Origin of the sequence: Modestobacter italicus, from assembly GCF_019799965.1 — a bacterium.
Lineage (GTDB): Bacteria > Actinomycetota > Actinomycetes > Mycobacteriales > Geodermatophilaceae > Modestobacter > Modestobacter italicus_A.
Window position 1 is genome coordinate 56,285 of record NZ_JABGCJ010000007.1, and the last position, 225,970, is coordinate 282,254.

216 protein-coding genes, 3 tRNA genes and 3 riboswitches (1 of these 222 only partly in view) are annotated in these 225,970 nt (G+C 74.6%); of the genes, 108 read left to right on the forward strand and 111 right to left on the reverse strand.

What is annotated here, in order from left to right:
- Positions 1-36 precede the first annotated feature (36 nt).
- Positions 37-453 (forward strand): MarR family winged helix-turn-helix transcriptional regulator, encoded by a 417-nt coding sequence (locus HLA93_RS16780; RefSeq protein ID WP_222195577.1) that lies wholly within the window; start codon positions 37-39, stop codon positions 451-453.
- Here the strand turns inward: HLA93_RS16780 and HLA93_RS16785 are convergent.
- From HLA93_RS16785 to HLA93_RS16795, 3 genes are all read right to left on the reverse strand, one after another.
- Positions 443-1,078: a dihydrofolate reductase family protein gene (locus tag HLA93_RS16785; protein WP_222195578.1), complete on the reverse strand. Its 636-nt coding sequence runs from the start codon at positions 1,076-1,078 to the stop codon at positions 443-445. The genes HLA93_RS16780 and HLA93_RS16785 overlap by 11 nt on opposite strands.
- Before the next feature lie 158 nt (positions 1,079-1,236).
- Complete coding sequence (locus tag HLA93_RS16790; RefSeq protein ID WP_222195579.1) at positions 1,237-2,724, reverse strand: phosphatase PAP2 family protein; 1,488 nt, start codon at positions 2,722-2,724, stop codon at positions 1,237-1,239.
- Between the two features lie 91 nt (positions 2,725-2,815).
- Positions 2,816-4,390, reverse strand: a complete 1,575-nt coding sequence (locus tag HLA93_RS16795) for a molybdopterin-dependent oxidoreductase (RefSeq protein WP_222195580.1) — start codon at positions 4,388-4,390, stop codon at positions 2,816-2,818.
- 137 nt (positions 4,391-4,527) lie between these two features.
- On the opposite strand from HLA93_RS16795, the gene HLA93_RS16800 reads away from it, so the two are divergent.
- Positions 4,528-5,358 carry a dienelactone hydrolase family protein gene (locus tag HLA93_RS16800; protein WP_222195581.1) on the forward strand — a complete coding sequence of 277 codons (831 nt, stop codon included), beginning with the start codon at positions 4,528-4,530 and terminating at the stop codon, positions 5,356-5,358.
- 18 nt (positions 5,359-5,376) lie between these two features.
- Here the strand turns inward: HLA93_RS16800 and HLA93_RS16805 are convergent, their stop codons facing one another.
- The gene (locus tag HLA93_RS16805) at positions 5,377-5,751 is read right to left on the reverse strand and encodes a VOC family protein (RefSeq protein ID WP_222195582.1); all 375 of its coding nucleotides are present in this window, start codon (positions 5,749-5,751) and stop codon (positions 5,377-5,379) included.
- 290 nt (positions 5,752-6,041) lie between these two features.
- Here HLA93_RS16805 and HLA93_RS16810 point away from each other — a divergent pair, with 290 nt between their 5' ends.
- The 3 genes from HLA93_RS16810 to HLA93_RS16820 are packed head-to-tail and all read left to right on the forward strand — an operon-like array spanning position 6,042 to position 10,162.
- A complete protein-coding gene (locus HLA93_RS16810; protein WP_222195583.1) occupies positions 6,042-8,105 on the forward strand; it encodes a hydantoinase/oxoprolinase family protein in 2,064 nt (687 codons plus the stop codon).
- Positions 8,102-9,985, forward strand: coding sequence for a hydantoinase B/oxoprolinase family protein (locus HLA93_RS16815; protein ID WP_222195584.1), 1,884 nt, complete (start codon positions 8,102-8,104; stop codon positions 9,983-9,985). Before HLA93_RS16810 ends, HLA93_RS16815 begins: the two co-directional genes overlap by 4 nt.
- Before the next feature lie 39 nt (positions 9,986-10,024).
- Positions 10,025-10,162 carry a hypothetical protein gene (locus HLA93_RS16820; protein WP_222195585.1) on the forward strand — a complete coding sequence of 46 codons (138 nt, stop codon included), beginning with the start codon at positions 10,025-10,027 and terminating at the stop codon, positions 10,160-10,162.
- Positions 10,163-10,166: 4 nt separating this feature from the next.
- On the opposite strand, the gene HLA93_RS16825 is transcribed toward HLA93_RS16820, so the two are convergent.
- The gene (locus HLA93_RS16825) at positions 10,167-10,646 is read right to left on the reverse strand and encodes a J-domain-containing protein (RefSeq protein ID WP_222195586.1); all 480 of its coding nucleotides are present in this window, start codon (positions 10,644-10,646) and stop codon (positions 10,167-10,169) included.
- Positions 10,647-10,688: 42 nt separating this feature from the next.
- Here HLA93_RS16825 and HLA93_RS16830 point away from each other — a divergent pair, with 42 nt between their 5' ends.
- The gene (locus tag HLA93_RS16830) at positions 10,689-11,216 is read left to right on the forward strand and encodes an NUDIX domain-containing protein (protein WP_222195587.1); all 528 of its coding nucleotides are present in this window, start codon (positions 10,689-10,691) and stop codon (positions 11,214-11,216) included.
- 50 nt (positions 11,217-11,266) lie between these two features.
- Positions 11,267-11,662, forward strand: coding sequence for an STAS domain-containing protein (locus tag HLA93_RS16835; protein WP_222195588.1), 396 nt, complete (start codon positions 11,267-11,269; stop codon positions 11,660-11,662).
- Positions 11,663-11,696: 34 nt separating this feature from the next.
- On the opposite strand, the gene HLA93_RS16840 is transcribed toward HLA93_RS16835, so the two are convergent.
- The 3 genes from HLA93_RS16840 to HLA93_RS16850 all read right to left on the reverse strand — a co-directional run bounded on the left by HLA93_RS16840 (position 11,697) and on the right by HLA93_RS16850 (position 14,070).
- The gene (locus HLA93_RS16840) at positions 11,697-12,233 is read right to left on the reverse strand and encodes a MarR family winged helix-turn-helix transcriptional regulator (protein WP_308128191.1); all 537 of its coding nucleotides are present in this window, start codon (positions 12,231-12,233) and stop codon (positions 11,697-11,699) included.
- Positions 12,230-13,096 carry an SDR family oxidoreductase gene (locus HLA93_RS16845; RefSeq protein ID WP_222195589.1) on the reverse strand — a complete coding sequence of 289 codons (867 nt, stop codon included), beginning with the start codon at positions 13,094-13,096 and terminating at the stop codon, positions 12,230-12,232. Before HLA93_RS16845 ends, HLA93_RS16840 begins: the two co-directional genes overlap by 4 nt.
- A 65-nt stretch (positions 13,097-13,161) precedes the next feature.
- A complete protein-coding gene (locus HLA93_RS16850) occupies positions 13,162-14,070 on the reverse strand; it encodes a sensor histidine kinase (protein ID WP_222195590.1) in 909 nt (302 codons plus the stop codon).
- 366 nt (positions 14,071-14,436) lie between these two features.
- On the opposite strand from HLA93_RS16850, the gene uraD reads away from it, so the two are divergent.
- On the forward strand, positions 14,437-14,940 hold the full coding sequence (uraD, locus tag HLA93_RS16855) for a 2-oxo-4-hydroxy-4-carboxy-5-ureidoimidazoline decarboxylase (protein WP_308128192.1): 504 nt from the start codon (positions 14,437-14,439) through the stop codon (positions 14,938-14,940).
- Between the two features lie 28 nt (positions 14,941-14,968).
- Here uraD and HLA93_RS16860 read toward each other — a convergent pair whose 3' ends face one another.
- Positions 14,969-16,579: a methyl-accepting chemotaxis protein gene (locus tag HLA93_RS16860; RefSeq protein WP_222195591.1), complete on the reverse strand. Its 1,611-nt coding sequence runs from the start codon at positions 16,577-16,579 to the stop codon at positions 14,969-14,971.
- Positions 16,580-16,759: 180 nt separating this feature from the next.
- On the opposite strand from HLA93_RS16860, the gene HLA93_RS16865 reads away from it, so the two are divergent.
- Complete coding sequence (locus tag HLA93_RS16865; protein ID WP_308128193.1) at positions 16,760-17,308, forward strand: phosphoribosyltransferase; 549 nt, start codon at positions 16,760-16,762, stop codon at positions 17,306-17,308.
- On the opposite strand, the gene HLA93_RS16870 is transcribed toward HLA93_RS16865, so the two are convergent.
- Both HLA93_RS16870 and HLA93_RS16875 read right to left on the reverse strand, forming a co-directional pair.
- A complete protein-coding gene (locus tag HLA93_RS16870) occupies positions 17,290-18,396 on the reverse strand; it encodes a class I SAM-dependent methyltransferase (RefSeq protein ID WP_222195592.1) in 1,107 nt (368 codons plus the stop codon). The two genes, HLA93_RS16865 and HLA93_RS16870, sit on opposite strands and share 19 nt — an antisense overlap.
- Before the next feature lie 43 nt (positions 18,397-18,439).
- Positions 18,440-19,561, reverse strand: coding sequence for a class I SAM-dependent methyltransferase (locus HLA93_RS16875; RefSeq protein WP_222195593.1), 1,122 nt, complete (start codon positions 19,559-19,561; stop codon positions 18,440-18,442).
- Positions 19,562-19,716: 155 nt separating this feature from the next.
- Between HLA93_RS16875 and HLA93_RS16880 the strand changes: the two genes are divergently transcribed.
- Complete coding sequence (locus HLA93_RS16880; protein ID WP_222195594.1) at positions 19,717-21,321, forward strand: methyl-accepting chemotaxis protein; 1,605 nt, start codon at positions 19,717-19,719, stop codon at positions 21,319-21,321.
- 150 nt (positions 21,322-21,471) lie between these two features.
- On the opposite strand, the gene HLA93_RS16885 is transcribed toward HLA93_RS16880, so the two are convergent.
- From HLA93_RS16885 to msrA, 6 genes are all read right to left on the reverse strand, one after another.
- Positions 21,472-22,095, reverse strand: a complete 624-nt coding sequence (locus HLA93_RS16885; protein ID WP_222195595.1) for a GPP34 family phosphoprotein — start codon at positions 22,093-22,095, stop codon at positions 21,472-21,474.
- 505 nt (positions 22,096-22,600) lie between these two features.
- A complete protein-coding gene (locus tag HLA93_RS16890; RefSeq protein ID WP_222195596.1) occupies positions 22,601-23,383 on the reverse strand; it encodes a hypothetical protein in 783 nt (260 codons plus the stop codon).
- Positions 23,380-23,757 (reverse strand): PadR family transcriptional regulator, encoded by a 378-nt coding sequence (locus HLA93_RS16895; protein ID WP_222195597.1) that lies wholly within the window; start codon positions 23,755-23,757, stop codon positions 23,380-23,382. The genes HLA93_RS16890 and HLA93_RS16895 overlap by 4 nt, the downstream gene beginning before the upstream one ends.
- 645 nt (positions 23,758-24,402) lie before the next feature.
- Positions 24,403-24,624 (reverse strand): hypothetical protein, encoded by a 222-nt coding sequence (locus HLA93_RS16900; protein WP_222195598.1) that lies wholly within the window; start codon positions 24,622-24,624, stop codon positions 24,403-24,405.
- Positions 24,625-24,727: 103 nt separating this feature from the next.
- Complete coding sequence (locus tag HLA93_RS16905; protein ID WP_222195599.1) at positions 24,728-25,642, reverse strand: haloalkane dehalogenase; 915 nt, start codon at positions 25,640-25,642, stop codon at positions 24,728-24,730.
- Between the two features lie 54 nt (positions 25,643-25,696).
- On the reverse strand, positions 25,697-26,350 hold the full coding sequence (gene msrA, locus HLA93_RS16910) for a peptide-methionine (S)-S-oxide reductase MsrA (protein ID WP_222195600.1): 654 nt from the start codon (positions 26,348-26,350) through the stop codon (positions 25,697-25,699).
- Positions 26,351-26,425: 75 nt separating this feature from the next.
- Here msrA and HLA93_RS16915 point away from each other — a divergent pair, with 75 nt between their 5' ends.
- From HLA93_RS16915 to HLA93_RS16930, 4 genes are all read left to right on the forward strand, one after another.
- Positions 26,426-27,448 (forward strand): NADP-dependent oxidoreductase, encoded by a 1,023-nt coding sequence (locus HLA93_RS16915; protein ID WP_222195601.1) that lies wholly within the window; start codon positions 26,426-26,428, stop codon positions 27,446-27,448.
- A gap of 124 nt (positions 27,449-27,572) precedes the next feature.
- A complete protein-coding gene (locus HLA93_RS16920) occupies positions 27,573-27,773 on the forward strand; it encodes a hypothetical protein (protein WP_222195602.1) in 201 nt (66 codons plus the stop codon).
- A gap of 16 nt (positions 27,774-27,789) precedes the next feature.
- Positions 27,790-28,518, forward strand: coding sequence for an alpha/beta hydrolase (locus HLA93_RS16925; protein ID WP_222195603.1), 729 nt, complete (start codon positions 27,790-27,792; stop codon positions 28,516-28,518).
- An 83-nt stretch (positions 28,519-28,601) separates the two neighbouring features.
- Positions 28,602-29,294, forward strand: coding sequence for a hypothetical protein (locus tag HLA93_RS16930; protein WP_222195604.1), 693 nt, complete (start codon positions 28,602-28,604; stop codon positions 29,292-29,294).
- On the opposite strand, the gene HLA93_RS16935 is transcribed toward HLA93_RS16930, so the two are convergent.
- Both HLA93_RS16935 and HLA93_RS16940 read right to left on the reverse strand, forming a co-directional pair.
- Positions 29,273-30,295, reverse strand: a complete 1,023-nt coding sequence (locus tag HLA93_RS16935) for a 1-aminocyclopropane-1-carboxylate deaminase (protein WP_222195605.1) — start codon at positions 30,293-30,295, stop codon at positions 29,273-29,275. The genes HLA93_RS16930 and HLA93_RS16935 overlap by 22 nt on opposite strands.
- Positions 30,279-30,941 (reverse strand): GntR family transcriptional regulator, encoded by a 663-nt coding sequence (locus HLA93_RS16940; RefSeq protein WP_222195606.1) that lies wholly within the window; start codon positions 30,939-30,941, stop codon positions 30,279-30,281. The genes HLA93_RS16935 and HLA93_RS16940 overlap by 17 nt, the downstream gene beginning before the upstream one ends.
- Before the next feature lie 107 nt (positions 30,942-31,048).
- Between HLA93_RS16940 and HLA93_RS16945 the strand changes: the two genes are divergently transcribed.
- Positions 31,049-31,489 (forward strand): rhodanese-like domain-containing protein, encoded by a 441-nt coding sequence (locus tag HLA93_RS16945; protein WP_222195607.1) that lies wholly within the window; start codon positions 31,049-31,051, stop codon positions 31,487-31,489.
- Between the two features lie 3 nt (positions 31,490-31,492).
- On the opposite strand, the gene HLA93_RS16950 is transcribed toward HLA93_RS16945, so the two are convergent.
- Positions 31,493-31,846, reverse strand: coding sequence for a winged helix-turn-helix transcriptional regulator (locus HLA93_RS16950; protein ID WP_222195608.1), 354 nt, complete (start codon positions 31,844-31,846; stop codon positions 31,493-31,495).
- A gap of 106 nt (positions 31,847-31,952) precedes the next feature.
- Between HLA93_RS16950 and HLA93_RS16955 the strand changes: the two genes are divergently transcribed.
- Complete coding sequence (locus tag HLA93_RS16955) at positions 31,953-32,606, forward strand: FMN-dependent NADH-azoreductase (protein WP_222195609.1); 654 nt, start codon at positions 31,953-31,955, stop codon at positions 32,604-32,606.
- A 22-nt stretch (positions 32,607-32,628) separates the two neighbouring features.
- Here the strand turns inward: HLA93_RS16955 and HLA93_RS16960 are convergent, their stop codons facing one another.
- From HLA93_RS16960 to HLA93_RS16980, 5 genes are read right to left on the reverse strand one after another with little or no spacing between them, the layout of a single operon-like run.
- Complete coding sequence (locus HLA93_RS16960) at positions 32,629-33,180, reverse strand: GNAT family N-acetyltransferase (RefSeq protein ID WP_308128194.1); 552 nt, start codon at positions 33,178-33,180, stop codon at positions 32,629-32,631.
- Positions 33,177-33,917 carry a GntR family transcriptional regulator gene (locus tag HLA93_RS16965; RefSeq protein ID WP_222195610.1) on the reverse strand — a complete coding sequence of 247 codons (741 nt, stop codon included), beginning with the start codon at positions 33,915-33,917 and terminating at the stop codon, positions 33,177-33,179. Before HLA93_RS16965 ends, HLA93_RS16960 begins: the two co-directional genes overlap by 4 nt.
- Before the next feature lie 55 nt (positions 33,918-33,972).
- Entirely contained in the window at positions 33,973-34,770 is a 798-nt protein-coding gene (nagB, locus tag HLA93_RS16970) for a glucosamine-6-phosphate deaminase (protein WP_222195611.1), read from the reverse strand.
- A gap of 2 nt (positions 34,771-34,772) precedes the next feature.
- Entirely contained in the window at positions 34,773-35,927 is a 1,155-nt protein-coding gene (locus tag HLA93_RS16975; RefSeq protein WP_222195612.1) for an N-acetylglucosamine-6-phosphate deacetylase, read from the reverse strand.
- A 17-nt stretch (positions 35,928-35,944) separates the two neighbouring features.
- Positions 35,945-37,231, reverse strand: a complete 1,287-nt coding sequence (locus HLA93_RS16980) for a PTS transporter subunit EIIC (protein ID WP_222195613.1) — start codon at positions 37,229-37,231, stop codon at positions 35,945-35,947.
- A gap of 247 nt (positions 37,232-37,478) precedes the next feature.
- On the opposite strand from HLA93_RS16980, the gene HLA93_RS16985 reads away from it, so the two are divergent.
- Genes HLA93_RS16985 through HLA93_RS16995 form a run of 3 tightly spaced genes read left to right on the forward strand, consistent with a single transcriptional unit; the run spans position 37,479 to position 38,708 of the window.
- Positions 37,479-37,709, forward strand: coding sequence for a PTS transporter subunit EIIB (locus HLA93_RS16985; RefSeq protein WP_222195614.1), 231 nt, complete (start codon positions 37,479-37,481; stop codon positions 37,707-37,709).
- The gene (locus tag HLA93_RS16990) at positions 37,706-38,182 is read left to right on the forward strand and encodes a PTS sugar transporter subunit IIA (protein ID WP_222195615.1); all 477 of its coding nucleotides are present in this window, start codon (positions 37,706-37,708) and stop codon (positions 38,180-38,182) included. The genes HLA93_RS16985 and HLA93_RS16990 overlap by 4 nt, the downstream gene beginning before the upstream one ends.
- 16 nt (positions 38,183-38,198) lie before the next feature.
- Complete coding sequence (locus HLA93_RS16995; RefSeq protein ID WP_308128195.1) at positions 38,199-38,708, forward strand: PaaI family thioesterase; 510 nt, start codon at positions 38,199-38,201, stop codon at positions 38,706-38,708.
- Positions 38,709-38,806: 98 nt separating this feature from the next.
- On the opposite strand, the gene HLA93_RS17000 is transcribed toward HLA93_RS16995, so the two are convergent.
- Both HLA93_RS17000 and HLA93_RS17005 read right to left on the reverse strand, forming a co-directional pair.
- The gene (locus HLA93_RS17000) at positions 38,807-39,319 is read right to left on the reverse strand and encodes a VOC family protein (protein ID WP_222195616.1); all 513 of its coding nucleotides are present in this window, start codon (positions 39,317-39,319) and stop codon (positions 38,807-38,809) included.
- 71 nt (positions 39,320-39,390) lie between these two features.
- Entirely contained in the window at positions 39,391-39,999 is a 609-nt protein-coding gene (locus HLA93_RS17005; protein ID WP_222195617.1) for an ATP-dependent Clp protease proteolytic subunit, read from the reverse strand.
- A 171-nt stretch (positions 40,000-40,170) separates the two neighbouring features.
- On the opposite strand from HLA93_RS17005, the gene HLA93_RS17010 reads away from it, so the two are divergent.
- The 4 genes from HLA93_RS17010 (at position 40,171) to HLA93_RS17025 (ending at position 43,545) form a co-directional block, all read left to right on the forward strand.
- Positions 40,171-40,779 carry a GNAT family N-acetyltransferase gene (locus tag HLA93_RS17010; RefSeq protein WP_222195618.1) on the forward strand — a complete coding sequence of 203 codons (609 nt, stop codon included), beginning with the start codon at positions 40,171-40,173 and terminating at the stop codon, positions 40,777-40,779.
- 115 nt (positions 40,780-40,894) lie between these two features.
- Positions 40,895-42,187 (forward strand): Nramp family divalent metal transporter, encoded by a 1,293-nt coding sequence (locus tag HLA93_RS17015; RefSeq protein WP_308128196.1) that lies wholly within the window; start codon positions 40,895-40,897, stop codon positions 42,185-42,187.
- Between the two features lie 23 nt (positions 42,188-42,210).
- Complete coding sequence (locus HLA93_RS17020) at positions 42,211-42,909, forward strand: hypothetical protein (RefSeq protein WP_222195619.1); 699 nt, start codon at positions 42,211-42,213, stop codon at positions 42,907-42,909.
- 81 nt (positions 42,910-42,990) lie between these two features.
- Positions 42,991-43,545 carry a dihydrofolate reductase family protein gene (locus tag HLA93_RS17025; protein WP_222195620.1) on the forward strand — a complete coding sequence of 185 codons (555 nt, stop codon included), beginning with the start codon at positions 42,991-42,993 and terminating at the stop codon, positions 43,543-43,545.
- A 36-nt stretch (positions 43,546-43,581) separates the two neighbouring features.
- Here HLA93_RS17025 and HLA93_RS17030 read toward each other — a convergent pair whose 3' ends face one another.
- Both HLA93_RS17030 and HLA93_RS17035 read right to left on the reverse strand, forming a co-directional pair.
- Complete coding sequence (locus HLA93_RS17030) at positions 43,582-44,013, reverse strand: hypothetical protein (protein WP_222195621.1); 432 nt, start codon at positions 44,011-44,013, stop codon at positions 43,582-43,584.
- Positions 44,014-44,082: 69 nt separating this feature from the next.
- Positions 44,083-44,505: a hypothetical protein gene (locus HLA93_RS17035; RefSeq protein ID WP_222195622.1), complete on the reverse strand. Its 423-nt coding sequence runs from the start codon at positions 44,503-44,505 to the stop codon at positions 44,083-44,085.
- A gap of 103 nt (positions 44,506-44,608) precedes the next feature.
- On the opposite strand from HLA93_RS17035, the gene HLA93_RS17040 reads away from it, so the two are divergent.
- Entirely contained in the window at positions 44,609-45,388 is a 780-nt protein-coding gene (locus HLA93_RS17040) for an SDR family NAD(P)-dependent oxidoreductase (RefSeq protein WP_222195623.1), read from the forward strand.
- A gap of 75 nt (positions 45,389-45,463) precedes the next feature.
- Here HLA93_RS17040 and fabG read toward each other — a convergent pair whose 3' ends face one another.
- A complete protein-coding gene (gene fabG / locus HLA93_RS17045) occupies positions 45,464-46,219 on the reverse strand; it encodes a 3-oxoacyl-ACP reductase FabG (RefSeq protein WP_222195624.1) in 756 nt (251 codons plus the stop codon).
- A 108-nt stretch (positions 46,220-46,327) separates the two neighbouring features.
- Positions 46,328-46,430, forward strand: a riboswitch (TPP riboswitch).
- On the opposite strand from fabG, the gene HLA93_RS17050 reads away from it, so the two are divergent.
- The 3 genes from HLA93_RS17050 to HLA93_RS17060 all read left to right on the forward strand — a co-directional run bounded on the left by HLA93_RS17050 (position 46,429) and on the right by HLA93_RS17060 (position 49,261).
- Complete coding sequence (locus HLA93_RS17050; RefSeq protein ID WP_222195625.1) at positions 46,429-47,043, forward strand: ECF transporter S component; 615 nt, start codon at positions 46,429-46,431, stop codon at positions 47,041-47,043. It overlaps the preceding riboswitch by 2 nt.
- Positions 47,043-48,497 (forward strand): ABC transporter ATP-binding protein, encoded by a 1,455-nt coding sequence (locus HLA93_RS17055; protein ID WP_246626911.1) that lies wholly within the window; start codon positions 47,043-47,045, stop codon positions 48,495-48,497. The genes HLA93_RS17050 and HLA93_RS17055 overlap by 1 nt, the downstream gene beginning before the upstream one ends.
- Positions 48,494-49,261: an energy-coupling factor transporter transmembrane component T family protein gene (locus tag HLA93_RS17060; protein WP_222195626.1), complete on the forward strand. Its 768-nt coding sequence runs from the start codon at positions 48,494-48,496 to the stop codon at positions 49,259-49,261. The genes HLA93_RS17055 and HLA93_RS17060 overlap by 4 nt, the downstream gene beginning before the upstream one ends.
- Before the next feature lie 47 nt (positions 49,262-49,308).
- On the opposite strand, the gene HLA93_RS17065 is transcribed toward HLA93_RS17060, so the two are convergent.
- The 4 genes from HLA93_RS17065 to HLA93_RS17080 are packed head-to-tail and all read right to left on the reverse strand — an operon-like array spanning position 49,309 to position 52,759.
- A complete protein-coding gene (locus HLA93_RS17065) occupies positions 49,309-50,847 on the reverse strand; it encodes a DUF6297 family protein (RefSeq protein WP_222195627.1) in 1,539 nt (512 codons plus the stop codon).
- A 24-nt stretch (positions 50,848-50,871) separates the two neighbouring features.
- Positions 50,872-51,558 carry an ABC transporter ATP-binding protein gene (locus HLA93_RS17070; RefSeq protein ID WP_222195628.1) on the reverse strand — a complete coding sequence of 229 codons (687 nt, stop codon included), beginning with the start codon at positions 51,556-51,558 and terminating at the stop codon, positions 50,872-50,874.
- Positions 51,555-52,172, reverse strand: a complete 618-nt coding sequence (locus HLA93_RS17075) for a TenA family protein (protein WP_222195629.1) — start codon at positions 52,170-52,172, stop codon at positions 51,555-51,557. Before HLA93_RS17075 ends, HLA93_RS17070 begins: the two co-directional genes overlap by 4 nt.
- Positions 52,169-52,759: a TenA family transcriptional regulator gene (locus HLA93_RS17080; protein WP_222195630.1), complete on the reverse strand. Its 591-nt coding sequence runs from the start codon at positions 52,757-52,759 to the stop codon at positions 52,169-52,171. The genes HLA93_RS17075 and HLA93_RS17080 overlap by 4 nt, the downstream gene beginning before the upstream one ends.
- A 44-nt stretch (positions 52,760-52,803) precedes the next feature.
- Positions 52,804-52,914, forward strand: a riboswitch (TPP riboswitch).
- On the opposite strand from HLA93_RS17080, the gene HLA93_RS17085 reads away from it, so the two are divergent.
- The 8 genes from HLA93_RS17085 to HLA93_RS17120 all read left to right on the forward strand — a co-directional run bounded on the left by HLA93_RS17085 (position 52,905) and on the right by HLA93_RS17120 (position 58,586).
- A complete protein-coding gene (locus HLA93_RS17085; RefSeq protein WP_222195631.1) occupies positions 52,905-54,245 on the forward strand; it encodes a purine-cytosine permease family protein in 1,341 nt (446 codons plus the stop codon). Its footprint overlaps the riboswitch before it by 10 nt.
- A complete protein-coding gene (thiE, locus tag HLA93_RS17090; protein ID WP_222195632.1) occupies positions 54,242-54,856 on the forward strand; it encodes a thiamine phosphate synthase in 615 nt (204 codons plus the stop codon). Before HLA93_RS17085 ends, thiE (HLA93_RS17090) begins: the two co-directional genes overlap by 4 nt.
- Positions 54,853-55,965 (forward strand): glycine oxidase ThiO, encoded by a 1,113-nt coding sequence (gene thiO, locus HLA93_RS17095; RefSeq protein ID WP_222195633.1) that lies wholly within the window; start codon positions 54,853-54,855, stop codon positions 55,963-55,965. Before thiE (HLA93_RS17090) ends, thiO begins: the two co-directional genes overlap by 4 nt.
- Positions 55,962-56,168, forward strand: coding sequence for a sulfur carrier protein ThiS (thiS, locus tag HLA93_RS17100; RefSeq protein WP_222195634.1), 207 nt, complete (start codon positions 55,962-55,964; stop codon positions 56,166-56,168). The genes thiO and thiS overlap by 4 nt, the downstream gene beginning before the upstream one ends.
- Positions 56,169-56,984, forward strand: coding sequence for a thiazole synthase (locus tag HLA93_RS17105; RefSeq protein ID WP_222195635.1), 816 nt, complete (start codon positions 56,169-56,171; stop codon positions 56,982-56,984). It abuts the gene before it with no gap.
- Positions 56,981-57,559 (forward strand): thiamine phosphate synthase, encoded by a 579-nt coding sequence (locus HLA93_RS17110; RefSeq protein WP_222195636.1) that lies wholly within the window; start codon positions 56,981-56,983, stop codon positions 57,557-57,559. The genes HLA93_RS17105 and HLA93_RS17110 overlap by 4 nt, the downstream gene beginning before the upstream one ends.
- Before the next feature lie 19 nt (positions 57,560-57,578).
- A complete protein-coding gene (locus HLA93_RS17115) occupies positions 57,579-57,902 on the forward strand; it encodes a DMT family transporter (RefSeq protein ID WP_222195637.1) in 324 nt (107 codons plus the stop codon).
- Positions 57,903-58,145: 243 nt separating this feature from the next.
- Positions 58,146-58,586, forward strand: coding sequence for an ATP-binding protein (locus HLA93_RS17120; protein ID WP_222195638.1), 441 nt, complete (start codon positions 58,146-58,148; stop codon positions 58,584-58,586).
- A 35-nt stretch (positions 58,587-58,621) separates the two neighbouring features.
- On the opposite strand, the gene HLA93_RS17125 is transcribed toward HLA93_RS17120, so the two are convergent.
- On the reverse strand, positions 58,622-61,234 hold the full coding sequence (locus tag HLA93_RS17125; RefSeq protein WP_246626912.1) for a GAF domain-containing SpoIIE family protein phosphatase: 2,613 nt from the start codon (positions 61,232-61,234) through the stop codon (positions 58,622-58,624).
- An 80-nt stretch (positions 61,235-61,314) separates the two neighbouring features.
- Here HLA93_RS17125 and HLA93_RS17130 point away from each other — a divergent pair, with 80 nt between their 5' ends.
- Positions 61,315-62,448, forward strand: coding sequence for a hypothetical protein (locus HLA93_RS17130; RefSeq protein ID WP_222195639.1), 1,134 nt, complete (start codon positions 61,315-61,317; stop codon positions 62,446-62,448).
- 34 nt (positions 62,449-62,482) lie between these two features.
- On the opposite strand, the gene HLA93_RS17135 is transcribed toward HLA93_RS17130, so the two are convergent.
- Positions 62,483-64,303, reverse strand: coding sequence for a gamma-glutamyltransferase family protein (locus tag HLA93_RS17135; protein WP_222195640.1), 1,821 nt, complete (start codon positions 64,301-64,303; stop codon positions 62,483-62,485).
- A 558-nt stretch (positions 64,304-64,861) separates the two neighbouring features.
- Here HLA93_RS17135 and HLA93_RS17140 point away from each other — a divergent pair.
- Together HLA93_RS17140 and HLA93_RS17145 are read left to right on the forward strand one after the other, a co-directional pair.
- Positions 64,862-65,278 (forward strand): hypothetical protein, encoded by a 417-nt coding sequence (locus tag HLA93_RS17140; RefSeq protein WP_222195641.1) that lies wholly within the window; start codon positions 64,862-64,864, stop codon positions 65,276-65,278.
- Between the two features lie 376 nt (positions 65,279-65,654).
- Positions 65,655-66,623, forward strand: coding sequence for a nucleoside hydrolase (locus tag HLA93_RS17145; protein ID WP_222195642.1), 969 nt, complete (start codon positions 65,655-65,657; stop codon positions 66,621-66,623).
- On the opposite strand, the gene HLA93_RS17150 is transcribed toward HLA93_RS17145, so the two are convergent.
- Genes HLA93_RS17150 through HLA93_RS17165 form a run of 4 tightly spaced genes read right to left on the reverse strand, consistent with a single transcriptional unit; the run spans position 66,624 to position 70,261 of the window.
- A complete protein-coding gene (locus HLA93_RS17150; RefSeq protein ID WP_222195643.1) occupies positions 66,624-67,610 on the reverse strand; it encodes a glycine betaine ABC transporter substrate-binding protein in 987 nt (328 codons plus the stop codon).
- A complete protein-coding gene (locus tag HLA93_RS17155; protein WP_222195644.1) occupies positions 67,610-68,437 on the reverse strand; it encodes an ABC transporter permease in 828 nt (275 codons plus the stop codon). Before HLA93_RS17155 ends, HLA93_RS17150 begins: the two co-directional genes overlap by 1 nt.
- On the reverse strand, positions 68,434-69,627 hold the full coding sequence (locus HLA93_RS17160) for an ABC transporter ATP-binding protein (protein ID WP_308128197.1): 1,194 nt from the start codon (positions 69,625-69,627) through the stop codon (positions 68,434-68,436). The genes HLA93_RS17155 and HLA93_RS17160 overlap by 4 nt, the downstream gene beginning before the upstream one ends.
- Positions 69,620-70,261: an ABC transporter permease gene (locus HLA93_RS17165; RefSeq protein ID WP_222195645.1), complete on the reverse strand. Its 642-nt coding sequence runs from the start codon at positions 70,259-70,261 to the stop codon at positions 69,620-69,622. The genes HLA93_RS17160 and HLA93_RS17165 overlap by 8 nt, the downstream gene beginning before the upstream one ends.
- Positions 70,262-70,552: 291 nt before the next feature.
- Here HLA93_RS17165 and HLA93_RS21170 point away from each other — a divergent pair, with 291 nt between their 5' ends.
- The gene (locus tag HLA93_RS21170) at positions 70,553-71,011 is read left to right on the forward strand and encodes an STAS domain-containing protein (RefSeq protein ID WP_222195646.1); all 459 of its coding nucleotides are present in this window, start codon (positions 70,553-70,555) and stop codon (positions 71,009-71,011) included.
- A gap of 110 nt (positions 71,012-71,121) precedes the next feature.
- Positions 71,122-71,604, forward strand: a complete 483-nt coding sequence (locus HLA93_RS17175; RefSeq protein WP_222195647.1) for an ATP-binding protein — start codon at positions 71,122-71,124, stop codon at positions 71,602-71,604.
- A gap of 18 nt (positions 71,605-71,622) precedes the next feature.
- Here the strand turns inward: HLA93_RS17175 and HLA93_RS17180 are convergent, their stop codons facing one another.
- Entirely contained in the window at positions 71,623-72,054 is a 432-nt protein-coding gene (locus tag HLA93_RS17180) for an ATP-binding protein (protein ID WP_308128198.1), read from the reverse strand.
- Between the two features lie 151 nt (positions 72,055-72,205).
- On the opposite strand from HLA93_RS17180, the gene HLA93_RS17185 reads away from it, so the two are divergent.
- The gene (locus HLA93_RS17185; protein ID WP_222195648.1) at positions 72,206-72,553 is read left to right on the forward strand and encodes a PRC-barrel domain-containing protein; all 348 of its coding nucleotides are present in this window, start codon (positions 72,206-72,208) and stop codon (positions 72,551-72,553) included.
- 90 nt (positions 72,554-72,643) lie between these two features.
- Here the strand turns inward: HLA93_RS17185 and HLA93_RS17190 are convergent, their stop codons facing one another.
- The 3 genes from HLA93_RS17190 to HLA93_RS17200 form a co-directional block, all read right to left on the reverse strand.
- Positions 72,644-73,342: an NYN domain-containing protein gene (locus tag HLA93_RS17190; RefSeq protein ID WP_308128199.1), complete on the reverse strand. Its 699-nt coding sequence runs from the start codon at positions 73,340-73,342 to the stop codon at positions 72,644-72,646.
- 104 nt (positions 73,343-73,446) lie between these two features.
- Positions 73,447-75,087, reverse strand: coding sequence for an acyl-CoA dehydrogenase family protein (locus tag HLA93_RS17195; protein WP_222195650.1), 1,641 nt, complete (start codon positions 75,085-75,087; stop codon positions 73,447-73,449).
- Between the two features lie 35 nt (positions 75,088-75,122).
- Complete coding sequence (locus tag HLA93_RS17200) at positions 75,123-75,518, reverse strand: SRPBCC family protein (protein WP_222195651.1); 396 nt, start codon at positions 75,516-75,518, stop codon at positions 75,123-75,125.
- Between the two features lie 65 nt (positions 75,519-75,583).
- On the opposite strand from HLA93_RS17200, the gene HLA93_RS17205 reads away from it, so the two are divergent.
- Positions 75,584-76,135 carry a GNAT family N-acetyltransferase gene (locus HLA93_RS17205; RefSeq protein WP_222195652.1) on the forward strand — a complete coding sequence of 184 codons (552 nt, stop codon included), beginning with the start codon at positions 75,584-75,586 and terminating at the stop codon, positions 76,133-76,135.
- Positions 76,136-76,142: 7 nt separating this feature from the next.
- On the opposite strand, the gene HLA93_RS17210 is transcribed toward HLA93_RS17205, so the two are convergent.
- Positions 76,143-77,426: a competence/damage-inducible protein A gene (locus HLA93_RS17210; RefSeq protein ID WP_222195653.1), complete on the reverse strand. Its 1,284-nt coding sequence runs from the start codon at positions 77,424-77,426 to the stop codon at positions 76,143-76,145.
- A gap of 193 nt (positions 77,427-77,619) precedes the next feature.
- On the opposite strand from HLA93_RS17210, the gene HLA93_RS17215 reads away from it, so the two are divergent.
- Entirely contained in the window at positions 77,620-78,684 is a 1,065-nt protein-coding gene (locus tag HLA93_RS17215) for a hypothetical protein (RefSeq protein ID WP_222195654.1), read from the forward strand.
- Positions 78,681-79,004, forward strand: a complete 324-nt coding sequence (locus tag HLA93_RS17220) for a hypothetical protein (protein ID WP_222195655.1) — start codon at positions 78,681-78,683, stop codon at positions 79,002-79,004. Before HLA93_RS17215 ends, HLA93_RS17220 begins: the two co-directional genes overlap by 4 nt.
- Positions 79,005-79,014: 10 nt before the next feature.
- Here the strand turns inward: HLA93_RS17220 and HLA93_RS17225 are convergent, their stop codons facing one another.
- From HLA93_RS17225 to efeB, 4 genes are all read right to left on the reverse strand, one after another.
- Positions 79,015-80,934 carry a SpoIIE family protein phosphatase gene (locus HLA93_RS17225; protein WP_222195656.1) on the reverse strand — a complete coding sequence of 640 codons (1,920 nt, stop codon included), beginning with the start codon at positions 80,932-80,934 and terminating at the stop codon, positions 79,015-79,017.
- Positions 80,935-81,028: 94 nt separating this feature from the next.
- Positions 81,029-82,795, reverse strand: coding sequence for a protein kinase domain-containing protein (locus HLA93_RS17230; protein ID WP_308128200.1), 1,767 nt, complete (start codon positions 82,793-82,795; stop codon positions 81,029-81,031).
- 117 nt (positions 82,796-82,912) lie between these two features.
- Positions 82,913-84,034 (reverse strand): glycerate kinase, encoded by a 1,122-nt coding sequence (locus HLA93_RS17235; protein ID WP_246626914.1) that lies wholly within the window; start codon positions 84,032-84,034, stop codon positions 82,913-82,915.
- A gap of 43 nt (positions 84,035-84,077) precedes the next feature.
- On the reverse strand, positions 84,078-85,358 hold the full coding sequence (gene efeB / locus HLA93_RS17240) for an iron uptake transporter deferrochelatase/peroxidase subunit (protein WP_222195657.1): 1,281 nt from the start codon (positions 85,356-85,358) through the stop codon (positions 84,078-84,080).
- 318 nt (positions 85,359-85,676) lie between these two features.
- Here efeB and HLA93_RS17245 point away from each other — a divergent pair, with 318 nt between their 5' ends.
- Complete coding sequence (locus tag HLA93_RS17245; protein WP_222195658.1) at positions 85,677-86,264, forward strand: hypothetical protein; 588 nt, start codon at positions 85,677-85,679, stop codon at positions 86,262-86,264.
- Here HLA93_RS17245 and HLA93_RS17250 read toward each other — a convergent pair.
- The 3 genes from HLA93_RS17250 to HLA93_RS17260 form a co-directional block, all read right to left on the reverse strand.
- Entirely contained in the window at positions 86,232-87,782 is a 1,551-nt protein-coding gene (locus HLA93_RS17250; protein WP_308128201.1) for a dynamin family protein, read from the reverse strand. The two genes, HLA93_RS17245 and HLA93_RS17250, sit on opposite strands and share 33 nt — an antisense overlap.
- Positions 87,779-89,632 carry a dynamin family protein gene (locus tag HLA93_RS17255; protein WP_222195659.1) on the reverse strand — a complete coding sequence of 618 codons (1,854 nt, stop codon included), beginning with the start codon at positions 89,630-89,632 and terminating at the stop codon, positions 87,779-87,781. The genes HLA93_RS17250 and HLA93_RS17255 overlap by 4 nt, the downstream gene beginning before the upstream one ends.
- Before the next feature lie 165 nt (positions 89,633-89,797).
- A complete protein-coding gene (locus HLA93_RS17260) occupies positions 89,798-91,237 on the reverse strand; it encodes an IniB N-terminal domain-containing protein (RefSeq protein WP_222195660.1) in 1,440 nt (479 codons plus the stop codon).
- Positions 91,238-91,513: 276 nt separating this feature from the next.
- Between HLA93_RS17260 and HLA93_RS17265 the strand changes: the two genes are divergently transcribed.
- The 4 genes from HLA93_RS17265 (at position 91,514) to HLA93_RS17280 (ending at position 97,934) form a co-directional block, all read left to right on the forward strand.
- Positions 91,514-93,538 (forward strand): Hsp70 family protein, encoded by a 2,025-nt coding sequence (locus HLA93_RS17265; protein ID WP_222195661.1) that lies wholly within the window; start codon positions 91,514-91,516, stop codon positions 93,536-93,538.
- Entirely contained in the window at positions 93,535-96,147 is a 2,613-nt protein-coding gene (locus tag HLA93_RS17270) for a helix-turn-helix transcriptional regulator (protein WP_222195662.1), read from the forward strand. The genes HLA93_RS17265 and HLA93_RS17270 overlap by 4 nt, the downstream gene beginning before the upstream one ends.
- Before the next feature lie 118 nt (positions 96,148-96,265).
- Entirely contained in the window at positions 96,266-97,126 is an 861-nt protein-coding gene (locus HLA93_RS17275; protein ID WP_246626915.1) for a 3-hydroxyacyl-CoA dehydrogenase family protein, read from the forward strand.
- A 10-nt stretch (positions 97,127-97,136) separates the two neighbouring features.
- Complete coding sequence (locus HLA93_RS17280) at positions 97,137-97,934, forward strand: enoyl-CoA hydratase-related protein (RefSeq protein WP_222195663.1); 798 nt, start codon at positions 97,137-97,139, stop codon at positions 97,932-97,934.
- Between the two features lie 65 nt (positions 97,935-97,999).
- On the opposite strand, the gene HLA93_RS17285 is transcribed toward HLA93_RS17280, so the two are convergent.
- Positions 98,000-98,218, reverse strand: a complete 219-nt coding sequence (locus HLA93_RS17285; protein ID WP_222195664.1) for a hypothetical protein — start codon at positions 98,216-98,218, stop codon at positions 98,000-98,002.
- A 98-nt stretch (positions 98,219-98,316) separates the two neighbouring features.
- Here HLA93_RS17285 and HLA93_RS17290 point away from each other — a divergent pair, with 98 nt between their 5' ends.
- Complete coding sequence (locus HLA93_RS17290) at positions 98,317-98,994, forward strand: MBL fold metallo-hydrolase (RefSeq protein WP_308128202.1); 678 nt, start codon at positions 98,317-98,319, stop codon at positions 98,992-98,994.
- Here the strand turns inward: HLA93_RS17290 and HLA93_RS17295 are convergent.
- Positions 98,955-99,335: a hypothetical protein gene (locus HLA93_RS17295; protein ID WP_222195665.1), complete on the reverse strand. Its 381-nt coding sequence runs from the start codon at positions 99,333-99,335 to the stop codon at positions 98,955-98,957. The two genes, HLA93_RS17290 and HLA93_RS17295, sit on opposite strands and share 40 nt — an antisense overlap.
- 110 nt (positions 99,336-99,445) lie before the next feature.
- Here HLA93_RS17295 and HLA93_RS17300 point away from each other — a divergent pair, with 110 nt between their 5' ends.
- Positions 99,446-100,555, forward strand: a complete 1,110-nt coding sequence (locus tag HLA93_RS17300) for a GAF domain-containing protein (protein ID WP_222195666.1) — start codon at positions 99,446-99,448, stop codon at positions 100,553-100,555.
- A 14-nt stretch (positions 100,556-100,569) separates the two neighbouring features.
- Here HLA93_RS17300 and HLA93_RS17305 read toward each other — a convergent pair whose 3' ends face one another.
- Complete coding sequence (locus tag HLA93_RS17305; protein WP_222195667.1) at positions 100,570-100,899, reverse strand: EthD family reductase; 330 nt, start codon at positions 100,897-100,899, stop codon at positions 100,570-100,572.
- Between the two features lie 42 nt (positions 100,900-100,941).
- Positions 100,942-101,682, reverse strand: a complete 741-nt coding sequence (locus tag HLA93_RS17310; RefSeq protein ID WP_222195668.1) for a GntR family transcriptional regulator — start codon at positions 101,680-101,682, stop codon at positions 100,942-100,944.
- A gap of 84 nt (positions 101,683-101,766) precedes the next feature.
- Here HLA93_RS17310 and HLA93_RS17315 point away from each other — a divergent pair, with 84 nt between their 5' ends.
- Entirely contained in the window at positions 101,767-102,795 is a 1,029-nt protein-coding gene (locus HLA93_RS17315; RefSeq protein WP_222195669.1) for an ATP-dependent 6-phosphofructokinase, read from the forward strand.
- Between the two features lie 9 nt (positions 102,796-102,804).
- Here HLA93_RS17315 and HLA93_RS17320 read toward each other — a convergent pair whose 3' ends face one another.
- The 3 genes from HLA93_RS17320 to HLA93_RS17330 form a co-directional block, all read right to left on the reverse strand.
- Positions 102,805-103,725: a hypothetical protein gene (locus HLA93_RS17320; RefSeq protein WP_222195670.1), complete on the reverse strand. Its 921-nt coding sequence runs from the start codon at positions 103,723-103,725 to the stop codon at positions 102,805-102,807.
- Between the two features lie 215 nt (positions 103,726-103,940).
- Positions 103,941-105,221, reverse strand: a complete 1,281-nt coding sequence (locus HLA93_RS17325; RefSeq protein WP_308128203.1) for a metallophosphoesterase — start codon at positions 105,219-105,221, stop codon at positions 103,941-103,943.
- Positions 105,222-105,273: 52 nt separating this feature from the next.
- Positions 105,274-106,878 (reverse strand): CYTH and CHAD domain-containing protein, encoded by a 1,605-nt coding sequence (locus tag HLA93_RS17330; protein ID WP_222195671.1) that lies wholly within the window; start codon positions 106,876-106,878, stop codon positions 105,274-105,276.
- Positions 106,879-106,974: 96 nt separating this feature from the next.
- On the opposite strand from HLA93_RS17330, the gene HLA93_RS17335 reads away from it, so the two are divergent.
- The gene (locus HLA93_RS17335) at positions 106,975-108,045 is read left to right on the forward strand and encodes an endonuclease/exonuclease/phosphatase family protein (RefSeq protein ID WP_308128204.1); all 1,071 of its coding nucleotides are present in this window, start codon (positions 106,975-106,977) and stop codon (positions 108,043-108,045) included.
- Positions 108,046-108,150: 105 nt separating this feature from the next.
- On the opposite strand, the gene HLA93_RS17340 is transcribed toward HLA93_RS17335, so the two are convergent.
- The 3 genes from HLA93_RS17340 to HLA93_RS17350 are packed head-to-tail and all read right to left on the reverse strand — an operon-like array spanning position 108,151 to position 110,057.
- Positions 108,151-108,366, reverse strand: a complete 216-nt coding sequence (locus tag HLA93_RS17340; RefSeq protein ID WP_222195672.1) for an RNA-binding S4 domain-containing protein — start codon at positions 108,364-108,366, stop codon at positions 108,151-108,153.
- A 19-nt stretch (positions 108,367-108,385) separates the two neighbouring features.
- Positions 108,386-109,111: an MOSC domain-containing protein gene (locus HLA93_RS17345; protein WP_222195673.1), complete on the reverse strand. Its 726-nt coding sequence runs from the start codon at positions 109,109-109,111 to the stop codon at positions 108,386-108,388.
- Between the two features lie 10 nt (positions 109,112-109,121).
- Entirely contained in the window at positions 109,122-110,057 is a 936-nt protein-coding gene (locus tag HLA93_RS17350) for an aldose epimerase family protein (RefSeq protein ID WP_222195674.1), read from the reverse strand.
- A 169-nt stretch (positions 110,058-110,226) separates the two neighbouring features.
- Here HLA93_RS17350 and HLA93_RS17355 point away from each other — a divergent pair, with 169 nt between their 5' ends.
- The 3 genes from HLA93_RS17355 (at position 110,227) to HLA93_RS17365 (ending at position 112,502) form a co-directional block, all read left to right on the forward strand.
- On the forward strand, positions 110,227-110,700 hold the full coding sequence (locus HLA93_RS17355; protein WP_222195675.1) for a DUF1707 SHOCT-like domain-containing protein: 474 nt from the start codon (positions 110,227-110,229) through the stop codon (positions 110,698-110,700).
- A 96-nt stretch (positions 110,701-110,796) separates the two neighbouring features.
- Complete coding sequence (locus HLA93_RS17360; RefSeq protein WP_308128205.1) at positions 110,797-111,456, forward strand: RNA polymerase sigma factor; 660 nt, start codon at positions 110,797-110,799, stop codon at positions 111,454-111,456.
- Positions 111,453-112,502 (forward strand): hypothetical protein, encoded by a 1,050-nt coding sequence (locus HLA93_RS17365; protein WP_222195676.1) that lies wholly within the window; start codon positions 111,453-111,455, stop codon positions 112,500-112,502. The genes HLA93_RS17360 and HLA93_RS17365 overlap by 4 nt, the downstream gene beginning before the upstream one ends.
- 48 nt (positions 112,503-112,550) lie before the next feature.
- On the opposite strand, the gene HLA93_RS17370 is transcribed toward HLA93_RS17365, so the two are convergent.
- Positions 112,551-112,633 (reverse strand) — tRNA-Leu (locus tag HLA93_RS17370).
- A 236-nt stretch (positions 112,634-112,869) separates the two neighbouring features.
- Between HLA93_RS17370 and HLA93_RS17375 the strand changes: the two genes are divergently transcribed.
- The 7 genes from HLA93_RS17375 (at position 112,870) to pknB (ending at position 122,079) form a co-directional block, all read left to right on the forward strand.
- Entirely contained in the window at positions 112,870-113,664 is a 795-nt protein-coding gene (locus HLA93_RS17375) for an FhaA domain-containing protein (RefSeq protein ID WP_222195677.1), read from the forward strand.
- A 52-nt stretch (positions 113,665-113,716) separates the two neighbouring features.
- Positions 113,717-114,178: an FHA domain-containing protein FhaB/FipA gene (locus HLA93_RS17380; protein ID WP_222195678.1), complete on the forward strand. Its 462-nt coding sequence runs from the start codon at positions 113,717-113,719 to the stop codon at positions 114,176-114,178.
- Positions 114,175-115,590 (forward strand): PP2C family protein-serine/threonine phosphatase, encoded by a 1,416-nt coding sequence (locus HLA93_RS17385; protein WP_222195679.1) that lies wholly within the window; start codon positions 114,175-114,177, stop codon positions 115,588-115,590. The genes HLA93_RS17380 and HLA93_RS17385 overlap by 4 nt, the downstream gene beginning before the upstream one ends.
- A gap of 16 nt (positions 115,591-115,606) precedes the next feature.
- Positions 115,607-117,025 (forward strand): FtsW/RodA/SpoVE family cell cycle protein, encoded by a 1,419-nt coding sequence (locus tag HLA93_RS17390; RefSeq protein WP_222195680.1) that lies wholly within the window; start codon positions 115,607-115,609, stop codon positions 117,023-117,025.
- Positions 117,022-118,467 carry a peptidoglycan D,D-transpeptidase FtsI family protein gene (locus HLA93_RS17395; protein WP_222195681.1) on the forward strand — a complete coding sequence of 482 codons (1,446 nt, stop codon included), beginning with the start codon at positions 117,022-117,024 and terminating at the stop codon, positions 118,465-118,467. The genes HLA93_RS17390 and HLA93_RS17395 overlap by 4 nt, the downstream gene beginning before the upstream one ends.
- Positions 118,467-120,176 carry a serine/threonine-protein kinase gene (locus HLA93_RS17400; RefSeq protein WP_222195682.1) on the forward strand — a complete coding sequence of 570 codons (1,710 nt, stop codon included), beginning with the start codon at positions 118,467-118,469 and terminating at the stop codon, positions 120,174-120,176. Before HLA93_RS17395 ends, HLA93_RS17400 begins: the two co-directional genes overlap by 1 nt.
- Before the next feature lie 136 nt (positions 120,177-120,312).
- The gene (pknB, locus tag HLA93_RS17405) at positions 120,313-122,079 is read left to right on the forward strand and encodes a Stk1 family PASTA domain-containing Ser/Thr kinase (protein ID WP_222195683.1); all 1,767 of its coding nucleotides are present in this window, start codon (positions 120,313-120,315) and stop codon (positions 122,077-122,079) included.
- Positions 122,080-122,179: 100 nt separating this feature from the next.
- On the opposite strand, the gene HLA93_RS17410 is transcribed toward pknB, so the two are convergent.
- Together HLA93_RS17410 and HLA93_RS17415 are read right to left on the reverse strand one after the other, a co-directional pair.
- Positions 122,180-122,851 carry an aminodeoxychorismate/anthranilate synthase component II gene (locus HLA93_RS17410; protein WP_222195684.1) on the reverse strand — a complete coding sequence of 224 codons (672 nt, stop codon included), beginning with the start codon at positions 122,849-122,851 and terminating at the stop codon, positions 122,180-122,182.
- Positions 122,852-122,915: 64 nt separating this feature from the next.
- The gene (locus tag HLA93_RS17415) at positions 122,916-123,662 is read right to left on the reverse strand and encodes a DUF881 domain-containing protein (protein WP_222195685.1); all 747 of its coding nucleotides are present in this window, start codon (positions 123,660-123,662) and stop codon (positions 122,916-122,918) included.
- Between the two features lie 137 nt (positions 123,663-123,799).
- Between HLA93_RS17415 and crgA the strand changes: the two genes are divergently transcribed.
- A complete protein-coding gene (gene crgA / locus HLA93_RS17420; RefSeq protein ID WP_222195686.1) occupies positions 123,800-124,072 on the forward strand; it encodes a cell division protein CrgA in 273 nt (90 codons plus the stop codon).
- A gap of 771 nt (positions 124,073-124,843) precedes the next feature.
- On the opposite strand, the gene HLA93_RS17425 is transcribed toward crgA, so the two are convergent.
- Entirely contained in the window at positions 124,844-126,004 is a 1,161-nt protein-coding gene (locus tag HLA93_RS17425; RefSeq protein ID WP_222195687.1) for a thiolase family protein, read from the reverse strand.
- Between the two features lie 131 nt (positions 126,005-126,135).
- Between HLA93_RS17425 and HLA93_RS17430 the strand changes: the two genes are divergently transcribed.
- The gene (locus HLA93_RS17430; protein ID WP_222195688.1) at positions 126,136-126,537 is read left to right on the forward strand and encodes a PH domain-containing protein; all 402 of its coding nucleotides are present in this window, start codon (positions 126,136-126,138) and stop codon (positions 126,535-126,537) included.
- 4 nt (positions 126,538-126,541) lie between these two features.
- On the opposite strand, the gene HLA93_RS17435 is transcribed toward HLA93_RS17430, so the two are convergent.
- From HLA93_RS17435 to dnaA, 15 genes are all read right to left on the reverse strand, one after another.
- On the reverse strand, positions 126,542-127,285 hold the full coding sequence (locus tag HLA93_RS17435) for a rhomboid family intramembrane serine protease (RefSeq protein ID WP_222195689.1): 744 nt from the start codon (positions 127,283-127,285) through the stop codon (positions 126,542-126,544).
- A gap of 134 nt (positions 127,286-127,419) precedes the next feature.
- Complete coding sequence (locus HLA93_RS17440; protein WP_222195690.1) at positions 127,420-127,956, reverse strand: peptidylprolyl isomerase; 537 nt, start codon at positions 127,954-127,956, stop codon at positions 127,420-127,422.
- A gap of 90 nt (positions 127,957-128,046) precedes the next feature.
- Positions 128,047-128,119: transfer RNA gene (locus HLA93_RS17445), tRNA-Ala, on the reverse strand.
- A 27-nt stretch (positions 128,120-128,146) separates the two neighbouring features.
- Positions 128,147-128,317, reverse strand: a complete 171-nt coding sequence (locus HLA93_RS17450; protein WP_308128206.1) for a DLW-39 family protein — start codon at positions 128,315-128,317, stop codon at positions 128,147-128,149.
- Positions 128,318-128,404: 87 nt separating this feature from the next.
- Positions 128,405-128,478, reverse strand: a tRNA-Ile gene (locus tag HLA93_RS17455).
- Between the two features lie 126 nt (positions 128,479-128,604).
- Positions 128,605-129,660 carry a DUF3566 domain-containing protein gene (locus HLA93_RS17460; RefSeq protein WP_308128207.1) on the reverse strand — a complete coding sequence of 352 codons (1,056 nt, stop codon included), beginning with the start codon at positions 129,658-129,660 and terminating at the stop codon, positions 128,605-128,607.
- 243 nt (positions 129,661-129,903) lie between these two features.
- Positions 129,904-132,372: a DNA gyrase subunit A gene (gyrA, locus tag HLA93_RS17465; protein ID WP_222195692.1), complete on the reverse strand. Its 2,469-nt coding sequence runs from the start codon at positions 132,370-132,372 to the stop codon at positions 129,904-129,906.
- 154 nt (positions 132,373-132,526) lie between these two features.
- Positions 132,527-134,563 (reverse strand): DNA topoisomerase (ATP-hydrolyzing) subunit B, encoded by a 2,037-nt coding sequence (gene gyrB / locus HLA93_RS17470; protein ID WP_222195693.1) that lies wholly within the window; start codon positions 134,561-134,563, stop codon positions 132,527-132,529.
- Positions 134,564-135,126: 563 nt separating this feature from the next.
- Positions 135,127-136,908: an ABC transporter ATP-binding protein gene (locus HLA93_RS17475; RefSeq protein WP_222195694.1), complete on the reverse strand. Its 1,782-nt coding sequence runs from the start codon at positions 136,906-136,908 to the stop codon at positions 135,127-135,129.
- Between the two features lie 16 nt (positions 136,909-136,924).
- Positions 136,925-137,965, reverse strand: a complete 1,041-nt coding sequence (locus HLA93_RS17480; protein ID WP_222195695.1) for a hypothetical protein — start codon at positions 137,963-137,965, stop codon at positions 136,925-136,927.
- A gap of 57 nt (positions 137,966-138,022) precedes the next feature.
- Positions 138,023-138,523: a DUF721 domain-containing protein gene (locus tag HLA93_RS17485; protein ID WP_222195696.1), complete on the reverse strand. Its 501-nt coding sequence runs from the start codon at positions 138,521-138,523 to the stop codon at positions 138,023-138,025.
- Positions 138,516-139,748 carry a DNA replication/repair protein RecF gene (recF, locus tag HLA93_RS17490; protein ID WP_308128208.1) on the reverse strand — a complete coding sequence of 411 codons (1,233 nt, stop codon included), beginning with the start codon at positions 139,746-139,748 and terminating at the stop codon, positions 138,516-138,518. Before recF ends, HLA93_RS17485 begins: the two co-directional genes overlap by 8 nt.
- A 70-nt stretch (positions 139,749-139,818) precedes the next feature.
- Positions 139,819-140,742, reverse strand: coding sequence for a phosphogluconate dehydrogenase (NAD(+)-dependent, decarboxylating) (gene gnd / locus HLA93_RS17495; protein WP_222195697.1), 924 nt, complete (start codon positions 140,740-140,742; stop codon positions 139,819-139,821).
- A 261-nt stretch (positions 140,743-141,003) separates the two neighbouring features.
- Positions 141,004-142,164 carry a DNA polymerase III subunit beta gene (gene dnaN / locus HLA93_RS17500; RefSeq protein WP_222195698.1) on the reverse strand — a complete coding sequence of 387 codons (1,161 nt, stop codon included), beginning with the start codon at positions 142,162-142,164 and terminating at the stop codon, positions 141,004-141,006.
- A gap of 831 nt (positions 142,165-142,995) precedes the next feature.
- Positions 142,996-144,831 (reverse strand): chromosomal replication initiator protein DnaA, encoded by a 1,836-nt coding sequence (dnaA, locus tag HLA93_RS17505; RefSeq protein WP_222195699.1) that lies wholly within the window; start codon positions 144,829-144,831, stop codon positions 142,996-142,998.
- Positions 144,832-145,491: 660 nt separating this feature from the next.
- Between dnaA and rpmH the strand changes: the two genes are divergently transcribed.
- The 8 genes from rpmH (at position 145,492) to HLA93_RS17545 (ending at position 151,247) form a co-directional block, all read left to right on the forward strand.
- The gene (rpmH, locus tag HLA93_RS17510) at positions 145,492-145,629 is read left to right on the forward strand and encodes a 50S ribosomal protein L34 (RefSeq protein ID WP_056296149.1); all 138 of its coding nucleotides are present in this window, start codon (positions 145,492-145,494) and stop codon (positions 145,627-145,629) included.
- 1 nt (position 145,630) lies between these two features.
- Positions 145,631-146,017, forward strand: coding sequence for a ribonuclease P protein component (rnpA, locus tag HLA93_RS17515; protein WP_222195700.1), 387 nt, complete (start codon positions 145,631-145,633; stop codon positions 146,015-146,017).
- A complete protein-coding gene (yidD, locus tag HLA93_RS22195; RefSeq protein WP_368858265.1) occupies positions 146,014-146,400 on the forward strand; it encodes a membrane protein insertion efficiency factor YidD in 387 nt (128 codons plus the stop codon). The genes rnpA and yidD overlap by 4 nt, the downstream gene beginning before the upstream one ends.
- Positions 146,345-147,502 (forward strand): membrane protein insertase YidC, encoded by a 1,158-nt coding sequence (gene yidC, locus HLA93_RS17525; RefSeq protein WP_308128209.1) that lies wholly within the window; start codon positions 146,345-146,347, stop codon positions 147,500-147,502. Before yidD ends, yidC begins: the two co-directional genes overlap by 56 nt.
- Positions 147,503-147,592: 90 nt before the next feature.
- Positions 147,593-148,267 (forward strand): Jag family protein, encoded by a 675-nt coding sequence (locus tag HLA93_RS17530; protein ID WP_308128210.1) that lies wholly within the window; start codon positions 147,593-147,595, stop codon positions 148,265-148,267.
- Positions 148,264-148,980: a 16S rRNA (guanine(527)-N(7))-methyltransferase RsmG gene (gene rsmG / locus HLA93_RS17535; RefSeq protein ID WP_222195702.1), complete on the forward strand. Its 717-nt coding sequence runs from the start codon at positions 148,264-148,266 to the stop codon at positions 148,978-148,980. Before HLA93_RS17530 ends, rsmG begins: the two co-directional genes overlap by 4 nt.
- A 76-nt stretch (positions 148,981-149,056) precedes the next feature.
- Positions 149,057-150,139, forward strand: a complete 1,083-nt coding sequence (locus HLA93_RS17540; RefSeq protein WP_222195703.1) for a ParA family protein — start codon at positions 149,057-149,059, stop codon at positions 150,137-150,139.
- A gap of 67 nt (positions 150,140-150,206) precedes the next feature.
- Positions 150,207-151,247 carry a ParB/RepB/Spo0J family partition protein gene (locus HLA93_RS17545; protein WP_222195704.1) on the forward strand — a complete coding sequence of 347 codons (1,041 nt, stop codon included), beginning with the start codon at positions 150,207-150,209 and terminating at the stop codon, positions 151,245-151,247.
- A gap of 76 nt (positions 151,248-151,323) precedes the next feature.
- On the opposite strand, the gene HLA93_RS17550 is transcribed toward HLA93_RS17545, so the two are convergent.
- The 9 genes from HLA93_RS17550 to HLA93_RS17590 all read right to left on the reverse strand — a co-directional run bounded on the left by HLA93_RS17550 (position 151,324) and on the right by HLA93_RS17590 (position 163,443).
- A complete protein-coding gene (locus tag HLA93_RS17550; protein ID WP_222195705.1) occupies positions 151,324-152,328 on the reverse strand; it encodes a D-alanine--D-alanine ligase family protein in 1,005 nt (334 codons plus the stop codon).
- A complete protein-coding gene (locus tag HLA93_RS17555; RefSeq protein WP_308128211.1) occupies positions 152,325-153,767 on the reverse strand; it encodes an aminotransferase-like domain-containing protein in 1,443 nt (480 codons plus the stop codon). The genes HLA93_RS17550 and HLA93_RS17555 overlap by 4 nt, the downstream gene beginning before the upstream one ends.
- A gap of 72 nt (positions 153,768-153,839) precedes the next feature.
- Positions 153,840-154,967: an N-acetylmuramoyl-L-alanine amidase gene (locus HLA93_RS17560; protein WP_222195706.1), complete on the reverse strand. Its 1,128-nt coding sequence runs from the start codon at positions 154,965-154,967 to the stop codon at positions 153,840-153,842.
- A gap of 211 nt (positions 154,968-155,178) precedes the next feature.
- Positions 155,179-155,508 (reverse strand): thioredoxin, encoded by a 330-nt coding sequence (trxA, locus tag HLA93_RS17565; protein WP_222195707.1) that lies wholly within the window; start codon positions 155,506-155,508, stop codon positions 155,179-155,181.
- Positions 155,509-155,578: 70 nt separating this feature from the next.
- A complete protein-coding gene (gene trxB / locus HLA93_RS17570) occupies positions 155,579-156,595 on the reverse strand; it encodes a thioredoxin-disulfide reductase (protein ID WP_222195708.1) in 1,017 nt (338 codons plus the stop codon).
- Between the two features lie 102 nt (positions 156,596-156,697).
- The gene (locus tag HLA93_RS17575; protein WP_222195709.1) at positions 156,698-158,329 is read right to left on the reverse strand and encodes a hypothetical protein; all 1,632 of its coding nucleotides are present in this window, start codon (positions 158,327-158,329) and stop codon (positions 156,698-156,700) included.
- A 70-nt stretch (positions 158,330-158,399) separates the two neighbouring features.
- On the reverse strand, positions 158,400-160,520 hold the full coding sequence (murJ, locus tag HLA93_RS17580) for a murein biosynthesis integral membrane protein MurJ (protein WP_308128212.1): 2,121 nt from the start codon (positions 160,518-160,520) through the stop codon (positions 158,400-158,402).
- Positions 160,517-162,970 carry a DUF6049 family protein gene (locus tag HLA93_RS17585; protein ID WP_222195710.1) on the reverse strand — a complete coding sequence of 818 codons (2,454 nt, stop codon included), beginning with the start codon at positions 162,968-162,970 and terminating at the stop codon, positions 160,517-160,519. Before HLA93_RS17585 ends, murJ begins: the two co-directional genes overlap by 4 nt.
- The gene (locus HLA93_RS17590; RefSeq protein ID WP_222195711.1) at positions 162,967-163,443 is read right to left on the reverse strand and encodes an NUDIX hydrolase; all 477 of its coding nucleotides are present in this window, start codon (positions 163,441-163,443) and stop codon (positions 162,967-162,969) included. Before HLA93_RS17590 ends, HLA93_RS17585 begins: the two co-directional genes overlap by 4 nt.
- A 123-nt stretch (positions 163,444-163,566) precedes the next feature.
- Between HLA93_RS17590 and HLA93_RS17595 the strand changes: the two genes are divergently transcribed.
- A complete protein-coding gene (locus tag HLA93_RS17595) occupies positions 163,567-164,988 on the forward strand; it encodes a CCA tRNA nucleotidyltransferase (RefSeq protein ID WP_222195712.1) in 1,422 nt (473 codons plus the stop codon).
- An 11-nt stretch (positions 164,989-164,999) separates the two neighbouring features.
- On the opposite strand, the gene HLA93_RS17600 is transcribed toward HLA93_RS17595, so the two are convergent.
- The gene (locus tag HLA93_RS17600) at positions 165,000-166,349 is read right to left on the reverse strand and encodes an MFS transporter (protein ID WP_222195713.1); all 1,350 of its coding nucleotides are present in this window, start codon (positions 166,347-166,349) and stop codon (positions 165,000-165,002) included.
- Between the two features lie 132 nt (positions 166,350-166,481).
- Between HLA93_RS17600 and HLA93_RS17605 the strand changes: the two genes are divergently transcribed.
- Positions 166,482-167,153 carry a YqgE/AlgH family protein gene (locus tag HLA93_RS17605; RefSeq protein ID WP_222195714.1) on the forward strand — a complete coding sequence of 224 codons (672 nt, stop codon included), beginning with the start codon at positions 166,482-166,484 and terminating at the stop codon, positions 167,151-167,153.
- Between the two features lie 108 nt (positions 167,154-167,261).
- Here HLA93_RS17605 and HLA93_RS17610 read toward each other — a convergent pair whose 3' ends face one another.
- The 3 genes from HLA93_RS17610 to HLA93_RS17620 form a co-directional block, all read right to left on the reverse strand.
- Complete coding sequence (locus HLA93_RS17610; protein WP_222195715.1) at positions 167,262-168,056, reverse strand: hypothetical protein; 795 nt, start codon at positions 168,054-168,056, stop codon at positions 167,262-167,264.
- A gap of 78 nt (positions 168,057-168,134) precedes the next feature.
- Entirely contained in the window at positions 168,135-169,214 is a 1,080-nt protein-coding gene (locus HLA93_RS17615; RefSeq protein WP_222195716.1) for an inositol-3-phosphate synthase, read from the reverse strand.
- 74 nt (positions 169,215-169,288) lie between these two features.
- Positions 169,289-169,909, reverse strand: coding sequence for a PadR family transcriptional regulator (locus HLA93_RS17620; protein ID WP_222195717.1), 621 nt, complete (start codon positions 169,907-169,909; stop codon positions 169,289-169,291).
- Between the two features lie 451 nt (positions 169,910-170,360).
- On the opposite strand from HLA93_RS17620, the gene HLA93_RS17625 reads away from it, so the two are divergent.
- Both HLA93_RS17625 and HLA93_RS17630 read left to right on the forward strand, forming a co-directional pair.
- Positions 170,361-172,883 (forward strand): transglycosylase domain-containing protein, encoded by a 2,523-nt coding sequence (locus HLA93_RS17625; protein ID WP_308128213.1) that lies wholly within the window; start codon positions 170,361-170,363, stop codon positions 172,881-172,883.
- Positions 172,884-172,904: 21 nt separating this feature from the next.
- Positions 172,905-174,464: a glycosyltransferase family 87 protein gene (locus tag HLA93_RS17630; protein WP_308128214.1), complete on the forward strand. Its 1,560-nt coding sequence runs from the start codon at positions 172,905-172,907 to the stop codon at positions 174,462-174,464.
- A 34-nt stretch (positions 174,465-174,498) separates the two neighbouring features.
- Here HLA93_RS17630 and HLA93_RS17635 read toward each other — a convergent pair whose 3' ends face one another.
- On the reverse strand, positions 174,499-175,311 hold the full coding sequence (locus HLA93_RS17635) for a deoxyribonuclease IV (protein ID WP_222195718.1): 813 nt from the start codon (positions 175,309-175,311) through the stop codon (positions 174,499-174,501).
- 170 nt (positions 175,312-175,481) lie between these two features.
- Here HLA93_RS17635 and rpsF point away from each other — a divergent pair, with 170 nt between their 5' ends.
- The 7 genes from rpsF (at position 175,482) to HLA93_RS17670 (ending at position 180,564) form a co-directional block, all read left to right on the forward strand.
- A complete protein-coding gene (gene rpsF / locus HLA93_RS17640) occupies positions 175,482-175,769 on the forward strand; it encodes a 30S ribosomal protein S6 (RefSeq protein WP_222195719.1) in 288 nt (95 codons plus the stop codon).
- Positions 175,770-175,771: 2 nt separating this feature from the next.
- Complete coding sequence (locus HLA93_RS17645) at positions 175,772-176,269, forward strand: single-stranded DNA-binding protein (protein WP_222195720.1); 498 nt, start codon at positions 175,772-175,774, stop codon at positions 176,267-176,269.
- Between the two features lie 35 nt (positions 176,270-176,304).
- Complete coding sequence (rpsR, locus tag HLA93_RS17650) at positions 176,305-176,541, forward strand: 30S ribosomal protein S18 (RefSeq protein WP_222195721.1); 237 nt, start codon at positions 176,305-176,307, stop codon at positions 176,539-176,541.
- Between the two features lie 11 nt (positions 176,542-176,552).
- Positions 176,553-176,999: a 50S ribosomal protein L9 gene (rplI, locus tag HLA93_RS17655; RefSeq protein ID WP_222195722.1), complete on the forward strand. Its 447-nt coding sequence runs from the start codon at positions 176,553-176,555 to the stop codon at positions 176,997-176,999.
- A gap of 724 nt (positions 177,000-177,723) precedes the next feature.
- Entirely contained in the window at positions 177,724-179,094 is a 1,371-nt protein-coding gene (gene dnaB / locus HLA93_RS17660; protein WP_222195723.1) for a replicative DNA helicase, read from the forward strand.
- 286 nt (positions 179,095-179,380) lie between these two features.
- Entirely contained in the window at positions 179,381-179,587 is a 207-nt protein-coding gene (locus tag HLA93_RS17665) for a hypothetical protein (RefSeq protein ID WP_222195724.1), read from the forward strand.
- A 110-nt stretch (positions 179,588-179,697) separates the two neighbouring features.
- Entirely contained in the window at positions 179,698-180,564 is an 867-nt protein-coding gene (locus HLA93_RS17670; RefSeq protein WP_308128215.1) for a GmrSD restriction endonuclease domain-containing protein, read from the forward strand.
- An 8-nt stretch (positions 180,565-180,572) separates the two neighbouring features.
- Here HLA93_RS17670 and HLA93_RS17675 read toward each other — a convergent pair whose 3' ends face one another.
- Together HLA93_RS17675 and HLA93_RS17680 are read right to left on the reverse strand one after the other, a co-directional pair.
- The gene (locus HLA93_RS17675) at positions 180,573-181,031 is read right to left on the reverse strand and encodes a cupin domain-containing protein (protein WP_222195726.1); all 459 of its coding nucleotides are present in this window, start codon (positions 181,029-181,031) and stop codon (positions 180,573-180,575) included.
- Positions 181,032-181,040: 9 nt separating this feature from the next.
- Positions 181,041-181,631, reverse strand: coding sequence for a class I SAM-dependent methyltransferase (locus tag HLA93_RS17680; RefSeq protein WP_222195727.1), 591 nt, complete (start codon positions 181,629-181,631; stop codon positions 181,041-181,043).
- A gap of 52 nt (positions 181,632-181,683) precedes the next feature.
- Between HLA93_RS17680 and HLA93_RS17685 the strand changes: the two genes are divergently transcribed.
- Positions 181,684-183,042, forward strand: a complete 1,359-nt coding sequence (locus HLA93_RS17685) for a DNA polymerase IV (RefSeq protein WP_222195728.1) — start codon at positions 181,684-181,686, stop codon at positions 183,040-183,042.
- Positions 183,043-183,104: 62 nt separating this feature from the next.
- A complete protein-coding gene (locus HLA93_RS17690) occupies positions 183,105-183,737 on the forward strand; it encodes a hypothetical protein (RefSeq protein WP_222195729.1) in 633 nt (210 codons plus the stop codon).
- 12 nt (positions 183,738-183,749) lie between these two features.
- On the opposite strand, the gene thiD is transcribed toward HLA93_RS17690, so the two are convergent.
- The 3 genes from thiD to thiM form a co-directional block, all read right to left on the reverse strand.
- The gene (gene thiD / locus HLA93_RS17695; RefSeq protein WP_222195730.1) at positions 183,750-184,568 is read right to left on the reverse strand and encodes a bifunctional hydroxymethylpyrimidine kinase/phosphomethylpyrimidine kinase; all 819 of its coding nucleotides are present in this window, start codon (positions 184,566-184,568) and stop codon (positions 183,750-183,752) included.
- Positions 184,565-185,218 (reverse strand): thiamine phosphate synthase, encoded by a 654-nt coding sequence (gene thiE, locus HLA93_RS17700; RefSeq protein WP_222195731.1) that lies wholly within the window; start codon positions 185,216-185,218, stop codon positions 184,565-184,567. The genes thiD and thiE (HLA93_RS17700) overlap by 4 nt, the downstream gene beginning before the upstream one ends.
- Positions 185,215-186,009 carry a hydroxyethylthiazole kinase gene (gene thiM / locus HLA93_RS17705; protein WP_222195732.1) on the reverse strand — a complete coding sequence of 265 codons (795 nt, stop codon included), beginning with the start codon at positions 186,007-186,009 and terminating at the stop codon, positions 185,215-185,217. The genes thiE (HLA93_RS17700) and thiM overlap by 4 nt, the downstream gene beginning before the upstream one ends.
- Positions 186,002-186,095, reverse strand: a riboswitch (TPP riboswitch). Its footprint overlaps the gene before it by 8 nt.
- Positions 186,096-186,198: 103 nt before the next feature.
- On the opposite strand from thiM, the gene HLA93_RS17710 reads away from it, so the two are divergent.
- The 5 genes from HLA93_RS17710 to HLA93_RS17730 all read left to right on the forward strand — a co-directional run bounded on the left by HLA93_RS17710 (position 186,199) and on the right by HLA93_RS17730 (position 191,080).
- The gene (locus HLA93_RS17710) at positions 186,199-186,762 is read left to right on the forward strand and encodes an NfeD family protein (protein ID WP_222195733.1); all 564 of its coding nucleotides are present in this window, start codon (positions 186,199-186,201) and stop codon (positions 186,760-186,762) included.
- Positions 186,759-188,297 (forward strand): flotillin family protein, encoded by a 1,539-nt coding sequence (locus HLA93_RS17715; protein WP_222195734.1) that lies wholly within the window; start codon positions 186,759-186,761, stop codon positions 188,295-188,297. Before HLA93_RS17710 ends, HLA93_RS17715 begins: the two co-directional genes overlap by 4 nt.
- Before the next feature lie 84 nt (positions 188,298-188,381).
- Entirely contained in the window at positions 188,382-188,837 is a 456-nt protein-coding gene (locus HLA93_RS17720; protein WP_222195735.1) for a GNAT family N-acetyltransferase, read from the forward strand.
- A 240-nt stretch (positions 188,838-189,077) separates the two neighbouring features.
- The gene (locus tag HLA93_RS17725; protein ID WP_222195736.1) at positions 189,078-189,623 is read left to right on the forward strand and encodes a hypothetical protein; all 546 of its coding nucleotides are present in this window, start codon (positions 189,078-189,080) and stop codon (positions 189,621-189,623) included.
- Entirely contained in the window at positions 189,620-191,080 is a 1,461-nt protein-coding gene (locus tag HLA93_RS17730) for a LamG-like jellyroll fold domain-containing protein (RefSeq protein ID WP_222195737.1), read from the forward strand. Before HLA93_RS17725 ends, HLA93_RS17730 begins: the two co-directional genes overlap by 4 nt.
- A 12-nt stretch (positions 191,081-191,092) precedes the next feature.
- On the opposite strand, the gene HLA93_RS17735 is transcribed toward HLA93_RS17730, so the two are convergent.
- Positions 191,093-192,862 (reverse strand): helicase, encoded by a 1,770-nt coding sequence (locus HLA93_RS17735; protein WP_222195738.1) that lies wholly within the window; start codon positions 192,860-192,862, stop codon positions 191,093-191,095.
- A 95-nt stretch (positions 192,863-192,957) separates the two neighbouring features.
- Between HLA93_RS17735 and HLA93_RS17740 the strand changes: the two genes are divergently transcribed.
- The 4 genes from HLA93_RS17740 to HLA93_RS17755 are packed head-to-tail and all read left to right on the forward strand — an operon-like array spanning position 192,958 to position 196,854.
- Positions 192,958-193,800 carry an alpha/beta fold hydrolase gene (locus HLA93_RS17740; protein ID WP_222195739.1) on the forward strand — a complete coding sequence of 281 codons (843 nt, stop codon included), beginning with the start codon at positions 192,958-192,960 and terminating at the stop codon, positions 193,798-193,800.
- Positions 193,797-195,521 (forward strand): 5,6-dimethylbenzimidazole synthase, encoded by a 1,725-nt coding sequence (bluB, locus tag HLA93_RS17745; protein WP_222195740.1) that lies wholly within the window; start codon positions 193,797-193,799, stop codon positions 195,519-195,521. Before HLA93_RS17740 ends, bluB begins: the two co-directional genes overlap by 4 nt.
- Positions 195,522-195,553: 32 nt before the next feature.
- Positions 195,554-196,435 (forward strand): helix-turn-helix domain-containing protein, encoded by an 882-nt coding sequence (locus HLA93_RS17750; RefSeq protein WP_222195741.1) that lies wholly within the window; start codon positions 195,554-195,556, stop codon positions 196,433-196,435.
- A 5-nt stretch (positions 196,436-196,440) separates the two neighbouring features.
- The gene (locus HLA93_RS17755) at positions 196,441-196,854 is read left to right on the forward strand and encodes a VOC family protein (protein ID WP_222195742.1); all 414 of its coding nucleotides are present in this window, start codon (positions 196,441-196,443) and stop codon (positions 196,852-196,854) included.
- A 113-nt stretch (positions 196,855-196,967) separates the two neighbouring features.
- Here the strand turns inward: HLA93_RS17755 and HLA93_RS17760 are convergent, their stop codons facing one another.
- Complete coding sequence (locus tag HLA93_RS17760) at positions 196,968-200,246, reverse strand: DEAD/DEAH box helicase (RefSeq protein WP_222195743.1); 3,279 nt, start codon at positions 200,244-200,246, stop codon at positions 196,968-196,970.
- Positions 200,247-200,322: 76 nt separating this feature from the next.
- On the opposite strand from HLA93_RS17760, the gene pgm reads away from it, so the two are divergent.
- A complete protein-coding gene (gene pgm / locus HLA93_RS17765) occupies positions 200,323-201,954 on the forward strand; it encodes a phosphoglucomutase (alpha-D-glucose-1,6-bisphosphate-dependent) (protein WP_222195744.1) in 1,632 nt (543 codons plus the stop codon).
- Between the two features lies 1 nt (position 201,955).
- On the opposite strand, the gene HLA93_RS21670 is transcribed toward pgm, so the two are convergent.
- The 5 genes from HLA93_RS21670 to HLA93_RS17790 all read right to left on the reverse strand — a co-directional run bounded on the left by HLA93_RS21670 (position 201,956) and on the right by HLA93_RS17790 (position 207,879).
- Positions 201,956-202,969 carry a methyl-accepting chemotaxis protein gene (locus HLA93_RS21670; RefSeq protein WP_308128216.1) on the reverse strand — a complete coding sequence of 338 codons (1,014 nt, stop codon included), beginning with the start codon at positions 202,967-202,969 and terminating at the stop codon, positions 201,956-201,958.
- Between the two features lie 188 nt (positions 202,970-203,157).
- Positions 203,158-204,675 carry a glycerol kinase GlpK gene (gene glpK, locus HLA93_RS17775; RefSeq protein WP_222195745.1) on the reverse strand — a complete coding sequence of 506 codons (1,518 nt, stop codon included), beginning with the start codon at positions 204,673-204,675 and terminating at the stop codon, positions 203,158-203,160.
- A 61-nt stretch (positions 204,676-204,736) separates the two neighbouring features.
- Positions 204,737-205,474 carry an MIP/aquaporin family protein gene (locus tag HLA93_RS17780; RefSeq protein WP_308128217.1) on the reverse strand — a complete coding sequence of 246 codons (738 nt, stop codon included), beginning with the start codon at positions 205,472-205,474 and terminating at the stop codon, positions 204,737-204,739.
- Between the two features lie 181 nt (positions 205,475-205,655).
- Entirely contained in the window at positions 205,656-207,158 is a 1,503-nt protein-coding gene (glpK, locus tag HLA93_RS17785) for a glycerol kinase GlpK (RefSeq protein ID WP_222195747.1), read from the reverse strand.
- Positions 207,151-207,879 carry an IclR family transcriptional regulator gene (locus HLA93_RS17790; RefSeq protein WP_308128218.1) on the reverse strand — a complete coding sequence of 243 codons (729 nt, stop codon included), beginning with the start codon at positions 207,877-207,879 and terminating at the stop codon, positions 207,151-207,153. The genes glpK (HLA93_RS17785) and HLA93_RS17790 overlap by 8 nt, the downstream gene beginning before the upstream one ends.
- Before the next feature lie 207 nt (positions 207,880-208,086).
- On the opposite strand from HLA93_RS17790, the gene HLA93_RS17795 reads away from it, so the two are divergent.
- The 7 genes from HLA93_RS17795 (at position 208,087) to HLA93_RS17825 (ending at position 216,399) form a co-directional block, all read left to right on the forward strand.
- Positions 208,087-209,817 carry a glycerol-3-phosphate dehydrogenase/oxidase gene (locus HLA93_RS17795; RefSeq protein WP_222195749.1) on the forward strand — a complete coding sequence of 577 codons (1,731 nt, stop codon included), beginning with the start codon at positions 208,087-208,089 and terminating at the stop codon, positions 209,815-209,817.
- A gap of 137 nt (positions 209,818-209,954) precedes the next feature.
- Positions 209,955-210,581, forward strand: coding sequence for a TetR/AcrR family transcriptional regulator (locus tag HLA93_RS17800; RefSeq protein WP_222195750.1), 627 nt, complete (start codon positions 209,955-209,957; stop codon positions 210,579-210,581).
- A gap of 23 nt (positions 210,582-210,604) precedes the next feature.
- The gene (locus HLA93_RS17805) at positions 210,605-212,845 is read left to right on the forward strand and encodes an MMPL family transporter (RefSeq protein WP_222195751.1); all 2,241 of its coding nucleotides are present in this window, start codon (positions 210,605-210,607) and stop codon (positions 212,843-212,845) included.
- A gap of 33 nt (positions 212,846-212,878) precedes the next feature.
- Entirely contained in the window at positions 212,879-213,967 is a 1,089-nt protein-coding gene (locus HLA93_RS17810; protein ID WP_222195752.1) for a M20 family metallopeptidase, read from the forward strand.
- Positions 213,964-214,839: an alpha/beta fold hydrolase gene (locus tag HLA93_RS17815; protein WP_222195753.1), complete on the forward strand. Its 876-nt coding sequence runs from the start codon at positions 213,964-213,966 to the stop codon at positions 214,837-214,839. Before HLA93_RS17810 ends, HLA93_RS17815 begins: the two co-directional genes overlap by 4 nt.
- A 10-nt stretch (positions 214,840-214,849) precedes the next feature.
- On the forward strand, positions 214,850-215,818 hold the full coding sequence (locus HLA93_RS17820) for a hydroxymethylglutaryl-CoA lyase (RefSeq protein WP_246626917.1): 969 nt from the start codon (positions 214,850-214,852) through the stop codon (positions 215,816-215,818).
- 47 nt (positions 215,819-215,865) lie between these two features.
- A complete protein-coding gene (locus HLA93_RS17825; RefSeq protein ID WP_308128219.1) occupies positions 215,866-216,399 on the forward strand; it encodes a flavin reductase family protein in 534 nt (177 codons plus the stop codon).
- Between the two features lie 50 nt (positions 216,400-216,449).
- On the opposite strand, the gene HLA93_RS17830 is transcribed toward HLA93_RS17825, so the two are convergent.
- The 4 genes from HLA93_RS17830 to HLA93_RS17845 form a co-directional block, all read right to left on the reverse strand.
- A complete protein-coding gene (locus HLA93_RS17830; protein WP_222195754.1) occupies positions 216,450-218,765 on the reverse strand; it encodes a SpoIIE family protein phosphatase in 2,316 nt (771 codons plus the stop codon).
- A gap of 58 nt (positions 218,766-218,823) precedes the next feature.
- Entirely contained in the window at positions 218,824-219,315 is a 492-nt protein-coding gene (locus HLA93_RS17835; protein ID WP_308128220.1) for a hypothetical protein, read from the reverse strand.
- A complete protein-coding gene (locus tag HLA93_RS17840) occupies positions 219,308-219,673 on the reverse strand; it encodes a hypothetical protein (RefSeq protein ID WP_222195755.1) in 366 nt (121 codons plus the stop codon). The genes HLA93_RS17835 and HLA93_RS17840 overlap by 8 nt, the downstream gene beginning before the upstream one ends.
- A 112-nt stretch (positions 219,674-219,785) precedes the next feature.
- The gene (locus HLA93_RS17845) at positions 219,786-220,778 is read right to left on the reverse strand and encodes an aldo/keto reductase (protein ID WP_222195756.1); all 993 of its coding nucleotides are present in this window, start codon (positions 220,776-220,778) and stop codon (positions 219,786-219,788) included.
- A gap of 176 nt (positions 220,779-220,954) precedes the next feature.
- On the opposite strand from HLA93_RS17845, the gene HLA93_RS17850 reads away from it, so the two are divergent.
- The 5 genes from HLA93_RS17850 to ngg all read left to right on the forward strand — a co-directional run.
- On the forward strand, positions 220,955-221,968 hold the full coding sequence (locus HLA93_RS17850; protein WP_222195757.1) for a siderophore ABC transporter substrate-binding protein: 1,014 nt from the start codon (positions 220,955-220,957) through the stop codon (positions 221,966-221,968).
- A gap of 38 nt (positions 221,969-222,006) precedes the next feature.
- Complete coding sequence (locus HLA93_RS17855) at positions 222,007-223,026, forward strand: ABC transporter permease (protein ID WP_222195758.1); 1,020 nt, start codon at positions 222,007-222,009, stop codon at positions 223,024-223,026.
- Entirely contained in the window at positions 223,016-224,044 is a 1,029-nt protein-coding gene (locus HLA93_RS17860; protein ID WP_222195759.1) for an iron chelate uptake ABC transporter family permease subunit, read from the forward strand. The genes HLA93_RS17855 and HLA93_RS17860 overlap by 11 nt, the downstream gene beginning before the upstream one ends.
- Positions 224,041-224,799: an iron ABC transporter ATP-binding protein gene (locus HLA93_RS17865; protein ID WP_222195760.1), complete on the forward strand. Its 759-nt coding sequence runs from the start codon at positions 224,041-224,043 to the stop codon at positions 224,797-224,799. The genes HLA93_RS17860 and HLA93_RS17865 overlap by 4 nt, the downstream gene beginning before the upstream one ends.
- 76 nt (positions 224,800-224,875) lie before the next feature.
- Positions 224,876-225,970 carry the 5' portion of an N-acetylglutaminylglutamine synthetase gene (gene ngg, locus HLA93_RS17870; protein WP_222195761.1) on the forward strand. Its footprint extends 666 nt past the window's final position, so only the first 1,095 of its 1,761 coding nucleotides appear in the window; its start codon is at positions 224,876-224,878; its stop codon lies beyond the right edge, outside the window.

Below are 225,970 nucleotides of genomic sequence, written 5' to 3' on the forward strand. Positions count from 1 at the left end.
TGTGGTAACCGCAGCTCTGCCGGTAGTGTTCCCGGCATGCGTGACGGCGGCACGGCGACCCTGGGCGACCTGCTCATGCGGGTCGCGCGCACGCTGCGCCGCCGGTTCACCGCCACCCTCGCCCCCTGGGACCTCTCCCCGCACCAGGCCCGGGCCCTGCGCGTCGTCTGCGCCCGGGACGGCGTCCGGCTCTCCGAGCTGGCCGAGGCGCTCCGCATCGCCCCACGCTCGGCGACGGAGGTCGCCGACGGCCTGGCCGAGCGCGGCCTGGTCGAGCGCACCGCCGACCCGCGGGACCGGCGGGCGGTGGTGCTGGTGGCCACCGACGCCGGCCGCACGGTGCAGCGCGAGGTCGAGGAGGCCCGGGCAGCGGACTCCACCGAGCTGTTCGCCCGGCTGTCGGCCGAGGACCGGGCGACGCTGGAACGGATCCTGCGTCAGCTCACCGACTGAGTTCCGCCTGATCGAGCTGGAACGAGCCGGTCAGCACCTCCCCCACCCGCTGGTAGCTCGCCAGCAGTGCGCCGGTGCCCGACGCCGTCGACGTGACCAGCCGCCAGGTGCGCGGCACCGTGCCGTCGGCGAACAACCTCCGGCCGGTGCCGAGCAGCACCGGGAAGACCACCAGCCGGAGCTCGTCGACCAGGTCCCCGGCCAGCAGGGTCTGCACCAGCCCGATGCTGCCGTGCACCTGCAGCTCCCCGCCGTCGGCCGCCTTCAGGGCCCGGACGGCGTCGGCGACGTCGCCCTCGAGCAGCCGGGCACCCTGCCAGTCGACCGAGGTGAGCGTCCGGGAGGCCACGTGCTTGGGCAGGCTGTTGAGCGACCACGAGATCCGGTCCTCCTCCGTCGGCACCTCCGGCCAGTGCGCGGCGAAGACCTCGTAGGTGCGGCGGCCGAGCAGGAAGTCGCCGGCGCCGGCGAACCAGGCGTCCATCTGCGCCCCGATCACCTCGTCGAAGTGCGGCACCAGCCAGCCACCGAAGGGGAACCCGCCGGACGGGTCCTCCGTCGGCCCGCCTGGCGCCTGGGCGACGCCATCGAGGGTCAGGAACGAGGTGACGACGAGCGGGCGCATGGCGGACCTCCGTGGACCGGCCGCCCCGATGGCGGCCCGTGCACTGCAGACCCGGCCACCGGGCCGAAGTCATCGCCCCCCACCCGCCTGAGGCGGTCAGCCCAGCCGGGGCAGGTCGGGGAGGGCGAGCGCCGGCCCGGTCCGGACGGCCCAGCAGCTCACGCCGCGACCGCCGCGCGACCCGCCACCGCCGGCTGCCGGTCACCCGGCCCAGCACCCAGCCGGAAGGCCCAGGCGCAGGCCAGCACCCACACGGTGCCAAGCAGCAGACCGGCGGCCACGTCGGTCGGGAAGTGCGCCGCGACGTAGACCCGGCTGACGGCGATCGCGGGCGCGAGCAGCACCGGTACTGCCAGCACGGCCCACCGGCCGGGGCCGTGCCCGTAGCCGATCACGAGCGCGGCCAGCGCGCCGTAGAGGGCCACCGCCATCCCGGCGTGGCCGGAGGGCCACGCGGCGCCGGTCGGCAGCCCCTCGGTCAGGTCGACGACGTCGGGGCGCACCCGGCCCACGACCAGCCCGACGACGAAGTAGAGCAGCACCTCGCCGACGATCGTGACCAGGACGAACACCACCGGGCGCCAGCTGCCGACGACGGCCAGCGACACCACGGCCAGCGTCAGGCCGATCGCGATGACCGCCCGGGTGCCCGACAGCGTGCCCACCGTCTCGGCCAGCGAGGTGAGCGTGTCGGTGCGCTGGTCGACGAACCAGGCGGCGGCGCTGCGGTCGACCCGGCCCAGCGCGGTGTCGTCGAGCACCCGGGTGACCAGCAGCCCGAGCCCGACGAGCACGGCGAACAGGGCGGCGGCCACGCCGGCCAGCCGGAGGACCGTCGTCCGGCCCGCCGGGAGCACCCGCTCGTGGCTGGGCGCCGGACCGGGGACCTCCGCCGGGTCGACGTCCAGCGGGTCCAGCGGCTCGTCGGGGTGCTGGCGCCGGTCGGGCTGCCACCCCCGGAAGGCCCCCGTGGTCATCGCCAGCCAGGCCAGGCCCAGTGCCCAGCCGGCCAGCACGTCGGAGACGAAGTGCACGCCCAGCGCCAGCCGGGTGGAGCCGATCACGAGCACCAGCAGGGCCAGCCCGGCGATCAGCCACGGCCGCAGCCGCCGGCGGACCAGCGGGAGCACCACCAGCGCCAGCACGCCCCAGGTGACGACGGCCGTCATGGCGTGGCCGCTGGGGAAGCTGGCGTTGCTCGGGGTGTCGACCACCGGGTCCGCCACCACGGGCCGGGCCCGGTCGGCGATGAACTTGGTGAGCGGTACCAGCACGGCCAGCCCGATCCCGGAGACCGCGACGAACGCGGCCAGCCGCCGGTGCTGGCGGATCAGCAGGAAGACCGTGACCAGCGTCGTCACCAGCACCGACGCGCCCGCGCCGCCCAGGTCGGTGATCCCGCGCAGCACGCTCACCAGCAGCGGGGAGCGGCTGACCACCTCGTTCAGGTCGGCGGCGACGTCCCCGTCGAGGGCGGCCAGCGGCGACCAGTTCTGCTGGACCAGCAGCCACAGGGCCAGGAAGGGCACGGCGCCCACCAGGAGGGCCACCAGCCCCAGGACCGCGCGGACGCCGAACCGGCCGGGCGCCCGCGGGCGCCCGCGGGCAGGTGACGACCGACTGGAGGTACCGGGACGACCGCTCATCCCCGGCGAGTACCCCGCTGCACCGGGCCGCCGGCCGGGGTGGCTTTGCAGTCCGGTCTCATTCCACCGACGAGCCGGTGACGCATCGGCCTCAGCCCTCGACGTCCACCTCGATCACCGGGTGGCCGGAGGCTCCGTCCGGGGCGACCGGGGTGCGCTCGTCGGTCTGCCGCTCACCGGCTCCGTCGGTGGCCCGGGCGGTGATCACGTGCCGGCCGGGGGTGGCGTCCCAGGGCAGGTACCACTGCCGCCAGCAGTCGACGTCCAGCTGCTCGGCCAGCACCGCCGGCTGCCACGGTCCGTCGTCGATCCGCACCTCGACGCCCTCGATGCCCCGGGTCGGTGCCCACGCCACGCCGGCGATCGGCTGCCGGCCGGCCTCCAGTGCGCGGCCACGAACCGGCACGTCGATCCGGGCCTGGGTCTTGACCGGCCCCTCCTTCGCCCAGCCGCGCGGGACCCAGTAACCGTCGACGTCCCAGCCGGTGAGCTCGATCGAGGACAACCACTTGGTCGCCGACACGTAGCCGTAGAGCCCCGGGACGACGAGCCGGGCCGGGAAGCCGTGCTCGGCCGGCAGCGGCTCGCCGTTCATCCCGACCGCGACCATCGCCTCCTCCAGGTCGAGCGCGGTGACCGTCGGGAAGCCGGCGGTGAAGCCGTCGACCGACCGGCTGAGCAGCTGGGTCGCGCCCCGCTGCACGCCGGCGCGCTCCAGCAGCGCCCGCAGCGGCACGCCCTGCCAGCGGGCGTTGCCCACCAGGTCGCCACCGACCTCGTTGGAGACGCAGGCCAGGGTCACATCGGCCTCGATCTGCGGCATCGCCATCAGTTCGTCGTAGGTGAGCGAGAAGGGCTCGTCGACCAGGCCGGTGACCTCCAGCCGCCAGTCGGCCGGGTCGACGGCGGGCACCCGCAGCGCGGTGTCGATCCGGTAGAAGTCCTCGTTGGCCACGTACAGCGGGGTGAGACCGGGGATCTCCAGGTCCGCCCCGGCGGGTGGCGCCGGCGCCGGCCGGGCCGGCCGGGGCAGCCGGATGGCGGCGCGGACGGCGTCCAGCCGCTCCCGGCCCGCCAGCAGCCAGCCGCCGACCCCGCCGGCCACCGCGACCGCCGCCGCGCCCGCGGCCAGCAGCAGGAAGCCGCGCCGGTCCGTGCCCGGCGAGTCGTCCGCCCGCGCCTCCCGGGCGGCCGCGGCGAGCAGTCGGTGCAGGACGGCGACCCCGACCGCGGCGCCCAGCAGCCCGGCGACGACGGTGGCCAGTACCGAGACGTCGGCCGTGACCAGCCCGGCGGCGACGCCGAGGGCGGTGACGAGCACGAAGGCGACCGCGCCGAGGGCGAACCGGTACCGCGCCAGCAGCCCGGCCCCCGCGCCCAGCGCGGCGGCGACCAGGGCGATCGAGGCCAGCAGCACCGGCTTGTCACTGCTGCCCAGCGCGGCGATGGCGGCCCGCTCCAGCCAGCCGGGCACGCCGTCGATGACCGCGTCCCCGACCGACAGCACCAGCGAGGGCGCCCCGTCGAGCGCCCCGGCGGCCAGCTCGGCCACCCCGATCCCGGCGGCGGCCGCCAGCAGCCCGGACTGCGCTGCCCGGCCGGCCGGCAGTGGGGCCGTGCCGGCGCTCCCGGACCGGCGCTCCTCCGTGGCTGCTGGCTGCGACATCACCCCAGGTTCACCCGACCGCCCGGGGCAGGCTCGTCCGCGACGGCAACCGACGCACGATCGTCACGCAGCACCGGTCGCGACGGATCGGGGCGACAGGGCTCGACCGATCGGCCGTCGTGCTCCACGATCAGGCGATGACAGAGTCGTCATCACTCGCAGGCTGGGCGTCCGAGCCCTTCACCAACGCCGGGATCACCCACACCCTGTACACCCGCGGCGCCGGACCAGGCGTCGTCCTGCTGCCGGAGATCCCCGGCATGACCCCGCAGGTGCTGGGGCTGGCCGACCACCTGGTCGAGTCCGGCTTCACCGTCACCGTGGTCTCGCTGTTCGGCGAACCGGGCCGGCCCCTGAGCCCGGGCTACGCGGTACGCACCCTCGCCGGGGCGTGCATCAGCCGGGAGTTCCGGGCCTTCGCCAAGCGCGCCGACCGGCCGGTGGCCGAGTACGTGCGGGCCGTGGCGCGCCGGGTGCACGACCGGGTGGGCGGCCCCGGGGTCGGGGTGATCGGCATGTGCTTCAGCGGCGGGTTCGCCCTCGCCTCGGCCGCCGAGCCCGCCGTCCTGGCGCCGGTGGCCAGCCAGCCCTCCATCCCGTTCCCGATCTCCGCCGGGCACCGGCGCGACCTGGGCATGTCCGAGCGGGAGCGGGAGGCGGTCTCCGAGCGGGTGCAGACCGAGGGGCTGTGCCTGCTCGGCCTCCGGTTCAGCGAGGACGCTGCCGCACCCCGGGACCGCTTCCGCGCGCTGCGCGCCGCCTTCGGCGACGGCTGGCTGCCCATCGCCCTGAACTCCCGCCCGGGCAACGAGGCCGGCATCGGCAGCAACGAGCACATGGTGCTGACCAGCAAGGACGTCGAGACGCCGGGGCACCCCACGCACGAGGCGCGGGCGCAGGTCGTCGCGTTCCTGCGCGAGCGGCTGGCTGCCCAGCCGGCGGACCGGGCAGCCGCCTCGGCCGGCTGACCGGAGCGGCCCGGCCGGTCAGCCCTCGATGTAGAGGCAGAAGGGGTGGCCGGCCGGGTCGAGCATCACCCGGACGTGCTCCTGCGGCTGGTGGTCGGCGACCTGCGCGCCCAGCGAGACGGCGAACTGGACCGCGGCGGGCAGGTCTTCGACCTGGACGTCCAGGTGCAGCTGCATGCGCGGGTCGCCGTCGCCGGCCGGCCAGACCGGGGGCACGTGGTCGGGCTCCAGCTGGAACGACAGCGCGGGACCGCCCGGCCGCAGGGTGACCCACTCCGGGTCGTCGGTGTCGATCGGCCAGTCGAGCAACGCGGCGTAGAACCGGCCGAGGCCGCGCGGGTCGGGGGTGTCGAGCACCGTGGCGGTCAGGGTCATCCGCGGGCGATCAGCCATGCGCGGACGCTAGCCACCCTCACCGACGGAACGACAGCCCTTGCTCGCCCAGCGCCGCCCGCAGCAGGCTGGTCACCCGGGGGCCGACCCCGTGCAGCGCGGCCGGCTCCGCCTCGGTGTGCTCGGCCACCTGGGAGAGCCCGGTGATGCCGGCGGCAGCGAGGGCCCGGGTGGCCGGGGCCCGATCGCGGGCAGGTCGTCGCCGGTCACGTCAGGGAGGACCCGATCGTGACGCGGAGTTCATCGGCGACCTTCCCGAGGTGGGTATCTCAGCACTAAGGTTTCTCGGCATGAGCGCTCGGCGGGTCCGCATCGGCATCGACACCGGGGGGACGTTCACCGACGTCGTCGCCGTCGACGAGGAGACCGGCGAGGTCGCGACGACGAAGACCCCGTCGACCCCCGGCGACCCGGCCGACGGCTTCCTCGCCGGCGTGCGCAAGGTGCTGGGCCAGCTCGACCTGGACGGCTCCGCGGTCGCCGCGGTCAGCCACGGGACGACGGTGGCGACCAACCAGCTGCTCGAGGGCAAGCTGGACCGGATCGGCTTCATCACCACCGAGGGCTACGGGTCGGTGCTGGAGATCGCCCGGCAGTCGGTGCCCGACGGCTACGGCAACAGCTACTTCTGGGTCAAGCCGCCCCGGATCGTGCCCGCCGACCTGGTCCGCACGGTGCGCGGGCGGCTCGACGTCACCGGCGCCGAGGTGCGGCCGTTCGACCGGGACGACGCCGTCGCCGCCGCCCGGTTCTTCCGGGACGCCGGGATCACCACCATCGGCGTCTGCTTCCTGCACTCCTACGCGAACGACGCACACGAGCGGGCGATGCTCGACGTGCTCCACGTGGAACATCCCGGCGCCGTCGTCAGCATCTCCAGCCAGGTGCTGCGCGAGTACCGCGAGTACGAGCGCTCGGTCACCACCCTGGTCGACGCGGCGGTGAAGCCGAAGGTCGGCGCCTACGTCACCAACATCCGCCGCCGGCTCGACGAGATCGCCCCCGGCGTGCCCTTCTACGTGATGAAGAGCAACGGCGGCGTGCTGTCGGCCGCCGAGGTGGTGCACCAGCCGATCACCACGATGCTCTCCGGCCCCGCCGCGGGTGCACTGGGCGCCGCGCTCATCGCCGGCACCGCCGGTTTCGACCGGGTGCTGACCTGCGACGGCGGCGGAACGTCCACCGACGTCACCGTGGTCATCGACGGCGAGCCGACGCTGACCACCGAGGGTTCGGTCGGCGACTACCCGTCCAAGATCCCGATGATCGACGTCGTCACCGTCGGCGCCGGCGGCGGCTCGATCGCCTGGCTGTCGCCCGAGGGCACGCTCAAGGTGGGCCCGAAGTCGGCCGGCGCCGACCCGGGGCCGATCTGCTACGACAACGGCGGCGAGCAGCCCACGGTCACCGACGCGCACGTCGTCCTCGGCCGGATCCCCCCGCACCTGCTGGGTGGGGAGATCCCGCTGTCGGTGGACGCCGCCCGGGCCGGGCTGGAGCGCCTCGGCGGCGAGCTCGGCCTGACCGTGGAGGCGCTGGCCACCGGCATCCTGGAGATCTCCGCGTGGAACCAGGCCAACGCGCTGCGCCAGGTCACCGTGGCCCGCGGCCTCGACGTCCGCGACTTCACGCTCACCACGTTCGGCGGCTCCGGGTCGCTGCTGGCCTGCCGGCTGATGGACGTGCTCGGCCTGCCGCGCACCCTGGTGCCGCCGAACCCGGGCAACGTCAGCGCCTTCGGGCTGCTCACCGTCGACGTCCGCAACGACTACGTGCAGACGATGGTCGCCCGGCACGCCGACGTCTCCCCCGCCACGCTCGCCACCGCCTTCGCCGACCTCGAGGGCCAGGCGGAGGTCGCCCTGGACGGCGAGGGCTTCCCGCGCAGCGAGCAGCGGATGCAGCGCACCGCCGACCTGCGCTACGTCGGCCAGGCGTTCGAGGTGCGCGTGCCGGTCGGGGACGGCGAGCTCGACGACGCGGCCATCGACGCCGTCGCCACCGCCTTCCACGCGGCCCACCACCAGCTCTACGGCTACGACTTCGCCACCGACCCGCGACAGGCGGTGGAGTGGGTGAACCTGCGGGTCAGCGGGATCGGGCCGATCCGCCGTCCGGAGATCGTCGAACTCGCGCCGTCCGGCCGGGACGCCCGTCGTGGCACCCGCCCGGTCTTCTTCGACGAGTGGGTGGAGGCGCCGCTGTTCTGGCGGCCCGACCTCTCCCCCGGTGACGAGGTCAGCGGCCCGGCGATCGTCGAGGAGTTCGGCTCCACCGTCCCGGTGCACCCGGGCTTCACCGCCACCGTCGACCGTTTCGGCAACCTGCTGCTCACGAAGGAGACCGCCCGATGAACCACCAAGATGGCCATTTTGGTGGCTCGGACGCCGCCGACCCGGTGCTGGTGGAGATCGTGGCCGGCACGCTGGCAGCGATCGAGAAGGAGGTGGAGACGTCGATCGGGCGGACATCCCGCTCCCCGATGATCCGCGACGCGCACGACTTCCGGGCCGGGATCCACGACCGGAAGCTGCGCAAGCTCACCGGCCGCTCCTACTCCGCCCTCGTGCAGCCGGTGGTGCGCGACCACCCGATCGACGCGATGAACCCCGGGGACGTCTTCTTCCACAACGACGTCTACCTGTCCGAGGGCGGGATCGGCCACCTGCCCGACCTGTGCGTCACGGTGCCGGTGTTCGCCGACGTCGCCGGCCGGCCGACCGTCGTCGCCTTCATCCAGGCGTTCGGCCACCACGACGACATCGGCGGCGCGGTGCCGGGCTCCATGCCGTCGGCGGCCACCAGCGTGTTCGAGGAGGGCCTGATGGTCCCCCCGATCAAGCTGTGGGACCGCGGCGTCCGCAACGACGCCGCGCTGGCGATCATGACCCGCAACTCGCGGATGCCCGACTCGCTCGCCGCCGACCTGGACGCCGAGTGCTCCGCCTGCCTGGCCGGGGCGCGGCGGCTGGGCGAGCTGTTCGAGCGGTACGGGGTGGCCGCGGTCGAGGCGTGCTTCGAGTCGATCCTGAGCAGCTCGACCGAGGTGTACCGGCGGGAGATCCTGTCCCAGATCCCCGACGGCTCCTACGTCTGGGAGGACTACGCCGAGCACGACGGCGTGGACGAGCCGCAGCTGCACCGGCAGCGGATCACGCTGACCATGGACTCCACGAAGGACGTCCCGCTGGTCATCGACTTCACCGGCACCGGCCCGCAGGCCAAGGGCCCGATCAACCACTGCGGCGACTACGCCGACGGCAACTTCCTGAAGAAGTGGCTGGCGCCGATCCTGCGCAACCTGGCCGAGTCGCCGGAGCGGATGGCGCAGCTGGACGTCAACGAGGGCGTCGTCCCCCTGATCGAGATGCGCTTCCCGGAGAAGGGCACGCTGCTCACCCCGATCTTCCCGGCGCCCACCAACGCCCGGACGTTCGTGATCCTGCGGCTGCTCGGCGTGCTGGCCGGGGTGCTGGCCAAGGCCACCGGCGGCCGGATGCCCGCCGACCAGGAGACGATCCGGTACACCGGCGTGTACGGCACCGACGCGAACGGCGAGCCGTACCTGATGCGCGAGGTGCTCGGCGGCGGCTCCGGCGGCCGGTACTACGCCGACGGAGAGGACACCATCCACGTCGTCCCCGACTCCCGGAACCTGCCGACCGAGTTCACCGAGTCCCGGTTCCCGCTGCGGATCGAGCGGCTCGCGCTGGCGATGGACTCCGGCGGGCCGGGCCGGTACCGCGGCGGCTGCGGCTACGAGAAGGACATCCGGGTGCTGCGCGACGCGCACTTCATGTCCATCGCCGACCGCTCGATCCTGTCCTGCTGGGGGGTCAAGGGCGGCAGGGCCGGGCGGCCCTTCTCGATCACCGTCGACCCGGGGGGGCCCGACGAGCACGAGGTCGACGCGCTGGCCGACGCCGAGCCGCTGAAGGCCGGCACCGTCGTCCGGGTGCGGACGACGGGCGGCGGCGGCTGGGGCGACCCGCTGGACCGGCCGGTCGCCGAGGTGCTGCGCGACATCGCCTGGCACAAGGTCAGCGTCGCCGGCGCCCGGGACGACTACGGCGTGGTCGTCCGGGACGACGGGACGGCGGACGACGCCGCCACCGAGGCGCTGCGGGCGTCGATGCGGGCCGACCGGCCGGACGTCGAGCCGTTCTTCGACCGCGGCCCGGGCTACGCGCTGCTGTCCGGCGGCGCGGCGTTCAACGAGTTCGACCTGCTCTGAGCAGGCGCGCTCCGGCGGGTCGAGGCAGGCTGCACACCGATGACCGAGAACGAGAACGACGGCCCCAACCTGCACCCCGGCCAGTACGACGAGGGCGGGACCGGGGGCATGGCCACCCGTGAGCTGCAGGCCCGGCACGCCGACGACCCGGAGGACCGGCCGGACGAGCAGGACTGAGGGGTCAGGCCGCCCGCCGCCGGAGCCATCGGCGGCGGGCAGGTGCCGGGGCAGGCACCTCCGGCTCGGGGACGACGGCCGGCCGGGTGCGGCGCCACTCGGCGACCACCTCCTCGACGTCCGGCATGCCGACCGGCACCCACGGCCCGTCGACCGGCCGGCGGTAGTACTGGTCGACCCGGGCGACGTGCGCCTCGACCACCGCGCGGGCCAGCTCCTCGGTGGGCTGCCGGGCGACCCGGGCGGGCAGCTCCTCGCGTTCCTTGCGCAGGGCCAGGCCGGTGGGCAGCATCGCCGCGACGTCGGCCTCTTCCCGCTTGGCCCACTCCAGCGCCCACTCGTAGCTGCTCTTCTCCCGGTCCCGCCGGGGCAGCGGCTTGCCCGCGCCGGCCAGCCCCTCCAGGTCGCCGCGCTCCCGGGCCTGGACGATCTGGTGCTCGACCCAGCTCTCGAAGGTCATCCCCTCGGGCTTGCGTTCCGTCATCGGCGTCCTCCTCCACGTGCGCCGTCTGCCAGTCTCTGCCCCATGCGGACGACGAGCACCCGTGAGGTCTACCGGAACCCCTGGATCCGGCTGCGCGAGGACGCGATCGAGCTGGACGACGGGTCGCCGGGCATCTACTCCGTGGTGGAACGCCCCGACTTCGGTCTCGTCATCCCCGCCGCCGAGGACGGGTTCTGGCTGGTCGAGCAGTACCGCCACCCGCTGGGCCGGCGCTCCTGGGAGTTCCCGCAGGGCACCTGGCCGGCCGGTGCGGGCGGGTCGGCGGAGGAGCTGGCCCGCGCCGAGCTCGCCGAGGAGACCGGGCTGCGGGCCGGCACGCTGCGCCACCTCGGCCACCTGGACCTCGCCCCGGGGCTGGCCACCCAGGAGTTCGACGTCTGGCTGGCCACCGACCTGACCGCCGGCCCCACCGCCCGGGAGGCGTCCGAGGCGGACATGGTCAGCGCCTTCGTGACCGAGGCCGAGCTGCGGGCGATGATCGGCGACGGGCGGTTCACCGACGGGCCGTCACTGGCCGCGCTCAGCCTGTTGCTGCTCGACCGGAGCTGAGCCTGGCGCGTCCAGGAGTGAACCGGCCCACATCCGGGAAGGGGAACGGCATGGACGAGCCCGATCACAGCGCCGAGGTCACGGTCACCGCCCAGGACGACACGTCAGCGGAGATCCAGCTCGTCGGCGAGCTGACCGAGGACGCCCGTCGTCCGCTGGTCCGCGTGATGACCGACCTGATGCTCGGCAACGCCCAGCTGCGCCAGGTGCAGCTGGACACCTGCGGGGTCACCTTCATGAACTCCGCCGGGATGTCGGCCCTGGTGCAGCTGCAGAAGATGGCCGAGCCGCGCGGCATCGAGCTGACCCTGACGGTGCAGAGCGCCGCGGTGGCCCGGCCGCTGCAGCTGTCCGGCCTGTGGCGCCGGTTCACCATCGTCGACCGCCGCGAGGGCCACCCGGAGGACGTGCACGAGGGCATGCACCCCGGCGCCGAGCACCGCTGACCGCCGCTCGGACGACCGTGGCGGACAGGGTCCGTCAGCTGGGGTCGGGGGTGCCGCCGGGGACCCGGCCCAGCGTGATCAGCCAGCGGCGCAGCAGCCCGGCCAGCTGCTCCCGCTCCTCCGCGGACAGCCCGGCCAGCATGCCGTGCTCGGTGTCCAGGTGGTCCGGGAGCGCGGCGTCCAGCGCCGTCCGGCCGGCGTCGGTCAGGGTGACCACGACGGCCCGGCCGTCGGCGTCGCTGCGCCCGCGGGTGATCAGGCCCTTCTCCTCGAGCCGGTCCAGCCGCTGGGTGATCGCCCCGGAGGTGACCAGCGCGGTGCGCATCAGCGCGGTGGGGGTCAGCTGGTAGGGCGCGCCGGCCCGGCGCAGCGCGGCGAGGACGTCGAAGGACGGCGCGTCGAGGCCGTGCCGGGCGAAGGTGGCCCGCTGGGCGAGGAAGACCTCGCGCTGCAGCTGGCTGACCCGGCCGATCACGCCCATCGGCGAGCAGTCCAGGTCCGGCCGCTCCCGGGCCCACTGGTCCAGGATCACGTCCATCGCGTCGCCGGTGGACACCACCTGCTCGCTCACGCAGGCGCCCCGGGAGAGGCCACCCCGAGGTGGGTGAGGTCGAGGTCGGCCAGGTGGTCGGCGAAGGTGCGGGGCGGCCGGCCGAGCAGGTCGGTGAGCACCCGGGGGCTGCCGGTGAACCCGTGCGCTCGGTAGTGGTCGAACATGGTGCGCCGGCAGCGGCCGGCGAAGGAGGTGGGCACCTCCCCGCCGGGGATGACGTCGTCGGCCTCCACCGGCTCGCCCAGCCGGGCGGCGATCCGCTCGGCGATCTCCGGGGCGGTGAGCGCCTCGGGCCCGGCGGCCTCGAAGGTGCCGGCGTCCAGGCCGTCCTCGGTCAGCAGCACCGCGGCGGCCTCGGCGACGTCGCGCAGGTCGACCAGCGACTGCGCCGCCTTCAGGCCCCAGTAGCTGCGCAGCACCCCGCTGGCCTGCACCGCCTCCAGCTGGGTGTCGATGTTCTCCGCGTAGGCGCAGGGCTGCAGCACGCGCCACGACCGCAGGCCACTGGCGTCCAGCGCCTCCTCGGCCTGGTCCTTGGCGGCGTGGTGGGGCATCACGCGCAGCTGCGGACGGAGCACCGAGTGGTAGACCAGCCGCGGCAGCCCGGCCCGCCGGGCCTCGGCGAACAGGGCTGGGGCACCCTCCGCCTCGTCGGGGTCGAAGTTGGGCCAGATCAGGTACATCGCGTCGGCGCCGGCCAGGACCTTCGACCAGGCCATCGGCTGGGTCAGCTCGGCGACGACGACCTCGGCACCGAGCTCGGTCAGGTCCGGGCGGGGGCCCCGCCGGGAGACCACGGCCCGCACCTGCTCGCCGCGGGCTCGGAGTGCCCGCACGACGGCGGTCCCCGTCTGGCCCCCGGCGGCCGTCACCACGATCACACCGACACCTTAGGTCTGAGAGACCGTTCCGGGTCGTCGCCGTGCCCTCTCCGGGTGAGCGCCGCTCAGCGCAGCGGCGTGCTCAACCGGACGGTGAAGCCCTGCGGGCCGGTCAGCAGGTCGACGTGGTCCCACAGCTTGCGGGCCAGCCACAGCCCCATCCCACCGCGCGAGAGGTCGTCGCCGTGTGCCGGCCGGAAACCGGCCAGCGGGTCGACCAGCCCGCGACCGCTGTCGGTGATCGTGCAGACCACCCAGTCGGCCGAGGCCCACACCCGCGCCGACACCGGCGGCCTGCCGTGCCGGAAGGCGTTGGCGGCGATCTCGCTCACCGCCAGGTGCATGTCCTGGCGCTGCTCACGGTCGGGCACCTGGCCGGCCAGCACCGCGGCCAGCTGGTGCCGCAGGTCGGCCAGCGTGGGCGCGCCGTCGACGGCGTAGACCGGCGGGCCTGCCTCCATCGACTCCCGCGGCAGCGGCAGCTCCCGCAGGAAGCGATCCGGCCGCCGGAACTCCAGGTTCGGCGTCACCACGCCGCCCCGCAGCACCTGCGGGTGCGTCCGGCGGACGGACTCGAGCACCTCGGCCGGGACAGCTGAGGCGTCGTAGCAGCAGAGCGCGTCCATCGGCAGGTCGCCGACGGCGATGTTGGCCACCGCCTCGTACCGGGCCGTCTCCCGCCAGTCGCGCGGGGCGCTGCCGACGAGCGGCTGACCGAACAGCCGCATCCGGCCAGTGCGGCTCCGCTGGGCCTGCTCCACGAGTGAGCGGGTGACGCCGAAGGCGTCCGGCGGGCGGGCGCCCCGCAACGAGACCCGGGGGTCACTGACCAGCGCGTCCCCGGCGCGGAGCTCGGCGCGCAGCAGCCCGGTCGTCTCGGGGTCGCAGGACAGCACGGTGAGGTCCCCGGCCCGCAACCCGTCCTCCAGGTAGGGCACGGCGACGGCGAGCAGCTCGTCGGTCGACTCGACCACCACCGCGGTGTGCCCGTGGGCGTTGCTCGGGCCGATCGGGAGGGACGGCCCGCCGGCATCAACCCGGGCACGCTGCGACGAGCGTGTGGGATGAGCTCCGAGCAGGGACACAGCACCTCGCGAGGGACGGCGGGACTCACAGAACTGGTGGCATTCTCAAACACCTACCCCCACTCTCGGCAACCGGACGTCCGATCCTGACCCCCACGATCGGGTGAACCGCGTCGCATCGGAACGCTGTGCACCCGGGCCGACGCGAGAAGTCAGGAACGCGCGCGACCGCCGGGTGGTCGTCGGCAGGTGGGAGCCGACCCTCCCGCTCGTCGGGCGGCGCCCCGGGGATCGGGGGCTGGCATCCTGTCCACCGTGGCCGACTCCCCGCTGGACCACTTCAACGCCGAGCCGGTGGACCGCGTGGAGGAGCGGCTGCGCGGCTGCAACGCCGCCCCGTCCTTCGCCGCAACGGTCGCCGCCGGCCGCCCCTACGACTCGGCCGACACCCTCGTCGCCCGGGCCGAGGAGGTCAGCCGCGCGTTGCCCTGGCCCGAGGTGGCTGCCGCGCTGACTGCGCATCCCCGACTGGGCCACCGCATGCAGGGCAGCTCGCCCGAGGCGATGGCGTCGCGCGACGAGCAGAGCGGGATGACCACGGCCTCGGACTCCGTGCGGGCTGCGATGGCCGACGGCAACCGGGACTACGAGGAGCGCTTCGACCAGCTCTTCCTGGTCCGGGCCGCAGACCGGTCGGCCGAGGAGATGCTCGCCGAGCTGCACCGCCGGCTGGCCAACTCGCCGGAGGCGGAGCGGGCCGAGGTGACCGAGGAGCTGGCACGGATCACCGCGCTGCGCGTCCGGGGACTGCTGGCCTGACCGCGCCCGTCGGCGTCCGGCCGGTCGGTCACTGCTGGAAGGCGTCCACGGAGCGCTGCAGGCCCTCGGACATCTGGACCAGGTCGCCGGTGGCCGACTGCATCCCCGCCACACCGGCGTGCGTCTCCTGTGCCGCCTGGGCGACCTCCGCCACCGTCTGGGCGATCGACCGCCCGCTCCGCGCGGCCTCGGCGATGGCCCGGCTCATCTCGTTGGTCGTGGCCGTCTGCTCCTCGACCGCCGAGGCGATCGTCGTCTGGTAGTCGTTGATCTGGGCGATCACCGAGGTCACCCCACCGATCGCCCCCACGGCGCTGTCGGTGTCGGCCTGGATCGCCTCGACCCGCCGGGCGATGTCCTCGGTGGCCTTCGCCGTCTCCTGCGCCAGCTCCTTGACCTCGTTCGCGACCACGGCGAACCCCTTGCCCGCCTCGCCGGCCCGCGCCGCCTCGATGGTGGCGTTGAGCGCCAGCAGGTTGGTCTGCTCGGCGATCGAGGTGATCACCTTGACCACGTTGCCGATCTCCACCGAGGACTCGCCGAGCCGCGCCACCGTCTGGTTGGCGCTCTCCGCGGCCGTCACTGCGCTGCCGGCGACCCGGGCGGCCTCGGCGGCGTTGTGGGCGATCTCCCGGATCGAGGCGCCCATCTCCTCCGCTCCGGTGGCGACGGCGTCGATCGAGCTGCTGACCTCCTTGGCGGCCGCGGTGACCCCGTCGGCCTGCGCGGTGGACCGCTCGGCCGCGCCGGCGATCGTCGTCCCGGTGTGCGACAGCGTCTGCGCCGCCCCCTCCAGCAGCTGGGAGGCCTGGGCCACCTCGGTGACCACGTCGGAGACCCGGTCGAGGGTGGTGTTCAGCGCGGCGGAGAGCTGGTCCAGCTCGTTGCGCCCGCTGCCGGTGTCCAGCCGCTCGCGCAGGTCACCGGTGGCCAGCACGCCGGTCATCCGGCGCAGCGGGCGGGTGACGCTGCGCGAGACGAGCAGCGAGATGGCGACGATGACCAGGACGACCGGCGCCACCCACAGGGCCATGGCGAGCAGGTGCTCGAGGAACGCGCCGTTGAGGTCGGTGACGTAGAGACCGGAGCCGACGACCCAGCCCCAGGGCTCGTAGCCCGCGACGAAGGAGACCTTCGCCTGCGGCTCGTCCTCGCCGGGCTTGGGCCACATGTACTCGACGAAGCCGCTCCCGTCACGCTCGACGACCTGCACCATCTCCACGAACAGCGCCTTGCCGGTCGGGTCGGTGTTGCCGGTGAGGTCGGTGCCGTCCATCTCCGGCTTGATCGGGTGCATGACCATCGTGGGGCCCATGTCGTTGACCCAGAAGTACTCCTCCCCGGAGTACCGCAGCCCGCTCAGCGCCGTCTTCGCCTGGGCCTGCGCCTGGTCGCGCGTCAGGGCACCGCTCGACTCCTGATCGCCGTAGAACGCGACGACCCCGAGCACGGCCTCGACCGCGGAGCGCGCCTCGTTGCGCTGCTCCTCCTCGATGGTCTGGCGCACCTGCAGGGCCCCGATCACCGCGATGGTCGCCATGCCGAGCACCGCCACGAGCACCAGTGCCAGGAGCCGGGTGCTGATCCGGATGCCGCGCAGCCCCCCGCCGGTGAGGACGTCCTGCAGTCGTGTGCCCATGCCGTGCTCCCGTCGTGGACGGCCTCGATGCCGTACCTGGGTTCTCGACCGGTCGGCGGCGGAGTGCAGCCGAGACCGCTATCACAACGTGATCGCAACACCGGGACGCCAGGCCGGCCACGTCCGTCTTGTGCGTCACAAGTTGACTCGCGCGACCTTCCGGCCTGCCAGGATCGGCGCGTGAGCGACGAGCGGGAGACCCTGACCTACGAGGACTTCGGCCGGGCGGCCCGGGAGCTCGCCCAGCAGGTGGCCGACAGCGGCTTCGAACCGGACATCGTCCTGTCGATCGCCCGGGGCGGGCTGTTCCTCGGCGGCGCGCTGGGCTACGCGTTGGACGTGAAGAACCTCTTCGTGATGAACGTCGAGTTCTACACCGGCGTCGACGAGCGGCTGGAGCTGCCGGTGGTGCTGCCACCGACGCTCGACGTCGTCGACCTGACCGGAGCCCGGGTGCTCATCGCCGACGACGTCGCCGACACCGGCAAGACCTTGGAGCTGGTGAAGGACTTCTGCGCCGGCCACGTCACCGAGGTGCGCACCGCCGTGGTCTACGAGAAGCCGCGATCGCTGGTCCGGTGCGACTACGCCTGGAAGCAGACCGACGCCTGGATCGACTTCCCCTGGTCGACCCTCCCTCCGGTCACGAAGGGCCTCGCTGCGACCGAGCGGACGCCCTCCTCCGCCAGCTCCGGCAGGGGCCAGCGGGGTCAGGCCACCAACCGGTAGAAGCGGAAGAAGTCGTTCTCCAGCGGCAGCACCTCGACCTCGGCGAACCCGGCGTCACGGGCGTACGCCCGGAGGGTCGCCGGCCGCATCACCGTCCCGGTGGCCACCGAGGGCTCGTGCGCACGGCCGTCGGGCAGGCAGCAGAACAGGCTGTAGCCGTACATCAGCCGCTCGACCTCGCTGCCGGGGACGGTGAACTCCTCGGCGACCGCCTCGTCCATGACCAGCACCGTGCCGCCGGGGCGGACCATCCGGCGCATCGCCCGGAGCACCGGCACCGGCTGGGGCAGGTCGTGGACGCACTCGAACGCCGCGACCAGGTCGAAGGCCGCGTCGAGCTGTCCGGGGCCGTCCGGGTCGTCGACCAGGGCAGCGACGTCGTCGGTCCGGAAGGAGACCCGGTCCGCCACGCCGGCCGCCAGGGCGTGCTCGTGGGCCCGGGCGACGGACGGCGGGTCGACGTCGAAGCCGTCCACCCGCGCCTGCGGCCACCGCCGCGCGATGCCGATCGCCGACCAGCCGTGCCCGCAGCCGATGTCGGCCACCCGGCCCCCCGCGGAGAGTGCGGCGTCCAGACCGGGCACCGCGGGCAGCAGGTCGTCGACCAGCTGGCCGAGGAACAGCGGCCGGTTGGCAGCGGCCTGGGCGTCACGGACCTCGTCACCGAGGTCGGCCCAGGAGAGGGTGCGCCGCCCTCGGTACACCTCGGCGAGGGTCGGGACACCGCGGACGACGGCGGAGGTGAAGCGGGCCAGCGGCGTCATGTGGCCGGAGTCCAGGTCGTCGACGAGCACGGCCCGGCCCGCGTCGGTCAGGGCGTAGCGGCGCGCCGCCGGGTCGGCGCGGACGTCGTCGACGTCGAGGTAGCCGGAGACCGCCTGGTGCTCCAGCCACTCCCGGGCGTAGCGGGCGTCGCTGTCGGTGCGGGCGGCGAGCTCGGCCGCGGTCGCCGGGCCACCCTCGGCCAGGCACCGGTACCAGCCCAGCCGGTCACCGAGCGCGACGGCGGCCACCTCGTAGGCACCCAGCAGCGCGCTGAGCAAGCGGTCGGGGAGCTCGTCCTGTTGGGGCACTGGTGTCGATGTCATGCCCCTGCACGGTCCTCGGACCGGGGCGACACCACCAGGGGGTTCAGCGCCGCGTGCTGGCCGTGACCGTGAACGTGGGGTCGCGGGTCACCTGACGGGTGGGTCCGACGACCCGGCGCAGGGTGTCCCGGTGCGGCAGGTGGCTGTTGTAGACGCACCACAGCTCCCCACCCGGCCGCAGCACGCGGGCGGCGGCGGCGAACAGCCGTTCCGCGGCCGCGGCGTGCACCGCGGCGCCCAGGTGGAACGGCGGGTTGCAGACGACCAGGTCGATGCTGCCGTCGGGGACGCTGCTCGCCGCGTCGTCCCGGGTGACGGTGACCCGGCCGGTGAGCCCGTTGGCGGCCACGGTCGCCTGGGCCGACGCGCAGGCCGCGGCCGACTGGTCCGAGGCGGTCACCGCCAGCTCCGGCCGGGCGGCGGCCAGCGCCGCCGCGAGCACGCCGGTGCCGCAGCCGAGGTCCAGCGCCGTCCCGGCGTCCGGGACGGCGCCGGGCAGCACCCCGAGCAGGGCGCGGGTGCCGCGGTCGACCTTGGCGCCGGCGAAGGCCGCGCCGTGCGCGCAGACGGTCAGCCCCAGGTCCGCGTGCTCCCGGCAGACCGGGAAGGACGACGGCCCCGGTCGCGGGCCGCGGGCGACCAGCAGGCGGGACTTCTGCCGGCCGCGGGTGGCGTGCACGTCGGTGAACGAGTTCCCCAGGACGTCGTTCATGGCGTGCGTCATGTGCTTGACCCGGCCGCCGACGAGGAGTGTGACGTCGGGGTCGGCGTCCGCGGCGACCACCTCGGCGAGCTCCCGCAGCGCGTCCAGCCCCTTCGGCGCCTGGGCCAGCACGACGCGGGCGCCGCGCACCAGATCCGGGCCCAGCGGCAGCGAGCGGTAGCTGCCGGCGTGCCCGGTGCGCTCGGCGTTGGCGGCCAGGGCAAGCTCGCCGACCCGCAGGTCCTGGTGCACGCGCGGCTGCACCGCGCCGTGCAGTGCAACCACCCCCAGGGTCAGCGCGCCGTGCGAGTCGTCCAGCACCACCACGCCGTCCGGGTGCTGCTCTATCAGCGCGGCGGCTTCGTCCAGCAGCAGCCGGTCAGTGGCGTCCACCGCGACGAGCTCGGGGGCGTCGACGTCCGGGTCGCGGCGGAGCTGGGCGAACAGTTCGTCGGGGGCCACGCGGACCACTCTGCCGGGCCGGCCCGGCACCGCCGTCACCGCCCCGTGCACCTGATCGGGTGATCTCGTTCCGGAAAGGGCCCCGGGGTGCCGATGTGCACCCTGCCGGTCGTGGCCCCACGGGCGGCGGAGCACCACCCATCTGGGAGACCCCCATGCCCCGCACCGCGCGCCTGCCCGGCGCCCAGTGGTTCGCCGACCGCCCCGTGCGGATCAAGGTGCTGGCCTCCACGGCCGCCGCCGGCACCGTCGCCGCCGTGATCGGCGGCCTCGGCCTGACCGCGCTGGCCGACTCGGCGGCCACCAGCGAGGCCATCTACGCCGACAATGTCCTCAGCATCGAGGAGATCGGCCTGATGATCGACGACGTCGAGCAGATCCGGCTGGCGATCGGCGCGGCGACCGCCGTCGACACGCACGCCCCGCCGCTGTCCGACGTCCACACCCTGGTCGCCGACTACCAGGAGCAGGTGAGCGCCTACGCGGTGAACCACCCGTCCGGGCACGAGCACGACCTGGTCGCCGAGGCGACCGACGACCTGGCGCAGATCGACGCCCTCACCAGCACCGTGCTGCTCCCCGCCGCATCGGCGGGCGTCACCACTGCGGTGCCCCCGGGCGCCGAGGAGGTGGAGCCGCTGCTCACCGAGGTGATCGAGGACCTCGACGAGCTGCGCGCCATCGACACCCGCGAGGCGGCGGCCGCGGCCGCCAGCGCCCAGACTTCCTACGAGCACCACCGCACCATCGCCCTGGTCGTGCTGGGCGTCGGGTTGACGGTCGCGGCAGGCATCGGCCTGCTGGTGGCCTCGGTCATCACCCGGGGCATCCGGTCGGTGCAGTACGTGGCCGAGGGGCTGGCGCAGGGCGACCTGACCCGCAGCACCGGGCTGACCAGCAAGGACGAGCTCGGCCGGATGAGCGCCGCGCTGGACGAGGCGACCGGCGCGATGCGCGGCGTGATGGCCGAGGTCGGCTCGTCCGCCGACGCCGTGGCCGCGGCCGCGGAGGAGCTGTCGGCCTCGGCGGCCCAGATCGCGTCGTCGGCCGAGGAGACCAGCGCCCAGTCCCAGGTGGTGAGCTCGGCCGCCGAGGAGGTGTCCCGCAGCGTCAGCACCGTCTCTGCCGGCGCGGAGGAGATGGGCGCCTCGATCCGGGAGATCTCGCTCAGCGCCAACGCCGCGGCCGGCGTCGCCGCCCAGGCGGTGGCCCAGGCACAGGAGGCGACCGCGACCGTCACCGCTCTCGGCGAGTCCAGCCGCGAGGTGAACACCGTCGTCAAGCTGATCACCTCGATCGCCGAGCAGACCAACCTGCTGGCGCTCAACGCCACCATCGAGGCAGCGCGGGCCGGCGAGGCCGGCAAGGGCTTCGCCGTCGTGGCCGGGGAGGTCAAGGAGCTGGCCGAGCAGACGGCCCGGGCCACCGAGGAGATCGTCCGCCGGGTCGAGGCGATCCAGGCCGACTCCGCCGGCGCCGTCACGGCCATCGACGGGATCAGCGGCGTCATCGGGCAGATCAGCGACCACCAGTCGACGATCGCCAGCGCCGTGGAGGAGCAGACCGCGACCACCGCGGAGATGGCCCGGTCGGTGACCGAGGCGGCCGGCGGCTCGAACGAGATCGCCGCGAACATCACCGGCGTCTCCCAGGCCGCGGACTCCACCACCCAGGCGCTGACCCAGACGACGACGGCGGTGGCCGAGCTCGCCCGGATGGCCGCCGGCCTGCGCGGGGCGGTGGGCCGTTTCCGCTGGTGAGGCCTGTGGAGTCACCACCTCACAGCGCTCTCGCGCCGCGCTGGTCTCATCAGCGTCGAGACGTTCTCCGACGGGACCAGCCGACACCCCCCGTACGACGAGCTCGCCCGGGGGTGTCGGTGCCGCTGCACCCACCCGGCGCCGAGCGTGTCAGCCGGTGATCCGTCCAGCGCGCATGACGCCGAAGGCATCCAGGTTCTTCGTCCGCTCTCGGCTGATGGTCTGCCACGCCAGTTCACAGGCCCATCGCGCTCCTCCGGTGCGCTCGAGACCTGTGTCCGCGTCGTACTCACCGTCGCCGAGGCCAGCCGCTCTGGCCAGGAGCCAGACCGCCGCATCCCGCTCCGAGGCTGGCGCCGTCGCCAGTGGACGGATCAGACGGCGTTCGGCGGTTCGACCCCACCTGTCCCGTGGCCGACCCGTTCTGTACCTGCGTTGTCGACGTAGTGGGGTCACCCTCCGGATCCACGCACCAGTTCTCACCAGGTCATCGACCACCACGAGCTGGCCCGAGGACCCGGTGAGGATCCACGAGTCCAAGGTCGGCGACCGCTCGGTCAGAGCCCGGGCAGCGTCGTCCAGCGGTGCCCAACCGACCGGATCCGTGTCCACACGTATGGCGTCTCTGTCGTGGTGGAGCCGTTCCAGCCGGACGAGGTCGATGACCAGTGCTGCGCGAATGGCGTAGTCGAGCAGGAAGTGCTCGACGAGGCGTCCTCGCTCGTCCACACAGGTGCCCGCCAGCCCCGCGCTGACCGTCTCCAGGACCTCCATCCGGCGATCTTGACACCCCAGGACGCCCAGCGACTGGCCATGCGCCTGTGCGGGCCAGGCCCGGGGAGGCCGGGGCGCTCCATCACCACCGCGAACGCGTGAGCTGATCAGCGGGACGGGCCCTCCGGCGGCGTTCCGCCGTCAGCGCTCCACTCCCGCTTGCCGCCCGCAGCGGTGGAGGTGACCGCCGGCCGGGAGCTGTACGACCTGCGGGTCGTGGAGCCCGTTGACGGACTGCCCGAGACCTGACCGTTCTCGGGACGACGAGCGCTGGTGCCCCTGCGGGTGCGGTTCACGATTGCCTCACCCGATGTGCCAGGAGAGCCGGGTCGATCTTCGAGAGCCCGCGGGTGATGGAGAGGCGCTTCGCGCGTATCGCCCTGGCTGGTGGCACGCGTCGTGCGCGACTCAGCGACGGCAGGCGATCAGATCGAGACCGGTCTGACAACTGGCGAGGGAACGCTGTCGGCTCAACGCGGCACGTCGTCGGACTGGTTCACGTGCTTCAGCCGAAGACCCAGGAGACGATTCCCATCGCAAGGTAATAGGTGGGGATCATCAGGACTGGCACCAAGGCGCTCCAGCCTGATCGCTGGGCTGCCGTGTTCGCTCGCGGCTCAGGGGCGAGGGGGGAGGTGACGAGATCGTCGGCGGAGTCACCAGTCAGCTCGCGGTACTCGAGCCAGGACAGGGCGAGCACCACCACGAAGAGGCCGATCGCGATCACTGCCGGTGGTACCGGGACAACGATCGCTGACGAAGTTCCACTGGCTGCTGCGGCTCCGACACCAGCCGCGGTGACCACGGCGAAGAGGGCGAAGAGGGCGGTGCCCAGCACCCAAGGGCGCGCGAACAGCGGGCGCAGCACTCGAGGTAGGCACAGCAGCGCGGCCGCGACCACGGCGAGACAACCGAGCTGAACCAGGTTGTAGGTCAGTGGCTCACCACTGACCCAGTTTCGGATCGCATCGGTGCCGACGAGCATGGCCAGCACCTGACCGGCACCGAGGGCGGCGATGGTCCACACCCCGGACACGCGCTCGGGAGAGCTCTCCGCATCGATCTCTCGGGCGTAGTCGATGGGATCACCGAACGCTGCCGATGGAGGTTCACCGGTCTCCGTGCAGTGGCCCTCCACCTCGCCCAGGCGCTCCCCGATCACCGGACCGGGGACGTCTCGCAGCCGCAGCTCGAGCACGAACGCACTGCACCAAGCCTGGTGGGCCCGGACGAACGGACGCTCCCAGACCTCCTGCGGTGCGGCCTGCACGCCGGGGGACTCGCTCATGCTGAACTCCTCGATGAGTGGGTGGAGTGGACGAAGGCGTCGCCGCCCGCGGCAAGGTGGACGCCGACCCGGGCCGAGAACGCCTCCCACCGGGTGATGCCGTGCTCCAGCTCGGCGCGGCCGGCGTCGGTGAGGGTGAAGTACTTGCGCCCCGGACCGGTGTCACCGGTCCGCCAGTCGACGACGACCAACTCGTTCTTCTCCAGCCGGGCCAGCAGCGGGTAGAGCGTGCCGCCCTTGATGTCGCCGAAGCCCGCGTCGGCCAGCCGACCGGCGATGGCATAGCCGTAGGTGGGCCCATCAGCCATGACCCGCAAGACGCACAGCTCGAGGACCCCGCGGAGCCACTCGCTGGGCTGCGGTCCGGTCGGCACGCCTTGATAGTGCCTCTACTCAGAGCGCCTGTCTAGTAGCTGCTGATCGAACTCCCCTGCGTGTCTCAGGCCGGTGACCGTCCGCCCGTCCGAACGAAGTCCGAGCTCGCCACGCCGCCCAAGAGCTCGAACGCCCGTTGGCGGGCTGACCGGTACATCAGCGTCCTCGGCATGCAGAGCCGCCAGCAGCCCAAGGTGAGCGCCGCGTCCTGCTGCGGCCGGCCGGTCGGCCACTGGCCGTTCTGCCGAGAGCAACCAGCGGAGAACGGCCGTCCTGCCTTGCGTGACCAGGAACGGATTCCGAAACTGCAGTTCAGGACCACCCGTTTCTTGGCCGCTCTGCGCGCGGCTTGACTCGTCAGGCGTTTGCGCAGGTCGGTCAACGGGGTTTCATGGCCGCAAGCTCGTAGCGCCGCGGATCCTGGGGACGCCCGCCGGAATGACGGGGACCGGGTCCTGCGCTGACGGCGCTTCGTTCCCTTCGATGCCCCCGGGGCCGCGCTGCTGTGTCAGTGCGAGGTGGCGATGAACCCGTTCCACCCGAGGCGTGCCTCAGCCCCGGACATGTGCGCCACCTCCACCGGCGGCAGGCCCACGACCTTGATCAGAGACTGGACCAGCCAGCTGGGCAGACCCGGTGCGAGGTCAGCTCTCGCTGTCGCCCGCAGGGTCCTTCGCGGGTTCCGCGTTGTTCGGCTGGACAGCGGCAGCGGCCCTGCCCAGCCGTTCGATGGCCTCGGCCGGCGGCACGGTCGCCGGCGTGAGCGACAGGGTCGCCACCCGGGCCGTCATCTCGGCGTGGACCTCGCTGTCGCTTGGGGTGCCCAGCGCCCACACTTCCGCGGCCCAACTGAGCAGTCCCTGCACAGATCGTCGCGGCGCCACCCCGCCCGAGGAACCGGCTGGCTCACGGCGTTCCACCGACGGCCGCGCGGGCGACCAGGCGAGGCATCGCAGCGTGCCGGCGGCGCTACCGGGGTGTGGCGGCGATCAGGTCGACGACCACCTGGGCCAGCTGCGGGCCGACGTCCTCCTGGAGGAAGTGCCCGCCGCCGGCCAGCGTGGTGTGCGGCATCCCCTGCGCCCCCGGCACCAGCTTCTGGAACACCGCATCGCCGCCGCCAGTGATCGGGTCCGAGTCGGAGAACGCGGTCAGGAACGGCTTGTCCCAGCTGCGCAGCACCGCCCAGGCGGCCCGGTTGGCCTCGGCCGCCGGGTCGTCGGGCCGGGTGGGCACCAGCGACGGGAACACCCGGGCACCGGCCTTGTACCGGTCGTCGGGGAACGGGGCGTCGTAGGCGGCGACCACCTCGGGAGCCATGTCCGTCACCGTGCCGTTGGAGACGATCCGGCCCACCTGCATGCTCGTCATCCCCGCGGCGGCCCGCTGCCAGGCCAGGAACGCCTCGCTCATCGGGTGGTCGCCGGTGGGCAGCCCGGTGTTGGCAGCGACGACCCGGGCGAACCGGTCGGGGTGCTCGGCGACCAGCCGCAGCCCGATCAGCCCGCCCCAGTCCTGGGCGACCAGGGTCAGGTCGGTGAGCCTCAGCTCGCCGAGCAGCACCTGCCGCATCCAGCCCACGTGCCGGGCGTAGGTGTAGTCGGTCAGCTCGGTGGGCTTGTCGCTGCGGCCGAAGCCCACCAGGTCGGGGACGACGACGCGCAGACCCGCCGCGGTGAGCACCGGGATCATCCGCCGGTACAGGAACGACCAGGACGGCTCGCCGTGCAGCAGCAGCACCGGCTCGCCGTCGTCCGGGCCCTCGACCAGGACGGCCACCCGCAGCCGGCCGCCGTCCCCGTCGTCGACCTCGACGTACCGGGGCTCGTAGGGGAACTCGGGCAGGTCGGTGAACCGGCCCTCGGGTGTGCGCAGCGCGTCCATCGCAGGCCTCCTCGACTGGTGGGCGTCGCCCGACCGTATCGAGGAGGCCGGACGTCAGACGCCGGGGAGGCCGACCGGGCAGGCGACGCCGGTGGAGTTCACCGGGCAGTAGCCCCCGGGCACCTTGTAGAGGTACTGCTGGTGGTAGGCCTCGGCGTAGAAGAAGTCGCCGAGCGGGGCGATCTCGGTGGTGATCTCGCCGTAGCCGGCCGCGGTCAGGCGCTCCTGGAACAGGTCGCGGCTGACCTTGGCGGCCGCCTCCTGCTCCGGGCCCTGGGTGTAGATCGCCGAGCGGTACTGGGTGCCGATGTCGTTGCCCTGGCGCATGCCCTGGGTCGGGTCGTGCTCCTCCCAGAACTCCTTCAGCAGCCGGTCGTAGGAGATGACGGCCGGGTCGAAGACGACCAGCACGGCCTCGGTGTGCCCGGTGCGCGCCGAGCAGACCTCCTCGTACGTCGGGTTCGGGGTGTACCCGCCGGCGTAGCCCGCAGCGGTCGAGTACACGCCCGGGGTCTCCCAGAAGACCTTCTCCACACCCCAGAAGCAGCCGGCACCGAAGACGGCGGTCTGCAGGCCCGCGGGGAACGGCGGCTGGATGCGGTTGCCGTTGACCGCGTGCACCTCCGGGATGCCGGGGAGCGGCTCGGAACGGCCGGTCAGGGCGTCCTCCGCGGTGACCGGCTGGGTCTTTGCGCGGGAGAAGAACATGCCCCGACTGTAGGTCCGTCGTCCAACCAGCGACCCCGGCTCGTGCGACCGGGCCCGCTGGCGCACCCTCGTGGGATGGCGATCCAGACCCGCGAGTGGCAGCTGATCCGACGTCCGCAGGGCGAGCCGGTGCCCGAGGACTTCCGTCTCGTGACGATGGAGCGGGCCGACCCGGCACCCGGTGAGGTGGTCGTCCGGACCATCGCCATGTCGGTCGACCCGTACATGCGCGGCCGGATGAGCGCGACGAAGTCCTACGCGCCCAGCTGGGAGCTCGGCGAGACGATGCAGGGCGGCACCGTCGGCCAGGTGGTCGCCTCCCGGTCGGACGACGTCCCCGAGGGTGCGCTCGTGCTGCACGGCCTCGGCTGGCGGGACGTCGCCGTCGTCCCGGCCGCGCACGTCTCGGTGGTCGACCCGCTGCCCGAGCTACCGCTGTCGCTGTACCTGGGCGTGCTCGGCATGCCGGGGCTGACCGCGTGGGCCGGGCTGTTCCGGCTGGCGTCCTTCCGGGAGGGGGACGCCGTCTTCGTCTCCGGCGCGGCCGGGGCGGTCGGCAGCCTGGTCGGCCAGTTCGCCCGGCTGCGCGGGGCGTCCCGGGTCGTCGGCAGCGCCGGGACGCCGGAGAAGGTGCGCTGGCTGCGCGACGAGCTGGGCTTCGACGCGGCCTTCGACTACCACGACGGGGCGGTCGACGACCTGCTCGGCGCCGCCGCACCCGACGGCATCGACGTCTTCTTCGACAACGTGGGCGGGGAGCACCTGGAGGCCGCGATCGGGGCGTTCCGGACGTACGGCCGGGCCGCGCTGTGCGGGTCGATCTCCGGGTACAACGCGACCACCGCACCGCCCGGGCCGCGCAACCTCGGGCAGATCGTCGGCAAGCGGCTGACCTTGCGCGGGTTCATCGTCGGCGACCACGCCGACCTGCGGCCGGAGTTCGTGACCGCGGTGTCCGGCTGGCTGCGGGACGGCTCGGTCGTCGCCCGCGAGACGGTGGTCGAGGGGCTGGACTCCGCGGTGGAGGCGTTCCGCTCGCTGCTCAGCGGCGGCAACACCGGGAAGATGGTCGTCCGCCTGACCCGCGACCCGGGCTGATCGGTGATCACCTCGGGCCCACCGGGGTCTCGTCGGGTCCGAGACCCCGCCCAGGCCGGGGTGGTCATGCGGGCGCGGGCCGCGGCCCGGTTGGCGATCGGCGGATCAGGGCAGACTCCGGCCCATGTGGCTCTTCCTCACCCGCCGTTTCCGCATGTGGGTCATCCTCACCGTCCTCGCGCCGCTGGCCACCAAGGTGCTGCGCGGCCTCGGCCAGGCCCTGGAGAAGCGCAGCGGCCCCTCGGCGATCAGCAACGGCCTGCTCAAGGCCGGGGACCTCGGCGAGAAGGCGCGGATGAAGCTGGGCGGCAAGCGCCGCCGCTGACCACCGGGACGACGACGTGACCACCCCTGACACACCGGACGCTGCCCGCCCCGACCCGCGCTCACCCGCCCTGGAGCAGCTGCCCGCCAACGGTGAGACCCGCGGGATCGCGCTGTTCTGCCACGGCGGCACCGTCACCAGCGTCGACCCGCCCAAGGAGCGCGCGCTCTCCCTGGTCCGGATGCGGGCGTTCCAGTCGTTCGTGCACCGCAGCACCGCCGACCGCGGGATCGCCACCGCGCTGCTCCGTTACCGGGTCGCCGGCTGGAACGGCGAGGCCGCGGACGCGTTCCAGGACGTCCGCTGGGCGATCGCGCAGCTGCGGGAGGAGCACGGCACCGACGTCCCGATCGTGCTGGTCGGGCACTCGATGGGCGGGCGGGCCGCACTCCGGGCCGGCGGCGAGCCCTCGGTGACCGCCGTCTGCGCCCTCGCCCCGTGGACCCCGCCCGGCGAGCCAGTCATGCACCTGGGCGGTCAGACCGTGGTGATCCTGCACGGGCGCGGTGACCGCTGGGTGCCCGCGCGGCTGTCCGCGGAGTTCGCCGTCCGGGCCCGGCGGGCGAAGGCCCGGGTGGCCCGGTTCACCATCGTCGGCGGGCACGGCATGGTCCGGCGGTCGCACCGCTGGCACGCCTTCGCCCGGGACGTCGTCCTGGCCGGCACCGGCCTCGAGCCGATGCCCGAGGCGATCGCCCACGCCCTCACCCAGCCCAGCCCCGAGGGCCTCGCCGTCCCGCTCTGACCGGCGGTCACCCGGCACTCGGCCTGGACGGGCGCGGGGTGTTCGGAGCGCCGTCCACGCTGGTCGACACATACGCTCCGTCCGTGGGCTCCCCAGGCCAGGCAGTCGACCGGTCCATGCGGCGGCACATCCGGCCTCGTCTGGAGACGGCGGGCTTCCAGGACTTCACCGCTCGCAGGGCCTGGCGTCGGCGCGGTGACGTCATCGACGTCGTGGACTTCCAGGCGGTCGGGGCACACGCCGCCGCCAGCGTGGGCTGCACGCCCTTCTCCTTCAGCGTCCGTGCCGGTGTGCGTCATCAGGCGTGCGTGGCGGCGGACGGCAGCTCAGCGGCGTCCACGACCCGCCCCGGCTATGAGCACTGCACCTTTCAGGTGCTGCTCGGCAAGCGCCTGCGACAGCCTGACGCCTTCCGCCCATGGGGGACCGGTCCGCCACGAGACCGGAGTGACATCTGGGCGGTGGAAGACGACGCCAGCAACGTGGAGGACGTCGTCGCCGATGCCGGCGAGATGCTCCTGGGAACAGGTCTGCCGATCCTCACGGAGCTCGGCTCGCCGGACGTCGCCTACGCAGCTCTGCTGAGTCGCGACTCAACAGAGCCTTCGTACGGCCTCCCCGGCGTGGCGATGCCCGGCGCTCCTGGCTCGCCACGGTGGGTCGACACGGTTCGGTGTCTCGCCGTCCGGCTGGGGCGCAACGCCGACGACGACCTCGCCACCGCGCCCGTCCTGGACCCGCTACCGGAGCCTGGTCAGGAGAAGAGCGCGCTGTAGCCGTTCAGGGCGGGCTGGCCGCCGAGGTGGGCGTAGAGCACGGTGGACGACCGGTCGATCTCGCCGCGGCCGACCAGGTCGATCGTCGCGGCCATCGACTTCCCCTCGTAGACGGGGTCGGTGACCATGCCCTCGGTGCGGGCGGCCAGCTCCATCGCGGCGATCGTGGTCGCGTCCGGGATGCCGTAGATGCCGGCGTGGTACCGGTCGTCGAGCTCGACGTCGTCGAGGGTCAGCTCCCGCTGCACGCCGATCGCGGCCGCCGTCCGCTGGGCGATCCGCAGCACCTGGTCCCGGGTCTCGGCGGGCTTGGCCGAGGCGTCGACGCCGAGCACCCGGCGCGGCCGGGCACCGGCCTCCTCCAGCTGCGCGAAGCCGGCGACCATGCCGGCCTGGGTCGAGCCGGTGACCGAGCAGACGACGACGGTGTCGAAGAAGACGCCGAGCTCGGCCTCCTGCGCCGCCACCTCGTGCGCCCAGTTCGCGAAGCCCAGCCCGCCGAGCGGGTGGTCCGACGCCCCGGCCGGGATCGGGTACGGCTTGCCGCCGCGCGCCTCGATCTCCGCCAGCGCGGTCTCCCAGCTCTCCTTGAACCCGATGCCGAACCCGGCCTTCACCAGCCGGACGTCGGCGCCGGCCAGCCGCGAGATGAGGATGTTGCCGACCTTGTCGTAGACGGCGTCCGGCCAGTCGACCCAGCTCTCCTGCACCAGCACGCACTTCAGCCCGACGTGGGCGGCCACCGCCGCGACCTGCCGGGTGTGGTTGCTCTGCACCCCGCCGATCGAGACCAGCGTGTCGCAGCCCTGGGCCAGCGCGTCGGCGACCAGGTACTCGAGCTTGCGGGTCTTGTTGCCCCCGTAGGCGATGCCGGAGTTCACGTCCTCCCGCTTGGCCCACACCGCAGCGCCGCCCAGGTGCTCGGTCAGCCGGTCGAGACGGTGCACCGGCGAGGGGCCGAACAGCAGCGGGTGGCGGGGGAAGTCAGACAGGCTCGGCATCGGGGGTCTCCTCCAGTTCGGACAGCAGCGCCGTCCAGATCTCGGTGGTCGTGGCGACGGCGGCATCGACGTCCCCGGCCGCGCAGGCGGCGATCAGGCGGTCGTGCAGGACGACGGACTCCCGGCCGTGCGCGGCGGCGAACCGCTGCCGCTCGAGCCGGCGGATCGCCGGTGTGAAGCGGTCGATCGTGGCCCGCACGGCGGCGTTGCCGCAGCGGTCGAGCAGCACGTCGTGCAGGTCGTCGTCGGCGCCCAGCGCCCCGCCGACGTCCCCGCGGTCGACGGCCTCGGCGAACCGCTGGTTGGCCGCCCGCATCCCGGCGACGTCCTCGCCGGTCACCAGGGGCACGGCCTCGCGCACGGCCAGCTCGTGCATCGCCCGGACGACGACGGCGGCGTCCCGGACCTGCTGGAGCACCAGCGGGGTGACCCGGGTGTGGCTCTGCGGCTTGGCCTCCACCAGGCCCTCGTCGGCCAGCCGGGACAGCGCCGCCCGGACGGGGGCCACCGACAGGCCCAGCCGCCCGGCGAGCTCGACGTCCTTGATCACGGCGCCGGGGGCCAGGTCGCCCATGACGATCGCGGTGCGGATGCGGTCGGCAGCCTGGTCGCGCAGCAGCACGCGGGTCACGGGCCGCAGTTCCATACTGACATCTGACATTTTAGTTGTCGCCGTGTCAAGGACCGGATCGCTGCGGTGATCGGCAGGACGGCACCTGTCGGCCCCCGCGCCGCACCGCCAGCATCGTCGGCATGGACTGGACGACCCCGCCTTCCGACGCCGCCGCCCACTTCGCCCGGCGACTCGCCGTGGAGACCGACGTCTCCGACGTCCACGCCGCGCTGGAGTCCGGCCACCCGGGCTTCGTGCTGCTGGACAGCCGCAGCGCCGAGTCGTGGGCGCAGGGCCACGTGCCGGGCGCGGTCCACCTGCCCGGCCGGGAGATCGCCGACCGGGCGGCCACCGTGCTCGACCGCGGCGTCCCGGTGGTGACCTACTGCTGGGGGCCCGGCTGCAACGGCGCGACCCGGGCGGCCCTCGCGCTCGCCCGGCTCGGCCACCCGGTGCGGGAGATGATCGGCGGCTTCGAGTACTGGGCGCGGGAGGGCCTGCCGGTGGAGACGGCGACCGGGACCACCCGCCCGGCGGTCGACCCGCTCACCGCCCCGGCAGGGGTCAGCTGCGGCTGCTGAGCCTCAGAGCCTCTCGGCGCACGACTGCGCGGGGAGGCTCTCCCGCGCCCAGGTGGTCAGCTGCTCGAGCACCGGCTTCAGGGACCGGCCGGCCTCGGTCAGCTGGTAGGTCACCGCCACCGGCGGCCCGTCGTCCACGGTGCGCTGCACCAGCCCGACCGCGGCGAGCTCGGTCAGCCGGTCGGAGAGCACCGAGTCGCTGATCCCGCCCACCGCCCGGCGGAGCCCGGTGAAGGTCGCCGGGCCACCGGCGAGCACGCCGATGATCAGCCCGTTCCACCGCTTGCCGAGGAAGCCGAACGCGCGCGCCAGCGCGTCGTCACACGCCTCCGGCGTGTGCACCACGTCCTCGGTCACCCGGACATCGTAGAGCGACCGATCGGGGACACTCCTGGAAACGAAGTGCTAGCTTTCTCGAAGTGCTAGCAATCAGCTAGCTGCTAGCTTCAAAGGAGTGCATGCCATGTCGCTGTTCCGTCTGGACGCCAGCATCCGGGTCGAGGGATCCGCCAGCCGCGAGATCGCCGACATCGTCGAGCGTGAGTGGCGGGCCGGGAACCCCGACGCCCCGGTCACCCGCCGGCACGTCGGCACCGAGCCGTTGCCCGCGAGCGCGTGGGGCGCCGCCGTCGCCGGGTCCTACCTCCCGGCCGAGCAGCGGACACCGGAGCAGGCAGACGCCCTGACCCTGGCAGCGACGCTGACCGACGAGCTCGTCGACGCCGAGGCCATGCTCTTCGCCGTCCCCCTGTACAACTTCGGCGTCTCCCAGCACGTCAAGACCTGGGTCGACCTCGTGATCACCGACCCGCGGATGGGCCCGCGTGCCGAGCCCCCGCTGGCCGGGAAGCCGGCCGTGCTGGCCGTCGTCCGCGGCGGCAACTACAGCGCCGGCACCCCGCGCGAGGGCTGGGACCACGCCACCTCCTGGCTGCGGCGCATCCTGGCCGACGTCTGGCAGCTGGACCTCCGGGTGGTCGAGCGCGACTTCACCCTGGTCGGGGTCAACCCGGCACTGGACTCCTTCACCGAGCTGGCCGCCGAGCTCAAGGCCACCGCCGAGCGGGAGGCCGCCGAGCACGGCCGGCTGCTCAGCAGCGCCCGCGTCCCCGCCTGAGCCATGACGTCCGTACCCCGGCTCAGCGCAGCGCCGGGGGCGGGTCGTCGGACAGCCGGGACCAGATGAACTCGTCGTGCTTCACGCCGTCCCCGTAGCGGTAGGACCGGCGCAGCCTGCCCTCGCGGGTGAACCCCGCCCTCGCCGCGACGCGGCCCGACGCCTCGTTCTCCACCGCGTGGTAGAGCTCCACCCGGTCGATGCCGGCGTCGAAGGCCCAGCGGCAGACCGCATCCGCTGCCCGTGCGGCCACGCGGCGGCCCCGGGCGGCCGGCGCGACCCAGTAGCCCAGCTGCGCATCGCCCTGCACCCGGTCGACCGAGTGCAGCGACACCGACCCGAGCAACGTCCCCACGGCGTCGGTCACCGCCCAGGACGCCCGGTCACCACCGCTCCAGTCGGCCAGCCGGGCGACCATCTCGCGCACCTCCTCCCGGGAGCCGAAGCCGCGCGCGTTCCACTGCCGCAGCGCGGGGTCCGCGGCGAGCGCCCAGACCGCCACCTCGTCCTCGGTCCGCCACGGCCGCAGCACCAGCTCGTCCACTCCGAGGGTGCACGGCTCCGGGCCGCTCACCCCTGCCCCAGCTCGACGGTCATCGCCACCTCGTACCGGTCACCGCGATAGGTGGACCGGGCGTGCTCGACCGGCCGCCCGGCGCTGTAGGACACCCGGTCGAACACCAGCACCGGCCGGGACGCCGACAGCCCCAGCAGGACGGCGGTCCCGCGGTCCACCTCCGCTGCCCGCACCGTCTGCTCGGCCCGGTCGATCGTGCAGCCGTACCGCTCGGCGAGCAACGTGTACAGCGAGCCGGTCAGGTCGGCGTCCGCCAGGTCCGGCAGCACCGCGACCGGGTACCAGCCGTCGTCCACCGACATCGGCTGGTCGTCGGCCAGCCGCAGCCGGCGCACGTGCCAGGCCCGCTCCCCCGCGGCCAGCTCCAGCGCCTCGCGGGTCGCCGGCGGCGGCACCGCCCGGTCCACCGCCAGGACGACGGTGCCCGGCCGGAGCCCCAGCCGGCGCATGTCGGAGTGGAAGGAGGCCAGGTGCAGCCGGGACCGGGCGGCCCGCTCCGCCACGAACGTGCCCTTGCCGCGCACCCGCACCAGCACGCCCTCGCTGACCAGCTGGCCGATCGCCTCCCGCACGGTGATCCGGCTGACCCCGTGCTCGATGCACAGCTGGCGCTCGCCGGGCAGCGGCGCCCCCGCCGGCAGCCGGGCGGCCAGCTCGGACAGCCGGGCCCGCAGCTGCTCGTGCTTGGGCACCACGCCGTCCACGATCAGCGCGGCAGCGCCCTCATCAGCCACGCCCTCATCAGCCACGCCCTCATCAGCCACGCCCTCCCCGGCCGGGTTCAGCGGGTCACCACCCCTGGGCGGTCAGCTTGTGGCTGAGGACGTACCGGTAGTAGTCGGCCCGGGCCAGCTGCGCACCGGCGGCCTCGTCGACGACGAGGGTGACGTGCCGGTGCAGCTGGAGCACCGATGCCGGGCAGGACGCCGTCAACGGCCCCTCCACCGCCGCGGCGATGGCCTCCGCCTTGGCCTCCCCCGTCGCGACCAGCACCAGGTGCTCGGCGCCCAGGATCGTGCCCAGCCCCTGGGTGATCACGTGCCGGGGCACCGCGTCGACGTCGTCGCCGAAGAACCGCGCGTTGTCCAGGCGGGTCTGCTCGGTCAGCGTCTTGACCCGGGTGCGGCTGGCCAGCGACGAACCGGGCTCGTTGAACCCCAGGTGCCCGTTCGCGCCGATGCCGAGCACCTGCACCGCCACCGGCCCGGCGGCCAGCAGCCGCTCCTCGTAGTCCCGGGCGGCCTGCAGCGGGTCGGCGGCCGCGCCGTCCGGGCCGTGCACCACCGCCGGGTCGAGCCCGAGCTCGTCGGTCAGCTCCCGGCGGATCACCTCCCGATAGCTCTCCGGGTGACCGGCGGGCAGGCCGACGTACTCGTCGAGCAGGAACGCCTGGACGCCGTCGAAGGACAGCCCCTCCTCCCGGTGCCGGCGCAGCAGCTCGCGGTAGGCCAGCAGCGGCGAGGACCCGGTGGCCAGGCCCAGCACCACCGGCCCGCCGCGGCCCAGCGCGGTCAGCACCGACCCGGCGACGGCGTCGGCGACGACCCGCCCGCAGTCCTCGGCGGTGGGCAGCAGGACGACCTCCACGGTCAGCTCTCCTCTCGGTGCACCCACACACCGGCCCGCAGGACGGCGGTGGGGTTCAGTTCGGGGTCGGTGACCAGCACGTCGGCCCGCCGGCCCGGGGCCAGCTCGCCGACATCCTCCCGGCCCAGCACCCGGGCCGGGGTGGCGGTCGCCGAACGGACGGCGTCGGCCAGGGGAACTCCCGCAGCCACGGTCGACCGGACGACGTCCACCAGCCGGGCGGTGCCGCCGGCGATGGCACCCGACCCGCCGGTGAGCCGGGCGACGCCGTCACGCACCGCCACCGGCAGCGACCCGAGGTGGTAGTCGCCGTCGGCCATCCCGGCGGCGGCCATCGCGTCTGTGACCAGGACGATCGCGCCCGGGCCGACCAGGTCGAAGACCATCGCCACCGTCTCCGGTGCCAGGTGCACGCCGTCGGCGACCAGCTCGACCACCAGCTCGCCGCGCGCCGCGGCGGCCAGGCAGGCGGCGACCGGCCCGGGCGACCGGGACAGCAGCGGCGGCATGCCGTTGAACAGGTGGGTCGCCGAGAGCCGGCCACCGGAGGCCGCCGACCGGACAGCGGCGGTCACCTCGGCCGCGCCGGCGTCAGTGTGCCCGAAGCTGGGCAGCGCCCCGTGCGCGCGGAGCAGCTCGACCAGCTCCGCCCGGTGCGCGACCTCCGGGGCCAGCGTCATCGAGACGACCGCCCCGCGCCCGAGGGTCAGCAGCTCGGCCAGCAGCGCCGGGTCTCCCGGCACCAGGGCAGCCGGGTCCTGGGCGCCGCACCGGGCGACGGAGAGGAACGGCCCCTCCAGGTGCACCCCGGCCAGCTCGCCGGCCTCCACCAGCGGGGCGAGCACGGCCAGCCGCTCCCGCAGCACCGCGGCCGGGGCGGAGACCAGGCTGGCCACCAGCGTCGTCGTCCCGTGTGCCCGGTGGTGGGCGGCCGCGGCGCGCACGCCGGCGACGTCCGCGTCGGGGAAGCCGTGGCCGGCAGCCCCGTGGCAGTGCAGGTCGACCAGGCCGGGGAGCAGCAACGTCCCGGGCGCGGCGGGCGGCAGCTGACCGGTCCAGGCGGACGCCGGGCCGGCGAACGCGACCCGGTCGCCGGCGACGGCGAGCACACCGTCGTCGACGACCGAGCCGCCGGTGACCAGCCGGCCCCGCAGCACGGGGCCCTGTTCGTCGGTCAGGACTGCGGCCTCTCGTCGACCGTGCTGGTCGGAGCGACCGTCTCGGGGGTCGCCGCCGGGGCGACGCCGGTGTCCGTGCTGCCGACCACGGCCTCGGCGTCGTCCTCGCGGCCCGGGGTCTTCAGGTTCCACTTCCGGATCACGAACCGGAACAGCACGTAGTAGATGGCGGCGTAGACCAGCCCGATCGGGATCAACCACAGCGGCTTGTCGGCCTGCCCGAAGTTCAGCACGTAGTCGATGAAGCCCGCGGAGAAGGTGAACCCGTCGTGGATGCCCAGCGCGTTGGTCAGTGCCAGCGAGGTGCCGGTGAGGAACGCGTGCACCAGGTACAGCGGCCAGGCCACGAAGAGGAACGAGAACTCCAGCGGCTCGGTGATGCCGGTGAGGAAAGCGGTCAGCGCGGTGGAGAGCATGATGCCGCCGACGATCTTCTTCTGCTCCGGCCGGGCCTCGTGCCAGATCGCGATCGCCGCGGCCGGCAGTGCGAACATCATGATCGGGAAGAAGCCGGTCATGAACGTGCCGGCGTCCGGGTCGCCGGCGAAGAAGCGGGAGATGTCGCCCTGGACGCCGTCGTACTCGCCGAGCTGGAACCAGACGATGGTGTTGATGATGTGGTGCAGGCCGAGTGGGATGAGCAGCCGGTTGACCGTGCCGAACACGCCGCCACCGACGACGGTGTTGCCGTCCACTGCCTCGCCCAGGGTGGTCAGCACCGCGTCGAAGGCCGAGTACACGAAGGACATCAGCACCGCGAGCACCATCATGCTGACCGCGGTGATGATCGGGACGAACCGCCGGCCACCGAAGAAGGCCAGGTAGGTGGGCAGCTTCACCCGGTAGAAGCGCTGCCACAGCATCGCGGTGAAGATGCCGACCAGGATGCCGCCGAGCACCCCGAAGTCGATCATCTGCTGTTCCTCGCCCTCGGCGGCGGCGCCCAGCACGATCGGGCTCATCGCCTCGAAGACGCTGGACAGCACGAGGTAGCCGACGACGGCGGCCAGCGCGGTCGAGCCGTCGGCCTTCTTCGCCCAGCCGATCGCGATGCCCACGGCGAAGATCAGCGGCAGGTTGCCGAACAAGGCGTTGCCCGCCGCGGCCAGCACCGCGGCGACGTCCTCCAGCGCCGAGAACCGGCCGAGCAGGTCGTCCTGGCCCAGGCGCAGCAGCAGGCCGGCGGCGGGCAGGGCGGCGATCGGCAGCATCAGGCTGCGGCCCAGCCGCTGCAGGCCGCCGAGACCTCGCAGTCCGGTGGGTGGGGCGTTGAGGAAGCTCATGTGCGGTCTCCAGGGGACGTGCGCGGGCTGGGGTCGTCGCGACGGCGCGACCTGCTGGCAGAGCTGTTCGCCAGTCATTCCCTCGGGCGTCGGGCAACAGGTACCGTCCGGTCATGACCAGTTGACCGGGGAGGATGGCGGGCGCGACACGGCCCTGTCAACACCCTGGACGCGAGGCCGGCGAGCCGCTTCCCTGGAGCGCTCGCAGGCAGTGGTGCGACCCCCGGGTCGCCGAGAGGAGACCCCCATGGGCAAGGCCGAGCAGATCGTCGCCGGACTGGGCGGAGCAGCCAACATCGAGGACGTCGAGGGCTGCATCACCCGACTGCGCACCGAGGTCAAGGACCCGTCACTGGTCGACCAGACCGCGCTCAAGCAGGCCGGGGCGCACGGCGTCCTGGTCGCCGGGACGATCGTCCAGGTCGTCGTCGGTCCGGAGGCGGACTCGCTGGCCGACGACGTCAACGACCTGCTGTGACGCAGGCGGGCCTGCGCGTCGCGGCGCCGCTGGCCGGCACCGTCGTCCCGATGGCCGACGTGCCCGACCCGGTGTTCGCCGCGTCACTGGTCGGCGCGGGCGTCGCGGTCGAGCCGGCGCCGGACGCCGGGTCGGTGGACGTGCTCGCCCCGGTGACCGGGCGGCTGCTCAAGGTGCACCCGCACGCGTTCATCGTGCTGACCCCGGCGGGCCAGGGCGTGCTGGTGCACGTCGGGCTGGACACGGTGAAGCTCGCCGGTGCGCCGTTCACCCTGCACGTCACCGAGGGCGACGAGGTGGCCGTCGGCGACCGGGTGGTGACCGTGGACCTGGCCGCGGTGCGGGCGGCCGGCCTGTCGCCGGTCAGCCCGGTCGTGGTGATGGACGCCGCCGCGGAGACGGTGCCGCCGGTCACCGTGGGCCGGGCCGTGGTCGCCGGCGACCCGCTGTTCACCTGGCCCGCGCAGGGCTGAGCGCTACCGTCCGGCCGTGACCGATCGCGAACGCACCTTCGCCTGGGGCGACCCGATGCAGACCGCCACCGCTGCCCGCTCCGCCGCCGGGGTGGACGTGTTGCGCGCCGTAGTGGCCGGGGAGCTGCCCGGGCCGCCGATCGCCGCGACGATGGGCTTCGACTTGGTCGAGGTGGAGGAGGGCCGGGTCGTCTTCGCGTTCGAGCCGGCCGAGTACCACTACAACCCGATCGGCTCGGTGCACGGCGGCGTCTACGCCACCCTGCTGGACTCCGCCGCCGGCTGCGCCGTCCACTCGATGCTGCCGGCCGGCGTCGGCTACACCAGCCTGGACCTGACGGTGAAGTTCCTCCGGGCGATCACCCTGGACACCGGCCGGGTGACCTGCGAGGGCTCGGTGACCCACCTGGGCAGCCGGACGGCGCTGGCCGAGGCGAAGCTGCTCGACGCGACCGGCCGACTGCTCGGCACCGCGGTGAGCAGCATCCTGCTCATCCGCCCCCAGCCCGGCGCTGCAGTCGGCTGACCCCCGGGGTCCGACTGCGCAGTCGTGGTCGTCGCACGCGGCGTGTCACACCGTGTCGGCGACCACGACCACGACTGCGCACTCGACGAGCCGGAGCCTCAGACGGGCACGCTGACGCCGATGCCGCCGCGCGTCTGGGCGCCGTAGCGGGCGATCTCGGCGTCCAGGTCCAGTGGCCGGGTCGTTGCGCCCAGCGCCTGGACGTCGGGGGTGATCAGGTCGGCCGGCAGCAGCCAGGAGACCTCGAACTCGATCCCGTCGGGGTCCTGGGCGTACAGCGCCTTCGTCGTGGCGTGGTCGGAGGCGCCGGCCAGGGCGCCGGCGTCGGCCAGCGCGCCGCGGATCCGGGCCAGCTCGGCGAGGGTGTCGACCTCCCAGGCCAGGTGGTACAGCCCGACGGTGCTGCGCCCGGCACCCGAGGGTCCCGCCTGCGGGCCGACCGCGAACAGGCCCAGGTCGTGGTCGTTGGTCGACCCCTCGGCCTGCAGGAACACCGCCCGGCCGGGCATCTCCGTCTTCACCCGGAAGCCCAGGACGTCGCGGTAGAAGGCGGCGCTGCGGTCTACGTCCCGGACGAAGAGGACGGCGTGGTTGAGGCGCTGGACGGGCACGGTGCACTCCTGCTGGTCGGCGAGGAGGTCAGTCTGCGCCTATTTACTTGATGATTCAAGCAAGCCGCCGGTCAGGCCGTCACCGGCGGACTCCCGGGGAGCCCGGACACGTCGCGGAGCACGTGGTCGATGAGGCCGTACTCCTGGGCCTCGGTCGCGGTGAACCAGCGGTCGCGGTCGGAGTCGCGCTCGACCTGCTCGACGGTCTGGCCCGAGTGGTGCGCCTGCAGCTCGTTGAGCTGGCGCTTGAGCCGCCGGAGCATCTCGGCCTGGATGCCGATGTCGGCCGCGGTACCGCCCAGACCGGCGGAGGGCTGGTGCATCATCACCCGCGCGTGCGGCAAGGCGTACCGCTTGCCCGGCGTGCCGGCGGTGAGCAGGAACTGACCCATCGACGCGGCCATGCCCATCGCGTAGGTCGCCACGTCGCAGTCGACGAACTGCATGGTGTCGTAGACGGCCATCCCGCCGCCCACCGCGCCACCGGGTGAGTTGATGTAGAGGTGGATGTCGCGCTTCGGGTCCTCGGCGGACAGCAGCAGCATCTGCGCGGCGATCTGGTTCGCGATCGCGTCGTCCACCTCCTGGCCGAGGAAGACGATCCGCTCGCTCAGCAACCGGTCGTAGACCGCGTCGCCGAGGGTCGTGGTCGTGGCCGCGCGGAGCTGTGGGGTGGTCATCGGTGCTCTCCTGTCGCCGTCGGGCTGGACGACCCCCACTCAAGTGCGACACGGCCAGGAATGGCGACACGGAATGGCTCATTGCGCAGTCCGCGCAATTGTTGTGCCTCTGGCGAATGGTGGTTGACAGGTCGCCCGGCCGGGGGCGGTCCCCCGTGGTCTGATCCTCGGGTGACCGAGCTCCCCGTCGTCCGGAAGGCCACCCGCGCCGACGTCCCCCGGCTGGCCGCCACGCTGGCCGCCGCCTACCCCGACTACCGCTGGACCTCCTGGGCGTTGCCCGAGGACGGCCGGACCCAGCGGTTGTCCCGCTGGGCCGAGCTGTGGGGCGGGCTGGTGCCGGTGCTGGCCGGGACGGCATGGGTGACCGACGACGTGAACGCCGCCGCCGCCTGGGTCGCCCCCGACGCCGGGGAGCACGCCGCCGACCTGCAGGCGGTGATCGACCGGGACCTGCCCCGGGTGTTCGGCGCCCGCCAGCCCGTGGTGCTGGCCAGCGAACGGCTGGGGGCGCTGGGCCGGCCGGAGGAGCCGCACTGGTGGCTGCACGCCGTCGGCACCCGCCCGTCCGCCCGCCACCAGGGGCTGGGCACCGCGGTGCTGCAGCCGGTGCTCGAGCGGTGCGACGCCGACGGGGTGCCGGCGGCCGCGACGGTCTACACCTCCACCGTCGTCCGCTGGCTGCAGCGGTCCGGCTTCGCCGTCACCCACTCGACCCGGACAGCGGTCGACCACGAGCTGCCGATCTGGACCCTGGTCCGCCAGCCGAAGCGCAGCTGACCCCGGGACAGGTGAGCCTGGCCTGACCCCCGGGGGCCACAGGTCGGCCCGGTCGGCCCCCGCGGGTCGGGCAGGACAGGAGCGACCGCCCCGCCCCAGCCCCCGCGAGGTCCCCGTGTACCTGTCGAAGACCGAGGCCGCCGTCCTCACCAGCACGCTGCCGCGCACCCTGCCCCGGCCGACGCCCCCGAAGACCAAGCGGCGACTGTGGCCGCTGCTCGGGCCGGCGTTCGTGGCTGCGGTGGCCTACGTGGACCCGGGCAACTTCGCGACGAACTTCTCCGGCGGCGCCTCGTTCGGCTACACCCTGCTGTGGGTGATCGTCGCGGCGAACCTGATGGCGATGCTCATCCAGATGCTCACCGCCAAGCTGGGGCTGGCGACCGGGCGCGACCTGGCCACCTGCTGCCGCGAGCGGCTCCCCCGGCCGGTCACCTGGGGGCTGTGGGCGCAGGCCGAGGCGGTGGCCATCGCCACCGACCTGGCCGAGATCGTCGGCGGGGCGGTCGCGCTGAACCTGCTGTTCGGGGTGCCGCTGTGGATGGGCGGGATCATCACCGCGGTCGTCGCGTTCGTCCTGCTGGCCGCCCAGTCGCGGGGCTTCCGGCCGTTCGAGCGGGTGATCACCGGGCTGCTGCTGGTGATCGGGGGCGGCTTCGTCTACACGCTGATCGGCGCCGGCGTCGACCCCGGTGGGGTCGCCTCGGGCATGGTGCCCAGCTTCGCCGGCACCGACAGCCTGCTGCTGGCCACCGGGATCCTGGGGGCCACGGTCATGCCGCACGTCATCTACGTGCACTCCGCGCTCACCCCGGGCCGCTACGGCGACACCGTCACCGCCGGCAAGACCCACGCCGGACGGCGGGGCCTGCTGCGTGCCCAGCGGATCGACGTCTTCATCGCGATGGGGCTGGCCGGGCTGGTCAACGCCGCGATGCTGGTGATCGCCGCCCAGCTGTTCACCGCCGGCGACGGCATCGAGTCGCTGGAGAGCGTGCACGCCGGCCTGGGCGACCAGCTCGGCAGCGGCGCTGCGCTGGCCTTCGCCGTCGCCCTGCTCGCCGCCGGGTTCGCCAGCTCCTCGGTGGGCACCCACGCCGGCCAGGTCGTGATGGCCGGGTTCCTGCGCAAGCACATCCCGGTGCTGGTCCGCCGGCTGATCACCCTGGCCCCGGCGCTGCTGGTGCTGGGCCTGGGCGGTGACCCGACGACGGCGCTGGTCTGGTCGCAGGTGGTGCTGTGCTTCGGGATCCCGTTCGCCCTGGTGCCGCTGCTGTGGCTGACCAGCCGCCGCGACCTGATGGGCGGCTGGGTCAACCGGCGGATCACCACTCTCGCCGGGTCGGTGGTCGCCGCGCTGATCATCGCGCTGAACGGCTACCTGCTGGTGAGCACCTTCCTGGGCTGACCCGCGCCCGGCAGGATGCCGGCATGCACCCGAGGGAGCCGGTCGACTGGGCACCGGGGATGTCGATCCTGGCCGATGTGGGGCCAGCGGCGTGGATCGAGGCCGCGCTGACGCCGACATCCGGGTCCGCGACGGTCGCCGCGCTCGTCCCGCCCGTCTTCGATGCCCACGCCCGCGTGCTGCCGCCCACCTACGAGCGGGAGGCCCCGCATCGGCGGCACCGGTGGTCGGAGATCGCCGCCGCCACCGGGGTCCCGCTGACCTCCGCAACCCGGTTCGCCGAACTGGTGGGCGGTTCCCGCCGCTGGGGGAAGCCTTCCGACGGCGGGCTGGACGCGCGGGAGACCGCCACCCTTGCCCGCGTACTGGGCGATTTCACCCGCACGCCAGCTGAGGCCTTCTTCTGCCTCTGGGAGGGCTACGGCCTGCCCGAGACCGAGGCCTGGACCGACCGGCCGATGCGGGTACGCACCCCCCACCGGGCGTACCACCTCCTCACCGGCCCGGTGGCCGCCGCCCCGGTGCTGCCGACGCCGGTGGAGTGGCGCTGCGCGAGCCTCTGGTGGCCGGCGGACCGCGCCTGGCTGGTCGCCACCGAGATCGACGGTTACCTCACCTACGTCGGCGGCAGCCGCGCGGCGATCGACGCCGTCCTCACCGCCCCGGACCTCGACGCCGTCGCCGTGCAGCCCTCCACCCCGCTGGACCCCAGCTACGGCTGAGCACCGGCCCACCGATGAGGAACGGCGCCGGACGCCGTCTCAGGTACGACACCGCCGGCCCCCGACAGAGGAGCACTGCACATGGGCGCGATCAAGGTCCACGAGTTCACCACCGTCGACGGGGTCGTCGACGCCCCGATGTGGACGATGGAGTACGGCTTCCCCGACGACCTGGCCGCCTCCATCGGCGCGCTGACCGGCTCCTGCACCGGCATCCTGCTCGGCCGCCAGACCTTCGAGATGTTCGCCCCGGCCTGGTCGACCCGAACCGTCGAGGACGACGAGGGCGCCCCGTTCTTCAACGACACCCGCAAGTACGTCGTGAGCTCCACGCTCACCGACGCGGAGTCGGTCTGGCGGAACTCGACCGTGGTCGGCGGCTACTCCGCCGACCGGATCCGGGCGCTCAAGGACGAGGTGGACGGCGGCCTCTACGTCAGCGGCAGCGCCAGGCTGGTGCGCGCACTGCTGGCCGACGGACTGGTCGACGAGCTGCACCTCTACGTCTACCCGCTGGCCGTGGGCACCGGCATCCGACTGTTCCCGGAGGGCACGTCCCAGCCACTGGCGCTGCTCGGCGCCGAGAGCCTGTCCAACGGGGTCGCCCACCTGACCTACGGGCCCGCCGCCGGCTGACCGGTGGCCGAGGAACACGCCCGCCGGCGCCGTCGGTCAGCAGGGTTCCACGCGGTTCGCCTCGAACGAGAGCGGCCATGCGCTGGACACCCGGTGCTCGGCGACGACCGCCTCCGAGCTGCCCGCGGCCGCTACGAGCTCGGGTGCCAGCCACACGTGCAAGCCCTCCGCACCGTCCAGTCCAGCGCCGGTCACGACGCCGGGGTGTGCCTCCAGCAACCGGTGCGCCTCGGCCAGCAGGTCGCCCGGCCGGAAGCGGATCGGCACGACGACCACCTCGAACGGTTCGTCCGCAGCGGCGTCCACGACCGCCTGCACCTCGGACGGCAGCTCGCCGTGCCAGCGGATCACGACCCGTTGCTGCTCCCAGTCGATCCCGGGTCCACCGGAGTCGGGGATGCGCTCCCCTGCCGCCACGAACACCCGCTGCACGACGTCGGACATCTCGCTGTAGTGGCGTGGTGTCATGCCGACATCCTCCCGGTCCGCCGGGTGAGGCCGGGCCGGTGACGACGCGCCACTGCGATCACCCTCCACTCAGGTCGGCGGAGCCTCACCGACCTCGGCGAACAGCGGCACGTCGCTGCTGATCCCCGCGACCGCCGGCTCCGGGCCGCCCGCCGCCTCGGCGACCGCCGGTGGCACCAGCACCTCGATCCCGTCGCCCTCCGGGCGGGCGGTGGCGGCGGCCAGGACTGCCGGGTGCTCGGCGACCAGCCGCTCGGCCTCGGCCCGCAGGTCGGCCGGACGGAAGTCGGTCAGCTGGACGGTCACCTCCACGTCCGGGTGGTCGGCCAGCAGGGCTCGCACGGGCGCCGGCGGCTCACCGAACCAGCGGACGACCAGGCGCTTACGGTCGAGGCTGATGCCGGCGGTGCCGAAGTCCGGGGAGTCGCCGGCCACCGCCGAGATCCGCTCCAGCAGGTCGTAGATCGCCGTCGGTCCGCCCGGCCAGGTCACGAACTCCCCGTGGCCCAACCGCGGCGCCGGCCCGGCGGACGGCTTCCTCGACCCCTTCGACCCACCGCGCGCTGCCATGCCGCCATCATCCAGGCTGGGCCGCATGGAGATCTCCGGAGCACGGATCTGGGTCACCGGCGCCTCGACCGGGATCGGCGCGGCGCTGGCCACGGAGCTGGCCGACCGGGGCGCCCGGGTCGCGATCAGCGCCCGGAACGCCGAGCAGCTCGCCGAGGTCGCCGGGGGCCGGATGGTCGCCGTCCCGGTCGACGTCACCGACCGGGCGGCCACGGTGGCCGCCGGTGCACGGGTGCGGGAGGCCCTCGGCGGGCTGGACGTCGCGGTGCTCAACGCCGGCACCTGGTCCTCGTTCCACGTGGAACCGTGGGACTCCCAGCGGTTCGCCGACCACCTGCAGGTGAACGTGATGGGGGCGGTGCACACGATGGAGGCGGTCGTCCCGCAGATGCTGGCCGCCGGGCGGGGCCGCGTCGTCGGGGTTGCCTCGGTCGCCGGGTACCGCGGCCTGCCCGGCTCGGAGGCCTACAACGCGGGCAAGGCGGCCCTGATCAGCCTGCTGGAGAGCCTGCGCGGGTCACTGGCGCCCCGCGGCGTCGTCGTCCAGACCGTCAACCCGGGGTTCGTGACCACCCGGATGACCGACCGCAACCGGTTCCCGATGCCGTTCAAGGTCCCCGCCGACGTCGCCGCGCGCACGATCGCCGACGGCATCGCCAAGGACAAGGCCGAGGTCGTCTTCCCGGTGCCGATGATGGTCGCGATGAAGCTGGCCCGGCTGCTGCCGGTGCGGGTGTGGACCCGGCTCACCGCCGAGCTCGCCCGCCGGGGCCTGCACGGCGGCCCGAGCCGCCGCACCGACTGACGGCGCGGCGGCCCGACGGCCCCATTTCGGGCCCACCCTGAGCTTGCGACGGGTGGGGAGGACCGGGGTCCTTCATCAGTCGCGGGGGCCGCCGGCGACGTAGATGACCTGACCGGAGACGAAGCCCGCGCCCTCGCTGCACAGGAACGACGCGGTGTGCGCGATGTCCTCGGGCTGGCCGACCCGGGCGACCGGGATCTGCTTGGCGGCCATCTCCTTGAACTGCTCGAACGGCACGCCCACCCGCTCGGCGGTCTGCGCGGTCATCTCGGTCTCGATGAAGCCGGGGGCGATCGCGTTCGCGGTCACGTTGTACCGGCCCAGCTCGATGGCCAGGGTCTTGGTGAAGCCCTGCATGCCGGCCTTGGCCGCGGAGTAGTTGACCTGGCCGCGGTTGCCCAGCGCCGAGACGCTGGAGAGGTTCACGATCCGGCCGAACTCGGCCTCCACCATGTGCTTCTGCGCGGCCTTGCTCATCAGGAAGGCGCCCCGCAGGTGCACGCCCATGACGGCGTCCCAGTCCTCGACGCTCATCTTGAACAGCAGGTTGTCCCGGGTGATGCCGGCGTTGTTCACCAGCACCGTGGGAGCGCCGAGCTCGGCGGCGATCCGCTCCACGGCGGCGTTCACCGACGCCTCGTCGGCGACGTTGGCACCGACGGCGAGCGCCTCGCCACCGGCCTTCTGGATCTCCTCGACCGTGCCCGCGCAGGCCGCCTCGTCCAGGTCGAGGACGGCGACGGCCATCCCGTCCTGGGCGAACCGCCGTGCGATGGCCGCGCCGATCCCGCGCGCCGCTCCCGTGATGATCGCCGTCCGCTGCTGTGCCACTGCGTCTCCTCGTCGAGTCCGTCGGCGGGCCACCGGCCCGCCGTGCTGCCGTCCTGCCTATCACCAGCCCACCGCGGCCGCGCACCCGACCGGGCTACGCTGGCCGGACACACACGACAGGGGAGCGCCTCGGCGCTGAGAGTGCGGGCAACCGCAGACCCTCGAACCTGATCCGGGTCATGCCGGCGCAGGGAGTCTGGAGGAGCACCATGGCCGAACCGGCCGTCCGTCCGTCCGATGCTGCCCAGGGCACGCCGCGCCGCGGCTGGCGCACCGTCGACATCGTCGTCACCGCCGTGCTGGGCGTCGCCTTCGGCGTCGTCTTCTGGGCCTGGGGCCTGCTGTGGGCCGCCACCGGCCCGGCCTTCGGCGCCTTCCCGCCGGGCCAGGCGTTCATGTACGGCGTCTGGCTGCTGCCCGCCGTCCTCGCCCCGCTGGTGATCCGCAAGCCCGGTGCCGCACTGTTCGCCGAGCTGATCGCCGGGGTCGTCTCCGCGCTGCTGGGCTCGGCCTGGGGCTCGCTGGTGATCGTCTACGGCCTGCTGCAGGGCCTGGCCGGGGAGCTGGGCTTCGCTGCCTTCGGCTGGCGCCGGTACAGCTGGCCGCAGGCGCTGCTGGCCGCCGCGCTCGCCGGGGCCACCGCGGCGGGCCTGGACCTCTACAACTACTACCCGGACTGGACGCCGGGCTGGATGACCACCTACACCGCGCTCATCGTGGTGAGCACCGTGGTGATCGCCGGGCTCGGCGGGATGGCGCTGACCCGGGCGCTGGCCGCCAGCGGCGCACTCTCGTCCTTCGCCTCCGGCCGGACACGCGTCTGATGACGGACCCCGTCCCAGGGACGGGGCCGTTCCAGCACGACCGGGTCGGTCCGGCCGCCGTCCGGCTCGACGGGTTCGGCTTCCGGCACGCCAGCCGGCGCGCCTGGGCGGTGCGGGACGTCGACCTGCGGGTCGAGGCGGGGCAGCGGGTGCTGCTGACCGGCGCCTCCGGCGCGGGCAAGTCGACGCTGCTGCGCGCGCTGGGCGGGCTGCTGGAACCGGAGTCCGGTGACGTCGCCGGCGAGCTCACCGTGGACGGCGCCGTGCCCGACCGGCGGCGCCGGCCGGTCGGGGTGGTGTTCCAGGACCCCGACTCCCAGTTGGTGATGACTCGGGCCGGGGACGACGTCGCGTTCGGCCTGGAGAACACCGGGACGCCGCCGGCGCTGATCTGGCCCGCCGTCGACACCGCTCTGGACGCCGTCGGGTTCGACCTCGGCCGTGACCAGGCGACCGCTGCGCTGTCCGGCGGGCAGAAGCAGCGGCTGGTGCTGGCCGGCGCGCTGGCGCCCCGGCCGGGTCTGCTGCTGCTCGACGAGCCGACCGCGCAACTGGACCCGGACGGCGCGGCGCTGGTGCGGGCCGCCGTGACCCGGGCGGTGGCCGACCGGTCGGCGACGCTGGTGGTCGTCGACCACGACGTCGAGGCGTGGCTGCCGCTGGTCGACCGGGTGGTGGAGCTGCTGCCGGGGGGCGGCACGGTGGAGCACCCGCCCGGCTGGCGGCCGGCTCCGCTGCGGATGCCGGCACGCGGCGTGCACACGCCCGGTGCGGAGCTGCTGGCCGGCGAGGCCGTCGGCTTCACCCACCGCGGCAGCGCCCGCCCCGCGCTGGCGGCCACCGACGTCGTCCTGCCGGCCGGCCGCACCCTGGCGGTCACCGGGCCGAACGGCACCGGGAAGTCGACCCTGGCGCTGCTGCTGGCCGGGCTGCGGGCACCCACCACCGGCCGGGTGGTCGCTGCTCCCGCGCTGACCGCCGGGCTGCGCCGTCCCGAGCTCCCGCCGCACCGCTGGCCGGCGGTGGAGCTGGCGAACCGGATCGGCACGGTCTTCCAGCAGCCCGAGCACCAGTTCCTCACCGGCCGGGTGCGCGACGAGCTGTCGCTGGGGCCGCTGCGCTCGGGGGCAGGCGCCGCCCAGGCCCGGGCCACCGCCGAGGAGCTGCTGGAGCGGCTCGGCCTGGCCGCGCTCGCCGACGCCAACCCGTTCACCCTCTCCGGCGGCCAGCAGCGCCGGCTGTCGGTGGCCACCGCGCTGGCCACCGCACCCCGGGTGCTGGTGCTCGACGAGCCGACGTTCGGGCAGGACCGGGAGACCTGGGCCGAGCTGGTGGCGCTGCTGGCCGACCAGCAGGACGGCGACCGCGCGCTGTGCCTGGTCACCCACGACGCCGCCGTGGTCACCGCGCTCGCCGACGACGTGCTGCACCTGCGCAGTCCGGTGCCCGCGTGAGCGCCCCGCTGTCGCTGGGTCCGGCCCGGCCGGTGCCACTGTCGGCGGTGAACCCAGTGGCCCAGCTGACCGCCATCGTCGTCGTCACCGTCGTGCTGCTGGTCAGCGGCGACCTGGTGACGTCGGCGGTGCTGCTCACCGCGGAGCTCGCGCTGCTGCCGGCTGCCGGGCTGACCCGGCCCGGCGACGTGCTGCGCCGCACCTGGCCGCTGCTGCTCAGCGCGCTCGGGGTGGCCTGGGTGAACGTCGCGTTCGGCTCGCTGGACGGCGCGGAGGCCTGGCTCAGCGGGGCGACCTGGGCGCTGCGGGTGGTGGCGCTCGCGCTGCCGGGCATCCTGCTGGTCGCCTCCACCGACCCGGTGCGGCTGGCCGACGCGCTGACCCTGCACTGGCGGCTGTCCACCCGGTTCGCCTACGGCGCGCTGGCCGCGCTGCGGCTGGTGCCGCTGCTGGCCGCGGAGTGGGAGACCATCCGGCTGGCCCGCCGGGCCCGCGGAGTGGACGGCGGCCGGAACCCCGCAGCACACGTGCGGCTGCTGGCCAGCACCGCGTTCGGCCTGCTGGTCGGGGCGATCCGGCGGGGCAGTCGGCTGGCCACCGCGATGGACGCCCGCGGCTTCGACTCCGGGGTGGCCCGCACCAACGCCCGCGGCTCGAGGCTCCGGCCGCTGGACGGCTGGGCGGTGGCCGCCGCGGTCGCCGTCTGCGCGGTCGCGGTCACCGCCAGCGTGCTCACCGGCGCCTGGTCCCCCGCCCTGTCCTGACGACCGGTCGGACACCGGCACGCGACGGCGCACCGCCGGCGAGGCGCTCAGTCGTGCGGCTGGGCGGTGCCGACGGCGAGCGCCCCGAGCGCCAGCGACCAGGCCAGCTGCGCCCCGACCAGCCACCAGGGCACCGCCCCCAGCAGCAGCGCCAGTGCGACCGGCGCGGTGCCGAGCACGCCGGCGTCCGGGCCGCGGACCAGGGTCGCCCCCACCCCGGTGGGCACGGCGCCCATCGGCGAGGCGAGCACCGGCCCGGACCAGTCCAGGTCGGGGCGGTAGGCCGCCCGCAGCGCGGCAGCAGCCCAGGCCGGTGCGGCCGCCACCCCCAGCGCCAGCCAGGCCGCCGGCGCCCCGGCGCCCTGGCCGACCAGCAGCGCCGAGGCCCCGCAGACGACCACCAGGACGGCGACCGGCACGATCGCGCGGGCCCACACCACCTGCGCGGCGCCCAGCGGCAGGGCCCGGTCGGCCGCCGGCGACGCGGCGGCCCGCCGGCCCGGCTCCCCCAGCGCCGTTGCCGCGGCGCCCCAGCCCAGTACGACGGCCACCGCCACCACCACCGGCACCTCGGCCAGCCCCTCGGTGCGGGCGGCCAGCACCGGCAGCGCCCCACCGGCCAGCAGCTGCCCCCAGCGCCACGGCGAGCGGGCCAACACCGCCAGGTCACCGGCGACCACCGCCTGCCAGGGCGACCGCACCCAGCGCCACGTCAGCGACCGCCGGGGCCGGCGCACCGTCGTCCGCAGCGCCCGGCCCAGCTCCCGGGTGTCCAGCGAGAACACCGACGCGGTCGCGTACTGCGCCGTCTCCCCCGACGCACGCAAGCCGGCCGCCGACAGCCGGCCCAGCCGCCGGTCGGCGACGACCAGCCCGGCGAGCGTCACGGCCAGCAGCCCGACCAGGACGGCGACCGTCGCCGCCGGCGAGGACCAGCCGGGCACCCGGGGCAGCTCGCCGCCGACGGCGGCGACCAGGCAGCCGGTCGCCGCCGGGCCGGCGATGGCCAGCGCGGTGACACCACCGGCGGCCGCCGGCACCCAGCGCGCGCCCTCCCCCGCCTGCCGGACGACGAGCAGCCCCGTCGCGAGGGCGGCGAGCAGCCCGGCGGCGCCCAGCCCGGCGAGCACGCCGGGCAGCGTCCGCGTCCAGGCCAGCACCACCGGAACCCCGACGGCCAGCGCCACGGCCACCGCGAGCCCGACCGCGCGGCCCAGCTCGCCGCGCAGCAGGCCGCGGCGGCCGGCCGGCAGGGGCAGCCACCAGGCCGCCGCCGCCGGGGTCGCGCTGACCGGACCGAGCCGGGCGAAGAGCGCGACCAGCCCGGCGCCGAGGGCCACCGCGACCGCGGCGGCGGTGAGCCCGCCGGGCAGCACGGCCGCGCCCGCGGCGGGACGGGCCGCGATCTCCTCGCGCAGGCTGGACACCGTGCCGCCGCACAGGGCGACGAAGACCCCCGCCGAGGTCAGCGCCGACAGCGCGTCCCCCGCCCGGGTCAGCCAGCTGGTGTCCGCGCGGGCCGCGGTCGCCCGGCGGGTGAACCGGCGGACCGCCGCTCCGCTCCACTCCTCCGCACCCCGGGCCACCGGCCGGACGGTCCCGCCCGTGGCTCAGCCCTCCTGCAGGCCGGCGACGGCCTCGGTCGGGTCGACCACCGGGCACTCGTCGTCCCCGATGAGCACCGCCCGGTCGGCCAGCGTGCCGATGAACGCCGGGTCGTGGCTGGCGAACAGCACGGCGGCCCCGGCGTCGACCAGCGCCACCAGCCGGTCGGCCAGCGCCCGGCGCATCGCGGTGTCCAGCCGGCGCTCGGGCTCGTCGAGCACCACCAGCTCCGCCGGGCGCACCAGGGCACCGGCCAGCGCCAGCCGCCGCCGCTGACCGGAGGAGAGCGCCGTGGGCAGCGCGTCCTGACGGCCGGTGAGCCCGAAGGCGGCCAGCTCGGCCGCCACCACCGCCTCCGCGTCGGCCACCCCGTGGGCGCGGGCGGTGAGCAGCAGGTGCTCGACGCCGGTGAGCGAGGGGAAGAACGCGTCCTCGTCCAACACCCCGGCCACCGCCCGGCGGAAGGCCGGGTCACGCTCGTCGACCCGCTGCCCACCGAACAGCACGGTGCCCGCCAGCGGGGACAGCAGGCCGACCATCGTCTGCAGCACGGTGGACTTGCCCGCGCCGTTCGGCCCGACGAGGGCGACCGCCTCGCCGGCGCCGACGGAGACCGTGACCGGACCGCAGACCGGGTCGCCGCCGTACCCGACCGCCAGCTCGGTCGCCGCCAGCAGGGCAGGGGCGGTCATCCCGCCTGCTCGGCGGCGTCGAAGAACGCCACCTCCAGCTGCATCGCGCGGCGGTAGGCGTGCCGGACGGCGCGGGTGTCGGGGGCGGTGGCGTCCAGCAGCCGCTCCAGGGTGACCGCGAGGTCCTCGAAGCCCGGGTCGGCGTAGGTGGTGATCCACTCGGTGTACGGGGTGGCCGCCGTGCCGGCCAGCGACTGGCCGAGGTGGGCGTAGAGCCGCATGCACGGCGTCATCGCCGCGCAGGTCAGTCCCACGCCACCCAGCGACGCGGTGGCGAGCAAGAAGTCGGTGTAGGCCGACGTCGCCGGCAGCGGCCGGACGGCGGTCAGGTCGATGCCCCAGCGGGCCGCGTAGGAGCTGTGCAGCCGCAGCTCCTCGCGCACCCCGGCGAGCAGGTCGGCGAAGGTGTCCAGCGCGGCCCGGTCCGGGCTGTGCGCCACCCCGAGGGCGTAGCCGCGGGCGAAGGACTCCAGGAAGAACGCGTCCTGCGCGACGTAGCCGGCGAACCGCTCGGTGGGCAGCGTGCCGTCGGCGATGCCCTGCACGAACGGGTGTGCCAGCGCGGCGGCGGCCAGGTCGGCGTTCTCCGCCCAGAGCTCGGCGGCGAGGCTCACGCGTCCACCGCCATCTGCCAGAAGGCCGTCTCCGCCGCGACGACCTCGAGGAAGAGCGTGTCGCCGGACCCGCCGGCCGCATCGGCCGCCTCCTCCAGGCCGGCGACGTACCCGGCGAAGGCCGGCACGGTCCAGTGCTCGACGAACTCGCGGTAGGCCGGCGCGCCGGGCGCGGCGGACGACCAGGCGTCGAGGTAGGTGCGCTCGATCGTCCACAGCGCGGTCAGCGCCGTGGGCACGTCGGCGCCGTCCAGCCGGTCGAGCAGCCCGGCGTAGGCGGCGGTGGCCGGCCGGGCCGGCGCCGTGAGGTCGAGCCCGCGGGCAGCGGCCTGCTGGTCGAACCAGGCCAGCTCCTCGACCAGGGCGACGGCGCCGGCGGCCAGCACCGCCTGGGCCGGGCGCGGCGCCCGGGCCAGCAGCCGGGCCTGGAAGCGCAGCAGGTCGGCGACGAACCGGGCGTCCTGCACCAGCCAGGTGTCGAACGCGGCCGGCGGCAGCGACCCGTCGGCCACCGCCTGCAGGAAGGGGTGCGCGGTGGCCCCGCGCCAGGCATCGGGATGACGTCGGAGCAGTTCGGCGACCGGCACGGCGCGGACTCTACGAGGTGGCTAGGGTGACCTCCGTCGTGGCCGATGCCACGTGCGGGAGCTCGGAGAACCGGGCTGAGAGGGCGGCTGACCTGCCGCCGACCGCTGGAACCTGACCGGGTAATGCCGGCGTAGGGAGCTGTCGATGAGCACGTCCGACGTCATCCGTCCGTCCTCCACCGCGGAGGCACCGCTCACCCTGGGCGAGCCACCCGCCCGCACCCTGGGCTTCCGGGACGCCCTGGGCCTGTGGGGCAACCTGGGCATCAGCCTGCTGCTGCCGGTGGCCGCCGTCTTCGTCGTCCTGCCCGACCGGCCGCTGGCGGTGACCCTCGGCGCCGTCGTCGTCGGCGCGGTGATCGGCGCGCTGCTGCTCGGCGGCGCCGCCGGGATCGGGGCCCGGGAGGGCGTGCCGGCGATGGTGCTGCTGCGCGGCCTGCTCGGCCGGCACGCCTCCTGGCTGCCCACCGCGCTGAACCTGGTGCAGTGCATCGGCTGGGCGACCTTCGAGATCGTGATCATCGCCGAGGCCGCCTCCCGGGTGCTCGACGCGCCACGCTGGCCGTTCGTGCTGCTGGCCGGCGTGCTGGCCACCGCGATGGCGCTGCGCCCGCTCGGCGTCGTCCGGGTGCTGTCCCGCTACGCGGTGTGGGCGGCGCTGGCCGCGATCGTCTACCTCTACGTCGAGGTGCTCCGCGAGCCGCTGCCGGAGCTCACCACCGGCAACGCCACCTCGTTCTGGACGGCGACCGACATCGTCATCGCCCTGCCGATCTCCTGGTTCCCGCTGGCCGCCGACTACACCCGGCACGTGCGCAGCGGCCGGTCCGCCGCCACCGGCGCGGCGCTGGGCTACGGCCTGGCCACGGTGGCGATGTTCACCCTCGGCGTGCTGGCGCTGGCCGCCTACGGCAGCGCCGGCCTGGACGTCGTCGACGCGCTGCTGGCCGTGCCGCTGGGTGCGCTGGCCGTGCTGGTGCTGGTGGTCGTCGAGCTGGACGAGGCGTTCGCCAACCTCTACTCCACCGCCGTCTCGGCGCAGAACGTCGTCGCCCGGATCGACCGGCGGGTCGCCGCGGTCGTCGTCGGCACCGTCGCCACGCTGCTCGCGCTCAGCTTCGACATCGCCGCCTACGAGCCGTTCCTCTTCCTGATCGGCGCCGTCTTCGTGCCGCTGATCGGCGTCTTCCTGGTCGCCTACGCGCTGCGCACCGGGCACTGGGACACCTCCGACACCGCGCCCGCCCGACTGTCGCTGCTGCTCCCCTGGCTGGCCGGTTTCGTCGCCTACCAGCTGACCCTGCCGACGTACTTCGGCGGCCCGGGCGCCGGCTGGACCGCCTGGTGGACGCAGCGCCAGCTCGACCTGGGCATCGACCCGGCCAACGGCTGGTCGGCGTCGCTGGTCAGCCTGGCCGTCGCCGCGCTGCTGACCACGCTGCTGGTGCTGCCCGCCCGGCTGCGGGCCCGTCGGACGGCGGCGTGAGGCCCCTCGGCGGGCTGCACGTGCTCACCGACGCCGCCGGCGGGCCGCACGCGCTGGCCGCCGTCGCCGCGGCGGTGGCCGCGGGCGCGCCGGTGGTGCAGGTGCGGGCCAAGGGCTGCACCGACCGGGTGCTGCACGGCTTCGCCCGGGCGGTGGTGGAGCTGTGCCGCCCGGCCGGCACCACCTGCCTGGTCAACGACCGGGTGGACGTCGCCCTGGCGGTGGGCGCCGACGGCACACACCTCGGCGAGCACGACCTGCCGCTGGCCGCCGCCCGGCGGGTCGCCGGCCCCGGCCACCTGCTCGGCGGGACCGCCCGCGACCCGGAGCGGGCCCGGCTGCTGGTCGACGAGGGCGCGGACTACCTCGGCGTCGGCCCGGCCTTCGCCACCACCACCAAGACCGGGCTGCCCGACCCGATCGGGCCGGCCGGGGTCGCCGCGGTGGCCCGGGCGGTGCCGGTGCCGGTGGTCGCCATCGGCGGGGTCACCGCCGCCCGGGTCGCCGAGCTGCTGGCGGCCGGGGCCGCCGGCGTCGCGGTGGTCGGCGCGGTCTCCGCCGCCGCAGACCCCGGCGCGGCGACCCGTGAGCTGCTCGGGGCGCTGGGATGACCGAAGTGGCCGTCGCCGGCGGCGGGCTGATCGGGCTGGCGGTCGCGTGGCGGGCGGCGCAGCGGGGGCTGTCGGTCACCGTGGTCGACGACGCCCCGGGCACCGGCGCCTCCGAGGCCGCGGCCGGGATGCTCGCGCCGGTCACCGAGGCCGCCTACGGCGAGGAGGCCCTGCTGCGGCTGTGCCTGGCCTCGGTCGCCCGCTGGCCGGCGTTCGCCGCTGAGCTGGAGGCCGCGAGCGGGACGCCGGTCGGGCTGCGCACCGCCGGCACCCTGGTGGTCGGCTTCGACGCCGACGACGTCGCCGCCCTGGACGCGCTGCACGCCTACCAGTCCGAGCTGGGGCTCACCGCCCAGCGGCTGACCCCCTCGGCCACCCGCCGCCGGGAGCCCGCGCTCACCCCGCGGCTGCGCGGCGGCCTGGCCGTGGACGGCGACCACTCGGTCGACGGCCGTGCGCTGCACCGAGCGCTGCTGGCCGCCGCGCAGGCCGCCGGCGTCCAGGTGGTGCCCCGGCGGGTCGCCGAGGTGCTGGTCGAGGACGGCCGGGCCGCGGGTCTGCGGCTCGCCGACGGCTCGGTGGTGGCCGCCCCCTCCGTCGTCCTGGCCCTGGGCGCGCACAGCGGCGCCCTCCCCGGGGTGCCACCGCTGCCGGTCCGGCCGGTCAAGGGGCAGATCCTGCGGCTCGCCGGAGCGGCCGGACTGCTCGACGGCACCGTCCGGGCGCTCGTCCGCGCCCGGCACGTCTACCTGGTGCCCTACGGCGAGGGCCGGCTGATCGTCGGCGCGACCACCGAGGACCGCGGCTTCGACGCCACCGTCACCGCCGGCGGGGTGCACGACCTGCTGCACGACGCGATGGAGGTGGTGCCCGGGGTGAGCGAGCTGGAGCTGGTCGAGACGCTGGCCCGCTGGCGCCCCGGCACCCCGGACAACGCCCCGCTGCTCGGGCCCAGCGCGCTGCCCGGGCTCGTGCTGGCCACCGGCCACCACCGCAACGGGGTGCTGCTCACCCCGGTCACCGGGGACGTCGTCGCCGGCCTGCTGGCCGACGGCGCACTGCCCGAGCTCGCCGCCCCGTTCACCGCCGAGAGGTTCGCGAACCGATGACCGTCCCGCTCACCGTCAACGGCGTCCCCGCCGAGTTCCCGGCCGGCACGACCGTCGCCACGCTGGTCGCCGAGCGCAACGGCGGGCACGACCGGGTCGCGGTCGCCCGCAACAGCGACGTCGTCCCACGCAGCAGCTGGGCCACCACCGAGCTCTCCCCCGGCGACCGCCTCGAGGTGCTCGCCCCCACCGCAGGAGGCTGAATGTCCACGTCCGATCTCGCACCGGCGCTGGCGCGCGAGGAAGCCACCGACCCCTTCGCCATCGCCGGGCAGCCCTTCACCTCCCGGCTGGTGCTCGGCACCGGCGGCCTGCCCAGCCTGGAGGTGCTGGAACGGGTGGTCCGCGCCTCGGGCACCCAGCTGGTCACCGTCGCCCTCCGCCGGGTGGAGGCCGTCCCCGGTGGCTCCATGCTCGAGGTGCTGGACCGGTGCGGCGTCCGGCTGCTGCCCAACACCGCCGGGTGCATGACCGCCCGGGAGGCGGTGCTCGCCGCCCGCCTGGGCCGGGAGGCGTTCGGCACCGACTGGGTCAAGCTGGAGGTCATCGGCGACGAGGTGACGCTGCTGCCGGACGCCGTCGAGCTGGTGGACGCCGCCGAGCAGCTGGTCGCCGAGGGGTTCACCGTGCTGCCCTACACCACCGACGACCCGGTGCTGGGCCGGCGGCTGGCCGACGTCGGGTGCGCCGCGGTCATGCCGCTGGGCTCGCCGATCGGCAGCGGGCTGGGCATCCGCAACCCGCACTCGATCGCGCTGCTGCGCGAGGCGGTCGACGTGCCGGTGGTGCTGGACGCCGGGATCGGCACGGCCTCGGACGCCGCGCTGGCGATGGAGCTGGGCTGCGACGCGGTGCTGCTCGCGTCGGCGGTGACCCGGGCCCGGGACCCCGAGCGGATGGCGCTGGCCATGCGGCAGGCGGTCGAGGGCGGCCGGCTGGCCCACGGCGCCGGCCGGATCCCGCGGCGCTGGCACGCCCAGGCCTCCACCGCGATGCAGGGGCGCCCGGAGCTGGGATGACCCTCCCCCGGCTGCTGGTGCTCACCGACCGCAGCCAGTGCCCGGGCAGCCTCACCGACACGGTCGCCGCCGCGGTCGACGCCGGCGCCCGGGCGGTGGTGCTGCGGGAGAAGGACCTGCCCGGGCGCGAGCGCGACGAGCTCGTGGACCGGCTGCGCGCGCTGCTCGACCCGGTCGGCGGGCTGCTGGTGCGCGCCGGGCCCGGTGCTGCTGACGCCGTCCACCTGGCGGCGCACGACACGTTCCCGGCACCGCGGCCCCGGCTGGTCGGCCGGTCCTGCCACTCCGCGGCCGAGCTGACCCGGGCCCGCGCCGAGGGCTGCGACTGGGCCTTCCTCTCCCCGGTGTTCCTCACCCCGTCCAAGCCCGGGTACGGCCCGGCGCTGGGACCGGCCGGGCTGGCCGCGCTCGCACCGCTGGGCCCGCCGGTGTACGCCCTCGGTGGGATCGGTGCGGCCGAGGTGGCCGGCTGCCTGGCCGCGGGCGCCCACGGGGTCGCGGTGATGGGCTCGGTGATGCGCGACCCGGGGTCGGTGCGCGACCTGCTGGCGGCCCTGGACGACGCACCGGGCTGAGCCGGGCACGATCGGGTCCGTGGCCTACCTCCTGCTCGCCTGCGCGATCGCCAGCGAGGTCGTCGCGACCTCGCTGCTCCCCCGCACCGCCGGGTTCACCGTGCTGCTGCCCAGCCTGGCCGTGCTGGCCGGCTACGCGGTCTCCTTCGTGCTGCTGGCGAAGGTGGTGCAGACCGTCCCGGTCGGCGTGGCCTACGCGATCTGGTCGGCCACCGGCACCGCGGCGGTGGCCGCGATCGGCGCGGTCTTCCTCGGCCAGCCGCTCACCGGCTGGCAGGTGGGCGGGCTGGCCCTGGTGGTCGGTGGCGTCGTGCTGCTGCAGCTGGGCGGCAGCCCGCACTGAACCCGCCCCCGCCGGCCACATGACGGCGGCGTGACACCGGGTGTTCCCGCCGTCCGCGGACACTGCCGATGTCCTACCGTGCCGGGGACGACGCCTGCCGGACCGACGCGACGTCCGACCGGCACACCCGGCGGGCTCGGGTGAGCTGACTCACACGCCGGGTCGGGTTTCAGCGCTGGTCCGCCGGGCCAAGACATGGGTTCGCCGTCGAGCAGCTGACGGCCCAGGACGCGAGGAGATCGAGTGACGGGCGAGTCGGCCGGCCTCGCATGGCCGTCGTCGCCACCGCCGCCCGCCGAGGACGGCTGGCACTGGGACCTCAGCACCGTGGCTGAGCTGCCCCGGGTGCGCGCCCAGCTCCGGCGTGGCCTGGCGGCCGAGTCCCGCGGTGACCAGGAGGCCGCCGACCTCGACGAGGCCGTCGTCCTGGCCTTCGACGAGATGGCGTCCAACGCCCTGCGGCACGGTGGCGGAGGTGTCCGCGCCCGGGTGCAGCGCACGCCGAACGCCTGGCTGATCGAGGTGCGCGACTCCGCGGCCACCCGCCCGCCGGCGCCTGCCGTCGGCCGCGACCCGAGCCAGGGCGGCCTGGGGCTCTACCTGATCGCCGAGATGGCCGACGCGCACGGCTGGCACCTGACCGACGGTCAGAAGATCGTCTGGGCGCTGCTCCCCCGCCGCTGAGCGAGGAGCCCGCCGGGCCGCTGCCCGGCCCGCGCTCAGGGGGTCCTGGGCACCCGCTCCGGTCCGGCGCTGACCGGCCGCGGACGGTCCTCCCGGTGCAGCCGGACGGCGACCAGGGCGACGTCGTCCTCCGAACCCTGCGGCCGCAGCCCGGCCACCAGCCGGTCGCACAGCTCCTCGAGCGGGAGGTGGCCGAGCTCGCCGAGCAGTTCGGCCAGCCGGGCGACCCCGTCGTCCAACGGCAGGTCCGGGCCCTCGACCAGCCCGTCGGTGTACAGCAGCACCGTCGCCCCGCGGGCCAGCACGGTCACCTGCTCGCGCCGCCGGGTCTCCGGGTCGACGCCGAGCATGAGGTCGGCGCGCTCGGTGGCCAGCACCTCCACCCGGCCGTCGACGTGCAGCACCAGCAACGGCGGGTGCCCGGCGCTCGACCAGCGCAACCGGGTCTCGCCGCGCTCCCGGTCCACCGGCTCCTGCTCGAACCGGGCCACCGCCGCGGTCGCCAGGGTGTGCACCTGCAGCCCCTCCATGGCGCGGTCCAGGTCGGTCAGCACCGACCCCGGCCCGCCACCGCTGCTGTAGGCGATGCCCCGCAGCAGGCTGCGCAGCTGCCCCATCGCCGCGGCGGCGACCGTGTCGTGCCCGACGACGTCCCCGATGGCGACCATCGTCGCGCCGCCGGGCTGCAGGAACGCGTCGTACCAGTCACCGCCCACCTGGGCGGCCTGCACCGCGGGGATGTACCGGACGACGATCTCCGAGTGGTCGGGCTCCGGTGGTGCGGTGAGCAGGCTGCGCTGCAGCTCCTCGGCCATCCGGCGCTGCTGCTCGTGCAGCGCCGCGCTGTCCAGCGCCAGCGCCACCCGGTCGGCGACGTCCCGCAGGGTGGCGTGGTCCTGCTCGTCGGCCGGCCGCCGGTCCCGGTCCCGGTACAGCGACATCGCGCCCAGCACCCGGCCGCGGGCGACCAGTGCGAACGCCACCGCGCTGCCCGGGTCCAGCTGCCAGTAGGCGTCCCGGACCTCCCCGGCCGGCAGCCCGTGGCCGACCGCGGCGGCGACGTCCGGGATGACGGTGAGCTCACCGGTGGCCAGCGCGCTGACGATCGGCGCGGTGTTGGTCAGTGCGGCCAGCCGCAGCCGGGCGTAGGTCGCCGCCGTCGGCCGCAGCGCGGGGTCGTGGTGCCAGCTGGCCACGTCCTGCAGGCGGCCGTCCTCCTCGACCAGGCTGGCGATCGCCCAGTCGCCCAGCGCGGGGACCACCGCGCGCGCCACCTCCTCCAGCGCCCCGCGCGCGCCACGCCGGTCGATCAGTGCGGTGGACAGGGTGTCGGACACCTGGGCGATCAGCGCCAGCCGCTCGGCCTCCCGGCGGGCCGCGTCCTCGGCCCGGCGCCGCTCGGTCACGTCGAGGAAGTAGACCGACAGGCCGTCGGCGTCCGGCCAGGCCCGCACCTCGTACCAGCTGTCCAGCGGCGGCGGGTAGTACGCCTGGAAGACGGCCGGCTCCCGGCGGGTCATCGCCGAGCGGTAGTTCTCCTCGAAGGCGCCGCCGAGGGCCGCGGGGAACAGCTCCCAGACGTCACCGCCGATCAGCTCGTCGCGGGCTCGCCCCAGCAACAACTCGGCCTGCACGTTGACGTAGGTGAAGCGCCAGTCCCGGCTGAGCGAGAAGAAGGCGGCGGGCATGGACTCCAGCACCCGCGCGACCCGGGCGTCGCCGTCGCGCTGGCGGGTGGTGTCCTGCGCGGCGCCCACCATGCGGACGGCGGCACCGCGCTCGTCGGGCAGCACCCGGCCACGGCTCAGCAGCCACCGGATCTCGCCGGAGGGGAGCAGCACCCGGTACTCCACCTCGAAGCCGCTGCGGGCATCGATCGCCACCTGCAGGGCGTCCCGGACGCGAGCGGAGTCCTCGGGGTGCAGCCGGTCGGTGAAGGCCTCGATCGTGCCGGGGAACGTGGACCGGTCGTACTCGAACAGCTCGACCATCCGGTCGTCCCACACCAGCTCGTCGGTGACCAGGTCCCAGTCGAAGCCACCGATGCCCGCGGCGTCGATGGCCAGGCCCCAGCGGAGCCGGTTGCCCTCGAACTCGGCGATGACCGCGGCGAGCTCGAGCTCGGAGGTCACCGGCCCGGCCAGCCGGCTCAGCAGTGCCACGTCGTCCTCGGTCCAGACCCGCGGCTCGGGCCCGAACACCGCCAGGACGCCGACGACGTGCTCCCCGGTGGGTTCGAACAGCGGGACCCCGAGGTAGGCGGCGACCCGGCCGGCCTGCACCGCGGGCAGGTCGGCGACCCGTGGATCGGACCGGACGTCGGCGTAGGCCCGGGGTGCGCGGGCGGCCACGACCGTGCCGCCCAGGGTGTCGTCGAGGCGGCGTTCCGTGCCGACCTGCCACACGGGACGCCCGGAGACCCCGGCGATCACCTGGAGCTCACCGGCCAGCGCGACGCCGGCCGACGGGGCACCGAGCAGCTCCGCGGCCAGGTCGGTCAGCCGTTGCAGCCCGGGGCGGGCAGCGACGGCGGAGACGCGGGCACCCGCTGCGATCCGGGAGGGGTCGTGCAGCGTCATCGCCGGCTCCCCTCCCTCGAGATCTCCCGCACCGGCGCCGTCCGCGGTGGTCGTGCTGCGGTCGATCATGCCCGGTGGCCCGGGCCCGCCGTCGGGGGAGTGCCGGGCAGCCCCCTGCCGAACGGCCTCCGCCGGGGGACCATGGGCGGGTGCAGACACCCGCGCGTCCCGGTCCCGGGCCGTCCCGGTCCCGGGACCCGCGGTGGTGGGCCGGGGCCGCACGGCGCACCTGGGCCCGCCACCCGCAGCTCGGCCTCGCCCTCCGGGCCGCCGTCGCCGCGACGATCGCCTGGGCGCTGGCCCACGTCCTCCCGGGCCCGGCTCAGGAGTACCCCTACTACGCGCCCTTCGGGGCGGTGATCGCCACCTCGACCACGCTGGCCGGCTCGGCGCGGTCCTCCGCCCAGTCGATCGCGGCCATCGCCGCGGGGGCGGCGGTGGCGCTGGCCGCCGACGCGCTGCCCTTCCCGATCGTGGCCACCATCGGGGTCGTCGTCACCGCCGGGGCGCTGCTGGCCGGGTGGGGCCGCCTGGGCAGCGCCGGCAGCTGGGTGCCCACCTCGGCGCTGTTCGTGCTGATCATCGGTGAGGGCGACCCGATCGACTACGTGGCCGGCTACGCCGGGTTGACGTTCTTCGGCGCGCTGATCGGGGTGGCCGTCCTCGCCGTCTTCCCCCCGCTGCCGCTGGCGCCGTCCCAGACCGAGCTCGGCCGGCTGCGCGACCTGCTGGCCGCTCAGCTCGGTGACCTGGCCGAGGGGCTGCAGCAGGAGCACCCGCCCAGCCAGGACGAGTGGCGCGGCCGGACGCACTCGATCGACCCGGTGCTCGCCCAGATGCGCACCGCGGTGCAGCAGACCGACGAGGCCCGGCGCGGCAACCGGCGGGCCCGCCAGCACCAGCAGGACGCCGAACGGCAGTACGCCCAGGCCCGCGCGCTGGAACGGCTGACCCTGCTCGTCGAGGACCTCACCCAGCTGATCGCGGAGACCGAGCGGTCCGACCTGACCGAGGTGGCGCTCGGCCCGACCCTGCGGCCCACCGCCGCGACGGCGCTCAGCGGCCTGGCCGACGCGCTGCGTTCGGTGGACGGCGCCACCGCCGACCCGGAGGTCACCCGCGCCGCCTACGACGCGCTGGACGACCTGATCGAGGCGCTGCGCCGGGTGCGCGCCAGCACCGACCACGACCTCTTCGCCGCCAGCAGCGTCGTGGTCGCCGTCCAGCGCTGCCTCGCGGCCGTCGTGCCCGAGGAGCTGGCCCACGAGGAGGCGCCGGACTGATCGACCCCCGCGTCAGCAGCCGACGGCCCCCGCGTCAGCGGCCGACGGCGTAGCCCTGCATCCCGCGTGGGTTGGCCCCGGCTCGCAGCACCCCGGTCTCCGGGTCGACCGAGACGGCCGAGAGCCGGCCCAGCGACCAGGGGTCGGAGACGGTGACCGTGTGCCCGCGGCGGCGCAGCTCGGCGATCACGTCGTCCCCGACCCGGGACTCCACGACGACCTCGCCCGGGGTCATGTCCCGGGGGTAGAAGGACGACGGGAAGCTGGTGGTGTGCCAGGCGGGCGCGTCGATCGCGGCCTGCAGGTCCAGCCCGCCGAGCACGTGGGCCAGCCAGAAGCACAGCTGCCACTGCTCCTGCTGGTCACCGCCAGGGGTGCCGAAGGCCAGCGTCGGGACGCCGCCGCGCAGTGCGAGCGACGGGGTGAGGGTGGTGCGCGGCCGCTTGCCCGGCAGCAGCGAGTTGGGCAGGTCGGGCTCGAGCCAGAACATCTGCGCCCGGGTGCCGAGCGGGAAGCCCAGCGACGGGATGACCGGCGAGCTCTGCAGCCAGCCACCGGACGGGGTGGCCGAGACGATGTTGCCCCAGCGGTCGACCACGTCGACGTGGCAGGTGTCGCCGCGGGTGGTGCCGCGGGTGTCGACGGTGGGCTCGCCGACCCCGGCGATGCTGCCCGGCGCGGGGCGGGTGCCGGCGGAGGTCTCGGTGACGAAGGCGGGGAGCCGTGGCGGGCGCCCCCCTGGCGAGCCGGGCCGCAGCTCGGTGCTGGCCCGGTCGCTGATGAGCGCCCGCCGCTGCTCGGTGTAGCCGGTGGAGAGCAGGTCGTCCACCGGTGCCTGTGCCGTGTCGCCGTACCAGGCCTCGCGGTCGGCCATCGCCAGCTTCACCGCCTCCACGCTGGCGTGGACCAGGTCGGCGTCGGCGGTGCCCGAGCCGTACCCGGCCCCGGCTCCTGCCGCCGGGTGGCCGTCCAGCATCGCGAGCGCCTGGAGCAGCGCCGGGCCCTGGGACCACGGCCCGGCCTTCGCGAGCGTCCACCCGCGCCAGTCCAAGGTGACCGGCGGCTCGTACGTCGGGCGCCAGCTGGCCAGGTCCTGCCCGGTGAGGAAGCCCCGGTGGGCACGACCGGAGTCGTCCATGACCAGGGACCGGGAGAACTCGTCGATCGCCTGAGCGACGAACCCCGTGTACCAGGCCGCGAGTGCCGCGTCGATCTGCGCCTCTCGGGAGGGTCCGCGCGCTGCGTCGAGCAGTCGGCGGTAGGTCGAGGCGAGGACCGGGTTGCGGAACAGGCGACCGGCGGCGGGGGGTGCTCCGTCGGGGGCGAGCCAGGTGGCGGCCGAGGTAGGCCAGTGCGTGCGGAAGTGCTCGGAGACCGAGGCGACGGTCGCGGCGACCCGCGGGACGAGCGGGTGGCCGTGCTCGGCGTACTCGATGGCGAAGCGGAGGACGGCGTCCAGCGGCAGGGTGCCGTGGTCGCGCAGGAGGGTCAGCCAGGCGCCGATGGCGCCGGGCACGGTGGCGGCGAGGAGGCCGGTACCGGGGACCAGGTCGAGACCCAGCTGGCTGTAGGCCTCGATCGTGGCGCCGGCGGGGGCGGTGCCCTGACCGGAGAGGACGACGGGGACCCCCGCACCGGTGGCTGCCCGCGGGCTCCGGGCGAAGAGGATCGGGACCTCGCCCCCCGGGCCGTTGAGGTGCGGCTCGACCACCTGCAGGGTGAGACCCGCAGCGACCGCGGCATCGAACGCGTTGCCACCGGCCTCGAGGGTCGCCATGCCCGCGGCGCTGGCGAGCCAGTGCGTCGAGGCGACCATCCCGAAGGTGCCGGCGAGTTCCGGGCGCGTGGTGAACACGTAGCCACCCTAAAGAACTCGGGCCGGTTCGCGCTGCGTCGCGCCGCCGCCGGTGCCGATCCGGTCGCCCGGTCCCGCGGCTGCGGCCGGGACGGCGGGGTGCCGGGCGACTGGCGGACCGGGGTCGGCTCGTCCTGCTCCGGCGCCCGGTGACGCAGGCCCGGGGCGGCGGGCCGGGACGGCGGGGTGCCCGGCGACTGCCGCACGGGGGTCGGGTCGTCCTGCTCCGGCGCCCGGTGACGCAGGCCGGGGGCCGCGGGCTGGGGCGGCGTGCTCGGCAGCTCCCGCATCGGCACGGGCTCGTCCCGCTCGGGGGCCCGGTGACGCAGGTCGGCGGGGCGGTGGCCCGGGCCGGCGACCGGCAGGGACGGGGCCAGCTCGCGCTCGGGCAGGGCGAGCCGGTGCACCGTCGGCGCGACCGGGCGGTCCCAGGCCAGGTGCGCACCGTGGGTACCGCTGCCCCAGCCGGCCGCGCGCCGGGTCACCGTGCGCAGCCGGCCGAGCAGGTGCCGCACCGGAGCGGTCAGCCGCGGCTGGGGCGCGGCCAGCCGGACGGGCGTGCGCAGCAGGTCGACCGAGAGGTCGGTGGCGAAGGCGATCGCGGCCTCCAGCTCGTGGTCCACGGCCGGTGGGAGCGGCCGGGCCGGCACGCTGGGGACCCGGGGCGCGGCGGTCGCCGTCGGCTGCGGCGAGGCCGGGCGGGGCCGGGCGGGCCCGTCGGTCAGCCGGTGGATCCGCAGCGGGGTGGACCGCCAGGCCAGGTGCGCACCGTCGGGTCCGGCACCCCAGGTCCGCGCCCACCGGCCGAACTCGCGCCGGCGGGAGCTCCGCGGCGGCTGCGGCGTGCCGGGGGCGGGCAGCGGGCGCGGCGTCATGCCGAGCACGCCCACCGCCAGCCCGACCGCGAGCCCGGCGGCGAGGTCACCGGTCCCGGAGCCGGTCAGGTGCGCGGCCGGGGGCAGCGCCGGGCCCTGACCGAAGAGGCCGAGCGGGGCGGTGGGAGCGGCGGTGCCCCGGGTGGCCGGCGCCTCGGTCCGCCGGACCGCTGCCGTGTCGATCGCCATTGCTGCCCTCCCGGGGAAGTAGTTGCCGCGGCCGGGGAAGGGGCCGCGGGCAAGAAGGAAGTTACGGACGGCGGCGCTCCCGGACCGGCTCCGCGGACCCCCCGGCCGGGCCGCGTGACCGAACCGTTGCCCGACCCCCCCGCAGCGGTCGATGACCCCCCTCCCGGCCCGGTCACTTGTCGACTCGATCGGGGAAAACGGCAGGTCAGCCCGCTCGTCCGGGGTCGGTGACCTCGGCAGCCGGGCCGACGCACCGGCGTGTCGGGTGTGTCTGGTGGGATGACCGGGTGCCAGACACCCAGCCCTCGGCCGCCCCGGTCCCGCTCGTCGTCGACACCGACCCCGGGATCGACGACGCCCTCGCGCTGCTGCTCGCGCTGGCCAGCCCGGAGGTCGACCTCCGGCTGGTGACCACGGTGCACGGCAACGTCGACCTGGCCCGGACGACGGAGAACGCCCTGCGGGTGCTGCACCTGGCCGGCCGGTCCGACGTGCCGGTGGCGGTGGGGGCGCGCTCGTCCCTCGTGGTCGCCCAGGCGCGGCGGGCGGGGCACGTGCACGGGGCGGAGGGGCTGGGCGGCGTCGTCCTCCCACCGTCACCCGCGGCGGTGGACCCGCGGCCGGCGGTGGTGGCGCTGGCCGAGCTGCTGCTGCACAGCGAGCAGCCGGTCACGGTGGCGGCGATCGGACCGCTGACGAACATCGCGCTGTTGCTGTCGGTCTACCCCGACGCCGCGGCGCGGATCGGGCGGCTGGTGGTGATGGGTGGGTCGGCGACCCGCGGCGGCAACGTGACCGCGGCGGCGGAGTTCAACGTCTGGGCCGACCCGGAGGCCGCCGCCGTGGTGTTCGCCGCGGGCCTGCCCACGGTGCTGGTCGGGCTGGACGTCACCCTGCCGACCGTGCTCACCGAGGCGGGGATCGCCCGGTTCGCCGCTGCCGGGCCGGTGGGCGCCCAGGCCGCGGCGATGCTCCAGCAGTACCTCGACCACGCCCGCACGTCCTACGGCACCGAGGGGGTGGTGGTGCACGACGCGCTGGCGCTGACCGAGGCGATCGTGCCCGGGACGCTGCGCACCGTGCCGCGGGACGTCGTGGTCGACACCGGGCCGGGGGCCGGGCGCGGGCAGACGCTGGTCGACCGCCGGACGCCGTCGTCCTCGGCCACCGCGGTGGCGGTGGCCGAGGACGTGGACAGCGAGGCGGCGGTGGAGTTCCTGGTCAGCCGGTTGTGCCGGCTGGCCGGGACAGCCTGATCAGCCGCGCTCGACGAGCCCCTCGGAGACCATCCACTCCAGCGCCACGTCGCCGGGCTGCTCGCCCGCCACGTCGACCTGGGCGTTGAGGTCCTGCAGGACGTCGTTGGTGAGCAGCGGGGTGATCTGGCCGAACAGGTCGGCCAGCTCGGGGTGCTCCTCCAGTGTCGAGGTGAGCAGCACCGGGGCGATGTTGTAGTTGGGGAAGAAGGCCCGGTCGTCCTCCAGCGGGACCAGGTCCAGTGCCTTGATCCGGCCGTCGGTGGTGAACACCTCGCCGAAGTTGCACGCCCCCTGGTCGGTGGCCGTGTAGACCGCGCCGGTGTCCAGCGTGCGGACGTTGTCCCGCGGCACGCCCTGCGGGTCCCCGAGCTCCAGCCCGTAGGTCTCCAGCATCGGCACGAACCCGTCGTTGCGGCTGGCGAACTCGCTCTCCACGCAGAAGGTGCGCTCCTCCACCGGCAGCTCGGCGATCTGCGACAGCGAGCTGATCCCGCCGAGCTCGTCGACGACCTCGCTGCGGACGGCGAAGGCGTAGGTGTTGTTCGCCTCGGCCGGTGGCAGCCAGGTCAGGCCGTTGGCCTCCTCGGCGTCCCGGACGGCCTCGTACTGCTCCACCGGGTCGGGGATCGGCGCGGTCTCACCGAGGTAGGAGAGCCAGGCGGTGCCGGTGTACTCCCACTCCATGTCGATCTCGCCGTTGACCTGCCCCTGGCGAGCGGGCACGGAGCCGGGGATGTTGGTGCGGTCGACGACGTCGAACCCGGCCGTCTGCAGCGCGATCACCGCGATCTTGCCGAGGATCAGCTGCTCGGTGAAGTTCTTGGACCCCACCACGATCTCCTCGCCCTCGACGCCGTCCAGCGGCTCGATGGCGGCCGGCTCGGCGGCCGGGGTGTACTGGGTGGCGGCCTGCAGGCCGCACCCGGTGAGCAGCAGGCCAGCGGACAGCGACAGCGCCGCCGCGGAGGTGAGGCGGGTGCGCATCAGAGTCCCTTCGGTCGGGCGACGTGCTCGACGACGCGGCCCAGCCAGTCGATGGCCAGCGCCAGCAGGGCGACGAGCACGGCACCGCTGAACAACAGGCTGTCCAGCGAGAGGTTGATGCCGGTGACGATCAGCTGACCCAGGCCGCCGCCGCTGATGAAGGTGGCCAGCGTGGCGGTGCCGACGAGCAGCACCAGGGCGGTACGGACGCCGGCCAGGATCACCGGCACGGCCAGCGGGAGCTCGACCCGCATCAGGACGGCGAACCCGCTCATCCCCATCCCGCGGCCTGCCTCGACCAGCCGCGCGTCGACGCCCTGGAGCCCGACCATGGTGTTCCGCAGCACCGGCAGGACGGTGTAGAGCACCAGCGCCACGACCGCGGAGCGGAACCCGAAGCCCAGCCAGGTGGCCAGCAGCACGAACAGCCCGATCGCCGGCGCGGCCTGGCCGGTGTTGGCCACGCCGAGCACGAACGGGGTGGCGCGACGGAACGGCCCACGGGTGAGCAGCACCCCGAGCGGGATGCCGATCAGCAGCACGATCACCGCGGCGACCAGGGTCAGCCACAGGTGGTCGACGATGCTGCGGCTCAGTGCGTCCCAGCCCAGCTGACGGCTCTCGGTGTCGCTGAGCCCGGCGGTCGCCCGCCAGACGACGAAGGCCAGCACGCCCAGCAGCACCAGGACCGGCTGCACCAGCAGCCCGCGCCAGGCGCCGCGGGAGGTGGCCGAGTCGCCGCGGGCCGGGGCCTGCACCTGGGCGTCGGCGTCGTCGACCTCGGTCTCGGGGTACGCCTGGGCACCCGGCGGGGCGCTCGCCGTCATCCCTGCACCTCCTCGCGGGTGCGCTGGATGGCGGCCATCACCGTCTCCACGACCATCACACCGGCCACTCCGCCCCGGCCGGTGACGACGACGCCGCCCTGGCTGGCGGCGAGCATGGTGTCCAGGGCGTCGTTGAGCGTGGAGCGCAGCCCGACCACGGGCAGCTTCTCGTCCACGGTGTCGGGGACGGTGGCGACCCGGGAGAGCTCGGCCACCGATGGCCAGCTGATCGGCCGGCCACGGCGGTCGGTGACGACCACGTACTTCTCCCCGGCGGCGGTGGCCTGCCGGACGACCTCGGCGGCGTCCGCGCCGGCACGGGTCACCTGCGGGTGGATCAGCTCGACGTCGCTGACCCGGGTGAGGGTCAGCTGCTTGAGCGTCGCCCCGGCGCCGACGAAGTCGGCGACGTACTCCTCCGCCGGGTCGGCCAGGATGGCCTCCGGGGTGTCGTACTGCACCACGCGGGCGCCGACGTCGAAGACGACGATCCGGTCGCCGAGCTTGACCGCCTCGTCGAAGTCGTGGGTGACGAAGACGATCGTCTTGCCCAGCTCCTCCTGGATGCGGATCAGCTCGTCCTGCAGGCGCTGCCGGGTGATCGGGTCGACGGCGCCGAACGGCTCGTCCATCAGCAGCACCGGCGGGTCGGCGGCCAGCGCGCGGGCGACGCCGACGCGCTGCTGCTGCCCACCGGAGAGCTCGCGGGGGTAGCGGTCGCGGTAGACCTCGGGGTCCAGGCCGACCAGCTCGAGCAGCTCGTCGACCCGGTCGCTGATCCGCTGCTTGTCCCACTTGAGCATGCCGGGGACCAGGCCGATGTTGGTCGCCACGGTCATGTGCGGGAAGAGCCCGCCTGCCTGGATGACGTAGCCGATCCGGCGGCGCAGCTGGTCGGGGTCCTGCCCGGTGACGTCCTCGTCGCCGAGGAAGATCTTCCCGCTGGTGGGCTCGACCAGCCGGTTGAGCATCTTCAGCAGCGTGGTCTTCCCGCAGCCCGAGGGCCCGACGAACATGACCATCTGCCCGGCCGGGATGTCGAGGTCGACCGCGTCGACGGCCGGCTTGCCCTGGCCGGAGTAGCGCTTGGTGACGCCCTCGAGCCGGATGGAGACGCCGCTGATCCGGCGCTCGTTGCCCGCTGGCGGCTGGGTGGTGTCGCCGGTGGACGCGGCGATGGTGTCAGACACGGATGCCCCTCGAGGTGGTCAGACGACCGACCAGCACCAGCACCAGGTCCAGGACCAGGGCCAGCAGGACGATCGCGATGGTCCCGACGAGCGTGGCGTTCAGTGCGTTCGCACCGCCCAGCCGGGAGAGTCCGGAGAAGATGAAGCTGCCCAGCCCGGGGCCGAGCACGTAGGCGGCGATCGCCGCGATGCCCATCACCATCTGGGTGGAGACACGGATGCCGGCGAGGATGACCGGCCAGGCCAGCGGCAGCTCGACCCGGCGCAGCGTGGCCAGCCGGCTCATGCCGATCCCGCGGGCCGACTCGACCAGTGACCGGTCGACGCCGGCCAGGCCGACGACGGCGTTGCGCAGGATCGGCAGCGTCGCGTAGAAGGTCACCGCGATGACCGCCGGGGTGATGCCGAACCCGAAGGGCGCCAGCAGGATGCCCAGCAGCGCGAACGACGGGATGGTCAGGCCCACGGCGGAGACGCCGTTGGCCAGGCCGGTGACCTTCGCGCTGCGGTAGGCCAGCACGGCCAGCCCGATCGCGATCACGGTGGCCAGCAGCACGCACTGCACGACCAGGCTCACGTGCTGGAAGGCCTGGAAGGCGATCAGCCCGCGGCGGTCGACCAGGTAGTCCCACATCGGCCCACCCCTCTCTGCGTCCGGCACCTGGCCGGACGATCGTCTCGTCGCGTCTTCACCCTCCGGTCCGGCGCCGGTGGACGGTGGAGCGGACGCCGTCGTGCACCGGGCGTCCTGCTCGGACTCGGGCCCCACCAGGGGGTGGGGTCGTCGCGGGCGTCGTCAACCGTGTCACGCCGACGGCCTCGCGGCGAGTTGTGGATCATGACGAAGCTGTGACACTGCGCCGTTCGGGACGTTCTGGCGGATGCCCTGCCCCGATCGGGGTAGGGCGACGGGTCGGTCAGCTCCGTGGTCCCATGCTCCCGGGAGACCATCGACGAGGGACACGGCGGATCGTGTCCCGGTCACAGAGGAGGACCCATCAACAGCGTCAGCTCAGCAGCCGACGAGACGCCGTTCGAGGTGGAGCTGGCCGACGGCAGCGAGCCGGGGCAGGTCGTCGCGCACGTGCGCGGCGAGCTGGACGCCGCCGGCAACCCCCTGCTGCAGCAGTCGCTGCTCCTCGCCCTCCGCCGGGCCGAGCGACTGCTCACCATCGACCTGTCCGGGGTCACCTTCTTCGGCTCGGCCGGGGTCACCGCCCTGGTCTGGGTCAGCCAGCACCGGGAGGCGGCCGGCAAGCGGGTGTGCGTCGTGGCCACCAGCCGGATCGTGACCGGTCCGCTGGAGCTCACCGGCCTGCTCGACCGTCTCGACGTCCAGGGCATGCCGACCGGGTCGGGCACCCCCAGGGCCGACCCGAACTGATCCGCCGCCGCCGGGCGTGCCGGGTCCGGTCGGACCCCCCGTGGTGCAGGACGGCGTCCCGTCGGCCACGATGGTGCCGGCGGAGACACCGGCCGACGAGGGGACTGAGCGTGAGTGCACTGGTCTGGCCCTCGTCACCGATCCCTTCCGAGGACGGTGACGTGTGGCGCTGGGAGCTGCCCACGGTGCACGACGCGTCGCGGGTCCGGATGGACCTGCGCGCCCGCCTGGCCCACCCCTCGCTGACCGCACGCTCGACCGAGGACGCCCGTGAGGGTCTGCTGCTGGTGTTCGAGGAGCTGTCCTCGAACGCGCTGCGGCACGGTGGCGGCGCGGTCGAGGCGCTGATCGTCGCGGTGCCCAGCGGCTGGCTGATCGTGCTGACCGACGGCTCCCCGGACGCGCCGCCGCGGCCGGCGATCGACCGCGACCCGGCCTTCGGCGGCATGGGCCTGCCGATGGTCGCCCAGCTCTCGGTCGACTACGGCTGGTGCAGCGAGCCCGGCCGCAAGCACGTGTGGGCCCGCCTGCCCTCCGGTCTGACCACCGCCTCGGTGCCACACCCCCGTTCCTCCTCCGGCCCGGCGGCCTGACCGCACCACCCGGTCCGCTCAGCCGCCGACGACGGTCACCTCGGTGAAGCCCTCGTCGGTGCTCGGGGGGACCAGCCGGCCGGCAGCGCTGAACAGCCCGACCAGCGGCACCCGCGCGCGGCCCTCGCGGGCCTCGTTGCGCGCCCGGCAGGTCTCGACCGGGACGTCGAGGAACACCACCCGGACCGGGACGCCGGCCGCCGCCGCCAGCGCGATCAGGGGTGCCCGCTCGGCGGGCGAGGGCGAGGTGTTGTCCACGACCACGCTGGCGCCCTCGGCCAGCAGGCCGGCCACCACCCGCTGCTGACGGGCCTCGCGGTGCCGGGCGTTGGGCCAGTGGTCCTTGCTCACCACGACGTGGCTGCCGGCCAGGTGGTCGGCCACCCAGGTGGACTTGCCCGACCCCTGCAGCCCGACCATCACCACCAGCTCCTGGCCGCCCGCACCCACCGGGGCATCATCCCGCGCCCGGCACCCCTGTGACCTGGCCGTCGCGACCTGACCGTCGTGACGTCGGAGTCGCAGGTCAGCGGCCAGCGGGGGTTCGACCACCGCCGCGGCGGGCAGTGAGGACCAGTTGCCCGCGATCTGAGGAGGAGCCGTGTTCCCGGCCGAGAACATCCGTGACTGGCGCACGCTGAACGTGATCGACCCGGACGGGAGCAAGATCGGCACCCTCGAGTCGGTGTACGTGGACACCGCCACCGACCAGCCGTTCTTCGCCGCCGTCGTCACCGGCTTCATCGGCCGGCACAAGCTCACCTTCGTGCCGCTCACCGACGCCACCGTGGCACCGGACCACGTGCGGGTCGCCGTCCCGAAGGACCTGGTGAAGAACGCCCCGTCGATCGACACCGACGGCGAGCTCACGGTCGAGCAGGAGCCCGACGTCTTCGCGCACTACTCGCTGCCCTACACCCCCGGCGTCCGCCGGCTCGCCCGCCGCTGATCGAAGGACCCCCGTGCCCCCCACCACTCGCACGCTCGTGGCGGGCCCCTGCACGGGGGCCGAAGAGGGAGCCGGGCGCCGCCGCTGGGCCTAGCTGCGGCGGGAGGTGAAGAGGCCGGCGGCGTCGCGCAGGCTCTTGGTCGGCTTGAGCCAGGCGCCGTCCACCGGCAGGGCGTCCAGCCGCACCCGGTCCAGCGGCTCGACGAACGCCCCGGGGACGTCCTCGATGTCGATGAACTGCAGCAGCTCCGAGCTGATCGCGTAACCTGCGACCTCGCTGAAGGCGACGACCACGACCTCGGTGCCCGACCGCGCGAGGTCCTCCAGCGGCTCGGCGAAGTTGCGGCCGTCCCCGGAGAAGACGACCAGCCGGCGCAGCTGGTGGCTGTGCGCCCGCACGCTGATGTGGTCCAGCATCGACTGGTCGATGTCGTCGTCGGGCTGCAGCTTCGGCCGGGCGAACACCGCGTAGCCGAAACTGCGCAGCGCCTCCACCCAGCGCTGCAGCGACGTGGCGTGCTGCGGCGGCACGTTGGCGAAGACGCAGGCCTCCACCTCGGGCTGCTGCGCGGCCCCCGGGTCGCCCGCGCCGTCGACGAACCAGGCGGCGATCGCGTCGAACCGCGGCCGGGACGCCGCCGTGGGACGGGCCCCGATCACGTTCGCCAGGGTCATGTCGATGTTCGGTGCGTCCCAGACCAGCAGGTCCAGCGGCTGGCGGGCGTCCTCGCCCCAGCCGTTCACCGTCGCGTCGAGCATGTCCCGGGCCCCGTCCTGGTCATCGGTCACAGGGGCAGTCTGCCCAACGGCGTCCAGTGGCGGCTGCGGCGCACCGGCCGGGACGGGCCGAGGCGGCCCTGGCGGGGCGGTGGCCCGGCGCCGTCGTCGCTCGTTCACGAGCGCGCCCCGGTCGGCTCGACCGCGGACCGGTCGACCAGCTGCCGCACCGGGACGCCGGGTGGCAGGGTGCCCAGCACCCCGCCCCAGTCCCCGGCCAGCCGGGTGGCGCAGAAGGCGTCGGCGACGGCGGCCGGGGCGTGCCGCAGCAGCAGCCCGGCCTGCAGGCAGACGGCGAGCAGGCCGGCGATCCGGCGGGCGCGCAGCGGCAGCTGCTCGGGGTCGGCGAGCTCCGCGCCCAGCCCGGCCAGCGCGGCGTCGTACCGCGGGTCGGCGCCGCGGGCCAGCTCCAGCTCCGCGCGCACCGCGGCCAGCGCCGGCGACCCGGAGCCCAGGGCCCGCAGCACGTCCAGGGCGATGACGTTGCCCGACCCCTCCCAGATCGAGTTGAGCGGGGCCTGCCGGTAGAGCCGCGGCATCCCGGACTCCTCGACGTAGCCGTTCCCGCCGAGCACCTCCAGCGCCTCGGCGACCGCGGTCGGCGTGCGCTTGCAGACCCAGAACTTCGCCACCGCACCGGCCAGCCGGAGGTAGTCGCGCTCACCGGCGTCCTGGGCGGCGGCCAGCCGGACCGCCAGCGCGGTCGCCGCCTCGCTCTCCAGCGCCAGGTCGGCCAGCACGTTCTGCATCAGCGGCTGGTCGACCAGCCGGGCCCCGAAGGCCGAGCGGTGCCGGGCGTGGTGCACCGCCTGGGTGAGCGCGGCCCGCACCGTGGCCGCCGACCCCAGCACGCAGTCCAGCCGGGTGGTCGCCACCATCTCGATGATCGCCGGCACGCCCCGGCCGGGCTCGCCGACCAGCCAGCCGGTGGTCCCGTCGAACTCCACCTCGCTCGAGGCGTTGGACCGGTCGCCGAGCTTGTCCTTGAGCCGCTGCAGCCGGAAGACGTTGCGTTCCCCACCCGGGAGCACCCGGGGCACCAGGAAGCAGCTCAGCCCCTCGCCGGTCTGCGCGAGCACCAGGAACAGGTCGCTCATCGGCGCCGAGGTGAACCACTTGTGCCCGGTCAGCGACCAGCTGCCATCGCTCCCCGGGACGGCGCGGGTGGTGTTGGCCCGGACGTCGGAGCCGCCCTGCTTCTCCGTCATGCCCATGCCGGCGACCAGCCCGCGCTTGGTCTGCGGATCGGCCAGCCCGAACTGGTAGCTGCGGCTGGTCAGCCCGGGCTCCAGCGCCGCGGCCAGGTCGGGGGCGGCACGCAGCGCCGGGACGGCGGCGTAGGTCATCGTCACCGGGCAGCCGTGGCCGGCCTCCACCTGCGTCCAGCCCAGGTAGCCCACCGCACGGCGGACGTGCGCGTGCCGGTCCCCGGCCGCCTGCTCGGCCCACGGCGCACCGGCCAGGCCGTGGTCGAAGGCTGCGCCCATCAGCTCGTGCCAGGCGGGGTGGAACTCCACCTCGTCGACCCGGTGGCCGTAGCGGTCGTGGGTGCGCAGCCGGGGCGGGTGCTGGTCGGCCAGCCGGGCCCACTCCTGCGCCTGCTCGCTGCCGGCCAGGGCGCCCAGGTCGGCCAAGGAGTCCAGCGCCGCCTGGTCCGCGTGCCGCCGGCAGGCCTCGGCCAGCGCGGCGTCCCCGGCGATCGGGTCGTGCCCGACCAGCGGTGGCACCTGGTTGGTCACCTCGTGCGTGACGCTCATCCCCGCACCGTACGAGACCGGAGCGGCCGCCCGGCTCAGGTGGTGACGGTGACCAGCCGCTTGAGCGCGAGCAGCGCCAGCGGTGCGTAGCCGACCACCAGCGGGGCGAACCCGCTGACCCGCAGGCCGGCCGTCGTCCCGCCGTCCGGGCCGGGGCTCACCCAGTGCAGCAGCCCGAGCCGGGTCGGGCCGACCACGACCTGCCAGGCCCACCGCCGCTCGGCAGCGGAGACCTCGTCCACGACGAAGGGCACCGAGGTGCGCAGCGGGTCGTACACCCGGCCGGACATCCCCGGGACGAGCTCGGCTGCACTGGCCTCCACCCGGCTGATCTGCGGGGACCACTCCGCCCAGCGGGCCGGGTGCAGGTAGCGGTCCCAGACCTCGGCGGGGTCGACCGGGCCGGTGGCGTGCAGCGTCAACAAGGTCATCTGCATCCAGTGCCCCGTGGTTCCACGTGGAACCCCTGTCCAGTCACCCAGACGGGACGACGATCATGGACGACGTGCCGCCGACTCCCCCCACCGCTCCGTCGCCGCCGGTCCTCCGGGCCATGACCGCCGACGACTGGCCGGCCGTCCGGGAGGTGTACGCGGCCGGGATCGCCACCGGCCTGGCCACCTTCGAGACCGAGCCGCCGGCCTGGACGGCGTTCGACGCCACCCGGCTGCCCGGCCACCGGCACGTGGCCACCGACGACTCCGGCGCGGTGCTCGGCTGGGTGGCCTGCAGCCGCGAGTCGCCGCGCGACGCCTACGCCGGGGTGGTCGAGCACTCCGTCTACGTGGCCCCGGAGGCGCAGGGCCGCGGCGTGGGTCGGCTGCTGCTGCAGGGGCTGGTCGACTCGACCGAGGCCGACGGCATCTGGACGATCCGCTCGGCGGTCTTCCCGGCCAACACCGGCAGCCTCGCGCTGCACGAGCGGCTCGGCTTCCGGGTGCTGGGCCGGCGCGAGCGGGTCGGCCGCCGCATCGTCGACGGCCGCGCCACCTGGCACGACGTGCTGCTCGTCGAGCGCCGCAGCCGGGTCGTCGGCTGGGTGGACTGACCGACGCTCAGCCGGCCGGCGCCGTCGTCAGGAGCTGCCGCAACTCGTGCAGCACCAGGGTCGTCGTCCGCTCCCGGACGGCGTCCCGGCCCCCGCGCAGCCGGTGCGCGGCCGTGCTGGTGCCGACCGGCGCGGCGACGGCCAGGTGCAGGGTGCCCACCGGCTTGGCCGCGGTGCCCCCGCCCGGCCCGGCGATGCCGCTGACGCCGATGCCCAGGTCGGCGCCGAACCGCCGCCGGGCGCCCTCGGCGAGCGCCGCCGCCCCAGCCGCGCTGACCGCGCCGTGCTCGGTGAGCACCGCGGCCGGCACGTCCAGCAGCTGTTCCTTCGCCTCGTTCGCGTAGGCGACCACCCCGCCGAGCACCCGCCGCGACGAGCCCGCCGCCCGGGTGAGCCGGGCGGTGACCAGCCCGCCGGTGTCCGCCTCGCCCACCGCGACCGTCCAGCCGCGCTCGTCCAGCAGGCCGGCCACCAGCTCGTCGACCGTGGGGCCCTCGCTGAACAGCGTGGTCGCGAAGTCGGCTCGCACCGCTGTCACCAGCCGGCCGTACGCCTCCGCCGCGCTCGGGGCGTACCGGGTGACGATCTCCAGCTCGCCGTCCCGCAGGCAGGTGGTGACCTCCAGGCCAGCCAGCTGGTCCTCGACCCGGCGCAGCGTGGCGGCCAGCTCGGACTCCGGCGTGCCCCACAGCCGCAGCGTCGACTGGCGCAGCTCGGTGGCCCCCGCCAGCGCCCGGCGCACCGGCTCGGCCGCCACCGCCGCCGGCCACATGCCCTGCAGCTCCGACGGCGGCCCGGGCAGCACCAGCACCGGCGGGCCGGACCGGCCGCCGGCCACCGGGACGACCAGCCCCGGCGCCGTCCCGACCGGCTCGAGCACGGTCGCGCCGGCCGGCACCAGGGCCTGCTTCGCGATGCCGGCCGCGGCCGCCTCCGGTGGCGTGTCCCACCCCCGCATCGCGGTCAGCCGCTCGACGACGGCGGCGATCCGCCGCTCCAGCTCCGGGTCGAGCTCGGAGGGCCGGCCCTGGAACCCGCCCACCACCGCGGCGGTCAGGTCGTCGGCGGTCGGGCCGAGCCCGCCGGTGGTGATCAGCAGGTCGACGCCGCTGCCGGCGAGGAAGGCGAGGGCGGCCCGCAGGTCGTCGGGGCGGTCACCGACCACGACGACCGAGCCGACGTCCACGCCCATCGTCCGGAGGGCCTCGGCCAGCCAAGGGCCGTTCCGGTCGGCCACCCGACCGGTGAGCACCTCGGTGCCGGTGACCACGATCCCCGCGCGCACTGCCACGGCCCCGACCCTAGGCGGCGACCGCCGCGACGGCGCGGGACGGCGACCCGGCCGGTGCCCCGCCGCTACCGTGTCCAAGGCCCTGCCCACCGTCCGCCCACGGACGCACCCCGGCCGCCGACGCCGTCGGCCACCTGCACCACCCCGTCGGCCACCTGCACCACCCCGTCGGCCACCTGCACCAGGAGGACCCGTGAGCCAGCCGCACCCGCCGATCCCCGAGCCGCAGCCGCACCGCGAGCCGAGCGCGGACGGCGACGACGCCGCCGGGACGGGCACCGGCAGCACCGCGGCGTCGCAGGCGGAGGACCCGCGCACCCAGTCGATCCTGCTCCCGCCCAGCCAGCGCTCCGAGGCGCAGCCCGAATCGGAGGAGGCCGGGCCGCAGCCGGGTCAGGGACCCCACGACGAGGCACGACCCGGCGACTGGCAGCCCGGCGAGTGGCAGCAGAGCGCCACAGCACCCGTGCCGGGACTGGCGGGGACGCCGGGCCCCGACGAGCCGGTCGCCACCGGGCACCCGGCCACCGGGCCGATCGCCGCCCAGAGCGCCCCGACCCAGACCGCCCCGGCACACGGTGCCCAGACCTCCGGCGCATGGACCCCCAGCGCATGGACCCCCAGCGCCCCGACCCCGTCCGACCAGCCCTCGGCCGACCGCCCCTCGGCACCCGAGCAGCCCGGACCAGCCCCGGACACGGCTCCGACCGGGCCCTACCAGCCGTACCAGCCCTCCTACGACACCAGCCGGATGACCGGACCGGTCGACCTCGGCGCCGACGTGGCCGGCGACCCCACCATCGCCGAGCCGCCACCGGCGACCCCCGGGCCGGCGACCGCGACCGGACTGCCGCCCGCCGCCCCGGCCAACGGTGGGCGCCGGTCGGCGCTGTCCGCCGTGCGGGACCGCCCCCTGCTGATCGGCGCCGGGCTGGTCGGGCTGGCCCTGGTGCTGCTGCAGCTCGGCCTGGTGCTGGACTTCGGCAACCAGTCGCTGTGGGAGGTCGTGCCGACCTGGTCGACGTTCGCCACCGTCGGCGTCGTGCTGCTGCTGGTCCCCTTCCTCGCGCCGCTGGTCGGCCAGGCGCTCTCGGCGCGGACGGCATGGCGGGTGGCCGCCGGCGGTCTGACCGCCCTCGCCGCCACCTGGGTGCTGGTCGCCCTGCCCCTGGCCGCCAGCGACCGCGGCTTCTGGCTGACTGCCGCCCTCGGCGCCGGGGCGGCCGCGCTGTGGCTGTCCCCGGGCCGGGGCGAGTGAGCCGCGGCGGGGGCTGGCTGCTCGCCGCGTCGGTCTGCGCCGCGGGTGCCCTGGGGCTGTCCTGGTCCGGTCAGCTGGCCGGGGCCGCCCACCCGGCCCGGGTGCTCGTCGTCGCCGCGGTGCTGCTCACGGTGGTCGGGTGGCAGCGCGGTCGCGACCAGCTGCTGACCGCCGCCCTGGCGGCCGCCGGGGTCGGGGTCCTGCTCGGCGGCCTGGACGCCTCTCCCGGCCGGCTCGCCCTGGGCGCCGCGGCCGCCTGCCTGGTGCTGGCCGGCCGGGCCGCCGGTCGGCGCGTCCTGCCCCGGCGGACGGCCGCCTGACGCAGGCCGCTCAGCGGCGCCCACCCCGGGCGGTGTGCGCCGGCGGCAGCCGCTCCGGCCCGGCCTCGGGCGGACGTGGCCGGTCCGCGGGGTGGGCCCGGACCGCCAGCAGCGCCACGTCGTCCTCGACCGACCCGGCCAGCTCGGCCAGCAGCCGGTCGCACAGTTCGTCCAGCGGCCGCCCGCCCCAGGCGCCGACCACCTCCACCAGCCAGGCGGTGCCCTCGTCCAGCGTCGACCCCCGGCGCTCGACCAGACCGTCGGTGTAGAGCAGCACCGTCGCGCCCGGCTCCAGCAGCAGCGAGTGGTCGGTGCGCTCCACCGCCGGATCCAGCCCCAGCAGCAGGTCCGGGTCCCGCTCCAGGACGAGGACGGCACCGTCGGGGTCGATCAGCAACGGGGGCGGGTGGCCGGCGTTGCTCCAGCGCAGCAGCCGCCGCCCCGCCGCGGCCTCGGCCGGCCCCTGCTCGATGGTCGCCAGGACGGCGGTGGCCAGGGTGTCGACCGCCAGGTCCTGCATCGCCCGGTCCAGCGCGCCGAGGACCGAGGCCGGCGACCCGAGCATGCTGTGCGCCACCCCACGGAGCACGTTGCGCACCTGGGCCATCGCCGCGGCGGCGTGCCGGTCGTGGCCGGTGACGTCACCGATCACCAGCGTGGTGCGGCCGTCGCCGAGCAGGAAGGCGTCGTACCAGTCCCCGCCCACCTGGGCGAGCGAGGCGGCCGGCAGGTAGCGGACGGCGACCTCCAGGTGGTCGGGCTGGGCCGGCTCGGTCAGCAGGCTGCGCTGCAGCGCCTCGGCCATGCCCTGCACCACCGCGTGCTGGGCCCGTTCGGCGTCCCGGGCGCGGATGCGCTCCAGGGCCTGGGCGCACTGGGCGGCCAGGGCGAGGAGCAGCTGCACCTCGCCCTCGTCCAGCGTGCGGGGCCGGTCCCAGGCCACGCTCAGCGAGCCGATCCGCCGTCCGCCGCTCTCCAGCGGGACAGCCGCCCACGCCTGCGCCACGGTGTCGGTCATCAGCGCGGCCAGCTCCGGCGAGAAGGCGACGCTGGCCGCCGGGTCCGGGAGCAGCACCCGCTCCCCGGTGCGGGCGGCCACGCAGCCGGGGTACCCGGCGTCCAGCCTCAGCAGCGTGTCGACGCCGGCGTCGGCGGGCCCGAGGTCCTGGGTCAGCACGATCCGCAGCCCGTTGTCGCCCTCGCAGACGGCCACCGCGCCGCCGTAGGCCCCCAGGGCGACCAGGCCGCGGTCGGTGACCACCCGGGCGAGCTCGTCCAGGGTGTCGGCCTGCCCGAGGGCGAGCGCCACGTCGGAGAGCGCGGCCAGCCGGTTCGCGATGTCGGCTTCCGCCTCGCGGGCCGCGTGCAGCTCCGCGCCGCGGGCGAACAGGTCGGCCTCCACCTGCAGGACCCGGCGCTGCCACTTCTTGCCCTGCGCGCTGGGGTGCGCATCGATCGCCTGTTCGCGCACGTAGTCGGTGATGTCCTCGGCCCGCTGCAGGAGGTGGCAGCAGCGCCCGTCCTCGTCCAGCACCGGGACGCTGATCAGGCTCCAGAACCGCTTGCGGAAGCCGCCGGCACCGTCGGGGACGTCGTACTCCTGCACCGGCATCGTCTGCGCGCGGCCGGTGTCCCGGGCCCGCTGCAGGGAGGCCCGGATCTTCCCCGCCCCGCCGTCGGCGTCCACGCTGTTCGGGTTGCCCGGGAAGGCGTCGAACAGCGGGCGGCCGACCAGCTCGGCCAGCGTCCGCCCGGTGACGGCCAGGTAGGCCGGGTTCGCGTCGACGATGACGAGGTCGGGGGTGAGCACCAGGTACGGGGTGGGCATCGCGGCGAAGACCGCCGCGTGGTCGGGCAACTGGTGCCCCGTGGCCTCGGCGGGAACGGGCGGCGGCGTCCCGCTGGGTGAGCTCTCCCCCACTGCGTCCACGACACCTCGCGCCGTCCACGGTCCCGCTGCGACGGTGCAGCCGGACTGGTCGGCCGGACCCTACCGGGGCGGGGCCGCCGCCGGTCGGTTCGGGTCAGCCGTCGTCGCTGCCACCACCGTTGCCGTTGCCGGCACCGTTGCCCGCGCCGTTCCCGGCACCGTTGCCCGCGCCGTTCCCGTTGCCCGTGCCGTTCCCGTTGCCCGTGCCGTTCCCGTTGCCCGTGCCGTCGCCGGTCCCGGAGCCATCGCCGGTGTCCCCGTCGTCGGTCTCGCCGTCGTCGCCGCCCTCGTCCTCGCCCCCCGAGCCGTCTCCGGCCGGGGGCGAGGTGACCTCGTCGTCCGTGCCGTCGGTCGGGGTCCGGGGGGTGGTCGGTCCACCGCTGGGGGACGCGCTCGGCTCCGGGACCGGGGTCGGCCTGGGGGCAGGGCTCGCGGCCGTCTCCGGCGCGGAGGTGTCCGCCGGGGCCTGGACGACGGCCACGGTCGCGCCGTCGCTCTCCTCCGGGCTGGGCGTCGCGCTGTCCCTGGGTGCCACGGCGTAACTGAGCAGCACGGTCTTCCCGGCCTGCAGCCGCACCGACAGCGGGGCCACGTCGACCACGGTGTCCGGCGCCGCCGCGTCGGTGGTCACCGGCTGCACCTCGACGAGCAGGCCCATCGCCTCGAGCTGGGCGCGGACCGCGCCGACCGGGCGCCCCAGGTAGTCGTCGGCGTCGAGCACCAGGGAGTCCGGTGTGGCGGTGGCCGTTCCCGGCACCTCGACCGCAGCGGCGGTCGGCGTCGTACCGGTCGGGGCGAGGGCCTGGAGCACCCCGGCGGCGATGCCGGCGCCCGCCAGCAGCGCCACCAGGGGGACCAGCACCCGACCCACCGGCCGGCTCCGCCCGACGGCGGACGTGCCCGGGTCGGTCGCCGGGCCACCCTCGGTGTAGGCGGCCGGCGCGGGGAGCAGCCAGAAGCTCTGCGTGTCGGTGCGCTGGACCGGGGGAAGCTGCCGGCCGGCGAGCACCTCGTCGATCGCCTCCACCATCGCGGCACCGTCCGGGTAGCGCTGGGCCGGGTCCTTGACCAGGGCGCGCTCGATCAGGGTGCGCACCGCGACGGGCAGGCTCTCGGGGAGCGGCTCGGGCTGGTCGCGGAGGTGGCGCAGGGCGATGGCCACCGAGTTGTCGCCGTCGAAGGCGCGGTGCCCGGTCAGGCACTCGTAACCGACCATGCCCAGGGCGTAGACGTCGCTGGCGGGGGTCGCGTGCGCGCCGGCCGCCTGCTCCGGGGAGAGGTAGGAGGCGGTGCCCACGACCTGGCCGGTCTGGGTCAGCGGCACGCTCCCCGCCGACCAGGCGATGCCGAAGTCAGTGATCTTGACGGTGCCGTCGTTCCGGACCAGCACGTTGCCGGGCTTGACGTCCCGGTGCACCACGCCGGCGTGGTGCGCGGCGGCCAGCGCCGAGGCGGTCTGCCGCAGGACGTCGAGCGTCTCGTCGGCGGTGAGCGCCTCGCCCCGGGCCAGGACGGCGGACAGCGACTCGCCCTCGACCAGCTCCATGACCAGGTAGGCCAGGTGCTCGCCGGAGCCGTCGATCGCCGGCTCCTCGCCGTAGTCGTAGACGGCAGCGATGTTCGGGTGGCTCAGCGCGGCGGCGTGCTGGGCCTCGGCGCGGAAGCGGGCCAGGAACAGCTCGTCCCCGGTGTACTCACTGCGCAGCACCTTCACCGCGACGGGACGGCCGAGCAGGTGGTCCTCCGCGCGCCAGACCTGACCCATCCCGCCGGCGGCCAGCAGGGTCAGCAGCTCGTAGCGGTTCCCGAGGCTCCTCCTCGTGGGCTCCACCACTGTGCGCCGTCCCCTCGTCCTGCTCACTCGTCCGCTCGGTGCCCGGCCAGCCGGCGCTGGGGCCGAGCACACCCGTCGGGGGGATGCCCCCTCCGACCGCTCGTACACATGCGATCCGTCCGGCGGATGCCTGCCGCGCCAACGTCACAGTGTGACGGACTGTTCCCGGGCCAGCTGTGCCCCGGCCGCGGCGAGCCAGCGAGCCGGCTCGGTCATGGCGCCGGCGACCGACCCGGCCAGGTCGGTGAGCGACAGCGCCCGGGCGACCGGCAGCTCCTCGGCGGCGTCCACGCGGCCGGCGACGACGGCGACCGGCACACCGGCGGTCCCCGCCCGGTCCACCAGGTCACCGACGACCTTGCCGCGCAGTGACTGCGCGTCGAACTGCCCCTCCCCGGTGACCACCAGGCCCGCGTCCCGCAGCGCGTCGTCCAGCCCGGCCGCGGCCGCCACCGCCCGGGCACCGCTGACGAACTCCGCTCCCCAGCAGGCGGCGAAGCCGTACGCCGTGCCGCCGGCCGCGCCGGCGCCGGGCGCCTCCCGGTCTCCACCGAGCAGGTCCGCCAGCCGGGCCAGGCCGTCGTCCAGCAGGGCCACGTGGTCGGGCGTGGCGCCCTTCTGCGGGCCGAACTGACCGGCCGCCCCCAGCGGGCCCAGCAGCGGCGCGGTCACGTCGACCAGGCACTGCACACCGCCGGCCGGTGGCGGGGTGAGTCCACCGAGGTCGACCCGGGCCAGCCGGGCCAGCGCGCCCCCGCCCGGCGGGAGCTCGGCGCCGTCGGCGTCCAGGAACCGGGCGCCCAGGGCGGCGAGCGCCCCGGTGCCGCCGTCGGTGGTGGCCGAACCGCCGAGGGTGAGCATCACCCGGTGTACGGCCGGGTCGGCGACGACCGCGGCGAGCAGCTGCCCGAGCCCGCGGGTCGTGGCGCCCAGCGGGTCGGGCCGGCGCAGCAGCGGCAGGCCCGCCGCCCGGGCCATCTCCACCACCGCGGTGCCGTCGGGCAGCAACAGCCAGGCGGCGTCGACCGGACGCCCGTCCGGACCGGTCACGGCGGCGCGGCGCCAGCAGTCCGCCGGCAGGTCGTGCCCCAGCGCCTCCAGCGTCCCCTCGCCGCCGTCGGCGAGCGGCACGGTGACCAGCTCGTCGTCGGGGCGCTCGCGCCGCCACCCCGCGGCCAGCGCGTCGGCGGCCGCCGTGGCGTCCAGCGTGCCCTTGAACGAGTCGGGGGCGATGACCACCCGCAACGGCCGTCGGTCGGAGCGCATGGGGCGACCCTAGGACCCCCGGCGACGACGCGGCCCGCCGTCCTCAGGAGAAGAGTGCTCGGCCCCACCAGTCGTCCGGCCCGGTGACCCCCGGCGGGCAGGCGAAGACGGCCGAGGAGGTGTGCCGGACGTGCTCGTTCATCGCGTCCTGGGCCAGGCTGCGCTGCACCCGGGTGAAACCGGTCTGCGGGTCGCGCTGGTAGGCGATGAAGAACAGCCCGGCGTCCAGCAGCCCGTGGTCGTCGGAGCCGTCGACGAAGCTGTAGCCGCGTCGCAGGATCGCCGTCCCCGTGGTGCTCGGGTGCGAGAGGAACACGTGCGAGGTCGGCGGGAGCGCGCGCAGGTCGACCGGGTCGAACTCCGCCCGTCCCCCCAGTGGTGCCCCCGCGCCCTTGCTGCGCCCGATCACGGCCTCCTGCTCGGCGAGCGTCGTGGCGTCCCAGGACTCCACGAGCATCCGGATCCGCCGGGTGACCAGGTACGAGCCGCCGGCCAGCCAGTCCGCCCCCGGGTCGCCGTCGGCCACCCAGACGAACCGGTCGATCGCCGAGGCGTTCTCCGCCTTCAGGTTGTCGGTGCCGTCCTTGAAGCCGAACAGGTTGCGCGGGGTGGCCTGGGCACTGGAGGTGGACGACGTGCGTCCGAAGCCCAGCTGCGACCAGCGCACCCGCACCACGCCGGCGCCCAGCCGGGTGAGGTTGCGGATGGCGTGCACGGCGACCTGCGGGTCGTCGGCACAGGCCTGCACGCACAGGTCACCACCGCTGGTCGCCGGGTCGAGCGCATCTCCGGGGAAGGCGGGCAGCTCGGCCAGCGGCCCGGGGCGGCGGGCGGCCAGGCCGAACCGGTCGACGCCCTCGGCGCTGGTGAACAGCGTGGGCCCGAACCCGACGGTCAGCGTCAGTCCGGCGGCCGGCAGCCCCAGCGCCTCACCGGTGTCGTCGGGCACCGCGTCCGGGCCGCCCTGCACCGCGCCGACCGCACCGGCGTCCTGACCGGCGGTCATCCGGCGCGCGGCCGCCGTCCAGGTGCGCAGCAGCTCGGCGAGGACGGCCCGGTCGTCGGTGACGACGTCGAAGGCGACGAAGTGCAGCCGGTCCTGCGCCGGGGTGGTGATGCCGGCCTGGTGCGCGCCCTGGAAGGGGACGGCGTCGTCGGCTCCCGGACCGGCGGACGGCACAGGCTCGTCCGCGGTCGCGCGGCCGATGACGCCCCCGGCCGCGCCGGCGGCGATCACCCCGGCGGTGCCCGCACCGGCCAGTCCGAAGAACCGGCGCCGGGACAGCCCGGTCGGCCGCGGGTCGCGGCTGACGGAGTCCGTCACCGTCCCGCGACCGCCGCTGCGCCGACCCCGTCCGGTGCCGTCGTGCCGTACCTCGGACCGCGCACGTGCTCCCCCGGATCTGGTCCTGCCTCGTCCACCCGCCTCCAGCACGGTACTGCGCCGGACGGGTGGGCGACGGCGCCCGGCCGGTCACCGACCGGGACGACCGCTCACGCCGTGCATTCGTCCAGTGACACAAAGGCGCCGACACCTGGGGTGTCCGACCCGATGCGCCGGCTCACCCCCCACCGGCCCCGCCCCGGGTGTCAGGGTCCGTCGCAGATGTGGGCCGGGACCGACCGGGGGGACGGAGGACGGATGACCGAGGCGGACGCCGCCGGAACGCGGCCGCCCAGCCGGGTGACCAGCTCACCTCGGCACCTCCCCCCACCACCGCCCCGGCCGCCGACGAGCAGCGACCTCGCGCCGCCGGCCCCCTACGTGGTGCCACCGGCGCCCCGGACGGTCCGGACCGCCGCGTGGGCGTGGTGCGCCGCCTCGGTCGCCGGGCTGGTCGCCCTCGCCACCGCGGCGCTGGACCTGGCCGGCCTCCGCCAGCGCCTGGTCGACTCCGCCGCGACCGCCGACCCCGCCGCCGAGGAGGAGCTGCTCCGCGAGGGGGCGGACACCACGGTGCTGGCCGTGCTGGGGCCGCTGGCCGCCCTGATCGTGCTCGGCGCGCTCTGCCTGGTGCTCTACCTGCGGCGCCGGTCGCGCTGGGGCCGCGGTCTGCTGGTGCTCGGCGTGCTCACCGTCGTGGTGGACGTGCTCGCCCAGGACCTGCTCACCGGCGGCCCCGAGATCGACCGGATCGCCGCCATCGCCCAGGGTGGCCTGATCGCGCTGGCCCTCGTGCTGCTGCTCCTGCCACCCTCACGCGCCTGGTCGCGCGAGCCCCGCGGCTGACTCCGCCGCGTCGACCTGCTCACCGTCGTCGTCGGCGCCCAGCCCGAGCAGCAGCGTCTCCGCCTCCTGCACCAGCAGCTCCGCCGCGTCCACCGTCGCCCTGCGGGCCAGCGGGTCGGCCGCGTGCGCCTGCCAGCGGGCCAGCGACGCCGCGGCGGCGGCGCGCAGCTCGGCCGGGCCGGCCTCAGGGCCGAGCCCCAGCCGGGCGGCGACCCCGGACCCGTGCGCCCCGAGCAGCCGCTCGGCGTCCTCCCGCACGTCCGGCGGGAACGGCCCGTCCGAGGACCGCGTCCGGGCCAGCAGGTCCAGCTCCATCAGGTCCAGGGACGCCGTCCGCGCCTGCTCCAGACCGGCCCACAGCTCACCGTCGCCGCTGACCGGCCGCTCCCGCAGCAGCCGCTCCAGCAGGCGCATCGCGGTGGCCGCCTTGAGCTGGTCGCCGCGCTCGGTGAACTGCACGGCCAGCAGGCGCTGCAGCTCCCCCAGCCCGCTGCGGGCCACCAGCTGGTCGGCGAGCGTCGGGGCGTCGCCCACCCCCGTGCGCAGCAGCGCCACCGCCATCCGGATGCCGAACAGGCCGAACCGCTCCACCAGCCCGACCCGCACCTCAGCGGAGAGGTCCACCGGCACCTCGGGCCGGCGGAACCGGTCGGCGGTGAGCAGCATCGTCTCCACGTCGGACCGGTCGGCGCGGGCCAGCGCCCGGAAGGCGACGAAGTCCCCGTGCCGCAGGGTGCGTCCCCCCAGCGCCATCAGGCCCGCCACCGGCAGCACATTGGCGCTCAGCGCGCGCACCGCGGGCTGCTCCGCGGTGCGCCGGGCCAGCTGCCCGGCCGCGATCAGCGCGTCGACCTGCCCACCGCCGGCGTCGTCGGCCCGGGACAGCACCGACAGCGTCGTCGTGGCCAGACCGCCGCAGGCCTGCTGGACGGCGGCCAGGAAGCTCAGGTCGGCCGGCTGGAACTGCCGGGTCAGGAAGAGCACCGCGTCCGCGCCGGAGACCTGGTCCCCGGCGTCGATGAACGCCTCGGTGCGGGCGCTGTTCTCCACTGACAGCGAGGAGATGCCGGGGGTGTCGATCAGCGTCGCCGTCCCCAGCCCGGCGGCCGGCCAGTCGACCACCAGCCGCTCCACCTGGTCGACCGCGGCGTCGGCCAGCTCCAGCCGCAACTCGCCGCGCACCCGGCGGACCGGCAGCGGGCGGTGGGCGCCGTCGACGCCGTGCAGCACCACCCGCGGCACCGGGCCACGCCGGTACCAGGTGACCACCCGGGTGCACTCGCCGGCGTCGGTGGGGGCGATCCGCTCCCCCACCAGCGCGTTGAGCAGCGTCGACTTCCCGGCCTTGACCCGGCCCGCCAGCGCCACCCGCAGCGGCTCGTCCAGCCGCTCCCGGGAGGCCCGCAGCCGGGACACCGCGGCCGGGTCGTCGGCGTAGACCTCCAGCGCGTCGTCCAGCAGGTGCCGGACGTCGTCGGGGAGCGTCCGGCCCGCAGCCGGCCGCACCGTCGCGCTCACGCCGCCACCTTCTCCCCGGCCAGCCGGGACACCTCCGCGGACAGCCGCTGGACCTCCTCCAGCCGGCCCCGCAGCTCGCGGATCCGGGCGGCCCGGTCGGCGGTGGCGGTCTTCGCCGCCCGCTGTGCCGTGCGGTGCGCCTCGGCGAGCGTCCGGGACATCTCCTCCACGGTGTCGGTGATCAGGTCGCGCAGCGTGCGCTGCACGACCCGGAGCCGGTCCTTGAGCTGCTTGCCCACGTGGAACACCACCTCGTCCAGGTGCCGGCGCACCGCGGCCTTCGCCTCGGCCTGCCGCCGCTGCCGGCGCACCACCTTGTCGTCGCGGTAGGCCTTGCTGCCGATCACCAGCCCCACGCCCAGCGAGATCGGGTTGATCAGCGACATGCCGACCAGGCTGGTCACCAGCCCGGTCATCAGCACCCCGCTGTAGGAGCCCCGCATGCCGATCAGCACCCGCTGGGACACCTTCAGCTGACCCCGGTCGATGTCGGTGAGGTCGACCAGGGCGCCCAGCGCGTCGCCACCGTCCCCCACCTGGAGCTCGGGGAGGACACCCCCGCCGTCCCGGGTGAACTGCTCCACCACCTGCGCCGCCAGCCACTCCGACCGCTGGGTCGCCCAGACGAAGCTGTCGGCCACCGCGCCGGCGACCCGCCGGTCGAGCCAGTCGGCGAAGTCGTCCCACAGCGGGCCCGGGTCGTGCGCGTCGATCGCCGCGTCGGCCTCCCGGGTCACCACACGGCTGCGGTCCCGCAGGTCGTAGTCGATGTCGGCCATCAGGTCGGTCACGCCGTCGCCGAGCACCTGCTGCCAGCGCGACGAGCGCCGCCGGAGGTCCTCCACCGCCTCCCGGGCCTGCTCCAGCTCCTCGACCAGCTGCTCGCCCCGGGCGGGGTCCTGCAGGCCGGAGAGCTCGCTGCGCAGCGCCAGGGTCAGCTGGTCGGCCACCGACCGCAGGTCGTGCACCAGCGACCGGCGGGCCAGGGTCTCGGCCCGGTCGACCACCTCCCGCCGCAGGTGGGCGGCCAGCGCCCCGAAGCCGGACTCCTCGTGCAGCTCCCGGTCCTTGCGCTGGACGGCCAGCACCTCCAGCACCGAGGAGACGGTGAACACCGGGGCGCTCACCTCCGCGGCGACCAGGTGCTCCCGGTCCAGGTCGGCGATCCGCCGCCAGTCCGGACAGGCGTCGGTCTTGGTCAGGACGCAGGCCACCGTGGGGCACAACGCCGCGGCCTGCCGCAGGAACGTCATCTCGGGGGCGGTGAACTCCTGCGAGGCATCGCTGACCAGCAGGACGGCGTCGGCACTGGGCAGCAGCTCGAGGGTGGCCAGCTCCGCGCCGGTGCCCACCCCACCGACCCCGGCCGTGTCGACCAGCTCCAGGCCACCGGTGAGCAGCCGCCGGGGGAGTTCGACCTCGGCCCGCAGCAGCGACCGGCCGCCGTCCACCGTGGGAGCCGCAGCGGCCGCCGCGGCCCGGGCCGGCAGCTCGGTCACCGGGACCGGCACCCGCTCCAGCGGCGCGTCGGCGAGGTCACCGCCGGCCGAGCGGTCGGCGTAGACCAGCGCGGCCGCGGCCGTCGTGCCCTCGCGCACCACGGTCGGTACCCGGGTCGGGGTGCCCGGCCCCACCGCGCAGACCGGTGCGCCCACGAGCGCGTTGACCAGCGTGCTCTTGCCCTGGCCCGGCTCACCCACCACCAGGACCCGCACCGTCGGGCTCTGGGTGCGCCGTTTGGCGGCCTCCAGCCGGCGCTGCAGGTCCGGTCGCTCACAGGCCCCCGCCGCGGCCAGCAACCCGTCCAGCAGCTTGATCGGCGGAGTCGCCTGCTTGGTCGGTGTCGTCATGCCCACCCCTCGGTCCGGCGGCCCCGTCGCCGCACGTGCACCGTGCCACCTCGGACGCCGACGTGCCCGGCCTCGCCGCTCCCTGTGTCCAGGAGCGGTGGGGCCGGGCACGGCCGACGTCGGTCCCGGCGGCGGGGACTCCGCCGCCGGGACCGGGTCCTCGGGTCAGCTGACGGGCTCGACGTCCAGGACGTTCGAGTCGTCCACGGCGACGATGTTGTCGGTGACGGCGACCGAGTTCTCGGTGTACTCCTCGGAGTTGTCGTTGAAGGAGTCCTCCACGACGACCGGCTCGTAGTTGAACGAGTCCTCGACCTCGACGGTCTCCTCGTTGAAGGAGTCGTCCACGTCGACGTTGGTGGAGTTGTCCGAGTTGTCGGAGTTGTCGGAGTTGTCGTTGAACGAGTCCTCGACGTCCACGTCGACGGCCACGTCGGTGGAGTTGTCGGTGGAGTTGTCGGAGTTGTCGTTGAACGAGTCCTCGACGTCCACGTGGGTGGAGTTGTCGGAGTTGTCGTTGAAGGAGTCCTCGACGTCCACGTTCGTGGAGTTGTCGGAGTTGTCCGAGTTGTCGTTGAACGAGTCCTCGACGTCCACCGAGTTGTCGGAGTTGTCGTTGTGGGAGTCGTTGACCGAGTTGTCGGAGTTGTCCTGGAACGAGTCCTCGATGTCCACGTTCGTGGAGTTGTCGGAGTTGTCCGAGTTGTCGGAGTTGTCCGTCTCGTTCCCGACCACGTTGCCGTCGCCGACGATGTTGCCGCTGCCGACGATCACGTCGTCCACGTCGACGTCGGTGTGGACGTTGTCGCCGTTGTGCACGTCGCCGCCGGCCAGGGTGTTGCCGTTGAGCGAGTCCTCGATGTCGATGGCGACGTTCGTCGAGTTGTCGGAGTTGTCCGAGTTGTCCGAGTGGTCGGAGTTGTCCGAGTTGTCGACCGTGTTGTCCTCGCCGACGGCGTTGCCGTCGCCCTCCACGGTGTTGCCGGAGTTGCGGACGTCGAGGTCGACGTTGTTGGAGTCCTCGTTGTTGTACGAGTCGTCGACGTTGAACGAGCCGTCGATGTCGACGCTGTTGTCGGTGCTGGTGTGCTGGCTGTTGTCGACGAGGGCCTTCTCCACGTCGTCGCCGGCGGCCACGCTGCCACCGGTGGCGACCACGATGTCCTCGCCGAACACCTGGTAGACGTCCTCGCCGGCCCAGACGCTGTGCGAGGCGTCGATGGTGGTGGTCGAGGTGTAGGTGTAGTTGGTCTGGATGTACTTGAGGTGCTCGATCGCCGGGGCGCCCTCGGCCGGGGGCTTGGCGTGGTCGTCCTCGCAGTGGTCGGGCTTGTCGTGGTCGGGCTTCTCGGCCGGCGCGGTGTGCGTCGGGGCCGGGGCGGCGTGGCCGGCCGGCGCGGTGTGGGCGATCCCGGCGGCACCGACGCCCACGGGGGCGAAGTCGGCCAGCATCGGCATCACGGCGTGCACGTCGGCGGCGCAGACGTCGTCCAGGCCGGCCGCGGCGAGGGCCTGCTCGGGGTCGGCCTGGAACTCCTCGGCCGCAGCCGGGTCGCGCAGCAGGTCGAGGATGAAGTCGAGCAGCGAGCTCGCGAGAGTGGTCATGGCGTCCTCCAGGGGTCTGCTCCGGACGTCGTCGTCCGGCTGCTGGGAGCAGTCAAGGACCACCGGGCCAGGTTGCCCATCGGGTGTTGTCCCCCCATCGGCCGACCCCCGGATGGGGGATGCCCGATGACGCACCGTTAGGGGCACCGGGGTGTCGCCGATGTTCACCGTCTTCTCACGCAACAGTGGCCACAGTGGTTCCACATCACCGTCGCGGAGGGTTACGTTCGAGCGGACTCGGGCAGTGTGGCCCCGGTCACGACGGGTGGGGGGCTCATGGGGCAGGGCGACTACACGCTGGGCATCGACATCGGGGACCAGACGGTCGTGGCGGCCGTCCGGGCCCAGGACGGCGCGGCCCGGCTCCTGTGGCCGGCCGGACAGGTCGTGCCCCCCGGCGCCGTCGGTCCGGACGACACCGACGTCCGCCCGCAGGCCGCCGTGGCCGAGCGCACCGCGCCCCTCGTACCGGTCGGCCACCCGCTGCGGCGGGTGGGCGGCCCCGCGCCGATGGTCGTCGACGGCCGGCCGGTCGACCCGGCCGACGTGGTGGCCGCCCTCGTCGCGCAGGTGGTCGAGCAGGCCACCCCGGCCGACGGGTCGGCGGCGGCGCGCACCGTGCTCACCGTGCCGCCCAGCTGGGCCGGGCACCGCCGCGACCTGCTGGACTCGGCGGTCCGGGCCGCCGGCCTGCAGCAGCTCTCCCTGGAGTCGAGCGCGGTCGCCATCGCCCGGCACCACCGCGACGCCGTCCCGGAGGGCGCCCCGGTCGTCGTCGTCGACGTCGGGGCGAGCACCGTCGACACCGCCGTCGTCCGGACGACGGCCGACGGGGACGTCGAGACCCTGGCGGTCCCGCCGCTCCCCCTGGCCTGGGGTGGTCGCGACCTGGACGACGCGGTCGTCGAGCTGGTCGACGACTGCCTGGCGACCGAGGAGGGCGTGACCGCCACCCCCGCGGAGATCCGGGCGGCGTGCGTGGCCGCGAAGGAGGCCCTGTCCACCGACAGCGTCGCCGGCGTGGAGCTCACCGGCGCCGACGGCCCGATCTCGCTGCGCCTGGTCCGTGAGGACCTCGAGGAGCTCGTCACCGAGCCGCTGCAGGCCCTGGTCGCCGCGGTCCGGAGCGCGGTCTCCGACGCCGGGCTGGAGGTCGCCGACGTGGCCGCCGTCGTGCTGGCCGGCGGCACCGCGGCGGTCCCCCTGGTGGCCGAGACGCTCTCCGGCGCCCTCGACCGGCCGGTCGTGGTCGCCGCCGAGCCCGCCGGCACCGCCGCCCTGGGGGCCGCCGAGCTCGCCCGGGACCAGTTCCTCGCCGCACCGCCGGCGACCGCGGCACCGGAGGAGGACGCGACCGACGAGGTCGCCGCGGACGGCGACGAGCCGGGCGCCCTCGCCGCCGTGCCGGTCACCCGGCCGGGCCGGCGTCGCACCGCCCGCCCCCCGGTGGCGGCCGGTCCGCGGGCCGGAGCCCGCCCGGGGACGCCTCCCGCGGGTGGCCGACCACCCGCCCGGTCCGGCGACCGTCCCCCGGTCCCGGCCCCCGACCCCCAGGGCAGGCGGCACGCCGCCCGCGTGGGCGTGGTGCTGTCCGCGTTCGTCGCGATCGTGGTGGGCGTGGCAGCGGCCGTCTCCGCGGGCTGGACCGGCGGCTCCGGCGAGGAGGCCGTCGCTGCTCCCGCCTCCTCCGAGTCGGGCGATGCGACCAGGGAGGCCGACGAGGACGGCGGGGGGAACCCGCGCAGCGGCCTCTCCCCGGCCGCCGCCGGCCGCGCGGAGACCCGGGGCGCAGCCGCCCGCGACCAGGACGACGACCCGACCGGCAGCACGGCGGGGTCCCGATCCACCGCCCGCGACCGGGCGGCCACCAGCTCCTCGCGCAGCACACCGAGCAGCAGCAGCGCGGCGACCACCTCGGCCGGCAGCGACGAGGACCCGACAGCGCCCCCGTCCACCACCGCCGGCGGCTCGCCCAGCGGGAGCGCCACCGGCACGGCCACGCCGGGCACCCCGTCGCGGACCGGCGGCACGGCCGGGCAGTCGAGCCAGCCCCCCACGGGTACGCCGACGACCCCGCCGCCCGGCACCAGCACGCCGCCCCCGGTGGTCGAGCCGACGCCGACCCCCACCCCGCCGCCCCCGGTCGAGACGCCGGCCCCGACCCCGCCCCCCACCGAGACGGAGACCCCGGCCCCGGTGAGCGAGGAGCCACCGGCCAGCCAGGAGCCGCCGGCCACCGAGGAACCGGCAGCGACAGGGGCACCGGAGGCCACCGGCACCGAGGTGCCGGAGCAGGCATGACGATCGCGCTGAGCTCGCCCGACCAGACCGCCACGCACTGGGCCCGGTCGCTGCGGGTGGTCGCCGGCCGGCTGGTCAACGGCGACGACGGCGCGGGCCGCGCCGTCCCCTCGGTCGCGGTACAGGGGCCGGGCGGCACCGGCAAGACCCTGCTGCTGGCCGAGCTCGCCGCCGCCTACCGGGCAGCGGGGGTGCCGGTGGTCGACGCCGACGCGGCCCCCACCGCCACCGCCCTGGGCGAGGCCGACCGGGGGAACGTGGCCAGCGAGGTGGCGGTCGTCGTCGACGACGGCCAGCGGCTGACGGCGCAGACCTGCCGGCGGCTGGAGGAGCTGGTCGTGTCCCGCCGGGCCCGGGTGACGCTGGCCTACCGCCCGTGGCCGCACCTGCCCGAGCTGACCTCGCTGATCGAGGCGATGGGCGATGACCGGCACCTGGTGGTGCTCGGTCACCTGGAGCACGACGAGGTCGAGCGGTGGGCGACCGCCGAGCTCGGGCCCGCGGCCACCCAGGACGTCGTGGAGTTCGTCGTCCACCAGACCGGCGGGCTGCCCGCCCTCGTCGACCACCTGCTGCGGTCGCTGGCCGCGACCTGCCGCGGGGGCCGGCCCGCCGTCCGGGCCGTCCCGCCGGACGTCGTCGACCGGGTCCGGGCCGACCTGCACGCCCTCGACGAGGCCGACCGGGCGCTGCTGCACGCACTGGCCGCCGGCACCCCGCTGGACGCCGAGGTGCTCGCCGACGTGCTGGAGCTGCCGGTCCGGCGGTCCGGGGACCTGGTGGCCCGGGCACGGGGTGGTGGTCTGCTGCTGGCGGAGGGCGCGGTCGTCCCGCTGGTGCACCAGGTGCTGCTGGACGTCACCCCCGCCGACATCACCCGGCAGACCCGGCGCCGGCTGCTGCGCGTGCTGCTCGACCGCGGGGAGGAGCCGCTGGCCGTCGCCCGGTCGCTGGCCGCCGACCGGGTGCGGGACCCGCGCGCCGCCCAGGTGCTGGAGGAGCAGGGCCGGGCCGTGCTGGCCACGGACCCGGAGCTGGCCGGCACGCTGCTGGCCGAGGCGGCCGCCGCCGGCGCCCCGCCCGCCCGGCTCGCGGCCCGCCGGGCCACCGCCGCCGCCCTGGTCGGCGACCTGGACGGGGCGCTGCAGTGGGCGGACCGGGCGCTGGAGGACGAGGCCGCCCCCGACCGTGGCCGGGCGGCCAGCGTCGCCGCCGCGGTGCTCGCCCGCCGCGGGATGCTCGGGCGCAGCGCCGAGCTGTGCCGGCTGGCGGGCCCGGCACACGCCGGGTCCACCGCCCTGGCGCTGGTCGCGCTCGGCGCGGTGTCCGACGCCACGGCCTGCCTCGCCACCGCCGACGGCCCGGGCGACCACCGCGCGGCCACGATGGTGGCCGGTGCGCAGCGGCTGATGGCCCAGGGGGTGCTGCAGTCGGTCCGTCCGGGCGCCACCGCGGCCGACGTCGCCGAGGCGCTGTCCACCCTGACCCGCGCGGCGACCCTGCTGGAGCCGGTCGGGCGGGGCGTGCTGCTGCTGGACAGCCCGGCGGCGCTGGCGGCACTGCTCGCGCTGCACAGCGGTGAGCTGACCGTGGCCGAGTCGGTGCTGGACCGGGCGCTGGAGTCCGACGTCGGGGGGCCGCCGTGCCGGCCCCGGCACCTGCTGCTGCGGGCGTGGACGGCGATGCTCCGCAGCGGCAGCACGAGCGCCCGTGCGCTGGCGGCCCGGGCCGTCGAGGAGGCGCCCCGCGGCCTGGAACCGCGGGACGAGCTGTTCCTGCGCGCCCTGGAAGTGGGCCTGGCCCGCCGCGCCAGCGACGCCCCGGCGCTGACCACCGCCTGGGAGCGGGCCCGCCAGGTGGCCCTGCGGCACCCGATGGACCTGTTCACCCTGCTCCCGCTGGGCGAGCTGCTGGTGGCCGGCGCCCGGCTCGCCGAGGCCGACCGACTGGCCCCCCACCTGTCCCAGGCCGAGGCGCTGCTCGCCCGGCTGGACCAGCCCCCGGTGTGGTCGGCCCCGCTGCACTGGAGCGGGGTGCAGGCCGCGATCCTGGTCGACGACCCGGCCGGCCTGGAGCCGCACGCCACCGCCCTGGTCGCCGCGGCCCGCACGAACCACTACGCCGCGACCGTCGCCACCGCGGGGCGCTGCTGGCTGCGGCTGCTCGGCGGCCAGGTCGACGCGGCCGCGGTGGTCGCCGCGGCGACCGGGTTGGCCGGGGTCGGGCTGGCCTGGGACGGTTCCCGGCTGGCCGGGCAGGCCGCGGCCCGGGCAGTGGACTCCCGGGACCGGCTGGACCTGCTGCACTGCGCCCGCGACCTCGCCGCCGGGGACGAACCCGCGCCCGCGCCCACGGCCCGGCCGGCGACCGAGCCCGGCGCCCCCGGCCCGGCGACCGCACCGACCGGCCACCCCACGCTCAGCCAGCGGGAACGCGACGTCGCCGAACTGGTCGTCGCCGGGCAGACCTACCGGGAGATCGGCGGGCAGCTGTACATCTCCCCCAAGACCGTGGAGCACCACGTCTCCCGGATGCGGCAGCGGCTGGGGGCGAGCACCCGCTCGGACCTGCTGGCCCGGCTGCGCGCGGAGCTGGCCCAGCACGCCTGACCGGCACTCCGGGGTGGCCGCTCGCGCGGGCGTCGGCATGATGGGCGGGCGGGTCCGCGTCTGTCTCGCCGGCAACGGAGCTCGGCGGTGCGCGGGTCCTGGCGAGGAGACGATTCCGATGATCGACGTCCCTGACCGGGTGGGTGTGATCGGTGGCGGCCGGATGGGCGCCGGCATCGCGCAGGCGTTCCTCGCCGCCGGGGCCCGGGTCGAGGTCGTGGAGGCCGGCGACGAGGCCGCCGAGGCAGCCCGCGACCGGGTGGCGGCCGGGCTCGAGGAGGCGGCCCGGCGCGGCAAGCTCACCGGCGACGTGGCCGACGTGCTGGCACGGCTGACCCTCGTGGACTCCCCGGCCGAGCTGTCCGGCCACACCGGACTGGTGGTGGAGGCGGTGCCGGAGCGGGCCGACCTCAAGGTCGCCGTGCTCACTGCCGCGGAGGCGGCACTGGGGCCGGACGCGGTGCTGGCCACCAACACCTCCTCGCTGTCGGTGACCGAGCTGGCCGCGGCGCTCCAGCGGCCGGCCCGCTTCCTCGGGATGCACTTCTTCAACCCGGTGCCGGCCTCCAAGCTGGTCGAGGTCGTCGTGGCCCCGGACACCGGTGAGGACGTCGTCGCGGCGGCCCGTGGCTGGGTGCGCTCGCTCGGCAAGGCCGACGTGGTGGTGCGGGACTCCCCGGGTTTCGCCTCGTCCCGGCTGGGCGTGCTGCTCGGGCTGGAGGCGATCCGGATGCTCGAGGAGGGCGTCGCGGACGCCGAGGCGATCGACGCGGCCATGGAGCTGGGGTACCGGCACCCGATGGGGCCGCTGCGCTCGACCGACCTGGTCGGCCTGGACGTGCGGCTGGCGATCGCCGAGTACCTGGCGAGCACGCTGGGCGAGCGGTTCACCCCGCCCCAGCTGCTGCGTGACAAGGTGGCCGCCGGTGAGCTGGGCCGCAAGACCGGCCGCGGCTTCCACGCCTACGACGCAGACTGAGAGGACGACGATGTCCCAGCCCGACCAGCCCACCGTCACCCGGACCGACGCCGACGGCGTGGCCACCCTGACCCTGCAGCGCTCGGCGCTGTCCCACCGGCTGCGCACCGAGCTGCTGGCAGTGGTGCGCGAGGTCTCCGCCGACGAGTCGGTGCGCGCCGTGCTGCTCACCGGCACCGGCCGGGCCTTCTGCGTGGGTCAGGACCTGGCCGAGCACGTCGAGGAGCTGCGGTCACCGGCCGGCCGCGGGCAGGGGGCGCTGTCGGTCGTGGAGGCCGAGTACAACCCGCTGGTGCTGGCCCTGGCCGCCCTGCCGGTGCCCCTGGTGGTCGGGGTCAACGGCGCCTGCGCCGGAGCCGGGATGGGCATCGCGCTCGCCGGTGACCTGCGGGTGGCGGCCGCCGGCGCGAAGTTCACCACCGCCTTCGCGGGGGTCGGCCTGTCCAGCGACTCGGGGCTGGCCTCCCGGCTGGTGCACTGCGTGGGCGGGTCGCGGGCCGCTCAGCTGCTGCTGCTGCCCGAGCCGTTCCCGGCGGAGACCGCCGAGCAGTGGGGTCTGGTGCACCGGGTCGTGCCGGCGGAGCAGGTGCTCGCCGAGGCGACGGCCCTCGCGGTCCGGCTCGCCGCCGGGCCGACCGCTGCCCTCCGGGCGATCAAGCGGGTGCTGGCGACGGCAGCCACCGACTCACTGGAGGAGACGCTGGCCCTGGAGGCGCGCCTGCAGACCGGCCTCGGGGCGACCGCGGACCACCGGGAGGCCGTGGAGGCGTTCCTGGCCAAGCGGCCGCCGGTGTTCACCGGCCGCTGAGCCACCGTTCCACGTGGAACGGTGCGCGGTCCCCGCCCGGCCTGGGCGACGTGGGGCGGTGGCGGTCAGCGCGCCTGGACGGTGCAGGCCGGGCAGGCGTCCAGCGCGCGCACCGGCCAGTTCTCCTCGGTGGTCACCCGGGCCAGGGTGCCGCAGACGGTCAGCTCGCACGCCCCGTCCAGGTCCGCCGGCGCCCGGTGCACCTCGACGGCGTGCCAGAGCGCGGTGGTCGGCCCGTGCGCACGGCTGCGGGCGGCGGCGAACGTGAGCGTCTGCGTGGTCACCCAGCAGTTGTCGGCAGCGCCGGCCGATCTGGACAGCCCCGGCTCACCCCATCGGGTGACCGACCCCCGTCGGCGCGTTTCACGGCCGGCGTGGCAGCGTGCAGCAGCGACGTCCCACCGCCCCTGAGGAGGCCCTGGTGCAGCTCACCAAGCACGGACACGCCTGTGTCGTCCTGTCCGAGGGCGACCGCCGCCTGGTCGTCGACCCCGGCGCGTTCACCGCGGACGACGCCTGGGCCGGCGCCTCGGCGCTGCTGGTCACCCACGAGCACGCCGACCACTTCGTCGCCGACCGGGTGCGCGCCGCGCTGGACGCCGACCCGGCGCTGGAGCTGTGGACCAACTCCTCCGTCGCCGCCCAGCTGGCCGGGCTGGGCAGCCGGGTGCACGTGGTCGGCGCCGGGGACGCCTTCACCGCCGCCGGCTTCGAGGTGACCGTGCACGGCGAGTGGCACGAGGTGATCCACCCGGAGATCCCGCGGGTGCGCAACGTCGGCTTCCTCGTCGAGGGGGAGGTGTTCCACCCCGGCGATGCGCTGACCGTGCCGGAGGTGCCCGTTCCCACCCTCCTGCTGCCGGCGCACGCGCCGTGGTCCAAGACGGCCGAGCTGATCGACTACCTGCGCCAGGTGCGGGCCGAGCGCGCCCTGGCCGTGCACGACGGGCTGCTCAACGACACCGGCCTGGGGCTGCTCGCCGGGCTGTTCGGCGAACGCGGCCCCGGTCAGCCGACCCCCTACGCGCGCCTGGCCCCGGGCGAGTCCATCGACGTCTGAGACCGTGCACCGCCGGCGAGCCGGTCGTCGAGCTCGGCCAGCCGGGCGGCGTAGCTGCGGCGGCGGTCCTGCTCGGTCACCAGCGCCCGCTCGGCGGTGACACGGTCGGTCACGTCGGTCTGGATCCCGATGTACTGGACGACGGTGCCCGGCGCGTCGGCCACCGGGGTCAGGTGGCACTCGTTCCCTCCGGCCCCGCGGGCGAGCGCCTCGTAGGCGACCACCCGCCCGCTGTCCAGCTCGACGATCGGCTGGAAGAGGCTGGTGACGGCGCGGTCGGCGACCACCGTGCGGACGCCGGTCGGTGGTGCTGGCTGCAACTGCTCCACGTCGTCCCCCATCGGAGCCGGACATCGCCCCCGGAGTCTGACAGCATCGACCTGCTCCCAACGGGTGAGCTGACCGGCGGCCCGCCGGCCACACCGACGGCGACACAGGGGGCGAGGCGACGGTGACCACTGCCTACGAGCTGCCCACCTGGGCCGCCCTCCCGGCGCGCGCCGACGAGGGCTTCGACCAGCTGGCCCGGACCGTGGCGGACCGGCTGCGGGTGCCCCGCGCGCTCGTCGTGCTGGTCTCCAAGGGCGGCCAGGTGTTCCCGGGTGCCCACGGGGTCGCCGAGCCGTGGGCCACCCGGCGGTCGATGCCGCTGAGCAACTCGATGAGCCAGCGGGTCGCGGCGACCGGCAGCCCGCTGGTGCTCCGGGACGCCCGGCAGGACCCCGAGTTCGGCGACGGCCCGGCGGTCCGCGAGCTGGGGGTCATCGCCTACGCGGGGATGCCGCTGTGGGACGTGCGCGGGCGGCCCACCGGCGTGTTGTGCGCGTTGGACACCGCCCCCCGGGACTGGACGGGGCCGGAGCTCGCGGTGCTGCGCGGGCTGGCCGACGAGGGCTCCCGGCAGCTGCAGGTGCGGGCCGTCGAGCTGGCCGAGCGCGAGGCGCGGGCCGCCGCCCTGCGGGACGCCGCAGCTGCCCGGGTGGCCGCTGACAGCGCCCGGGCCGCGTTCGTCGAGGCGGAGGCGGAGGCCGACCGCACCCGGCTGGTGGCCCGGCTCGGCGAGGCCCTGCTGACGGTGGAGACCGTGTCCGAGCTGCTGCGCTGCGTCGACCGCGACCTCCGCTCCCCGCTGGGCGCCACCGCGGCGCTGCTGGGGACCGCCGACGGCGACTGCCCGGACGTACGGGTCTGGGCCGTCACCCCGGGCAGCCCGCCGTCACCGGTGCAGGTCGCCGTCCACCAGCTCTCCGACCCACACCCGCTCACCGTCGCGATGCGCGAGCGGCGGCTCGTGCCGGTCGGCACGCCGGAGGAGGGGTCCTCCTTGTCGGGGCTGCCGGCCGGCACCGAGACGGCGCTGGCGGTGCCGCTGCTGCTCGGGCAGCAGTCGTCGGAGGCGGGTCTGCTGGTGGCCTGGGCCCAGCGCCGTGAGCTCGACCCGGCGCTGCTGGCCGTCGCCGGCGACCTGGGCCGGCACGTCGGGCACGCGCTGGACCGGGTGCTGCTGCGTCAGCAGCGGCTCCGGCTGGGCGCCGTGCCGCCGGCGCGCGACTCCGCCTGACCCGGCCGGGCCGGTCAGCTCGGGTCGGCGGGCCCCGGGCCGTGCGGCTCGGCGGAGAACATGGTCACCAGGTCCATGCCGCCCCACTCCCGCAGGTCCTGGCCGCTGGCCGCCCACTCGGGGGAGGCGAAGGCGGCCCGCATCGCCTCGTCCGACTCGAAGACCAGCTCGGCCAGCAGGTGGTAGGCGGGCTTGCCCACGATCTGCCGGCGCACCCGGTGGACCCGGTTCTCCACCAGCCCGGGGGTCTTCTCGACCAGCGGCACGTGGGAGCCGAAGTACTTCTCCTCGAAGTCGGCCGGGTCGTCGGGGGTCTGGTAGAGCGCGAAGAAGCTGACCGTCATGGGCGGCTGACTACCCGGTGGCCCGGACCGCACCCCTGCCGGTCAGCGACCGCCGACGGAGACCTCGAACTCGACCTGGCTGACGTCGGGGCGCAGCCGGGAGAAGGAGTGCACCAGCGGGTGGCCGGAGGTGTCCCGGACGGTGGTGCGGACGACCAGCAGCGGCGAGCCCACGATCACGTCGAGGACGTCGGCCTCGTCGCTGGCCGCGGTGCCGACGTCGACGACGAGCCGGGCGTGCGCCAGATCGGCGTGGTACTCCCGGCGCAGGAACTCGTACAGCGACCCGTGGCCGAAGTCCTCGGTGGCGGCCTTGGGGTACCGGTCGGCCGCCAGGAAGCTGCGCACCACGTGGTTGGGCAGCCCGTCGACGCTGCGCAGCCGGACCAGCTCCACGACGTCCTCGGCGGTGCCGATCGACAGCTCGGCGGCGATCGCCGGGGCGGCCGGCACCACCCGCTGGCCCAGCACCGTGGTGCCGACCTGCGCGCCCTGCTCGGTCATCACCGAGTGGAACCCGGCGATCCGGTGGACGAAGCTCTCCCGGTACTCGTGCCGGATGCCCGGCCGGCTCACGAAGGTGCCCCGGCCCTGCTCACGGACGAGGTGCCCGTCGGCGACCAGCCCGTCCACCGCGCGGCGCAGGGTGATCCGGCTGACGCCGTACTCGGCGCACAGCACCGGCTCGGGAGGGAGGAGGGTGTGCTCGGGCAGCGCGGACGCCCGGCGGCGGAGCGCCTCGCGTACGGCGAGGTACTTGGGCCCCGCCTCCGAACTCGCCACGCCCAGAAAGGTACTGCACCAGGAGACGTCTAGACGTCATGACGTACGGTTCAGCTGCCCGACCCCTCGTCCGGAGGAGAGCCAGTGCACATCGGAGTGCTGACCGGCGGTGGCGACTGCCCCGGCCTGAACGCCGTTCTGAGGTCCGTCGTCCGCACCGCCGAGAAGGAGTACGGCAGCACCGTCGTCGGGTTCCGCAACGGCTGGCGCGGCCTGCTCGAGGACGACGCCATGGTCCTGGACCGGCCGCTCGTCCACAACCTCCTCACCCGCGGGGGCACCATCCTCGGCTCGGCCCGGGTGGCACCGCAGAAGATCCGCGACGGTCTGGGCCGGATGCGCGAGGTGCTCGACGCCCACGGGGTCGACGTGCTGGTGCCGATCGGCGGCGAGGGGACGCTCACCGCCGCCGCGTGGCTGGCCTCCGAGGGGGTCCCGGTCGTCGGCGTGCCCAAGACGATCGACAACGACATCCACGGCACCGACCTGACCTTCGGCTTCGACACCGCGGTCAGCATCGCCACCGACCTGATCGACCGGCTGCACACCACCGCCGAGTCGCACCAGCGGGTGCTGCTGGTCGAGGTCATGGGGCGGCACGCCGGCTGGATCGCGCTGAACGCCGGCCTGGCCTCCGGGGCGCACCTCACGATCACCCCCGAGCAGCCCTTCGACATCGAGGAGGTCTGCGAGCTGGTGACCGCCCGGTTCGACCGCGGCCACCGGCACGTCATCGGCGTGATCAGCGAGGGCGCCACCCCGAAGCCCGGCACCATGCCGCTGCGCGACGGCGGCCTCGACGAGTTCGGCCACCGCCGGTTCACCGGCGTCGCCCAGCAGCTGGGCGAGGAGCTGGAGCGGCGCACCGGCAAGGAGGTCCGGACGACGGTGCTCGGTCACGTGCAGCGGGGTGGCACCCCGACCTCGTTCGACCGGGTGCTGGCCACCCGCTTCGGGCTGCACGCCACCATCGCCGCCCACGAGGGTCACATCGGCAACATGGTCGCGCTGCACGGCACCGAGATCGGGCTGGTGCCGCTGGCCGAGGCCGTCGCCGAGCTCAAGACGGTGCCCCCGTCCCGGCTGGCCGAGACGAAGGCGTTCACCGGCTGACGGTCGACCTCACCACCGCCACCGCCACCCGAGGACGCAGGCGGCGTCCGGGACCACGGCGAGTGACGTCTGGCCGCCGACCAGCTGCACCGGGTGCTCCTCGGCCGGCTCGGTGGCGTCCACCCCGTCCCACCGCGCCCGCAGCACCGCACCGGGCACGGCCGCGGGGTCGAACCGGACGGTGAGCGCCAGGTGCCGGACACCGGCGGAGACCCCCCGCCGGAACTCCGGGGCCGGTGGCTCGGGGTAGGCGAAAGAGGTCCGGTACTCCAGGTGGGTCGTCTGGCCGGGCAGCAGCACCTCGTCCAGCAGGATCTCCACCACGCACAACGGCGTCCCGGCCACCCGGAACGCCGTGACCGGCGTCCCACCGGTCACCACGGACACCGCCGCGTGGTCGGTGTCGAAGACGTAGTGGTGCCGGTCGGTCGCCTCCACCGCCTCCAGCAGCTGCCGGGTGACGTGCAGCCGGGGTGAGCGGTCGGCGCCGACCTCGTGGTGCTCGGCGACCTGGAGCGTGCGCACGGTGCGCCGCGGCATCGGACGCTCCCCGTCGAGGGCACTGGCCACCACCAGGCGGCCGCCCACCGGGTGGCCGCGGCGCAGCGCCCGCAGCTCCTCGGCGTGCTCGTCGGCCATCTCGAAGGCGGCGACGAACAGCTCCAGCGTGCGGTCGGAGAGCCGGTCACCGTTCAGCGCCCGCCCGACGCGGTTCTCCAGACTGCGCGGCCGGTGCTCCCAGCCCACCTCACCGGTCTCGACGAGGTGGGCGGCCAGCACCGCGGCCACCGCAGCCCGCGGCAGCGCCCCGCGCCGCACGCTGCTGTACCGCTGCCAGCGACGGCGGTACCGCGGTTCGCCCAGCAGCTCGGTCAGCCGCTCCCCGGCCCACCGCACACCGACCGTCCGGTCGCCGACCTCCCCTGACATGGCCCCGCCCCCCGCACGGCCACGTCGTGGCCACATCAGGCAGGTACCAACCTCTCGCCGCGGTCGCGAGGCGCGGGGGACCTCGCGGGCGCGGCACCCGGCCTGTCGCCACGCACCAGAGTGGGCCGGGCACCGCCCTGACCCCGCAGTGCCCGGCCCCCGCTCACCACCCCAGCGCCGGTCCGCGCCTCAGGACGGCGGCTCAGGACAGCGGCTCAGGACGGCGGCCGCACCGGATCGCCGGGCTGCAGCTCGATCACCGTGACCTCCGGACGGGCACCGACCCGCATCGGCGGCCCCCAGTACCCGGCGCCGGCGGTCACGTACAGCTGGGTGTCGCCCTGGGTCGACCAGCCCTCGACCGCCGGCTGGTCCAGCAGCACCGCGTAGTCGAAGGGCCACAGCTGCCCGCCGTGGGTGTGCCCGGACAGCTGCAGACCGACCCCCGCCGCCCGCGCCTGCTCCACCATCACCGGCTGGTGGGCCAGCAGGACCAGCGGCGTGGCGTCGTCCCGGCCGTCGAGCGCGGCGTCCAGGTCGGCCCCGTGACCGGGGACGCCGGAGTCGGCCGCGACCCGGTCGTCGATGCCGGCCAGGTCGAACGTGGCCCCGGCCCGGCCGATCGCCACCCGCTCGTTGCGCAGCACGTCCACCCCGAGCGTGGGCAGGTGCCGCATCCACGCCTGGGTGTCCACGAAGTACTCGTGGTTGCCGGTCACGAAGAACACGCCCTGCTCGCTGACCAGGTCGGCCAGCGGGGCCACGTCCTCGCGCAGCTCGTCGACGTCGCCGTCGACCAGGTCGCCGACGATCGCCACGACGTCCGGGCGCTGGGCGTTCACCGTCTCCACCACCCGCTCGAAGCGCCGCCCGCCGTAGGTCGCCGACAGGTGGCCGTCGGAGAAGGTGACGATCCGCAGCCCGGCCAGCGCGGGGTCCAGCCCGGGGAGGTGGATCGGGACGCGGCGGACGACGGGGGCGGAGTTGGCGAGCACGACGCCGGTGCCCGCGGTGCCCACGGCCACCGCGCCCGCCCCGACGGCCAGCGTCCGGGCCAGGAACAGCCGCCGGGAGACCGAGCGCTCCCGGTCGGCGTCCACAGCTGCGACGTCGCCGTCCGGATCGGGGCGGTCCGCGTCGTCCCGGGCGTCCAGGACGGCGGCGTCGGCCCCGCCCGCGGTCTCCGCCGGACGGCGCCGGCGCCGCGCCAGCGCGGCGACCAGCCGGATCGGCTCGGTCGCCAGCACCGCCAGGAACAGGTAGAACACCACGCCGAGCCAGGTGTAGCCCACCCAGTCCAGCGGGGTGGCCACCGCCGGCGGCACCTCCCCGCGCAGCACCACAGCCACGGTCGGCAGCAAGGCCAGGAGGACCGTCAGCACGGTCAGCCGGCGCCGCACCCGACCCGGCCGGGTGGTGCCGCGGACCAGCCGCCACCACACGTAGCCGTGCAGCAGCAGCATGGCCAGCAGGACGACGGCACCGAACCCGAGCACGGCGATCAGGGACAGGGGGTGCTCCTCGGCAGCTGGTGGCGGAGGTCAGACGCTATGCCGTCGCCGCCTTCAGCACCGGGCGCAGCCCCGGCCAGCGCAGCCAGAACTCCCGCTCGGCCTGGTCCGAGCGGGCCTCCTCCAGAGCGTGCAGCCGCCCCCAGGTCCAGGCGTTCTCCCCCGCGGCGGCGGCCTGCAGGCCCATCTCGCGGCACAGCGGCCGGGTGACGAAGGTGTCCTGCCGGTCGCCCAGCACGGTCTGCACGCCCTTGAGCGCGCTCACCAGCTCCGCGACCGGGCGGCCGAGCACCGGCACGGCCGCGTCGGCGGTGTACCGCAGCCGCTTGGCGGCCTTGCGGACGTCGTGCAGCGCCTCCGGGTCGTCGGAGTCCTGGGCCGCCTCCACACTGCGCCGCAGCCGGCGGGCGGTGCGGGCCAGCACCTCCCGCAGCACCTCGTCGGCGGGCCGGGCGGCGTCCTCGGTCAGCGGCGGCTCGGCGACCAGCCCCTCGAGGTCGTCCCGCAGCTGCAGGTAGGCCGGGCTGCTCAGCACCTTGCGGGCGCCGGCGTCGCCGGCCTGCTCGTCCTTGATCGCCGCCTGCTGCAGACGGGCGGCCACCGGGCCGATCACCAGCTCCGGCGGCTGCTCGTCGACCAGTGCACGCAGGTGGGCCAGGGCCACCTCGGCGTCCCGGGCCGGCGAGAGCGCCGAGCCGACCTCGGCCAGCTCCTGGCGCAACGGGTCGGTCTGCGTGCGGTCGAGCACCGGGCGGAAGGCGGCCAGCGTGCTGCGCAGCCGGCGGCAGGCGACCCGCACCTGGTGCACGCCGTCGGGCTGCCCGGTGCGCACCATCAGGTCGGCGTCCTGCAGCGCCTGCACCTGCAGGTCCAGCGCGGCCCGGACGACCTCGCCGGCGGGTGCCGAGGAGGTGCGCCCGCGCTCCCCCTTCTGCTTCTTGCCCTTGTCCTTCTTGCCCTTCTTCGCCTTCTTCCCGGTGGCCGGCTCGGCGGCCGGGAAGGCGGTCGACGGGCCGGTCAGTGCGCCCAGCCGGTCGGCCAGCACCCGGCCGAGCTTCGACGCGGCCGTCGCCGGCCGGGCACCGGCGTCCAGCAGTCGCTCGGCCACGGAGGCGAGCAGCTCCTCGTCGCCGTCGACCAGCTCGACCTCGACCTCCCGCCACGTGGTGACGACCGCGGCGTCGCCGGGCTCGGCGGGCAGCGCCGTCCCCGTCACGTGGTCGTCGGCGACCTCGGCCAGCACCCGGCCCTCGGCGTCCACCAGCTCGGTGACCAGGCGACGGGTGCGCAGCGACGCCACCTGGGTCGCGGGTGCGCGCCGCACGATGCCCAGCACCGGCTCCAGCACGGCCTTGGGCGGGGTCTTCGCGGCCCGGCCGGCGGGCGAGTGCAGCTCGCGGCGGCTGCCGGCGACGGCCGGCAGCTTCACGTGCCAGCCGGCGTCGGTGCCGCCGGTCCGGCGACGCAGGGTGACCCGGGCCCGGGCCAGCCGCAGGTCGGCGGTGTCGTAGTAGGCGGCCTCCAGGAGGTGCTCCACGGGTCCGCGGACCTCCGCCACCCCGGGCAGTCCGGTGAGCTCGGGCAGTCCGAACGCCTCCTCGACGTCGTACTTGCGCTCGATCTCCAGATGCTCGACAGCCACCAGCAGCAACTCCTCGTCCGCGCCGGCCGGCACCTTCTCGGCCGGCCCGCTGTGACCCTCCGTCCTACCCCACGCAGGTGAACGGCGCACCCGGCGGTGAGCAGCGGACTCCCGGCGGGGAGGCTGGAGGTGATGGACGACGCACCCGCACCCCGCACCCGCTGGTCCGCTCTCGCCCTCTCCGCGCCCTGGGCCGCCTGGGCGGCGGTCCGGGCGGCCGGCGCGGAGCGCGGCTTCCCGCTGGTCCCCGCGCTGGCCTTCACCCCCTACGCCGCGGCCAGCAGCGTCCTGCCGCTCGCCGCCGCGGTGCTGACCCGGTCGCGCGCCGCGACGGCGGTCGCCGCCGGTTCCGCGGCGGTGCTGGGCTCCGCCGTCCTGCGACGGACCCGGCCGGCGCCGGCCGCGGCACGCGCGGACGGCCCGGGGCTGCGCGTGGTCTCGCTGAACATGCTGCACGGCCGGGCCGACCCGGCCGCGGCCGTCGCCCTCGCCACCCGGCACGACGCCGACGTGCTCGCGCTGATGGAGGTGACCCCGGAGGCGGTGCACGGCCTGCTGGACGCCGGCGTCACCGACCGCCTCCCCGCCGGGCACGTCGTCCCGGCCGGCGAGGGACAGCCGGCGGGGGCCGGCGGTGCGCTGTGGACCCGGCTGGAGGTGCTGCACCGGTCGGTCGTGCCCGGCCGCTTCGGCCAGCCCGCGGTCCGGCTGGCCGTGCCGGGCGCACCGGACGTCGAGCTGACCGCCGCCCACACCCACCCCCCGGCCCGGTCGCGGGCCCAGGTGGCCCGCTGGCAGGCCGACCTGCGGCTGCTGCCCGAGCCCACGGACGACGTCCTGCGGGTGGTCGCCGGCGACCTCAACGCGACGCCGGACCACGCGTCGTTCCGGGCGCTGCTGAGCCGGGGCTGGGTCGACGCCGGGCTCGCCACCGGTCAGGGCCTGCGCTCGACCTGGTCACCGATGCGGGTGTCGTGGCCGCGGCTGACGCTGGACCACGTGCTGGTCGACCCGCGGATCGAGGTGCGCTCGCTGGACGTCGTGCACGTGGCCGGGACCGACCACCGCGCGCTGGTCGCCGACCTCCGGCTGCCGGCCACCCTGGGCTCCGGGGCGGGAAGTGTGTCCCGGGCGGCGGGTTCCGCGCCACCGCCGCCCGGGCAGTGACACGGTGCCCACCGATCGGCCGTCTGCACCTCGGTCGGGTGACATCTGGGTGAACAAGACCTCACCCGGCGCGGGGTCACCCAGCGCACGCGCCTGCTGACCGGCTCACCCGATCCGGACGTCGTCCTGGCCGTCGACGGAGACCACGTCACCACGGCGGAGCTGCCGGCCACGGCGCTCCTCGGGCTCGCCGTTGACCTGCACCTCCCCCGCGGTGAGCACGTCCTTCACCTGGGCGCCGGTGGGCACGGCGTCGACCAGCTTGAGCAGCTGGCCGAGCCGGATGGTCTCCTCGCCGGAGCGGAGCTCGATGGTGCGCACGCCGACGATCCTCCCCGCCTCACACCGGGCGCAGCACGTCGCCCACCGCGAGGACCCCCGGCCGGGCGACCAGGGCACCGACCGCCAGCGCACCGCCGCGCTCCCGGTGGACGGTCTTGAGCACCCCGGTGTCCCGGCCGATCCCCCCGGCCTGCGGCCGGGTGGTCATCACGCAGCGGGGCACCCGGCCGACGACGTCGAGCTCCGCGCTGCCCGCCCCCACCCGGGTGCCGACCAGGTCGTCCTCCCCCGCACCGGCCAGGACGACGTTGGCCCGGAACCGCCGCCGGTCCCAGCCACCCAGCGTGCCGGTGGACAGCAGGGTCACCCGGGCGTCAGCGTTGTCGTGGAAGGCGCCGCCGGCTCCGGAGAACGGGTCCCACCGGCCCGCCTCGTCGTCGGGGTCGGCCGGGTCCTCGTACCGCCGCTCACCACCCACCGCCGCTGCCGGGCGCAGGGCCACCCGCCGCCCGGCCCAGTCGGAGAGGACGTCGTCGTCACTGGTGACCGTGCCGTCGGGCAGCACCACCTCGACCGTCCCGTCGCCCCGCGAGCGGCCGGCGGCGAACAGCAGCTCGGGCACCCGGCGCGCGGTCAGCCCGAACCCGGTCGTGACGTCGAACAGCGCCCAGCCGCGGTCCCCGGCCACCCCCTCGGGGCCCAGCTCCGCGCGGTCCAGGCGCTCCCCGAGCAGCGACTTCACCGGGAACCGCCAGACCTCCAGCACCCGCAGCGGCGCCGTCATGCCCGGCTGCTCACTTCGGCGTCCACCCCAGGGTCCACGTGCCCGACCAGGTCTCCCCCGGTGCGAGCACGAGCAGGTCGACCCCGTCGGCCAGGGCGTTCGCCGGGCAGGTCATCGGCTCGACGGCCACACTGCGCCGTCGCTGGTCGGCCGGGAGCGTGTCGCCGGTGTAGACCTGCAGCCAGGTCCAGGCCCCGTCCACGGCGACCTCCACGGCGCCGGCCGGACCGCTGAGCCGGGTGCGCGCCCACCCGTCGTCGTCCCGGACGAGGTCGGTCACCGCGGTGTCGATCGCCTGCTCCCCCACCCGGCCGATCGCGCCGTCGAACGGCCGCCGCTCCCCGGTCGGGAGGCCGCCCTCCAGCACCAGCGACGTCCGGGCGGGGACGGTCAGCTCGGCGGCGGACACGTCCCCGGGGGCGTCGGCTCCGACGTGGAAGTACGGGTGCATGCCCGCGCCGAACGGCGCGTCCTCGTGCCCGGCGTTGCGCACCCGCACCGTCACGGTGAGCCGGTCGGCCGTGAGGGCGTAGTCGATCGCGGCGGCCAGCCGGAACGGCCAGCCGGTGCGCGGCTCGATCGTCGTCCCGACCGTCACGGCGTCCGCCTCCTGCGCCAGCACCTGCCAGGGCTGAGCGGTGACCAGACCGTGGACGGCGTTGGGCGACCCGGCGCTCACCACGTCGAGCTGGAGGTCCCGCCCCCGCCACGACCAGCGCCCGCCCCGCAGCCGGTTGGGCCAGGGGAGCAGCACGCCACCCCTCCGTCCGGCCGGCACGGTCCCGGCGGGGTACCCGTCGAGCACGTGCCAGTCGCCGACCACGAGCTCGCGCAGCGCGCCGCCGCGCAGGTCGACCGCCAGCCGGGCGTCGCCGGCGGTGAGCTCGGCGTCCAACGGCTCGGTCCGGGGCCAGAGCTGGTCGGCGGGCGGGTGGTCGAGTGCCATGCGGTCCTCCTGGATCGGCGTCCCGGACAGCTCACCACAGGATGCGACCGGCTGTTCCACGTGGAACCCGGGCGACCTCCGTCAGCCGGGACTCGTGACAGACGTCAGTGGCCTCCGGCAGCCCTCCCTCGACAGACTGGACGGGACGCCGGACCCCGAGGAGACCGCGATGCCCGAGCCCCACCTGCGCGCCGCCGACGCCGACCGGTCCGCGGTCGCCGACGTCCTGGGCGTGCACATGTCAGCCGGCCGGCTGACCGTCGAGGAGTACGACGACCGGCTGGCGCGCGCCTGGTCGGCCCGCACCTACGGCGAGCTGGCCGAGCTGACCACCGACCTGCCGGCCGTTCCGGCCAGGACCGCCGAGCAGCCGGCCTCGACCCCGGCGGCCGGCAGCCCCTGGTGGGGGCACGGCTGGTACGGCAGCTGCGGGCCGCGGGCCGGCACTCCGTCGCTGCGGGCCGCCTGGGCCAGCTGGGCGACGACCGCGCTGATCGTCATCGGCATCTGGGTGATGTCGATGATCGGCACCCAGGACTGGCTGTACCCCTGGCCGGTCTGGGTGATCGGCCCCTGGGGCGCCGTCCTGCTCGTGCAGACCCTGGGCGCCCGGGGGGACGACCGCCGGTCGCTGCCCAGCTGACGCCCGACCCGCGCCGACGCCCGTGAACCGGATCGCCGCGCGCGGCCATGAAGGGGTGTGACGAGCCCACCCTCCGCTGCTGGAACATCACCACCCGTGTCCGGCCTCCGCGTGCACGCCGCCGCGCGCCGGTCCCCCGACCCCGTGCCGGACCCGGCGTTCCTGCGGGCCCTCCCCTCGGCGCTGCCGACGGACACCGAGCTGATCACCCGGTCGGTGACCGACCCGGGGCAGTTCACCGATCTGTTCGACCGGCACGCCACCGCCGTCCACCGCTACCTCGGCCGCCGGGTGGGCGACCTCGCCGACGACCTGCTCAGCGAGACGTTCCTGATCGCCTTCCGCCGCCGCGCGGCCTACCGCCCTGACCACGTGGAGGCCCGGCCCTGGCTGCTGGGCATCGCCACCCACGTCGTGCACGGGCACCAGCGTGCCGAGCGACGCCGCTACCGGGTGCTGGCAAAGGCGGCCGGGCAGCCGGAGGAGCACGGCGCCGACCCCGCCGACGCGACCGACCGGCTCGACGCCCAGGCGTTGCGCGGTCCACTGGCCGCTGCTCTGGCCGCACTGAAGCCCCGGGACCGGGACGCGCTGCTCCTGCTCGCCTGGGGCGACCTCACCTACGAGGAGATCGCCGCCGTCCTCGACGTCCCGGTCGGCACCGTCCGCTCCCGGTTGCACCGTGCCCGCCGACAGACCCGCGCCGCCCTCGGGGACACCTCCCCGCTCCACGACACCTCGGAGGAGACCCGATGAACGAGCTCACCGCACTCCGTGAGGCCGGGCCCGAGGCCCCGGCCCTGTCCTCCGCCGCACGCTCGGCCGCCCGCGCCGCCCTGCTGACGGAGATCACCGGACCCGACCCGGTCCGCCGTCGGCGCCCGAGCCGGCGGACGACACTGCGACTGGGCGCCGCGGGTGTCGCCGTCGCGGCAGCCTGGACTGCGGCCGTCGTCATCGCCGCCCCCGACGGCCCGGGCACACCGGCCGGCAGCGTCACGCTCGTCGACTTCGCCATGCCCACCTTCCCCCTGTCCCTAGACCCGGTGCCCGACGGCCTGCGACCGGCGTTCGACGGGTACGGCGACGGCGCCACCATCGCCGGCTACGACGACCCGGCCGGAGAGGACGGCTTCACGGTGTACGTCGACGACGACGAGCCGCAGCAGCGACCGGACGACGCTGCGGAGAACGAGGTGTCCGCCACCGAGGAGGTCACCGTCGACGGTGAGGGCGCCGAGCTGGTGCGGTACTCCCGTGACTGGTGCGTCGGCGACTCGCCGGGCGAGGACTGCAGCCGGCGCTCGTACACGTGGCTGACCTGGGAACGGGCCCACGACCAGTGGGTGACGATCGACGCGTACGGCCGCTACGCCAGCCGCGAGCGGGTGCTGGAGATCGCCGCGTCGATGGTCGACCGACCGCAGCCGGCCACCCTCGACATCGGGCTGGCCCCGGCCGGCTGGTCGGTGCGGGCCTTCAAGATGGGCCGGGTGCTGACGCTGGTCAACGACGCCTACGAGCAGCAGGAGATCACCGTGCACGTCCCGCTGCCGCAGGACGTCGTCCCGGCCGACCAGGTGCTCAGCAGCACCATGGGGGCGATCGGCCCGCAGCTGGACGTGACCGTGCACGGTCGGCCGGCCCAGTTGGTCCTGGTCGACACCGGGTACCTGGATCAGCGCGGCTGGTACCTGCAAGCGCAGTTCACCGACGGGACCACGTTCGTCCTGCAGGTGCCCGACGCGTTCACCCAGGAGCAGGTGCTCGAGTTCGCCGAGCAGGTGACGCACAACCCCTGAGGAACGACGAAGGCCCCCTCCCGGATCGGGAGGGGGCCTTCGTGCCGGTGGGCAAGGGGGGAGTTGAACCCCCACGTCCTCTCGGACACACGGACCTGAACCGTGCGCGTCTGCCATTCCGCCACTTGCCCTGGCGAGGAAGAACAGTAGCAGCCATCCGGGGCACCTCCGCCGCCCACCCCCGGGCGCGCGCCGCACGGCACCCTCCCGGCGTTCCCGCGCCCGCGCTGGTAGACAGGTGCGGCGACGCGGCACGGACGAGATCGTCCGGGGCGTCCTGCGCTCGCCGACCGGTCCGACGACCCTCCCCCGGTTACGATCAGCGCTCAGGTGCAGTGGGAGGTCAGCCGAACGCGAGGGAGCGACTGTGGGTGTGCTGCAGCGCTTCGAGCGACGCCTCGAGGGCATGGTCGGGCTGGCGTTCGCCCGCGTCTTCAAGGGCAAGGTGCACCCCGCCGAGATCGCCCACGCCCTGCAACGCGAGGCCGACGAGCAGCGCTCCGTCCTCGGCGGCGGGCGGGTGCTGGCACCCAACGTCTACGTGGTGACCCTGGGCCCCACCGACTACGACAACCTCGCCGAGTGGTCCGAGCAGCTGGCCGGTGAGCTGGCCGACATGGTCGCCGAGCACGTCGAGGGCGAGGGCTACCAGACCTTCGGTGACATCGAGGTCCGGCTGGAGCGCGACGACGAGCTGCGCACCGGCGTCTTCGAGGTCGCCTCGCACGTCGGCGACAGCGCCACCCCCCACCGACAGGACCTCGGCGCCCCGCCGGTGCCACCGCCCGGGCTCCCCCCGCTCCCGCCGCTCCGCGCCGGCGCCACCGACACCGGCGCCCAGGAGCCGCTCGCGGTCGGCCGCGCCGGCCAGCGGGTCAGCCACGTCCTGGTCGTCGACGGGCCGGGCACCAAGCACGTGCTCGAGCAGGGCAGCAACGTGCTCGGCCGGGGCACCGAGGCCGACGTGCGGCTCCCGGACACCGGGGTGAGCCGCAAGCACGCCGACGTCCAGCTCTCCGGCAGCACCGTCACCGTCGAGGACCTCGGCTCCACCAACGGCACACTGGTCAACGGCCGGCGGGTCGGGCGCCAGGAGCTCGCCGACGGCGACGTCCTGCGGATCGGCCACTCCGTGCTGGTCTACCGGCAGGACGGCGCGTGACCGTGCCCCCGGGCCCGGCCCCGGCGACGCCCTCTGCCGCGGAGGTGACGCCATGACCTCGGAGATCGTGCTGCAGGCGTTCCGGTTCGGCTTCCTGGCGTTGCTGTGGCTGTTCATATTCGCCGCGTTCCGCGTCGTCCGGGCCGACCTCTTCGGCGGCCGGCCGGGCCGGGTGGCCTCCGTGCCGCCCCGGGCCGCGGTCGGGCGCAAGCGCGGGTCCCGCGGGCCCCGGCACCTGGTGGTCACCGCCGGGCCGCTGTCGGGCACCCGGATCACCCTCGGCGAGCAGGCGATCCTGGTCGGCCGCGCCGACGACTCGACCCTGGTGCTCACCGACGACTTCGCCTCCTCCCGGCACGCCCGGCTCACCAACCGCGGCGGCCAGTGGTACGTCGAGGACCTCGGCTCCACCAACGGCACCTACCTCGACCAGCAGCGGGTGCAGGGGCCGCTGCTGGTCGGCACCGGCCAGCCGATCCGCATCGGGCAGACCGTCCTGGAGCTCCGTTCATGAGCCTGGTCCTCCGCTACGCGGCCCGCTCCGACCGCGGGCTCATCCGCGGCACCAACCAGGACTCGGTCTACGCCGGGCCCCGGCTGCTGGCCGTCGCGGACGGCATGGGCGGGCACGCGGCCGGCGACGTCGCCAGCAAGGTGGTCATCGCCGCGCTGGAGCACCTGGACGACGACGCCCCCTCCGGCGACCTGCTGCAGTCGATGCGCCAGGCGGTCTTCGACGGCAGCGAGCACCTGCGCGAGGTGATCCGGGAGTCCCCGCAGCTGGAGGGCATGGGCACCACGCTCACCGCCGTCCTGTTCGCCGGTGGTCGGCTGGGGCTGTGCCACGTCGGCGACTCCCGCGCCTACCTGCTGCGCGACGGCGAGCTGCACCAGATCACCCACGACGACACCTTCGTGCAGACGCTCATCGACGACGGCCGGATCACCGAGGAGGAGGCGAACAGCCACCCGCAGCGCTCGCTGCTGCTGCGCGCCCTCAACGGCCAGGACGTCGAGCCCGACCTGTCGATGCGCGAGGCCCGCGCCGGCGACCGCTACATGCTCTGCTCCGACGGGCTGTCCGGGGTGGTCAGCCACGAGACGCTCTCCCAGGCGATGCGCGACCCCGACCCGCAGGCCACCGCCGACCGGCTGATCGAGCTGGCGCTGCGCAGTGGCGGGCCGGACAACATCACCTGCATCGTCGCCGACGTCGTCGAGGACGACGGCCGGGGCGCCCTGCTCGACCCGGTGGTCGACGGCGCGGCCGGAGACAACGTCGGGCAGCGCGAGGTCGACCGCCGCTCGGCCGCCGGCCGGGCGGCGCTCGCCGACCCGCAGGCTTCCTCGGCGGCGTCGGCGCAGGCCACCACGTCACCCCCGCCCCGGCGGCGGCGTCCGCTGCGCACCGCGCTGGTCGCGCTGGCCGCGGTCGCCGTGCTGGGGGCGGCCACCATCGGCGGCTACCTGTTCGTGATGGACCACTGGTTCGTCGGGGTGTCCGAGACCGACGACGGTGACGAGGTCGGCGTGTTCCGCGGCCTGAACGCCTCGCTGGTCGGCCTGGAGCTGTACCGGCTCGAGGAGTCGACCGGGATCACCACCACCGACCTGACCCAGGCCGCGCGCAGCCGGGTCACCGACGGGATCGCCGCCGACGACCGGGCCGACGCCGACCGCATCCTGGACAACCTCCGTGGCCAGCGGCTGCCGCCGTGCCGCACCGCCACGAGCTCGACCACCAGCGCGAGCAGCCCGGCGACCAGCTCGCCCGCCGGCGTCCCCGCCGCGACGACCGCCGCCGACCCCGGCGCCCCCGTCACCTCGGCGGCGCCCACCGAGACCGGGACCACCACCGCCTCCGCGACGGGCACCGCTCGGTCCCGTTCCGGTGAGCCGGGGGTGGACTGCCGGGAGGCCGACTAGTGGCTGGGCGGAGCCGGTGACCGGCCCCGGGACCGACCCCCGCGCCGCGACGGCCGGCAGCCCACCCCCGCCGACCCGGCGGGGCACCGAGCTGCTGCTGCTCGGGTTCGCGGTGGTGATCACCCTGGTCGCCCAGTCCATCGTCGACCTCACCATGACCGGGTCGCTGACCACCGAGCTGGCCACCTTCGGCACCTGGTTCGCCGGCCTGTGGCTGGTCGCCCACCTCGTCGTCCGCCGGCTGGCCCCTTACGCCGACCCGCTGCTGCTGCCGTGCATCGCCGTGCTGTCCGGGCTGGGCCTGGTGATGATCCACCGGCTGGACCTCTCCGGGAACACGGTGGGGGCCAGCGCCACCGGCGAGGACGCCCCGGTCCAGCTGCTGTGGGCCACGGTCGGCCTGGTGCTGTTCATCGCCGTGCTGCTCGTCGTCCGGGACCACCGGGTGCTGGCCCGGTTCGCCTACACCCTGGCCCTGGTCGGCCTGGTGCTGCTGGCGATCCCCGCGGTGCTGCCCGCCTCGATCTCGGAGGTCTACGGCGCCAAGCTGTGGATCCGCGTCGCCGGCTTCTCCATCCAGCCGGGTGAGTTCGCCAAGATCTGCCTGATCGTCTTCTTCGCCGCCTACCTGGTGGACAAGCGCGACGTCCTGGCCCTGGCCAGCCGCAAGGTGGCCGGGCTGGAGCTGCCGCGCGGCCGCGACCTCGGCCCGGTGCTGCTGGCCTGGGTGGCCTCGATCCTGGTGCTGGTCTTCGAGCGTGACCTGGGCAGCTCACTGCTGCTGTTCGGCATCTTCGTGGTGATGATCTACATCGCCACCGAGCGGGCGTCCTGGCTGTTCATCGGCCTGCTGCTGTTCGCCGGCGGGGCGTTCATCGCTTACCAGGCCTTCGGCCACGTGCGGGTCCGGGTGGACACCTGGCTCGACCCGTTCGCCTACGCCGACGAGGGCGGCTACCAGATCGTCCAGTCGCTGTTCAGCCTCGGCACCGGTGGCCTGTTCGGGGCCGGTCTCGGGGGCGGCCGGCCGGACCAGGTGCCGGTGGCCAAGAGCGACTTCATCGCCGCCGCGATCGGTGAGGAGCTCGGGCTCTTCGGTCTGGTCGCCATGATCGTCATCTACCTGGTGCTGGTCGAGCGCGGGCTGCGCACGTCCCTGGTCGTCCGGGACGGCTTCGGCAAGCTGCTCGCCGCCGGGCTGGCCTTCGCGGTGGCCTGGCAGGTCTTCGTCGTCCTCGGCGGCGTGACCGGCCTGCTGCCGCTCACCGGCCTCACCACCCCGTTCGTCGCCTACGGAGGCTCCTCGCTGGTCGCCAACTTCGGCCTGGTCGCGCTGCTGGTGCGGATCAGCGACGCCGCCCGGCGCCCGGCCGCACCGCCGGCCCCGACGCCGGCGAAGCTGACCGACGCCCCCACCGAGGTGGTGGGGCCGTGAACGCGCCGCTGCGCAAGGTCGCCATCAGCGTGCTGGTGCTGTTCACGCTGCTGATCGTCAACGTCAACGTCATCCAGGTGATCCGCGCCGACGACCTGCGGGACAACCCGCGCAACACCCGGGTGCTCACCGAGGAGTACGACCAGCAGCGCGGCGCGATCGTGGTCGCCGGCAACGAGATCGCCTCGTCGGTGGAGACCGACAACTCCCTCACCTACCTGCGCACCTACGCCGACGGCCCGCTGTACGCCCCGGTCACCGGCTACTACTCGGTGCTCTTCGGGAACACCGGGATCGAGCGCGCCGAGAACGACGTGCTGCGCGGCACCGACGACCGGCTCTTCGGCCGCCGGCTGGCCGACATCTTCACCGGCCGGGACCTGTCCGGGGGCAACGTCGAGCTGACCCTGGACCCCGCGGCCCAGCAGGCGGCGATGGAGGGCCTGGCCGGCGTCACCGGCGCCGTCGTCGCCCTCGACCCCTCCACCGGAGCGGTCCTCGCGCTGGCCAGCACCCCGACGTTCGACCCCAACCAGCTGTCCAGCCACGACCCGGACGCGATGCGGGCCTACGCCGAGCAGCTCGACGAGCAGGGCATCGAGCCCACGGTCAACCAGGCGATCACCGAGCGGTACCCGGCGGGCTCCATCTTCAAGGTGATCGTCTCCGCCGCGGCCCTGGCCAGCGGCGACTACACCCCCGAGACCGTCATCCCGGCGCCGCAGGACTACACCCTGCCCGGTACGAACACCGGCCTGGAGAACTTCGGCGGTGCGGCGTGCAGCCCCAGCGGGGAGCAGCCGCTCATCGACGCGCTCACCATCTCCTGCAACACCGCCTTCGCGCAGCTGGGCATCGACCTCGGCGAGGACGCCGTCCGGTCGATGGCCGAGGCCTTCGGCATCAACGGCGAGGGGTTCGAGATCCCGCTCCAGGTGGAGGACAGCACCATCGGCGACATCGAGGACGACGCGGCCCTCGGCCAGACCTCCATCGGACAGCGGGACGTCGCCCTCACCCCCATGCAGGCCGCGATGATCGCCGCCACGGTCGCCAACGACGGCACACTGATGAAGCCGTTCCTGGTCGACTCCATCCAGGCCCCCGACCTCACGGTGATCGACCAGACCGACCCCGAGGAGATGGCCGAGCCCATCTCCGACGACGTCGCGGCCCAGCTCACCGAGATGATGACCAGCGTCGTGGAGAACGGCTCCGGCCGCCGGGCCCGGATCAGCGGGGTCACCGTGGCCGGCAAGACCGGCACGGCCGAGACCGGCACCGACGCCGACGACCACAACTGGTTCATCGGCTTCGCCCCTGCCGAGGACCCGCAGATCGCGGTCGCGGTGTTCGTCAAGAACGGCGGCGGCACCGGCGGCGACACCTCCGCCCCGATCGCCCGCTCGGTCATCGAGGCGCACCTGGGCGGCGGCGGCTGATGGCCGTCCGCGTGGGCAGCCTGCTGGCCGGCCGCTACGAGATCACCGCACCCATCGCCACCGGCGGCATGGGCGAGGTGTGGCAGGCCCGGGACCGGACGCTGGGCCGCACGGTCGCGGTCAAGGTGCTCAAGAGCGAGTACACCAGCGACACCAGCTTCCTCATCCGGTTCCGGAACGAGGCCCGGCACACCGCAGCGCTGTCGCACCCCAACATCGCCTCGGTCTACGACTACGGCGAGACGACGCAGGAGGGCCAGCGACTGGCCTACCTGATCATGGAGTTCGTCGAGGGCAAGCCGCTGGTCACGATCCTCGCCGAGCGCGGCCGGCTCACCTCCGAGCAGGCCCTCGACGTGCTCGGCCAGGCCGGTGACGGGCTGTCCGCCGCGCACGCCGCCGGGATGGTGCACCGCGACATCAAGCCCGGGAACCTGCTCGTCCGCCCCGACGGCGTGGTCAAGCTGACCGACTTCGGCATCGCCTACGCCCGGGACGCCGCGCCGCTGACCCGCACCGGCATGGTCGTGGGCACCGCCCAGTACCTCTCCCCCGAGCAGGCGCAGGGCCACGTGGTCAGCGCCGCCTCGGACGTCTACTCCCTCGGCGTCCTCGGCTACGAGTGCGTCGCCGGTGTCCGGCCCTTCGACGGCGAGTCGCAGGTGGCGATCGCGCTGGCGCAGATCAACCGACCGCCGCCGCCGCTGCCGGCCGACGTCCCCCGCGAGGTGCGGGCGCTGATCGAGCGGGCGCTGGCCAAGGACCCGGCCGCCCGGTTCCCCGACGGCGGCGCGTTCGCCGACGCGGTGCGGCAGGTCGCCGCCGGGGGCGTGGTGCCCCCGCCCACGGCGATGACCCAGGTGTTCGCCGACGACGGCACCGCCACCACGATGATCCCGGCCACCGGCCCCGGCACCACGGTCAGCCCCACCACCGCCCCGCGGACCATGCCGCCGCTGCACGGCCGCCCGATCGGTGACGAGGACGGCACCTGGGACGACGACCAGCCCGACCCGGCCCGGCAGCGCCGCACCCGGCTGCTGTGGGCCGGTGCCGCCGTGGCCCTGCTGGCACTGCTGGTCGTCGGATGGGTGGTCATCAACTCCGGGGGCGACGGCGGGCGCACCGACACGGCCGCCCCCAGCGCCACCAGCACCGCACCGTCGTCCAGACCGGCGGCGAGCACGAACGCCACCGGCGGGATCGACTGGGACGTCGCCTCCTACGTCGGCGACGACGCCGACACCGTGCAACAGGTGCTCGAGGGGCTCGGGCTGGACGTCGAGCAGGAGACCGCCAGCGACGCGCAGCTCGCCGCCGCCGGCCAGCAGCTCGACGAGGACGTCGTCGTCACCGCCGACCCGGCGCAGGGCACGCTGGCGCCCGGCGACGACGTCGTCCTCTACGTCACCGGCGCCCCCTACACGCCCGGTGACGGCGCCCCGGAGGACGAGGCACCGGCGGCCACCAGTGCTGCCCCGACGGGCGGCCAGCAGTCCGACGCAGCACCGCCCGGCGGGGGCAACAACTCGTCCTCCGTCTCGTCGTCCAGTACATCGCGGAGCAGTTCCTCGTCGTCCTCGTCGAGCTCGTCGAGCGGCTCCTCCTCGAGCTCGTCCAGTCCGGCCTCGGAGGAACCCACGTCCGAGGCACCCACGAGCAGCGCGGCGGGTGACGCACTGAGTGACGAGGTCGTAGAACTCCCGTGACACACGTGTCCCGCGGTCCCCGCGTCGCGCCGGTCGGCGGCATTCCGGCGATTAGGCTCGCCGACGGCGTGCCGCTCCCCGGTCCCGCCGCACCGGAGCTGCGACCGTCGCACCGCGTCACCCGAGAGGACCCCCGATGACCACCCCCTCAGTGCTCGGCGAGCGCTACGAGATCGGCGGGGTGCTCGGCCGCGGTGGCATGGCGGAGGTGCACCGCGGCCGGGACCTGCGGCTGGGGCGCGAGGTCGCCGTGAAGGTGCTCCGCCAGGACCTCGCCCGTGACCCGTCCTCCCAGGTCCGGTTCCGCCGTGAGGCGCAGGCCGCGGCCTCGCTGAACCACCCCGCGATCGTCGCCGTCTACGACACCGGTGAGGACCGGACGCCCGCCGGCGCCACGCCCTACATCGTCATGGAGTACGTCGAGGGGGAGACGCTGCGCGACGTGCTGCGCAGCGAGGGCCGGCTGTCCCCCGAACGGGCCATGTCGCTGACCGCCGACATCTGCGCCGCGCTGGACTTCAGCCATCGCAACGGCATCGTGCACCGGGACGTGAAGCCCGGGAACGTGATGATCACCCCGCAGGGCACCGTCAAGGTGATGGACTTCGGCATCGCCCGGGCCGTCTCCGACTCGGCCGCCACGATGACCTCCACCGCCGCGGTGATCGGCACCGCCCAGTACCTGTCCCCCGAGCAGGCCCGCGGTGAGGGCGTCGACGCCCGGTCCGACGTCTACTCGGCCGGCTGCCTGCTCTACGAGCTGGTCACCGGCACCCCGCCGTTCACCGGTGACTCCCCGGTCGCCGTCGCCTACCAGCACGTGCGCGAGGACCCGAAGACGCCGTCCTCGATCAACCCGGCGATCCCGCCGGAATTGGACGCGATCCTGCTCAAGGCGATGAGCAAGAACCCGGCCAACCGGTACCAGTCGGCGGCGGACATGCGGGCCGACCTGCTCCGCGCGGTCGCCGGCCAGCGGGTCGAGGCCACGCCGGTGATGAGCGACGCCGAGAAGACCACGATCATCGGAGTCACCCCGGGCGGCGGCTACGCCGAGGACGAGTGGACCGACGAGGGCGCGGACCGCAAGCGCAAGCGCAACCGGGTGATCGCCGTCGTCGTCGCCGCCCTGGTCCTGATCGCCGCTGCCATCGGCGTCGGCATCGCGGTCACCGACGACGGCGAGGAGGTCCCGGTGATCGCCCAGGTGACCGTCCCGGACGTCACCACCGCGACCGAGGCCGACGCCCGATCGCGGCTGACGGCCGAGGGCCTCGAGGTCGGAGCGGTCACCACCCAGTCCGACCCGGAGATCGCCGAGGGCCTGGTGATCAGCACTGACCCGGCCGCCGGCGAGGAGGTGGACGAGGGCTCCGTGATCGCCCTGGTCGTCAGCGCCGGACCCGACACCCTCACCGTTCCCCAGGTCGTCGGGCTCACCGAGGACCGCGCCACCAGCAATCTGCGCAGCGCCGGGTTCACCGGGTCGATCAGCAGCCGCCAAGCCGACTCCCTGCTGCCGGAGGGGCAGGTCATCGACATCGACCCGGGTGAGGGTTCAGCGGCCGCACCGGACGCCTCCTTCACGCTGCAGGTCTCGACCGGGACCGTCTCCATCCCGGCCGACCTGGTCGGCCGCACCCCCGCCGACGCCCGGGCTGCCCTCGTCGCCCTCGGCATCGACGATAGCGACATCGAGGAGATCAACTCCGAGACCGACGAGGTCGCCCCCGGCCTGGTCGCCGGCACCCAGCCCGGTGCCCGCTCGTCGGTCGCGGCGGGGGACGAGATCACGCTCCTGGTCGCGGTCGCCGTCCCGGTGGAGACGCCGACCACCTCCGCGCCGGTCACCCCGCCGTCCGGCACTCCGGCGGCGCCGACCTCCGAGTCGCCGACCACCTGACCGACGCTGCCCACGACGAAGGCCCCTCCCAGGAAAAACCCCCGGGAGGGGCCTTCGTCGCGTCTGAGGCCCGCTCAGCGGCCCGGTGACGCTCCTGCGGTCAGCTGACGGCCATGGTGAGCCGGCGTGCGGTGGCGGCGGCTGCCTCGACGCGGTCGGCGTCGGGCGCGATGCCGCAGGAGGTCAGCCAGTTGGCCAGCAGCTGGTGACCGCCCTCGGTGAGCACCGACTCGGGGTGGAACTGGACGCCCTCGATCGGCAGCTCGCGGTGCCGCAGGGCCATCACGATGCCCGAGGGCGTACGGCCGGTGACCTCCAGCTCCGCCGGGACGCTGTCGGACTCCACCGCGAGCGAGTGGTAGCGGGTGGCGGTGAAGGGCGAGGCCAGCCCGGCCAGCACGCCGACGCCGTCGTGCACGACCTGGCTGGTCTTGCCGTGCAGCAGCTCGGGCGCACGGCCCACGACGCCGCCGAACGCCTCGGCGATCGCCTGGTGGCCCAGGCACACGCCCAGCACCGGCAGACCGGCCTCGGCGGCCGCCCGCACCATCGGCACGGTCACCCCGGCGTCGACGGGGGTCCCCGGGCCGGGTGAGAGCAGGACGCCGGCGACGTCCAGGTCGGCCAGCTCGGCGGTCGTCACGGCGTCGTTGCGCCGGACCACACTGGGCACCCCCAGCTGACCCAGATACTGCACCAGGTTGTAGACGAAGCTGTCGAAGTTGTCGACGACCAGCACCGGCCGGACGGCCGGCTCCCTCTCGTTCTGCACACGCCAGGTGTACACGCCGGGGGCGGCCCCCGTCACGGTCGGCCCCAGCGCGCAGCTGCGCCGCTCAGCCGGCGGCGGCGTACTGCATGTCCAGCGTCCCGTCGTACGGGGGCAGGCGCACCTGCTGCTGGTCCTCCAGGCGGTAGGTGAGCCCGTAGGCGTCCGCCTGCTCCTTGAGCAGCTGGACCTGGGGTGAGGCGGCGAGCTCGGCGCGCATCTCGTCGGCCTCACCGACGGCGGTGACCACGTAGGGCGGGGAGTAGGTGCGCCCTTGCAGCAGCAGGGTGGGGCCCACGCAGATGACCGCGCTGGTGGCGACCAGCCGCTTCCCCATGATGGCGACGCCCTCCGCGCCGGCGGCCCAGAGCGCGTTCACCACGCCCTGCACGTCCGACTGGTGGATGACCAGGTTGTCCGGGTCGACCCCGCCGGGCTGGTTGGCACCGGCCTTGGGCTTCACGTCGTCCAGCACCACCGAGAGCCCAGGGCCGGTCAGCTCGGTCAGACCGGCCGACGCCAGGCCGGTCGCCCCGTCGGCCTGCACCGCGGCGACGTCCCCGTTGCGCGTGGCCGCGAGGTCCGTGAGCTCCTGGACCCGCTGCTGCAGCGCCGCCAGCTCGGCCTGCTGCCGGGCGACCGCCGCGTCGCGCTCCTCGACCAGGCCGGACAGCCGGGAGCTCTCCCCGGCGCGCAGGTCGGTGCCCTGCGCCGTCTGGCCGGAGGTCGCGAAGAGCAGCCCGGCCACCAGTCCGACGACCGGGACGAGCGCCGTCCACACGGTGGGGCGGCGGAGCTGCGGGATGCGACGCACGGGCACCTCCTGGCGGGTGGACGGCGGCGGGCAGGGAGGCGCGCCCCGCGTACGGGGCAGACCTGGACCCCCTGCAGCTTAGGCTGGTGTCAGGTCACGCCGGGGCGACAGGCCACGGCCCGGGAGGGAGTCCGCAGGTGCCGAAGTCGAAGGTGCGCAAGAAGTCGGTGTACACGCCGCCCGAGGGCGTGCTGCCCTCGAGTGCGGCACGCGCCCGCGCCGCCGAGCCCAGCCCCCGGTGGTACGCGGTCGTGATGGTCGCCCTCATGCTGCTCGGGCTGCTGTGGATCGTCGTCTACTACGTCGCCGGGGACCGCATCCCCTTCATGACCTCACTGGGTGCCTGGAACTTCGCGATCGGGTTCGGTGCCATGGTCGCCGGCCTCGTGATGTCGATGCGCTGGCGCTGACCCCACCTCACCTGCGACAGGCCCTCGTCCTCCGGGACGGGGGCCTTCGTCGTTCCCGGGCCTGCTCCCCGACGCCGTTCCGCGGGGCCGTTTCCGGACCGGAGCCCTCCCCCGTGCCGGGTCGTGAGCGTGCGCAGCCTCCCGGCGACGCCGCCGGCCGGGGCACGCGCCGCGCCCACGTACCCACCCAGCTGCTGTGGACAGGCGCTCGCCGCCGACGGGCCGTTGCCGTGCGCCCAGCGGCGCGGACCAGCGGCAGCGGGGACGACCGGTGACCCGCACACTCCTGACAGTGAGCGGCTCGCGGAGTCGACAAACCGTCAACCTGCAGGTCAGCGGCCTGTCACCCGCCCGCACGAAGATCGTCTGTGCACAGCGCCTCGCGCCGTCCACAGGTGGCCGGATCCGTCGTCCACCGGGTTGTCCACGATGTGTGGACTCCCGGCCCGTCCCCACAGCTCGCTGACCTGCGCGGACACCCAGGATGTGACCACTGGGACGGAAACGGCACAGGGGTAACTACACCGGTGGAAGTCCGTCCCCAGCTGTGTACACACCTGTGGGAAACGACCTGGCGCGCAGCCCCGCTGCGGGTCTTTACTACCCGATTCGAGGAAGCGCAAACCGACAGCGTGACGGGCCGGTCCCGGGCGTGTCCGGGTGAGTTGTCGACACCGGGCGACGCCGTCCACCGCCCTGCGGTGCCCACAGCCCCAGAGACGCCACAGCCCCCGTCGGCCGGACGGGGGCTGTGGACGGGAGGTCGATCGCTCAGTCGGTGACCAGCTCGAGCATGGTCGCGTTCGCCAGACCGCCGCCTTCGCACATGGTCTGCAGCCCGAACCGGGTGCCCGTCGCCTGCATGTGGTGCACCAGGGTGGTCATGATCCGCGCCCCCGAGGCACCCAGCGGGTGGCCGAGGGCGATCGCCCCGCCCAGCGGGTTGACCGCCGCCAGGTCGGCGCCGATCTCGCGCTGCCAGGCCAACGGGACGGGCGCGAACGCCTCGTTCACCTCGAAGACGCCGATGTCTGACAGCGGCACGCCCGCACGGTCCAGCAGCTTGCGGGTGGCCGGGATGGGGGCGGTCAGCATGATCACCGGGTCGTCGCCGGCGACGACGGTGGTGTGCACCCGCACGATCGGGGTCAGGCCGAGCGCCCGGGCCCGCTCGGAGGTGATGACCAGCAGCGCGGCCGAGCCGTCGGAGATCTGACTGGCGTTGCCGGCACTGATGACCCCGTCGGGCCGGAACGGCGTCTTCAGCGCCCCGAGGGAGGCCAGCGTGCCACCGCTGCGGATGCCCTCGTCCCGGGTGACCTGGGCGCCCTCGGGCGTGGTCACCGGGACGATCTGGTCGTCGAAGGCGCCGTCGGCCTGCGCCTTGCCGGCGCGTTCGTGCGAGCGCAGGGCGAACTCGTCGAGGTCGGCGCGCGAGAACCCCCACCGCTCCGCGATCATCTCCGCCCCGATGCCCTGGTTGGGGACGACGCCCTCGTAACGGGCGAGGAACGCCGGCCCCAGCGGACGCCCGGCCGAGCCGTCCCCGGACGACGAGCCCATCGGGACCCGGCTCATGGACTCGACCCCACCGGCCACCACCACGTCGGCCTGGCCGCTGATGACGGTGGCCGCGGCGAAGGCGACCGCCTGCTGCGACGAGCCGCACTGCCGGTCGATCGTGGTGCCGGGAACCGACTCCGGCCAGCCTGCCGCCAGCGCGGCCACCCGGCCGATGTTGCCGGTCTGCTCACCGACCTGGCTGACACAACCCCAGAACACGTCGTCGACCAGCGCCGGGTCCAACCCGGTCCGCTCGGCGAGGGCGGTGAGCACGGCCGCGGACAGGTCGGCCGCGTGCACTCCCGCCAGCCCACCCCCGCGCCGGCCGACCGGCGTCCGGACGGCGGCGCAGATGACCGCATCCCGCATGGCACTCCTCCTCGTCGAGCCGCGAGCGGGCCGGAGCACCCCGGCCGACCACGGACGTCTGGGACGTCCTGTCGCCGATGATGCCAGGCCTCGCGCACAGCAGTACCAGGATCAGCTGACAAGCTGGCCGGGTGCAGTGGTCCCCCCAGGTCGGCGAGACCGCCGCGGTGGCCGTCGCCGGACTGGGGCTCGCCCTGGCCACGCTGCTGGTCGACCCGGTCGGCCGGGTGCTGGTCGGCGGCGCCGCCGTCCTGCTCCTGGCCCTGGCGGCGCGCGACGCGTTGCTGCGACCCCGGCTCCGGGCCGACGCGGACGGCGTCACGGTGCGTCGGCTCACCGGCCCCGTGACCATCGGCTGGCCGACCGTGCGCGCCCGGGCGCGCACGCAGCGCCGCTGGGGGGTGCAGAGCCGCACGCTGGAGCTGGAGGACAGCACCGACGACGCCGTCCTGCTGGTGCTCGGCCGGCGCGACCTCGGCGTGGACCCGGCGACGGTCGCCGAGGCGCTGCGGGACGCCGGCGCGGCGCCCTGAGTGCTCAGCGCAGCTGGCCGAACACCAGCACCAGCAGGACCAGGACGAGCACCGCCACCCCGGCGACGGCGACGGGCCGGCGACGTCGGGCGAACACCAGCACCGCGGCCGTCAGGGCACCGGTGACCAGGCCACCGAGGTGGCCCAGCAGCGAGACCCCGGGCAGGAAGCTGATCACCAGGTTGATGCCCAGCAGGGTGAGGAGCCCGCGCAGGTCCTGCTTCTGCTGCACCAGGACGACGCCGAAGGCCGCCATCAAGCCGTAGATGGCCGCGGAGGCACCAACGACCCCGCCGAAGTAGTTGCCGAACAGCTGCAGGGCGGCCGCGCCGCCCAGCGCGGACACCAGGTAGACGGTGAGGTAGCGGGCCCTGCCCAGCATCCGCTCGAGCTCGGAGCCGAAGAGCAGCAGGGCGAACATGTTGAGCAGCAGGTGGACCGGGCTCACGTGGGTGAAGGCGCTGGTGGGCACCCGCCACCACTCGCCGAGGTCGACCATGAACGGTGCGAGGACGAACTGGTCCTGCAGCGGGGAGTCGAAGCTGCGCAGCGGGTCGACGCCCACGCTCACGGCGGAGACCGCCGTCGCCAGCCCGATCAGCACGTTGATCGTGATCAGGGTCAGCGTGACGACCCCCCAGCGCCGTCCGGCCAGCCGGACGCCCGTGCCCCGGCGGGGCTGCCGGACACCCGCATTGCCGGCCCGGACGTCGTCCGGGCACTGGAAGCCGACCGCGGCCGGGTTCATGCACTCCGGGCAGATCGGCCGGCCGCAACGGGTGCAGCGCACCCCGGTGGGACGGTCCGGGTGCCGGTAGCAGGTGGCAGGGGGCGCCGGCTGCGGATCACCCGCGCCGGCGCCCCCCGTGCCCTCGGGCGTGGTCAGCTGCGCTGCACCTCGACGGACTCGATGACGACGTCATCGACCGGGCGGTCACCGCGGGCGGTGGGGGTGGTGGCGATCCGGTCGACCACGGCGCGGCTGGCCTCGTCGGCGACCTCCCCGAAGATCGTGTGCTTGTTGTTCAGGTGCGGGGTGTTGGTGACGGTGATGAAGAACTGCGAGCCGTTGGTGCCCGGCCCGGCGTTGGCCATCGCCAGCAGGTAGGGGCGGTTGAACGACAGCTCCGGGTGGAACTCGTCGCCGAACCGGTACCCCGGGCCACCGGTGCCCTGGCCCAGGGGGTCGCCACCCTGGATCATGAAGCCGTCGATGACCCGGTGGAAGACCGTGCCGTCGTAGAGCTTGGCGGTCGTCTTCTCGCGGGTGCGCGGGTCGATCCACTCGCGGCTGCCCTCGGCAAGCTCGGCGAAGTTGGCGACCGTCTTGGGCGCGTGGTCGGGGAACAGGTCGACGGTGATGTCGCCGTGGTTGGTGTGCAGGACGGCGCGCCGTGCGGCGGGGGTCTGTTCGGTCACGACCACCACTCTCCCACTGCTGCCCGGGAGGCTGCCGGGTGCCCGGTCAGGGGCGGCTGTGCGGGCCCCGCACGCGGGCGGGGCCGGGAGTGGAGACGAGGGGAATCGAACCCCTAACCCCCGCCTTGCAAAGGCGGTGCTCTGCCAATTGAGCTACGTCCCCGGTCGGCGTGACGGGCACGCCGGTGGGTCAGCTGCGGGGGGAGCTCACCGAGCCCGGGCCCCGGGTGGCCTCGGCCCACAGGTCGGCCTCGCCCTTGCTGGTGTTGCGCTTGCGGACAGCGACCACGGCACTGGCAGCGAGCGCTGCCACCGCCAGCTTCTTCAGCACGCGGGGACCTCCTCGGACGATGGTGGTCACCGCGGCCACGGTGACCGCTGACGGGCGACCGCGGGGTGGGAGACCCGGAGCCAGCTGGACCGGGATCTCCCACCATCGGTGCACGGGTGGGCCTGGGAGGACTTGAACCTCCGGCCTCATCCTTATCAGGGATGCGCTCTAACCGCCTGAGCTACAGGCCCGTGGACCGGTGAACAGCTTACCTGCCGCCGTCCGCCGCCCCTGCCAGGGGGGTGCACAGCGGCCGTGTCGGCCGACCTGGCCGCTCCTCCGGGCCGGTCAGGCCGGCCCGGAGGAGCGGCTCGTGGTCAGTCGCGCTCGGCGAGGGTGACCTCGAGGCCACCGACGAGGTCCGAGCAGAGGTTGTAGACGAACGTGCCCACAGTGCACAGCGCCGTCAGGAGCACGATGTTGACCGCGCCGATGAGCGCCGCGCCACCGAAGACGACCCCGGCGTTGATCACGTCGCCGTCGGCGGTGACGTCGGTGCCGGCGGAGCTGCTGACCTGGCCGATGAGGTCGTTGAGGCTCTCGAAGACACCGAGCCCGCTGAGCACCCCGTAGAGGATGCCGACCGCGACCATCCAGACGAAGAACAGCGCGATCGACAGCACCAGGGAGATCTTCAGCGCCGACCACGTGTCGATGTGCCGCAGCTGCAGCCGGGCGCGACGCGGGCCACGACCGGCGCCCCGCACCCGTCCGGTGCCCTCCCGTGCGGCGCTCTCCCGCGGCGCGCCCTCACCGGCCTGCCGGGCGGCCGCCGGACGGGGCGGATCGACCGGCCGAGCGCCGGCCGCAGGGAGCGGAACGGCCTGGGTCGACTCGACCGGCACGGAGCCCGCGGCCGGGACGCCGCTCCTGGGGGCGGCGGCGCGACCCGCGCCGACCGCCCGGTTGGTGCCGGTGGCCGGTGGCACCGGAGGCGCGGGGGTGGTCACCGGACGCGGACCGGCCTCAGCGGTGGGGGCAGCCTGCCCCGCCGCGGGCGCCTGCCCCGACGCGGGCGCCTGCCCCGCCGCGGGCGCCGTCCCCGAGCCGGCCGCGGGCGCCTTGACGGCCGGGCTCCAGCCCGGCGAGGTGGACTTGTTCGTCTGCTGCGCGGCCGCCGGGGCCCTGCCCGACTGTGCCGAGGGCGCCTTGCCCGCCTGTGCCGAGGCGGGGGCCTTGCCCGACTGGGCAGCTGCCGACGGGCCACCGCCCGGCCGCTCAGCGGCCGTGGACGCCGAGGCGCCGGACCGCGCCGACTTCCCGCCGGCGTCTGCCGGGTTGCTCGCCGGCGACGTCCCGGCCGGCTCGGCGCCACCCGCCGGAGCGCCGGTCGAGTCCGTGGACCCGCCCGCCGACTCCGTCCGGTCGCTCACCGGGGCGGCGCCTGCCGGCGCCTCGTCGGTCGTGCCGGATCCCCCTCGGGACTCGGTACGCACCGAACCTCGCGCCCGGTCGCTCATCCCAGTCTCCCGTCACCCAGCGGCCCTCGCCGCGTCGCTGCACCCACCGGACCTGCTGTCCCGCAGGGGACGCCGGACCGGTCACTGCTGTGGTCGGCGTGCAGGACGGGGGCGGGACGTCGTCGCCCCGGACCCCGGCCTGTCATCCGCCCCACCCTAGGCGTCGGGCTCGTCGTTGTCCGTCGTACGCGCGATAGCCACGATCGACACGTCTTCCGGCAAGTTCATGAGCTTGACGCCCATGGTGGCCCGGTCACGGGTGTGCCGCACGCCGTTGACCGGGGTCCGGATCACGCCGCCGCCGGAGGTGATCGCGTAGAGCTCGTCGCCGAGCACCACGGCCAGGGCCCCGACCAGCGCGCCCTTGCGGGCCTTCGGGTCGGCGGTGAGCACGCCCTTGCCGCCCCGGCCCTGCTCGGGGTAGTGCTCGATCCCGGTGCGCTTGGCGTACCCGCCCTCGGTCGCGACCAGCACGTCGACGCCCTCCTGGACGACGATCATCGACAGCAGCTGGTCGTCGTCGGACAGCGAGATGCCGCGGACGCCCTCGGTGGCCCGGCCCATCGGCCGCAGCTGGGCGTCGTCGGCCTTGAAGCAGATCGACATCGCCTTGCGGGTGACCAGCAGCAGGTTCTGGTCCGGGCTGATCAGCGCGGCCCCGACCAGCTCGTCGTTCTCCCGCAGGTTGATCGCGATCACGCCACCGCTGCGCGGGGAGTCGAAGTCGGTGAGCCGGGTCTTCTTCACCTGACCGCGGGCCGTGGCCAGCACCAGGTACGGCGCGACCGTGTAGTCCTTGATCTGGATGACCTGGGCGATCTTCTCGTCCGGCTGGAAGGCCAGGATGTTGGCCACGTGCGCGCCGCGGGCCGTCCGGGCCGCCTCGGGCAGCTCGTAGGCCTTGGCCCGGTAGACCCGGCCCTTGTTGGTGAAGAAGAGGATCCAGTCGTGGGTCGAGCCCACGAAGAACTGCTGGACCAGGTCGTCCTGCTTGAGCTGGGCACCCATGACGCCCTTGCCGCCGCGCCGCTGGGAGCGGTAGAGGTCGGCCTTGGTGCGCTTGGCGTAGCCGGTGCGGGTGATCGTGACGACCACCTGCTCCTCGGCGATGAGGTCCTCCATGGAGACGTCACCGTCGTTGGCCACGAACTGGGTGCGCCGGTCGTCGCCGTACTTCTCGACGATCTCGGCCAGCTCGTCGCGGACGATCTGCCGCTGCCGCTCGGGGGAGTCGAGGATGGCCTGCAGCTCGGCGATGCGGGCCTCGATCTCGGCCAGCTCGTCGAGGATCCGCTGGCGCTCGAGGGCCGCCAGCCGGCGCAGCTGCAGGTCCAGGATCGCGACGGCCTGGATCTCGTCGACGTCCAGCAGCTCCATCAGGCCGCTGCGCGCGGCCTCGGCCGACTCGCTCCGGCGGATGAGGGCGATGACCTCGTCGAGGTGGTCCAGGGCCTTGGCGTAGCCGCGCAGGATGTGCGCGCGCTCCTCGGCCTTACGCAGCCGGTAACGGGTGCGCCGGACGATGACCTCGATCTGGTGGCTCACCCACAGCCGGATCAGCTCGTCCAGCCGCAGCGTGCGGGGCACGCCGTCGACGATGGAGAGCATGTTGCAGCCGAAGGTGGTCTGCAGCTGGGTGTGCTTGTAGAGGTTGTTCAGCACCACCTTGGCGACGGCGTCGCGGCGCAGCGTGATGACCAGCCGGCGGCCGACCCGGTCGGAGGACTCGTCGGCGATCTCGCTGATGCCCTGCAGCCGGCCGTCCTTGACCGCCTCGGCGATCGCCTCGGCCAGGTTGTCCGGGTTGACCTGGTAGGGCAGCTCGGTGACGACCAGCTGGACCCGGCCTCGGCTGTCCTCCTCGACGGTGACCACCGCGCGCATCCGGACCGAGCCGCGGCCGGTGCGGTAGGCGTCCTCGATGCCCTCGCGGCCGACGATCAGGCCGTGGGTCGGGAAGTCCGGGCCCTTGACCCGCTCCATGCAGGCGGTCAGCGCCTCTTCCGGCTCGGCCTCGTAGTTGTCGAGCATCCAGAAGACGGCGGAGGCGACCTCGCGCAGGTTGTGCGGCGGCATGTTGGTCGCCATGCCGACGGCGATGCCGGCCGAGCCGTTGATCAGCAGGTTCGGGATCCGCGAGGGCAGGACCAGGGGCTCCTGGTTCTTGCCGTCGTAGTTGGGCTGGAAGTCGACGGTCTCCTCGTCGATGTCCCGCAGCATCTCCATGGCCAGCGGGGTCAGCCGGGCCTCGGTGTACCTCATGGCGGCCGCCGGGTCGTTGCCCGGCGAGCCGAAGTTGCCCTGCCCGTCGATCAGCGGGTAGCGCATCGACCAGGGCTGGGCCAGCCGCACGAGGGCGTCGTAGATCGACGAGTCACCGTGCGGGTGGTAGTTGCCCATGACCTCACCGACGACGCGGGCGCACTTGACGGTGGCCCGGTCGGGGCGGAAGCCCTGGTCGAACATCGCGTAGAGCACGCGGCGGTGCACCGGCTTGAGGCCGTCCCGCACGTCGGGGAGCGCGCGGCCGACGATGACCGACATCGCGTAGTCGATGTAGCTGCGCTGCATCTCCTGCTGGAGGTCGACCGGCTCGACGCGGTCGCGGCTGGGTGTTTCCGTCACGGTCTGGTTCTCCACAAGTCGATACACAGTGGTGGATGAGTGCGCAGCTCACGCGCCCCCACCCGCGGGCCGGGCCCCCCCGCAGGGCCCCGTCGGCCCCGCTGCAGGGCCCCGCCACGAGCTTGCTCGTGGCGGGGGGCAGCGGGGCCCTTGTTCAGACGTCGAGGAAGCGGACGTCCTTGGCGTTGCGGGTGATGAAGCTGCGGCGGGCGACGACGTCCTCGCCCATGAGCACGCTGAACAGCTCGTCGGCTGCGGCGGCGTCCTCGATGGTCACCTGCTGCAGGATCCGGGTCGCCGGGTCCATCGTGGTCTCCCACAGTTCCTTGGCGTCCATCTCGCCCAGGCCCTTGAACCGCTGGATGCCGTCGTCCTTGGGCAGCTTGCGGCCGGCCTCGGCCCCGGCCTTGAGGACGGCGTCGCGCTCCCGGTCGGTGTAGACGTACTCGTCACCGATCTTGCCGCCCCACTTGATCTTGTACAGCGGCGGCATCGCCAGGTAGACGTAACCGCCCTCGACCAGCGGGCGCATGAAGCGGAACAGCAGCGTGAGCAGCAGCGTGCGGATGTGCTGGCCGTCGACGTCGGCGTCGGCCATCAGCACGATCTTGTGATAGCGCAGCTTCGAGACGTCGAACTCGTCGTGGATGCCGGTGCCGAAGGCAGTGATCATCGACTGGACCTCGGTGTTCTTCAGCACCCGGTCGATGCGCGCCTTCTCGACGTTGATGATCTTGCCGCGGATGGGCAGGATCGCCTGGAACATCGAGTCGCGGCCGGACTTCGCCGAGCCGCCGGCCGAGTCGCCCTCGACGATGTAGACCTCCGACCGGCTCGGGTCGGTCGAGCGGCAGTCGGCGAGCTTGCCCGGCAGGCCGCTGACGCTGAGCAGGTTCTTGCGGGCGAGCTTGCGGGCGTCCTGCGCCGCGCGGCGGGCGCGGGCGGCCGAGGCGGCCTTGGTGATGATGACCTTGGCCTCGGTCGGGTTGGCCTCGAACCAGTGGCCGATCTGCTCGTTGCAGACCCGCTGCACGAAGCCCTTCACCTCGGTGTTGCCGAGCTTGGTCTTCGTCTGGCCCTCGAACTGCGGGTCGCCGAGCTTCACCGAGACGATGGCGGCCAGGCCCTCGCGGATGTCGTCGCCGGTGAGCTTGTCGTCCTTCTCCTTGAGGAGCTTCTTCTCCACCGCGTACTTGTTCACGATGGAGGTCAGCGCCGCACGGAAGCCCTCCTCGTGCGTGCCGCCCTCGTGGGTGTTGATGATGTTCGCGAAGGTGTGCACCGACTCCGAGTAGGCGTCGGACCACTGCATGGCGACCTCGACCGACATCGCGGTGTCGTTCTTGCCCACACCCTCGGCGGAGAAGCCGATGACCGAGCGGTGGATCGCGGTCTTGCGGCGGTTGAGGTGGCTGACGTAGTCGACCAGGCCGTCGTCGTACCGGTAGGTCACCTCGGTCGGCTCGAAAGCCTCGTCCTCGTGACCGGGGGCCGGTGCCTCCTCCGCGAGCGAGGCCTCCTCGGCCAGGCCGGTGTCGGCCTTGCCCTGACCGGGGCGCTCGTCGCGCAGCACCATCGTCAGGCCCTTGTTCAGGAAGGCCATCTCCTGGAGCCGGCGGTTGATGGTGTCGAACGAGTAGTTCGTCGTCTCGAAGATCGACGGGTCGGCCCAGAAGGTGATGACCGTCCCGCGCTTGTCGGTCGGCCCGACCTCCTCGAGAGGGCCGGGCTTGGCCTCGGTGTAGTGCTGGCGCCACTCGCGGCCCTTGGTCCAGACCGTCACGTCGAGCTTGGTGGACAGCGCGTTGACGACGGTGACGCCGACGCCGTGCAGACCACCGGAGACGCCGTAGCTCTTGCCGTCGAACTTGCCACCGGCGTGCAGGATCGTGAGGACGACCTCGACGGTGGGCCGCTTCTCGACCGGGTGCATGTCGACCGGGATGCCACGGCCGTTGTCCTCGACCCGGACGCCGCCGTCTGCCAGCAGGGTCACCCGCACCGTGTCGCACCAGCCGGCGAGGTGCTCGTCGACGGCGTTGTCCACGACCTCCCACACCATGTGGTGCAGGCCGCGCTCGCCGGTCGAGCCGATGTACATGCCGGGGCGCTTGCGGACCGCCTCCAGGCCCTCGAGGACGGTGATGGAGCTGCCGGAGTAGGCGGTCTCGTTCTGGGGCGCAGCGACCACGTGGGGCCCTTCTCTTGCGCAGCCGATCAGCCGGCGCGACCACGTCGACGACCACGTCGACCGGCGCAGGACGGCTCTCAGGGGGCTGCTGGGGGTGTGTCCCCTCCAGCGTACCGGGTCGACGCACCCCAGGTGTGCCACCGACGCCCTGACGTCGCCCCAGAGCCCCTGGCGACACTCGAGCCACCACCCGTGTTGCCCCGGCCCCCGACGCGCCGTCCTGCGAGCCCTGGGGAGGAGTCGATCGATCGACCGGGCCGCCGGAGGTGGACCGGCCGGGGTCCAGGACCGGGACGGCCGCCCCGGTCCGCCGGCCCACCACGGTGGCCCGATGTCGTCGCAGAGGCCCACGCCCAGGCCGTCGGCGGCGTCGACCCCGAGCGCCCGGGCGGCGGTGGGCACCGAGGTGATGCCGGAGGTCAGCACCGCGGAGGTGACCGGCAACGGCAGCCAGACCGCCCCCCGACCTCCGACCGTTCCACGTGGAACCAGAGCGGTCCCGGTCGGCCCAACTGCGGGGACCGCCACGAGCTCGCGAGCGGTGGGGGCAGCGGGGTCCTTCCTCAGACCAGCAGCTGGGCGGTGGCGAGCTCGCGGTAGAGCGGACTGGTGTCGACGAGCTCGCCGTGGGTGCCGACGGCGACCACCCGGCCGCCGTCCAGGACGACGATCTGGTCGCTGTCCACGACGGTGGACAGCCGGTGCGCGACGACCAGCAGCGCCCGGTCGACGGCGGCCGCGGCGAGGGTCTCGCGGAGCAGCTGCTCGTTGCGGGCGTCCAGGCTGGCGGTCGGCTCGTCGAGCAGCAGCAGCGCCGGGCGGGAGAGCAGCGAGCGGGCGATGGCCAGCCGCTGGCGCTCCCCGCCGGAGAGCAGCACCCCGTCGTCCCCGACCGGCACGTCGAGCCCGAGCGGTGACCGCCGCACGACACCGGTGAGGCCGACCTCGGCCAGCGCGCGCCACAGCTGCTCCTCGGGCACGTCCGGCGCGGCGAGCAGCAGGTTCTCCCGGACGGTGCCGGCCAGCACCGGCGCCTCCTGCTCCACGTAGCCCATCCGGGCCCGCAGCGCCGACCGCGGCAGGTCGCGCACGTCGGTCCCGGCCCAGCGGACCGTGCCGGCCGACAGCGGGTAGAAGCCCTCCAGCAACGCCAGCACGGTCGACTTCCCGGCGCCGGACGGGCCGACCAGCGCGGTGCGGGTGCCGGCCGGGACGGTGAAGGAGACCTCGTGCAGCACCGCTGTGCCGTCGGGGTAGCCGAAGCCGACGCCGTCCAGCTCGAGCAGTGGCACCGGGTCCCCGGCCGACGGCACCCGCAGCACGGCCGGGGCGCGACCCGTGCGTTCGGGCTGCTCGTCGTGCTCGGGCTCCAGGGCGAGCACCTCCTGCACCCGGGCCAGCGCGCCCAGCCCGGCCTGCAGTTGGGTGTAGGAGCCGATCAGCTGGCCCAGCGGCATGACCAGCAGGAACAGGTACAGGATGAAGGCGACCAGGTCGGCGACGGCGATCGAGCCGGTGGCCACCCGGTAGCCGCCGAGGCCGAGCACCGACAGGAACGCCCCCTGGACGGCGATCGAGCCGGCCGGGGAGACCAGCGCCTCCAGCCGGGCCACCGAGACGCCGGCCCGGAAGGCCCGCTCGGCGCTGACGCCGACCGTCTCGACCTCGCGGGCGGTCGCGCCGCTGGCCCGGATCGTGCGGACGGCGGACAGTGCCCGCTCCACCGCCGCGCTCATCGCCCCGACCTGCTCCTGGGCCTGCCGGGACAGGGCCCGCACCCGCCGGGAGGCCAGCACCGCCGTGGTGACCCCGATGCCGACCGCGAGCACGGTGACCAGCAGCAGCCAGACGTCGACCAGCGCCATCGCCACCAGGGCACCGACCCCGACCACCACCGAGCCGACCAGCTCCACGACGCCGCTGGTCACCGTGGCGCGCAGCAGTGTGGTGTCCGCGCCGACCCGCGACATCAGGTCCCCGGTCCGCCGCCGGTCGTACTCGGCGATCGGCAGCCGCAGCAGCCGGTCGACCAGCAGCCGCCGGGTGCTCAGCACGACGCCCTCGGCCGTGCGCTGGAGCAGGTACTGCTGACCGGCCCCCAGCACTGAGGCGAGCACCAGGACGACGACCAGGGCCACCACCCCGGGCAGCAGCGCACCGCCGGAGCCGACCGCGCTGATCACCTGCCCGACCAGCGCGGGCTGGGCCAGCGCCGCCGCCGCGGAGGCCAGCGAGAGCACCGCCGCCCCGGCCAGCGCCCGGCGGTGCGGGCGGAGCAGGGGCAGCAGCTCACGGAGCCCGGCCTGGGCCGTGGTCTCCGTGGTCTCCGGGCCGGGGGTGGTCACCGGCGGGGCGCGGTCGTCACCAGGTGACGGCGAGGGCGCCGACCACGGCGGCGAGCAGCCGGGCGTGGTGCTCGATCAGCTGCGGCCGGTTGGCGTCCGGCCGCACCGCGGCGACGTAGCCGGCCGCCGACCAGAGCTCGTCGCCGTCGTCACTGCCCAGCAGCGACTGGCGGACCATCGGGTCCTCGGCCAGCCGCCGCACCTGGGGGCCGTCCTCGGCGGCGAGGAGCACCCAGCGCCGGTCGAACTCGGGGTCGGGGCTGGGGATCTGCAGCAGCCCGCCGGTGCCGTGCCGCCAGATCCGGGCCGGGGACAGCCGGAAGCCGGGGACCGAGCCGAGCACCGGCGCCGCGGTGACCGCGTGCGTGCTCAGCCAGGCGCGGCCGGCCGGGGAGGCGATGTCGAAGGCCACCAGGTCCAGCCCGTTGCCCCGGCCGCGGAGCACCCGGCTGGGCCGGTCCTCCTTGCCCGGGCGGACGGGTGCGCTCTGCAGCAGCGGCAGCAGGGCGGCGTCCTCCTCGGTCGTCCCGTCGGAGGGCACCCAGCCCAGGTGCTGCGCCCAGGCCAGCATCGCGGCCGGGTCCGACGGCGGGATCGGGATGGCCTCGTTCCGCCGGCGGATGGGGCTCCAGCCGCCGGGCTGCTCCGGGGGCGGCCCGGCCGGGGGCCCGTCCGGACCGGGCTCGGCGCCCGTGGGCCGGCGGGAGCCGAACAGCCCACCCAGGCCGCGTCGCGGTGGCGCCTGCTCCGGCGGGACGTCGAACTGCCGCTGCTCGACCGCCGGTGGCTGCCAGGGCTCGGGCGCGGGCCGTGCGTCGGGCCCGGGCCGTGCGTCGGGCTCGGCTCCCCGCCGCTCGGGCTCGACAGCGGGCAGGTCCCAGCCCGGGGGCTGCCAGCCCCCGGCGGCAGTGCTGCCGCCGGCCGGCGCGTCGTCCGCGGGGCGGTCGCTCCCCTCGGGTGCGGGCTCCGGGTCGGCGCCGCCCAGGTGCGCGGGCTCCTGCCAGGCGGCGGGGTCGTCCTCGGGACCGTCGCCGTTCCGGTCGCGCGGGCTGCTCATCGCGGGGTGCTCCTCGTCGTCCTGTGCCTGTCTCGCCGGGTGCCCGCGGGGGGCGCCTCAGCCGTACGTGTCGCGCGGCCCACGGCCGCGGACGGTGCGCGGGCCCTTCTTCCAGCTCGGCGCCGTCGGACCGACAACGCGCAGCTTGGTCACGACGTCCCCGCCGACCCCGGCGCGCAGCCGGCCGAGGATCGAGGGGGCCAGCAGGCGCAGCTGCGTGGCCCAGGCGGTGGACTCCGCGACGACCAGCAGCTCGCCCTCGTTGAGCGACTCGGGGCGGCAGTGCGCGGCGATGTCCGGCCCGACGAGGGTGTCCCACCGGCCGAACACCGCACCGACCTTGGTGCGCGCCGTCCAGTCCTGGTGGCTGACCAGCGAGTCGACCAGCTTCCCCAGCGGCTGGGGGTCGTCGGCACCCGGTCCCGGGCCGGTCCACCGGCGGCGCGGACCGGCCACCCGGCGCCGGGTGGGCTGCGGGCGGGCTGCCGAGGCGGCCCGCGCGGCTTCCAGTGCGGCGCGGGCGATGTCCGAGGGACGGGCCGGTCGCTCGTCAGGCACGGTCGGCCTCCTGGATGAGAGGGGCGCTGTCGTCTGGATCCTCCGCCACCTCGGTGGCGGCCGGCTCCCCGGCGTCCCGGCCCGGCAGCACCAGCGCGCGCCCGTCGGCGACCTGGACCCGGGTGCCGCGCAGCGCCGGCGGCACGTCCTCGGCCACGGCCGCGGTGACCAGCGTCTGCTCGGCGCCCGCGGCGACCTCGGCCAGGGCCGAGCGCCGGCCGGCGTCCAGCTCGGCGAAGACGTCGTCCAGCACCAGGATCGGGTCGTCACCCTCGGCACGCAGCAGCGCGAAGCAGGCGAGCTTGACGGCGAGGGCGAACGACCACGACTCCCCGTGGCTGGCGTAGCCCTTGGCCGGTGCCGGTCCGAGGTGCAGCACCAGGTCGTCGCGGTGCGGACCGACCAGGGTGACCCCCCGGTCGACCTCCTCCTTGCGGCGCTCGGCGACCCGGGCGCGCAGTGCGGCGGAGAGCTCCGCAGGCCCGGGCAGTGGTCGGGCCGGGTCGACCGGGGCGCCGTCGCCGGCCAGCGGCACGGAGCTGCTGTAGCCCAACGCCGCCCGGTCGGCGCCCGGTCCGGCGACGTCGGCGTAGGCCTCGGCGACGTGCGGCGCCAGGTCGGCCACCAGCCGCAGTCGGGCAGCCAGCAGCTGACCGCCGAGCTCGGTGAGGTGCCCGTCCCAGACCTCGAGCGTGGCCAGCGCGTCGCCGCGGGCCAGCTTCGCCGTCTTCAGCAGGGCGTTGCGCTGCTTGAGCACCCGGTCGTAGTCGCTGCGCACGCCGGCCAGCCGCGGGGTGCGGCTGACCAGCAGGTCGTCCAGGAAGCGGCGCCGCTCGGCCGGGTCGCCGCGCACCAGAGCCAGGTCCTCGGGTGCGAACAGCACCGTCCTGACCAGCCCGAGCAGCTCCCGGGGGCGGGGCAGCGGGGCGCGGTTGACCCGCACCCGGTTGGCCCGGCCGGGGTTGATCTCCACCTCGACCAGCAGCTCGCGCTCGTCGCGGCGCAGCGCCGCCCGGACCACCGCCTGGGTCGCCCCGTGCCGCACCAGCGGCGCATCGGAGGAGACCCGGTGGCTGCTCATGGTCGCCAGGTAGCCCACCGCCTCGACCAGGTTGGTCTTGCCCTGGCCGTTGCGGCCGACCAGCACGGTCGGCCCCGGTGTCAGCGCCAGGTCGGCCAGCTCCCAGCTGCGGAACTGGCCGACCTGCAGATGGCGGAGGTACACGGCTAGGTGAGCAGCCCCCGGGGGCCAAAGTCGCGACTTTGGCCCCCGGGGGCTGCGGGCGTCGAGGCCATCACTCGGGGTCTTCGGCCACCTGGGCACGGACGGCGTGCCCGCCGAACTGGTTGCGCAGCGCGGCGACGGCCTTCATCGTCGGCGAGTCGTCCTGGCGGGAGGCGAACCGGGCGAACAGCGAGGCCGAGATCGCCGGCATCGGGACGGCGTGCTCGATCGCCTGCTCGACGGTCCAGCGGCCCTCGCCGGAGTCCTCGGCGTAGCCGGAGATCTTCTCCAGCTCCGGGTCCTCCTGGAGGGCGCGGACCAGCAGGTCCAGCAGCCAGGAGCGGATGACCGTGCCCTGGGTCCAGGAGGCGACGACGCCGGGGACGTCCTCGATCAGGTCGACGGCGGCCAGCAGCTCGTAGCCCTCGCCGTAGGCCTGCATCATCGCGTACTCGATGCCGTTGTGGACCATCTTCGCGAAGTGGCCGGCACCGCACGGCCCGGCGTGCACGAAGCCCGCACCAGGCATCGCCTCGCCGGACTCGTCGGCCGGAGTCGGCGGCTTGAGGGCGTCGAAGATCGGCTGCGCCTTGGCGACGTCCTCCTTGGACCCACCGACCATCAGGGCGTAGCCGTTCTCCAGGCCCCACACGCCGCCGGAGACGCCGGCGTCGATGTAGCCCAGGCCCTTGGCGCCGAGCTCCTCGGCGTGCACCTTGTCGTCGGTGAACTTCGAGTTGCCACCGTCGATCACGACGTCGCCGGGGCTGAGCAGCTCACCGAGCGCACGCACCGTCGACCGGGTCGGCTCGCCGCTGGGCACCATCACCCAGACCACGCGCGGCGCCTCGAGCGCGCCGACCAGGGCCTCCAGGCTGTCGACGTCCCGCTTCGGCGAGGACTGGTCGAACCCGACCACCTCGTGACCGGCGCGGCGCAGCCGCTCGGCCATGTTGCCGCCCATCTTGCCCAGCCCGACCATCCCCAGCTGCACGTCCGCTCCTCAGTCTCGATGTGTGGTTCGTGGTCCGCGGTGCTCCCGCGGCAGGTCTCGGTGGGCAGCCGCGCCCTTGCGGAGCCCGGTGACCGCAGGCCGTGCCCGGGTCACTCGCCATCGCCCATCGTGCTCGCCCTCCCCGGCGCTCGCGCGCCCGGCCCCTGACGACTCGGCGCAGTCTGCCGCGCCGAGCCCGCGATGAGTGGGAGCCGCCGCCCTGGAGGGTGCCGTCCTGGCAGGACGGACCTGCGGTCCCGATCAGCCGGGCAGGCGCACCGGCATGATCAGGTAGCGGTAGCTGCCGGGCCGCTCGGCGGGCTTGCCGGCATCGGCGTCGTCGGCCGAGGGCTCGTCGACCCCGGAGAGCACCGCGGGCTTGAGGGCGGTGGTGAAGTCCATCCGCGCGCGCTCGGTGTGCACCGCGGCCAGCCCGTCGAGCAGGAACGTCGGGTTGAAGCCGATGGTCAGCGGGTCGCCGTCGAACTCGACGTCGCAGCGCTCCTCGGCCTGCCCCTCGTCGTCGGTGCCGCCGGCCCGCAGGGTGACCTGACCGGGGGTGAACTCGCAGCGCAGCGGAGTGCCCCGCTCGGCCACCAGGGCCACCCGCTTGGCGGCGTCGGTGAACAACCCGACCGGCAGGGTGGCGAAGGAGGCGGACTCGCTGGGCATGATCGCCCGGTACTTGACGAACTCGGCGTCCAGCAGCCGGGTGGTCGTCTGCCGGTCCTTGCCGGACATGCCCAGGATGCCCTCACCGGAGCCACCGGAGGACAGCGAGAGCACCACCTCCGGGCCACTGGTCAGCGTCTTCGCGGCGTCGGCGAGCGTGCGGGCCGGCACCAGGACGGCGGCGGACAGCCCGGGGGTCTCCGGGCGCCAGGCGAACTCACGGACGGCGAGCCGGTACCGGTCGGTGGCGGCGAGGGTGACCAGGTCGTCCTCGATCTCCAGCCGGACGCCGGTGAGCATCGGCAGCGTGTCGTCGCGGCCGGCGGCGACGGCCACCTGCCCGACGGCCTCGGCGAAGGCGTCGCTGTCGACGACCCCGGCGGTGGAGGGCATCGAGGGCAGCGAGGGGTAGTCCTCCACCGGCAGCGTGGGGAGGCTGAACCTGGCGTTGCCGCAGCTGATCGCCAGGCGGGCCCCCTCGGCCACGACGTCCACCGGGTGCGGCGGCAGGGCGCGGGTGATCTCGGCCAGCAACCGACCGGGCACCAGCGTGCGGCCGTCCTCGGTTGACTGGACGTCGATCTCCGACCGGGCGGACACCTCGTAGTCGAAGCCGGAGACCGACAGCTGGCTGCCCTGCACCTCCAGCATGATCCCGGCGAGCACCGGCACCGACGGCCGCGGCGGCAGGCTGCGCGCCGTCCACGCGACTGCCTCGGCGAGCACCTCACGTGCCACCCGGAACTTCATCTCGTAACCCACCCCTTGCTGGTGTTGCACTGCTGCCTGCGCCGGCCGGTCCTGCGCGGTGTTCGGCGCCATCCTCTCCCGAACAGCCCCCCACCTGACCAGTCCCCTGGTCGGAGGCTCCTGCCGACCGCCCCTCGCCCCCGGATCAGCTGCTGCTGTCGGTGCTCTCCCGGTCGGGTGCCGGGAGGCCCCGTACCGGGCCGTCCCCACCCAGAGTGTGGTTCGAGAACACCTGGAGAGAAGTCACTCATCCTCGTCATCACTGGTGTGGATGTTGGGGAACGGGCCCCTCTGCGCAGGTCAGGCCCGGTTCGGGCCTGTTGGCCCGCTGTGGGCCGATGACCCTCTCCCTGTGTCGACACGTGGACAACTCGACCGTCGTGCACCGTCACCGGCCGCTCTCCACCCCGCATCCCCTCCTTCCCCGCAGGCTCGTCCCCATCCCCGGGGACGACGGCCGGCTGTCCACCGCACCCGGTGGGCGACTTGTGGACACGCAGGGGACGACGTCGTCGCTGGCACAGCACGCTGACCTGGCCCGACGGCGTGGCGAGTGGGTGATCGGCGGATCGGGCCGGGCTACGGACAGTGGGTGACCCCTCTCCCCAGGCTGTGCACAGATCTGGGGACAAGGCGACATGTACCGCTGATGGGTGACGAGTCGAGTGCGCATGGTCACCGGAAGTCGGGGTGCGGACACCGGTCGACGGCCCGAGGGCGGGGTCGTCGTCGCCCGGACGGGGGTCGCGTGTTCCCCCGTGGCGGGGCACGGGCCTCAGCCGGGTCGACCAGCCGGCGGCGGGGGTGGGAGACCAGCCGCCGGCGTGGGCGTCACTGGCGGGCGCGGCTCTTGATCCGGGCGGTGAGCTCGGTGACCTGGGTGTAGGTGGCCCGGCGCTCGCTCATCAGGCCGGTGATCTTCTTGACCGCGTGCATGACCGTCGTGTGGTCCTTGCCGCCGAAGGAGGCACCGATCCGCGGCAGGGAGAGCTCGGTGAGCTCCCGGCACAGGTACATCGCGATCTGCCGGGCGTTGACCAGGGTGCGGCTGCGGTTGGCGCCCTGCAGCTCCTCCATCGTCACGGAGAAGTACTCCGCGGTCGCGGCCATGATGATCGCCGCGGTGATCTGCGGGCCCTGCTCGTCGCTGATCAGGTCCTTGAGCACCAGCTCGGCCAGCGACAGGTCGACCGGCTGCTTGTTCAGGCTGGCGAAGGCGGTGACCCGGATCAGCGCGCCCTCGAGCTCGCGGATGTTGGTCTGCACCTTGCTGGCGATGAACTCCAGCACCGCGTCGGGCGCCTGCAGCCGCTCGCCGTAGGCCTTCTTCCGGAGGATCGCGATGCGCGTCTCCAGGTCCGGCGCCTGGACGTCGGTGATCAGGCCCCACTCGAAGCGGGTGCGCAGCCGGTCCTCCAGCGTCGTCAGCTTCTTCGGCGCCCGGTCGGAGGTGATCACGATCTGCTTGCTGGCGTTGTGCAGCGTGTTGAAGGTGTGGAAGAACTCCTCCTGCGTCCGCTCGGCGCGCTCCAGGAACTGGATGTCGTCGATCAGCAGGAAGTCGATGTCCCGGTAGCGACGCCGGAAGTCCTCGGCCCGGCCGGAGTGCACCAGGTTGATGAACTCGTTGGTGAACTCCTCGGTGCTGACGTACCGGACCCGCACGTTGGGGAACATCCGCGCCGCGTAGTGGCCGATCGCGTGCAGCAGGTGGGTCTTGCCCAGCCCGGAGTCGCCGTAGATGAACAGCGGGTTGTAGGCGCGGGCCGGGGCCTCGGCGACGGCGACGGCGGCCGCGTGCGCGAACCGGTTGCTGTTGCCGATGACGAAGCTGTCGAAGACGTACTTGGCGTTGAGACCCGGGTCCAGCCCGGCCGGCCGCCGGTCGGCGAACAGCGGGACCGCACCGGCTCCGCGGCCCGACCGGTCCGCCGCCCGCCGCTCGTTCTCCCCCGACGTCTGCCCACCGGGGCCAGTCGCGCCGTTGCCGTCGTCCTCGCCGGGTTCACGGTCCCAGGGCGCGAGCCGGCGGGGCCCGCCGTCGGCCTCGGCGGCGGCGGAGCCGCGGGACCAGTCCCGGCCGTCACCGGACTCCGGGAGCCAGGCCTCCGCGCGCGCGGCGTCGGTGCGCACCCCGAAGGCGCTGCGTCCGTCGTCCACCCGGTCACGGTCGGCCCGGTCCTCGGCGGCGCGGTCGTGCGCGGCCCGCTCCCGGGCAGCCAGCTCCTCCGAGGCACGGTCGTGGGCGATCCGGTCCTGGGTCAGCCGCTCCTGGGTCAGCCGGTCGTCGGCCGACCAGTCCGCAGCGCCGTCCTCGGCGGGGCGGTCACGCTCGACCGGAGCCCAGCGCCGGCTGTCGGTCTCGACGCGGCGGGGCAGCGTGGCCGGCTCCGGCGGCGGGGCCGCGGGCATGTCCTCCAGCTGCACGGCCACCCGGATGGCACGGCCGAACTCCGAGGACAGCGCCTCGGCCAGCACCATGCGCATCCGCGACTCGAGCACGGTCTGGGTGAACTCGTTGGGGGCCGCGAGCACGGCGGTGTCCTCGACCAGCCCGAGCGGGCGGGTGAGTTCCAGCATCGCCTTCTGCTGTGGGGACAGGCTGGTGGAGAGCCGCTCGCGGATCTGGTCCCAGACCGTCGCCAGGTCGACCGGAGAGTCGGCCATCGACTGTGTCCCTTCCCGTGCCTTCGGTCCTGCGCCCCGCACCGCCGTCCACAGGTGCGGACGGGTGCAGATGGCCCGCTGGATCCCCCGTCCGGTCCCCAGCTGTGGACGTGCGAGGGCTGGCTGTCCACACGAGTGTCCACAGTCTGTGCACGCCCGGCGACAGGTGGTCCCGGTACCGGCGTCCCCGGTCGCGGGAATCCGACGTCGTCGCTGGTCGGTGCCCTGCCGGGACGTCGGGAGGATGGAGTGCGGGCCGGCGGGACGGCGGGATCGGCGTACGAACCGGCCACCGTTCGTCCAACGCGGAGCGACGGCGACGCTAACAGCCCCGTCCACAGCCCGGCAATCACGCGTTGCCCGCCTCCTGCCGGGGCCTCGGCGTGTCCGGCACCAGGGCGCGGCGAGGCGGTGCACCATGACCGGTCCGGCCAGCGCACCGGGACCCCCGGGGTCTCGGCTATGCTGGTCGGAGTCTGTGCACAGGGCCCGGTGTACTCCCCCACCTGAGGGGTGGCCGGGGCCGGTGCGCAGCAGACCAGCCACGGGGTGCCGGGTGTCGGTCGCAGGGCCTCGGCTCCGTGACTCGCTCGTCCCCCGCGCGTGCGCTGCCCGACCGGGCACGCGCCGCACCGACGTCGTCAGCAGTGGGAGTCCCTCGTGAGCAAGCGCACCTTCCAGCCGAACAACCGCCGCCGGTCCAAGACCCACGGCTTCCGGCTGCGCATGCGCACCCGGGCCGGTCGCGCCATCCTCGCCGGCCGCCGGCGCAAGGGTCGCGACAAGCTCTCCGCCTGAGGTGCTGCCCGCGCAGGCACGCCTGCGCCGGCGGCCGGAGTTCACCACGGTGGTGCGGTCCGGCCGGCGCGCCGGGCGTCCGACCTTGGTGCTGCACTACCTCCCCGAACGGCCCGTCGCCCGGACCGGGGGTCCGCTGGACCCCCCGACCGGGCCGCGGGCCGGTTTCGTGGTCGGCAAGACGGTCGGCAACTCCGTCTGCCGCCACCGGGTGACCCGGCAGCTGCGGCACCTCGTCGGTGCCCAGCTGCACCGCCTGCCGGCGTCCGCCGACCTCGTCGTGCGCGCCCGCCCGGAGGCCGCCGGGGCCGACTCCACCGTGCTGGGCCGCGATCTCGACGCGGGCCTGGCGCGGTTGCTCGGCGACCGCCCGGCCCGACGCTCGTGAGGCTCTCGCCCGGGCGCGGGTTGCTGTCCGCTGTCCGCTTCTACCAGCGGGCGGTCAGCCCGGCGTTCCCGCCGCGCTGCCGGTTCGTCCCCAGTTGCAGTGCGTACGCCGCCGAGGCCATCGAGCTGCACGGCGCCGCCCGCGGCAGCTGGCTGGCGGCGCGCCGGCTGGCCAAGTGCGCTCCCTGGCACCCCGGTGGCGTCGACCTCGTCCCGCCGCGGGACGGCGGAACTGCCGAGGCCACCCACTCGTCGTGCACCACGGCACAGGAACCGGCTCCCGAGGCCGGTCCCGCCCCGACGGTTGACGGCACACATCGTCCCGACCGTGCCACCCCGCCGGCTCCCTGCCGGTCTGCGCAGCAGGAGGCTGGCGTTGCTTGACTGGCTGTACACCGCGATCGCATGGGTGATGAAGCAGTGGCACGCACTGTTCTCCACCTTCCTCGACCCGGCGAGCGGCATCACCTGGGCGCTGTCGATCGTCTTCCTGGTCGTCACCATCCGGGTGCTGCTCTTCCGCCTGTTCGTCAAGCAGGTCAAGTCCCAGCGGGCGATGCAGGAGATCCAGCCGGAGATCCAGAAGCTCCGCAAGCAGTACGGCAGCGACAAGCAGGGCTTCAGCCAGGCGATGATGGCGCTGCAGAAGGAGCGCGGGGTCAACCCGCTGGCCGGCTGCCTGCCGATCCTGCCGCAGATCCCGATCTTCCTGTCGCTGTTCCACGTGCTCCGGCGGATCGCACCGGGCAAGGACGGCCTCTACAGCTGGGACGACACCCTCACCGACCAGGCAGCCTCCGCGCAGCTGTTCGGCGCGCCGATCTCCTCCTCGTTCAACATGGCCGGGGAGAAGGAGCAGCTGATCCTGGCGCTCCCGGGTGTCGGCTACACGAACATCCGGATCGTCGCGTTCGTGCTGATCGTGATCATGTGCGCCACGACCTTCTTCACCCAGAAGCAGATCATGAAGCGCTCCGGCCCGGTCGAGGGTCAGGCCGCCATGGTGCAGAAGCTGCTGCTCTACGGCATGCCGCTGAGCCTCTTCGTCTCCGGCTTCTTCTTCCCCATCGGCGTCCTGCTGTACTGGTTCACCAACAACCTGTGGACCCTGGGCCAGCAGTTCTACATCCTGAAGAAGCTGCCTCCGCCCGGGTCGCCCGCCGCGCTCGCCAAGGCCGCGGCGGACAAGCCGCAGGTCGACCCGAAGTCGCTGGCGCCGAAGCCCGGCGCCAAGCCGGTCCGGCCGAAGCCGGGCACCCGTGCGGCCAGCAGTGCACCGGCCTCCACGGTCGACGCCGACGGCCAGACGGTCGAGGCTCCTGCCGACGGCACGACGCCCGGCACCGGTGCCGGCGCGACCGACGGCGGGCCACCGTCGGGCCAGGCCAACGGCCGCCCTCCCGGGTCGAACCGCCCGCGGTCGGGCTCGACCGGCAGCCGGTCGGCCGCCGGGCCGGCCAACCGCGGCAAGCGCAAGCGCCGCTGACGCACCGGCGCACCCGGGCTCCGCGCCCGTCGAGTGCCCGGCCCTGACCACCGGGCTCGCCCGGCCGCCAGCACGACCTTGGAGGACTCCGTGAGTGCACCCGACAACGACACCGTGAGCGACCCCGCGGGCGACACCGCCACCACGGCCGAGGCCACCTCGGACGCGGTGCTCACCCGGGCCGGCGGCACCGGTGACCCGGCCCTGCCGGACGCCGACCCGGCCTCCGCGGACGCCGTCGTGGAGCCGGTGGACGTCGACGAGGACGGCCACGGCGACGAGGAGGACGACGAGGACGGCGCCGAAGGCCTGCTGGTGCGCGAGGGCGACGTCGCCGGGGACTACCTCGAGCGGCTGCTGGACATCCTCGACGTCGACGGCGACATCGACCTGGACGTCGAGGGCGACCGCGCCTCCGTGGCGGTCGTCGGTGGTGAGCTGAAGACGCTGATCGGCCCCGACGGCGCCACCTTGGAGGCCCTGCAGGAGCTGACCCGGCTCGCGGTGGCGCAGTCCACCGGCGTCCGCAGCCGGCTGATGCTCGACATCGGCGGTTTCCGGGCCAAGCGGCGGGCCGACCTCACCGACCTGGCCTCCGCTGCTGCCGCACGCGTGGCGCAGAGCGGGGCGGCCGAGCGTCTGGCCCCGATGAACCCCTTCGAGCGCAAGGTCGTCCACGACGTCATCGCCGCAGCCGAGGGTGTGCACAGCGAGTCGGAGGGCGAAGAGCCGAACCGTCGCGTCGTGGTCCTGCCCGAGCGGTGAGCGACCCGGGTGACCCGGCCGGGGCGGACACCCCGGCCGGCCAGCGAGACCAGTCGGTTCCGGAAGTCCCGCCGTCCGCGGCGCGACTGTTCGGTCCGGCCATCGACGACGCGGCCCGCTACGTGTCGCTGCTCGCCGGCGAAGGGGTCGTCCGCGGCCTGATCGGGCCGCGCGAGGTCCCCCGCCTCTGGGAGCGGCACGTCCTGAACAGCGTGGCGTTGGCCGAGGCGGTCCCGGACGGGGCGCGGGTCGTCGACGTGGGCAGCGGCGCGGGCCTCCCCGGGATCCCCCTGGGGCTGGCCCGGCCCGACGTCACACTGACCCTGGTGGAGCCGATGGCCCGCCGGGTGGAGTTCCTCCAAGAGGTCGTCACGGAGCTGGGTGCGCCGTGGCGGGTGGTCCGCGGTCGGGCCGAGGAGCGTTCCGTCGTCCGTGCGGTCGGGCAGGTCGACGTGGTCACCGCCCGGGCGGTCGCCCCGCTCCCCCGGCTGGTCGGCTGGTGTCGTGGACTGCTGGCCCCCGGAGCCCAGCTGATCGCCCTCGTGGGCGCCAAGGCGGCCGCCGAGGTGCCCGGGCTGGTCCCCGAGCTGGAGGCCGCCGGGATGCGGGACGTGCACACCCGGGCGGTCGGTGTGGAGTTGGGTGCGGCAGCCACTACCGTGGTGGTCATGACGCGGGGCGGTTCTGCCCGTTCCGGCCCGACGTCAGGATGAGTGCGTTTCACGTGGAACTGGCCATCGCGATGCATCGGCGTTCCACGTGGAACACGGTGGTGAGGAGGACGCACCGATGACGGACCCGGGCGAGCGGCTGCGCACCAGCCTCGCCGCCGATCAGAATGTCGGTGCCGAGTTCGACAGCCCGATCGCCATGGAGGCGATGCGGGCGACCCGCGTCCTGCACGCGGCCGATCAGGATCCCTTCCCCGCACCCGGACGGATCAGGGTCATCACGATCGCCAACCAGAAGGGTGGCGTCGGGAAGACCACCTCGACGGTGAACCTCGGTGTCGCCCTGGCCATGTACGGGCTGCGCACCCTGGTCATCGACCTGGACCCCCAGGGGAACGCGAGCACCGCCCTGGGCGTCGAGCACACCGTCGGCACGCCCTCGATCTACGACGCACTCGTCGGTGACAACACGCTGGCCGAGGTGACCCACCCGACCACCGCCAGTCCTCATCTGTCCTGCGTCCCGGCGACGATCGACCTGGCCGGCGCCGAGATCGAGCTGGTCTCCGTCGTCGCCAGAGAGCACCGGCTGCGCCGTTCCATCGAGACCTACCTGCACGAGCTCCCGGCCGAGCAGCGCCCGCACTACGTGCTCATCGACTGCCCGCCGTCACTGGGTCTGCTCACGCTGAACGCCCTGGTGGCCGGGGACGAGGTGCTGATCCCGATCCAGTGCGAGTACTACGCACTCGAGGGGCTCGGGCAGCTGCTCTCCAACATCGACCTGGTGCGTGCACACCTGAACCCGGGGATCTCGGTGAGCACCATCCTGCTCACCATGTACGACGGCCGGACGAAGCTCGCCGACCAGGTGGCCGACGAGGTGCGCAACCACTTCGGCGACCTGGTGCTCAAGGCGGTGATCCCGCGCAACGTCCGAGTGAGCGAGGCGCCGGGCTACGGCCAGTCGGTGCTCACCTACGACCCGGGATCCCGGGGGTCCACCAGCTACGTGGAGGCCGCTCGGGAGCTCGCGCACCGAGGGGCCGACCTGCCGGCCGCCCCGAGCGCGCCGGTCGTGCAGACGCCGCCGCCTCCCCCGCCGCCGGTGGCCGGCCCGCCGACCATGCCGTCGGTCGCTGCGCTCGTGCTGGGTGAGCCGATGGCCACCCCCGCGCCCCGTGGGCGGCACGCGACGTGACCACCCTGCGCACCACTGACATCCCCGGACCGCGACCGCGGACGCCGGGCACCAGCGAGGAGGACTCGTGAGCAAGCGCGGCGGTCTCGGCCGGGGCCTGGCGGCCCTCATCCCCACCAGCGCTCCGGCGCCCACCGCGACGCCCGCAGCCCGTGCTGCTGAGGCGGCTGAGGCCGCTGAGGCCGCCTCAGCGGTGCAGCAGGCCGGTGGGACCCCGCCGGCCGCTCCGGACCGGACCGCGTCGGTGCACGAACTGCCGGCCCGCGCGCTCGAGGAGGTGGCCGGGGTCCCCGGTGCCCAGCTGCGCGAGGTGCCGGTCGGGGACGTCGTCCCCAACCCCAAGCAGCCCCGGCAGGTCTTCGACGACGAGGCCTTGGAGGAGCTCACCCACTCGGTGCGGGAGTTCGGGCTGCTCCAGCCGATCGTCGTCCGGGAGGCCGGGGACGGCCGGTACGAGCTGATCATGGGTGAGCGCCGGCTGCGTGCCTCCCGGGCCGCCGGGCTGGAGACCGTGCCGGCGATCGTCCGGGACACCACCGACGACGCGATGCTCCGGGACGCCCTGCTGGAGAACATCCACCGGGTCCAGCTCAACCCGCTGGAGGAGGCGGCTGCCTACCAGCAGCTGCTGGAGGAGTTCGGCGCCACCCACGAGGAGCTGGCCAGCAAGATCGGGCGCAGCCGCTCTCAGGTCACCAACACCATCCGCCTGATGAAGCTGCCGGTGAAGGTGCAGACGCGGGTGGCCGCCGGCGTGATCTCCGCCGGGCACGCCCGGGCGCTGCTGGGTCTGCCGGAGGCCGAGGCGCAGGACGCGCTGGCCACCCGGATCGTCGCCGAGGGCATGTCGGTGCGGGCCACCGAGGAGGCGGTCGCGATGGCGGTCGCCGACACCCCCGCGGCCGCCCGCAGGTCGGCGCGCAAGATCACCGCCCCTGGCGTGGAGGACCTCGCCGGGCGGCTGTCCGACGTGTTCGAGACCAAGGTCAAGGTGCAGATCGGCCGGGCGAAGGGGCGCATCGTCGTCGAGTTCGGCTCGGTCGACGACCTGCAGCGCATCGTCGGCATGATGGCCCCCGACATCACCGGTCGCAGCCCCCAGGAGTGAATCGACCCCACGTTGCGTCACAGACGCAACGTGGGGTCCTCGCCGTGGCCGGTCCAGGCGCCTGGCACGGGTGCGGTCAGGGCCGGATCGGACCCTCGCTCGCGGCGCGGGCGAGCAGGCGGCTCAGCACGTCCCCGAGCCGGAGACCCGCCGCCTCGACCGCCATCGGGAACATCGAGGTCTCGGTCAGGCCCGGAGAGACGTTCACCTCCAGGAAGTGCACCTCTCCGTCGGGGGTGACGATCGCGTCGGTGCGGGACAGGCCGGCCAGCCCCAGCGCACGGTGCACGCGCAGCGCCACCTCGGCGGCCCGGCCGGCCACCTCGTCGCTGACCCGCGCCGGCGCGTGGTACTCGGTGAGCCCCGGCGTGTAGCGGGACGTGTAGTCGAAGACGCCCGACTCCGGGGCGATCTCCACGGCAGGCAGTGCCTCCGGCCCCTCCCCCAGGTCGATCACCGAGAGGGCCAGCTCCACGCCGTCGACGTAGCGTTCCACCATCACGGTGTCGCCGTAGGCGAAGCAGCTCACCATCGCCGCCGGCAGGTCCTCGACCCGGCTGACCTTCTGCACGCCCAGCGACGAGCCGCCCGAGGCCGGCTTCACCATCAGCGGCAGGCCCAACCGGGCCACGATCAGGTCGAGGACCGCGCCGGCGCCCAGCTCACGGAACGTGCTGTGCGGCAGCGCCACCCAGTCCGGGGTGGACAGCCCGGCGGCCCGCACCACCGACTTGGCGGCCGGCTTGTCCCAGGCCAGCCGGCAGGCCGCGGCCGGCGAGCCGACGTAGGGGACGCCGGCCAGGTCCAGGACCGCGCGCAGCGCGCCGTCCTCGCCGGTGGCACCGTGGAGCGCGATGAACACAGCGTCGGCCGGTGACACGGCCAGCCCGGGGAGCAGCTCGGCGTCGGCGTCGTGCAGCTCGGCGTCCACGCCGGCCCGGGTCAGCGCCTCGACGACCTGACCGCCGGAGTTGATGCTGACCTCCCGCTCGAAGGTCAGCCCGCCGGCGAGCACCAGGGCCCGCAACGGGGTCCGCGGTGCACCGGGGGCCTCCGCCGGTGCGGCAGCCTGGTCGGTCATGGCTGGGAGCCCTCGCTCTGGTCGGTGTTCGCCGGGCCGATGACCGGCGGTGGGGTCACCCGGTCCGTGCCCGGCCGGGCGGCGGCCGGGTTCACCGCACGGAACGTGCCGGTGTCGACCGCGTCGAAGGTGGAGTGCAGGTCCAGCTCGGCCTCGATGACCCGGGCCAGCCGGCGCACGCCCTCCCGGATGCGGTCCGGCTCGGGGTAGCAGTAGGACAGCCGCATGTACTCGCGGCCGGAGCCGTCGGCGTAGAAACCGATGCCCGGGACGTAGGCCACGTGGGCCGCGACCGCGCGGGGCTGCATCAGCTTGGCGTCCAGCCCGTCGGGCAGCTTGAGCCAGACGTAGAAGCCCCCGTCCGGACGGGTCCAGGTGGTGCCCGCCGGCATCAGCGCCGACAGCGACTCCAGGGTGGCGTCGCGGCGCTCCCGGTACAGCTCGGTGAAGACCTTGATCTGCTCCCGCCACGGCTGGGTGTCCAGGTACCGGGCGACGGCGTACTGGGTGAGCGAGGGCGGGCAGAGCACCTGCGCCTCGGTGGCCAGCACCAGCTTCTCCCGGACGGCGAGCGGCGCCAGCACCCAGCCCACCCGCAGGCCCGGGGAGAACGTCTTGGAGAACGACCCCAGGTAGATGACCCGGTCGGCGTTGCGGGCCCGCAGCGCGCGCATCGGTTCCTGGTCGAAGCCGAGCAGGCCGTAGGGGTTGTCCTCGATGACCAGCAGGTCGTACTGCTCGGCGAGGGCGACGACGGCCTGCCGCCGCGGCTCGGTCAGGGTGACGCCGGCGGGGTTGTGGAAGTTGGGCACCGTGTAGAGGAACTTGACCCGCTCACCACGGGCCCGGCACTCCAGCAGTGCCTGCTCCAGCGCCTCGGGGATCAGGCCGTCGTCGTCCATCGCGACGTGCCGCACCTGGGCCTGGGCCGCCTGGAAGACACCGAGGGCACCGACGTAGGACGGCGCCTCGGCCAGGATCACGTCGCCGGGGTCGACGAACACCCGGGTGACCAGGTCGAGCCCCTGCTGCGAGCCGACGGTGACGACGACCTCGGTGGGCGAGGCGTCGGTGATGCCCTCCAGCGCCATGACGTCGCAGATCCGCTCGCGGAGCCGGGGGTCGCCCTGGCCGGAGCCGTACTGCAGCGTCTGGGCGCCCATCCCGGAGACGAGCTCACCGATCATCGAGCCGACGGCGTCCAGCGGCAGGGCGGTGACCGCGGGCATGCCGCCGGCCAGCGAGACGACCTCGGGCCGGCTGACCACGGAGAACAGCGCCCGGATCTCCGAGCTCTTCATCCCGTGCGTGCGTGCTGCGTACCGGTCTGCCAGGGGGTCCAGCCGCGGGTGCCGCGGGGAGACGTGCGGGGACGCACCGCTGGAGTACGCCCCGGCCTGACCGGTTCCGACCGAGGGGTCGGGCACAGGAGGGGTCACCTGTCGGAGTCTAAGCCGCCGCCTCCGCAGCGGGACCGTCAGGAGCACCCTCGCCGGACGCGCCGGCGGCCGTCAGCCGCGGGCGGGCAGCAGGAAGGTGCCGGTGGGCGGATCGGCCTCGGCGGGCAGGAACAGCCGCTGGACCGCGGCGACGACGGCCTGGGCGATGGTGCTGCGCAGCCGGGCGTCCAGCAGGAGCAGCCGGTCGACCGGGTGGGACAGGTAGCCGCAGTCGACCCGGACGGCGGGCATGCGGGTCATCCGCAGGATGTCCCAGGTCTTGGGGTGCGAACCGCAGTCGAGCATGCCGGTGCGGGCGATGACCTCGCGGCGCACCAGGTTCGCGAACTGCTCGCCCACGGTGGAACTGGCCCCGGACCCGGTGCCGTAGTAGTAGCTGGCCACCCCCCGGGCGTGCGCGGAACCGTGCGCCTCCATGTGCAGGGAGAGGAACAGGTCGGCGCGGGCCTGGTTGGCGAAGGCGGTGCGGTCCTCGGCCGTGGGGTCGACGGTCCGGCCGCGGGTGAGGTAGACGGTGGCACCGGCCGCGGCCAGCCGGCCCTCGATCCGGGACGCCAGGTCGAAGACCAGGTCGGACTCGGTGGTCTCCCCGGCGGTGTACCCGGTGTCCTCGCCGCCGTGGCCGGGGTCGATGACGATGACCCGGCCGATCAGGTGTGAGCCGGACTCCACCATGGAGGCGCTCTGCCGCAGCAGCTGCGGCCGGCCGCCGGTCACCCGCCGGCCCAGCTGCTTGAGCGCCCGCAGGGTCGCCGGACCGCAGGTGCCGTCGGGGGTCAGGCCGTAGTCGCGCTGGAAGCCGCGCAGCCCGTTCTCGGTGTCCGGGCCGAGGATGCCGTCGGCCGGGCCGGCGTCGTAGCCCAGCTCCAGCAGCAGCTCCTGCAGGCGGCGCACGTCGTCACCGCGGGCCGGGTGCTCGGGGTCGAAGCGCAGCAGCCGGTCGCCCAGCGACCAGCGGGCCTCGTTGAGCGCGCGGTAGGTCTCGTCACCGACACGGCCGTCGACCGACAGCCCGCGCACCTGCTGGAAGTGCCGGACGGCGAGCTCGGTGGCGGTGTCGTAGTCGGCCACCGGACCCGCCGGCTGGGCGGGGTCGCCGGGGAGCAGGTCGAGGGAACGGAGCACCGACTGCACCTCGGCCACCGCGGGGCCGGTGCTGCCGAGTCGCAGGACGTCCATGTGCCGGTCGTCGCTCCTGTCCGGGGTCGGTGGCCGGTGGTGGACCGGCGGTGCGTCGGGTCGATTGTGGCCGGGTGCCCGGTCGCCGCGCGCACCGGGGCCGTCACAGGGCGCCCGGAGCGCGGCGAGGCCCGCCGGTCCTCAGGACCGGCGGGCCTCGTCAGTGGTGCAGCGGACGGGCGTCCGCGGGGCCGGCCGGAGCCGGCGGGGATCAGATGTAGTCGGAGAGGTCCGACAGGATGGCGCCCTTGGGCTTGGCGCCGATGATGCTCTTGACCGGCTTGCCGCCCTGGAACACGGTCATCGTCGGGATCGACATGACCTGGTAGTCACGGGCGATCTGCGGGTTCTCGTCGATGTTCAGCTTGGCGATCGTGAGCTTGTCGGCGTGCTCGGCCGCGATCTCCTCGAGCACCGGGGCGACCATCTTGCACGGCCCGCACCACTCGGCCCAGAAGTCGACCAGCACGGGCTTGTCGCTGCCCAGGACGTCGCTGGCGAAGCTGGCGTCGGTCACGGTCACGGTGTTCTTGCCTGCCATGGTGCTGCTCCCTGTGGTTGCTCGGAGGTGCTGGTCTGTCCAACAGGCGGGCGGGCGGGTCTATGCCCGCTCAGCGCTCGTCGAAGGTCTCGGCGAGCCAGCGCTCGGCGTCGATCGCGGCGGACGCGCCGGTGCCGGCCGAGGTGATGGCCTGCCGGTAGATGTGGTCGACGACGTCACCGCAGGCGAACACGCCCTCGATGCTGGTGTGGGTGGTCGGGTGGTCGACCACCACGTACCCCTCGTCGTCCAGCTTCAGCTGACCGACGAACAGCTCGGTGCGCGGGTCGTGGCCGATCGCGACGAACAGGCCGCTGACCGGCAGCTTCTCGGTGGCACCGGTGGCGACGTCGGTCAGCTCGACGGCGTCGACCGTGGTGTCGCCGTGCACCTCGGTGACCTGCTTGCCCAGCGCCCAGCGGATCTTCTCGTTGTCCTGGGCGCGCTTCTGCATGATCTTCGACGCGCGGAGCTCCTCGCGGCGGTGCACCACGGTGACCGTCTTGGCGAAGCGGGTGAGGAAGGTGGCCTCCTCCATCGCCGAGTCGCCACCGCCGACGACCACGATGTCCTGGTCGCGGAAGAAGAAGCCGTCACAGGTGGCACAGGCGGAGACCCCGCGGCCGAGCAGTCGCTGCTCGTTGTCCAGGCCGAGGTACCGGTACTTGGAGCCGGTGGCAACGATCACCGCGTGGGCGCGGTGCACCTCGTCGCCGACCTTGACGATCTTCGGGTCGACGGTGAGGTCGACCTCGGTGACGTCCCGGGCGACCAGCTCGGCGCCGAAGCGCTCGGCCTGGGTGCGCATGTCGTCCATCAGCTGCGGGCCCTGGACGCCCTCGGGGAAACCGGGGAAGTTCTCCACCTCGGTGGTGGTCATCAGCGCGCCGCCGAACTGCGAGCCCTCGAAGACCAGGGGGTGCAGGTTCGCGCGGGCGGCGTACGTGGCAGCGGTGTACCCGGCGGGACCGGACCCGATGATGATCAGGTCACGGACCCCGTCGTGCTCCGCCGGGGGGATGGCGGGCGGCCCGTCGGTCGAGACCGCGGGACCGGGCGTCGGCTGGTTCGTCGTCACGGGGCGCACAACGGACAGGGTAGGTGCGCCATTCCCCGGTTGCCCCGACGCCACCCGCACGGGTCACGGGTCGGACGGTGCGGTCCGGAGCTCGCCGCGGTGGGGCCTCGCTCAGCCGGCGGCGGTGATGGTGACCTCGGCGAGGTCGGCGCTGAAGCCGTCGTCGACGGCCACCAGGCCGGTGACCCAGACCAGCACGTGACGGCTGGTCACCGGTGCGTCGAAGGTGAGGTCGTCGGTGCCACTCAGCTCGCCGGTGGCGGCGGTGCTGAACGCCTCGAGGTCGTCGTCGGGTGTACCCCCGGTGCGCACCTCGACCGTCGCGCCGGGCAGCGTCGTCTGCACCGAGACCCCGGCCAGCGACTGCTCGCTGCCCAGGTCGTAGAGCACGCCGACGCCGGGCTTGAGGTTGCCGAAGTCGGCCGAGCCCCGGTAGGTCAGCGTCGACCAGCTGGTGGCCGGGTCGCCGTCGAAGCTGCGCGGGACGGCGTCGTCGTTCTCGGGCTCGCCGTCACCGAAGGGGTCGAACACGGTGGCGGCGGAGATCGGCACGGGGCTCCCGGCGACCGGGGCCTCGCCCGCGCCGCCGGCGGGGGCGCTGACCGAGGGCACCGAACCGGCGGGGTCCTCGTCGACGTTGCCGGCCACGGAGAGCACGTTCGTGCCGAACCACCAGCCGATGGCGATGACCATCACCAGGGCCAGGAGGGGCAGCCCGACGACGGCCAGCCGGCGCCGGGCGGTCGGCTCGGGCCCCGACGGGGGGCGCTCCCGGTCGTCCAGCGCGGTGAACGTCTCACCGAGGTCCAGGTCGTCCTCGTCGTCGACGGGACGGGCGTGCCGGGCGGCCAGCGGGCGGGCGAGCGACGCCCCGGGGACGGGGGGCAGGGTCGACCGGTCGAGCCGGACGGGCCGCTCGCCGTCGCCGGCCGACCGGGCCTCCTCGGCCTCGGCCAGGTCGCGGCGGTCGCGGAGCCGGCGCATCCAGCCGCTGTCGATGCCGGCGTCCGGGCCGGTGGCCTCCTGCGGGCCGGTGGTGGCGCGCGGCCGCTCGGCGAGCAGGGAGACCATCGTGCTGACGCTGGAGAGCCCGGTCGCCGGGTCGTCGGAGCGGGCGCGCCGGACCAGCGCGGCCAGGTCCGGTGAGCTGATGTGCACCTCGCCGCCGCCGGGGACGTCGGAGCGACGGCCGGTGAGGCATAGCTCGAGCAGCGCGCCGAGGGCGGTGATGTCGCCCTTCTCGGTGCCGCTGGCCGCCGGGACGGCGAGCAGTCCCACCAGGCCACCGGGACGCAGCACCACGTGCTCCGGGGTCAGGCCGCCGACGGCGAGACCGACCCGGTGTGCCTCGGCGACGCCCTCGGCCAGCCGGCGGACGACGGCTCGCGTCTCCCGCTCCGGCAGCGGCCCCTCGGTGGCCAGCCAGTCGGAGAGCCGGGTGCCCTCGATCCACTCGTTGACCACGTAGGCCGCACCGCCGGACTCGGTGCTCCCGGTGCCCTCCGCAGCGTCGTAGACCATCGCGAGGGCCGGCGTCGCCAGGCCGCCCGCGGTCAGGGCCCGGTTGATCCACTCCCGGGCGGCCGGGCCGCCGGGGGTGTGCACCCGGAGCAGCACGTCGCGGTTGAGCACCCGGTCGCGGGCGCGCCAGGAGCGGATGACCCCGGTGGGGGTCTGCTCATCTGGGGCCACCTGGTCGAGCGGGCGGTACCGGTCGGGCAGGCCAGTGGTCGTCGACGTCACGGACGCTGCCGACCCCCTGATCGCTCATGGCCGGGGACGGCGCCCCCGGGTCGGGCACCGGACCGGCAGGTCACCGTGACCGCCCCAGCCGAGACCGGACGCCGGCCACTGCGTCCCGGAGCTCCGGGACGCCGACCACCACGGCACCCGCGACGACCGCGCTGCCCACCACCACGGTACCGAGGACGACGGTCGCGAGCGAGCCCGCCGAGGACTCACCCAGGTAACGACCGGCCAGCGAGACGACGACCCAGCCCAGCGCCCCGGCGACGGCGGAGACCCCCGCCATGTGGAGCACCGTGGTCGAGGCCTCGGCGCTGACCCGGACGCCCAGCTTGCGCCGCAGCGCGATGCTGCCGACCACCCAGCCGGCCACGTAGGTGACGCTGGTGGCCACCATCAGCCCGGCCACGACGTGCTCGGGGCTGACCAGGACGGGCACCAGCAGCAGCAGCGGCACCCGGACGGCGACCATCGCGACCTGGATCAGCGTCGGGGTGCGGGCGTCCTTCATCGCGTAGAAGACCCGCAGCTGCAGCAGGGTCACTGCCATCGGGAGCAGTCCGAACGCGCCGAAGGCGAGGGCCACGCCCACCCCGCGGGCGTCGGAGACGTCGGCGTTCCCCCGGGCGAAGGCGAGCACGCCCACGGCCGGCCCGAGCACCATCAGCAGCGCGGTGACCGGCAGCAGGCCGGTGGCCGACAGCCGGGTGCCCAGGGACAGGTCGGCGACCACTCCGGGGGTGTCGTGCCGCGCGGCGGCCCGGCTCATCCGGGGCAGGAGCGCGGTGAGCAGGGCGACACCGATGATCCCGTACGGCATCTGGAACAGCAGGCTGGCGTTGCTGAAGGCGAACGGGCCGAGCCCGCCGGCGTCCGCGGCGGCGTTGGCCACGACGCTGGCCACGACGACCCCGATCTGGCTGACCAGCACGTAGCCGATCACCCAGAGCCCGAGCGTGCCCGCCTCGCCCAGCCCGGTGCCGCGCAGCCCCCAGCGGGGCCGCAGCGGCACGCCGTTGCGGCCCAGCAGCGGGAGCAGCACGAAGGCCTGCACGGCGATGCCCAGGGTGGTGCCGATGCCGAGCAGCCAGACCTGGAAGGCGGTGATGGTGACGGGGGTCAGGTCGCCCGGCCCGGACGCCAGCAGGAAGACGGCGCCGGTGGCGATCACCACGACGTTGTTCAGCACTGGTGCCCAGGCCGGTGGACCGAACACCTGCCGCGCGTTGAGCACCGCCGTGGCCAGCGCACCGATCCCGTAGAAGACGATCTCGACCAGCAGGATCCGGGCCAGCCAGTTGGCCAGCTCCACCTGGCCCGGGTCCTCCCGGATGCCCATCAGCCAGGTGAGCGCCGGCGCCGCGAGCACGGCCAGCACGGTGAGTGCGGCCAGCCCGACGGTGGCCAGGGTGAGCAGTCGCTGGGTGTACCGCACGCCGCCGTCGGCGTCCCGTTCCTGGGCACTGACCAGCAGCGGGACGACGACCGAGGTCAGCACCCCGCCCAGCAGCAGCTCGTAGACGATGTTGGGCAGCGTGTTGGCCACGGTGTACGCGTTGCCGACCAGGCCGAAGCCCAGGGCGGCGGTGAGCACCACGGTGCGCAGGAAGCCGGTGAGCCGGGACACCAGGCTGGCCACGGCCATGGTGCCGGCGGCCCGCAGGACGCTCCGGCTGCCCCCGGAGGAGCCGCCGCGGGTGTCGCCGTCCTCGGGCTCGTCCGGCTCCTCCTCCAGGTACCGGGGCAGCGCGGGGACGACCGGGATCAGCTGGGTGTCGTCCGGGCCGGGGACGAAGCGGCGCGGCCGCGCCGGCGGGGGAACCGGTGGCAGCGGTGCGCGCCGCCGGGCGGCTCCGGGCGTGGGCGGTGGGGCTGCCGGGACGGCGGGCAGTGGCGGGCCGGCGGACAACGGTGGGACGGCGGGCTGCCCGGCGGCGGGCCGGGCAGCCGGGTAGCCCGGCGGCGGGGGCAGCGGGCGGGGCGTCGGCCGGGCGGCGGGGGCCGCCTCCTGGGCAGGGGCGGCCGGACGCGGCGACGGTGCGACGGGGCCGGCCCCGGTCGACGGGGCACCGCGGTAGGGCGGCGGGGGCAGCGGAGCGGCCGGCCGCGGGCGCTGCGGGCCGGGAGCCTCGCGGCCGTCGTCGGCGCGCTCCTGGTCCGGTGGGCCGGGGCGGCGGCTGCCGGTCACACCGGGCTCCGGGTCGGCGGCTGGGAACCGACGCCGTGCGCGGCGGGGGCGTCCCCGGCCTCCCCACGGCGCCGCTTGAGCAGGAACAGGACGCCGCGGCGCAGGAACAGCAGCCCGAGCAGGCCGGCCGCACCGATGGTGAGCACGAGCGTGATCGGCCCGTAGACCGTGCTCTTGACCTGCATCTGCACCGGTTCGCCCAGCGGCACGCCACCGGGGGTGGTCAGCAGTGCGGTGACCGCGAACCCACCGGACTGCCGCACCTGGGTGGGCACCTCCAGCGGGGTGCGGGACAGCGGCGGCAGGGTCTGCACGCCGATGTCCTCGGTGGTCAGCCCGACCGCGCCGCGGGTGCGCAGCTCCAGCCGGACCTGGACGGCGAAGGGCAGGTCGTTCTGCACGGTGAGGATCAGCGGTGCGCTGCTGGAGGCCAGGCTGTAGGTGCCCTCCACCGGGGCGAGCAGGGTGACCTGCTCGCGCAGCTCGGCCATCGTCTCGCCCAGCTGGGCGACCGCGTCGGCGAACCCCTCGGTGTCGCCGCGCCACTGCCCGGACGCCGCCCGGGCCAGCGCGGCGTCGTAGCCGGCCAGCACCGTGCCGGGGTCGTCGACGGCGGCGGCGAAGTCGTCCCGCACCCGGGCGCTCTCGGCGATCGCCGCCATCCCCTCGGCGGGCAGGAAGGCCTCGGCGCCGGGGACCAGCTCACCGGCCGCGGCGGGCGGGCCCTCGGTCAGCGACGCCACCGGCACCGGGGTCAGCCAGGGCTGGGCAGCGGTGTCGGTGATCATCGCCGCGACGCTGTCCACGTCGGGGTCGACCAGGCGGGGCGGGACGACGAGGACCGTCTGCGGGGTGCCGGGCGCGCGTTCGGCCAGCTGCGTGTCCAGCGCGCCCAGCTCGGCCAGGTAGCGCTGCTCGGCCAGCCGTCCGACGCCGGAGTCCGGGGTCGCCCCGGCGACGGCGTCGGCCAGCCGCCCGTCGACGACCAGGGTGGTCACGTCCCCGCCGGCGGTGGACAGGGTGCCCGAGGCGTCGGCCGGGTCGCCGTCCTGGCCCACGGCCCGGTCGCCGTCGACGAGCGCCTGCTCGGCCAGCACGACGGTGCCGGCGCCGCCGGCCTGCAGCAGGTCCAGCGTGTCCGTGCGGACCGTGCCGCCGACCGGCCAGGCCAGGTCGGTGCGCGGCTCGACCTCGAGCACCTCCCGGACCACCTCGGCCCCGGCTCCGGCCGGGGCGGTCTCCTGGGCGTTCGGGGCCGGTGTGCTCGCGGCGTCCCCCGGTGCGGTGGTCGGGGACGCCGCGGCCGTGCCGTCGTCGTCCAGCGGCTGGCGGGCGGTGCCCTCCGCGGTGCCCGGCAGCGTGCGGGTCAGCACAGCCGGCAGCCCCGCCGCGACGAGGGCGTCCCCGTCGACGTCGGCATAGGGCAGCACCGCCACGGCGTGGTCGTCGGCGACCGCCCGGAGCCGGTCGAGCAGCTCGGCGGCGTCGGCGGTGCCGGTGCCCTGCTCGCCGCCGGCGGTGTACGGGCCGGCGGCCATCACGGCCAGCTCCTCCAGCAGGGCCGGGTCGACGGCCAGCATCACCGGCACGGCCGGTCGGCTCTCACCCGGCGGGGTCCCCGGAGCCTGTGGGACCCGCTCGAGCACCTCCACGGCCCGGTCCAGCCGGCCCCCGTCGGCGACCTCGGCGGCCAGCTCGTCGTCGGTGAACGCGCCGGCGGCGTCCCGGTGGGGCTCGTCGGTCAGGGGCCAGATCCAGGCCACCGACGTCCGGGTGCCCGGGCTGGTGGGGGCGGCGGGCGCGGTGGGGTCGGTGGGCGCGGGGGGCGACTGCGCCACGAGGTGCGTCCACAGCTCACCGGCGCGCTCGACGCTGCCGCCGGCTCGCACGCCGTTGACGTTGACCAGCACCGGGTAGACGCCGTCGGCGCCGATCTGCAGCTCCTCGGCGGTGGTCGTGTAGCTGAACTGCGCCGAGTCACCCGGCGCCAGCTCGGCGCCGTCCACCGGGCGGAACGGCGCGACGGCCGCGGTCGCGTCGCCGGGGTCGTCGACGTCGGCGGTGAGGCCGGCCCGGGTCGAGATCCGCTCTCCGCGCTGGAGGCGCAGCTCGACGTCGGTCCAGGTGTCGGTGCTGTCGTTCACCAGGGTCCCGGCGATCTCGATCACCGCGCCCGGCGTGACCGTCCGCGGGTCCAGCCGGCTCACCGTCACCCGCAACGGGTGCGCGCTCACGCTGTCGGTGGCGCTGGCTCCGGTGTCCGAGGGCGCCGCCCCGGCGGGCGGCGGCGCGACCAGCCCCGCGCCCAGCACCGTGCCCACGGTCAGCACCGCTGCCAGCGCCGCCACCCGGGCGGCCACCCGGCCGGAGCGGGTGTCGCCGGGCGACTCGGGGGCAGCGGGGAGGGTCCGGGGGCGACCGTCGGCGCGGCCGGCGGCCCGCCGTGTCACGCGCTGTCGGCCAGCAGGCCCGGCGCGCGCTCCACCAGCGCGCGCTCGTCGGCGTAGGCCAGCCGCCCGCCGAGTTCGGTCAGCGGCACCCAGGCGACCTCGGTGACCTCCACGTCGGCGTCGGAGAGCGCGCCACCGACGGCCCGCAGCAGGAAGTGGTGCACCGTCTTGTGCACCCGCCGCCCGTCGGCGACGAACCAGAAGTCGATGATGCCGAGCGGGGCGACGACCTCGCCGATGATCCCGGTCTCCTCGGCGACCTCGCGGACGGCGGTGTCCTCCGGGGTCTCGCCCTGCTCGATGTGCCCCTTGGGCAGCGACCAGAGCAGCCGGCCACGGCGGTCGGTGCGGCCGATCAGGGCCGCACGAGGGCCGGTGACGTCGTCGTCGGCCACCACCAGGCCTCCGGCCGAGGTCTCGTCGACGCGGCGCAGGCGGCGGCCGGGGCGCTGTCGCCCGCCCGTCCCAGCCATGCCAGGAGGGTAGCGCGCGGGACCGCACTACCCTCGATCGTCGTGTCAACAGAGCCCTCGCGTCGCGCCCCCTCCGGCCCGACCCCACCACCCGCGCCCGTCCCCCCGGCGGTGCAGCAGACGGTGCGCGAGCTCGTCGACGTCTCCCCCGTCCTGGTGGCCCTGGGTGAGCGCTTCACCGCCGCCGGCCACGAGGTGCACCTCGTGGGTGGTTCGGTGCGCGACGCGCTGCTCGCCGCGGGCACGGGCCAGCCGCTGCCGACCGGTGACCTCGACCTGACCACCGACGCCCGGCCGGAGCAGACCCTCGAGGTGCTGCGCGGCTGGGCCAGTTCCACGTGGAACACCGGGATCGCCTTCGGCACGGTGGGCGCCGAGGTCCGCGGCGAGCGGGTGGAGATCACCACCTTCCGCGCCGACCGGTACGACCGGGAGTCCCGCAACCCCGAGGTGGCCTGGGGCGGGTCGCTCGTCGACGACCTGGCCCGCCGCGACTTCACCGTCAACGCGATGGCCGTCTCCCTCGGCCCCGACCGCACCGTGACCGACCCGTTCGGCGGCCTGGGTGACCTGCTGGCCCGGCGGCTGCGCACCCCCGGCCGGGCGGAGGACAGCTTCGCCGACGACCCGCTGCGGATGCTCCGTGCCGTGCGCTTCGTCGCCCAGCTGGGGCTCACCCCGGACGACGAGGTCGTCGAGGCGATGACCAGGCTGGCCCCCGAGCTGGGGCGGATCACCGCCGAGCGGGTGCAGCACGAGTTCTCCCGCACCCTGCTCAACGACTCCCCCGGCGAAGCGTTGGACCTGTTCGTGTCCACCGGGCTGGCCGACGTCGTCCTGCCCGAGCTCGCCGCGCTGCGGATGGAGATCGACGAGCACCACCAGCACAAGGACGTCTACGTCCACTCGCTGACCGTGCTGGACCAGGCGATCGCGCTGGAGAAGGCCGACCCGGCGTCGCCGTCCCCGGACCTGGTGCTGCGGCTGGCCGCGCTGCTGCACGACATCGGCAAGCCGGCCACCCGCCGGCACGAGGACCGCGGCCGGGTCTCCTTCCACCACCACGAGGTGGTCGGGGCCAAGCTGGTGCGCAAGCGGCTGACCGCGCTGAAGTACCCGAAGGACGTCGTCGAGGCGGTCTCCCGGCTGACCTTCCTGCACCTGCGCTTCCACGGCTACGGCCGCGGGGAGTGGACCGACTCCGCCGTCCGCCGGTACGTGACCGACGCCGGCGACCTGCTCCCCCGGCTGCACAAGCTGGTCCGCTCGGACTGCACGACCCGGAACCGGAAGCGGGCCGCCGCGCTGTCGGCGACCTACGACTCCCTGGAGGAGCGGATCCAGGTGCTGTCGGAGGCGGAGAACCTCTCCCGCATCCGGCCCGACCTGGACGGCAACCGGATCATGGAGCTGCTGGAGATCCCCCCGGGCCGCGAGGTCGGTGACGCCTGGCGGTTCCTCAAGGACCTGCGGCTGGAGCGCGGCCCGCTGGAGCCCGAGGAGGCCGAGGCCGAGCTGCTCGCCTGGTGGCGCTCGCGCAGCTGAGGCGCGGGGGGTCAGACGTGCTGGCCGGTCTCGTGCCGGAGGCCGGGCAGCGCGCGCAACGCCAGCGGGGTGTCCTGTTCCCGGCGGGCCTGCCCCCGGGCCCAGCGGGCGAAGAACAGGGCGGTGAGCAGGTAGCCGACCCCGATGACCACCAGCAGCGGCCAGCTCACACCCGAGGCGGGCAACGCGAACGCCCCGGCCAGCAGGGCGAGCACGAAGGTCACGTTGAAGAGCGTGTCGTAGACCGAGAAGACGCGGCCGCGGAAGTCGTCCTCCACCGCCTCCTGCAGCGTCGTGTCCACGCAGATCTTGATGCCCTGGGCGACGAACCCGAGGGTCAGGACGGCGGCGACCACGGCCGGGGGCTCGAACAGCCCGCCGAGCGCCAGCTGCCCGACCCCGCCGAGGAGCAGCATGGCCACCACCCAGGCGGCCTTGCCCCACCGGCGGACCGCCCACGGGGTCACCGCGGCGGCCAGCAGCGTGCCGGCTGCGCCGGCGGCGAGCACCTCGCCCAGCCCGGCCAGGCCGCCCCGGAACAGCCCGGAGGACCCGGTGAAGGTGTTCCGGTACAGCAGCAGGGTCATCAGCGTGAGCAGGCCGTAGAAGACCCGGTGCACGGCCATCACCGACAGGACGGCGGTGGCCGGCGGGTGGGCCAGCACGTGCCGCGTGCCGGCGAGCATGCCGTGCAGCACGTCCCGGGCGCTGACCGTGGCGGCGACCGTCAGGTGGTCCGGCCCCAGGTACGGGCGGGCGAACCCGGCGACCACGGCCGAGGCGGCGAGGTAGGGCACTGCGGAGGCCAGGGCCAGCGCGGCGTAGGCCCCGCTGCCGGACCCGAGGACGGCGGAGGACCCGATCGCCACGCCACCGCCGAGCACCGCGGCCACCGCCCCGGCCGTGGTGGACAGCGCATTGGCCGAGACGAGGGAGGGCTCGTCGGTGGTGTGCGGCAGGGCGGCGGACAGCGCCGAGAGCACGAACCGGTTGACCGAGAAGACCAGCAGGCCGGCGACGTAGAACAGCACGCCCTGCACGCCGGCGAGGGTGATCGCGGCGACGCCGACCACCAGCACGGCCCGCACGACGTTGGCCACCAGCAGCACCTGCCGCCGGCTCCAGCGGTCCAGCCACACACCGGCGAACGGCCCGACCAGCGAGTACGGCAGCAGCAGGACGGCGAACCCGGCGGCGACGTCGATCGGGTCGGTCGCCTGCTGGGGGTTGAACAGCACCGTGCCGGCCAGCGCGGCCTGGAAGACGCCGTCGCCGAATTGGGAGGAGAGCCGGGTCAGCAGCAGCCGGCGGAAGTCGCCACGCTGCAGCAGGTGCCGCACGGTGGTGGGCGACTGTCGCACCCCCGCCACACTACGTCGCCGTGCGCGAGTCGCCAGGTCGAGCAGCCGACCGGCGACCGGGTCGCACGACCGACCAGGAGCGGCGTCCTCGCGCCACCCCCCTGCCGCACACCTGATGCACACTGGAGCGCGATGAACCCGGTGCCCTCGTCACCCGAGCCCGAGCGTCGTCCCGCTGCCGGACAGGCCGCCGGACGCCGCCGGCCGAACGCCGTACCCGCCCTCTCGGTGGGCTGTCTGGACGACGTCCGGCCCGGCTCGCTGCTGGTGGCCATGCCCGCGTTGACCGACCCGACCTTCGCCGGGGCCGTGGTCTACGTGCTCGACCACTCCGACACCGGCACGATCGGCGTGGTGCTGGGCCGGCCGAGCGAGGTGCGCATCGGTGACGTGCTGCCCGGCTGGTCGGAGCTGGCGGTCGAGCCCGGGGTCTTCCACGTCGGTGGCCCGTGCGAGACCGACACGGCGCTGTGCCTGGCCACCCGGACGTTCACCACGCCGCTGCCGGCCGGGAGCGGCCTGCGCGAGGTGGCCGGGGCGGTGCACCTGGTCGACCTGGACAGCGACCCGGACGAGCTGGACGGCGAGATCGGCGGCCTGCGGGTGTTCGCCGGGTACGCCGGCTGGTCGGCCGGTCAGCTGGCCACCGAGCTGGCCGAGGGGGCGTGGGCCTGCGTGGACGGCGTCCCCTCCGACGTGCTGACCGACGCGTCGGGTGCGGACCTGTGGCGGTCGGTGCTGCGCCGCCAGTCCGGCCGGCTGGGCGTGCTGTCGACGGCGCCGGCGGACCCCTCGGCCAACTGAGGACGGCGTCCGGGCGTGTCGACTCCCGGTCGGCGCTCCGGGCTGGTAGGAAGAACGCACAGGAGGGGGCGACCTGGGGAAGAGGCCGCCCCCTCCTGTGCTGTCCGGCTACAGGCCCAGCGCCGCGGCGATCTCCGGGTGCTCGGTGAGCGAGACGGTGTCCTCGTCGGCCGGCAGGGTGATCTCCCGCTCGCCGTGGTCGGCCAGGGTGATGGTCACGTCGAAGTCCTGCAGCTGGGTGACGTACTGCACCAGCAGCTTGCTGTCCGCGGCGACCGCGATCCGCGCTCCGGTCCCGCTCTGGAACACCGAGCTCAGCTGCCCGTTGACCGACCGGCTGCCGACCCAGCTGTAGTCGGCGAAGGACCGCGGGTCGTCGGCCGAGTCAGCCGAGAGCCGGGGCACCATCTGCACCAGCACGTCCAGCAGCGACGCCGTCCCGGACGCGTCGGTCGCCGCGATCGGCCGGCGCACGTAGCTCGCCGCCGGCAGGCCCGCGGCGCTGAGCGCCTCGTCGAGCCCGGGGACGTCGCCCTGCCAGAGGTCGTCCTCGGTGAAGAAGAGGGTGCGGGTGTCGTCGGGGCGGCCGTCGCCGTAGCTGGTGACCGCCTGGGCCCGGCCGATGTCGCGGGCGAAGTCGACCTCGCCGGTCAGGGTGAGCACGGCGCCCTCGGCGAACGGCGCGGTCACCTCGAAGTCCGCCCCGCCCTGCTCGCGGTTGGCGGACAGCACCTGGCTGAGCACCTCCGCCTCCTGGGAGGTGACCTCGGCCCCGGGCTCACGCTGCTCGGCGTCGTCGCTGCCGCACCCGGTGAGCAGGGCGAGCAGGCCGACCACCACCCCGACGGCCGCGACCCGCAGCGGGGTCGGGAACGGGTGGGTGCCACGGCGGCGGGAGCGCATGCGGTCAGGGTAGGAGGAACGCCTGAGGGGCCCGAACCGTCCGGCTCGAGCCCCTCAGGTGACGTGCTGACCGTTCGACTACCGCTCGAGGTCGCCGCGGATGAAGGCCTCGACGGCGTCGCGGGCCTCGCTGTCGCTGTACTGCTCCGGCGGGCTCTTCATGAAGTAGGACGACGCGGACAGGATCGGGCCGCCGATGCCGCGGTCCTTGGCGATCTTCGCGGCCCGGACGGCGTCGATGATGATGCCGGCCGAGTTCGGGGAGTCCCAGACCTCGAGCTTGTACTCCAGGTTCAGCGGGACGTCGCCGAACGCGCGGCCCTCCAGGCGGACGTAGGCCCACTTGCGGTCCGACAGCCACGGCACGTGGTCCGAGGGGCCGATGTGCACGTTGCCCTTGCCCATGTCCCGGTCGACCTGGCTGGTGACCGACTGGGTCTTGGAGATCTTCTTGGACTCCAGGCGCTCGCGCTCGAGCATGTTCTTGAAGTCCATGTTGCCGCCGACGTTGAGCTGCATGGTGCGGTCCAGCTGCACGCCGCGGTCCTCGAACAGCTTGGCCAGCACCCGGTGGGTGATGGTGGCGCCGACCTGGCTCTTGATGTCGTCACCGACGATCGGCACCCCGGCGGCGGTGAACTTGTCCGCCCACTCCTTGGTGCCGGCGATGAAGACGGGCAGCGCGTTGACGAAGGCGACGCCTGCGTCGATCGCGGCCTGGGCGTAGAACTCCGCGGCCTGCTGGGAGCCGACCGGGAGGTAGCAGACCAGCACGTCGGCGCCGGACTCGCGGAGTGCTGCGACCATGTCGACCGGCTGCTCGTCGGACTCCTCGACGATCTCGCGGTAGTACTTGCCGAGGCCGTCGAGGGTGGTGCCCCGCTGCACGGTGACGCCCAGCGGCGGCACGTCGGCGATCTTGATGGTGTTGTTCTCGCTGGCGACGATCGCCTCGGAGAGGTCGCGGCCGACCTTCTTGGCGTCGACGTCGAACGCGGCGACGAACTGGACGTCGGAGACGTGGTAGTCACCGAACCGGACGTGCATGAGGCCGGGGACCGATGCGGTCTCGTCGGCGTCCCGGTAGTACTCGACACCCTGGACGAGCGAGGCGGCGCAGTTGCCGACGCCGACGATGGCGACCTTGACCGATGCCATGGACTGACTCCCTCCGACGGACCCGACCGGGTCCGGACGATGTGCGGTGGACGTGCTGCTGGCGGTGCGGTGGTTCAGGTGGTGACGTCGTTCGGTGGTGCAGTCCCGGTGGGCGGCTCGTCGGCCCGGGCGGCCTCGGCGCGTGCGTCGTCGCGCTCGCTGTCGATGAGCTCGGTGAGCCAGCGGACCTCGCGGTCGACCGAGTCCAGACCGTGCCGCTGCAGCTCGAGGGTGTAGCGGTCGAGCTTCTCCTGCGTGCGGCGCAGGGAGTCCATGAGGCGGTCGCGCTGCCGCTCGACGGTGCGCCGCCGGCCCTCGAGGATGCGCAGCCGGACGTCGGCGGCGGTGTGCCGGAAGAACGCCAGGTGGACGCCGAAGCGACCCTCGTCGTCGTAGGCCTCGGGCCCGGTCTGGCTGACCAGGTCGGCGAAGCGCTCCTTGCCCTCGGCGGTGATCGCGTAGACGACCTTCCCGCGCCGCCCGGTGAGCGCCGGGGCGTCGGCGGGCAGCAGGGCGCGTGGGACCGGGTCCTCGCTGGCGATCAGCCCGGCGGCCTGGAGGCGCTTGAGCGCCGGGTAGAGCGACCCGTAGGAGATGGAGCGGAGGCCGCCGAGCACCGAGGCCAGCTCCTTGCGGAGCTCGTAGCCGTGCATGGGCGACTGCTGCAACAACCCGAGGATGGCGAACTCGAGCACTGCGCCACCTCCTGGTCTGCCGCCGTTCACGGGATCGATGTATCGGGACGATACATCCGGTCGCTGCAGTGCCCGCAAGTCGACCACCAGGTCACGGGCGCCTCACCAGCCCCATGTCGACGTCCGGAGCGGGTCACGAGGGCTGCTGGAGTGCGTACATTGGCGGCCGTGCCCGGGCGACGGTCGGTGGTGGCCGCGCGCCGCGACGACGCGCGCCCCTCGCCGAGGTGCCTGCGGTGCGGACCGGTCCGCGCCGTGAGCGCCCTCCCGTCCCGGGCAGCCGAGCACCACCGGGAGTCGACCGAACAGTCGCTGCCGGACGGCGTCCTGCCGCGCCGCGACGTCGCGCGCTGGCAGCCGGTACACAGCTGAAGACGTCACCCTGGACGCTCCGGCACCGAGAGCTCTCCGGCGCCTGAGCACCCCACGACCCGCAGGAAGGGGCCACCGCGTGCCTCCCCACGACGAGACCGCCCGCGTCACCCCCGGTGGCGGCTCGGTCCGCCGTCCACCCCCGGCCCGGGCACGGGCAGCGGGTGGCAGTTCCGCCGGCGCCCGCCGTCCGGCGGTCAGCGGCCGTGCCCGCACCACGTCCTCGTCCTCGGGCGGCGCCTCGGGTGGTGCTCGTCCGGCCGCCCGCTCCGGTGGCGGTGGCGGGCGTCCGCCGGTCAAGCCGCCGACGGGCGGGCGTCGTCCCGGTGGCAGCGGCAGCGGCCGGCCGCCGGGCGGGGGCAAGAAGAAGCGGAGCGCGAAGCAGAAGCGGCGGCGCGTGCTCAAGGTCCTCGCCGGGACCTTCGTCAGCCTGCTGGTGCTGCTCGGGGTCTTCGTCGGCGTGGTCTACGCCACGACCGAGGTGCCCTCGCCGGACTCGATCGCCAACGAGCAGACGACGGTCGTCTACTACGCCGACGGCGTGACCGAGATGGCCCGGCTCAACGACGGCGAGAACCGCACCGAGGTCTCGCTGGAGCAGATCTCCGAGCCGGCCCGCAACGCGGTGCTGGCGGCGGAGAACCGGGCGTTCTACTCCGACCCGGGCATCTCTTTCACCGGCATCGTGCGCGCGGCGTGGAACAACCTCACCGGTGGTTCCACCCAGGGTGGCTCGACGATCACCCAGCAGTACGTGAAGAACGCCTTCCTCAGCTCCGACCAGACCTTCAGCCGAAAGTTCAAGGAGCTCTTCCTCGCGGTCAAGCTGGACAACGAGTACTCGAAGGACGAGATCCTCCAGAACTACCTGAACACCATCTACTTCGGCCGCAGCGCCTACGGCATCGAGGCGGCGGCGAACACCTACTTCGGCGTGCCGGCCGCGCAGCTCACCCCCGAGCAGGGCGCCGTGCTCGCCGTGCTGATCCGCAACCCGGCGGCCAACGACCCGGAGAGCAACCCGGAGGGTGCGCAGAAGCGCTGGGGCCTGGTGCTGGACGCGATGGTGGAGCAGGGCTGGCTGGACTCCGCCGCCCGCGACGCGGCGGTCTTCCCGCCGGTGCTGCCGAGGACCGGCAGCGGTGCCGGCATCCCGGCCGGCCCGGAAGGCCTCATCGTCCGGCAGGTCATCGCCGAGCTGAGGAAGTCGCCGTTCAGCTACGACGACGACGACATCTACACCGGCGGCCTGCGGATCACCACGACCGTGGACAAGGCCAAGCAGGACGCCGCGGTCGCCGCGGTGAACGACGTGATGGCCGGTGAGCCGCAGAACCTGCAGGAGGCGCTGGTCGCCATCGACCCGAAGACCGGCGGGGTCATGGCCTACTACGGCAACGCGCAGGCAAGCAGCGACGACCCGGCAGTCGACACCACCGACTACGCCCAGGCGCTCAAGCAGCCCGGGTCGTCGTTCAAGCCCTACACGCTGGCCACCGCGCTGATGAACGGCTACAGCGTGGACACCCGCCGGGACGGCACCTCGCCGCAGGAGTTCGAGGACCGGCCCGGGCTGCCGGTGGTCAACTCCGGGAACGCGCAGTGCGCCAACTGCACGCTCAAGGAGGCCATGACGAAGTCGCTGAACACCACGTACTACGGCCTGGCCTACGAGGTGGGCCCCGAGCTGGTCGCCGACACCGCCCGTCAGGCGATCGGTCTGCCGGAGGTGTGGGACCAGGAGCGGAACGACCCGACCGTGCCGGAGGGGCTGACCGGCAAGCCCACGCTGGCCAGCGCCGAGACCGGCGTGACCGGTGGCTCGATCGGCATCGGCGAGTACGAGGTCCGGCCGATCCAGCAGGCCGCCGGCTTCGCCACCTTCGCCGCAGGCGGCGTCCGGCACAACACCCACTTCGTCGCCTCGGTGGCCGGCAGCGACGGCAACGTCCTGGGCACCGGCTCCACCGCGTCCGAGCAGGCGATCCCGGCCGACGTGGCCAGCGACGTGACCTTCGCGCTGGAGGACGTTGCCGAGTCATCGAAGCTGCCGCTGGACGGCGACCGGCCGGTGGCGGCGAAGACCGGCACCCAGGGCGCGAACCGGACCGACAACTCCGATGCCTGGATGGTCGGCTACACGCCGTCGATCTCCACCGCTGTGTGGATCGGCACCCGCGGCACCGAGGCCATCGAGAACGCCTCGGGCCGGATCATCTACGGCTCCGGGCTGCCCGGGGAGATCTGGCAGCAGTTCATGGACACCGTGCTCGAGGGCACCCCGGAGGAGCCGCTCCCGTCCAAGGCGCTGATCAAGGGCGACCCGGACAAGAGCATCCCGGAGCCGACGACGGAGGCTCCCGCGTCGACCAGCGAAGCACGGGCGACCGCAACGACCGTGGACGACGGTGGCGCCGAGGCGCGAGCGCGGGAGCGGGCCCGGCAGGAGGCCGAACGGGCTGCGCAGCTGGCTGAGGAGGCCCGTAGGTCGGCGGCCGCCGAGGCGAGCAGGTCGTCCGCGGCGAACCAGAGCTCGACGCCTCCTGCCGCCCCGACCTGTGGTGTCGACGGGTTGCCGGCCTGCTCTGTCCCGACAGGCTGATCCGGCGGGCAGACTGACCGCGTGACCGCACCATCGACGGGCCCGTCCTCCGATCTCCCGGAGGGCGGGCCCGCGGTGTCTGCACGGCCGGTCCCGCCGGTGCCGCGGGTCGCTGCGCCGCCGTGGCCGGACCGCGTCGTCCCGAGCTGGACCGATCCGGTCGTCACCCAGGCGAGCGAGGCCGTCGGCGGCCCGTGGGGCCGGCACGCGGTGACCGGGCGGGCGCTGTTCTGGACGCCGCTGCGGGTGTGCCTGCTCTTCACCGTCGCGGTGCTCGCCCTGGCCTGGGCGAAGCAGGCGCCGTGCGCGGACGGCAACTGGACGGGCAGCAAGCAGTACACCCACCTCTGCTACAACGACGCCGTCCCGCTGTTCGGCATCCACGGGCTGGACGAGGGCGCCGTGCCCTACCTGGACTCCGCCGTCGAGTACCCGGTGCTCACCGGCGGCCTGATGCAGCTGGCCGCGGTGATCGCCCGCGGCTGGGACGACCTGGTCGCTGGCCTCGGCCCGCTGCCGGAGGCCACCCCGGTGCTGAGCTTCTACGTGGTGACCTGCCTGCTGCTCTCCGCGCTCGCGCTGCTGGTCACCCGCGGCGTCCTGGGGCTGGCCGGCCGGCGCCCCTGGGACGCGGCGATGGTGGCCCTCTCCCCGCTGCTCCTCGTGCACGCCTTCACCAACTGGGACCTGCTGGCCGTGGCGCTGACCACGCTGGGCATGTGGGCGTGGGCCCGGCGGCACCCGGTGCTCGCGGGAGTGCTGGTCGGGCTCGGGGTGGCCGCCAAGCTCTACCCGGTGATCGTGCTGGGCGTGCTGTTCGTGCTGTGCCTGCGGGCCGGGCAGCTGCGGCCCTGGCTGTCGACGACGGTCGCCGCAGGCCTGGCCTGGCTGGCGGTGAACCTGCCGATCGCGGTGCTGGCACCGGAGAACTGGGCTCGCTTCTTCACCTTCAGCGACGTCCGCCCGGCCAACCCGGAGAGCATCTGGGCGATCGCCCTGCACTCCTTCCCCGAGTTCCTCGACGGCCCGCTCGCCGAGGGGGAGGCGCCCTCGGTGCTGAACGCGACCGTGGCGGTGCTGCTGCTGCTGTGCGCGGCCGGGGTGGCCTGGCTGGCGCTGGCGGCCCCGCTCCGCCCCCGGCTCCCGCAGCTGGCGTTCCTGCTGGTCGCGGCCTTCCTGCTGCTGAACAAGGTGTGGAGCCCGCAGTACTCGCTGTGGCTGTTGCCGCTGGCGGTGCTGGCCCGGCCGCGGTGGCGTTCGCTGCTGCTGTGGCAGGCCACCGAGGCGCTGGTCTGGGCGACGACGCTGCTCTACTACCTGGGCGCGGACAACCGCGGCATCGGCGTCGAGTGGTTCTACCTGTCGGTCGTCGTCCGGGACGTCGTCGTCGTCGCCCTGATGGCCCTGGTGGTCCGGGAGGTCTGGCAGCCCGACGCCGACCTGGTGCGCCGCAGCTGGCCCGGCACCGACGACCCCGCCGGCGGGGTGCTCGACGGCGCCCCCGACCGGTGGGTGCTGCCGCGGCGCCTCACCCTGCGGCGCTCCGCGCCGCACCGCGGCCCGTTGCCGTCCCCCAGCTGAGCGGAGCCGCTCGATCGTCGGAGCCGCCGGTCCCTCAGGACAGAGCTGCCCGCAGCAGCGCGATCTCCTCGGCGTGCGCCGCCCGGTCGCCGGGGGTCTCCAGGACGACGGGGGCGCCGGCGGTTCGGGCCACCTCGACCAGCAGCTCCGTCGGGATCTCCCCGGCGACGAGCGGGGCGTGCCGGTCCCGCGCGGACCCGGCCGGGTCGCGGCTGTTGTTCAGGTGCACCAGGTCGATCCGCCCGGTGATCGCCCGGACGTCGTCCACCACCCGTGCCAGGTCCCAGCCGGCCGCCCAGGCGTGGCAGGTGTCCAGCACGAAGCCGGCGCCGAACTCGCCCACGGCCTCCCACAGCCGGGCGAGGGCGCCGAGCTCGCGGGCCATCGCGTGGTCGCCACCGGCGGTGTTCTCGATCAGCACCGGGACGCCGAACCCGCCCTCGTCGGCCTGCCGGGCGAAGGTCTTGCGCCAGTTGTCGACCCCGGCCGCCGGGTCGTCCTTCGCCAGCACGTGCCCGCCGTGCACCACCATGCCGCGGGCGCCGATCGCCGCGGAGGCCTGCGCGTGCTGGCCGAGCAGCTTGCGGCTGGGGATGCGGATCCGGTTGTTGGTGGAGGCGACGTTGAGCACGTACGGCGCGTGCACGAACACGGCCACGTCGGAGGCGAGCAGCGGCTCGGCGTCCGGCCGCGGCGCGGGCGCCTTCCAGCCCTGGGGGTCGGCGAGGAACACCTGGACGGCGTCGGCGTCCAGCTCCGCCGCGCGGGCCAGCGGGCCGCCGTCGTCGAGCTCACCCGCCTCGGTCAGCCCTGGTCCGACGTGCACGCCGATCAGCTGTTCGGTCACCCGGGGAGCGTAGATCGCCGGTCCGACGCATACGTCCTGTCAAGGGCGCTGGTAGCCTGTCCGGTGCGCGTCCTCTCCTGCTCCCTGCAGGTCCGGGCGCGCGACGCGTGTACGACCCTCCTGCTGCAGATGTACTGCGGCCGCCGAGACCAGAGGAGGTGGGGTTCTCCGTGCGTCACTACGAACTGATGATCATCCTCGATCCCGAGCTCGAGGAGCGGACCATCGCTCCCAGCCTGGACCGATTCCTGACCGTCGTCACCAACTCCGGTGGCACCGTCAAGACCGAGATCTGGGGCCGCCGTCGGCTGGCCTACGAGATCAACAAGAACGCCGAGGGCATCTACGCCATCGTCGACATCCAGGCCGAGCCGGCCGCCGTCGCCGAGCTGGACCGTCAGCTGAACCTCAACGAGTCCATCCTGCGCACCAAGCTGATGCGGCCCGAGGTCCACTGACCATGGCCGGCGAGACCGTCATCACCGTCATCGGGAACCTGACGGCCGACCCGGAGCTGCGGTTCACCCCGTCCGGCGCCGCCGTCGCCAACTTCACCGTCGCCTCGACCCCCCGCACCTTCGACCGTCAGTCGCAGGAGTGGAAGGACGGCGAGGCGCTGTTCCTCCGGTGCAACGTCTGGCGTCAGGCGGCGGAGAACGTCGCCGAGTCGCTCACCCGCGGTTCGCGGGTCATCGTCTCGGGCCGGCTGAAGCAGCGTTCCTTCGACACGAAGGAAGGCGAGAAGCGCACCGTCATCGAGCTGGAGGTCGACGAGATCGGCCCCTCCCTGCGGTACGCCACCGCCAAGGTCACCCGCGCTGCACGCAGCGACGGTGGCGGCGGCGGGTTCGGCGGCGGCGGCAACAGCGGTGGCGGTGGCGGCGGCGGCTTCTCCGGTGGCGGAGCCAGCGACCCCTGGTCGACCCCGCCGGCGTCCTCCGACGAACCCCCTTTCTGATCTCCCCGTACTGATCTCTCCCTGGAGAACCCCAAGTGCCCAAGCCTCCCCCCCGCAAGGTCAAGAAGAAGGTCTGCCAGTTCTGCAAGGACAAGGCGACCTACATCGACTACAAGGACACGACCCTGCTGCGGAAGTTCATCTCCGACCGCGGCAAGATCCGTGCCCGCCGCGTCAGCGGCAACTGCAGCCAGCACCAGCGTGACGTCGCCGTGGCCGTGAAGAACAGCCGCGAGATGGCCCTGCTGCCCTACACCTCCACGGCGCGCTGATCATGAGCACCATGAAGCTGATCCTGACGCAGGAGGTCACCGGTCTCGGTTCCTCCGGCGACACCGTCGAGGTCAAGGGCGGGTACGCCCGCAACTACCTCCTGCCCCGTGGGCTGGCCATGCTGGCCACCCGTGGTGCCGAGAAGCAGGTGCAGAGCCTGCGCCGGGCCCGCGCGGCCCGCGACGTGCGCACGCTCGAGGAGGCCCAGGCGGTCGCCGGTCAGCTCTCCGGGCTGACCGTCACCCTCCCGGCCCGCTCGGGCGACGGTGGCCGGCTGTTCGGCCGGATCACCACCGCCGACGTGGCCGCCGCGGTCTCCGCTGCCGGTGGCCCGGAGCTGGACCGCCGCCGCATCGAGCTGCCCAGCAGCATCAAGAGCGTCGGCACCCACACCGTCACGGTGCGGGTCCACCCGGAGGTCACCGTCCCGGTGACCCTGGACGTCGTCGCAGGCTGATCGAGGCGCCCCCTGAGGGGCGTGCACTGCCCACGAGGGGCGTCGGACTCCGGTCCGGCGCCCCTCGTGGCGTTCCCGGGGCGGAACGGCTGAGCTGCCGCCCACCGTTCTCCACAGCGCCACCCCCAGCGGGGTCCCCGGACAGTGCTCCGGCTCCCCCAGGGGACGTCCGAGCGGTCTGGCGGGCCGCACTGACCGGGCGCCGGTGTCGACACGGCGGCGCGTCCGCCCGTGGACGGCAGGTGAACCCCACGGACGCCGGGGGTGCCGTCCGCGCGGCGGTCGGGCGGCGGCCGGTGTGGTCCGCGGCACCCTCGGGGGGCCCTCGGTTACGCGTGTGACCAGCGGGGATCCCGCGACACGCCCGGGGTGTGGCGAGTCCGGCGAGTTGCGGGATTTCTTCCGTCCACACCCTGGGAAGAGCCGGTGTGCAGGTGACGGGCGGGTGGCGGCGACACGACGACCACGGGTCCCCCGCGGTCTCCACACGGTGACCGCCTCCATCCACCGACTTGTCCACAAGTTGTGCAGAAGGGCGTGCACAGCGGTGTTGGACGTGGGCCCTGCCCGGTTCCTAACGTTCCCCCAGCCACCGCCGGGCGCGAACTGTCGGCGCCCGGTGGTAGCTGTTGTGCGAACAGCTGTTCGAGCTGTGGGAACGAGTGGGACGCGTCGCGCGGGGGCCTCCGGCCCCGGGGCGCGACGGGACGAGGGGGATACCAGCGTGGCGGTCGTCGACGACATCAGCAGGCCGAGGGCCACGGCTCCGGAGTACGACCGGCAGCCCCCGCAGGACGTCGCCGCGGAGCAGTCGGTGCTCGGCGGGATGCTGATGAGCAAGGACGCGATCGCCGACGTCGTCGAGGTCCTGGCGGGCCCGGACTTCTACCGCCCGGCGCACCAGATCGTCTTCGACGTGATCCTCGACCTGTACGGCCGGGGCGAGCCCGCCGACGCGATCACCGTCGCCGCGGAGCTCAACCGCACCGACCAGCTGTCCAAGATGGGCGGCGCGGTCTACCTGCACACGCTGATCGCCTCGACGCCGACCGCGGCGAACGCCGGCTACTACGCCGCGATCGTCGCCGAGCAGGCCGTCCTGCGGCGTCTGGTGGAGGCCGGCACCCGCGTCGTCCAGCTGGGCTACGGCGCGGCCGGCGGCAAGGGCGACGTCGACGACATCGTCGACCGCGCCCAGCAGGAGATCTACGACGTCACCGAGAAGCGGATGAGCGAGGACTACTCGCGCCTCGAGGACGTCCTGCAGCCCACCATGGACGAGCTGGACGCCATTGCGTCACGGGGTGGGACCGCCCGCGGCGTGCCCACCGGGATCCGCGACCTCGACGAGCTGACCAACGGCCTGCAGGCCGGTCAGATGGTCGTCATCGCCGCCCGACCCGGTGTCGGCAAGAGCACGCTGGGGCTGGACATCGCCCGCTCCGCGACGGTCAAGCACCACCTGCCCGCAGCGATCTTCTCCCTCGAGATGAGCAAGCACGAGATCACCATGCGTCTGCTGTCGGCCGAGGCGAAGGTGCCGCTGCACCACATGCGCGCCGGCACCCTCTCCGACGAGGACTGGTCGAAGCTGGCCCGCCGGATGGGCGAGATCGCCGACGCCCCGCTCTACATCGACGACTCCCCGAACATGACGATGATGGAGATCCGGGCCAAGGCCCGGCGCCTGAAGCAGCGCAACGACCTCAAGCTCATCGTCATCGACTACCTCCAGCTGATGACCTCGGGCAAGAAGGTGGAGAGCCGCCAGCAGGAGGTCTCGGAGTTCTCCCGTGCGCTCAAGCTGCTGGCCAAGGAGCTGGAGCTGCCGGTGATCGCGATGAGCCAGCTGAACCGTGGCTCCGAGCAGCGTCAGGACAAGAAGCCGATGCTCTCCGACCTGCGTGAGTCCGGCTCGATCGAGCAGGACGCCGACATGGTGATGATGATCCACCGCGAGGACATGTACGAGAAGGAGTCCCCGCGGGCGGGCGAGGCCGACATCATGCTGGTCAAGCACCGCAACGGCCCGACCGCGAACGTGACGGTCGCCTTCCAGGGTCACTACTCGCGCTTCGTCGACATGGCGAACTGATCGAGGCGGCCCTGGTCGTGGCCGGCGGCGGCGCCGCGGTGACCACCCAGGTCGTCACCGCGTCCGCCGAGCCGGTCGTCGTCGAGAGCGACACCGCCGAGCCGACCACGGTCGAGCCCGCCCCCGGGTCGACCGACGTGGTTGAGCCGACCGAGGTCGAGCCCGCCCCCGAGCCGATCGAGGTCACCGAGCCGACGGCGGACCCGTCCACCGAGCCCGCGCCGACCGAGACCCGTCAGCCCCCGAGGTGCCGACCGCGGCCGAGCACGGCCAGACCGTCTCGTTTGTGGCCCGGTCCAGCTTCGCCACGGGGCGGGAGCACGGTGAGGCCGTCTCCTCGGCGGCCCGCGACAAGGCCGGGGCCGGCGCACAGGTCCCGGACGCCGAGGCCGCGCCCGAGGTCGTCGACGCTCCGCCCGCTGGTGGCCCGGCGGCAGCCGACGCCGCCCACCGAGGCGGTAACGGCAACGGCAACGGTGGCGGACTGGGTTGAGCCGCAGCTCTCACCCCTGAGCGACACGTCACCCGCACCGCGATCGGGTCCGAGGATCGGGCCCGGTCGCGGCCTAGCGTCGGCAGGCGATGACCTCCCCGCCGCTCCACGTGAAACACCGCTCACTCGGCCTCGCTGCCCTGGTCCTCCTGGGCACGGTGGGCTGTCAGCCGGCGGCCGGACCCGCCCCCGGCGCGGTCTCCGAGGCGGGGCAGGTGTCGGTGAGCACCCCGGCCGCCGGGCAGGCCGCGGTCGACGTGCTGGCCACGCTGCCGGTCAAGGGACGGGCGCCGACGACCGGCTACGACCGCGACGAGTTCGGCGCCACCTGGGCCGACGTCGACCGCAACGGCTGCGACACCCGCAACGACGTCCTGGCCCGTGACCTGGTCGACGAGGTGTTCCGGGCCGGCACCCAGAACTGTGTGGTGGAGACCGGCACGCTCGCCGACCCGTACACCGGCGCCACGATCGCCTTCGAGAAGGGCGACGGCAGCAGCGTGGACATCGACCACGTCGTCGCGCTGAGCAACGGCTGGCAGACCGGTGCCTTCGCCTGGGACGAGGCCCGCCGCACCGCCTTCGCCAACGACCCGCTCAACCTGCTCGCCGTCGACTACGCCGCCAACCGGCAGAAGGGCGACGGCGACGCCGCCACCTGGCTGCCGTCCGCCCGCGGGTACCGCTGCGCCTACGTCGCCCGTCAGGTCGCGGTGAAGGCGACCTACGGTCTCTGGGTCACCCAGGCCGAGCACGATGCCATCGCCCGTGTCCTGGACACCTGCCCGGCCGAACCGATCCCGGCCCCGGCCCCCGCGGTGGACGGTTCCGCGGAACCGTCCACCGCCGAGACCAGCACCGAGCCGTTCCCGAACTGCGAGGCGGTCCGGGCGGCCGGAGCGGCACCGCTGCACCGTGGCGACCCGGGCTGGTCCGACCGGATGGACGGCGACGGGGACGGCACCGCCTGCGAGTGACCCGGCGGTCAGTCGCGCAGGTTCAGCTGGTCGTGCTGCAGCGCGAAGGCGTCGATCTCCGCCGGTGACGGCGTCCGGCCGCCGGCGTGCAGCTCGACCAGGCCGGTGAAGTACTCCTCCCGCGGGATGCCCGGGGTGAAGAGGATGAGGAACCGGGCGCCGACGTCCGGCCCGGCCGACCGGAAGCCGTGCACGCTCGAGCGGGGCACGTACACCAGGTCCCCGGCGTGCGCCGTCGTCCACTCGTCGTCGGCGAGCACCGCCAGTGAGCCCTCCAGCACGTGGAAGGACTCGCTGAACGTGCGGTGCAGGTGCGGCCCCGGCCCGCTGCCGCCCGGGGCCATGGTCACCTCGAAGAGGCCGAAGTCGCCGCGGGTCTGGCTGCCGGTGGCGACGAACCGGGTACGGCCGGCGGACGCCTGGTCCTCCTGGCGGGAGAACGTGGCCGGGTCGGGCAGGTACGTCATGCCCCGTGCCTACACCCGGGAGAGCACGGCCACCAGGAAGTCGGCGTCCGGGCCGAAGGGCCGCAGGTCCCAGGTCGACAGCAGGACGTCGGCCGCCCAGCCGGTGGCCCGGGCGTCGTCCAGGAACTCCTCGAACGGGTAGCCGCGGCCGGCGCCGAAGCCGATCGCCGCCCGGCCGCCGTCCACGAGGTGGGCCCGCAGCCGGCGGAGCACCTCGCGACGGGTGCTGGGGGCGAGGAAGGCCATCACGTTGCCCGCGCAGACGATGGCGTCGAACCGGTCGGGCAGGTCCAGCTCGGCCAGGTCGCCGACGATCCAGCGCGGGCCGGGGTGGTCGGCCTCGGCTGCGGCGATCAGCACCGGGTCGGCGTCCACGCCCACCACGGTGTGCCCCGCCTCGGCGAGCACCGCCCCGACCCGGCCCGGGCCGCAGCCGGCGTCCAGCACCCGCGACCCGCGGGGCAGCATCGCGTCGACCAGCCGCGCCTCGCCGGCCAGGTCGGCGCCCTGCGCGGCCAGCGCGCGGAACCGCTCGACGTAGGCAGCCGAGTGGCCGGGGTCGGACTGGGTGATCTGCGTCCATGCGCTCGGCTCGACCATGAGGGGCATCATCGACGCCTCGGGTCCGCGGCGGGCAGGGAGGGGGAGGCGCGTGCGGCGTGAGCCGAGCATCCTGCACCTGGACCTCGACGCCTTCTTCGCCGCCGTGGAGCAGCGGGACAAGCCCTCGCTGCGCGGCCGGCCGGTCGTGGTCGGCGGCACCGGCGGGCGGGGCGTGGTCGCCACCGCCTCCTACGAGGCGCGGGCGTTCGGCGCCCGCAGCGCCATGCCCACCGCCGAGGCGCGGCGGCTCTGCCCACCGGGCACCGCCTTCCTGGGCGGCCGGTTCGCCGCCTACCGGCGGACGTCGGACGTGGTCATGGCGTTGCTGCGGGAGCTCTCCCCGCTGGTCGAGCCGGTCTCGATCGACGAGGCCTACGTCGACCTGGCCGCCGGTGACCACGACCTCTCCGTCGCCGGGGTCACCGCCCTGGCCACCGACCTCAAGGCCCGCATCGCGGTGGCCACCGGTGGGGTCACCGGCTCGGTGGGCATCGGCACCTCCAAGTCGCTGGCCAAGATCGGCTCGGAGCTGCGCAAGCCGGACGGGCTGACCGTCGTCCCGCCGGGGCAGGAGCTGGACGTGCTGCACCCGCTGCCGGTGCGCAGCCTCGGCGGGGTCGGCCCGGCCACCGCCGAGCGGCTGGCGCAAATCTCGGTGAAGACGATCGGCGATCTGCACCGGCTCTCCCTGGTGGACCTGACCAGCCTGGTCGGTCAGGCACACGGCGCTGGGCTGTACCGGCTGGCCCGGGCCGACGACGACCGCCCGGTGATCACCGACCGGGAGGCGAAGTCGGTGAGCGCGGAGGAGACCTTCGCCCGCGACCTGACCGACCCGGCGCGGCTGGCCGCCGAGGTCGACGCGCTCGCCCAGCGGGTGGGCAGCCGGCTGCAGCGCTCGGGCACGTCGGGCCGGACGGTGACGCTGAAGGTCCGCCGGTACGACTTCAGCACGCTCACCCGCTCGCAGACCCTGCCGCACGCCGTCGACGACCCCCGGCAGATCGCCGAGATCGCCCACCGGCTGCTCGCCGCGGTCGACCGCAGCGGCGGCCTCCGGCTGCTCGGGGTCGGCGTCTCCGGGCTGTCGCCCTACGCGCAGGGCGACCTGTTCGCCGAGGCGCTGGCCCCGGTGGAGGACGCCGTCGTGGACGAGGACCCGACCGGCGAGCCGGTGGTCGAGCCGGTGCCGGCGGACCCGGCGCCCGGTCCGGCGGTGGTGGCCTGGTACCCCGGCCAGGACGTCGTCCACCCGGAGCACGGTGCGGGCTGGGTGTGGGGCAGCGGGCTCAACCGGGTGACCGTGCGGTTCGAGGGGCCACGGACGGCGCCGGGCCGGGTGCGCACCCTGGCCGCCGACGACCCGGACCTGCAGCCGGCCGACCCCCCGGACTGGACCACCCCCTGATCGGGTGGGGCAGCCCCTTCGGGGCATGCGCCGGGGCCGGTGGTCACGCCAGACTCACCGACGTGCCCCAGGACCCCGCGAACACCCCGGACGACGACGCCCTCGTCGACCCGGCCCACGGGCCTGCGCTGACCGAGCGGGCGTTCCGGGCCGCAGCCGGACGCGGCGACCAGCAGGCGGCGCTGGAGCTCGCCGTCCTGCTGCGCGAGGCGGGCCGGCAGCTGGAGGCCTGGCACTGGGCCCAGCTCGCTGCCGACACCGGCTCCCGGGCCGCCGCCACCACCCTGGCCTGCTGGCGCTGGGAGGAGAGCCGCGACCCCGCGCTGGAGCCGCAGCTGCGGGCCGGCGCCGAGCACTCCGAGGTCGCCCGCGCCGCGCTGGCCGACCTGCTGCGCAGCACCCGCCGGGTCGAGGAGGCCCGCACCGTGCTCGAGCGCGGTGCCGCCCGCGGCGAGGTGGCCGCCTGGCTGCCGCTGGGCAACCTGTACCGGGACGAGCTGGACGACGTCGTCGCCGCGGAGGCCGCCTACCGGGCCGGCATCGAGGGCGGCGACCTGCACTCGCACCACAACCTCGGGGTGCTGCTGCTGGGTGCCGGGGACGTCGACACCGCCATCGAGCACTTCTCCATCGCCGCTGCCGGCGGGGACGAGCTGGCCGCGCTGGTGCTGCGCGAGGTCCTGGACGAGGGTTGACGGCTCAGCCGGTCACCAGTGCCCGGCGAAGTGGTGGACCGGGCCGTGCCCGGAGCCCACGCCCAGCTCCCCGCCGGCGGTCAGCGCCGCCTGCAGGTAGTCGCGGGCGTCCTCGACCAGCGACGCCCAGTCCGGCTCGTCCCCGGCCAGCCGGGCGCGGGCCGCCAGCGCCGCCAGCGCCGAGGACAGCGTGCAGCCGGTGCCGTGCGTCGACGACGTCGCCACCCGCGGACGGCGGGTCTGCACCACCCCGGCCGCGGTGACCAGCACGTCGACGCTGTCGTCGCCGCCCAGGTGCCCGCCCTTGAGCAGCACCGCGGCCGGCCCCAGCGCGAGCAGCGCGGTGGCCTGCGGGGCGAGCTCGTCGACGGTGGTCGCGGGTGCGACGTCCAGCAGCGCCGCGGCCTCGGGCACGTTGGGGGTGAGCAGGTCGGTCACCGGCAGCAGGTCGGTGCGGACGGCGTCCACCGCCTCGGCCGAGATCAGCCGGTCACCGCTGGTCGCCACCATCACCGGGTCGCACACCACGGGCCCGGCCGGCCGGCCGGCCAGCAGCGCGGCGACCTCGCGCACCACCTCGGCGGTGCCCAGCATCCCCAGCTTGGTGGCGTGCACGGTCACGTCGTCCAGCAGCGTGCGCACCTGCTCCCCCACGAAGCCGGCCGGGACGCCGTGCACGCCGGTGACCCCGCGGGTGTTCTGCGCGGTCAGCGCGGTGAGCACCGCCGTGCCGTAGACGCCCAGGGCGCTGAAGGTCTTCAGGTCGGCCTGGATGCCGGCGCCGCCGCTGGGGTCGCTGCCGGCGATGGTCAGCGCCACCGCCGCGGTCATGCCGGCACCCCGCTCAGTGCGGTGCGCAGCGCCCGGGCCGCCGCGGCCGGATCGGCCGCGGTGCAGATGTCGGAGACGACGCAGATGCCGTCCACCCCGGTCGCGGCGACCGCGGCGGCGTTCTCCGCCGAGATGCCGCCGATCGCCACCGACGCCAGCCCGCCGGCCCGCGCCCGGGCGGCCAGCGCCCGGGCGCCGTCCAGGCCCAGCGCCGCACCGGCGTCGGGCTTGGTGGGGGTGGACCAGACGGGGCTGAGCCCCACCAGGTCGACCACCCCGGCCGGCAGGGCCAGCACGTCGTCGAGCTCGGCGGCGCTGCCCACCGAGACACCGACCAGTGCGCCGGGCCCCAGCAGCGTGCGCGCCTCGGTGGGCGGCAGGTCGTCGGCGCCCACGTGCACCCCGTCGGCGCCGGTGAGCACCGCGACGTCGACGGCGTCGTTCACGATCAGCGCCACGCCCGGCGGCAGCACCGCCTGCACCGCGCGGACCAGCGCCAGCAGGTCACGACGGGAGGCCGTCTTGTCCCGGACCTGGACGGCGGTGACCCCACCGGCGACCGCGGCGGCGACCACCTCCGGCACCGACCGCGGGGCGCAGAGCACCGTGTCGGTCACCAGGTAGAGCGTCGGGTCGAAGCGGGCCCTCATGAGGCGCGGACGTCGGCGGCGGCCAGGGCGTCGCCGTCCACGGCGTCGAGTGCGTCCAGCCACAGCGCGGCGAAGGTGCCCGGCCCGGCGGCCCGCGCGGCGGCGGCCTCGGCGGCGAGCGCCACGTGGGCGTGCGCGGCCACGGTGGCGGTCATCAGGTCGCCGGCGGTGGCGAGGTAGGCGGCGACCACCCCGCCCAGCGCGCACCCGGCGCCGGTGGTGCGGGTCAGCAGCGGCGACCCACCGCCGACCCGGACCACCCGCTCCCCGTCGGTCACCACGTCCACCGGCCCGCTGACCGCGACGATGCCCAGCGTCCGGCGGGCCAGCTCCTGCGCCGCCTCCAGCGCCGCCTCCGGGGAGTCGGTGCTCTCCACGCCGCGACCGCCGTTCCCGGTGCCGGCCAGCGCGAGCACCTCCGAGGCGTTGCCCCGGACGACGGTCGGCCGCAGCTGGACCAGGTCCGCGGCGAGCTCGGTGCGGAACGTGAGGCCACCGACCGCCACCGGGTCGAGCACCCAGGGGCGGCCGGACTCACCGGCGGCGCGGGCGGCCAGCCGCATCGCCTCGGCGGTGCGCTGGTGCACCGTGCCCAAGTTGACCAGGACGGCGGAGGCGACGGCGGCGAACTCCCCGGCCTCGGCGGGCTCGTCGACCATCGCCGGGGCCGCGCCGATGGCCAGCAGGGCGTTGGCCGTGATGGTCTGCACGACCGTGTTCGTGAGGCAGTGCACCAGGGGTGCGGAGTCGCGCAGCGCCGTGCCGGCGGCGCGCAGAGCGGTGGCGTCCACGCCGTGACATCCCTTCGCCAGTGCGAACTGGAGCAGGTTCGACGGGTGTGTTCTCAGTCCCGGGCGGGACACCCCGTGTCAGGCCGGGACGCTAGCACCGAGCCCGGCCACGCGCGGCCGGGATGATCGCCCGCTTGATCACGAGCTCCTGACCTGCGACTCTGTGCGCCGGACCCAGGAGGAGGGCACGTGGACCCCATCGCCGTGGCCTTCCTCGTCGTCGGCGGGCTGGGCCTGCTCGTGCTCGTCGTCGCGCTGCTGGCCGGCGAGCTCGGGGAGATCGGCCCGATCGACGCCGACGGCCCCTTCTCCCTGCCCGCGATCGCCGCGTTCCTCGGTGGGATCGGGTTCGGTGGCGCCGCGGCCACCGCGCTGCTGCCCGCCCTGCCCGGCGCCGTCACCGTGCTGCTCGCCCTGGTGGCGGGGCTGGCGGTGGCGCTCCCGCTGGCCGCCGGCGCCGTCCGGTTGTCGGCTGTGCTGCGGGACATGCCGACCGAGCCGACGCTCACCGCCGACCGGCTGCTCGGTGCCCAGGGGGTCGTCGTCTCCCGGGTGCCCGCGGGTGGGCTCGGCGAGGTCCGGCTCGCCGTGGCCGGCCAGCAGCTCAAGTACCACGCGCGCAGCGACGTGCCGTTGCCCGCGGGCACCCCGGTCTACGTCGTCGACACCCTCACGGAGACCTCCGTGCAGGTCGTCTCCACCGCACCGGAGACGACCGACCCTCTCCCAGACCCCGGAGGAACCCGGCCGTGACCCTGCTCATCGCCATCGGCGGCATCGCCGTCCTCGTGCTCCTGCTCGTGCTGCTGGTGCTCTCCCGGATCAAGGTCGCCGGGCCGAACCAGGCGTTCCTGGTGACCGGCCGGCAGGGCCGCTCGGTCACCGGCACCGACGGGGCGGTCAGCCGGGACATGTCCGGGCAGAAGGTCGTCATGGGGGCCAGCGTCTTCGTCCTCCCGGTGGTGCAGAAGCTGCACTCGATCGACCTGTCCAGCCGCCGCATCCCGGTCGGCATCCGCGGCGCAGTGAGCCTGCAGGGCGTCAAGTGCGACCTCGAGGGCGTCGCGATCGTCAAGGTCGGCGGCAACGAGGGCGCGATCCGCGCCGCGGCGCAGCGGTTCCTCGCCCAGCAGGAGGGCATCGACACCTTCACCTCCGAGGTGCTGGCCGGTGCCCTGCGGTCGATCGTCGGCCGGCTGACCATCGAGGAGATCATCCGCGACCGGGCCGCCTTCGCCTCCGCCGTCGCCGAGGAGGCCGAGTCCTCCTTGACCGGCCAGGGGCTGGTGCTGGACACCTTCCAGTTGCAGGACATCCAGGCCGAGGGCACCTACCTCGCCGACCTGGGCCGCCCGGAGGCCGCGCGGGTGCTCAAGGAGGCCAGCATCGCCGAGGCCCGCGCCCGGCAGGCCGCCCAGCAGGAGCAGCTGCTCGCCGACGAGGCGATCGCGGTCTCCCAGCGCCAGTTGCAGCTCAAGCAGGCCGAGATCGACGCGGAGATCGACGCCGCCAAGGCCCGCGCCGCGGCCGCCGGCCCGCTGGCCCAGGCCGCCCAGGACCAGGAGGTGCTCACCGCGCAGGAAAAGGTCGCCGAGCGGACGGCGGCGCTGACCCAGGCGCAGCTGGACACCAAGGTGCGCCGTCCGGCCGACGCCGAGCGGTACCGCGTGGAGCAGGAGGCCGAGGGCCGGAAGAACTCCGCCATCCTCACCGCGGAGGCGCAGCGGCAGGCCACCATCGCGGCCGCCCAGGCCGCGGCCGAGCAGGCCCGGCTGTCCGGTGAGGGCGAGCGGGCCCGCCGTTCGGCGCTGGCCGAGGCGGAGGCGATCGAGGGCGCCAAGCGCGGTGAGGCGGAGAAGCAGCGCCGTCAGGCCATCGCCGACGCGGTCGAGCGGGAGGGCGCCGCGGAGGCCGCCGCGATCCTGGCCCGCGGCAAGGCCGAGGCCGAGTCGATGGACGCCCGCTCCGAGGCGTTCGCCAACTACGGCGAGGCCGCGATCCTCGACCTGCTGGTCAAGGTCCTCCCCGAGGTGGTGGCAGCCGCCTCGGCCCCGCTCTCGGCGGTGGAGAAGATGACCGTCATCTCCGCGGACGGTGCCGGTTCGCTCGGCCGCTCGGTCGCGGCGAACGTGGCCCAGGGCCTGCAGCTGTCCGGTGACCTCACCGGCCTGGACGTCGCCGCGATGCTCAAGCGGCTGGGCAGTGGGGCCGCCGACGGCGTGGGCGAGTCGGCGCCGGTGACCCGTGTGCCGCTCGACGGCAACGGGGCCGCACCGGCCCGCGACTGACGCGCAGGCGCTCCGCGGGAGCGTTCGCGGGTCCGATGTGCTGGGGTACCCGCGGCCGTCGGGCCCGCCTGCGACGATGACGCCGTGACCGACGCCCCCACGCTGCGCACCGCCCGGTTCGCCGAGCTGACCCCCGCCGAGCTGTACGGGCTGCTGCGGCTGCGGGTCGACGTCTTCGTCGTCGAGCAGGAGTGCCCGTACCCGGAGCTGGACGGCCGGGACACCGAGCCGACCACCGTGCACCTGTGGTTCGCCGACGACGAGGGCACGGTGCTGTCCACCATCCGCCTGCTGGAGAACGGCGAGGACCGGGCGATCGGCCGGGTGGCCACCGCCGCCTCGGCGCGTGGCCGAGGGCTGTCGGCCCAGTTGGTGCGGCGGGGCATCGAGCTGTGCGAGGGGCGCACCATCGACATCGGGGCGCAGGCGTACCTGGAGTCCTGGTACGAGCGGTTCGGTTTCCGCCGGTCGGGGCCGGACTACCTGGAGGACGGCATCCCGCACCTGCCGATGCGGCTGGCGGGCAGCCACCCGGGCTGACCTGGGGCGGACGCTGGGTCACCGGGCCACTCGGCGAGCTGTCATCCCGGCGACGATCCCGTCACCCAGCGGAGTGACTCGGTGACCATGCGTCTTCTACTGGCGTCTCCTGAGCCCTAGCGTCCAGGGCTCCGAGGTGGCCTCAGCCGGCCGACCTCACCGGAGTCCCGGAGAGAGCCAGGCATGACGAGGGTGCGCCCCCGCCGTCCCAGCCGTCGCGCGGCGCGACGGGGCGTCGTCGTGTCCGCAGCAGGTGCCCTGGCGCTGGCGACGGCGCTGGTGTGGCAGTCGGCCTACGCGGGGTTCACCGACACCACCGCGGCCGTTCCGCTGCCCACCGTGACCACCGGGACGGTCGCCCTGTCCGATGACGCGGGGGGCACCCTGTTCACGGTTTCGGGCCTGAAGCGAGGAGACTCCGGGACCCGGTGCATCTCCGTGACCTCCACCGGCACCGTGCCGGCAGGCATCCGGATGTACGCAACCGGGCGCTCGGACACCAACGGCCTGGCCAGCGCACTCCGGCTGACCGTCCGGATCGGCACCGGCGGGGGCTACGCCGACTGTGCAGGCTTCCGGTCGAACGCCTCGGTGTACGACGGCACCCTGGCGGCCTTCCCCACCGACAGATGGGCAGACGGCCTGGGCACCTGGACGACGTCGGGCGATCCGGCCGGTGAGCAGCGGACCTACGAGATCACCTACAGCCTCCCGGTCAACACCCAGGGCACGGTGCAGAGCGGGTCGGCGACGGTCACCTTCGTCTGGGAGGCCCAGTCCCGATGAGCCCTCTCCCGATCGACGTCTCCCCGGACCCGATGCCCGGGACCACCTCCTGGCGACAGACCCGGACGGCGCTCGTCGCGACGGTGCTGGCACGCACCGTGCTGGGCGCCCTGGTGCTGCTGGTCCTGGTCACGGTGCTGCCGGCCGTCGCCGGCTGGCAGTCCACCGTGGTGCTCTCCGGCTCGATGGTGCCGGGCGTGCAGCCCGGTGACGTCGCGGTGGTGCGGCCGGTGGACACCGACAGGCTGCAGCCTGGGCAGGTGCTCCTGGTCGACGACCCGGACCTGCCCGGCGCCCTGCGGCTGCACCGGCTGGTGGCGATCGAGGACGGCGGCCTGCGCCTGCAGGGCGATGCCAACCCTCAGCCGGACGGTTCCCTGGTGAGCCCGTCGGCCGTGCACGGGGTGGGGACCCTCCGCCTCCCCGGCCTCGGGCTGCCGGTCCTCTGGGCCGCTGAGGGGCGCTGGCTGCCGGTGGCCGGGACGGCGTTCGGCCTGGCCGGCCTGATCGGGCTCGCGGTGCTGCACCGGAGCTCGTCGGCCGCTCCGGCCGGCGGCCCCGCCGACCCGACCCAGCGGACCGGCGCGGACACCCCACCGCGGCGGCGTCCGATGAGCCGGCGAGTGCGTCGGGCAGCTCGCGGCGGCCTGGCCTTGGGCGCCGTCGGTCTGCTGGTGACCGGGCTGCCCGGGACCTCGGGCGCGGTGTTCACGGCCAGCACCGCCAACCACGTCAACACCTTCAGTGTCGAGCGGCCCCCCACCTGTACGTCGGTCGCCTCCGCTGCACCCGGGTACTTCGGCTTCCAGGAGGCCGGCGGGACCGTCGCCCGCAACAGCGGGACTGCCGGCAGCTACGTCAACGGCACCTACAGCGGCGGGCCGACGCCGGTCACCTCCGGGCCGCCGAAGTGCGCCCCCGACGGCACCCGGGCGATGCGCTTCGACGGCGTCGACGACCAGATGTACACGTCCTACGCGATGGCCGACCCGCAGACGTTCACGGTGCAGCTGTGGTTCGCCACCACTGCCTGGAACGGGGGGAAGCTGATCGGCTTCGGCACCGGTGCCAACGGCAGTGCGTCCGGTCAGCACGACCGGCACGTGTACATGACCAACTCCGGCAAGCTCACCTTCGGTGTCTACAGCGGCGCGGTCGAGACGGTGACCACCGAGCGGTCGTACAACGACGGGGCCTGGCACCTGATGACGGCGACCTTCTCACCCACCACCGGCCTCCGGCTCTACGTGGACGGCGTGCTGCAGAAGGAGCGCAGGTCGACGACGAGCGCGGAGCCGTACACCGGGTACTGGCGGGTCGGCTACGACACGATCAGCGCCTCCTGGCCGGCCGAGCCGCGCAGTGACCACTTCGCCGGCTCGATCGCGCACGTCAGCCTCTACCTGTCCGTCCTCACGCCCGACGAGGTCGCCCGGCAGTACGCCGTCGGCGGCTGAGCTCCGGGCCCGTCAGTCGCTGCCGGTGAGCGACTGAGCCGGCAGCCAGTCGGCGTCGAGCAGCTCGGCGATCTGCTGCAGGCCGGCGGTGTCGCCCCCGGCGGTCGAGCCGGTGACCGCCAACCGCTCCACCATCACCCGGGCGACGTCCTCCTCCACCGTGTCCTGGGCGAACGCCACCCGCCACGGCGAGACCTGGTGGTCGCGGTGCGTGCGGCCGGTGACCTGCCGGGCGGCGATGCCGGAGAACCTCGGCTGGTGGAACAGCCCCACCCGCGGCGTCGTCGACGCAGTGCGCCCACCGGGCAGCACCTCACCGGCGTGCAGGCTGATCGAGGCGGTCACGGTGAACACGCACACCGGCGCCTCGCCGGTCTGGAAGCGCAGCCGCTCGGCCTCCACGTCGAAGCGGTCCCGGCCGTAGATCGAGGCGACCGCCACCCCGCCGTCCAGCAGGGCCTCGCGGATCGGGTCGGCGGCGGTCTCGACGAACTCGACGGAGACCGCCACCTGCCGGTCGGCCTCCACCTGGGCCCTGACCCAGTCGACCGTGGCCTGCGCGCGGATCAGGCCGGCCTTCTGCCGGAACCGCAACAGCGCGGCCCGGCCGCGGGCGGTCTCCCGCTTGCGGCGGGCCAGCTGCATCTCCGCCCGGAACTCCGACCACTCGGCCTCGTACTGCGCCCGCTCGGCCGGGGTCAGCTCTACGGGCGTGCCGGTGACCGACACCGGCCCCCAGGGCGCGGGGCGGTGCAGCGTGGCCGGCGGGTCGGTGTCGGCCAGCCAGCTGCGCAGCCGGGCCAGGTCGGCCCGTCGCTCCTCGGCGTCCTCGGTCCAGCTCCAGCCGTACCGGGCACGTTCCACGTGGAACCCGTGCGCGGCCAGCCGGCTGGGCAGGTCGGCCCAGTCCTTCAGCGGCTCGCCGTGCACGGCGGCGAAGTGCGGGGCGAGGTAGGGCAGCTCCAGCGGGGTGTGTGCCGGGGTCGCGGTGGCCAGCAGCACGTAGGGCGCGTCCTTGACCCGGCCGGCGCCGGAGACCGCCTTCCAGTGCTTCCAGCGCTGGGTCGTGGTGTGCCGCACCATGTGCGCCTCGTCGGCGATCACCACGTCGAACCGCGCGCCGGTCGCCTTGGTCAGCCCGGCCACCTTGCCCAGCCGGTCCCAGGTCGTGACGCACCAGCGCAGGCCACTGTCGTCGAACGCCGCGATCGAGCGGGCCCAGTGCGGCACGGTGATGGCGGCCGGCCGGTCGGCGACGACCAGCACGGTGCGCACCGGGCGCTGCTGGTCCGCCCGGCGCGCGGCGATCTGGCCGACCGCCAGGACGGCGGTGCCGGTCTTGCCCACCCCCGGGTCGTCGCCGAGCAGGAACATCCGCCCGCCCGCGGCTTCGTGCGCGGCGATGACCGCCGACCCGGTCAGCTGCTCGGCCCGCGGCGTCATCGGCCGGACGGCGGGGAGGGGGCGCGGCTCGGCGTTCAGCTCGTCCTCGACGAAGCGCTCGAAGCCGTACGGCGGCGGGTCGTACGGAACCAGGGCGGCGGGCAGCTCCCGGCCGACGTACACGTGCGCCGACAGCCCGGCGTGCCAGCTGGCCCCCGGCGCCGGGGCGCGGAACGGCACGGCGAGCACCCAGACCCGCTCCCCCGGTCCGGCCTGCGGCAGCTCGGCGGCCGCCTTCGGGGCCCTGCGGGGTGCGGCCTTCCGCGGGGCGGCCTTCCGAGTCGTCGTGGTCGTGCTCCTGCGGGTCGAACTGGTGGAGCGCCGGCGGCGTCCGGGCACGAGGGACCTCCTGGGGCGGCCGTCGGGGTGCCCCGACGCTAACCGCGGGGACCGACGGTCGAGGGGAGCGACATCGGGTCTGGTGGGATGAGGGCATGACCGACGCGATCCGGCTGGCGGCCCGCACGCTCGGCACCACCGGGCCCCGGGTGGTGTTCGTGCACGGCCTGTTCGGTCAGGGCCGGAACTGGACGACGATCGCGAAGGCGCTCGCCGAGGACGGGCACCGGGTGACCCTGCTCGACCTGCCCAACCACGGGCACTCGCCGTGGACCGACCGGGTCGACTACGGCGACATGGCCGAGTTCGTCGCCGCCGAGCTGGCCCTGCTCGGCGACCCGGTGACCCTGGTCGGGCACTCGATGGGCGGCAAGGTGGCGATGCAGCTCGCGCTGCGCCGGCCCGAGCTGCTGCGTGCCCTCGTCGTCGTCGACATCGCCCCGACCGACTACCCCGAGACCGGCGGCCGCACCGACGACCCCGACGAGGAGGCCTCCCCCTTCGCCGCGTTCATCGCCGCCATGCAGGCGATGGACCTCGACGCGCTGGAGACCCGCGAGGACGCCGACCAGGCGCTGCGCCAGGCCGTGCCCAGCACGATGGTGCGGTCGTTCCTGCTGCAGAGCCTGGTCCGGGACGGCGTCGGGGCCGGTCAGGGCTGGCGGTGGCGGCTGAACCTGGAGACGCTGGCCCGCGACCTCGGCGAACTGCGCCGCTTCCCCGACCCGCCGGCCGGGGCCACCTTCGACGGCCCGGTGCTGTGGATCGCCGGGGCGAACTCGACCTACGTGCTGGAGGAGGACCGGCCACGGATGGACGAGCTGTTCCCCACCACCCGGCTGGTGCGGGTGAAGAACGCCGGGCACTGGGTGCACTCCGAGCAGCCCGAGGTCTTCCTGGAGACGGTGCGCCGGTTCCTGGCGCAGGTGGAGGGATGACCTGGCCCCGGCCGGTGCCGCTGATCGGCGACGGCACCGCGGCGTCCGAACGGGCCGCCGACCCCACCGGCTGGGCGCTGCCGGCCGACGACCGGGCCGGGCTGTACCGGACGATCGAGGCCCGGCGGGACATCCGCCGGTACCGCCCCGACCCGGTGCCCGACGAGGTGCTCACCCGGGTGCTCACCGCCGCCCACCAGGCCCCGTCGGTGGGGCACAGCCAGCCGTGGCGGTTCGTCGTGGTCACCGACGCCGGGGTGCGGGACACCGCCGCCGTGCTCACCGACCGCGAGCGGCTGCGCCAGGCCGCCCAGCTGGAGCCGGACGCCGCAGCCCGGCTGCTGGACCTGCAGCTGGCCGGCGTCCGGGAGGCACCGCTGGGCGTCGTCGTCTGCTGCGACCGGCGGACGCCGGCGGCCGGGGTGCTGGGCCGGGCCACCTTCCCCGACGCCGACCTGTGGAGCTGCGCCGCCGCGATCCAGAACCTGTGGCTGGCCGCCCGTGCGGAGGGCCTGGGTCTGGGCTGGGTGACGTTGTTCCGCCCCGACGAGCTGGCTGACCTCCTCGGGCTGCCCGACGGCGTGGTCACCCTGGGCTGGCTGTGCCTCGGCTGGCCGGACGAGCGGCCACCCGCGCCCGGCCTGGAGCGGGCCGCGTGGTCGCGCCGGCAGCCACTGGCTGACGTCGTCCTCACGGACCGCTGGCCGGCCGGGGACGTCGCCGCGCCCCCGTCCCGGCTGCGCGCGCCGGGGCCCGCGGCCGTGGTCGGTGCCCGGGACGCCGCCGACCGGCTGCTCACCCCGCCCGGGTCGCTGGGGCTGCTCGACCGCGCGGTCGACCGCGCGGTCGCGCTGGGGCGCGGCGAACTGACCGGTGGCGTCCTGGTGCTGGCCGCCGCCGACCACCCGGTCGCCGCCCGCGGCGTGTCGGCGTACCCGGTGTCCACCACCCGGGACGTCGTCACGGCGGCGGTCGCCGGGGAGGCGCTGGGGGCGACGGCCGCCCGGTCGGCCGGGCTGGACGTCGTCGTGGTGGACGCCGGGGTCGTCGGGCCGCCGGTGCCCGGCGCGGTGCCGGCGCGTGCCGCGGGCGAGCGCGGTGACCTGGTGGACGCCGCCGCGCTCACTCCCGCCGACACGGAGCAACTGGTCGCCGCCGGTCGCCGGCTGGGTGCCGAGCACGGCGCCGCCACCGGGCTGGTGGCGCTCGGGGAGGTCGGCGTCGGGAACACCACCGTCGCCGCTGCGCTGGCCGCCGCGTTGTTGCACGTGGAACCGGACCTCGTCACCGGCCTGGGCGCCGGGGTGGACGCGGCGATGCTGGATCGCAAGCGCGCGGTGGTGGCCGCGGCGCTCGGGCGGGCCGGCAGCGGCCTCGACCCGATGCGCGCACTCGGCGAGCTGGGCGGTCCCGAGTTCGCGGTGCTCGCCGGGGTGGCGCTCGGCGCGGCCGAGGCCGGGGCGGTCGTGGTCGTGGACGGGTTCGCCACCTCGGTGGCCGCGCTGGTCGCCGTCGGCCTGGAGCCGGCGGTGCAGTCGTCGCTGGTCGCCGGGCAGCGCAGCCGGGAGCGGGGCCACGAGGCGGTGCTGCACGCGCTGGGCTGCGAGCCGCTGCTGGACCTGCGGCTGCGCGCCGGTGAGGGCGTCGGGGCGGTGCTCGCGGCCGGGCTGCTGCGGCAGGGGCTGGCGATGCGAAGGGGAACGGCGCGCGTCGACCGCTAGGCACCGGGCAGCCGGCGGGACATCCTGGGCCGGTGCTGGCGGAGTCGGTGGTGCACCGTCCCCCGCCCGCGCTGCGCCCGTTCGTCGCCGAGGTGGTCGGCTACCGGCACGAGGGGCTCACCCCAGGACTGCACCGGGGGCTGCCCTCACCGCACCTCACCCTGGTGCTGACCCTGGACGAGCCACTGGTCATGGCCGCCCACCCGGACCCCGGCCAGGCCGCCAGTGCCCACGACGCGCTGGTCGGTGGGCTGCACACCGCCCCGGCGCTGATCGCCACCGGCAACCGGCAGTTCGGCGTCCAGCTGTCGCTGACCCCGCTGGGGGCCCGCGCGCTCCTCGGCATGCCCGCGGGCGCCCTGGCGTCGCTGGACGTCGAGCTCGCCGACCTGCTGGGCCCGGCGGCCGGCGAGCTGCTGGACCGGCTGCGGACCGCGGCCGACTGGCCGGGCCGGTTCGCCGCGCTCGACGCCGCGCTGCCCCGGTTGCTGCCCGACCGTCTCGCGTTCCCGGCCCCCGAGCTCACCGAGGCCTGGGCGCTGACGACCCGGGCCGCCGGCCGCCTCGGGGTCGCGGCGATCGCGGCGCGGGTCGGCTGGTCCGACCGGTACCTGCGGCAGCGGTTCACCGCCGAGTTCGGCCTGACCCCCAAGGAGGCCGCCCGGGTGGCCCGCTTCTCGGTCGCCCGGCGGCGGCTGGCCGCAGCGGTGGCCCGGGGGCGGGCACCCGACCTGGCCGTCCTCGCAGCCGCGCACGGCTACGCCGACCAGTCGCACCTGACCCGCGAGTGGCGCGCACTGGCCGGGCTGCCCCCGCGCCGCTGGCTGGCGGCCGAGCACCAGCTGCTCCGCCCGGACACCGACGATCTGCTCCGATACGTCCAAGACGGCCGGACGCCGGTGTCGGCACCCTGAGCGCCATGACCGACACCGCTCCCCCGCCCACCGTCTGGCCCGCCTTCCGCGCCCGGGACGCCCGCGGGGTCATCCGCTTCCTGGTCGACGTACTCGGCTTCACCGAGACGGCCGTCTACGCCGACGGCGACACCCTGGCCCACGCCCAGCTGGACTGGCCACCCGGCGGAGGCGTGATGCTCGGCTCGGTGCGCGACGTGCCCGACGACCCGTGGCCCGCGCGGCCCGGCACCGCCGCCGCCTACCTGGTCACCGACGACGCGGCCGGGGTGTACGCCCGGGTGCTCGGCGCCGGAGCCGACGTCGTCCAGCCGCTCCACGACACCGATCACGGCGGGCAGGAGTTCGCCGTTCGGGACCCGGAGGGCAACCTGTGGAGCGTCGGCACCTACCGCGGCGAACCGCGGCAGGTCAGCTGAGCGGTGCCGGTGGCTCCGGGAGGGTTGAGCCGCTCCGCCTGACGTGGAGCCGTGCCGTGACGCGGCTCTACGTCAGGTGACGCGGCTTGACCCGGTAGACAGCACCACCCGGCTCAGCCGAACAGGCCCCGGACGTCGTCGGCGGTCAGGGCGCCGGAGGCCAGGGCGCCGTCGTCGACGACCTGCTCGAACAGCGCCTGCTTGCGGGCCTTGAGCTCCATCACCTTCTCCTCGATCGTGCCCACGGCCACCAGCCGGTAGACGATCACCGTCTTGTCCTGGCCGATCCGGTGCGCCCGGTCGACCGCCTGCGCCTCGCTCGCCGGGTTCCACCACGGGTCGAGCACGAAGACGTAGTCGGCCTCGGTGAGGGTGAGCCCGAAGCCGCCGGCCTTGAGGCTGATCAGGAACACCGGCGCCGTCCCGGTGCGGAACTGTTCGATCGCGGCGTCCCGGTCCCGGGTGCGGCCGTCCAGGTAGACCCAGTCGATGCCCTCGGCGGTCAGCCGGTCGCGGATGCCGCGCAGGAAGCGGGTGAACTGGCTGAACACCAGCACCCGGTGGCCCTCGGCGACGACCTCGCGCAGGTGCTCCAGGAAGGCGTCGGCCTTGCTGGAGCGCACGTCGGCGTAGGCCGGGTCGACCAGCACCGGGTCGAGGCTCAGCTGCCGGAGCAGGGTCAGCGACCGGAAGATCGTCATCCGGTTCTTCTGCATGTCGTCCACCAGCCCGAGGACCTTGCTGCGCTCCCGCTGCAGGTGGGTCTGGTACAGCTTCTCGTGCCGCGGGTTGAGCACGACCTCGAGCACCTGCTCCTGCTTGGGCGGCAGCTCGGCGGCGACCATCTCCTTGGTCCGCCGGCGCATCAGCGGGCGGATCCGCCGGCGCAGCACGGCCAGCTTCCCCGCGTCGCCGTCCCGCTCGATGGGGATGCGGTAGGCCTCGGTGAACCGCTCCGGGTCGGGGAAGAGCCCCGGCGCGACGATCGACATCAGCGCCCAGATGTCCATGACGCTGTTCTCCAGCGGGGTGCCGGTCAGGGCCAGCTTCACCGGCGCCGGCAGGCGGCGGGCGCACTGGTAGGTGCGGGCCCGGTGGTTCTTCACGAACTGCGCCTCGTCCAGCACCAGCGCGCGCCACGGCATCGACGTCCAGGCGTCCTCGTCGATCCGGAACAGGGCGTAGGAGGTGACGACGACGTGGGCGCCGGCCACCTGCTCCTCCAGCGCCGTGCCGCGCTTGCGCTCGGTCTCCTCGACCGTGACCACCCGCAGGCCGGGAGCGAACCGGGTCGCCTCCCGCGCCCAGGTGGAGACCACGCTCGTCGGCGCCACCACCAGCGCCGGGGCGTCGTCCAGGTCGCCGGCCTCGTGCGCGCGCACCAGCAGTGCGAGGGTCTGCAGCGTCTTGCCCAGCCCCATGTCGTCGGCGAGCACCCCGCCCAGCCGGTGGTCCCAGAGGAACGCCAGCCAGCCGTACCCCTCGTGCTGGTAGGGCCGCAGCTCGGCGGCCAGCCCGGCCGGCACCGGCGGTGGCTCGGCGTGCTCGGCGTCGATCAGCCCGCGCACCTCACGGGTCCAGCGCTCGCTCTGCTCCTCGACCACGCCGAGCCCGAGCAGCTGCTCCCACAGCCCGGCCTGGAAGCGGCTCACCTTCACCCCGTCGCCGGGCACGTCCTGCAGCGCTCGTGCCTCCTCGATCAGCAGCCGGAGCTGCTCGAACTCCGGCCGCTGCAGGGAGAACCAGGTGCCGCTGATCAGCGCCAGCCGGGTGCGCCCGGCGGCGAGCGCCTGGAACAGGGTGGCGAAGGGGACGTGCTGGCCGTCCACGGTGACGCTGACCCCGAGGTCGAACCAGTCGGACTCCCGGCTGTCCCGGGCGGTGAAGCTGATCTCCGGCGCCGATGTGCTCTGCCGGTAGTCCGTCGGGGTGCCCAGCACGGTGACGTCGACGTCCGGGGCGGCGTGCAGCTCGGGCAGCACCTCGGTGGTGAACTCCAGCGCCTCCATCCCGGTCAGCTCGACCTCCTCGGCGAGCCGGCGCTCCGTCGTCCAGAGCTCGGGCAGCCCACCGACGGGGCCGGGCAGCGCCTCGACCAGCAGCTGTTCGGCGGCCGGGTCACGGCCGTCGCCCGGGCCGGTCGACTGTCCCAGGGCGAACGAGCGCTCCGGGCCGTAGTGCACCGACCAGCGCACGCAGACCGTCGCGTCGCCGGGGAAGCGGACCTCGACGGCCAGCCGCGGGGGTGCCACCTCAGGCAGCGGCACCGAGCCGTCGGCGGAGATGACCGGCACCGCCTTGCGCAGCCCCGGGTACCAGTCGCGCAGGAACCGGTCGACGTCGCCGGCCGGGATGCCGATCACCCCGCCGCGCGCCACCAGCCCGGCCAGCGCCGGTGGCGCGGGGGCGTCCAGCCGGGCCAGCACCAGGCCGGGGGCGCCGTCCGGTGCCTGGTCCCGGCTGGGCCCGTCGACGGTCACGCCGTGCGGGGGCATGCCGAGGAAGGAGATCAGCCGGGGGTCCACCGGGCGGCCGTCCACCCGCAGGACGGCGGAGAGCTCCGTGCGGTCCGCGCCGTGCTTGAGGTCGATCGCGACGTCGGCGTCGGCGTCGGCCAGCAGCACCGGTCGGGGCGGCCGCTCGGCGGTCAGCAGCGGGACGCCGTCGGCCACCGCCTCGCGCAGCAGCCGCCACAGCCCCGGGCCGAACTCGTGCAGGTAGACGTCGACCGGGGCGTAGGACCAGTACTGGTTGCGCGCCGCCTGGTGGGTGGCGTGCAGCGCGCGCATCGCGGCCACGTGCGCCGGGTCCCAGCCGGTGCGGCTGTTGTCGTACTGCAGCTGCTTCCAGGTCACCCCGGTGCGCACCCACTGGCCGCGCTTGCCCGGCACCACCGGCCGCAGCCGGACCAGCCGCTGCCGGGTGCCCGGCGCGGCCACCGAGCTGCGGCCGCGCCCGGGTTCAGGCTCGACCAGCTCGAACTGCAGGCCGATCGGCACCGCGGCGCGCGGCGCCCGGTCCGCGGCGGCGGTGACCAGCTCCTCGAGCTCCTGCTCCCAGCTCCGGACGGCGGGTCCCCGGGCCGCCGACGCCCGCTGGAGGAGCGGGCGCAGCGACAGCAGGACGGCGACGGCGTGCTTGCAGTCGTCGCCCACCGGGCAGGTGCAGGCGCCGGCCCAGGGCACCCGGCCGCCGTCGGTGCGCACCACGACCGTCCGGTAGGGCTCGGGCCCGCTGCCCTGGACCAGCCCGGTGAGCCGGCGCGCGTCGTCGGAGTGCCGGACGTCGAGGACGGCCCGGGCGACGTAGGGCCGGGCCCGCTCGAGCACCTCCGGCCCGACGGCGTCCCGCAGGGCCTCGTCGGTGACCATCTCCTGCCAGTCCCCGAGCACCCGATCAGGCTACGGCGGGGCACCGACAGGGCGGCCCGGGTCGCGGTTCCCGGTGGCTCGGCGCGAAGATCAACGCATGAGCTCCGACCGCGCCGGCCAGCCGGCCCAGCCCTCCGACCTGGTCGACGTCCCGCACCTGGTCACCGCCTACTACACGGTCGAGCCGGATCCGGCCGACGTGGCGCAGCAGGTGGTGTTCGGCACGTCGGGGCACCGCGGGTCGGCGCTGGACGGCGCGTTCAACGAGGCGCACATCCTGGCCACCACCCAGGCGATCTGCGAGTACCGCGCCCAGCAGGGGTACGACGGCCCGCTGTTCATCGGCCGGGACACCCACGGGCTGAGCGAGCCGGCCTGGGTCAGCGCGCTGGAGGTGCTCGCTGCCAACGAGGTCACCGTGCTCGTCGACGCCGCCGATCGGTACACGCCCACCCCGGCGGTCAGCCACGCCATTTTCACCGCCAACCGCGGGAAGACCAGCGGGCTGGCCGACGGCATCGTCATCACCCCCTCGCACAACCCGCCCCGGGACGGCGGCTTCAAGTACAACCCGCCGTCCGGTGGCCCGGCCGACACCGACGCCACCGGCTGGATCGCGAAGCGGGCCAACGAGCTGCTGGCCGCCGGCCTGGATGGCGTGCGGCGCATCCCGTTCGCCCGGGCCCGGGCCGCGGCGAAGTCCTACGACTTCCTCGGCAGCTACGTCGACGACCTGCCGAACGTGCTCGACCTGGACGCCGTCCGGGCCGCCGGGGTGCGGATCGGCGCCGACCCGCTGGGTGGGGCGAGCGTCGACTACTGGGGCGCGATCGCCGAGCGGCACCGGCTCGACCTCACCGTGGTCAACCCGCTGGTGGACCCGACCTGGCGGTTCATGACGCTGGACTGGGACGGCAAGATCCGGATGGACTGCTCCTCCCCCTCGGCGATGGCCTCGCTGATCGGCGCGAAGGACGAGTTCCAGATCGCCACCGGCAACGACGCCGACGCCGACCGGCACGGCATCGTCACCCCCGACGGCGGGCTGATGAACCCCAACCACTTCCTGGCCGTGGCGATCTCCTACCTGTTCACCCACCGCGAGGGCTGGGGCGCCGAGACGGCGGTGGGCAAGACGCTGGTGTCGTCGTCGCTGATCGACCGGGTCGTCGCCGACCTCGGTCGGCGGCTGATCGAGGTGCCGGTCGGGTTCAAGTGGTTCGTGCCCGGCCTGCTCGACGGGTCGGTCGGCTTCGGTGGTGAGGAGTCGGCCGGGGCGTCCTTCCTCCGCCGCGACGGCGGGGTGTGGACGACGGACAAGGACGGCATCCTGCTCGCCCTGCTGGCCTCGGAGATCCAGGCCGTGACCGGCAGCTCACCGTCGCAGCTGCATGCGTCACTGACGGAAAAGTTCGGTGCGTCGGCCTACGCCCGGGTCGATGCCGCGGCCACCCGGGAGGAGAAGGCCGCGCTCGGCAAGCTCTCCCCGGAGGCGGTCACCGCCACCGAGCTGGCCGGTGAGCCGATCACCGCGAAGCTGACCAAGGCGCCCGGCAACGGCGCCGCGATCGGCGGGCTCAAGGTCACCACCGAGAACGCCTGGTTCGCCGCCCGCCCGTCCGGCACCGAGGACGTCTACAAGGTCTACGCCGAGTCGTTCAAGGGCGCCGACCACCTCGCCCAGGTCCAGGAAGAGGCCAAGGCCGTCGTCTCCGCCGCCCTGGCCTGACCTACCGCTCCTGGATCAGGCAGCCGTACCAGCCGAGGCCCTGGTAGGTCTCGTAGCCGGGGGTGCGGGCGAAGCCGATGGTGCGGCCGCCGTCGAGGTAGGCGCCCGAGGTCTCGCCGTCGGTGCGCAGCTCCAGCCGCTCGGTGAGCACCCCCGCACCGTCGGAGGCGGCGAGCACCAGGCCGGTGGCGTCCAGCAGCAGCGCGCGGGTGGTGGCCCGCTCGTCATCGGCCAGCCGCAGCCCGTCGAGGATGGCGCGGGTCTGCGGAGCCCAGTCGAAGAAGACGCCGAGCGCGCCGATCGCCTCGCCGTCGGTCTGCCCGCCCCGTCGGACGGCGGTGGCGTAGGTGGCCACGGTGGAGCCGAGGGCCGCCGACGCGGTGACGTCCTGGACGGCGTAGGCGTCCCCGTCGGGGGTGGCCACGGCGTCGCGGAACCAGCGCTGGCCGCTGACGTCGCTGCCGACGACACCGGGCCAGCGGTCCGGTGCGGCGTTGGCCAGCACCCGGCCGGTGGCGTCGGTGATCCAGAGGTCCAGGTAGACGGTGTAGTTGCGCAGGATGACGCCGAGCCGCTGGGTGACCGTGGTCAGCGCCTGGGGGTCGAAGGAGGTGACCGCGTCGACGACGGCGGCGTCGGTGGCCCACCAGCGGACGTCGCAGGTGCGCTCGTAGAGGTTGCGGTCGACCAGCTCGATCGCGTTCAGCGCCAGGTCGGCCAGCCGCTGCCCGCGCACCTGGGACACCAGCCGGGCACCGAGGTCGCGCAGCTCGGCGACGGTCGGCCCGAGCTCCTCGGACAACCCTGTGCTGATCGCGGCGGCGCGCTCGGCGATCTGCTTGACCTCCTCGGCCACCACCGCGAAGCCCCGGCCGGCCTCGCCGGCGCGCGCTGCCTCGACGAGCGCGTTGAGGGCCAGCATCCGGGTCATCCGGGCGATGGTGTCGAGGTCGCGCAATCGGGACGACGACTGCGCGTCGACCGCCTCGGCCAGGGCGACCACTCTCTCCGGCACCGCAGCTCCGCTCGTCCGTGCAGACCGGTCGGGCCCGGCCGGCAACCTGCTCCCGCACCTTGGAGAGTCGGCGCGTGGCAGCGGTTGTCCAGCCGGGCCCGATGACGTTCGCGTTTCCAGGGGCTCACGCGTACGCGCAGGTCAGACGTCACCTGGGGGCCAAAGTCGCGACTTCGGCCCCCAGGTCCTCAGACGACGTCCTCGTCGACCCAGTCGAGGGACTTGGTGACGGCCTTCTGCCAGTTGCGGTAGTTGCGCTCCCGCTCGTCGGCGGCCATCTGCGGGTCCCAGCGCTTGTCCTCGGCCCACTTGGCGGTGAGCTCGTCCAGGTCGGACCAGAAGCCGACGGCGAGCCCGGCCGCGTAGGCCGCGCCCAGCGCCGTCGTCTCGGCGATCTTCGGCCGGATCACCGGGACGCCGAGCAGGTCGGCCTGGAACTGCATGAGCAGTTCGTTGCCGACCATGCCGCCGTCCACCCGCAGCTCGGTGAGGTCGACCCCGGAGTCGGCGTTCATCGCGTCGAGCACCTCGCGGGTCTGGTACGCGGTGGCCTCCAGGACGGCGCGGGCGAGGTGGCCCTTGTTGACGAACCGGGTGAGCCCGACGACGGCGCCGCGGGCGTCCGAGCGCCAGTGCGGGGCGAACAGGCCGGAGAACGCCGGCACGAAGTACGCGCCGCCGTTGTCGTCGACCGAGCGGGCCAGGTCCTCGATCTCCGGGGCGCTCTTGATCATGCCCAGGTTGTCCCGGACCCACTGGACCAGTGAGCCGGTGACCGCGATCGAGCCCTCCAGCGCGTACACCGGCTTGGCGTCGCCGAGCTGGTAGCACAGCGTGGTGAGCAGGCCGTTCTGCGACGGGACGGCCTCCTCGCCGGTGTTGAGCAGCATGAAGTTGCCGGTGCCGTAGGTGTTCTTGGCCATGCCCTTGGTGAAGCAGACCTGGCCGAACGTCGCCGCCTGCTGGTCGCCCAGCGACCCGGCGATCGGCACCCCGGCCAGGAAGCCGGCCTTGCGGCCCTTGCCGTACTCCTCGGAGTTCGACCGGATCTCCGGGAGCATCGACATCGGGATGCCCATCTCCGCGGCGATGTCGGCGTCCCAGGCGAGCTCCCGGTAGTCCATCAGCATGGTGCGGGAGGCGTTGGAGACGTCGGTGAGGTGCAGGCCGCCGTCGGCCCCGCCGGTCATGTTCCAGATCAGCCAGGAGTCGATGGTGCCCATGAGCAGGTCGCCGCGCTCGGCCTTCTCCCGCGCACCGTCGACGTTGTCCAGGATCCAGCGGACCTTGGGGCCGGCGAAGTAGGTGGCCAGCGGGAGGCCGACCTTGTCCTTGTAGCGGTCGGCGCCGCCGCCGAGGGCGCCGAGCTCCTCGATGATCTTCGTCGTCCGGGTGTCCTGCCAGACGATCGCGTTGTAGACCGGCCGGCCGGTGTTCTTGTCCCACACCACCGCGGTCTCCCGCTGGTTGGTGATGCCGACGGCGACGATGTCGGAGTTGCTGGCGTTGCCCCGGGCGAGAGCCTGCGCGACCACCTCGCGGGTGTTGTTCCAGATCTCCGTCGCGTCGTGCTCGACCCACCCGGCGCGCGGGAAGATCTGCTGGTGCTCCTTCTGACCGACGGAGACGACGGCGCCGTCGTGGTCGAACAGCATGCAGCGCGTGCTGGTGGTGCCCTGGTCGATGGCGGCTACGTACTGGGCCATGGGGGTTCCTCCTGGAGACGGAGGGGCCGGAGTCGCGACTTCGGCCCCCGAGGGGGTCGGGTCAGAGGTTGACGTGGGACAGCGCGCCGGCGAGCACGGCGCCGATGAGCGGGCCGACGATCGGCACCCAGGCGTAGCCCCAGTTGCTGCCGCCCTTGCCGCGGATCGGCAGCACGGCGTGGGCGATGCGCGGGCCCAGGTCGCGGGCGGGGTTGATGGCGTAGCCGGTGGGGCCGCCGAGCGAGGCGCCGATGCCGACGACGAGCAGGGCGACGGCCAGCGGGCCGAGCTCGGTGGGGGTGTCCCCGAACCGCAGGATGATGTAGACGAGCACGAAGGTGCCGACCACCTCGGTGAGCACGTTGTCCTTCACCGTGCCGGTGGCCGGCCCGGTGGCGAACGTGCCCAGCTGGGTGCCGGCGGCCTCCGGGTCGTTGTAGTGCCCGTAGTACGCGAAATACGCCACGACCGCGCCGAGGAAGGCACCCACCAGTTGCCCGGCGAAGTACGCGAGCGTGCTGCCAACAGTGATGGGAATCCCGGGCGCATATGTGTCTGCGTCGCTGACGAGCAGGCCCACGGTGACGGCCGGGTTGATGTGCGCTCCGGAAGTCGCGCCGGCGAAGACGCCGGCGAAGACCGCGAGCCCCCAGCCGAAGATGACGACGATCCAGCCGCCACCGTTGCCGAAGGTCTTGGGCAACGCGACGTTGGCGACCACGCCGACGCCCAGCAGGATCAGGATCCCGGTGCCGAGTACTTCACTCCCGAAGACGGTCCACAGACCGACGGTGTCCACGTGTAGGCGCTCCTCGCAACGGGCCCGCAGCTCTGCGGACCGTGGGTGGGTCCGGTCGGCCCTGTGGTGGCGATCACCTCGGGCCGGCCTGTGCGAGGACGGTAGGAGCCGGGTGTGAGCCGGACAACACGCCGGGTCCGACATCGTCGGACAGACGTTGGTGACGGTGGGTCACCACCGGTCAGGGAGCACCCCAGGCGATGCTCAGCTCCACCGCCCGCTCCCACCGCGGGTACTCCGCGGTGAGCGCCAGCGAGCGCACCGGGGACGGCGTCCACTGGGCCGCGCGGTGCCAGTTCCGGCGGAGCGCCTCCACGTCGGACCACACGCCGACGGTCAGCCCCGCCGCATAGGCGGCCCCCAGCGACACGGTCTCCCCCACCATCGGGCGCACCACCGGGGTGTCCAGGGCGTCGGCGACGAACTGCATCAGCAGGTTGTTGGTGGTCATCCCGCCGTCCACCCGCAGCGCCGGCAGGGACAGCCCGGAGTCCGCGGCCATCGCCTGGACGACGTCCCGGGTCTGCCAGCCGGTGGCCTCCAGCACCGCCCGGGCCAGGTGTCCCTTGGTGACGTAGGAGGTGAGCCCGGCGACCAGGCCGCGTGCCTCGCCCCGCCAGTGCGGGGCGAGCAGCCCGGAGAACGCGGGGACGACGTAGCAGCCGCCGTTGTCGGCGACGGTGCGGGCCAGCGTCTCCACCTCGGCCGCCGAGCTGATCAGCCCGAGCCCGTCGCGCAGCCACTGCACGAGCGCCCCGGCGACGGCCACCGAGCCCTCCAGCGCGTAGTGCACCGGCTCCCCGGTGAGCTGGTAGGCGACCGTGCTGATCGAGCCCGACCGGGTGTGCACCAGCTCGGTGCCGGTGTTCTGCAGGAGGAAGCTGCCGGTGCCGTAGGTGCACTTGGCCTCGCCGGGGGCGAAGCAGGCCTGCCCGAACAGCGCCGCCTGCTGGTCACCCAGCGCACCGGCGATCGGCAGCTGCGGCGACAGCGCCGTGGCGAGCCCCAGGACGCCGACCGACGGGCGGATCTCCGGCAGCATCGCCGCCGGGATGTCGAAGAAGGCCAGCAGGTCGGGGTCCCAGCGGCAGCTGCGCACGTCCATCAGCAGCGTGCGGCTGGCGTTGGTCACGTCGGTGACGTGCACCCCGCCGTCCGGCCCGCCGGTGAGGTTCCAGATCAGCCAGGTCTCCATCGTGCCGAACAGCAGCTCGCCCCGTTCGGCGCGCTCCCGGGCACGGGGCACGTGGTCGAGGATCCAGCGCAGCCGCGGCCCGGAGAAGTAGCCGGCGATCGCCATCCCGCTGCGCTCGGCCACCAGGTCCGCGTCGGGGCGGGCGGCCAGCTCGGCGACCAGGTCGGCGGTGCGGGTGTCCTGCCAGACCAGCGCGCGGGTGACCGGCCGGCCGGTGGCGCGGTCCCAGACGACGGTGGTCTCCCGCTGGTTGGCGATGCCCAGGGCGACCACCTCGCCGGCCGCGGGCAGGTCGGCGAGCACCTGGGTGGCGGTGCGCTGGGTGTTCGCCCAGATCTCCATCGGGTCGTGCTCGACCCAGCCCGGCTTCGGGAAGTACTGCCGGTGCTCCCGCTGCCGGACGGCGACCATCCGGCCACCCCGGTCGAACACCAGCGACCGGGTGGACGTCGTCCCCTGGTCGACGGCGAGCACGTACCGGTCAGCCACCGCCGGCCCCCAGCTCCCGGGAGACGCCCGCGGCGGCGTCGGTGACCATGCCGACCAGCAGGGCCCGCGGGGCGCCCCGGCCGTCGAACAGCGAGCTCACCGGCCCGTTGATGCCCAGCGCCGCGACGACCAGGCCGCCGTGGGCGCGCACCGGGGCGGCGATGCAGCCCCGCCCCGGCTGGTGCTCCCCCCGCTCGACGGCCCACCCGCGGGCGCGGACCTCGGCCAGGTCGGCCGCCGCCGCACCGGCCGCCGTCCGCGGTGCCCGGCGGCCGAGGGAGTGCGCGAGCAGCACCCGGCCCAGCGCGGTGCTGCGGGCCGGCAGCGTGCTGCCGACGTCGAGCACCTGCGCGGAGTCGTCGGGCCGGAAGACGTGGTGGACGACGACGACCTCGTCGTCCCCGGCGAGGGTGACCAGCCGGACCGCCTGGCCGCTGCGCGCGGCCAGCGCGTCGGCCCAGTTCGACGAGCGGGCGCGCAGCTCGTTGACGTCCAGGTGGCTGCCCAGCCGGAGCAGCCCGGCGCCCACGGCGTAGTGGCCGGTGGCCCGGTCCTGCTCGACGAAGCCGACGTGCAGCAGCGTGCGCAGCAGGCTGTGCGCGGTGGTCTTGGCCAGCCCGACCGCCTCGGCGATGTCGGTGACCCCGAGCGTGCCACCGGAGGCCGCGACGACCTGCAGGATCGCGGCGGCCCGCTCGATCGACTGCACGGTGCCCGGCACGGCGCCCGACGCTAGGCCATCGGACCGGCCTGTGGCGGTCCCCCGGCCGTACGACGTCGTCGTACCGGGTGAGACCGCGCGTACGACCATGTCAGACAGCTCGCGTCGACGGGCCGACCGCGACCGACCTACCGTGGTCCCGGACGTGTGAACGGCAGCACATCGCCGGCCGGCACGTCGCAGCGGCAGCCACACCGAGGAGTTCGCATGACGGCAGTACGCCCGCTCGGACCCGACCAGCGCGCCCAGTCCTGGGCCGAGCTGGTCAAGGGCGAGTTCGAGGTCCTGGTCATCGGCGGTGGGGTGACCGGCGCGGGCGTCGCGCTGGACGCCGCCACCCGCGGCCTGCGGACGGCGTTGGTCGAGGCCCGCGACTTCGCCAGCGGCACCTCCTCCCGCTCCTCCAAGCTCTTCCACGGCGGGCTGCGCTACCTGGAACAGTTCGACTTCGGGCTGGTCCGCGAGGCGCTGCACGAGCGCGACCTGTCGGTGAACCGGATCGCCCCGCACCTGGTCAAGCCGGTGCCGTTCCTCTACCCGCTGACCCACCGCGGCTGGGAGCGGCCCTACGTCACCGCCGGCCTGGCGCTCTACGACGGGCTGGCCCGCTTCGGGGCGCTGTCGGAGCCGATGCCGGGGCAGAAGCACCTCACCCGCACCGGCGCCCGGCGGATGTTCCCCGCACTGAAGCCCGATGCGCTGGTCGGCGCGGTCCGCTACTACGACGCGCAGGCCGACGACGCCCGGCACACCCTGACCGTGGCGCTGACGGCCGCCGCCTACGGCGCCACCGTGCTGAACTCCGCCGAGGTCGTCGCCTTCAACCACGCCGGTGGCCGGGTCGTCGGCGTCCGGGTGCGCGACGTGGAGACCGGGGAGGAGGTCGACGTCCGCAGCGAGGTGGTGGTCAACGCCACCGGCGTGTGGACCGACGACATCCAGACCCTGGTCGGCGGCCGCGGGCGGTTCCACGTGCGGGCCAGCAAGGGCGTGCACATCGTCGTCCCACGCGACCGGATCAACGGCGAGGCCGGGCTGATCCTGCGCACCGAGAAGTCGGTGCTGTTCGTCATCCCCTGGGGCAGCCACTGGATCGTCGGGACCACCGACACCGACTGGGAGCTGGACAAGGCGCACCCGGCGGCGTCGAAGGCCGACATCGACTACATCCTCGAGCACGTCAACCGGGTGCTCGCCGTGCCGCTGACCCACGACGACATCACCGGTGTCTACGCCGGGCTGCGCCCACTGCTGTCCGGGGACAGCGAGATGACCAGCCAGCTGTCCCGTGAGCACGCGGTGGCCCGCCCGATGCCCGGCGTGATCGCGGTGGCCGGCGGCAAGTACACGACCTACCGGCCGATGGCGGCCGATGCCGTGGACGCGGTCGCCGAGGACGTGACCCGCACGGTGCCGCCGAGCGTCACCGAGAACATCCCGCTCGTCGGCGCCGAGGGCTACGCGGCGATGGTCAACTCCCTGGACGGGCTGTCCGAGCGGTGGGGCATCCCGCGGTTCCGCGCCGAGCACCTGATCAACCGGTTCGGCTCGCTGACCCCCGAGGTGCTGGCGCTGGCCGCCGACGCCCCCGAGCTGCTCGAGCCGGTGCCCGGTGCCGAGGAGTACCTGATGGTGGAGATGGTGTGGAGTTGCGTGCGCGAGGGCGCGCTGCACCTGGACGACCTGCTGGCCCGGCGCACCCGGATCTCCATCGAGACCGCGCACCGCGGCGTCGACTCCGCCGAGCCGGTCGCCCGGGCCGTCGCCTCGGTGCTCGGCTGGGACGAGGCACGGATCACCAGCGAGGTGGAGAGCTACCGGGCCCGGGTGGAGGCCGAGCGCCGCTCGCAGGAGGCCGCCGACGACCAGGAGGCCGACGCCGCCCGGGTCGCCGCCCCGGACACCCGCGCCGTCGCCGTGGGCCGCGCCCTCGGCTGATCCGAGCGCACCCGACCGAGGCCGTCGTCCCCTGACCGGGGGCGGCGGCCTCGTCGCATCTCCGGCCCCGGAGGCAACGGACGTCACACCCGTCTCGAGTTCTCGATGCACTGGTGTATCCAATACAGTCCTGCATCGTGACCGCCACGGACCTCGACCGGCCCAAGCGCCGTCGTGAGGTCACCGTGGAGCTCCTGCTGGACGCCGCCCTGGAGACCTTCGCCGAGCAGGGCTTCGCCGCCGCGAGCGTCGAGGACATCTGCCGCCGCGGTGGCTTCAGCCGCGGCGCCTTCTACTCCAGCTTCCGCACCAAGGACGAGCTGTTCGAGGCGCTGATGACCCGGGAGGTCGACCGCGACCTCACCCGGGTCGCCGAGCTGCTCACCGGCCTGGCCGACGAGCCCGACCCGCTCGCTGCCGCCGTCGACCGGGTGCTCGGTGCCTTCCGGTGCGACCGCACCTGGGCGCTGGTGGTCAGCGAGTACACGCTGCACGCCGCCCGGAACCCCGAGGCCGCCGAGGTGCTGCGCCGGCACGACGACCAGGTCGGCAGCCGGCTGGCCGAGCTGGTCGACCGGATGGCCGCCGAGGCCGGGCTGGCCTTCGCGCTGCCGGCCGCCGACCTCATCGGCGCGGCCACCGCACTGCTGACCGGGTTCAACGCCATGTCGCTCACCGCGCACGGCGACCTCGAGCCCCTGCGCCGCACCGCCCTGCTCTCGCTCGTCCGCGGCGCGGTGTCGACCGCTCCGCCCACCCCCTGACCCGGCCCGATCCAGGAGAACCGATGTCCACCCTGCTCTACCGGCTGGGCCGCGCGGCCTACCGCCGTCGCGTGCTCTTCACCGCCGCCTGGGTGGCGGTGCTGGGGATCGTCGTCGCCCTCTTCCTGACCATCGGCGGGGAGTTCGACGACGAGTTCACCATCCCCGGCTCGGAGTCCCAGGCCGCCCTCGACCGGCTCGACGAGGTCTCCCAGGCGGCGGCGGGAGCGAGCGCCCAGCTGGTGTTCATCGCCCCCGAGGGCGCCACGGTCGCCGACCCGCAGTACGCGGCGGCGATCGGGGAGACGGTCGCCGCGGCCGGGCAGGTCGACCAGGTCGCCGCCGTCCAGGACCCCTTCACCACCCAGTCGATCAGCCCGGACGGGCGCGCGGCGCTGGCTCCGGTGCAGTACGCGGTGCAGGCCGACGGGCTGGGCGAGAACGCGCTCGAGGAGCTGCAGGCCGCCACCACCGCGGCGACCGAGGCCGGCATGGAGGTCGAGGTCGGCGGCGGTGCCTTCGCCACCGGTGCGGTCACCGTCGGCCCGCTGGAGCTCGTCGGCGTCCTGGTCGCCGTCCTGGTGCTGGTCATCACCTTCGGCTCGCTGCTCGCCGCCGGGATGAACCTGCTGACCGCGCTGGTCGGGGTGGCCATCGGGCTCACCGGGCTGCTGGCGATGTCCGGGGTGATCACGCTGTCCTCGACCGCCCCCACCCTGGCGTTGATGATCGGCCTGGCGGTCGGGATCGACTACACGCTGTTCATCCTGTCCCGGCACCGCTCCCAGCTGGCCGCCGGGATGGACCCGGAGGAGTCGGCCGGGCGGGCCGCCGGCACCGCCGGCTCCGCCGTCGTCTTCGCCGGCCTGACCGTGATCATCGCGCTGTCCGGCCTCGCGGTCGTCGGCATCCCCTTCCTCACCGTGATGGGCCTGGGCGCCGCCGGCACCGTGCTGGTCGCCGTCCTGGTCGCGCTCACCCTGCTGCCCGCGCTGCTCGGCTTCGCCGGCGCCCGGCTGGTGCCCAAGCCCGGGTCCCGCGCCGCCCGCCGCGAGCAGGCGCTCGCCGAGCACGCCGGCACCCCGGCGCGCACCGGTGGCGCCCGCTGGGCCGCGTTCGTCACCCGCCGCCCGCTGCTCACCGTGCTGGTCACCGTCGTCGGCCTGCTGGTGGTCGCGATCCCGGCGCTGCAGCTGCGGCTGGCCCTGCCCGACGCCAGCACCGCGCCCGAGGAGAGCACCACCCGCCAGGCCTACGACGCGGTCAGCGAGTTCTTCGGCCCCGGGCTCAACGGCCCGCTCATCGTCTTCCTCGACGGCCTGGACCCGGCGACCGCCGAGCAGACCGCCAACGAGGCCGCCGCGGCGATCGGCGGCACCCCGACCGGCCAGCCCGGCGAGTTCACCGGCGGGCTGGACGACGTGGCCTACGCCGCCCCGCAGCTGCTCGCCGACGGCACCGCCGCGATCGTCCAGGTGGTGCCGGAGAGCGGCCCGCAGGACGAGGCCACCACCCAGCTGGTCGCCGACCTGCGCGAGCTCGGCGACGACCTGGTGTCCGACACCGGCGCCGACGTCACCGTCACCGGGCAGACCGCGGTCGCCATCGACGTCTCCGACCGGCTGGCCGGCGCGCTGCTGCCGTTCACCCTGGTCGTGGTCGGCCTGGCGCTGGTCCTGCTGCTGCTGGTCTTCCGCTCCGTCCTGGTGCCGATCAAGGCCGCGCTGGGCTTCCTGCTCTCGGTGGCCGCCTCGTTCGGCGCCGTGGTCGCCGTCTTCCAGTGGGGCTGGCTGATGGACCTCTTCGGCGTGCCGGCCACCGGCCCGGTGATCAGCTTCATGCCGATCCTGCTGATGGCCGTGCTCTTCGGCCTGGCGATGGACTACGAGGTCTTCCTGGTCTCCCGGATGCGCGAGGAGTTCGTGCACGGCGGCGCGCCGCGGGAGTCGGTCGTCGCCGGCATGCGGCACGCGTCGCGGGTCGTCGTCGCCGCCGCGCTGATCATGTTCTCGGTGTTCGGCAGCTTCGTGACCATCGAGGACGTCACGGTCAAGGCGATCGCCTTCGGCCTGGCCGTCGGCGTGCTGGTGGACGCCTTCGTCGTCCGGATGACGCTGGTGCCGGCGGTGCTCGCGCTGCTGGGCCGCTCGGCCTGGTGGCTGCCGCGCTGGCTGGACCGGGCGCTGCCCGACCTGGACGTCGAGGGCGCGAAGCTGAGCCGCACGGTCGAGACCGAGCGCACCCCGGAGCCGGTCGCCGGCTGAGCGCGGGGCAGGGGTGCGGGCCATGATCGGCCCATGAGCGCCCCTGCCCCGGACGTCGTCGGCCTGCTGCGCGAGCTGGTCGCCACCCCCACCGTCTCCGGCGACGCCGCCGCCCAGCGCGGCGTGCTCGGCACGGTCACCGACGTGCTGACCGCCGCCGCCCCGCACCTGCGGGTGCAGTCCGGCACCGACGCCGACCAGCCCTGGACGCTGCTCACCTCCCCCACCGACCCGGCGCGGCCCCGGCTGCTGGTGGCCTGCCACGTCGACACCGTGCCGGCCGCCGAGCCGGGCAGCTGGCAGCGCGACCCGTTCGGGGCCGAGCTGGACGACGGCCGGGTCTGGGGCCGGGGCGGTTCGGACATGAAGGCCGGCGTCGTGGCCGCGGTCGCCGCGCTCGCCGGTGCGGACCCGGGGACGCCGGTCGCGCTGCTGCTCACCAGCGACGAGGAGATCGGCTCCCGGGGCGCCGCCGCCGCGGCCGCCGCGGTGGCCGACCTGAGCGTCGGCGCCGTCGTCGTCCCGGAGGCGACCGGCAACCGGGTGGTGCTGGGCCACCGCGGCGCGCTGTGGCTGGCCGTGCGGGCCCGCGGTGTCGCCGCCCACGGCAGCACTCCCGAGCGCGGGCACAACGCGCTGCTGGACCTGGTCGCGGTCCTCGGCCGGGCCGGTGAGGAGCTGCCGCTGGCCAGCGAGCCGTTCCTGGGCACCGAGACCTGGAACCCCGGCGTGCTGCGCAGCGGCACGGTGCCCAACGTCGTCCCGGACCGGGCCGAGGCGGTGATCGACCAGCGCACCGTCGGCGGGGGTGGCGCGCTGCTGGACTGGTGGCGCGCACAGCCGGAGGTGGCCGAGGTGGACGTGCTGGTCGACCTCGCCCCGGTGCGCACCGACCGCGACGACCCGTGGGTGGCCGCCCTGCCGGCGGGGGTCGAACCTGCCCCGGCCACCTACTTCACCGACGCCTCGGTGCTCCGCCCGGTCGTGGGACCGGCCCCGATCGTGGTCTGGGGCCCGGGCACGCCGGCGGTGATGCACGCGGTGGACGAGTACGTCGAGGTCGTCGAGGTGCAGCAGGCGGCGGCCGCCTTCACCGACGTGCTCACCCGCTGGCCGGCATGACGACGTTCCACGTGGAACCGGGCTGGGTGGCCGAGCACGTGGCGGTGGCAGCCGGGGTGGCCCTGTACTCCGCCCGCACCGCCGGGCCGGCCGACCGCACGCTGCTGGTGGTGCACGGCGGACCGGACTGGGACGGCAGCTATCTCCGGGACCCCCTCGACCGGCTGGCGCCCGCCCACCGGGTGGTGGTCCCGGACCTGCGGGGCTGCGGGCGGTCGACCACCGGCCTGCCGCCGGGCGCCTGCACGCCGGACGCGGTGGTCGGGGACCTGGTCACCCTCGTCGACGTCCTGGGCGGTGGGCCGGTCGACGTCCTCGGCTTCTCCTGGGGCGGGCTGATCGCCCAGCGGCTGGCCGACGCGGCGCCGGACCGGGTCCGGCGGCTGGTGCTCGCCTCGACCAGCGTGCTCCCGGTGGACGAGGCGCAGTTCGGGGACTGGCCGGAGCGGACCCGCCGCCGGGCGGCCGAAGCGGCTGTCTGGGCGGATCCGGCCCGGGCGGGTCCGGCGCTCGCCCGGGCCGCGGCGCTGGCCGGTGCGCCGGCGAACGTCTGGCGGGCCGAGGCGCTGCCCGGCTGGCTCGACCGCCTGGCCGCGGTGCGGTTCTCCGGCGACTGGCTCGCCGCCTGGCGGGCCACCGGGGCGCTGCCCTCGCCCCGGCTGCCCGACCCGGTCGCGCGGCTGGCGGCCACCGGCACGCCGGTCCTGCTGCTGCACGGGCGGCAGGACATGGTGTTCCCGGCCGCGCTGGCCGAAGAGGCGGCGGCCCGGCTGCCCGACGCCCGGTCCGTGCTGGTCGAGGAGGCCGGGCACATGGCCCACGTGGACCAGCCGGAGCCGTGGCTCGCCGCCGTCCGGGAGTTCCTCGGCTGAACGGGGCATCATGCTCAGCGACGACGGCGAGGAGGCCGATGTGAACGAGTTCGACCTGGTGCTGCCCACGGCCGTGGACGTGCGGGAGGTGGGCATGCGCGACGGCCTCCAGCTGGAGGACCCGCTGCCGCTGGCCGACAAGCTGGCCATGCTCGAGGCCCTGGTGGCCACCGGCGTCCGCCGGATCGAGGTGACCTCCTTCGTCTCCCCGAATGCCGTGCCCGCGCTGGCCGACGCCGACCAGGTCGCCGCCGAGCTGCACCGCTTCGACGGGGTGCACTTCTCCGCGCTGGTCGCCAACCCCCGCGGCGCGGTGCGGGCGGTCGACGCCGGCATCGCCCACCTGGAGTACGTCGTCTCCGCCGCCGACTCGCACAGCCGCGCCAACGCCGGCCGCAGCACCGCCGAGGCGGTGGGCGCGGTCGCCGAGATCGCCGAGCTCGCCCACGGCGCCGGCGGCTCGCTCGAGGTCATCGTCGCCACCGCCTGGGACTGCCCCTTCGACGGCCGCACCCCGGTGGCCCGCACCGTCGACGTCACCCGGGCCGCGGTCACCGCCGGGGCCGACCAGCTCTGCCTGGGCGACACCATCGGCACCACGACGCCCCTGCGGGTGGTCCGGCTGATCGACGAGGTCCGCCGCGCCTGCCCCGGCACGCCGCTGGGCGTGCACTTCCACGACACCCGCGGCACCGGCCAGGCCAACGCCCTCGCCGCGCTGCAGGCCGGCATCACCCAGCTCGACGCCTCCGTCGGTGGTCTCGGCGGCTGCCCGTTCGCGCCGGGCGCCAGCGGCAACATCGCCACCGAGGAGCTCGTCTACTGGCTGGCCGACGCCGACGTCGCCACCGGCATCGACCTCGACGCCGTGCTGGCCGCGGCGGCGGTCACCGAACGGGCGGTCGGCCACGAGCTGCCCAGCTCCCTGTACCGGGCCGGCGGGCGCAACCAGCCGCGGGGTGCCGTCGTCCCGGCGTGACGGCCCGCACGGTGCCCCGTCCGGCAGGGCGTGATGGGATCGACGACGTGAGTGCAGACGCGGCGGGTCCCCCGCCCCAGGTGGTCGACCCCCGGCTGATGCGCGACGTGCTGGGGCACTTCGTCTCCGGGGTCACGGTCGTGACCGCGATGGCCTCCGACGGGCCGGTCGGCTTCACCTGCCAGTCGTTCAGCTCGCTGTCGCTGGACCCGCCGCTGGTCGCCTTCGCCCCCGCCCGCACGTCCCGCACCTGGCCCCGGCTGCGCGAGGCGGGCCGGTTCTGCGTGAACGTGCTGGCCGAGGAGCAGAGCCACCTGTCCCGCCAGTTCGCCCGCTCCGGTGCCGACAAGTACGCGGGTGTGGCCTGGACGCCCAGCCCGCACGGCTCCCCCGTGCTGGACGACGTGGTGGCCTGGATCGACAGCGAGCTGTGGGCGGAGTACGACGGCGGCGACCACACGATCGTCGTCGCCCGGGTGCTCGACCTGGGCGCCGACGCCGCCCGCACCCCGCTGCTGTTCCACCGCGGCGCCTACGGCCTGCAGGCCGCCCTCCTCGACCCCGAGGTCCGCGGGGACTGAGGGAACGTGCCGGCCCGGCCCCCTCGCAGGGGGGGCGAGGAGGTCCTTCCTCAGTCGAAGCGGAGGGCGATGACCGCGACGTCGTCCCGCCGGTCGGGGTGCTCACCGAGGGCGTGCAGGCAGAGGGCGGCCGGGTCGGCGTCGGCGGGGGCCGCGTCGAGCCGCCCGACCAGTGCGGCGATCCCCTGGTCCATGTCCTCGCCGGGGCGCTCGATCAGCCCGTCGGTGTAGGCGACCAGCGTGGCGCCGCGGGGGACCTCGATCGCCCGGGAGGTGCGGCGGTGGGTCGCGTCGACCCCGATGAGCAGGCCGGTGACGCCGTCGAGCTGCTGCACCGTCCCGTCGACGTGGCGCAGCAGCAACGGCGGGTGGCCGGCGTTGGCCAGCTGCAGCCGCCACGGCTCCGCCGGCCCGGCCGGCCGCTCGACCCGGCCGTAGACCATCGTCGCCATCGGGGCGACGTGCAGGCCCTGCACCAGCCGGTCGACCCGGCCGAGGATCTCCGCCGGGTCGCCGTCCCCGGCGTCCCAGGCGCACGCCCGCAGCAGCCCGCGCAGGTGCCCCATCGCGGCGGCGGCCACGACGTCGTGGCCGACGACGTCACCGATGGCGACGCCCACGCTGCCGTCGGGCAGGTGCAGCAGGTCGTAGAAGTCACCGCCCACGTCGGCGGAGCTGGAGGCGCTCAGGTACTGGGCGGCCGCGGTCACCCCGGTGATGTCGGGCAGCTGGGGCAGCAGCGAGCGCTGCAGCGTCTCGGCGACGGAGTGCTCCTGCTGGTAAAGGCGCACGTTGTCCATCGCCATGGCTGCCCGGCGGGAGAGGTCCCGGGCGAGGTCCACGTCGTCGGTGCCGAACCGCCGGGCCTGGCTCTCGGCGACCAGGGTGAGCGCGCCCAGGGTGCGGCGGCGGGCGACGAGGGGCACGGTGAGCTGGGAGGAGGTGCCCAGCTCGGCCATCACCTCCCGCAGCGCCGGGTCAGGGGCGGCGGCCGCCAGGAAGTCGGGGGTCACCTCCGGGACCAGCACCGGCTCGTTGGAGGTGAGCACCCGCCGGATGGGGGCGGCCTCGGGCAGGTCGGCGATGCGCAGCGCGGCGAAGCGGCGCAGCTCCTCGGTCAGGCCACGCCGGTGGGCGGCGGAGGTGCCGGTGACCGTGCCGTGCTCGTCGACCAGGGTGACGAAGACCCAGTCGGCCAGCAGCGGCACGCACAGCGAGGCCAGCCGGTCGAGCAGGTCACCGGGGTCGAGGGTCGCGCTCAGCGTGCTGGTGGCCTCGGCCATCAGCGCCAGCCGGCTCTGGGCCCGCTCGGCCTCGACCCGGGCGGCGTCGGCGGCGGCGTGCGCCTCCTCGGCGTCCCGGCGGGCGGCCTGCTCGGCGGCGAAGGCGGCCTCGCGGTCGTCCTCGACCCGCACCCGCTCGGTGACGTCGGTCTGCACCCCGACGAAGCTGACCAGCGTGCCCTCGCCGTCGAAGACCGGCGTGATGGACACCTGGTTCCAGAAGGCGGTGCCGTCCTTGCGGTAGTTGAGCAGCGTGGTGGTGATCGGCTGGTGGTCCTGCAGCGCCTGACGGATGTCCTCGACGGTCTTGCGCTCGGTCGCCGGGCCCTGCAGGAAGCGGCAGTTGCGGCCGACGCACTCCTCGTAGGAGTACCCGCTGATCCGGGTGAACGACGGGTTGACCCAGACCAGCGGGTCGTCCGGCTGGCGCGGGTCGGTGATGGTGAAGGCGATGTCGGTGGCGACGACGGCCCGCTCCCGGAGCGCCTGCAGCTGCGCCTCCGGATCGGCGGCGGCGTCGGACTCGTCCAGCTGGAGGAAGACGACCAGCGACAGTCGCTGCTCGCTCGCGTCGTGCGAGAGGGGGAAGCCGGTGACCCACAGCACCTGGTCGGGGTCGTCGGCGGTGGCGGTGGCGCGCTCGCGGTCGGAGCTGCGCCGTCCGGACAGCCGGACCGCCTCGCCGGCCACCGGCCGGCCACCGGCGACGTCCGACAGCGGCCCGCTGGTGCGTGCCAGCGGTGCACCGGAGAGGTCGGTGAGCCCGGCGGAGGCCCCCCAGGCGTCCACGGCGACCGGCAGGCGCACGTTGCCGGCCAGCTCGATCGCCGCGGTGTTGGCGTAGGTGACGGTGCCGGCCGCCTGGTCGATGACCAGGACGGCGACCGGGACGTCGGAGAGCACCCCCGGCAGGGCGGACTGGGCACGGCCGTCGTAGCTGGAGACGACGGCCTCGGCAGCGCCGACGATGGACGCCTGCCGCCGGCGCTCGGTGGGTTCGGCGGTCGTGGTGAGCCCCTCGGCGATCGCGGCGGCGGCCTCGGTGGGGACCTGACCGGTCGCAGGTCGTCTGTCGGACGGCACCGGGCGATGGTAACGACGGGCTCGGTTGCGCACCACCGAACGATCCGCCCGGGAGCGCTCAGCCGGCGCGGGGACCGCCCTCCGGTCCCGGGGACTGCTCGGCGGCCACCGCGGACTGGTGCCGCAGCCACAGCAGCCCCAGCACCGGCAGCAGCAGGGGGACGAAGCCGTAGCCCGAGCCGTAGCCCGACCACACCGTCGAGTCCGGGAACGCCGCCGGGTCGACCAGGGACAGCGTGCCCACGACCAGCACACCGGCCAGCTCCACCGCGCAGGCGAGGACGGCGGTGCGCCGCCCGCCGCGCCCGCCCCGGGCGAGGCCGATGGTGGCGAGCACGTAGACGACGGCGGCGAAGGCGGAGAGCAGGTAAGCCAGCGGCGCCTCGTCGAACTGTGTGGCGAGCTGGACCGCCGCCCGGGCGCCGGCGGCCAGCGCGAACACGCCGTAGAGCGCGACCAGCACCCGGCCCGGGCCGCGGGTGGTGTCCGGGACGGCGTCGGTCGGCTCGGGCGCCGGCCCGCCCAGCGCCCCGCGGGGTGTCTCAGCCACCGGTGACCGCCCACAGGTCGAGCAGCCGCCAGAGCATCACGGCGACGGCGAGCGCGGCCACGGCGAGCACGGTGCCGGCCCAGCGGGTGGGCTCGCTGCGCGCCCACAGCAGCCCGGCGACCGGCAACAGCACCACGCTGCCCAGGTAGGCGAGGAAGGTGGCCAGCTCCGCGGGGCGCTCCCCGCCGGCCAGCTCGATCCCGGCGAGGACGGCCTGGACGACGAGCAGCACCTCGAGGACGCCGGTCGCGGCCAGGTGGGCGGTGCCGGTGCGCCGGCGCAGCGCCGTGCTCAGCCCGCCGAGGACGGCCAGGACGACGGCGGCGACGGTCGCCGCGACGACCAGCGGGGTGTTCATCGGCGCCGGCCGGCTGCAGGGGGGTGCACCCGCCCATCCTCCCTCGCCCTCCGGCCACCGTTCAGGGGCCCGCGCCGAGCGCGCGAGGCGTGGGGGGAACGGCGGTCCGTCCTCAGCGGTGGACGGTGGACATGTCGGGGTAGCGGTCGCCCACGGTGGCCCCGCGCGGCGCGGCCTCGTCCAGGGCCTGCAGGTCCTCCTCGGTCAGCTCGACGTCGGCGGCCCCGGCGTTCTCCTCCAGGTACCGCACCCGCTTGGTGCCCGGGATCGGCACGACCGCGGGGTTGCCGGCGCGGCCGGACTGGGCCATCACCCAGGCCAGCGCCAGCTGGGTGGCGGTGACGTCCTTGCCCTCGGCGATCTCGCGCACCCGGTCGACGAGCTCGAGGTTCTGCTGGAAGGCCGCGCCCTGGAAGCGCGGGTTGTGGCGGCGGAAGTCGTCCGGCGCCAGGTCGTCGACGCTGCGGATCTGCCCGGACAGGAAGCCGCGGCCGATGGGTGAGTAGGCGACGAACCCGATGCCGAGCTCGGCGCAGGTGGCCAGCACCCCGTCGTCCTCGGGGTCACGGGTCCACAGCGAGTACTCGGTCTGCAGTGCGGTCACCGAGTGGACGGCGTGCGCCCGGCGGATCGTGTCGGGGGCGGCCTCGGAGATGCCGAGGTGCCGGACCTTGCCGGCGTCCACCAGCTCGTGCAGTGCCCCCCAGGTGTCCTCGACCGGCACGGTCGGGTCGACCCGGTGCTGGTAGTAGAGGTCGATGACGTCGACGCCCAGCCGCTGCAGCGAGGCGTCGCAGGCCCGGCGCACGTAGTCCGGGGCGCCGTTGATCCCGCGGAAGGAGCCGTCCTCCCCGCGCTCGTTGCCGAACTTGGTGGCGAGCACGACCTCCTCGCGGCGGCCGGCGATCGCCCGGCCGACCAGCTGCTCGTTGGTGAACGGGCCGTACATGTCGGCGGTGTCGAGGAAGGTCACCCCGAGGTCGAGGGCCCGGCCGATGGTGCGCTCGGCCTCGGCCTGGTCGCCGGTGCCGTAGAACTCGCTCATCCCCATGCAGCCCAGGCCCTGGGCGGAGACGGTGAGGTCGCGGAGCTTCCGTGTCTGCATGCCGGTGCGGTGCCCGCCGGGAGGGGTCGGCAACCCGCTTCCCACCCAGTGGGAGATCCAGCCGCTCTGGTCACGAAAAGGTCACGGGGAAGTGACAGACCGGCGATCGAGCTGATTGGTTAGGCACACCTAAGTGAGGCGAGCCTGACCTCATACGTTCGAGCCTGGAGCCCCGCATGCCCCGTACCGCCCGGCCGCTCGCCGCGACCGCCCTGTCCCTCTCGGCGCTGCTCGCTCTCACCGCCTGTGGTGAGGACGCTGCGGTCGACACCGCCGCCGCGGACGAGGCGGCCACGGTCTCCTTCACCTGGGACCGGAACACCGCTGCCGAGGACGCCGACCCCGCGTACGAGGAGACGACGGTCGAGGTCCCGAAGGACCCCGAGACCATCGTCGTGTTCGACATGGCCGCCCTGGACACCATCGGTGCGCTGGGCGGGGAGGTCTCCGGCGCCCCGCTCGACTCGGTGCCCGACCACCTCCAGGACAGCCTGGCCGAGGACGCCTTCAACGCGGGCACGCTCTTCGAGGCCGACCTGGTCGAGATCGAGGCGCAGCAGCCCGATCTCATCGTCATCGGTGGCCGCTCCTCCGCGCTGTACGAGGACCTGAGCGAGATCGCCCCGACCGTCGACCTGGGCATGCGCGGCTCGTTCACCGAGACGCTGGAGCGCAACGCCACCTTCCTGGGCGAGGTGCTCGGTGCCGAGGACGAGGCCGCCGCGGCGGTCGAGGAGATCGAGGCGGGCATCGCGGAGGCCCGGCAGGTCACCGCCGACGCCGGCACCGGCCTGGGCCTGATGGTCTCCGGTGGCCGGCTCAGCGCGATGGCCCCCGCCGGCGACGACGCCAGCGGACGCGGCGCGCGCGGCGGGCTGATCTACGACACCTTCGGCGTCCAGCCGGTGGTGGAGGACATCGAGGCGGCCACCCACGGGGAGCCGGTCTCCTTCGAGTTCCTGCTCGAGACGAACCCGGACCACCTCTGGGTCGTCGACCGGGACGCCGCCACCAGCGCCGAGGGGGCGCAGGCGGCCGCCCAGGTGCTCGACAACGAGATCGTCGCGCAGACGACCGCGGCCCAGGAGGGCCAGATCCACCACCTGGACCCGGTCGCCTGGTACGTCGTGTTCGGCGGCATCGAGACCGCGCAGATCATGATCGACGACGTGCTGCAGATCGCCGACTGACCCGTGTCGGCCCTGACCGAGCGCGCCACCGGCTCCCGGTGACGGCGCTCGCCACCCCCTCGACGAGCACCTCCACCCCGGTGCGGCCACGCCGCGCCTGGGTGGGGGTGCTCATCGGCGTCCTCCTCGTCGCCTTGGCGCTGACCGGGCTGTTCGTCGGCGCCTCCGACGTGACCCCGGGCTCGCTCGCCAGCGGCGGCGCGGACGGGGACGCCGCGTTCCTGCTGGTCGCCAGCCGGATCCCGCGCACGCTCGCGGCGGTCCTGGTCGGTGCCTCGCTGGGCATCGCCGGCCTGATCATGCAGATGCTGGTGCGCAACAAGTTCGTGGAGCCGGGCACCACGGGCGTCAGCGAGTTCGCCACGCTCGGCATGCTCGTGACGATCGTCTTCCTCCCCGGCCTGGCCGTGGTCGGGAAGATGGCCGTGGCCGCGGTGTTCGGCCTCTTCGGCACCTGGGTCTTCCTCCGGGTGGTCCGGATCGTGCCGGTGCGCCAGCTGGTGCTCGTGCCGCTGGTCGGGATCATGCTCGGCGGTGTCGTCGGCGCCGTCACCACGTTCTTCGCCTACCGCCTCGACCTCCTGCAGTCCCTCGGGCAGTGGTCGCAGGGCAGCTTCGCCACGGTCATGCAGGGCCGCTACGAGTTCCTCTGGATCGCCGGGCTCATGGTCGGGGTCGCCTGGTTCGCCGCCGACCGGTTCAGCGTGATCGGCCTCGGGGAGGAGTTCGCCACCAACCTGGGGCTGGACTACCGGCGGGTCGTCGCCGTCGGCATGGTGATCATCGCGGTGATCACCGCGGCGGTGCTGGTCACGGCGGGCATGGTCCCGTTCCTCGGGCTCGTCGTCCCGAACGTGGTCAGCCTGATCATCGGGGACAACGTGCGCCGGGCGATCCCGTGGGTCGCGGGCCTGGGGGCCGTGTTCGTCCTCGCCTGCGACCTGATCGCCCGCGTCGTCCGCTTCCCCTACGAGATCCCGCTGTCGGTCATCGTCGGCATCGTCGGTGCGGCGCTGTTCCTCTGGCTGCTGCTGCGGAGGCGGAGCCGTGCTCACTGACCCCACCCCCACGGAGTCCGGCGCACTGCCCGCCGCCGGCCTGCACCGCACCAGGCTCGCCGCCTCCTGGGCCAGCCCGCGGTTCCGCCTCGTCCTGCTCGGCGGGGTCGTCCTGGCGTTGACGTGCGGTTACCTCTTCACCGACGTGCCCGGCTCGCTGGCGTTCGCGCTGCGGATCCGCAGCCTCACGGTGGTCGCGATGCTCGTCGTCGCGACGGCGGTCGGCGTCTCCACGGTGGTGTTCCACACCATCACCCAGAACCGCATCCTCACCCCCTCGATCATGGGGTTCGACGCGTTCTACGTGCTGATCTCCACCCTGATCGTGTTCACCTCCGGGTCGGCGGCGTTCCTGGCGTTCGACGAGTTCACGCTGTGGCTGGTCCAGGTCGTGGTGATGGTCGCGTTCAGCGTGCTGCTGTTCACCTGGCTGTTCGGGGGCAAGCGTCGGTCGATCCACCTCATGCTGCTGGTCGGCATCGTGCTGGGGACGTTCTTCCGCAGCTTCACCGAGTGGATGCAGCGCATGCTCGACCCGCTGGACTTCCAGGTGCTGTCCGACGCCATGTTCGCCTCCCTCACCCGGCCCGACGAGACGCTGCTGGCGCTCACCGCCGGCCTCGTCGTCCTCGGCTGCGCCGCCGTCGTGCCGCTGCTGCGCACCCTCGACGTCCTCACGCTGGGCGAGCCGGCCGCCGTCGGTCTGGGGGTGGACCACAAGCGCGTGGTGATGACCCTGTTCGTCGGGGTCTCGGTGATGATCGCGGCCTCGACGGCGCTGGTGGGGCCGATCCTGTTCTTCGGCCTGATCGTCGCCAACCTGGCCTACTCCTACGCGGGGTCGTTCCGCCACGCGTGGACGCTGCCCGCCGCCGTGCTCATCGGCATGATCTGCCTGCTGGGCGGCCAGCTGGTGCTCGAGCGGCTGTTCGGCTTCGGCGGCACCCTGTCCACGGTCATCGACTTCGCCGGTGGCCTCTTCTTCCTGTACCTCGTGCTGCGGAAGGGGGCGCGGTGATCGCGCTCGAGAACGTCACCAAGCGCTACGGCGGCCAGCCGGTCGTCGACGACGTCTCGATCACGTTCGGCGGCGAGGGCGTGACGGCGCTCATCGGCCCGAACGGAGCCGGGAAGTCCACCCTCTTCGGCCTCGTCGGCCGGCTGCTCTCCCCCGACGCCGGCCGGGTCACCGTGGACGGGATGGACGTGGCGTCGACGCCGTCCAGCGAGCTGGCGAAGGTGCTCGCGGTGCTGCGCCAGGACAACCACGTCGCGGCCCGGCTGACCGTCCACGACCTGGTGGAGTTCGGCCGCTTCCCGCACTCGCGCGGGCGGCTCACGGTGCACGACCGTGAGCACATCGAGAGCGCGATCGGGTACCTGGAGCTCGGCCCCTACCGGGACCGCTTCCTCGACGAGCTCTCCGGTGGTCAGCGCCAGCGGGCCTTCGTCGCGATGGTGCTCGCGCAGGACACCGAGTACGTGCTGCTCGACGAGCCGTTGAACAACCTCGACCTGCGGCACATGACCGAGATCATGCGGCTGGTCCGGCGGATGGCCGACGAGCTCGGCAAGCGGGTGGTCATCGTGCTGCACGACATCAACTTCGCGGCCAGCTACGCCGACCGCATCGTCGCGATGCGGGACGGCGTCGTGGTCGCCGACGCCCCCGCACGCGAGGTCATGCGCCCGGACGTGCTCGCCGCGGTCTACGACACCCCGGTCGACGTCCGGGAGATCGACGGCAAGCCGGTCGCCCTCTACTACGGCTGATGCGCGCCGCGCCGGGTGGCGGCCGGCCGGTTCCACGTGGAACGCGCCGGAAACGGCAGTCGCCTACGGTGGACCGGTGACCAGCGCACCCCGACGGTTGGCCGGCCACCGCACGCGGCGCGAGCCCCGCGCGCCGCTGACCAGCCGCTCCTGGCAGCAGCCGGCCGCGCACGAGCTGCAGGACATGGACGCCGACGTCGTACTGGACATGGGCTGGGGGCGGCTGGTCTTCGGCCAGACCTTCACCGACCTGCACCGGGTGGTCGACGCCCTGCGTGCCGAGGAGTCCGGCCGCCGGGACATCTGCATCTACCCGCGCGACCCGCAGGTGCTGGTCGGGCTGGCTCCCGACGAGCTGTTCATCGACCCGTCGTACCTCTACCGGCTGCCGCTGCACCGCTACCGCGGGCGGGAGGAGCTGATCCGCGGGGTGTTCGTGCGCACCGTCACCTCGGTGGCGGAGATGCGCCGGATCAACGAGCTCTACGCCCGGGCCGGCATGGTGGCCGCCGACCCGGACACGATGTGGGCCAACCACCGCACCCGCTGCTTCACCTACCTGGTCGCCGAGGACCGGCGCACCAGGGCGATCGTCGGCACCGTGACCGGGGTGGACCACGAGCTCGCCTTCGGCGACCCCGACGGCGGCAGCAGCCTGTGGTGCCTGGCCGTCGACCCGCAGGACGCCCCGCCCGGCACCGGGGAGGCACTGGTGCGGGTGCTCGCCGAGCGCTACATCGGCCGCGGGCGGGCCCACCTGGACCTCTCGGTCATGCACGACAACAGCGGCGCCATCGCGCTCTACCGCAAGCTCGGCTTCGCCCGGGTGGCCGCGGTGTGCGTCAAGCGCAAGAACCCGATCAACACCCCGCTGTTCTCCGCCCCGCCGCCGGGTCTGGCCCAGCTCAACCCCTACGCCCGGATCATCGCCGACGAGGCGCTGCGTCGCGGGATCCGGGTGCAGGTGACCGATCCGGAGTGGGGCGAGATCCGGCTGTCCCTCGGTGGCCGCTCGGTGCTGACCCGGGAGTCGCTGTCGGAGTTCACCAGCGCCGTGGCCATGAGCCGCTGCGACGACAAGCGGGTGACCCGGCGGATCGTCGAGCGGGCCGGGGTCCGGGTGCCGCGCGCGGCGGTGGTGGTCGGCGGCCGGCTGGAGGAGGCCGGTGAG

Coding starts and splice junctions, on each gene's coding strand:
- thiS (WP_222195634.1), top strand. CDS start 55,962: ATGACCGTCCCGCTCACCGTCAACGGCGTCCCCGCCGAGTTCCCGGCC.
- HLA93_RS17850 (WP_222195757.1), top strand. CDS start 220,955: ATGCCCCGTACCGCCCGGCCGCTCGCCGCGACCGCCCTGTCCCTCTCG.
- HLA93_RS17645 (WP_222195720.1), top strand. CDS start 175,772: ATGGCCGGCGAGACCGTCATCACCGTCATCGGGAACCTGACGGCCGAC.
- HLA93_RS17540 (WP_222195703.1), top strand. CDS start 149,057: ATGACGGACCCGGGCGAGCGGCTGCGCACCAGCCTCGCCGCCGATCAG.
- HLA93_RS17345 (WP_222195673.1), bottom strand. CDS start 109,111: ATGACGGCGCCGCTGCGGGTGCTGGAGGTCTGGCGGTTCCCGGTGAAG.
- HLA93_RS17125 (WP_246626912.1), bottom strand. CDS start 61,234: ATGATCGACCGCAGCACGACCACCGCGGACGGCGCCGGTGCGGGAGAT.
- HLA93_RS17020 (WP_222195619.1), top strand. CDS start 42,211: ATGCACCCGAGGGAGCCGGTCGACTGGGCACCGGGGATGTCGATCCTG.
- HLA93_RS17385 (WP_222195679.1), top strand. CDS start 114,175: ATGAGCCTGGTCCTCCGCTACGCGGCCCGCTCCGACCGCGGGCTCATC.
- HLA93_RS17200 (WP_222195651.1), bottom strand. CDS start 75,518: ATGACCTTGTTGACGCTGCACGCCACCGGCCCGGTCGACCCCGCCGAG.
- HLA93_RS17590 (WP_222195711.1), bottom strand. CDS start 163,443: ATGGCTGGGACGGGCGGGCGACAGCGCCCCGGCCGCCGCCTGCGCCGC.
- msrA (WP_222195600.1), bottom strand. CDS start 26,350: ATGTTCTTCTCCCGCGCAAAGACCCAGCCGGTCACCGCGGAGGACGCC.
- HLA93_RS17030 (WP_222195621.1), bottom strand. CDS start 44,013: ATGACACCACGCCACTACAGCGAGATGTCCGACGTCGTGCAGCGGGTG.
- HLA93_RS17280 (WP_222195663.1), top strand. CDS start 97,137: ATGTCCCAGCCCGACCAGCCCACCGTCACCCGGACCGACGCCGACGGC.
- HLA93_RS16880 (WP_222195594.1), top strand. CDS start 19,717: ATGCCCCGCACCGCGCGCCTGCCCGGCGCCCAGTGGTTCGCCGACCGC.
- HLA93_RS17615 (WP_222195716.1), bottom strand. CDS start 169,214: ATGGCATCGGTCAAGGTCGCCATCGTCGGCGTCGGCAACTGCGCCGCC.
- HLA93_RS17305 (WP_222195667.1), bottom strand. CDS start 100,899: ATGACGGTCAGCTTCTTCGCGCTCTACCAGACCCCCGACGACCCGGCC.
- HLA93_RS17275 (WP_246626915.1), top strand. CDS start 96,266: ATGATCGACGTCCCTGACCGGGTGGGTGTGATCGGTGGCGGCCGGATG.
- HLA93_RS17165 (WP_222195645.1), bottom strand. CDS start 70,261: ATGTGGGACTACCTGGTCGACCGCCGCGGGCTGATCGCCTTCCAGGCC.
- HLA93_RS17245 (WP_222195658.1), top strand. CDS start 85,677: ATGACCGAGGCGGACGCCGCCGGAACGCGGCCGCCCAGCCGGGTGACC.
- HLA93_RS17755 (WP_222195742.1), top strand. CDS start 196,441: ATGACCGACACCGCTCCCCCGCCCACCGTCTGGCCCGCCTTCCGCGCC.
- HLA93_RS17680 (WP_222195727.1), bottom strand. CDS start 181,631: ATGGTCGAGCCGAGCGCATGGACGCAGATCACCCAGTCCGACCCCGGC.
- HLA93_RS17150 (WP_222195643.1), bottom strand. CDS start 67,610: ATGCGCACCCGCCTCACCTCCGCGGCGGCGCTGTCGCTGTCCGCTGGC.
- HLA93_RS17840 (WP_222195755.1), bottom strand. CDS start 219,673: ATGAACACCCCGCTGGTCGTCGCGGCGACCGTCGCCGCCGTCGTCCTG.
- HLA93_RS17550 (WP_222195705.1), bottom strand. CDS start 152,328: ATGACCGACCAGGCTGCCGCACCGGCGGAGGCCCCCGGTGCACCGCGG.
- HLA93_RS17480 (WP_222195695.1), bottom strand. CDS start 137,965: ATGAGCAGCCCGCGCGACCGGAACGGCGACGGTCCCGAGGACGACCCC.
- HLA93_RS17820 (WP_246626917.1), top strand. CDS start 214,850: ATGCTCAGCGACGACGGCGAGGAGGCCGATGTGAACGAGTTCGACCTG.
- HLA93_RS17260 (WP_222195660.1), bottom strand. CDS start 91,237: ATGACCACTCTCGCGAGCTCGCTGCTCGACTTCATCCTCGACCTGCTG.
- HLA93_RS16945 (WP_222195607.1), top strand. CDS start 31,049: ATGGACTGGACGACCCCGCCTTCCGACGCCGCCGCCCACTTCGCCCGG.
- HLA93_RS17675 (WP_222195726.1), bottom strand. CDS start 181,031: ATGACGTACCTGCCCGACCCGGCCACGTTCTCCCGCCAGGAGGACCAG.
- HLA93_RS16800 (WP_222195581.1), top strand. CDS start 4,528: ATGACAGAGTCGTCATCACTCGCAGGCTGGGCGTCCGAGCCCTTCACC.
- HLA93_RS16920 (WP_222195602.1), top strand. CDS start 27,573: ATGTGGCTCTTCCTCACCCGCCGTTTCCGCATGTGGGTCATCCTCACC.
- HLA93_RS17400 (WP_222195682.1), top strand. CDS start 118,467: ATGGCCGTCCGCGTGGGCAGCCTGCTGGCCGGCCGCTACGAGATCACC.
- HLA93_RS16915 (WP_222195601.1), top strand. CDS start 26,426: ATGGCGATCCAGACCCGCGAGTGGCAGCTGATCCGACGTCCGCAGGGC.
- HLA93_RS17320 (WP_222195670.1), bottom strand. CDS start 103,725: ATGTCAGGGGAGGTCGGCGACCGGACGGTCGGTGTGCGGTGGGCCGGG.
- HLA93_RS17055 (WP_246626911.1), top strand. CDS start 47,043: ATGACGGACCCCGTCCCAGGGACGGGGCCGTTCCAGCACGACCGGGTC.
- HLA93_RS17105 (WP_222195635.1), top strand. CDS start 56,169: ATGTCCACGTCCGATCTCGCACCGGCGCTGGCGCGCGAGGAAGCCACC.
- HLA93_RS16985 (WP_222195614.1), top strand. CDS start 37,479: ATGGGCAAGGCCGAGCAGATCGTCGCCGGACTGGGCGGAGCAGCCAAC.
- HLA93_RS17295 (WP_222195665.1), bottom strand. CDS start 99,335: ATGGGGGACGACGTGGAGCAGTTGCAGCCAGCACCACCGACCGGCGTC.
- HLA93_RS17740 (WP_222195739.1), top strand. CDS start 192,958: ATGACCGACGCGATCCGGCTGGCGGCCCGCACGCTCGGCACCACCGGG.
- HLA93_RS16820 (WP_222195585.1), top strand. CDS start 10,025: ATGACCGAGAACGAGAACGACGGCCCCAACCTGCACCCCGGCCAGTAC.
- HLA93_RS17605 (WP_222195714.1), top strand. CDS start 166,482: ATGAACCCGGTGCCCTCGTCACCCGAGCCCGAGCGTCGTCCCGCTGCC.
- HLA93_RS17610 (WP_222195715.1), bottom strand. CDS start 168,056: ATGCGCTCCCGCCGCCGTGGCACCCACCCGTTCCCGACCCCGCTGCGG.
- HLA93_RS17050 (WP_222195625.1), top strand. CDS start 46,429: ATGGCCGAACCGGCCGTCCGTCCGTCCGATGCTGCCCAGGGCACGCCG.
- HLA93_RS17255 (WP_222195659.1), bottom strand. CDS start 89,632: ATGACGACACCGACCAAGCAGGCGACTCCGCCGATCAAGCTGCTGGAC.
- HLA93_RS16835 (WP_222195588.1), top strand. CDS start 11,267: ATGGACGAGCCCGATCACAGCGCCGAGGTCACGGTCACCGCCCAGGAC.
- rplI (WP_222195722.1), top strand. CDS start 176,553: ATGAAGCTGATCCTGACGCAGGAGGTCACCGGTCTCGGTTCCTCCGGC.
- HLA93_RS17810 (WP_222195752.1), top strand. CDS start 212,879: ATGAGCGCCCCTGCCCCGGACGTCGTCGGCCTGCTGCGCGAGCTGGTC.
- thiO (WP_222195633.1), top strand. CDS start 54,853: ATGACCGAAGTGGCCGTCGCCGGCGGCGGGCTGATCGGGCTGGCGGTC.
- HLA93_RS17365 (WP_222195676.1), top strand. CDS start 111,453: ATGAACGAGCTCACCGCACTCCGTGAGGCCGGGCCCGAGGCCCCGGCC.
- HLA93_RS17270 (WP_222195662.1), top strand. CDS start 93,535: ATGACGATCGCGCTGAGCTCGCCCGACCAGACCGCCACGCACTGGGCC.
- HLA93_RS17005 (WP_222195617.1), bottom strand. CDS start 39,999: ATGACCACCCCACAGCTCCGCGCGGCCACGACCACGACCCTCGGCGAC.
- HLA93_RS16885 (WP_222195595.1), bottom strand. CDS start 22,095: ATGGAGGTCCTGGAGACGGTCAGCGCGGGGCTGGCGGGCACCTGTGTG.
- HLA93_RS17730 (WP_222195737.1), top strand. CDS start 189,620: ATGAGCCCTCTCCCGATCGACGTCTCCCCGGACCCGATGCCCGGGACC.
- HLA93_RS17845 (WP_222195756.1), bottom strand. CDS start 220,778: ATGCAGACACGGAAGCTCCGCGACCTCACCGTCTCCGCCCAGGGCCTG.
- HLA93_RS17070 (WP_222195628.1), bottom strand. CDS start 51,558: ATGACCGCCCCTGCCCTGCTGGCGGCGACCGAGCTGGCGGTCGGGTAC.
- HLA93_RS17155 (WP_222195644.1), bottom strand. CDS start 68,437: ATGACGGCGAGCGCCCCGCCGGGTGCCCAGGCGTACCCCGAGACCGAG.
- HLA93_RS16780 (WP_222195577.1), top strand. CDS start 37: ATGCGTGACGGCGGCACGGCGACCCTGGGCGACCTGCTCATGCGGGTC.
- glpK (WP_222195745.1), bottom strand. CDS start 204,675: ATGGCCCAGTACGTAGCCGCCATCGACCAGGGCACCACCAGCACGCGC.
- HLA93_RS16805 (WP_222195582.1), bottom strand. CDS start 5,751: ATGGCTGATCGCCCGCGGATGACCCTGACCGCCACGGTGCTCGACACC.
- HLA93_RS17355 (WP_222195675.1), top strand. CDS start 110,227: ATGCCCGAGCCCCACCTGCGCGCCGCCGACGCCGACCGGTCCGCGGTC.
- HLA93_RS16810 (WP_222195583.1), top strand. CDS start 6,042: ATGAGCGCTCGGCGGGTCCGCATCGGCATCGACACCGGGGGGACGTTC.
- HLA93_RS17025 (WP_222195620.1), top strand. CDS start 42,991: ATGGGCGCGATCAAGGTCCACGAGTTCACCACCGTCGACGGGGTCGTC.
- HLA93_RS16860 (WP_222195591.1), bottom strand. CDS start 16,579: ATGGGCACACGACTGCAGGACGTCCTCACCGGCGGGGGGCTGCGCGGC.
- HLA93_RS17110 (WP_222195636.1), top strand. CDS start 56,981: ATGACCCTCCCCCGGCTGCTGGTGCTCACCGACCGCAGCCAGTGCCCG.
- HLA93_RS17560 (WP_222195706.1), bottom strand. CDS start 154,967: ATGGACGTCCTGCGACTCGGCAGCACCGGCCCCGCGGTGGCCGAGGTG.
- HLA93_RS16890 (WP_222195596.1), bottom strand. CDS start 23,383: ATGAGCGAGTCCCCCGGCGTGCAGGCCGCACCGCAGGAGGTCTGGGAG.
- thiE (WP_222195731.1), bottom strand. CDS start 185,218: ATGAGGGCCCGCTTCGACCCGACGCTCTACCTGGTGACCGACACGGTG.
- trxA (WP_222195707.1), bottom strand. CDS start 155,508: ATGGCAGGCAAGAACACCGTGACCGTGACCGACGCCAGCTTCGCCAGC.
- HLA93_RS17195 (WP_222195650.1), bottom strand. CDS start 75,087: ATGAGCGTCACGCACGAGGTGACCAACCAGGTGCCACCGCTGGTCGGG.
- pknB (WP_222195683.1), top strand. CDS start 120,313: ATGACCACCCCCTCAGTGCTCGGCGAGCGCTACGAGATCGGCGGGGTG.
- HLA93_RS16825 (WP_222195586.1), bottom strand. CDS start 10,646: ATGACGGAACGCAAGCCCGAGGGGATGACCTTCGAGAGCTGGGTCGAG.
- HLA93_RS16830 (WP_222195587.1), top strand. CDS start 10,689: ATGCGGACGACGAGCACCCGTGAGGTCTACCGGAACCCCTGGATCCGG.
- HLA93_RS17265 (WP_222195661.1), top strand. CDS start 91,514: ATGGGGCAGGGCGACTACACGCTGGGCATCGACATCGGGGACCAGACG.
- HLA93_RS16955 (WP_222195609.1), top strand. CDS start 31,953: ATGTCGCTGTTCCGTCTGGACGCCAGCATCCGGGTCGAGGGATCCGCC.
- HLA93_RS16980 (WP_222195613.1), bottom strand. CDS start 37,231: ATGAGCTTCCTCAACGCCCCACCCACCGGACTGCGAGGTCTCGGCGGC.
- HLA93_RS16870 (WP_222195592.1), bottom strand. CDS start 18,396: ATGACATCGACACCAGTGCCCCAACAGGACGAGCTCCCCGACCGCTTG.
- dnaA (WP_222195699.1), bottom strand. CDS start 144,831: ATGGCCGACTCTCCGGTCGACCTGGCGACGGTCTGGGACCAGATCCGC.
- dnaN (WP_222195698.1), bottom strand. CDS start 142,164: ATGAAGTTCCGGGTGGCACGTGAGGTGCTCGCCGAGGCAGTCGCGTGG.
- HLA93_RS16815 (WP_222195584.1), top strand. CDS start 8,102: ATGAACCACCAAGATGGCCATTTTGGTGGCTCGGACGCCGCCGACCCG.
- HLA93_RS17380 (WP_222195678.1), top strand. CDS start 113,717: ATGACCTCGGAGATCGTGCTGCAGGCGTTCCGGTTCGGCTTCCTGGCG.
- HLA93_RS17350 (WP_222195674.1), bottom strand. CDS start 110,057: ATGGCACTCGACCACCCGCCCGCCGACCAGCTCTGGCCCCGGACCGAG.
- HLA93_RS16785 (WP_222195578.1), bottom strand. CDS start 1,078: ATGCGCCCGCTCGTCGTCACCTCGTTCCTGACCCTCGATGGCGTCGCC.
- pgm (WP_222195744.1), top strand. CDS start 200,323: ATGAGCTCCGACCGCGCCGGCCAGCCGGCCCAGCCCTCCGACCTGGTC.
- HLA93_RS16935 (WP_222195605.1), bottom strand. CDS start 30,295: ATGCCGAGCCTGTCTGACTTCCCCCGCCACCCGCTGCTGTTCGGCCCC.
- HLA93_RS16795 (WP_222195580.1), bottom strand. CDS start 4,390: ATGTCGCAGCCAGCAGCCACGGAGGAGCGCCGGTCCGGGAGCGCCGGC.
- HLA93_RS17040 (WP_222195623.1), top strand. CDS start 44,609: ATGGAGATCTCCGGAGCACGGATCTGGGTCACCGGCGCCTCGACCGGG.
- HLA93_RS17805 (WP_222195751.1), top strand. CDS start 210,605: ATGTCCACCCTGCTCTACCGGCTGGGCCGCGCGGCCTACCGCCGTCGC.
- HLA93_RS17795 (WP_222195749.1), top strand. CDS start 208,087: ATGACGGCAGTACGCCCGCTCGGACCCGACCAGCGCGCCCAGTCCTGG.
- HLA93_RS17425 (WP_222195687.1), bottom strand. CDS start 126,004: ATGCGGGATGCGGTCATCTGCGCCGCCGTCCGGACGCCGGTCGGCCGG.
- HLA93_RS16940 (WP_222195606.1), bottom strand. CDS start 30,941: ATGGAACTGCGGCCCGTGACCCGCGTGCTGCTGCGCGACCAGGCTGCC.
- HLA93_RS16905 (WP_222195599.1), bottom strand. CDS start 25,642: ATGGACGCGCTGCGCACACCCGAGGGCCGGTTCACCGACCTGCCCGAG.
- HLA93_RS16790 (WP_222195579.1), bottom strand. CDS start 2,724: ATGAGCGGTCGTCCCGGTACCTCCAGTCGGTCGTCACCTGCCCGCGGG.
- HLA93_RS17435 (WP_222195689.1), bottom strand. CDS start 127,285: ATGAACCCGGCCGCGGTCGGCTTCCAGTGCCCGGACGACGTCCGGGCC.
- HLA93_RS17815 (WP_222195753.1), top strand. CDS start 213,964: ATGACGACGTTCCACGTGGAACCGGGCTGGGTGGCCGAGCACGTGGCG.
- HLA93_RS17205 (WP_222195652.1), top strand. CDS start 75,584: ATGGACGACGTGCCGCCGACTCCCCCCACCGCTCCGTCGCCGCCGGTC.
- bluB (WP_222195740.1), top strand. CDS start 193,797: ATGACCTGGCCCCGGCCGGTGCCGCTGATCGGCGACGGCACCGCGGCG.
- HLA93_RS17085 (WP_222195631.1), top strand. CDS start 52,905: ATGAGCACGTCCGACGTCATCCGTCCGTCCTCCACCGCGGAGGCACCG.
- HLA93_RS17235 (WP_246626914.1), bottom strand. CDS start 84,034: ATGCGCTCCGACCGACGGCCGTTGCGGGTGGTCATCGCCCCCGACTCG.
- thiD (WP_222195730.1), bottom strand. CDS start 184,568: ATGACCGCGGCGGTGGCGCTGACCATCGCCGGCAGCGACCCCAGCGGC.